This is a genomic window from Sediminicoccus rosea (assembly GCF_033547095.1).
GTDB lineage: Bacteria > Pseudomonadota > Alphaproteobacteria > Acetobacterales > Acetobacteraceae > Roseococcus > Roseococcus rosea.
The window spans coordinates 3,522,236-3,740,000 of the sequence record NZ_CP137852.1; the positions used below are offsets into that span (position 1 = coordinate 3,522,236).

166 protein-coding genes, 1 tRNA gene, 2 rRNA genes and 5 pseudogenes (2 of these 174 cut by a window edge) are annotated in these 217,765 nt (G+C 69.5%); 98 read left to right on the forward strand and 76 right to left on the reverse strand.

Annotation, left to right across the window (positions count from 1 at the left end):
* A protein-coding gene (locus tag R9Z33_RS17020) for a methyl-accepting chemotaxis protein (protein WP_318647761.1) crosses the window boundary here: on the reverse strand, window positions 1-1,789 show its 5' portion. Its footprint begins 167 nt before the window's first position; only the first 1,789 of its 1,956 coding nucleotides appear in the window; its start codon is at window positions 1,787-1,789; its stop codon lies off the left edge, out of view.
* Between the two features lie 170 nt (window positions 1,790-1,959).
* On the opposite strand from R9Z33_RS17020, the gene R9Z33_RS17025 reads away from it, so the two are divergent.
* The 3 genes from R9Z33_RS17025 (at window position 1,960) to R9Z33_RS17035 (ending at window position 4,873) form a co-directional block, all read left to right on the forward strand.
* The gene (locus tag R9Z33_RS17025; protein WP_318647762.1) at window positions 1,960-2,358 is read left to right on the forward strand and encodes a hypothetical protein; all 399 of its coding nucleotides are present in this window, start codon (window positions 1,960-1,962) and stop codon (window positions 2,356-2,358) included.
* A gap of 91 nt (window positions 2,359-2,449) precedes the next feature.
* On the forward strand, window positions 2,450-4,162 hold the full coding sequence (locus R9Z33_RS17030) for a thiamine pyrophosphate-binding protein (RefSeq protein ID WP_318647763.1): 1,713 nt from the start codon (window positions 2,450-2,452) through the stop codon (window positions 4,160-4,162).
* Between the two features lie 24 nt (window positions 4,163-4,186).
* Window positions 4,187-4,873 carry a GntR family transcriptional regulator gene (locus R9Z33_RS17035; RefSeq protein ID WP_318647764.1) on the forward strand — a complete coding sequence of 229 codons (687 nt, stop codon included), beginning with the start codon at window positions 4,187-4,189 and terminating at the stop codon, window positions 4,871-4,873.
* A 12-nt stretch (window positions 4,874-4,885) separates the two neighbouring features.
* Here the strand turns inward: R9Z33_RS17035 and R9Z33_RS17040 are convergent, their stop codons facing one another.
* The 7 genes from R9Z33_RS17040 to R9Z33_RS17070 are packed head-to-tail and all read right to left on the reverse strand — an operon-like array spanning window position 4,886 to window position 12,327.
* Window positions 4,886-6,385 (reverse strand): tripartite tricarboxylate transporter permease, encoded by a 1,500-nt coding sequence (locus R9Z33_RS17040; RefSeq protein ID WP_318647765.1) that lies wholly within the window; start codon window positions 6,383-6,385, stop codon window positions 4,886-4,888.
* Between the two features lie 16 nt (window positions 6,386-6,401).
* The gene (locus R9Z33_RS17045; RefSeq protein WP_318647766.1) at window positions 6,402-6,884 is read right to left on the reverse strand and encodes a tripartite tricarboxylate transporter TctB family protein; all 483 of its coding nucleotides are present in this window, start codon (window positions 6,882-6,884) and stop codon (window positions 6,402-6,404) included.
* The gene (locus R9Z33_RS17050; RefSeq protein ID WP_318647767.1) at window positions 6,884-7,831 is read right to left on the reverse strand and encodes a Bug family tripartite tricarboxylate transporter substrate binding protein; all 948 of its coding nucleotides are present in this window, start codon (window positions 7,829-7,831) and stop codon (window positions 6,884-6,886) included. Before R9Z33_RS17050 ends, R9Z33_RS17045 begins: the two co-directional genes overlap by 1 nt.
* A gap of 11 nt (window positions 7,832-7,842) precedes the next feature.
* Window positions 7,843-8,787: a Bug family tripartite tricarboxylate transporter substrate binding protein gene (locus tag R9Z33_RS17055; protein WP_318647768.1), complete on the reverse strand. Its 945-nt coding sequence runs from the start codon at window positions 8,785-8,787 to the stop codon at window positions 7,843-7,845.
* 20 nt (window positions 8,788-8,807) lie between these two features.
* Complete coding sequence (locus R9Z33_RS17060) at window positions 8,808-9,566, reverse strand: SDR family oxidoreductase (RefSeq protein ID WP_318647769.1); 759 nt, start codon at window positions 9,564-9,566, stop codon at window positions 8,808-8,810.
* Entirely contained in the window at window positions 9,563-10,594 is a 1,032-nt protein-coding gene (locus R9Z33_RS17065) for a zinc-dependent alcohol dehydrogenase (protein ID WP_318647770.1), read from the reverse strand. Before R9Z33_RS17065 ends, R9Z33_RS17060 begins: the two co-directional genes overlap by 4 nt.
* A complete protein-coding gene (locus tag R9Z33_RS17070) occupies window positions 10,594-12,327 on the reverse strand; it encodes an acetolactate synthase catalytic subunit (RefSeq protein ID WP_318647771.1) in 1,734 nt (577 codons plus the stop codon). Before R9Z33_RS17070 ends, R9Z33_RS17065 begins: the two co-directional genes overlap by 1 nt.
* 157 nt (window positions 12,328-12,484) lie before the next feature.
* On the opposite strand from R9Z33_RS17070, the gene R9Z33_RS17075 reads away from it, so the two are divergent.
* On the forward strand, window positions 12,485-13,246 hold the full coding sequence (locus R9Z33_RS17075; protein WP_318647772.1) for a tellurite resistance TerB family protein: 762 nt from the start codon (window positions 12,485-12,487) through the stop codon (window positions 13,244-13,246).
* A 73-nt stretch (window positions 13,247-13,319) separates the two neighbouring features.
* Window positions 13,320-14,300, forward strand: a complete 981-nt coding sequence (locus R9Z33_RS17080) for a Bug family tripartite tricarboxylate transporter substrate binding protein (protein WP_318647773.1) — start codon at window positions 13,320-13,322, stop codon at window positions 14,298-14,300.
* A gap of 486 nt (window positions 14,301-14,786) precedes the next feature.
* On the opposite strand, the gene R9Z33_RS17085 is transcribed toward R9Z33_RS17080, so the two are convergent.
* A complete protein-coding gene (locus R9Z33_RS17085; RefSeq protein ID WP_318647774.1) occupies window positions 14,787-15,704 on the reverse strand; it encodes a LysR family transcriptional regulator in 918 nt (305 codons plus the stop codon).
* A 105-nt stretch (window positions 15,705-15,809) separates the two neighbouring features.
* Here R9Z33_RS17085 and R9Z33_RS17090 point away from each other — a divergent pair, with 105 nt between their 5' ends.
* From R9Z33_RS17090 to R9Z33_RS17140, 12 genes are all read left to right on the forward strand, one after another.
* Complete coding sequence (locus R9Z33_RS17090; RefSeq protein WP_318647775.1) at window positions 15,810-16,751, forward strand: tripartite tricarboxylate transporter substrate binding protein; 942 nt, start codon at window positions 15,810-15,812, stop codon at window positions 16,749-16,751.
* 26 nt (window positions 16,752-16,777) lie between these two features.
* Window positions 16,778-17,506 (forward strand): DUF1028 domain-containing protein, encoded by a 729-nt coding sequence (locus R9Z33_RS17095; protein ID WP_318647776.1) that lies wholly within the window; start codon window positions 16,778-16,780, stop codon window positions 17,504-17,506.
* Between the two features lie 10 nt (window positions 17,507-17,516).
* A complete protein-coding gene (locus R9Z33_RS17100; protein ID WP_318647777.1) occupies window positions 17,517-17,891 on the forward strand; it encodes a nuclear transport factor 2 family protein in 375 nt (124 codons plus the stop codon).
* A gap of 373 nt (window positions 17,892-18,264) precedes the next feature.
* Complete coding sequence (locus R9Z33_RS17105) at window positions 18,265-19,092, forward strand: polysaccharide deacetylase family protein (RefSeq protein ID WP_318647778.1); 828 nt, start codon at window positions 18,265-18,267, stop codon at window positions 19,090-19,092.
* Window positions 19,089-20,288, forward strand: a complete 1,200-nt coding sequence (locus R9Z33_RS17110) for a GNAT family N-acetyltransferase (RefSeq protein ID WP_318647779.1) — start codon at window positions 19,089-19,091, stop codon at window positions 20,286-20,288. Before R9Z33_RS17105 ends, R9Z33_RS17110 begins: the two co-directional genes overlap by 4 nt.
* A gap of 268 nt (window positions 20,289-20,556) precedes the next feature.
* Window positions 20,557-20,646 carry a K(+)-transporting ATPase subunit F gene (gene kdpF, locus R9Z33_RS24780; protein WP_404830604.1) on the forward strand — a complete coding sequence of 30 codons (90 nt, stop codon included), beginning with the start codon at window positions 20,557-20,559 and terminating at the stop codon, window positions 20,644-20,646.
* 1 nt (window position 20,647) lies between these two features.
* Window positions 20,648-22,345 (forward strand): potassium-transporting ATPase subunit KdpA, encoded by a 1,698-nt coding sequence (kdpA, locus tag R9Z33_RS17115; RefSeq protein ID WP_318647780.1) that lies wholly within the window; start codon window positions 20,648-20,650, stop codon window positions 22,343-22,345.
* Between the two features lie 11 nt (window positions 22,346-22,356).
* Window positions 22,357-24,381, forward strand: coding sequence for a potassium-transporting ATPase subunit KdpB (gene kdpB / locus R9Z33_RS17120; RefSeq protein WP_318647781.1), 2,025 nt, complete (start codon window positions 22,357-22,359; stop codon window positions 24,379-24,381).
* Between the two features lie 3 nt (window positions 24,382-24,384).
* Complete coding sequence (gene kdpC, locus R9Z33_RS17125) at window positions 24,385-24,924, forward strand: potassium-transporting ATPase subunit KdpC (protein WP_318647782.1); 540 nt, start codon at window positions 24,385-24,387, stop codon at window positions 24,922-24,924.
* A 105-nt stretch (window positions 24,925-25,029) separates the two neighbouring features.
* Window positions 25,030-25,260, forward strand: a complete 231-nt coding sequence (locus R9Z33_RS17130) for a hypothetical protein (RefSeq protein WP_318647783.1) — start codon at window positions 25,030-25,032, stop codon at window positions 25,258-25,260.
* Window positions 25,261-25,316: 56 nt separating this feature from the next.
* Complete coding sequence (locus tag R9Z33_RS17135) at window positions 25,317-28,007, forward strand: sensor histidine kinase KdpD (RefSeq protein ID WP_318647784.1); 2,691 nt, start codon at window positions 25,317-25,319, stop codon at window positions 28,005-28,007.
* The gene (locus R9Z33_RS17140) at window positions 28,004-28,693 is read left to right on the forward strand and encodes a response regulator (RefSeq protein WP_318647785.1); all 690 of its coding nucleotides are present in this window, start codon (window positions 28,004-28,006) and stop codon (window positions 28,691-28,693) included. The genes R9Z33_RS17135 and R9Z33_RS17140 overlap by 4 nt, the downstream gene beginning before the upstream one ends.
* 115 nt (window positions 28,694-28,808) lie before the next feature.
* Here R9Z33_RS17140 and R9Z33_RS17145 read toward each other — a convergent pair whose 3' ends face one another.
* Window positions 28,809-30,074, reverse strand: coding sequence for a hybrid sensor histidine kinase/response regulator (locus R9Z33_RS17145; protein ID WP_318647786.1), 1,266 nt, complete (start codon window positions 30,072-30,074; stop codon window positions 28,809-28,811).
* Window positions 30,075-30,126: 52 nt separating this feature from the next.
* Window positions 30,127-30,849, reverse strand: coding sequence for a response regulator transcription factor (locus tag R9Z33_RS17150; protein ID WP_318647787.1), 723 nt, complete (start codon window positions 30,847-30,849; stop codon window positions 30,127-30,129).
* A gap of 791 nt (window positions 30,850-31,640) precedes the next feature.
* On the opposite strand from R9Z33_RS17150, the gene R9Z33_RS17155 reads away from it, so the two are divergent.
* From R9Z33_RS17155 to R9Z33_RS17170, 4 genes are all read left to right on the forward strand, one after another.
* Window positions 31,641-35,669, forward strand: a complete 4,029-nt coding sequence (locus tag R9Z33_RS17155; protein WP_318647788.1) for a PAS domain S-box protein — start codon at window positions 31,641-31,643, stop codon at window positions 35,667-35,669.
* Window positions 35,670-36,098: 429 nt separating this feature from the next.
* Complete coding sequence (locus R9Z33_RS17160) at window positions 36,099-37,142, forward strand: sensor histidine kinase (RefSeq protein WP_318647789.1); 1,044 nt, start codon at window positions 36,099-36,101, stop codon at window positions 37,140-37,142.
* Complete coding sequence (locus R9Z33_RS17165) at window positions 37,139-38,239, forward strand: response regulator (RefSeq protein ID WP_318647790.1); 1,101 nt, start codon at window positions 37,139-37,141, stop codon at window positions 38,237-38,239. The genes R9Z33_RS17160 and R9Z33_RS17165 overlap by 4 nt, the downstream gene beginning before the upstream one ends.
* Before the next feature lie 105 nt (window positions 38,240-38,344).
* Window positions 38,345-40,504, forward strand: coding sequence for a response regulator (locus R9Z33_RS17170; protein WP_318647791.1), 2,160 nt, complete (start codon window positions 38,345-38,347; stop codon window positions 40,502-40,504).
* A gap of 232 nt (window positions 40,505-40,736) precedes the next feature.
* On the opposite strand, the gene R9Z33_RS17175 is transcribed toward R9Z33_RS17170, so the two are convergent.
* Genes R9Z33_RS17175 through R9Z33_RS17215 form a run of 9 tightly spaced genes read right to left on the reverse strand, consistent with a single transcriptional unit; the run spans window position 40,737 to window position 48,998 of the window.
* The gene (locus R9Z33_RS17175) at window positions 40,737-41,933 is read right to left on the reverse strand and encodes an amidohydrolase family protein (RefSeq protein WP_318647792.1); all 1,197 of its coding nucleotides are present in this window, start codon (window positions 41,931-41,933) and stop codon (window positions 40,737-40,739) included.
* The gene (locus R9Z33_RS17180) at window positions 41,933-42,535 is read right to left on the reverse strand and encodes an amino acid synthesis family protein (RefSeq protein ID WP_318647793.1); all 603 of its coding nucleotides are present in this window, start codon (window positions 42,533-42,535) and stop codon (window positions 41,933-41,935) included. The genes R9Z33_RS17175 and R9Z33_RS17180 overlap by 1 nt, the downstream gene beginning before the upstream one ends.
* Window positions 42,528-43,715, reverse strand: a complete 1,188-nt coding sequence (locus R9Z33_RS17185) for an ABC transporter substrate-binding protein (RefSeq protein WP_318647794.1) — start codon at window positions 43,713-43,715, stop codon at window positions 42,528-42,530. Before R9Z33_RS17185 ends, R9Z33_RS17180 begins: the two co-directional genes overlap by 8 nt.
* The gene (locus R9Z33_RS17190) at window positions 43,712-44,464 is read right to left on the reverse strand and encodes an ABC transporter ATP-binding protein (protein ID WP_318647795.1); all 753 of its coding nucleotides are present in this window, start codon (window positions 44,462-44,464) and stop codon (window positions 43,712-43,714) included. Before R9Z33_RS17190 ends, R9Z33_RS17185 begins: the two co-directional genes overlap by 4 nt.
* Complete coding sequence (locus R9Z33_RS17195; RefSeq protein ID WP_318647796.1) at window positions 44,457-45,233, reverse strand: ABC transporter ATP-binding protein; 777 nt, start codon at window positions 45,231-45,233, stop codon at window positions 44,457-44,459. Before R9Z33_RS17195 ends, R9Z33_RS17190 begins: the two co-directional genes overlap by 8 nt.
* Window positions 45,230-46,066: a branched-chain amino acid ABC transporter permease gene (locus tag R9Z33_RS17200; protein ID WP_318647797.1), complete on the reverse strand. Its 837-nt coding sequence runs from the start codon at window positions 46,064-46,066 to the stop codon at window positions 45,230-45,232. The genes R9Z33_RS17195 and R9Z33_RS17200 overlap by 4 nt, the downstream gene beginning before the upstream one ends.
* Complete coding sequence (locus tag R9Z33_RS17205) at window positions 46,063-46,938, reverse strand: branched-chain amino acid ABC transporter permease (protein ID WP_318647798.1); 876 nt, start codon at window positions 46,936-46,938, stop codon at window positions 46,063-46,065. The genes R9Z33_RS17200 and R9Z33_RS17205 overlap by 4 nt, the downstream gene beginning before the upstream one ends.
* The gene (locus R9Z33_RS17210) at window positions 46,935-48,416 is read right to left on the reverse strand and encodes a 4-hydroxyphenylacetate 3-hydroxylase family protein (RefSeq protein WP_318647799.1); all 1,482 of its coding nucleotides are present in this window, start codon (window positions 48,414-48,416) and stop codon (window positions 46,935-46,937) included. Before R9Z33_RS17210 ends, R9Z33_RS17205 begins: the two co-directional genes overlap by 4 nt.
* 21 nt (window positions 48,417-48,437) lie before the next feature.
* A complete protein-coding gene (locus R9Z33_RS17215; RefSeq protein ID WP_318647800.1) occupies window positions 48,438-48,998 on the reverse strand; it encodes a MarR family winged helix-turn-helix transcriptional regulator in 561 nt (186 codons plus the stop codon).
* A 124-nt stretch (window positions 48,999-49,122) separates the two neighbouring features.
* On the opposite strand from R9Z33_RS17215, the gene R9Z33_RS17220 reads away from it, so the two are divergent.
* Window positions 49,123-49,503, forward strand: coding sequence for a hypothetical protein (locus tag R9Z33_RS17220; RefSeq protein WP_318647801.1), 381 nt, complete (start codon window positions 49,123-49,125; stop codon window positions 49,501-49,503).
* A gap of 361 nt (window positions 49,504-49,864) precedes the next feature.
* Window positions 49,865-51,577: an autotransporter outer membrane beta-barrel domain-containing protein gene (locus tag R9Z33_RS17225; RefSeq protein ID WP_318647802.1), complete on the forward strand. Its 1,713-nt coding sequence runs from the start codon at window positions 49,865-49,867 to the stop codon at window positions 51,575-51,577.
* A 135-nt stretch (window positions 51,578-51,712) separates the two neighbouring features.
* Here R9Z33_RS17225 and R9Z33_RS17230 read toward each other — a convergent pair whose 3' ends face one another.
* The 6 genes from R9Z33_RS17230 to R9Z33_RS17255 all read right to left on the reverse strand — a co-directional run bounded on the left by R9Z33_RS17230 (window position 51,713) and on the right by R9Z33_RS17255 (window position 58,674).
* Window positions 51,713-53,827 (reverse strand): acetate--CoA ligase family protein, encoded by a 2,115-nt coding sequence (locus R9Z33_RS17230; protein ID WP_318647803.1) that lies wholly within the window; start codon window positions 53,825-53,827, stop codon window positions 51,713-51,715.
* Window positions 53,817-54,890, reverse strand: a complete 1,074-nt coding sequence (locus tag R9Z33_RS17235) for an acyl-CoA dehydrogenase (RefSeq protein WP_318647804.1) — start codon at window positions 54,888-54,890, stop codon at window positions 53,817-53,819. Before R9Z33_RS17235 ends, R9Z33_RS17230 begins: the two co-directional genes overlap by 11 nt.
* A gap of 5 nt (window positions 54,891-54,895) precedes the next feature.
* Window positions 54,896-56,077, reverse strand: a complete 1,182-nt coding sequence (locus R9Z33_RS17240; RefSeq protein WP_318647805.1) for an acyl-CoA dehydrogenase family protein — start codon at window positions 56,075-56,077, stop codon at window positions 54,896-54,898.
* Window positions 56,078-56,080: 3 nt separating this feature from the next.
* Complete coding sequence (locus R9Z33_RS17245) at window positions 56,081-56,851, reverse strand: enoyl-CoA hydratase/isomerase family protein (RefSeq protein WP_318647806.1); 771 nt, start codon at window positions 56,849-56,851, stop codon at window positions 56,081-56,083.
* 129 nt (window positions 56,852-56,980) lie between these two features.
* Complete coding sequence (locus tag R9Z33_RS17250; RefSeq protein WP_318647807.1) at window positions 56,981-57,631, reverse strand: TetR/AcrR family transcriptional regulator; 651 nt, start codon at window positions 57,629-57,631, stop codon at window positions 56,981-56,983.
* 44 nt (window positions 57,632-57,675) lie between these two features.
* On the reverse strand, window positions 57,676-58,674 hold the full coding sequence (locus R9Z33_RS17255) for a Bug family tripartite tricarboxylate transporter substrate binding protein (RefSeq protein ID WP_318647808.1): 999 nt from the start codon (window positions 58,672-58,674) through the stop codon (window positions 57,676-57,678).
* Between the two features lie 196 nt (window positions 58,675-58,870).
* Here R9Z33_RS17255 and R9Z33_RS17260 point away from each other — a divergent pair, with 196 nt between their 5' ends.
* The gene (locus tag R9Z33_RS17260) at window positions 58,871-60,448 is read left to right on the forward strand and encodes an ABC transporter substrate-binding protein (protein ID WP_318647809.1); all 1,578 of its coding nucleotides are present in this window, start codon (window positions 58,871-58,873) and stop codon (window positions 60,446-60,448) included.
* 12 nt (window positions 60,449-60,460) lie between these two features.
* On the opposite strand, the gene R9Z33_RS17265 is transcribed toward R9Z33_RS17260, so the two are convergent.
* Window positions 60,461-61,435 carry a Bug family tripartite tricarboxylate transporter substrate binding protein gene (locus R9Z33_RS17265; RefSeq protein ID WP_318647810.1) on the reverse strand — a complete coding sequence of 325 codons (975 nt, stop codon included), beginning with the start codon at window positions 61,433-61,435 and terminating at the stop codon, window positions 60,461-60,463.
* Window positions 61,436-61,745: 310 nt separating this feature from the next.
* Here R9Z33_RS17265 and R9Z33_RS17270 point away from each other — a divergent pair, with 310 nt between their 5' ends.
* Window positions 61,746-63,017, forward strand: a complete 1,272-nt coding sequence (locus R9Z33_RS17270) for an MFS transporter (RefSeq protein ID WP_318647811.1) — start codon at window positions 61,746-61,748, stop codon at window positions 63,015-63,017.
* Between the two features lie 284 nt (window positions 63,018-63,301).
* On the opposite strand, the gene R9Z33_RS17275 is transcribed toward R9Z33_RS17270, so the two are convergent.
* Window positions 63,302-64,276 carry a Bug family tripartite tricarboxylate transporter substrate binding protein gene (locus tag R9Z33_RS17275; protein WP_318647812.1) on the reverse strand — a complete coding sequence of 325 codons (975 nt, stop codon included), beginning with the start codon at window positions 64,274-64,276 and terminating at the stop codon, window positions 63,302-63,304.
* Between the two features lie 164 nt (window positions 64,277-64,440).
* On the opposite strand from R9Z33_RS17275, the gene R9Z33_RS17280 reads away from it, so the two are divergent.
* Window positions 64,441-65,349: an aldo/keto reductase gene (locus R9Z33_RS17280; RefSeq protein ID WP_318647813.1), complete on the forward strand. Its 909-nt coding sequence runs from the start codon at window positions 64,441-64,443 to the stop codon at window positions 65,347-65,349.
* A gap of 38 nt (window positions 65,350-65,387) precedes the next feature.
* Here R9Z33_RS17280 and R9Z33_RS17285 read toward each other — a convergent pair whose 3' ends face one another.
* The 4 genes from R9Z33_RS17285 to R9Z33_RS17300 all read right to left on the reverse strand — a co-directional run bounded on the left by R9Z33_RS17285 (window position 65,388) and on the right by R9Z33_RS17300 (window position 68,059).
* Window positions 65,388-65,864, reverse strand: coding sequence for a hypothetical protein (locus R9Z33_RS17285; protein ID WP_318647814.1), 477 nt, complete (start codon window positions 65,862-65,864; stop codon window positions 65,388-65,390).
* Window positions 65,857-66,606 carry a hypothetical protein gene (locus tag R9Z33_RS17290; protein ID WP_318647815.1) on the reverse strand — a complete coding sequence of 250 codons (750 nt, stop codon included), beginning with the start codon at window positions 66,604-66,606 and terminating at the stop codon, window positions 65,857-65,859. Before R9Z33_RS17290 ends, R9Z33_RS17285 begins: the two co-directional genes overlap by 8 nt.
* A 71-nt stretch (window positions 66,607-66,677) precedes the next feature.
* The gene (locus tag R9Z33_RS17295) at window positions 66,678-67,454 is read right to left on the reverse strand and encodes an Npun_F0296 family exosortase-dependent surface protein (protein ID WP_318647816.1); all 777 of its coding nucleotides are present in this window, start codon (window positions 67,452-67,454) and stop codon (window positions 66,678-66,680) included.
* Window positions 67,455-67,543: 89 nt separating this feature from the next.
* The gene (locus tag R9Z33_RS17300) at window positions 67,544-68,059 is read right to left on the reverse strand and encodes a hypothetical protein (RefSeq protein ID WP_318647817.1); all 516 of its coding nucleotides are present in this window, start codon (window positions 68,057-68,059) and stop codon (window positions 67,544-67,546) included.
* 320 nt (window positions 68,060-68,379) lie between these two features.
* Between R9Z33_RS17300 and R9Z33_RS17305 the strand changes: the two genes are divergently transcribed.
* Genes R9Z33_RS17305 through R9Z33_RS17315 form a run of 3 tightly spaced genes read left to right on the forward strand, consistent with a single transcriptional unit; the run spans window position 68,380 to window position 70,583 of the window.
* Window positions 68,380-68,511 carry a hypothetical protein gene (locus R9Z33_RS17305; RefSeq protein WP_318647818.1) on the forward strand — a complete coding sequence of 44 codons (132 nt, stop codon included), beginning with the start codon at window positions 68,380-68,382 and terminating at the stop codon, window positions 68,509-68,511.
* Window positions 68,512-68,540: 29 nt separating this feature from the next.
* Window positions 68,541-69,572, forward strand: a complete 1,032-nt coding sequence (locus R9Z33_RS17310; RefSeq protein ID WP_318647819.1) for an LLM class flavin-dependent oxidoreductase — start codon at window positions 68,541-68,543, stop codon at window positions 69,570-69,572.
* A gap of 39 nt (window positions 69,573-69,611) precedes the next feature.
* On the forward strand, window positions 69,612-70,583 hold the full coding sequence (locus R9Z33_RS17315; RefSeq protein WP_318647820.1) for a Bug family tripartite tricarboxylate transporter substrate binding protein: 972 nt from the start codon (window positions 69,612-69,614) through the stop codon (window positions 70,581-70,583).
* 12 nt (window positions 70,584-70,595) lie between these two features.
* Here the strand turns inward: R9Z33_RS17315 and R9Z33_RS17320 are convergent, their stop codons facing one another.
* Entirely contained in the window at window positions 70,596-72,101 is a 1,506-nt protein-coding gene (locus tag R9Z33_RS17320) for a DHA2 family efflux MFS transporter permease subunit (RefSeq protein ID WP_318647821.1), read from the reverse strand.
* Window positions 72,102-72,182: 81 nt separating this feature from the next.
* Between R9Z33_RS17320 and R9Z33_RS17325 the strand changes: the two genes are divergently transcribed.
* The 4 genes from R9Z33_RS17325 to R9Z33_RS17340 all read left to right on the forward strand — a co-directional run bounded on the left by R9Z33_RS17325 (window position 72,183) and on the right by R9Z33_RS17340 (window position 78,069).
* A complete protein-coding gene (locus R9Z33_RS17325) occupies window positions 72,183-72,662 on the forward strand; it encodes a MarR family winged helix-turn-helix transcriptional regulator (RefSeq protein ID WP_318647822.1) in 480 nt (159 codons plus the stop codon).
* Window positions 72,659-73,741: an HlyD family secretion protein gene (locus tag R9Z33_RS17330; protein WP_318647823.1), complete on the forward strand. Its 1,083-nt coding sequence runs from the start codon at window positions 72,659-72,661 to the stop codon at window positions 73,739-73,741. Before R9Z33_RS17325 ends, R9Z33_RS17330 begins: the two co-directional genes overlap by 4 nt.
* Before the next feature lie 371 nt (window positions 73,742-74,112).
* Entirely contained in the window at window positions 74,113-77,193 is a 3,081-nt protein-coding gene (locus R9Z33_RS17335; protein ID WP_318647824.1) for a tetratricopeptide repeat protein, read from the forward strand.
* A 162-nt stretch (window positions 77,194-77,355) separates the two neighbouring features.
* Window positions 77,356-78,069, forward strand: coding sequence for a response regulator transcription factor (locus R9Z33_RS17340; RefSeq protein ID WP_318647825.1), 714 nt, complete (start codon window positions 77,356-77,358; stop codon window positions 78,067-78,069).
* Window positions 78,070-78,076: 7 nt separating this feature from the next.
* Here the strand turns inward: R9Z33_RS17340 and R9Z33_RS17345 are convergent, their stop codons facing one another.
* Window positions 78,077-79,261 carry a glycosyl hydrolase family 8 gene (locus R9Z33_RS17345; RefSeq protein ID WP_318647826.1) on the reverse strand — a complete coding sequence of 395 codons (1,185 nt, stop codon included), beginning with the start codon at window positions 79,259-79,261 and terminating at the stop codon, window positions 78,077-78,079.
* A gap of 295 nt (window positions 79,262-79,556) precedes the next feature.
* Between R9Z33_RS17345 and R9Z33_RS17350 the strand changes: the two genes are divergently transcribed.
* The 6 genes from R9Z33_RS17350 to R9Z33_RS17375 all read left to right on the forward strand — a co-directional run bounded on the left by R9Z33_RS17350 (window position 79,557) and on the right by R9Z33_RS17375 (window position 87,171).
* Entirely contained in the window at window positions 79,557-82,079 is a 2,523-nt protein-coding gene (locus tag R9Z33_RS17350) for a PAS domain-containing sensor histidine kinase (protein ID WP_318647827.1), read from the forward strand.
* Between the two features lie 187 nt (window positions 82,080-82,266).
* Entirely contained in the window at window positions 82,267-83,376 is a 1,110-nt protein-coding gene (locus tag R9Z33_RS17355; RefSeq protein ID WP_318647828.1) for an ABC transporter ATP-binding protein, read from the forward strand.
* Window positions 83,369-84,256, forward strand: coding sequence for a carbohydrate ABC transporter permease (locus tag R9Z33_RS17360; protein ID WP_318647829.1), 888 nt, complete (start codon window positions 83,369-83,371; stop codon window positions 84,254-84,256). Before R9Z33_RS17355 ends, R9Z33_RS17360 begins: the two co-directional genes overlap by 8 nt.
* On the forward strand, window positions 84,249-85,064 hold the full coding sequence (locus tag R9Z33_RS17365; protein ID WP_318647830.1) for a carbohydrate ABC transporter permease: 816 nt from the start codon (window positions 84,249-84,251) through the stop codon (window positions 85,062-85,064). The genes R9Z33_RS17360 and R9Z33_RS17365 overlap by 8 nt, the downstream gene beginning before the upstream one ends.
* Before the next feature lie 4 nt (window positions 85,065-85,068).
* Window positions 85,069-86,340 carry an ABC transporter substrate-binding protein gene (locus R9Z33_RS17370; protein WP_318647831.1) on the forward strand — a complete coding sequence of 424 codons (1,272 nt, stop codon included), beginning with the start codon at window positions 85,069-85,071 and terminating at the stop codon, window positions 86,338-86,340.
* A gap of 3 nt (window positions 86,341-86,343) precedes the next feature.
* A complete protein-coding gene (locus R9Z33_RS17375) occupies window positions 86,344-87,171 on the forward strand; it encodes a metallophosphoesterase family protein (protein WP_318647832.1) in 828 nt (275 codons plus the stop codon).
* A gap of 93 nt (window positions 87,172-87,264) precedes the next feature.
* On the opposite strand, the gene R9Z33_RS17380 is transcribed toward R9Z33_RS17375, so the two are convergent.
* The 9 genes from R9Z33_RS17380 to R9Z33_RS17420 form a co-directional block, all read right to left on the reverse strand.
* A complete protein-coding gene (locus R9Z33_RS17380) occupies window positions 87,265-88,368 on the reverse strand; it encodes an ArsO family NAD(P)H-dependent flavin-containing monooxygenase (protein ID WP_318647833.1) in 1,104 nt (367 codons plus the stop codon).
* A 174-nt stretch (window positions 88,369-88,542) separates the two neighbouring features.
* Window positions 88,543-89,874 carry an NAD(P)-binding domain-containing protein gene (locus tag R9Z33_RS17385; protein WP_318647834.1) on the reverse strand — a complete coding sequence of 444 codons (1,332 nt, stop codon included), beginning with the start codon at window positions 89,872-89,874 and terminating at the stop codon, window positions 88,543-88,545.
* Between the two features lie 61 nt (window positions 89,875-89,935).
* Complete coding sequence (locus tag R9Z33_RS17390) at window positions 89,936-90,367, reverse strand: PadR family transcriptional regulator (RefSeq protein ID WP_318647835.1); 432 nt, start codon at window positions 90,365-90,367, stop codon at window positions 89,936-89,938.
* Between the two features lie 103 nt (window positions 90,368-90,470).
* Window positions 90,471-92,303: a hypothetical protein gene (locus R9Z33_RS17395; protein ID WP_318647836.1), complete on the reverse strand. Its 1,833-nt coding sequence runs from the start codon at window positions 92,301-92,303 to the stop codon at window positions 90,471-90,473.
* Complete coding sequence (locus R9Z33_RS17400) at window positions 92,300-97,732, reverse strand: hypothetical protein (protein WP_318647837.1); 5,433 nt, start codon at window positions 97,730-97,732, stop codon at window positions 92,300-92,302. The genes R9Z33_RS17395 and R9Z33_RS17400 overlap by 4 nt, the downstream gene beginning before the upstream one ends.
* Window positions 97,733-97,743: 11 nt before the next feature.
* The gene (locus R9Z33_RS17405; RefSeq protein WP_318647838.1) at window positions 97,744-100,944 is read right to left on the reverse strand and encodes a hypothetical protein; all 3,201 of its coding nucleotides are present in this window, start codon (window positions 100,942-100,944) and stop codon (window positions 97,744-97,746) included.
* Window positions 100,941-104,393 (reverse strand): DUF6603 domain-containing protein, encoded by a 3,453-nt coding sequence (locus R9Z33_RS17410; RefSeq protein ID WP_318647839.1) that lies wholly within the window; start codon window positions 104,391-104,393, stop codon window positions 100,941-100,943. Before R9Z33_RS17410 ends, R9Z33_RS17405 begins: the two co-directional genes overlap by 4 nt.
* A complete protein-coding gene (locus tag R9Z33_RS17415; RefSeq protein ID WP_318647840.1) occupies window positions 104,390-106,138 on the reverse strand; it encodes a hypothetical protein in 1,749 nt (582 codons plus the stop codon). The genes R9Z33_RS17410 and R9Z33_RS17415 overlap by 4 nt, the downstream gene beginning before the upstream one ends.
* Before the next feature lie 4 nt (window positions 106,139-106,142).
* Window positions 106,143-107,120 carry a M64 family metallopeptidase gene (locus R9Z33_RS17420; protein ID WP_318647841.1) on the reverse strand — a complete coding sequence of 326 codons (978 nt, stop codon included), beginning with the start codon at window positions 107,118-107,120 and terminating at the stop codon, window positions 106,143-106,145.
* 951 nt (window positions 107,121-108,071) lie between these two features.
* Between R9Z33_RS17420 and cysD the strand changes: the two genes are divergently transcribed.
* Both cysD and cysN read left to right on the forward strand, forming a co-directional pair.
* Entirely contained in the window at window positions 108,072-108,980 is a 909-nt protein-coding gene (gene cysD / locus R9Z33_RS17425) for a sulfate adenylyltransferase subunit CysD (protein ID WP_318647842.1), read from the forward strand.
* Between the two features lies 1 nt (window position 108,981).
* Window positions 108,982-110,838, forward strand: a complete 1,857-nt coding sequence (cysN, locus tag R9Z33_RS17430; protein ID WP_318647843.1) for a sulfate adenylyltransferase subunit CysN — start codon at window positions 108,982-108,984, stop codon at window positions 110,836-110,838.
* 54 nt (window positions 110,839-110,892) lie between these two features.
* Here the strand turns inward: cysN and R9Z33_RS17435 are convergent, their stop codons facing one another.
* Window positions 110,893-111,312, reverse strand: coding sequence for a DUF4915 domain-containing protein (locus R9Z33_RS17435; RefSeq protein WP_318647844.1), 420 nt, complete (start codon window positions 111,310-111,312; stop codon window positions 110,893-110,895).
* Window positions 111,313-111,364: 52 nt separating this feature from the next.
* On the opposite strand from R9Z33_RS17435, the gene R9Z33_RS17440 reads away from it, so the two are divergent.
* Window positions 111,365-111,673 carry a type I secretion C-terminal target domain-containing protein gene (locus tag R9Z33_RS17440; protein ID WP_404830606.1) on the forward strand — a complete coding sequence of 103 codons (309 nt, stop codon included), beginning with the start codon at window positions 111,365-111,367 and terminating at the stop codon, window positions 111,671-111,673.
* Window positions 111,674-112,368: 695 nt separating this feature from the next.
* On the opposite strand, the gene R9Z33_RS17445 is transcribed toward R9Z33_RS17440, so the two are convergent.
* The 8 genes from R9Z33_RS17445 to R9Z33_RS17480 all read right to left on the reverse strand — a co-directional run bounded on the left by R9Z33_RS17445 (window position 112,369) and on the right by R9Z33_RS17480 (window position 120,154).
* Entirely contained in the window at window positions 112,369-113,325 is a 957-nt protein-coding gene (locus tag R9Z33_RS17445; protein WP_318647845.1) for a Bug family tripartite tricarboxylate transporter substrate binding protein, read from the reverse strand.
* 60 nt (window positions 113,326-113,385) lie between these two features.
* The gene (locus R9Z33_RS17450) at window positions 113,386-114,369 is read right to left on the reverse strand and encodes an amidohydrolase family protein (protein WP_318647846.1); all 984 of its coding nucleotides are present in this window, start codon (window positions 114,367-114,369) and stop codon (window positions 113,386-113,388) included.
* Window positions 114,370-114,809: 440 nt separating this feature from the next.
* Window positions 114,810-116,117 (reverse strand): LLM class flavin-dependent oxidoreductase, encoded by a 1,308-nt coding sequence (locus R9Z33_RS17455; RefSeq protein WP_318647847.1) that lies wholly within the window; start codon window positions 116,115-116,117, stop codon window positions 114,810-114,812.
* An 8-nt stretch (window positions 116,118-116,125) separates the two neighbouring features.
* Window positions 116,126-116,866 (reverse strand): ABC transporter permease, encoded by a 741-nt coding sequence (locus R9Z33_RS17460; protein WP_318647848.1) that lies wholly within the window; start codon window positions 116,864-116,866, stop codon window positions 116,126-116,128.
* Complete coding sequence (locus R9Z33_RS17465) at window positions 116,863-117,603, reverse strand: ABC transporter permease (RefSeq protein WP_318647849.1); 741 nt, start codon at window positions 117,601-117,603, stop codon at window positions 116,863-116,865. The genes R9Z33_RS17460 and R9Z33_RS17465 overlap by 4 nt, the downstream gene beginning before the upstream one ends.
* A gap of 11 nt (window positions 117,604-117,614) precedes the next feature.
* Window positions 117,615-118,613, reverse strand: a complete 999-nt coding sequence (locus R9Z33_RS17470; protein WP_318647850.1) for an ABC transporter substrate-binding protein — start codon at window positions 118,611-118,613, stop codon at window positions 117,615-117,617.
* 21 nt (window positions 118,614-118,634) lie between these two features.
* A complete protein-coding gene (locus tag R9Z33_RS17475; RefSeq protein ID WP_318647851.1) occupies window positions 118,635-119,372 on the reverse strand; it encodes a class II aldolase/adducin family protein in 738 nt (245 codons plus the stop codon).
* Window positions 119,369-120,154 carry an ABC transporter ATP-binding protein gene (locus tag R9Z33_RS17480; protein ID WP_318647852.1) on the reverse strand — a complete coding sequence of 262 codons (786 nt, stop codon included), beginning with the start codon at window positions 120,152-120,154 and terminating at the stop codon, window positions 119,369-119,371. Before R9Z33_RS17480 ends, R9Z33_RS17475 begins: the two co-directional genes overlap by 4 nt.
* 199 nt (window positions 120,155-120,353) lie before the next feature.
* Here R9Z33_RS17480 and R9Z33_RS17485 point away from each other — a divergent pair, with 199 nt between their 5' ends.
* The 11 genes from R9Z33_RS17485 (at window position 120,354) to R9Z33_RS17535 (ending at window position 132,693) form a co-directional block, all read left to right on the forward strand.
* Entirely contained in the window at window positions 120,354-121,001 is a 648-nt protein-coding gene (locus R9Z33_RS17485) for a GntR family transcriptional regulator (protein WP_318647853.1), read from the forward strand.
* A gap of 66 nt (window positions 121,002-121,067) precedes the next feature.
* Window positions 121,068-121,847, forward strand: coding sequence for an SDR family oxidoreductase (locus R9Z33_RS17490; protein WP_318647854.1), 780 nt, complete (start codon window positions 121,068-121,070; stop codon window positions 121,845-121,847).
* Window positions 121,847-122,980, forward strand: coding sequence for a pyridoxal phosphate-dependent aminotransferase (locus R9Z33_RS17495; protein ID WP_318647855.1), 1,134 nt, complete (start codon window positions 121,847-121,849; stop codon window positions 122,978-122,980). Before R9Z33_RS17490 ends, R9Z33_RS17495 begins: the two co-directional genes overlap by 1 nt.
* Window positions 122,981-122,991: 11 nt before the next feature.
* Window positions 122,992-123,873: an alpha/beta fold hydrolase gene (locus R9Z33_RS17500; protein ID WP_318647856.1), complete on the forward strand. Its 882-nt coding sequence runs from the start codon at window positions 122,992-122,994 to the stop codon at window positions 123,871-123,873.
* 3 nt (window positions 123,874-123,876) lie between these two features.
* Window positions 123,877-125,079 carry a hydantoinase/carbamoylase family amidase gene (locus tag R9Z33_RS17505; protein WP_318647857.1) on the forward strand — a complete coding sequence of 401 codons (1,203 nt, stop codon included), beginning with the start codon at window positions 123,877-123,879 and terminating at the stop codon, window positions 125,077-125,079.
* Window positions 125,076-125,978, forward strand: coding sequence for a cupin domain-containing protein (locus R9Z33_RS17510; RefSeq protein WP_318647858.1), 903 nt, complete (start codon window positions 125,076-125,078; stop codon window positions 125,976-125,978). Before R9Z33_RS17505 ends, R9Z33_RS17510 begins: the two co-directional genes overlap by 4 nt.
* Before the next feature lie 106 nt (window positions 125,979-126,084).
* Window positions 126,085-127,659 (forward strand): ABC transporter substrate-binding protein, encoded by a 1,575-nt coding sequence (locus R9Z33_RS17515; RefSeq protein WP_318647859.1) that lies wholly within the window; start codon window positions 126,085-126,087, stop codon window positions 127,657-127,659.
* Between the two features lie 8 nt (window positions 127,660-127,667).
* Window positions 127,668-128,654, forward strand: coding sequence for an ABC transporter permease (locus R9Z33_RS17520; protein ID WP_318647860.1), 987 nt, complete (start codon window positions 127,668-127,670; stop codon window positions 128,652-128,654).
* 3 nt (window positions 128,655-128,657) lie between these two features.
* Window positions 128,658-129,503, forward strand: a complete 846-nt coding sequence (locus R9Z33_RS17525) for an ABC transporter permease (protein ID WP_318647861.1) — start codon at window positions 128,658-128,660, stop codon at window positions 129,501-129,503.
* Window positions 129,500-131,101 carry an ABC transporter ATP-binding protein gene (locus R9Z33_RS17530; protein ID WP_318647862.1) on the forward strand — a complete coding sequence of 534 codons (1,602 nt, stop codon included), beginning with the start codon at window positions 129,500-129,502 and terminating at the stop codon, window positions 131,099-131,101. Before R9Z33_RS17525 ends, R9Z33_RS17530 begins: the two co-directional genes overlap by 4 nt.
* Entirely contained in the window at window positions 131,098-132,693 is a 1,596-nt protein-coding gene (locus tag R9Z33_RS17535) for a GMC family oxidoreductase (protein WP_318647863.1), read from the forward strand. Before R9Z33_RS17530 ends, R9Z33_RS17535 begins: the two co-directional genes overlap by 4 nt.
* A 633-nt stretch (window positions 132,694-133,326) precedes the next feature.
* On the opposite strand, the gene R9Z33_RS17540 is transcribed toward R9Z33_RS17535, so the two are convergent.
* The gene (locus tag R9Z33_RS17540) at window positions 133,327-138,696 is read right to left on the reverse strand and encodes an ELWxxDGT repeat protein (protein WP_318647864.1); all 5,370 of its coding nucleotides are present in this window, start codon (window positions 138,694-138,696) and stop codon (window positions 133,327-133,329) included.
* 56 nt (window positions 138,697-138,752) lie between these two features.
* On the opposite strand from R9Z33_RS17540, the gene R9Z33_RS17545 reads away from it, so the two are divergent.
* A complete protein-coding gene (locus R9Z33_RS17545) occupies window positions 138,753-139,847 on the forward strand; it encodes a TIGR03032 family protein (RefSeq protein WP_318647865.1) in 1,095 nt (364 codons plus the stop codon).
* 479 nt (window positions 139,848-140,326) lie between these two features.
* A complete protein-coding gene (locus R9Z33_RS17550) occupies window positions 140,327-140,554 on the forward strand; it encodes a hypothetical protein (RefSeq protein WP_318647866.1) in 228 nt (75 codons plus the stop codon).
* Window positions 140,555-140,579: 25 nt separating this feature from the next.
* Here the strand turns inward: R9Z33_RS17550 and R9Z33_RS17555 are convergent, their stop codons facing one another.
* From R9Z33_RS17555 to R9Z33_RS17610, 12 genes are all read right to left on the reverse strand, one after another.
* Window positions 140,580-141,326: a tetratricopeptide repeat protein gene (locus R9Z33_RS17555; protein ID WP_318647867.1), complete on the reverse strand. Its 747-nt coding sequence runs from the start codon at window positions 141,324-141,326 to the stop codon at window positions 140,580-140,582.
* Window positions 141,326-142,285, reverse strand: a complete 960-nt coding sequence (locus tag R9Z33_RS17560; protein ID WP_318647868.1) for a type II secretion system F family protein — start codon at window positions 142,283-142,285, stop codon at window positions 141,326-141,328. The genes R9Z33_RS17555 and R9Z33_RS17560 overlap by 1 nt, the downstream gene beginning before the upstream one ends.
* On the reverse strand, window positions 142,285-143,247 hold the full coding sequence (locus tag R9Z33_RS17565) for a type II secretion system F family protein (RefSeq protein ID WP_318647869.1): 963 nt from the start codon (window positions 143,245-143,247) through the stop codon (window positions 142,285-142,287). The genes R9Z33_RS17560 and R9Z33_RS17565 overlap by 1 nt, the downstream gene beginning before the upstream one ends.
* Window positions 143,244-144,623 carry a CpaF family protein gene (locus R9Z33_RS17570; protein ID WP_318647870.1) on the reverse strand — a complete coding sequence of 460 codons (1,380 nt, stop codon included), beginning with the start codon at window positions 144,621-144,623 and terminating at the stop codon, window positions 143,244-143,246. Before R9Z33_RS17570 ends, R9Z33_RS17565 begins: the two co-directional genes overlap by 4 nt.
* Window positions 144,620-145,876, reverse strand: a complete 1,257-nt coding sequence (locus tag R9Z33_RS17575) for an AAA family ATPase (RefSeq protein ID WP_318647871.1) — start codon at window positions 145,874-145,876, stop codon at window positions 144,620-144,622. The genes R9Z33_RS17570 and R9Z33_RS17575 overlap by 4 nt, the downstream gene beginning before the upstream one ends.
* A complete protein-coding gene (locus tag R9Z33_RS17580; RefSeq protein ID WP_318647872.1) occupies window positions 145,866-146,174 on the reverse strand; it encodes a hypothetical protein in 309 nt (102 codons plus the stop codon). The genes R9Z33_RS17575 and R9Z33_RS17580 overlap by 11 nt, the downstream gene beginning before the upstream one ends.
* A gap of 5 nt (window positions 146,175-146,179) precedes the next feature.
* Window positions 146,180-147,739 (reverse strand): type II and III secretion system protein family protein, encoded by a 1,560-nt coding sequence (locus R9Z33_RS17585; protein WP_318647873.1) that lies wholly within the window; start codon window positions 147,737-147,739, stop codon window positions 146,180-146,182.
* A complete protein-coding gene (cpaB, locus tag R9Z33_RS17590; protein WP_318647874.1) occupies window positions 147,736-148,590 on the reverse strand; it encodes a Flp pilus assembly protein CpaB in 855 nt (284 codons plus the stop codon). Before cpaB ends, R9Z33_RS17585 begins: the two co-directional genes overlap by 4 nt.
* A 3-nt stretch (window positions 148,591-148,593) precedes the next feature.
* Window positions 148,594-149,070 (reverse strand): A24 family peptidase, encoded by a 477-nt coding sequence (locus tag R9Z33_RS17595; RefSeq protein WP_318647875.1) that lies wholly within the window; start codon window positions 149,068-149,070, stop codon window positions 148,594-148,596.
* Window positions 149,071-149,190: 120 nt separating this feature from the next.
* Complete coding sequence (locus R9Z33_RS17600; protein ID WP_318647876.1) at window positions 149,191-149,358, reverse strand: hypothetical protein; 168 nt, start codon at window positions 149,356-149,358, stop codon at window positions 149,191-149,193.
* Between the two features lie 724 nt (window positions 149,359-150,082).
* The gene (locus tag R9Z33_RS17605; RefSeq protein WP_318647877.1) at window positions 150,083-150,250 is read right to left on the reverse strand and encodes a hypothetical protein; all 168 of its coding nucleotides are present in this window, start codon (window positions 150,248-150,250) and stop codon (window positions 150,083-150,085) included.
* Window positions 150,251-150,291: 41 nt separating this feature from the next.
* A complete protein-coding gene (locus R9Z33_RS17610; protein ID WP_318647878.1) occupies window positions 150,292-150,459 on the reverse strand; it encodes a hypothetical protein in 168 nt (55 codons plus the stop codon).
* 396 nt (window positions 150,460-150,855) lie between these two features.
* On the opposite strand from R9Z33_RS17610, the gene R9Z33_RS17615 reads away from it, so the two are divergent.
* The 6 genes and pseudogenes from R9Z33_RS17615 to R9Z33_RS17640 all read left to right on the forward strand — a co-directional run bounded on the left by R9Z33_RS17615 (window position 150,856) and on the right by R9Z33_RS17640 (window position 160,265).
* On the forward strand, window positions 150,856-152,082 hold the full coding sequence (locus R9Z33_RS17615) for a pilus assembly protein TadG-related protein (protein WP_318647879.1): 1,227 nt from the start codon (window positions 150,856-150,858) through the stop codon (window positions 152,080-152,082).
* Between the two features lie 5 nt (window positions 152,083-152,087).
* On the forward strand, window positions 152,088-152,498 hold the full coding sequence (locus R9Z33_RS17620; RefSeq protein ID WP_318647880.1) for a TadE/TadG family type IV pilus assembly protein: 411 nt from the start codon (window positions 152,088-152,090) through the stop codon (window positions 152,496-152,498).
* Complete coding sequence (locus R9Z33_RS17625; protein WP_318647881.1) at window positions 152,476-152,907, forward strand: TadE family protein; 432 nt, start codon at window positions 152,476-152,478, stop codon at window positions 152,905-152,907. The genes R9Z33_RS17620 and R9Z33_RS17625 overlap by 23 nt, the downstream gene beginning before the upstream one ends.
* Window positions 152,908-152,909: 2 nt before the next feature.
* Window positions 152,910-154,466, forward strand: coding sequence for a hypothetical protein (locus tag R9Z33_RS17630; RefSeq protein ID WP_318647882.1), 1,557 nt, complete (start codon window positions 152,910-152,912; stop codon window positions 154,464-154,466).
* A 535-nt stretch (window positions 154,467-155,001) separates the two neighbouring features.
* A pseudogene (locus R9Z33_RS17635) lies at window positions 155,002-155,598 on the forward strand (tripartite tricarboxylate transporter substrate-binding protein); the annotation flags it as partial.
* A gap of 41 nt (window positions 155,599-155,639) precedes the next feature.
* Complete coding sequence (locus R9Z33_RS17640) at window positions 155,640-160,265, forward strand: FG-GAP-like repeat-containing protein (protein WP_318647883.1); 4,626 nt, start codon at window positions 155,640-155,642, stop codon at window positions 160,263-160,265.
* A 184-nt stretch (window positions 160,266-160,449) separates the two neighbouring features.
* Here R9Z33_RS17640 and R9Z33_RS17645 read toward each other — a convergent pair.
* Window positions 160,450-161,032, reverse strand: a pseudogene (locus R9Z33_RS17645) (IS5 family transposase).
* 273 nt (window positions 161,033-161,305) lie between these two features.
* Here R9Z33_RS17645 and R9Z33_RS17650 point away from each other — a divergent pair.
* Window positions 161,306-165,358: an autotransporter domain-containing protein gene (locus R9Z33_RS17650; RefSeq protein ID WP_318647884.1), complete on the forward strand. Its 4,053-nt coding sequence runs from the start codon at window positions 161,306-161,308 to the stop codon at window positions 165,356-165,358.
* A 135-nt stretch (window positions 165,359-165,493) separates the two neighbouring features.
* Here the strand turns inward: R9Z33_RS17650 and R9Z33_RS17655 are convergent.
* Window positions 165,494-166,278, reverse strand: a pseudogene (locus tag R9Z33_RS17655) (transposase); the annotation flags it as partial.
* 826 nt (window positions 166,279-167,104) lie between these two features.
* Complete coding sequence (locus tag R9Z33_RS17660; protein ID WP_318647885.1) at window positions 167,105-167,965, reverse strand: LysR family transcriptional regulator; 861 nt, start codon at window positions 167,963-167,965, stop codon at window positions 167,105-167,107.
* A 126-nt stretch (window positions 167,966-168,091) separates the two neighbouring features.
* Here R9Z33_RS17660 and R9Z33_RS17665 point away from each other — a divergent pair, with 126 nt between their 5' ends.
* From R9Z33_RS17665 to R9Z33_RS17740, 16 genes are all read left to right on the forward strand, one after another.
* Window positions 168,092-169,252, forward strand: a complete 1,161-nt coding sequence (locus R9Z33_RS17665) for a thiolase C-terminal domain-containing protein (protein ID WP_318647886.1) — start codon at window positions 168,092-168,094, stop codon at window positions 169,250-169,252.
* A complete protein-coding gene (locus tag R9Z33_RS17670; RefSeq protein WP_318647887.1) occupies window positions 169,249-169,659 on the forward strand; it encodes a Zn-ribbon domain-containing OB-fold protein in 411 nt (136 codons plus the stop codon). Before R9Z33_RS17665 ends, R9Z33_RS17670 begins: the two co-directional genes overlap by 4 nt.
* A 2-nt stretch (window positions 169,660-169,661) precedes the next feature.
* Complete coding sequence (locus R9Z33_RS17675; RefSeq protein WP_318647888.1) at window positions 169,662-170,441, forward strand: enoyl-CoA hydratase/isomerase family protein; 780 nt, start codon at window positions 169,662-169,664, stop codon at window positions 170,439-170,441.
* A gap of 25 nt (window positions 170,442-170,466) precedes the next feature.
* Window positions 170,467-171,417, forward strand: a complete 951-nt coding sequence (locus tag R9Z33_RS17680; RefSeq protein ID WP_318647889.1) for a Bug family tripartite tricarboxylate transporter substrate binding protein — start codon at window positions 170,467-170,469, stop codon at window positions 171,415-171,417.
* Window positions 171,414-173,492, forward strand: a complete 2,079-nt coding sequence (locus R9Z33_RS17685; protein WP_318647890.1) for a CaiB/BaiF CoA-transferase family protein — start codon at window positions 171,414-171,416, stop codon at window positions 173,490-173,492. Before R9Z33_RS17680 ends, R9Z33_RS17685 begins: the two co-directional genes overlap by 4 nt.
* Before the next feature lie 47 nt (window positions 173,493-173,539).
* Window positions 173,540-174,526, forward strand: coding sequence for a Bug family tripartite tricarboxylate transporter substrate binding protein (locus tag R9Z33_RS17690; protein ID WP_318647891.1), 987 nt, complete (start codon window positions 173,540-173,542; stop codon window positions 174,524-174,526).
* Between the two features lie 13 nt (window positions 174,527-174,539).
* Window positions 174,540-175,667 (forward strand): iron-containing alcohol dehydrogenase, encoded by a 1,128-nt coding sequence (locus tag R9Z33_RS17695; protein WP_318651666.1) that lies wholly within the window; start codon window positions 174,540-174,542, stop codon window positions 175,665-175,667.
* Window positions 175,668-175,699: 32 nt separating this feature from the next.
* Window positions 175,700-177,091 (forward strand): 3-isopropylmalate dehydratase large subunit, encoded by a 1,392-nt coding sequence (leuC, locus tag R9Z33_RS17700; protein ID WP_318647892.1) that lies wholly within the window; start codon window positions 175,700-175,702, stop codon window positions 177,089-177,091.
* Window positions 177,063-177,695 carry a 3-isopropylmalate dehydratase small subunit gene (leuD, locus tag R9Z33_RS17705; RefSeq protein WP_318647893.1) on the forward strand — a complete coding sequence of 211 codons (633 nt, stop codon included), beginning with the start codon at window positions 177,063-177,065 and terminating at the stop codon, window positions 177,693-177,695. Before leuC ends, leuD begins: the two co-directional genes overlap by 29 nt.
* A gap of 12 nt (window positions 177,696-177,707) precedes the next feature.
* Window positions 177,708-178,784, forward strand: a complete 1,077-nt coding sequence (leuB, locus tag R9Z33_RS17710) for a 3-isopropylmalate dehydrogenase (RefSeq protein ID WP_318647894.1) — start codon at window positions 177,708-177,710, stop codon at window positions 178,782-178,784.
* Window positions 178,785-178,853: 69 nt separating this feature from the next.
* Window positions 178,854-179,783 carry a Bug family tripartite tricarboxylate transporter substrate binding protein gene (locus tag R9Z33_RS17715; RefSeq protein ID WP_318647895.1) on the forward strand — a complete coding sequence of 310 codons (930 nt, stop codon included), beginning with the start codon at window positions 178,854-178,856 and terminating at the stop codon, window positions 179,781-179,783.
* Between the two features lie 436 nt (window positions 179,784-180,219).
* A complete protein-coding gene (hisD, locus tag R9Z33_RS17720; protein ID WP_318647896.1) occupies window positions 180,220-181,503 on the forward strand; it encodes a histidinol dehydrogenase in 1,284 nt (427 codons plus the stop codon).
* Window positions 181,504-181,605: 102 nt separating this feature from the next.
* Entirely contained in the window at window positions 181,606-182,961 is a 1,356-nt protein-coding gene (locus R9Z33_RS17725; RefSeq protein ID WP_318647897.1) for an ABC transporter substrate-binding protein, read from the forward strand.
* A gap of 78 nt (window positions 182,962-183,039) precedes the next feature.
* The gene (locus R9Z33_RS17730) at window positions 183,040-183,891 is read left to right on the forward strand and encodes a carbohydrate ABC transporter permease (protein ID WP_318647898.1); all 852 of its coding nucleotides are present in this window, start codon (window positions 183,040-183,042) and stop codon (window positions 183,889-183,891) included.
* Window positions 183,888-184,775 (forward strand): carbohydrate ABC transporter permease, encoded by an 888-nt coding sequence (locus R9Z33_RS17735; protein WP_318647899.1) that lies wholly within the window; start codon window positions 183,888-183,890, stop codon window positions 184,773-184,775. The genes R9Z33_RS17730 and R9Z33_RS17735 overlap by 4 nt, the downstream gene beginning before the upstream one ends.
* A 5-nt stretch (window positions 184,776-184,780) precedes the next feature.
* Window positions 184,781-185,866 carry an ABC transporter ATP-binding protein gene (locus R9Z33_RS17740; RefSeq protein ID WP_318647900.1) on the forward strand — a complete coding sequence of 362 codons (1,086 nt, stop codon included), beginning with the start codon at window positions 184,781-184,783 and terminating at the stop codon, window positions 185,864-185,866.
* Window positions 185,867-185,909: 43 nt separating this feature from the next.
* On the opposite strand, the pseudogene R9Z33_RS17745 reads toward R9Z33_RS17740, so the two are convergent.
* Window positions 185,910-186,238, reverse strand: a pseudogene (locus R9Z33_RS17745) (IS481 family transposase); the annotation flags it as partial.
* Window positions 186,239-186,387: 149 nt separating this feature from the next.
* Here R9Z33_RS17745 and R9Z33_RS17750 point away from each other — a divergent pair.
* Window positions 186,388-186,624, forward strand: a pseudogene (locus tag R9Z33_RS17750) (recombinase family protein); the annotation flags it as partial.
* Between the two features lie 66 nt (window positions 186,625-186,690).
* Here R9Z33_RS17750 and R9Z33_RS17755 read toward each other — a convergent pair.
* The 3 genes from R9Z33_RS17755 to R9Z33_RS17765 are packed head-to-tail and all read right to left on the reverse strand — an operon-like array spanning window position 186,691 to window position 192,498.
* Window positions 186,691-188,694 carry a vWA domain-containing protein gene (locus tag R9Z33_RS17755; RefSeq protein ID WP_318647901.1) on the reverse strand — a complete coding sequence of 668 codons (2,004 nt, stop codon included), beginning with the start codon at window positions 188,692-188,694 and terminating at the stop codon, window positions 186,691-186,693.
* Window positions 188,694-189,863, reverse strand: coding sequence for a hypothetical protein (locus R9Z33_RS17760; RefSeq protein WP_318647902.1), 1,170 nt, complete (start codon window positions 189,861-189,863; stop codon window positions 188,694-188,696). The genes R9Z33_RS17755 and R9Z33_RS17760 overlap by 1 nt, the downstream gene beginning before the upstream one ends.
* Window positions 189,864-189,888: 25 nt before the next feature.
* Window positions 189,889-192,498, reverse strand: coding sequence for a hypothetical protein (locus tag R9Z33_RS17765; protein ID WP_318647903.1), 2,610 nt, complete (start codon window positions 192,496-192,498; stop codon window positions 189,889-189,891).
* A gap of 558 nt (window positions 192,499-193,056) precedes the next feature.
* Here R9Z33_RS17765 and R9Z33_RS17770 point away from each other — a divergent pair.
* From R9Z33_RS17770 to cueR, 11 genes are all read left to right on the forward strand, one after another.
* Window positions 193,057-194,724: an efflux RND transporter periplasmic adaptor subunit gene (locus R9Z33_RS17770; protein WP_318647904.1), complete on the forward strand. Its 1,668-nt coding sequence runs from the start codon at window positions 193,057-193,059 to the stop codon at window positions 194,722-194,724.
* Window positions 194,725-194,727: 3 nt separating this feature from the next.
* Window positions 194,728-197,871 (forward strand): efflux RND transporter permease subunit, encoded by a 3,144-nt coding sequence (locus R9Z33_RS17775; RefSeq protein ID WP_318647905.1) that lies wholly within the window; start codon window positions 194,728-194,730, stop codon window positions 197,869-197,871.
* Window positions 197,872-197,889: 18 nt separating this feature from the next.
* Window positions 197,890-198,291, forward strand: a complete 402-nt coding sequence (locus tag R9Z33_RS17780; protein ID WP_318647906.1) for a hypothetical protein — start codon at window positions 197,890-197,892, stop codon at window positions 198,289-198,291.
* Entirely contained in the window at window positions 198,288-199,040 is a 753-nt protein-coding gene (locus tag R9Z33_RS17785) for a response regulator transcription factor (RefSeq protein WP_318647907.1), read from the forward strand. Before R9Z33_RS17780 ends, R9Z33_RS17785 begins: the two co-directional genes overlap by 4 nt.
* Window positions 199,037-200,338 carry an ATP-binding protein gene (locus R9Z33_RS17790; protein WP_318647908.1) on the forward strand — a complete coding sequence of 434 codons (1,302 nt, stop codon included), beginning with the start codon at window positions 199,037-199,039 and terminating at the stop codon, window positions 200,336-200,338. Before R9Z33_RS17785 ends, R9Z33_RS17790 begins: the two co-directional genes overlap by 4 nt.
* A 74-nt stretch (window positions 200,339-200,412) precedes the next feature.
* Entirely contained in the window at window positions 200,413-200,610 is a 198-nt protein-coding gene (locus tag R9Z33_RS17795) for a heavy-metal-associated domain-containing protein (protein ID WP_213611777.1), read from the forward strand.
* 83 nt (window positions 200,611-200,693) lie between these two features.
* Entirely contained in the window at window positions 200,694-201,194 is a 501-nt protein-coding gene (locus R9Z33_RS17800) for a DUF411 domain-containing protein (protein ID WP_318647909.1), read from the forward strand.
* A 40-nt stretch (window positions 201,195-201,234) separates the two neighbouring features.
* Window positions 201,235-201,822, forward strand: coding sequence for a Spy/CpxP family protein refolding chaperone (locus R9Z33_RS17805; protein WP_318647910.1), 588 nt, complete (start codon window positions 201,235-201,237; stop codon window positions 201,820-201,822).
* A gap of 269 nt (window positions 201,823-202,091) precedes the next feature.
* The gene (locus R9Z33_RS17810) at window positions 202,092-202,292 is read left to right on the forward strand and encodes a heavy-metal-associated domain-containing protein (RefSeq protein WP_318647911.1); all 201 of its coding nucleotides are present in this window, start codon (window positions 202,092-202,094) and stop codon (window positions 202,290-202,292) included.
* Between the two features lie 16 nt (window positions 202,293-202,308).
* On the forward strand, window positions 202,309-204,843 hold the full coding sequence (locus R9Z33_RS17815) for a heavy metal translocating P-type ATPase (protein ID WP_450104015.1): 2,535 nt from the start codon (window positions 202,309-202,311) through the stop codon (window positions 204,841-204,843).
* Window positions 204,843-205,322, forward strand: a complete 480-nt coding sequence (cueR, locus tag R9Z33_RS17820) for a Cu(I)-responsive transcriptional regulator (RefSeq protein WP_318651668.1) — start codon at window positions 204,843-204,845, stop codon at window positions 205,320-205,322. The genes R9Z33_RS17815 and cueR overlap by 1 nt, the downstream gene beginning before the upstream one ends.
* 196 nt (window positions 205,323-205,518) lie before the next feature.
* Here the strand turns inward: cueR and R9Z33_RS17825 are convergent.
* A protein-coding gene (locus R9Z33_RS17825) for an IS3 family transposase (RefSeq protein WP_404830607.1) occupies window positions 205,519-206,669 on the reverse strand; the annotation gives its coding sequence in 2 pieces (ribosomal slippage) (window positions 205,519-206,417 and window positions 206,417-206,669; 1,152 coding nt in all).
* Between the two features lie 36 nt (window positions 206,670-206,705).
* Between R9Z33_RS17825 and R9Z33_RS24785 the strand changes: the two genes are divergently transcribed.
* From R9Z33_RS24785 to R9Z33_RS24795, 8 genes are all read left to right on the forward strand, one after another.
* Window positions 206,706-207,053 (forward strand): HNH endonuclease family protein, encoded by a 348-nt coding sequence (locus R9Z33_RS24785; protein WP_404830608.1) that lies wholly within the window; start codon window positions 206,706-206,708, stop codon window positions 207,051-207,053.
* A 364-nt stretch (window positions 207,054-207,417) separates the two neighbouring features.
* Entirely contained in the window at window positions 207,418-207,696 is a 279-nt protein-coding gene (locus R9Z33_RS24790; RefSeq protein ID WP_404830609.1) for a ribbon-helix-helix domain-containing protein, read from the forward strand.
* 236 nt (window positions 207,697-207,932) lie between these two features.
* Window positions 207,933-209,000 (forward strand): bifunctional DNA primase/polymerase, encoded by a 1,068-nt coding sequence (locus R9Z33_RS17830; RefSeq protein WP_318647913.1) that lies wholly within the window; start codon window positions 207,933-207,935, stop codon window positions 208,998-209,000.
* 141 nt (window positions 209,001-209,141) lie between these two features.
* On the forward strand, window positions 209,142-209,993 hold the full coding sequence (locus tag R9Z33_RS17835; protein WP_318647914.1) for a hypothetical protein: 852 nt from the start codon (window positions 209,142-209,144) through the stop codon (window positions 209,991-209,993).
* 292 nt (window positions 209,994-210,285) lie between these two features.
* The gene (locus R9Z33_RS17840) at window positions 210,286-210,492 is read left to right on the forward strand and encodes a MerR family transcriptional regulator (RefSeq protein WP_318647915.1); all 207 of its coding nucleotides are present in this window, start codon (window positions 210,286-210,288) and stop codon (window positions 210,490-210,492) included.
* Window positions 210,493-210,575: 83 nt separating this feature from the next.
* Window positions 210,576-212,369 carry a hypothetical protein gene (locus R9Z33_RS17845; RefSeq protein ID WP_318647916.1) on the forward strand — a complete coding sequence of 598 codons (1,794 nt, stop codon included), beginning with the start codon at window positions 210,576-210,578 and terminating at the stop codon, window positions 212,367-212,369.
* Window positions 212,366-213,529, forward strand: a complete 1,164-nt coding sequence (locus R9Z33_RS17850) for a hypothetical protein (RefSeq protein ID WP_318647917.1) — start codon at window positions 212,366-212,368, stop codon at window positions 213,527-213,529. The genes R9Z33_RS17845 and R9Z33_RS17850 overlap by 4 nt, the downstream gene beginning before the upstream one ends.
* 35 nt (window positions 213,530-213,564) lie before the next feature.
* Window positions 213,565-215,292: a recombinase family protein gene (locus R9Z33_RS24795; RefSeq protein ID WP_404830688.1), complete on the forward strand. Its 1,728-nt coding sequence runs from the start codon at window positions 213,565-213,567 to the stop codon at window positions 215,290-215,292.
* Here R9Z33_RS24795 and R9Z33_RS17860 read toward each other — a convergent pair.
* From R9Z33_RS17860 to R9Z33_RS17870, 3 genes are all read right to left on the reverse strand, one after another.
* Window positions 215,249-215,325, reverse strand: a tRNA-Met gene (locus R9Z33_RS17860). The genes R9Z33_RS24795 and R9Z33_RS17860 overlap by 44 nt on opposite strands.
* A gap of 28 nt (window positions 215,326-215,353) precedes the next feature.
* Window positions 215,354-215,468: ribosomal RNA gene (gene rrf / locus R9Z33_RS17865) — 5S ribosomal RNA — on the reverse strand.
* A 121-nt stretch (window positions 215,469-215,589) separates the two neighbouring features.
* Window positions 215,590-217,765 (reverse strand): 23S ribosomal RNA (locus tag R9Z33_RS17870) (it continues 561 nt past the right edge of the window).

Consider the following 217,765-nt stretch of genomic DNA (forward strand, 5'->3'; position numbering starts at 1 on the left):
TGGCCTCCTCGATGTTGGAGAGGATTTCGCTAGCGCCAGCCGCGATGGTCCGGTTGCCATCCAGAACGATACCCATGTCCCCCGCCACGGCGGCCAGATTTTCGGTGATGGCGCGATTCTTCTCCACCTCCGCCTTGGCGAGCGACGCCGTATCCTCGAGATCGCGGCGAACCGACACGATCTGATCCTGGACCGACTTCACCAGATCCTTGATGCGCTCGGCATTCTCGGCGCTATCGCGGGCCAGGTTGCGAATATCGGTCGAGACGACCATGAAACCCTTGCCGAACTCGCCGGCCCGGGCCGCCTCGATCGAACCGTTCACAGCGAGCATGCTCGTCTGGATCGAGACAGTGGTGATCGCGTCCACGATCTTATCGATGCGGCGGCTGACCTGCTCAAGCGCGTTGATCTGCTCACGCGACGCATCGTTGTCGCGCACAGATTGCTCGACGCCCGCCACCATCTGCTCCACGGCGGCCGCGTTCTGCGACAAGCGCGTGGTCATCTCCTCCCCCTTCTCCAGGGCCTGGGCGGCCCGCTGATTCGAGAGATTGGCCCCACGCTCGATCTGGGCGAGCGCCGCCGAGGATTGCTGCGTGGCTGCAGATTGCTGCTGCGCACCCCGGCTGATCTGCTCGATCGCCGTCATGATCTCACTGGCGGCCCGGTTGATCTCCTCCACAGCTGCGGAGAGTTCCTCCGCCGCGGACGCGACCTCTTCGGCGCTCTTTCCAATGTCGGTGCTGTTTTTGAGGTCGTCGGCGAGTTCAGAGAGTTCGCCCGCGGCGCCCTCGCTCTGGCTCAGCGCCGTGGTTTGCTGCTCGACGGTTTTCACCGCCTCCTCGCAGGCGGCCGACTGTTCCTGCGCGGCGGCGGAGATGGCCTCCGCGCCCTTCTGGGCTTCGCCGGCAGCGCCCTCGGCCTCCGCGGCAGACGTGCGGATCTCCAGTGCGCCGGCGACGATGATGCCCATATCGCTACGAATGCGCTCCAGCTGCTCTGCGACGGCGCTGCCGTTATTGGCCTCCTGCTGTGCCATGGAAGCGGAGGCATTGATGCCCTGAGCGATAAGCTTCACATCGGATTGAATCTGCCCGACCAACTCCTGGATGTCGCGGGCGCTTTTCTCTGAGGTTTCGGCCAGGGTGCGCACTTCGTCCGCGACCACGGCGAAGCCCTTGCCGTGCTGCCCGGCCCGGGCGGCCTCGATGGCAGCATTCAGCGCCAAAAGGTTCGTCTGATCCGCGATATGGGCGACCGCCTTGACGATCTCGCCGATATTGGCGGCCTGGCGGTCCAGCTCCTCGACCATACCGACGGAGGCGGTCTGGCGCTCAGCAGCGCGACCCACGGAGGCGACCGAAGCTGTGATCTGCCCATTCACCGCGCCGAGCAGGTCTCGCAGCGCCTCCGTCTTGTCGAAAGAAAGCCCGGCAGCTGTCGCGGATTGGCGGATGGCAGCTGAGATCTGCGTGACAGCGCGCTGCGACTGTTCGGCGGCGGAGGCTGCCTCTGCCGCACCCGAAGCGATCTCCGTCATTGCCTTCCGCAGTTGTTCCGAGGCGGAGGCTGCTTCGGCGATACCGGACGAGACCTGAGTGGTGGCGGACGCAACGCGCTCAGCCGCCTTCTGCTGGCGAGCGAAGGTCCGCTGACGACGCTTCGGCTCCTCCCTCGGGACACCGGGTGGCGCGGTCGGTCGCTTGGGCGCCCACTGCGCCGCCTTGCCGTTCATGTGGCCATTGGTTTTGGAGGGTGCGTGGCCGCTGGCGGCGATGAAGGGCATGGCGATTCCTCGTTGCAGAGGAAGCCGGTCGTAACGAGAGAGGATTAAGTTTTCGTTTCAGCCTGCCCCGATCCCTTGGCGGGATGGCCAGGGCGGCAGGCACGAGTCTTCCAGCGCTTGCCGCTGGCGGGCATCATTCTGCAGAGGCTTGGAGGTCCAGGATGCGGTGGATGTTCGCTTTCGTGACTGCAGCCCTCGCGTTCGCAACGGCCGTGCACGCCCGATCGACTTTTATTTCCTGCACTATCGTGGCCACGGAAGGCAATCTGAGCCTCACCCCGAGCGACAGCCTGGAGGTGGAAATCCTTGATGGGTCGGTGCGCCGCATCCTGGCAACGACGCCGGGGCGGGCCAGCAGCATCACCGATTTCGTCCCAGTGCACCGAGGAGCCTCGGTACGCAACGTCGCTGCACCGGACATCGAACGGCCGGGATCGGTTCGGAGCATCCTCAACCTTGCCCTGCTGCAAGATGGCGGGACTGTGCTTCTCTTCACCTCCATCGTGAGCTCCGCAGCACCTCATGACGCGCCCCAGACACGCATGACCACCTTGCGCTGCCCTGGTTGAAGATGTGGTTGCGTCCCTGCGCCCCCGGCGCGGACTGGACCGTGCTGATACGTGATATATCTTATGCGCCTCATCGGCTGAGGAGCCCCGCATGCCCGTCAAAGCCCTGCTCGCGGAACCTACGGCTGTACCAGATGCGATCGCCCTCGTGCTGGAGGAGGCAGGGATTGATCTCGTCTTCGGCATCTCCGGCGGCCATACCGGCACGGTCTTCAGCGCGCTCTCGCGTCGGCAGAATGCCATCCGCACCGTGCTGGTGCGCGAGGAATCACTCGCCGGCGTGATGGCAGAGGTCTATGGGCGCCTCACCCGCAAGCCCGGCGTCATCCTCGGCCAGGGCCCCTGGGTTCTCGGCAATGGACTGATCGGCACGATAGAGGCGCTGCTCTCCTCCTCCCCCATGCTGCTGCTGACCGATTTCAGCGACACGCCCGCATTCTCCCTGCACGGTCCTTACCAGTCCGGCACGGGCGACTATGGCTCCTGGGATGCACGCCAGAGCTTCGGCGGCGTGACCAAGCAGGTGTTCTCGGCACTTGATCCAGGCCAGGCCGTGCAGGCGACGCAGCTTGCCATCAAGCATGCCATGGCCGGCCAGCCCGGCCCCGTCGCGGTGCTGCTTTCCCTCGCGGCATTGATGGGGCAGGTCGGCCCCGAGACCCGGCCGCGCCTCTACCCGACCGCGCACTACCTCCCGCCCCGCCCGATGGGGGCAGATCCGACCGCCATCGAGCGCGCGGCTGCGCTGCTGTCGCGCGCGGAGAAGCCCATCATCGTGGCGGGAAATGGCGTGCGCATCGCCCAGGGCTATGCGGAGCTCGTGGCGCTGGCCGAGCGGCTTGGCGCGCCCGTCGTCACCACGCCCTCCGGCAAGGGCGTTCTGGCCGAGACGCATCCACTGGCCCTCGGCGTCTTCGGCACCTATGGGCTGCCGGCCGCCAATGCCGCCGTCTCCGACGCGGACACCGTGCTGGTCATCGGCTCAAAGCTCACCGCCTCGGACACCGCGCGCGAAAATCCGGCCCTGCTCGATCCCACACGGCAAGTTTTTGTGCAGGTCGATGTCGAGCCGCGCAATGCCGCATGGACCTTCCCGGCCGAGCACCAGCTCATCGGCGACGCCGCCGCCATCATGCGCCAACTGGCGGAGGCCCTGCCCACACGGGCGGCGCGAGCGGGCGAGGCGCGGGTGACAGCCCATCGCGACGCCCATGGCTGGTTCGATGAACCCGCCTATAGCGCCACTGACGCCCCGCTCATGCCGCAGCGGATCATCGCCGGCCTGCATGCGACGCTGCCCGAGGATGCCATGGTGACCTGTGATGCGGGCGAGAACCGCATCTTCATGATGCGTTTCCTACAAGCGCGCCGCGCTGGCCACTTCCTCCAGGCGGCAGGAGCCGGGCCGATGGGCTTCGCCATTCCCGCCGCGCTCGCGGCCAAGCTGATCCATCCCGAGCGGCAGGTGGTGGCGGTGTGCGGCGATGGCGGCTTCGCCATGACGATGAACGGGCTGATGACCGCGCTCGAGCATGATCTGCCCATCGTCGTCGTGGTCTTCAACAACAGTGCGCTCGGCTGGTCACTGCATTCGCGCGGCCCCTTCGCCGCCGAGTTCAGGGATTTCGACCACGCCGCCATCGCGGAGGCGATGGGCTGCCGCGGTTTCCGGGTGGAGAAGCCGGTTGAGCTGGAGCCCGCGCTGCGTGCGGCGCTAACCGCGGGCGTGCCAGCCGTAGTGGATGTGCGCACTTCGCTCGCCACGTCCTACCTCGATGTGACATCACCCCTTGCAAAGAGCTGAGGAACAATGCCAATCCCGGCCGCCATGACGAAGGCGAAGGACAAGGCGCGGTCGCCCGCGTTGGAACAGGTGGTGCGCGCAAACTTAGGCGCTCAGGCGCATGGCAAGCTGCGCAAGGCGCTCTCCACCGGGGAGTTGCGCCCAGGCGAGCGCCTGAACGGCCGAGCGCTCGCCGCGCGGCTCGGCACCAGCTTAACGCCGGTGCGCGAGGCGTTGCTGCAACTGGTGGCCGAGGGCGCGCTGGAAATGCAAGCCGGGAAGGCCTTCACCGTGCCGGTGCCCACCCGCGCCGCCTATCTAGAATTGCGCGACCTGCGCCTCGTGCTGGAGGGCATGGCGGCGGAACGCGCAGCGGTGGCCATCAGCCCCCTGGCCCTCACGCGCCTCGCTACCGCGCACCGCAAGCTCTGCGCCGCGAAGGAGAGGGGCGATTTCGCCGGCGCGCTGCGCTGGAACGAGGAGTTCCATCTGGGCCTCGCCGCCGCCGCTGGCATGCCGCGCCTGCTGCGCCTGGTCGAGGGGCTGTGGATCCAAAGCGGCCCCTTCCTGAATGATTTGCGCGCCGACTGGCCGCACACGGTGGCCGAGCCGCACCCGCATCTGCTGGTCTTGCAGGCGCTGGACGCGCGCAACGGGCAGGCCGCCGCCGCCGCCATCCGGCGCGATATCCTGGAGGGCGGCGAAGGGCCGTTACGTCGGCTGGAGGGCTGATCTCCCCCCCCCTCAGCTCCCGCTATCCTGCACCACTGCCGGCCGCCGACGGAACACCAGTCCACTCAGGAGCACAAGCAGCGCCACGACTAGGAACCCAAGCGCGATAGGGTGGTTCACGATCTCCGTGAGGTCGCCGTCGGCGATCAGCAACGCCTGGCGCAGCGAGCGTTCCAGGGTCGGGCCCAGCACATAGGCCAGCACCAGCGGCCCGAGGTCGAAGCCCCCGCGGCGTAACACAAAGCCGAGGATGCCGAAGATCACCGCCAGCAGCACGTCGAAGCCATTGAGTCCGGTGCTCCAGGTGCCAATGACGCAAACCAGCAGAATTGCCGTCGCCATGAAGCGACGCGGCACTTCCAGCGCGCGGACGAAAAGCCCCACGAAGGGCAGGTTCAGGATCAGCAGGACCACATTGCCCATGTACATGGAGGCGATGACACCCCAGTAGAGCTCCGGCTGGCGTTCCATGATCATCGGCCCGGGCTGCACCCCATGTACCAGCAGCGCGCCCAGCAGCAGCGCGGTGACGGCATTGGCCGGGATGCCGAGTGTCAGCAGTGGAATGAAGGCGCCGGCCGTGCCGCTGTTGTTCGCACTCTCCGGCCCCGCAACACCCTCGATGGCGCCCTTGCCGAACTGCTCCGGATTCTTCGAAAGGCGCTTTTCGATGCCGTAGGAGAGGAAGGAGGCGAGCACGGCGCCGCCGCCCGGCAGCAGGCCGATCAGGAAGCCCAGCACCGAGCCGCGCGCGATGGGCATGGCGCTGCGCCGCCATTCCTCGCGATTGGGCATGAAGCCGAGCAGGGTGGAAGGCGGGCGCAGGATCTCGGCGCGCTTCTCTTTGCCGAGCGCCAGGAAGAGCAACTCCGAAAGGCCGAACAGGCCAAGCGCCAGCGGTGCGATGTTGATGCCGTCCACCAGGGCGGGCACACCGAAGGTGAACCGCGGCGCGCCGTTGATGGGATCAAGGCCGACGAGACCGAGGAACAGCCCGAACAGCGCCATGAGCGCCGCCTTGGCAACGCCCGAGGCGGCAAAGAAGGCAATGAGCGAGAGGCCCGCCAGCATCAGCGCGGCGTATTCCCAGGGGCCGAAGGCGATCACCAACTCGGCCAGCGGCGGCGACAGCAGCATCACGCCCAGGATGCCGAAAGTGCCCGCGATGAAGCTGCCGATGGCGGCGATGCCGAGCGCCGCGCCGGCCCGGCCATTGCGCGCCATGGCATGCCCATCGAGGCAGGTAACGACCGAAGACGCCTCGCCCGGAATTCGCATCAGCACCGAGGTGATGGTCCCGCCATAGGCGACGCCATAGTAGATACCTGCCAGTAGGATGATGGCACCCGTTGGATCGAGCTTCAGGCTGATCGGCAGCAGCAGTGCAATGGTGGTCGCGGGGCCGAGGCCCGGCAGCACGCCCACCAGCGTGCCTAGCACGGCCCCCAGCACGCAGAGCCCCATATTCTGCGCGGTGAGCAGCACGCCGAAGCCCTGAATCAGCCCGTCCATCATCGCGCGCGTGCCCTCAGCCCAGTCGAAGCACGCCGAGCGGGGCGAGCATCCGCTCCGCCGGCCCGGGAGGGAACGGCACGCCGAGTGCGGTGCCGAAGAGCAGTGTAACGGCACCCACCAAAATGACCGCCCAGAACATGGCGGCGGGCCAGGCCACACCCTCCGCCACACGCATCACGAGGAGCGTCGCGAGGCCGCCCGAGACGATAAAGCCCAGATGCGGAAGCGCCAGCGCCACGCCCAGCATGGCTCCGCCATAGCCGAGGAAGCCACGAGACCGCAGCGGGGATTCCGCCCCGCCCTCGGGCTCGCCATGCCCGGGTGCCACGAGCACGCCGAGTGCTGCCACTGCGATTAGCACCACGAGGATCTGCGGCACCAGCCCCGGCCCAGGCCCGTCAAAGGCGGACCAGGCTGGCAAGCGCGCGGCCTCCCATCCCGCCAGGCCGCAGAAGACCAGTGCCGCGATGGCAACGGCGCGCGCGGTCCAGTTCATCAGCGGCGGGCCAGGCCGGCCTCCCGCAATTGCTCGCCGAAGCGCGTGAAGCCGGCGCGGATTGCCTGTTCGAAGGCGGATGCCTCAAGCACTTCAGGCACCATACCGAAGCGTGTGAGCGTCGCTTCCACGGCGGGAGCGCGGGCGGCGCGTAGGAAGGCGTCCGAGAGGGTGGCGATCCGATCGGGCGGCGTCGCGCGCGGGGCGACAAACCCCAGCAGGCTCTCGATCGTCACGTCGAAGCCCGACTCGCGCAGCGTCTGCACCTGCGGGAATTCCTTCCAGCGACCGGGCGAGGAGGAGGCCAGCAGCCGCATCCGGCCGGACTGGATGGCGGGCAGCATCTCGGGCGGGGTTTGCGAGGTGCATTCCACATGCCCGCCCAGCACCGCGGTTACCGCCTCGGCCCCCGACTGGAAGGGGATGAACTGGAAGCGCGTGCCATAGCGGCGGTTCAGGTCGAACATGCCGAGGTTGTTGGGGGGGCCGGTCGCGCTGAAGGTCATGCGCCGCGCCTTGGCGGCGTTGATCAGATCCTGAATCGTGCCATATGGGCTCTCGGCCCGCACACCGATCCCATAGAGGAAGCGGGCTGCGCCCGGCAGATAGGCGAAGCTGTCCAGCGTATAGCTGACCTCCATGGTGTGCGGCGCGATGGCGAGGCCGGACATGGCACCGCTGCCGAGCGTATGCCCATCCGGCCGCGCCTGGGCGACCGCGGTGAGCGAGGCGGTGCCCTGCCCACCTACCCGATTCACGATCTGGATCGGCACGCCCAGATGCTTCTCCGCCTCGCCCGCCACGGCGCGCACCGAGACATCGGTGGAACCGCCCGCGCCAAAGGGAACAAGGATCGTCACCTCGCGGTCCGGCCAGCGCGGCTGGGCGCGCAGCGCGGGGGCGGGCAGCAGGGTGGCGCCGCCCAGCAGGATCAGGCGTCTTTGCATGTCGTTCCTCCTCATCGGCGGGCCAGGCCGGCTTCGCGTAGATGCGGGCCGAATTCGGCAAGGGCGCGGCGCTGCATCGCCTCGAAATCCGCGGCCGGCACAGGAGCCGGAATCATGCCGAAGCGGCTGAGCGTCTCGGCCACGGCGGGGTTGCGGGCCGCCTGGAGGAAGGCGCGCGAGAGGATCTCAGCGCGGTCCGCCGGCACGCCACGCGGCATGACGAGGCCGAGCACGCTGTCCACCGCGAGCTCCACGCCCTGCTCGCGCAGCGTGGGCACATTCGGCAATTCCTTCCACCGCGCATCGCTGGCCGAGGCGATGAGGCGCAGCCGGCCCGACTGCAGCGCAGGCAGCATCTCCGGTGGGTTCTGGATCACGAAATCCACATGCTTGCCGATCGCGGCCGTCACCGCCTCGGCGCCGCCCGGGAAGGGGATGAAGGCAAAGCGCGTGCGCAGCCGCGCATTCAGCTCGAACATGCCGACATTCTGCGGCGCGCCCGCCGCCGCGAAGGTCACGCGGCGCTGGCGCCCCGCCGCGATCAATTCCTGCGCCGTGGTGATCGGGCTGTCGGCCGGCACGGCGATGCCATAGAGATAGCGGGCATAGCCTGGCAAGAAGCCGAAGCTGTCGAGCGTATAGGGCAGGTCCAACACATGCGGCAGGATGGCGAGAGCGGCCATGCCGGCGGTCGCCATCACGTGACCGTCCGGCCGCATCGTCGCGACCTGCGCGGGCGCGCTGGTCCCCTGCCCGCCCGTGCGGTTCACGATCTGAATGGGCACGCCTAGCAGCTTCTCGGCCTCCGCCGCCATGGCACGCGTGGAGACATCGGTGGAGCCGCCCGCGCCATAGGCGACGAGGATAGTGATCTCACGGTCCGGCCAGGCGGCGCGGGCGATGCCGGGTGCGAGAAGCACCGAGCCTGAGGCGATGAGGGCCTGCCTGCGTTTCATGTCGTCTCCCCTTGTGCCGGTCAGGGCATGAAGCTGCCGCCGCCGACGTCGATCGTTGTGCCGTTCAGATAGCCCGCCGAATCCGAGGCGAGGAATGCCGCCACCTCCGCCACATCTTCGGGCGTGCCGAGGCGGCCGGCCGGGATATTGGCGAGGAAGCTGTCGTTGGCGCCCGCCGCCGCACCCGCGGCCATGGGCGTGGCGATGCGGCCGGGCGCGATGCTGTTGACCGTGATGCCATGCGGGCCAAGCTCGCCAGCGAGGCTGCGGGCGAAGCCCATCAGCCCGGTCTTGGAGGCGGCGTAATGCGCGCCCGCGATCCGGCTCATCGTGCGCGAGGCCTGGCTCGTGATCATGATGACGCGGCCCCAGCCGCGCGCGCGCAGCGGCGGGATGCAGGCCTGGCTCATCAGGAAGGCGCCGGTCAGGTTCACCTCCAGCACGCGCCGCCATTCGGCGGGCGGCATCTCCGCGATGGGACGGCGGCGCCCCTCATGCTTGGGCGAGATGCCGGCATTGTTCACGAGGATGCCAAGCCGCGCCCAATCCGCGCCCAGCACCTCGGGCAGTGCCGCCACCGCCGCATCATCGGAGACATCGAGGCGGATGGCCCGCGCGCTATGGCCCTCGGCGCGGAGCGCGGCGGCGGTCGCCTCCACCTCCTCCAGCACGTCCGAGAGCACGACGGGGTGCCCCCCCTCCGCAAGGCGGCGCGCGATGGAAGCGCCGATGCCACGCGCGGCGCCGGTGACGAGGGCAAGCCGGTCCGAGGCGCTCATGGCTGAAGCATCACCTTGCTGGCGGCGCGCTGCCGCGCCAGTTCGAAGCCCTCGATGCCCCGCGCGAGCGGCAGGCGATGCGTGATCATCGGGCGGAAGCCCTCCGGATCGCGCGCGAGCAGCGCAAGGACACGGTCCCAGGTGCCGCGCGCCGCCCCATGCGAGGCGAGCAGGCGGTGGCGCATGCGCACGAAATCGGTGAGCGCCAGGGTGAGCGGCGCGGCATGGATGCCGACGGCGACGAGACGCCCATCCTTGCGCAGCACGCCGAGCCCCTCCTGGATGGTGGCGGGAATGCCCGTGGCCTCCAGCACCGCATCCACCGGCGCGCCGCCGGTGAGCGCCAGGACCTGTTCGCGGAGCGGCGCCTCCGCCACATCCAGGATCTCCTCGAAGCCCAGCGCACGCAGCACGTCGAAGCGCGGCCCATCGGCGCGGCCGGAGATGATGACGCGCGCCCCCGCCGCCCGCGCCATGATCGCAAGTGCCTGGCCGATGGTGCCCGGCCCCATGACGAGCACCGTCTCGCCCAGGCCGATGCCGGCGGTCAGCACCCCCTCGCAGCCCACGGCCAGCGGCTCGGCCAGGGCGCCGAGTTCCGTGTCCACCCCTTCGGGCAAGGGCAGGCAATTGGCGGCGGGCGCGCGGACATGGCGGGCGAAGCCGCCATCAACCGTGAGGCCGATGGTGGCCCGGCGCGTGCAGCCGCGCGGCTCGCCCCGCAGGCAGGCGGCGCATTGGCCGCAGGGGATGCCGGGCATCACCGCGACACGCTGGCCGAGCGCGAGCGTGCTGACACCAGGGCCGATGGCGGCGACGATGCCCGCGAATTCATGTCCCATCACGACAGGCAGATGCGGGGCCATGAAGCCGTAGCCCTCGCTCCATTCATAGGCGTGCACGTCGCTGCCGCAGATGCCGACATTCTCGACGCGCACCAGCACCGCACCCGGGCCTGGCGCCTCGGGCTCCGGCGCCTCGCCGAGGTCGAGGCCGAAGGCCGCCACGGTCTTGCGCAGCGTAAGCATCAATAGGGCTCGTCGAAATGGCCGGCGTAGTAGTTGATCGGCGGCCGCGCGTCGGGGTCGGAATGGACATCAATCAGCATCGGGCGGCGGGCGGCGAAGGCCTCGTCCAGCGCGGGGCCGATGCCGGAAGCCTCGGTCACCTTGAGGCTGGCCACGCCGCAGGCCTGGGCGATCAGCGTGTGGTCCACATCGGTGAAATCCACCGCATCCGTGTGGTCGCCGAACTTCACCAGCTCGGCGTGCTTCTGGTAGCCGAGGATGCCGTTGTTCAGCACGATCAGCGTCACCGGCAGGTCGAGCCGGCGCATCATCTCCAGCTCCGACCAGGAATGGCCGAAGCCGCCATCGCCGGCGAGGCAGACCACGCGCCGGTCCGGGGCGGCCACCTGCGCGCCGATGGCAAGCGGCACACCCCAGCCCAGCCCCGCAATGCCGCGCGGCGTCAGGAAGCGCTGCCCGGCGCGACGCGCGGTCAGGAACTGGCCGATCCACATGGAGGAATAGCTGGCATCGGCCACCACAATGGCCGAAGGGTCGAGCCGGCGGTCCAGCTCGGCCATGATGCGCTCGGGCCGCACCAGCCGACCCTCGCGCGTCATCACCTCGGCGATGCGGCGCTGCCAATCGGCGACGGCACCGGCGATCTCGGCCTCGATGCCGGGGCGTGCGGCGGCACGGGCGGAGAGATCCTGGCGCGTGAGGGCGGCGGCGAGCGCTTCCAGCGTGAGGCGCGCATCGCCCACCAGGCGAAGCGCCTCGTAGTTGCGGCCGATCTCCATCGGGTCGGGGTCAATGTGGATGAAGCGCGTGCCGGGCGGGAACATCGTCCAATTGTCGGTCGCATTCGCATTGGTGCGCGTACCGACGAGCAGCACCACATCCGCGCGCTCCACCATGCCGCGCAGGCGATGCGTCCGCGCGCCGGGAGACATGACATAGCCGATGACGCCGAGGGTCAGCGGATGCGTCTCATCCGCCGCCCCCTTGCCCATCACGGTGGTACCGATGGGCAGATGCGCGCCCTGCTGCAGCGCGGCGAGGGCGGCGGAGGCATCGGAGGAATGGATGCCGCCGCCGGCCAGGATCAGCGGCGCCTTGGCACCTGCGAGCAGCGCGGCCGCCTCCTCGATGCGGGCCGGGTCGGGCAGGCTGCGGTCGAGCGGATAGATGCCGAGGCACGCGCGGCGCGGGCTGGGCGGCGCCGCATTCTCGGAGAGCAGGTCGGCCGGCACCAGCAGCACGGCCGGGCCCGGTCGGCCCGAGCAGGCGGCGGTGAAGGCCATGTCCACGTAGTCTTCCAGGCGATCCGCACGATCAATGCGGCGCACCCATTTCGAGACCGGGTCGAACATCCGGATGTGATCGAGTTCCTGGAAGGCGTTCTTGTCCGCCTGGTTGCGGTTCACCTCCTGCACCAGGGCCACGATGGGGATGGAGGCCTTCAGCGCCTCGGCCAGCGGGGGCACCAGCAGCGTGGCGGCGGGACCGTTCTGCGCGGTGACGACGCCGACGCGGCCGCTGATCCGCGCATAGCCATCGGCCATGATGCCGCCCATGTTCTCCTGCCGGTACATCATCTGCCTGATGCCGGCGGCGGGGGCGGCGAGGTGGAAGGCCGAGGGCAGGCTCTGCCCGAAGGCGGTGGTCACGCCATGCCGGGCGAACGCTTCGGCCAGGCGCATCGCGACCGTGGCATTGTGGATGGCGCCCGGCGGCGTGGCGGCGTCCGGCATGCTTCTGCTTCCTTCCCTGGGCACGCTGGCCCGTTATTCGATATATCAGAGTGATGGGCGCAGGGGGTGTCAATAGGCTCAGGGCTCCCGCAGCCGCACTGCAATATGGACGAGCGTCCATCTTGCAGTGGCAGCCGTCGGCTACAACCTGAGGAGGATGATGAATGCGCAGAGCCTCCTCGAACGATTTCTCGGCAACAACGCGGCCGCCCCCGCGCCCCAGCCGCCTGCCTCGCCCTGGGTGAACCCCGCCGCGCGAGGCGCCTCCGACATTGCGGGCGCCGCGCGTCAGGCGTTGGACGCGGCAGGCGGGCTCGGAGGGCTAGCGGCCTCGGGCGCCGCCGGAGGTCTCCTTGGCCTTCTCGTCGGCGGCAAGAAAAAGAAGAAAGGCGGCGGCCTGGGCGGCGTGCTGAGTCATGGCGGTGCCGCCATGCTGGGTGCGCTGGCGAGCCAAGCTTATCAAAGCTGGCAAAAGGGCCAGTCCCCAGCGCAGACCCCGGTGGCCTCACCGCAACAGATCACCACCGTCGCGCCGCAATTCCTGCCGGCGGCTGCCCCAGCGACCGATGGGGCGCCCTTCGAGTTGGCGCTAATCCGCGCAATGATTGCCGCTGCGAAGGCGGATGGGCATGTGGATTCCGAGGAGCAGCGGCGGATCTTCGAGAAGGTGGGCGCCTTCGGCCTGGATGCCGAGAGCAAGGCCTTCGTCTTCGACGCGCTGGCGGCGCCGCTTGGCGTGTCGGACATCGCAGCCCTTGCCTGCACGCCCGAGCAGGCAGCGGAGCTCTACCTCGCCTCGCGCTTGGCGATGGAGCCGGACGGACCGGCCGAGCTCGCCTATCTGGACGCGCTGGCCCATCGCCTGAAACTACCGGCCGAGCTCGTCTCCCACCTGAATCATCAGGCTGACGCGGCCTGAGGGGGGGGCGGCTGGCGGCGCAGGGCCCATCTCTGCTTGGATAGGGGCAAGCAAGAACACAAGGATTGACGCCATGACCCCCATCCATCGCCGCACCGCGCTGGCGCTCGCCAGCGCCACCGCAGGCCTGTCCTCCGCCCGGGCGCAGACCGGCGATTTCCCGAACAAACCACTGCGCATCATCGTGCCCTACACGCCGGGCGGGACGACCGACATCGCGACCCGCCTGGTCGCCGAGCCACTGGCACGCGCGCTGGGCCAGCCGGTGGTGATCGAGAACCGCCCGGGGGCGAACAGCATTCTCGGCGTGGGGGTCGCCGCCACCAGTCCGCCTGATGGCCACACCATGGTGATGGTGCTTCCAGCGCACGCGGCCAACGCGACGCTCCAGGCCGGGCGCTTGCCCTTCGACCCGCTGGCCTTCGCGCCCGTCTCGCTCGTGGTGCAAGCGCCGCTGGTGCTGGCAGGTAGCCGGCATGTGCCAGCGCAGAATCTGCGCGAATATCTCGACTATGCCCGCGCCCGCCCCGGGCAAGTGAACTATGGGTCCAGCGGAATCGGCGCAACCGCCCATCTCGCCATGGAGGATCTGCAGCTGCGGACCGGGCTGCGAATGGTCCATGTGCCCTACCGCGGCACACAACCGGCGCTAGCCGATCTCATGGCCGGGCATATCGGCATGATGTTCGACACCTATTCCACGCTGAAGCCGCAATTCGAAGCGGGCAACATCCGGCCGCTCGGCATCGCCACCGCCACGCGGCCGAGCTTCGCAGCCGAGTTGCCGACCATCATCGAGGGCGGCCTGCCGGATTTCGTGGTGAGCTCCTGGTGCATGCTGCTGGCGCCGCCCCGCACGCCGCAGGCCATCGTGGACCGGCTGTCCGCCGAAGTGGGGCGCATCGTGCGCCAACCCGCCATGGCACAGCGCCTGCAGGAGATCGGCTTCGTGGTCGAGGGCCGACCTTCGGCCGACACTGGGACCTTTCTGCGGGCGGAAGTCACGCGCTGGGCCGGTGTCATTCGTTCGGCCGATGTGAAGGTGGACGGCTGACGCACCGCCCTGTCCGCCTCATGAGCCTGAACGGGGCCGTACTCGCATACGTCTCCGGTTGTCGGGCCGCGCGGCGCTCGCTGGCGACGAGCTCCTGTCACCAAGCGTCATGGAGACGCCAGCGAGGAGCAGGCCCGCCCCGAAAGCCGAGAAAGCTGAGCATGACCGGCCTCATTCTCCCGGAACCGCAGAAAGGGCCACGGCGGAACCGCGCTCCCTTCCAACGAAGACCAGGCGCGCGCGGGTGCGACTGACTTGGATCGGCGTCGCGAGGCCTGACATGCGGCGGACACAGTTCGACCGCGAGGCCGAGCAAGTCCAATGGCCGGGCATGCTGCCCCTGTCGCCTGGGTGGCCGGCCCGGAGACCTTGAACGAGCTGCAACCATGGGCCGCGTCCAGCCCGCCGATCATCCCGGCCCTGCCGCGCGCTGCCTCGGGCCTCCTCGTCATCCGGCAAATGCCAACGCAGCCGGCGCGCCAGGCCTCACCCGGGTCCGAAGTCCCCGCCCCCGCTCCACCCGACAGCTTCCTCCCGCACCGCGTCGGCCATGCGCGCGGCGGCCAGACTGCGCGCCCCTGCCCGAGGCTCCGCCAGATAGAGCGTGCGGATGATCGGTTCATCGGCCAGCCGTGTCTCGCACAGCAGGCCGGCCTCGACCTCGGCGCTGACCGCCATGGACGACGCCAGCATCTGCGCCACGCCGCCCACCACCAGCGCCTTTTGCGGAGCCAGCGTTTCCACCTCGAAGCGAACATCAAGCGTGACGCCATGGCGAAGCGCCAACTCTTCCAGCCGCTGGCGAAAGGGGTTGCGCGGACCGGGCAGCACCAGCGGCACCTCCCCCAGGCGGCGAAAGAGCTGTGGCGCCTCGGCCCGGTAGCCAGCAGCGGCATGAGCCACGAGGCGCATTTCCTCCCGCAGCAGCGGCGTCAGGCGGATCGCGCGCGCGGGGGGCGGATCGAAGATCAGGGCGAGATCAGCGGCACCCGAGAGCATGGCGTCCTGCAGGTGATCGGCGAAGCCGCCGATGAAGCGGATGCTGACAGCGGGATGGGCGGGAATGAAGCGCCGTGCGAGGCCGGCGCTTAGCCGCTCCAGAAAGAGCCAGGGCAGGCCGATGCTCACGGCGCCCGAAACCTCGCCCTGGCGACCGCGCATCCCTTCACGCAGCGCGTCGAGTTGCTGCAGCAGCGGCGCTGCGCGCTCCCGCAGCGCATGCCCCGCCTCGGTCAGGGCAAGGCCGCGGCCATGCCGGCGAAAGAGGGGCTGGCCCAGATCGGCCTCGAGCAGCCGCATCTGACGGCTCAGTGCCGTCTCGGCGATGCGCAGGCGAAGCGCCGCCTGGCGCAGGCTGCCGAGTTCGGCCACGGCCAGGAAGGTTCTCAGCTGGCGTAGGTCCATGAAGCCTCTCGATCGCGAATTTCTCGCTGTCTGATTGATCCCGTTTATCAGAGATTGCTGATCTGCGTCGCCTTAGCCTCCCCGCCGAACAGCCGGAGGCCCGCCATGCTTCGCCTTGCCCTCGCCCTCCTCGCCGGCCTCCTGCCCGGTGCTTCCGCCCTGGCACAGGCCGAACTGCCGGCGCGCGGCATCACCATCATCGTTCCCTATGCGGCCGGCGGCGTCACCGACACGCTGGCACGGCTGATGGCCGAGCGCCTCACGCCACGCCTCGGCGTGAACGTCCTTGCGGAAAACCGCAGCGGCGCGGGCGGGCTGATCGCAGCCCAGGCGGTGGCCCGCGCCCGACCGGACGGCGCAACGCTGTTGATGCACAGCAGCGCCATCCTGGTCGTCGCCGCGAACACGCCCGACCTGCGCTTCGATCCCATCACCGAGCTAGCGCCGGTGGGCTTCGTCGCGGGGCTTCCTGCCGTGCTGGTGGTGAACCCCGCCGTGCCGGCGCGCAGCATGCCCGAATTGCTCGGCTGGCTGCGGGCCAATCCTGGCCGGGTGAATTGCGGCATCCTGGGCGAGGGCAGCACCGACCATCAGGCCTGCAAAGCTATCGAGCGCACCGCCGGCACCACAATGGAGTTCCCGGTCTATCGCGGCCTGCCGCCGCTCAACATCGACCTCCTGGCCGGGCTGATCCAGATGAATTTCGGGTCGGCCTCCATCCAGATGCCGCTGGTGCGCGAGGGCCGGCTGCGCGCACTCGCCGTGGGGACGGCGCAGCGACTGGCCGAATTACCGGAACTGCCGACGCTGCTGGAATCGGGCGTGCCCTATGACGGGCTGGCAGTGAATGCGCTCTTCGCGCCGGCCGGCACGCCCGCCCCGCTGCTGGCCCGGCTGAACGCCGAAGTCGCGGGGATCATGGCCGAGCCCGCGATGCGCGAGAGGATCGCGGGCATGGGTGCCCTGCCCGGCCCACCCGATGCCGCCTCCCTCGCCGCCACCTTCCGGCGCGACTGGGATCGCGCCCGCGCCGCCGCCCAACGCTGACCGCATCACCCAGGGAAGACACGTCCATGACCTATTCCATCGTCGCCCGCTGCCCGAAGAGCGGCCAATACGGCATCGGTGTCGCCACCTATTCGCCCGTCGTCGGCAGCAATGTGCCGCTTGTGGTGCCGGGGCGCGGGGCCGTCGCGCATCAATGCGTTGCCTCACCGGCGTTCCGCGCCATGGCGGGGCGGCTGCTGGGTGAAGGCGCTTCGGCGGAGGGCGTGCTCGGCACGCTGGCTGCCTGCGATCCGTTCTGGCAGAGTCGGCAGGTGATCCTGGTTGATGCCTATGGCGGCGTCGCCGGCTTCACGGGCGAGCGTGCGCCGCCGCACGCCGGCCACCGCCTGGGCCAAGGCTTCGCTGTCGCCGGCAATGTGCTGACCGAGACCTGCCTCGCCGACACCTGGGAGGGCTATGTGGCCACCGAGGCCACCGATCTGCCGCTGGCCGAGCGGCTGGTGCGCGCATTGGAGGCCGGCGCACGCTCCGGTGGGCAGGCCGAGGGGCTGACTTCTGCCGCGCTGCTGGTGGCAGGCCATGACAGCTTCCCATTGGTGGATCTGCGTGTGGACGTGCACGACACGCCGGTGAAGGCGCTGCGGCATGCCTGGGATTTCATGCGGCCGCTCGGCGACTATTACGTTCAGCGCAAGACCAACCCCATCGGGCTGCCGCGTTGGTGGCAGAAGCGGATGGAAGAGGTGCCGGGCTGGAAGCCCAACCATCTCGTCCAGGTGATCCCGCAGCAATAGGAGGCAAGCCGTGCCGCATGACACCAAAACCCTTCTGCGTGACTTCGCCGCTGCCTGGAACCGCCATGACATCGAGGGGCTTCTCGCCCTCGTCACCGAGGATTGCGTCTTCGAGACGGCGGCCGGCCCCACCGCGCAGGGCTCGATCTTCGCGGGAAAGGCAGCCTTGCGCGCAGCCTTTCCCGCCGCCTGGCAGACCTGGCCCGATGCGCGCTGGGAGGATGCGGTGCATGTGGTCGCAGGCAGCCGCGCCTTCAGTGAGTGGACCTTCCGCGGCACGGATCGGGCAGGGTCGGGTGTCGAGGTGCGCGGTGTCGATCTGTTCGAGATTCGTGACGGACTGATCGCCCGCAAGGACACCTATCGCAAGGTCAGGACAGGCTGAGGAACCGAGGCGGCGCCGGCATGCGCTGCCGTGGGGCTGACCGGGAGGTTGCCCTACAGTCATCCATCAGACGCGACGGGCGCAAATTCACCGACGCAGCGCCGCGCGGTGGGCCAATCCGCCATGGCCTTGCCGGGCCCACTCGCATCGCTCAAGCCGCATGGAGCGACCGGCACCCGAAAATCTTGCGCTGACAACGGCCAAGCCGGACTCCGTCCCGGCGACGAGTGCCACCCTGCGAAGCGCTTCCGCGCTCGCCTTCGGCCCCCGCCCCGCGAAGATGGCGGCCGGATCCGGCGGCAGGCCGGGGTGGACGAAAAATTTACGCACGTCCATCTATACCTGTCCTGTATTTTTGGATACGTTTCACAGAATGAGCATCCGCGATCGCTGGAATGGCCTCAGGCGGCGCAGCCTGGATCGCCTGGCGCGCCGCTTCTGCGCGGCGCGGGCGGAGAACCACGCGGGGCGCCCGCTGGTCAGCGTGGTCTTCGACGACATTCCCCAAAGCGCCGCGCTGGAGGGTGGGCGCGCCCTGCTCGCCCGTGGCATGCGCGGCACCTATTTCGTGGCCGGCGGCCTCGAAGGCGGCGTCGCGGCGGATGGTGAGCCCTTCTTCACCCGCGACGACCTGCTTCGCCTCGCCGGCGATGGTCATGAGATTGGCTGCCACACCTTCAGCCATCGTTCGATGCCCCGGCTGAGTTCGACCGAGGTGATGGACGATCTCGCCCGCAACCGGGACTACCTGGCCTCCCGACTGGGCGAAATGCCGGTGCACAGCTTCGCCTACCCCTATGGGGACACCTGCCCGCGCACCAAGCGCATCGTGCGCCGCCATTTCCCGGTCGCGCGCGGGGTCTATCACGGTATCAATGAGGGCGCCCTCGACATCGCCCAGCTTCGGACGCTCGCCATCGAGACATGCGCCATGCACTGGGACATGTTTACGGCGGCCCTCGACCGCGCCGCCGCGACAAATGCTTGGGTGGTGCTGGTGACGCACGACGTGCGCTCTCGCCCAGGTCCCTGGGGCACGACGCCCACCGATATCGCCCGCGTCCTGGACGAGGTGCAGCGCCGGGGGATCGAGGTGCAGACCATGGCCAAAGCGCACGCGGCCGTTCGGGGCGGCGCGACGGCCCCGCCGGGGCTCATCTCCGCCGCTGCCCTGCCGGTCGATCGGCAGAGCATCGCGTGACCGCGGACCACCCCGCCCCGCCCGCATCGCTGGAGGGTGTGTCCCGCGGCGCCGGGCCCGGGTCGGCGAGCATCCGCATCTTCACGAGCATGGACGAGGCCGAGGCCATGTGGCGTGCGGCGGAGCGAAGCCTGATCCACACCGCCTTCCAGACCTACGAGTGGCTCGCCACCTGGGTGGAGACACTCGGGACGGAGGTCGCGATCACCCCGCTGATCGTGCTGGTCGAGGAAGGGGAACGGCCGGTGATGCTGATCCCGCTCGGCCGTGCCAAGCGGCGGGGCATTGCGACCATCACCTTCCTGGGCGGCGAGGTCACCGATTACCACGCGCCGCTTGTGGCGGCAGACTGGCAGGATCGGCTGGCGCCGGCGGGCTTCGCGCCGCTCTGGACGCGCATCCTGGCCGCGCTGCCACGCGCGGATCTGCTGCGGCTCGGGCAGATGCCGGAGGACATCCTCGGCGTGCCGAACCCCTTCGCGAGCCTGCCCGGCGCGCGGCCTTCCGATGTCGCCCTGAGCTTGCGCCTGCCGGCCAATGTGGAGGACTTCCGGCGCGGATTGCGGTCCAATCTGGCCTCCGACACCCGGCGCAAGCGCCGGCGCCTCGCCGAGATCGGCGCGGTCGAGCACGCGGTTGCACGCACGCCGGAGGAGATGTCGGCCGCGGTCGCCGCCATGGCCGACCGCAAGTCGCGCCGCTTCCTGGAAACGACGGGTAAGGACCCTTTCGCCCGCCCCGCCTTCCGGGCCTTCTACGACCGCATGTCCCAGCGCGTTCCGGGTGACGGCGCTGTGCAGGCAAGCGTGCTGCGGGTGGGCGGCGAGGTGGTGGCTGCCCATTGGGGTGTCGTCCATCGTGGCCGCTTCTACTACCTGATGATCGGTTGGTCGGCGGGCGAGTGGTTTCGCTACTCCGTCGGTCGAATCCTGATCGACGCGCTCATCGCCGCGGCGATCGAGGACAGGCTCGAGGTCTTCGACCTCACCATCGGCGACGAGGCCTACAAATCCGATTGGGCGAATGAGCGCCTGACGCTGTTGGCGCTCAACCTTGCGCTGAGCCCGGCAGGGCGTGTCGTGCTGGCTGCCGAGGCGGCGCGTCACGCGCTGCGCGAGAGAGCGAAGCGGGTGCAGTGGCTGCGCGCCCTGGTCCGGCGCCTGGCCGGACGCAAGCCGTTGACCGACGGGGGCTGAACCACCGATCCGCGCGGCGTCAGCGCCGCCGCTCGGCTCCGGTGGATAGCCCGCTCGAAGGCACGGCGACGCGCATCTAAGCCCCCAGCCTTTACGGCATCCTTACACGTCCGCTTCAGCTTCCGCATCGCGCCATCACGCGCCTTTGCGGCAGGGTTCCTTTGTTCCGCAAAGGGCTTCCCATGCTCGACATCCTCCTTCTCGCCGCCGGCCTCGCCGGCTTTGCCTTGCTTGCCCTCTACATCCGCGCGATCGGGCGGGTGTGACGATGGGCTACGACCTCTGGCTCGGCGGCGCTGTCGCCTTGTGCCTCCTCGGCTACCTCCTTTGGGCCCTGCTGCGGCCTGAAAGCCTCTGACATGACGATCATCGGATGGGCGCAGATTGCGCTCGTGCTGGGCTGTGCGCTGCTGCTGTCGGTGCCGGCCGGGGCTTGGCTTGCGGCCATCGCCGAGGGGCGGCTCGGGCCGCTCACTCGGCTGGATATGGCGCTGCTCCGGGGGGCCGGCGTAGATCCGGCGCGCGGCCAATCCTGGCAGGGCTATCTGGCGGCGATGCTGGCCTTCAATGCGGCCGGGTTCGCTCTGCTCTACGCGATGCTGCGCCTGCAGGGGGTGCTGCCGCTGAACCCGCAGCACTTCGATGGCATCCCGCCCTTCCTCGCCTTCAACACCGCGATCTCTTTCGTCACCAACACCAACTGGCAGGCCTATGCGGGCGAGACGGCGATGTCGCATCTCAGCCAGATGACGGGCCTCGCCGTGCAGAACTTCCTTTCGGCCGCAACGGGCATCGCGCTCGCCTTCGCCGTGATCCGCGCCTTCGCCGCCGGCGGCTTGACGCAACTCGGCAATTTCTGGGCCGACCTGACGCGCGTGACGCTCTGGCTGCTGCTGCCGGGCGCGGTCCTGGCGGCCGTCGTCTTCATCGCTATGGGCGTGCCGCAGACGCTGGAGGCCGGCGTGACCGCCACGACGCTGGTCGGCGGCGAGCAGAGTATCCCACTCGGCCCCGTCGGCTTCCAGCTCGCCATCAAGCATCTCGGCACCAATGGCGGTGGCTTTTTCGGGGTGAACTCACTGCATCCCTTCGAGGGGCCGAGCGCGCTCGCCACCAGCCTGCAGATCATCCTGCAGGTGGTGATCCCCTTTGGCCTCTGCCTCGCCTTCGGCCGCATGATCGGCGATGCGCGGCAGGGGCGCGCGCTGCTGGCCGTGATGGTCGGCTTCCTGCTGGCCGCGACGCTTGCCATCTACGCCGCCGAGGCCGCGGGCAACCCGCTGCATATCGCGGCCGGGGTCTCCCCCGCGCAAGGCAACATGGAGGGCAAGGATCTCCGCTTCGGCCTGGCGCTCGCCGCCCTCTTCACCGCCACCACCACGGGCGCGAGCTGCGGCGCGGTGAATGCGATGCTGGACAGCTTCACGCCGCTGGGTGGCCTCGTGCCGCTCTTCCTCATCCAGCTTGGCGAGGTGCTGCCGGGCGGCGTGGGCTCCGGCCTCTACGGCATGCTGGTCTTCGCGCTGCTCGCCGTCTTCATCGCCGGGCTGATGGTGGGGCGCACGCCGGAATATCTCGGCAAGAAGGTGCAGGCGCGCGAGGTGAAGCTCGCCATGCTTGCCGTGCTGGTGCTGCCGGCGGCGATCCTGGGCCTCGCCGGCCTTTCGCTGGTGCTGGAAGTGGGCACCGCCTCGCTTCAGGATGCCGGGCCGCATGGCCTGACCGAGATGCTCTACGCCTATACCTCGGCGGCAGGGAACAATGGCTCGGCATTTGGCGGGCTGGCGGCGGATACGCCCTGGCTCAACACCACGCTGGGCTTCGCCATGCTGGCCGGGCGCTTCGGCTTCGCCATCCCCGTGCTCGCCATCGCCGGCAGCCTGGCCGCCAAGCCGCGCGCGACCGAAGGCCCCGGCACATTGCCGACCCATGGCCCGCTCTTCGCGGGACTGCTGGCCGGCGTCATCCTCATCCTGGGCGGGTTGCAATACCTGCCCGCCCTCGCCCTCGGCCCGATCGCGGAGCATGTCGCGATGCTCGCCGGGCAGAGCTTCTGAAGGCCCCCTCCATGCAAACCCAGATCGCGCTGTTCGACGGCGCCATCCTCCGCCGCGCGGCGCTGGACGCCGTGCTGAAGCTCTACCCGCGGCACCTCGTACGCAACCCGGTCATCTTCGTGACGGAGGTGGTCTCCATCCTCGTCACGCTGCTGGCAATACGCGATGTGGTGCTTGGCAACCCCTACGCCTTCCAGGCGAGCGTGGCTGCCTGGCTCTGGCTCACCGTGCTGTTTGCCACCTTCGCCGAAGCCGTGGCGGAAGGCCGCGGCAAAGCGCGCGCCGCCTCATTGCGCGCCGCCCGCGGCGAGACCATGGCCCGCTACGTCCCGCTGCCCGAGGACCCCACCCTTACCCTCCCTCGCCCAGCGGCCGAGCTGAAACGCGGCGACCATGTGCTGGTCGAGGCGGGTGAAATCATCCCCTCGGATGGCGAGATCGTGCAGGGAATCGCCAGCGTGAACGAGAGCGCCGTGACGGGCGAAAGTGCGCCCGTGATCCGCGAGGCCGGTGGTGATCGCAGCGCTGTCACCGGCGGCACGCTGGTGGTGAGTGACCGTATCCTGGTCCGCATCACCGCTGAGGCGGGCGGCACCTTCCTGGACCGCATGATTGCAATGGTGGAAGGCGCCTCGCGCCAGAAGACCCCGAACGAGATCGCGCTCGATATCCTGCTGGCGGGGATGACGCTCATCTTCCTCATCGCCGTCGTCACGCTGGTGGGTTTCGCGAGCTACAGCGGCACCGCACCCTCGGTGGTGGTGCTGGCGGCACTTCTGGTCACGCTGATCCCGACCACCATCGGCGGTCTGCTCTCGGCCATCGGCATCGCGGGCATGGACCGCCTGGTGCGCTTCAACGTGCTGGCCACCTCGGGCCGCGCGGTGGAGGCGGCGGGGGATGTGGATGTGCTGCTGCTGGACAAGACCGGCACCATCACTTTCGGCAACCGTCAGGCCGCCGCCTTCCTGCCCGCGCCAGGCGTGACCGACGCCGAACTGGCCCAGGCCGCCGTGCTGGCGAGCCTGGCCGATGAGACGCCTGAGGGCCGCAGCATCCTCGCCTTCGCGAAGGAACGCTTCGGCATCGCGGTAACGACGCCCGAGGGCGCGCGCGCCGTGCCCTTCACCGCGCAGACGCGCGTCTCGGGGATGGATCTGCCGGATGGCGCCTATCGCAAAGGGGCAGTGGACAGCCTCGCCACCACGCTGGGCATCGCCATCCCGCCCGAGTTGGCGGCCGGCATGGACCGCATCGCGCGCACCGGCGCCACACCGCTGGCCGTGGCGAAGGATGGCCGCATCCTCGGCGCCATCGAGCTCAAGGACATCGTGAAGCCCGGCATGCGCGAACGCTTCGCGGAACTCCGTCGCATGGGCATCCGCACCGTGATGGTGACGGGCGACAACCGCCTCACCGCCGCTGCCATCGCGGTGGAGGCCGGGGTGGACGACTTCCTGGCCGAGGCGAAGCCGCAGCAGAAGCTCGACTACATCCGTGCGCAGCAGGCCGAGGGGCGGCTCGTCGCTATGGCGGGCGACGGCACGAATGACGCGCCCGCGCTAGCCCAGGCGGATGTGGGGCTGGCCATGCAGACCGGTACCCAGGCGGCGCGCGAGGCTGGCAACATGGTGGATCTGGACAGCGACCCGACGAAGCTGATCGAGGTGGTAAAGATCGGCAAGCAGCTGCTCATCACGCGGGGCGCGTTGACCACCTTCTCGATCGCCAACGACGTGGCGAAGTACTTCGCGATCCTGCCTGCGATCTTCGTGGCGCAGTATCCGGGCCTCGCGGCGCTCAATGTGATGAGCCTCACGAGTCCGCAAAGCGCCATCCTCTCCGCGGTGATCTTCAATGCGCTGATCATCGTGGCGCTTGTGCCCCTGGCCCTGCGCGGCGTGGACTATGCGGCCATCGGCGCGGCCTCGCTGCTGCGGCGCAACCTGCTGGTCTATGGGCTCGGCGGCCTCGTCGCACCCTTCATCGGCATCAAGATCATCGACCTCCTGCTCACCTTCATCGGAGTGGCCTGAACCATGCTGCGCCCGCTTCTCTCCCTCCTGCTCGGCGCCACGCTGCTGCTGGGCGTCGTCGTCCCACTCGGCGTCACCGCGCTGGCCGGGTTGGTGCTGCCCGAGCAGGCTGGCGGGAGCCTGATCCGGCGCGAGGGCCAGGTGATCGGCTCCACGCTGATCGGGCAGAATTTCGACGGGGATCGCTGGTTCCACGGCCGCCCCTCTGCCACCGCGGCCGCGCCTTATGACGCGAGTTCCTCCGCCGCCTCGCAACTCGGTCCGACCAGTGCCGCGCTGCTGGAGACCATCACCTCCCGCCTGGCTGGCGCGCGGGATATGCCGGCCGATGCGGTGACCGCCAGCGGCTCGGGCCTGGATCCCCACATCAGCCTGAAGAATGCACGCGCCCAGGTGCCGCGCGTGGCCGCCGCACGCAACCTGCCCGAGGCGCGGGTTGCCGCGCTGGTCGCCGCCCAGACCGAAGGCCGGGATTTCGGCCTGCTGGGCGAGCCGCGCGTGAACGTGCTGCGGCTGAACCTGGTGCTCGAGGCGCTGCGTTGATGCAGCACTTACACCCAAGCGGGCACTCGCGCATGGCACGCTTGCGCGGCGACGGCGCATCTTCCGCCCCACTCCCACTTGCAGGCACAAGACCTGCCAGGACCCATGGACGATTCCTTTCGGTTTCACGATCTGCTTTTGGCCCTCTCGCCCGTGCTGGCGCTGCTCTGGCTCTGGGGCCTTGCCCGCGTGCTGCGCGACCTGCGGCGGCGCGATGTGCCGGGGCCCGACCTCTCGCGCTGCGGGCTTCCGCGGCGGTCACCCTCCGCCGTCCCGTCATTATGGTGGCTGGCTCGGCGGCGGAGCCATCCGCAGCGTGGCCTCGTCCTGCGTTGACGCTGGCGCGACCGGACCATCGCTGACGTGCGGCGCCGCCTGGCCTATCTTGCCGCATGATGAATTCCGCCGAGCCCGCGCGCCCCGATCCAGACGCCCTGGCCGAGCTGGCGGCCCGGGACGGGCGCGGCCACCTCAAGGTCTTTCTCGGCGCCGCCCCCGGCGTTGGCAAGACGGTGGAGATGCTGGTCGAGGGCCGCCGCCTGCACCAGGCCGGGCGGGACGTGCTGATCGGCCTCGTTGAAACCCATGGCCGCGCCGAAACCGAGGCCGCCATCGGCACGCTGCCCCGCTTGCCGCTCAGCGCCATCGCCTATCGCGGGCAAGTGCTGCACGAGTTCGACCTCGACGCCGCGCTCGCCCGCCGCCCCGCCATACTGCTGCTGGATGAGCTGGCCCACAGCAACGCGCCGGGCAGCCGCCACGCCAAGCGCTGGCAGGATGTGGAGGAACTGCGCGACGCCGGCATCGAGGTCTGGACGACCATGAATATCCAGCATCTGGAGAGCAGCGCCGAGGCCGTAGCGCGCGTGACCGGCGTGCGCGTGGCCGAGACGGTGCCCGATGCTGTGCTGAAGGGGGCCGATGCGGTGGAGCTGGTGGACATCCCGCCGGCCGAGCTGCTGGAGCGCATGCGCGCCGGAAAGATCTATCGCTCCGAGCAGGCCGAGCGTGCGCTGCGTGGCTTCTTCAGGGAGGGCACGCTGGCTGCGTTGCGCGAATTGGCGCTGCGCCGCACGGCCGACCGCGTGGATGCCGACGTCACTTCCTGGATGCGGCGCAACGCGGTCGCCGGCCCCTGGCCGGTGGGCGATCGCGTGCTGGTCCTCATCCCCGGCGGCGCCGCGGCCGAACCCGTGCTCCAGCAGGCCCGCCGTTTGGCCGATGCGCTGCACGCGCCACTCCTGGCCCTGCATGTCGAGCAGCCGGGCCAGACGGAGGATCCGGGGCTCGGGATAGCACTCGCCCAGCAGCTCGGAGCCGAGACCGAGGTCACCGCCGCGACGGACCTGCCCGCCGCCATCCTCGCGCATGCCCGCGCGCGGCGTGTTACACACATCATCCTGGGCCGGGGCGCATCGCACTCGTGGCGAAGGGCGCTGGGACATCGCCTGATCAGCGCCCTTGCACGCGCGGCACCGGAATTCACCCTGCATGTGGTGCCGAGCCCGGTTGCGGCGCGGAGCCCGGCGCCGGTGCGGCAGTGGCCCGGCTGGGTTTCCTGGGTCGTGGTCCCGCTGCTGGTCGGCAGCGCCACGCTGGTCTGCGCGGCGCTCGATGGCCGGGTTCCGGATGCCGCCTTTGGCATGGTCTACTTGGCGGCCACCGTGGCCATCGCCGTCCTGGCCGGCCCGGCCCATGCGGGGGCCGGCGCGGTCCTGTCCTTCCTGCTCTGGAACTTCCTCTTCCTCCCGCCCCGCTATACCTTGGCCATAGCCTCGGCGCAGGATGTGCTGGGCGCCGTGGTGTTCGGCGCGGTGGCGGCACTGCTTGCCGGAACGACGGGCCGACTTGGGCGGAATGTGCGCACCGCCGCATCTCGGCTCGCCGCACTTCGGCGCCTCGCCGCCTTGTCGCGCCGGCTCAACGCCCAGGCCTCGATGGCGGAACTGCAGATGGCGGTGGTGGAAGAGGCGGCACGGATCGCGGGCGGCCCGTCCTGCCTGCTGCTGCCACTGGACGAAGCGCTGGCATCAAGCCTGCCCGGCCAGTTCACACGCACGGCTGAGGCGCCGGCCGAGCCGGTGCTGCGTGCGGCCCATCCGCCAGATGCGGCGCCCGATGACGGCGCCTTGGCGGCCGCGCGCTGGGCCCTCGCGAATGGACGCCCTGCGGGCCGGGGCACGGCAACGCTGCCGGCCAGCGCCTGGCGCTTCCTCCCGCTCGTGGCGCAGCGGGAGGGCGATGCGATCACCCTGGGCCTGCTCGGCCTGCGCCCCGAGGCCAACGCCTCAGACCCCGAGGCGGATCGCGCGATCGCCGCGCTCCTCGACCAGGCGGCGGTCGCACTGGAGCGCGCGCGCCTCGCCGATATCGCCGCGAGTGCCCGCGCACGCGGACAGGCCGAGGCGCTGCGTACCGCCCTGCTCACCAGCCTCGGTCATGATCTGCGCACCCCGCTCACCGCCATCCGCGGCGCGGCCGAGACGCTGCGCAGCGCCGGCCCCGCGCTCTCCGAGGATACCCGCAGCGACCTGCTGTCCAGCATCGAGGAGGAGGCGACACGCCTCGCCCGATGGATGTCCGCCATCCTGGATATCGTCCGGCTGGAGACAGGCCAGGTAAAGCCACGGCGCGAGCTTGTGGACCTCGCGGTGGCGCTGGAGGAAGCGGCCAGCCACGCGGAGCAGACCCATGCCGACCGCGTGGTCCGGCGCGATCTGCTCGCGGGCTTGCCGCAGCCGCGTCTCGATCCAGCGCTGCTCGACCGCATCCTCGAGAATCTGCTCGACAACGCGCTGAAGTATTCGGCACCCGATGGCCTGGTGCGCCTGGCCGCGCGGTTGGACGGGAGGGAGATCGTGTTGATCGTCGAGGATGACGGGCCAGGCATCGCGCCCGAGGCGCTGCCCCACGTCTTTGATGCGTTTTTCCGCGCCGCGCGCAGCGACAGCATCGCGGCCGGCTCCGGCCTCGGTCTCTCCATCTGCCATGGACTGGTCGGCGCGATGGGAGGCCGCATCCAGGCCGAGAGCCCGATCCATACCGGCCGCGGCACGCGGATCACGCTGCGCTTCCCGACATGACGGCAGCACCACTCCAGGTCCTCGTGGTGGATGACGAGCCGCAGATCCATCGCTTCCTCGCGCCCGCGCTCGAAGCCGCCGGCTATGCCGCGCTGCGGGCGGAGACTGCCCGCGAGGGGCTGCGCCTTGCCGCATCACGCGGCCCTGCCTGTGTGCTGCTTGACCTTGGCCTGCCGGACCTGGACGGCAAGGAGGCACTCGCGCGGCTGCGCAGCTTCAGCACAGTGCCGGTCATCGTGATCAGCGCACGCGACCGAGAGGCGGAGAAAGTCGCGGCACTGGACGCCGGTGCCGACGACTATGTCGAGAAGCCCTTCGGCCTGGCCGAGCTGCTGGCCCGGCTGCGGGCGGCAACGCGGCGGGCATTGCTGGTGGAGGCCCCTGCGCCGGTGATCACCACGGGCGCGCTGCAGGTGGACCTGGAACGCCGCCTGGCGCGCCTTTCCGGGTCCGAACTCGCGCTCACGCCGCGGGAGTGGGACCTGCTGGCAGCGCTGGCGCGCAACCTCGGCCGTGTGGTGACGCAGCGGCGGCTGCTGGGAGAGGTATGGGGCCCGGCACATGTCGAGGACAGCCAATACCTGCGGGTCTATGTGGGCCAGCTTCGCGCCAAGCTAGGCCCGGCAGCGAGCCTGCTGCGGACGGAGCCAGGGGTCGGATACCGACTGCTGGAGAGCGAGCCGTAGCGCCACGCGCAGAGTCGCCCGGGATTGATGTGCGATGCAGACGGCTTGGCGGCGGCGATGCCGCACGCTTCCCGGGCGCGCAAATGCCGCCACTCGTCCTGCCGCGCATCACGGCTCACCAACACGGCTTGGGCTGCGAAGCAACGGGCTCATGGTGCGGCAGGACCAGGATCGCCTCGCTGCCGCCGCCCGGCCGCGCGCCCAGCCGGAAGGTGCCGCCATGCGCCGAGGCGACGCGCTGCACCAGGGCCAGGCCCAGTCCCGCGCCAGGCCAGGCTCGGTCATTCGCGGTATCGGCCTTGAGGAAGACGCTGCCGACCGCGGAGCGGATGGCCTCGGGCACGCCCGGTCCTCGATCCAGCACCTCGATCCGCGTATGCGCGGGCGCCTCGCAACTCCAGCGCAAGTTGACCACGCCGCCGCGCGGCGATGCCTTGATCGCGTTGTCAGCCAACTGGAAAAAGGCGCGGTCGATCCGGTCGATATCGCCATAGACGGCGACATCCGCGTCACCCTCGGGCATGAGGGTGACCCCACGCTCGCGCGCCGCGTCGCCCAAAGCCTGAAGGACCCGCGCGACAAGGCTTGTCACCCAGGCCCCGCCGCGTGGCCCCAGCCCGCCGCCATCCTGGAGCGCCACCACGTCGAGCGCGATCTCGATCAGCTTCAGCATCTCGCCACCGGCACGGTGGATCTGCCAAGCATATTCGCGCACATCCTCGGCCGGCAGGTCGGGCGAGGTGGCGATGAACTCGGAGAAGCCCATCACCGGGATGAGCGGTGTGCGGAGTTCGTGGGACACGACGGAAAGGATGCCCGCCCGGGTCCGCTCGCTATTCTCGAGCGCGCTGCGCGTATTCCTCAGGCCCGATTGCGTCTCCTGCAGTTCGCTCGCCAGCCGGCGCCTTTCGTCATCGGCCGCGCGCATTCGCTGCCAGATCTCCGCTTCGCGCGCGGCGCGCGCGCGGCGGGTCAGGCTGGATTCGACGGCGCGGGAGACGACGGTCATCATCTCGCCGAGGCGCAGCGGCTTGCGGATCAGATCGAAGGCCCGCGCGCGCATGGCGCTGATGGCGGCCTCCGTCGTCGCGTAGCCGGTCATGATGATGATCTCGATCGCCTCGGCATCCGGCCGCCCCGCCATCAATCCCTCGGCCAGCAGGAGCCCGTTCTTCCCGGGCATGGCGATGTCCGAAATCACGACGCAGATGCCGGGGTCGGTCGCCACCAGGCGCTCGGCCTCGCCGGCATCCCGCGCCTGCACCACGTCCGCACCAGCCTGCTGGAGGTAGCGCGTCAACAGGTCAACGATCGCGTCCTCGTCATCAACGACGAGAATGCGGGCGCCGGCGACGGTGGGGGAATTCGATGTCGGCATCATCACGTCCGATCGGTCCCGAAGACGGGAGGGCGCTTCCACGACCAGGCCTCGCCTAAAGGATCAGCCGGTAGCCCTTGCCACGCGCGGCGACGATGCGGATCGCGTTGCCGGAAACGCGCTCGATCTTCTGCCGCAGGCTCGAGGCCAACTGGTCCACACCGCGCTGCTGAGGCTGCAGGCGATGTCCCAACACCTTCTCGGCCACGCTCTCGCGCGAGAGCGGCTCGTCGCCTGCCTCGATGAGCTGGGCGAGCAACTCGGCCTCGCCGCTCGTGAGGTTGATGCTGGTGCCATCGGCGCCGACCACACGCAGGCGGGCCGGATCGAGGGTGGTGCCCTGGACGGTCAGCGGCTTGCGCGGCGCACGGAGCGTGGGGCCAGGCCCGGCGCCGGGCGGTCTGTCCCGCCCCATTCGGCGCTGCAGTGCGCGGACGCGTGCATTCATCTCGCGCGCCGAGAAGGGCTTGGCGATGTAGTCATCGGCGCCGACTTCGAGACCGACCACGCGGTCCACCTCATCGGACCGGCCGCTGACGACGATGACGCCGGTCAAGGCGCGGGCCGCGGCTTCGCGCACGATGGTCATGCCGCTGCCATCGGGCAGGCCCAGATCCACGATGACGATGGCGGGATCGAACTCCTGAAGGCGGGCCAGCCCCTGGTCGAGGGAGTCGGCATGGATGGTGGTCCAGCCATCCCGCTCGAGCATGGTCAGGATCGTCGCGGCCACGTCCGGCTCATCCTCGACGACGAGGATCGGCCGGTCACCGGGCATGCCCAAATTCATGTAACGATTCACCCTGAGTGCAATCGATACGAGCATTAGTGAAATCCTCCACCACCTGCAACGATATGCGCGGAGCGGCTGCGCCGGCACGGCACTCTTGTTTTGCGCGACATGGCTTTCTTTTTGGCCATGAAGGAGTGGCCGCGCGGATCGAGTGCGCGAGCGAGATACTCCCCGCCGCAGCCTGCGGCCCATGACGCAACCCCTGCGCGCCTGGCAAAGCGTGGACGGAAGACCGCCGTCGAGTTTCCGCAGGGCCCTCCCACATGCCTTAATGGGACGCTGCGCGCCGCGTCGCCTCAAAGCAGCAATTTTCACGTCGCGCACTCCATTCCGGGGAAGCATCACGCGACGGACAATAATTTCCACACACAAAAATGCATGCTGCGAGTGGTCGGATACTGTCAGGAAGCCCGCAGAAGTGTAGGCGAACGTGCGCTGGTCCACCCGCATGGGTGGCCGCGCATGCCGCGCCCTGCGGCTACAAAATCCTACATTGCGCCATCAAAGGCCGCGTCTTCGCACGCTTGTTCCACCGCAGGACGTTTCACGACCTATCCCGAGGTAAGTGGCGTTTTTTTATTGATCCGACAGCGTTATCACGACGCTCGGACATGCCACCGCTCGCGGCGGCATGCAGCGTCAGGGGGGTGACGGCAGATTGCGTGCGTCTCAAGGCAAACAGGCCCGCACGCCAATCGACCAGGGGCCAGGATCGTCTCCGGGCGGCGGATGCCCGGCCGGCCGGAGGCACCGAAGCAGGAAGAGCACATCTTGCCATGCCAGATGAGATCGCCCGGAAGGATAGGGAGGAGGCGCGCCTCGCGGCCCTTCGCCGTTATGGCATTCTCGACACCGCCACCGAACCTGCCTTCGACCGGATCGTCCGGCTCGCCGCGCATGCGTTGGATGCGCCCGTCGCCCTCATCTCGCTGGTGGACGAGGAGCGCGTCTGGTTCAAGGCGGCCAGCGGCTTCACCGAGAGCGAGATGCCGCGTGCCGGAAGCCTCAGCACGTTGGCCCTTGCTCAACGCGACATTACGATCATCCCGGATACCCTGCTGGACCCACGCTGCAGCGCGAACCCGCTGGTGCTGGGCCCGCCGCATATCCGCTTCTATGCCGGCGCGCCACTGATCACGGCCGACGGCCATGCGATCGGCGTTCTCTGCGTCATCGACACGGCGCCACGCGCCGGTCTCTCCCCGTCCGAAGTCCTCGCGATGCGCGACCTGGGCGCAATGGTGATGGACCTGCTGGAACTGCGCCACGAGACCGCGCAGCGCGAGCATCTGATCTGCCGCGCCCGACTGCGCGAGCAGCTGCTCGCCAGCAATGCCGAGGCACCCACATCCCAGGACGCGATCAACGCCGCCATGGAGGTGGTGCGCGAGGCGACCGGCAGCATGATCTGCCTGATGTTCCGGACCGCTCCGGATGGACGGCAGCTGCAGATCCTCGGGGGCCGGACCGATCGGCCTGGCGGCGACGACGCGTATATCGCGACGCTGCGCGCCATGGACTTCAACCTGGACAACACCCTCTCGGGCATGGTGATCCGCGGCGAGGTTCAGGGCTTTTTCCACCGTTTCACGCCGGACCTCCTCGCGCGCTATCCTGGATTAAGACTTTCCGCCAGTCGCGGCGCACACGCGCAGCTGATCACGCCCGTCAGCCTGGATGACGACCGCTATTCCATGGTGCTCGGCTTCCGCGATGAGCCCGCGGACGTCGAACATGTGCAGGAGCTGATGCGGGAAGTCGGCAGCACGCTGCGCCCCCTGCTGCGCCGGCTGCGGGAGGCAGAGGCGGCGCAGCTCTTCCACCGCGCCGTGCATGCCTGCGGCGATGCCGTGATCATCTGCGACACCACGCGGTCCAGTGGTGAAGGTCCCCGTATCCGCTACGTGAACCCTGCCTTCACCCGGCAGACCGGCTTCAGCGCCGAGGAGGTGATCGGCCAACCGCCGCGCTTCCTGGAGGGGCCCGGCCCTTCCGACGCGGCACGGGAGGAGGTCCGCGCGGCCCTCAAGCTGCGCCAGCCCATCCGGCAGCAGATCCAGAGCCATCGCCGCGACGAAAGCATGTTCTGGGCCGACCTGCAGATCGCCCCCGTGACGGATGCGACGGGCTGGTTCACCCATTGGGTCGCTATCCAGCGCGACGTGACGACGGAGACCATGGAAGCCCTGGCCCTGGCGGAGCGCGAGGCCTTCTTCCGCTACTTCTTCGAGCAGCACCCGGCGCCGATGTGGGTCTATGACCGCGAGACGCTGCATTTCCTCGAGGTGAACGAGGCGGCGATCCGCACCTATGGCATGTCGCGGGAGGAATTCCGACGAAAGACCATCCTGGACATCCGCCCCCCGGAGGACCGCGCAGCGGCGCTCGCAATGGTGGAGAAGCTGAACCCGGAATACATGGATTCCGGCCCTTGGCGCCACATCACCGGAACGGGTGCGCTGCGCCTGGTTCAGACCCGCGGCCAGGCGATCCGGTTGCATGGCCGCGTTGCGCATCTCGTCGTGATCTGGGACGTGACCGAGCAGATCGAGGCGGAACGCGCCGCTCAGGAACTCGCCAATGAGCTCAATGCCACGCTGGAGAGCATCAGCGACGGCTTCTTCACGCTCGATGCGGAATGGCGCTTCCGCTACGTCAATTCGCGCGCCGAGGAAATGCTGGGCTGCACCGCGCCAGAACTGGTCGGCACCGAGATCGGCAGCGGGCCGATGGAGGGCAAGCATGCGATCCTGGGCGAGCGCCTGCGCGGCCTCCGCGCACAGGGTGTGAGCGAGCGCTTCCTGCACCACGACCGGCAGGGCCAGCGCTGGCTGGACATCACCGGCTATCCCACACCGGCGGGCGGGCTGACCGTCTACCTGCGCGACGTCACTGCCCAGCGCAGCAGCGAGGACCGCCTGCGCCTGCTGGAGACCGTGGTGGACAAGCTGAACGACGTGATCCTCATCACCGAGGCCGAGCCGATTGACCAGCCGGGCCCGCGCATCGTCTATGCCAATGCGGCCTTCGAACGGCTCACCGGATATGCGCCGGGCGAGGTGCTGGGCAAGACACCGCGCATCCTGCAGGCACCAGGAACCAGCCGGGCGGAGCTGGACCGCATCCGAACCGCCCTGGCGAGCTGGAGCCCGGTGCGCGCCGAACTGCTCAATCGCACCAAGACAGGACGCGAGTTCTGGGTTGAGCTAGACATCGTGCCCGTCGCTGACGAGACGGGCTGGTACACCCATTGGGTCTCCGTGGAGCGTGACGTAACGGAGCGGAAGCTCGCGCAGATCAAGCTGGAGGAGCAGGCGGCGCTGCTCGACCAGTCGCGCGACGCGATCATGGTGCACGGCATGGACGGCCGGATCACCTACTGGAACCGCAGCGCAGAGCGCCTCTATGGCTGGACCGCGCCCGAGGCGCTGGGCCGCCCGGTGGTCGAGCTTCTCTATGCCGATCCTGCCACCTTCCCCGAGGCGAAGCAGGCCCTGCAACGCGACGGGCAATGGACCGGCACGCTGCGCCAACGCCGAAAGAATGCCACGGTGATGATCGTCGAGGCGCACAAGACGCTGCTGCGCGATCCTGATGGAACCCCTCGCGCGATCCTTGCCGTACATTCCGACGTGACCGAGCGCATCAAGCTCGAGGAGCAGCTCCGCCAGGCCCAGCGCATGGAGGCGGTGGGGCAGCTCACCGGCGGCATCGCGCATGACTTCAACAATCTCCTCACCGTGGTCCTGGGCAATGCGGAGATCCTGCACGAACGGCTGGAGGATGATGCGGAGCTGCGCACCATCGCGGCCGTAACCCTGGCAGCGGCCGAGCGCGGGGCGGACCTGACCAGCCGCCTGCTGGCCTTCTCGCGCCAGCAGATGCTCAACCCCCACGTCACCGATGTGGACGGGCTGCTGCTTGCCCTGAAGGAGCTGGTCCGTCGCGCGATCGATGAGCGCGTCGAGATCGTCGTCACCCGGACGCCGGGGCTCTGGCCCGCGCTCGTGGACGCACCGCAGCTGGAGACAGCGATCCTCAACCTTTGCCTCAATGCCCGCGACGCCATGCCGCTCGGCGGCCGGATGAACATCACAACCTCCAACTTCACAGCGGCGGGCGCGCAGCCCGAAGCCACGGCCGAGCTGGCGGCCGGGGATTACGTGCTCATCGAGGTCTCAGACACGGGGACCGGCATGCAGCCTGATGTCGCCGCCCGCGCCTTCGAACCCTTCTTCACGACGAAGGATGTCGGCAAGGGCAGCGGCCTCGGCCTCAGCATGGTCTATGGCTTCGCCAAGCAGTCCGGCGGGCATGCGAGCATCGCCTCCACGCCGGGCCGGGGCACCACCGTACGGATCTACATTCCCCGCGCGCGGGCGGCAGCCGCCGCGCCCACGGGCCGGCCCGGACATGCGGGCTTCCGCGGCGGGACGGAGCGCGTGCTGCTGGTGGAGGACGACCCGCTGGTGCGCGAGCATTCCGCCCGCCAGTTGCGCGGCCTCGGCTATGATGTCGCGGTGGCGCAGAACGGCGCCGAAGGGCTTCGCATCATCGCGGGCCCCACCCCGCTCGATCTTCTCTTCACCGATATCGTGATGCCAGGCGAGATGACCGGCGACGAATTGGCGACGGAGGCGCTGCGCTTGCGCCCTGGCCTGCGCGTGCTGTTCAGCTCCGGCTATACCGAACAGAGTGGCGCGCATGAGGGATGGCTGAAGCCCGGTACGCTGCTGCTGCCCAAGCCCTATCGCCTGCGTGACCTCGCGGACAAGGTTCGGCAGGCGCTGGAGGGCACCGAATGACGCGCATCGGGCAGCTCAGGCCCGAGGGTGCGGGACCGGCCGCTCCACTTCGGCATGCCGCGGAAGCAGCCGGGGCGCCGCCGGATGGCCGGCACGCGGCGCGATCGGCGGCAATCGGGGCACCAGGCCCCGACCAGCACCATGCCACCAACCCGCGGGCTTGGGCCGATGCGCCGCCCCGCCGCACCAGGAGACGGGGCGAGCGTGACCTGCTGCCAGGGCGCGCATCGAGGGCGGAATGGCCCGGATTTCCTGCCCTTGCTGCGTGCTGCGCGGAGCTTCCGCGGGTTCGCCGCACGCGCCGCCGGGGGCTGGCCGCACGCCTACATTGGCCTACAAATCATCGCGGTTCGCGACACCGTTTTGGCCACAAGACGATCCAGAGTAGGACCGTGAACACCCCTCCGACCGCGTCCCGCTGAAGGCATGATGAGCAACCGCCCCGCCGATCGCGCGCCACCCGACGGAGTTGAGCGGCACAGCATCCGGCTGCCTTGGCCGCGCCGCCCCGTCGCCGATGATGGCGGCGCCGCGCAGGCCGCCGGCGAGATTCTCGGGGTGATCGCCGCCGACTTGGGCAGCGAGGCCGCTCCTTCCTGTGCCGCATGGGTCAGCGAGCTGCTGAGGAACGGCGGCACGGCCTGGCACAGCATCACGACGCCCGCAGAGCCCGTCACGCTGACTCTCACGCTGCTGGAGGATGGCGAGCGGGAGTGCCATGCGCTGCTCTCGGTGGCGCGCGGCAGTGGCGAGGCGAACTGGGCCGACCGCATGGCCGCGGCGCGACTGGATGCGATGATCACTACGGCCGGTGCGCTATGCCACGCGGTCAACAACACGCTGACCGCCCTGCTGGGCAATGCGGAGATGCTGCTGGAGACGGCCGGCCTGCCGGAGGATGCGACGCTCTCCGCCCAGTTGATCCTGCGCGCGGGGGAGCGGCTGGACGGCCTCACCCGACAGACGCTTCAGCTCGGCCGGGCGCGCCATCCAGGGCCTGGCCGCTGCGACCCCGCGGCCCAGCTGAACCGCCTCGCCGAGAGCCTTGCGAAGGCCGAGGCACGGGGCTCGCGGCTGGAGGTTTCCGTCGCGTCGGATCTCGGCAGCCTGCTGGTGGAGCCGGCGGCGCTAGACGCCGCGGCCTCGCACCTCCTTCGCAATGCCCTGGCCGCCGGCGGGCGCGTCGCGCTCCGGGCAGAGCGGGAGGCCGTACCGGCCTGGCCCGGCTTCGCCTGGCTGCGGCTGACGGTGGAGGATGACGGGCCGGGCCTGCCGCCCGCGGAGCTGGCCTTCCCCGGCGGGGGCTTCCTCACCTCCGGCCGATCGGGTGGGCGGCATCCGCTCGGCCTCGCCAGCGTCCGCGCCTTCGCTACGGCGCTGGGCGGCAGCCTGCAGGGCGGGCGCGGCGCCCTTGGCGGCGCCAGCCTCATGCTGCGCCTGCCCGTGCTGGACGCGGGGGGAAGCCTGCCGTGACCGCGCCGCAGCCCGCCGTCTCCATCCCCTTCGACCAGGCCTTCGCCATCGCGCATGCGATGAACAACCTGCTCGCCATCATCGCGGGCCGGCTCGACGACATTCACGAAGCCTCCCCCGACACCGGCGATGCCCGGGAGGCCGCGGCCCTCGGCCTGCTCGCGACGGAGCGCGCCGCGCGCCTCATGCGCGGCATGATGGCCAGCCTGAGCGGCGAGATCTTCCGGGCCGGCCGCTGCGACAGCGGCCAGGTGCTGCGCGGCGTGCAGGCGATGCGCCGGGCCCCGGGGCTGACGCCGATTGCGATTGACGACGCGGCGGAGAACCTGGCGCTGCTCTGCGACCCGGTCGCCCTGTCGGATCTCATCGGCAACGCGCTGGACGCGCTCACGGCGGCCGGGGATGTCCCCATCCAGCTGCGCTGCGCGATGATCGAGGCGCCATGCGCGGGCCTTCCCAGCGGCAGCTTCACCGAAATCCGGATCACAGGGGGCATGCCCTGTGCCGAGCCGGACTGGCGGGAGCGCGCGCTGGGCGAGAGCTGGCGCAGCGCACTGCAACGCTTCTGCCGCGCCGCCGGCGGGGATGCCCTGGTGGAAGGCGGCACGCCGGGCCAGCCGATGGTGATCCGCCTCTGCCTGCCGGGGCACCCCGCCCCGGCCCAATCGCCGGCGCCCGGCTCCGCGCCGGCGCCGGTCCGCGTGCTCATGGTCGAGGATGACGAGCCGGTGCGCCAGCACGCAGAACGCGTGATCACAAGCCTCGGCTATGGCATCATCTCGGTCCCCACGGCCGAAGCGGCCTTGGGTGTCGTGGGCGATGATGCGCAGGTGGACATCCTGTTCACGGATGTGATCCTGCCGGGTGGCATGAGCGGAGGCGAATTGGCAGAGCATGTGCAGCGCATCAGGCCGGATCTCCCCATCGTCTTCACCAGCGGTCACAACGCGGATCATTGCGTGAGCCGCCTCCTGCTCAGCCGGGGTGCGACCCTCCTGCCCAAGCCCTATCGACGCACCAGCCTGGCGGCGGCCCTGGAAGCCGCGGCCATGGCGGCACGGGGCCGCGGGAGCGACCAGAGGGCCCGCGGTGACTAGACCGACGCCATCGCGCCGTCGCTCTTCCACCAGCACAGACACTTCACCCGACCACGCCCGCCAGAAACCTTCCCCCCACCCTAAGGTAGGGCTGCCGCGCGCGGGATGCCCCAGGTCGCCCCGCGCATGACGGCACGCGCCTATCTCCGCCTTCTCTTTGCCCTGTCGGTCATCCTGCCGGCCACCGTGTTCATCGCCACCAGCGTCGAGAGCTACCGGCGCATCTGGCAGGATGCCGAACGTCACGTGGATGGCACCATCGCGGTCATGCACGAACATGCACAGAAGGTCTTCGAGACGCAGGAATTGGTGCTGGACCTCGTGAGCGACATGATCGGCGAGATGCCGCCCAGCGAGGTCGCGAGCCAGTCCACCAATCTCAGCCTGCGAAACCTCGCCGCCCGGCTGGCGCAGACCGTGTCCATCTGGATCTCGGATGCCGCTGGCTCCGTCGTCGCGGGCAGCATCGACTGGCCAGCCGGCCTGAACATCACGGGCTTCGACTATTTCGAGGCGCATCGCGAGCCGGGGCAGCCCCGCTTCGTGAGCGGACGCTACATCGGCCGGTCCACCGGGCAGCCCTCCTTCGCCCTCAGCCGCCGCAGGCCCTCCGCCGACGGGTCCTTCAACGGCATCATCCACGTCGCCATCAGCCCCGTCTATTTCGAGCAGTATTTCGCGCTGGTGGACCGGGAGAGGGTGGGCGCGGCCTCCATCTTCCGGGGTGACGGCGTGATGCTCGCCCGCTTCCCCAGGGCCCCCCTGCCCGATCGCCTTTCGCCCGCCAGCCCGACCCTGCAGGCCATCGCCGAACAGCCTGTCTCCGGCCGATTCCAGGGAGTCTCCTCGCTCGACGGCATCCGGCGGGTCTATGCCTACCGGCGCATCGGCGAATTCGATGTCTATGTGGGCTATGGCGCGAACATGCCCATGCACCTCGCCGCGTGGCGTATCCGCGTCTTGCAGCACGGGCTGGGAGCGCTGATCGTGATCCTGCTGCTGGTGGGAATCACATGGCTGATCTCGCGCAGCCTGGCCGACCGGCAGGCCGCCTTGGTGCGCCTCAAGGCGGAAAGCGAACTGCGTGAGGCGATGCAGCAGAAGCTGCAGGAGGCGCGGTCCCTGGAAGCCCTTGGCCGCATGGCGCGCGGCGTGGCGCACGACTTCAACAACCTGCTCACCGTCGTGATCGGCAATCTCGAGGCGCTCGGCCGGGAGGTGCACGATGGCACCAGCATCCGCGCGCTGGAGGCGGCACGCAAGGCAACGGAAGCGGGGGCGCATCTCGCCGCGAGCCTGCTCGCCTATGCGCGCACGCAGGTTCTGAAGATCGAGACGATCGGGATCGCGCCCTTCCTGACCAACCTCTCCGGCCTGCTGCGGGGCATCGCGACACCCTCGCGGCGCATCGTGCTCGACATCGCGCCTGGCCTGCCCGATTGCGAGGCGGATGTAGCGCAGCTGACGGCCTGCATCAGCAACCTTGTTGCCAATGCGCGCGACGCCACGCAGCCGGGCGCGACCCTGGTCCTGGCGGCGAAGCTCACCACGCTCGGCCCGGATGACCTGTCCGAGAATCCCGCGGCCCAGCCCGGCCCCTTCGTCGCCATCGCGCTGAGCGACAATGGAACGGGCATGACCTCCGAGACGGCGGCGCGCGCCTTCGAGCCCTTCTTCACGACAAAGGCGGAGGGCGAGGGTTCGGGCCTCGGGCTCTCGCAGGTCTTCGGCCTGATGCGGCAGTTGCGCGGCCATGTGACGATCCGCTCCGCGCTGGGCGCCGGCACCACCGTTACCCTCTTCCTGCCGGCGGTCATGGCGGGTGCCGCACCGGCCGCCGCACCCCCTCACCCGCCGGCCGAACCGACCCCGCCTGATCCAGCTCCCCCCACCGGCCGTTCGGCGCGTGTCCTCGTGGTGGACGATCAAGCCGAGATCCGCAGCCTGGTGGAGCACATCCTGACGCGGGCCGGCTTTTCCGTGGTCCTGGCCGATGGCGGGGATGAGGCCATGCGGATTTTCCGCGAAGACCGCGGCTTCGACCTCGTGCTGTCCGACGTGATGATGCCGGATGACGTGGATGGCGTGAGCCTGGCCCGGCGGCTACGGGCACTCGATCCCTCGGTCCGGCTGCTGCTGATGTCCGGCTACGCACCAGGTCTCGAACAGATAGACGGGCTGAGGATCAGCGTCGTCGCCAAGCCGTTCACGCGCAGGAAACTGCTGGATGCCGTTGACGCCGTCCTCGGCTATAGCCGCGCGTGAGGCTCTTCCATCGGGACGGGCGTCCCAGCTGGTGGCCGCCTTGGTCCCCCACCGCCGGGAACCCCCTGCGGTTCAACTCTTGCGTGAAGGTCGGCGCATCATCGCGATGCGGATGGTGCGGCGTGGCTCGAGCGTGACGACCGGCTCCCACGGGGCTCCCCAGGCCACGCGTTGCGACCGACTAACCACCACGGCCCTGCCCGGCGTCGGTGTTCCGTCGCGGCAGGGCGCCTCAATGCGCAGCCCCGGAAAAATCCATCGGCAAGCGGCAGGCCACGACGCGCACGTTGCGCATGGTGGCGGGCGTGTTGCGGCTGCGCCCGACGAAGCGGGGCACACCCGCGGAGAACACCGCTCCCACGGCGGGAATGTCACCGTTGCGCAGTGCCGCGAGCGGCGTCTCGCAAGCCCCACCCGCGCAGGCATCCAGCAGGATGACATCCGCATCGCGGCCCTCCGCCAGGACACCGGAGTTGAGACGGTAGACCCGCGCATTGTTGCCCGTGGCGGCGGCAATCGCGATCTCCGGGGCCATGCCGCCCAGGCTCGCGAGATGGCTGATGGTGTAAAGCATGCCAAGCGGCATGATGCCGCTGCCGGTCGGCGTGTCGGTGGCGATGAGCAGGCGCGCGAGCTGCCCGGCCTCGGCCAGGAGCCGCGCGGTCAGCAGGGCCGTGCGCAGATTGCCCGCGGTGCATATCTGCAGGGCGATGTCGCTCCCGGCCACCAGCCGCGCGAAGCCGGGCTCCGGCATGGCGACGGGGCCGCCATTCACATGGAAGCTGACATGCGGGCGGCTCGCCAGCACATGCTCCGCCCAGATCCCGGAGGAGCCAGGGATCGAGGAGCCACCCGTATGCATGGTCGTGATCATGCCCGCCTCACGCGCCGCCAGCATGAGTGGGGCGTAGTCGAAAGGCGTCGGAAAGGCGCCGAAGCCCGCCTTGGCGAGCCAGATTCCGGCGGCCGCCAGCTCCTGCAGATCGGCCGGCGTCAGGCCCGGCTCCAGGATCACCGAGCCGGCATGCACCCGCATGCCGCCAGGCCGGTAGTCGCGGAAGCAGGCAGCGGCCGCGAGCGCGAGCGCCTTCACGCCTGCCGGATCCTTGGGCCGGCCAGGCACATGCACCTCGGAAGCGGTGATGGCTGTGGTGACGCCACCATGCAGGTAGCTCTCAAGGAAGCCGACCGTACGCTGGCGCGGCGTATAATCGCCGAAAGTGATGTGGACATGGCTGTCGATCAGCCCCGGCGCCGCCAGCGTTCCGCCCGCATCCACCACCACGTCGCAGGATTCCAGCGTGGCCGCATCGAGCGGGCCGATGCGGCTGATCCGGCCCGCCTCCATCAGGATCGCCTCGGCCTCGCGCAGCGGGCCGGCGAGATCGCCCGTGGCGAGGCCCCCGAGGTTGGTGATGGCGCAGCGCATCAGCGCAGCCCGTCGCGCCGGCTGATATCCTTCGCCGCCAGGCCGCCGACCCGTGCGTCAATACGCCCGCGATTGGCGATGACGATGATGAGCGCCACCTCATCGGCCTGCGGGGCATCGGGCAGCATCAGCGTCATGCCGTCATAGTGCGAGCGGACATAGAGTGCATCCTTGTGCGCCAGCGGCACGTCGATCATCGTGCCCGGCGCACCGCGCTTGGTGAAGGAGGGCAGCCAGGCTAGCCCGCCGCCAACCGCCGCGCGCAAGGGCTCGGCGAAGATGGTGGTCAGCATGGCGTTGGCGTGCTCCTGCTCGCCCGCCAAACCCACCACCGCGCCCTTGCCATAGCTCTCGACCGCATGCGGCCCCATCGCAGCGACCGCCATGGCCGAGAGTTCGCGCCCCACCGCCTCGCTGGCGGAGATGCTGGCCGAAAGGTCCGCTACGAAGCCCTGCCCGGCATAGGGGTTCACCACCACGCCTGTCACAGCCACGCGGCGCAGCGGCGGGCCGGGATCCGGGCTGCCCGCTGGCACCTCCATCTGGTCCACCATCACGAAGGACCGACGCAATTCGAGGCGCATGCCCGCTGCCTCAGGCATTACCCGGCGGCGGGCGGCTGCCGACGAGCACGAAATTGCCATCGCGCACCTCCAGCACATAGGTGGTCTTCAGCGCGTCGCCCTGCTCGGTGAAGCGCGCCAGCGTGCCCTCGATCGTCTCCACGTTGCGCATGGCCCGCAGTGCGTCGCGGATCGCGGCGCGCTCAGCGGCGAGGCGAGCACGCTCGCCGGTGACGCGCACCTGGCGCATCGCGGCCGCGTAGAAATGCACGATGCTGTGCGCGGCCGCGTCATACATGCCGGGCCTGAGGTCGCCGGTCTCACCGGCCGCCTGGGCGCGGCGGACGAATTCGTCGCGGAAAGCGATCGCGCGCGGGCTGTCGAAATTGTAGAAATGCGTGGAGGAGACGAGCGTGCCGTTGCCATCGGCACCCATACGCGCGGGCAGGTTCACATCCACGATGGTAGTGCCTCCCACGATGCGGCCGCGCATGCCCTGGCGCCGCATTTCGCGCACCAGGACGATGGCGGGCTCCGGCGGGCCGCCCATGCAGACCAGGTCCGGCGCTGCCCCACGCATCTGCGCGACCTGCGCCGACATGTCGAAGGCGGCAACGGGAAAGGAGACGGTGCCTGTGACCGGGATGCCCGCCGCCTGCAACAGGTTCGGAAAGACCGAGGTGCCCATCGAGCGGCCGATCACCTCATCCGTCGTGTAGGCGATGGCGGCGTTGCGCGTCTCGATGCCCTTCTCGCGCACCACGGAGAGCAGGCGCTCGAAGAGATAGGCCTCATCGGACGTGTTACGAAAGGCGAAGCGGAAGGGCGCGGCCAGGCCCGGCGCGCTGCTGGCGATGGCCATCTGCGCGATACCCAGGCGGTCGCCTACCGGGAAGGCCACGCGGCATTCGCTGCTGCTGAAGGGGCCGATCACCGCCAGCGCGCCGTCATCCTCGGCGAACTGGCGCGTCGCGATGGCCGCCTGCTCGGGGCGCGAGGCGGTGTCGAAGGTGCGGATGGCGATAGGCCGCCCATGAATGCCGCCCGACGCGTTCACCTCCTCGACCGCGAGGTTCACCGCGATCTCATTGCGGCGGGTGAGCGAGACCCAATTGCCCGATTTCGCCGTTGTGAAGCCCAGCGGCAGCGGGCCCGCTTGCGCGGTGGCAATGGCCGGCACGGCAAGCCCGGCCAGCATCAGGGGGCGACGGCGGATCATGGGGAAACTCCTTCCGGTGGGGTGTGGTGGGGCGCATCCTCGGGCGCGCTGCCGCCGAGATAGGCGCGACGCACGCGGTCATCCCGCAGCAGGGCGGGCGAAGGGCCGTCGAAGGCGGTGCGGCCCAATTCGAGCACCAGGGCGTGCCGGCTCGCTTCCAGTGCCAGCATGGCATTCTGCTCGACCAGCAGGATGGCGATGCCCTCGGCGTTGAGGCTGGCGATCAGCGCGAAGACCTCGGCCGTCAGCCGGGGGGAGAGGCCGAGCGAGGGCTCGTCCAACATCATGAGCTTGGGGCGCGCCATCATCGCGCGGCCGATGGCGAGCATTTGCTGCTCCCCGCCCGAGAGAACCGCCGCCTTCATGTGCCGCCGCTGCGCCAGATTGGAGAAGCGGCCATAGATGGCGTCGAGTTCGGCCACACTGGGCGTATCGCGGCGCGGATAGGCGCCCATGAGGAGGTTTTCCTCCACCGTCAGGCTGGTCAGCACGCGGCGCCCCTCGGGCACCATCACCAACCCGCGTCGGACCCGCTCGGCGGGCTTGAGGCGGGTGATGTCCTCACCCAGGAAGCGGATGTGGCCCGCCTGTGCGGGCAGCAGGCCGAGCAGCGTGCGCAGCAGCGTCGTCTTGCCCGCGCCATTGGCACCGAGCACGGCCATGACGTCGCCCTCATCCACACGCAGCGACACTTCGGCGAGAGCCTTGACCGGCCCATAGGCGGCGGAAAGGCCATTCGCCTCAAGCATGGGCGTAGCGCTCCGGCGCATGACCGAGATAGGCCTCGATCACGGCAGGCTCGCGGGCGATCTCGGCGGGCGTGCCCTCCGCGATCTTCTCGCCGAAATTCAGCACCGCGGCGCGCTGGCAGAGGCCGCCCACGAAATGCATGTCATGCTCCACCACGAGCAAAGTGACGCCGCCCTCGGCCACGCGATGCAACTCTGCCAGAAGCGCGCTGCGCTCCTGCGTGTTCAGCCCGGCGCAGGGTTCGTCCAGCAGCAGGAGGCGCGGCCGCGCCATCAGGGCGCGCACCACCTCGACGCGCTTGCGCAAACCGTAGGCGAGGCCGGCGGCGAGGCTGCCGGCATGATTGGAAAGCCCCGCCTCCGCCAGCCGCGCGCGCGCCTCCTCACGCAGGGCGCGACCACGGCCGAGGGCCATCGGCAGCAACATGGCGAGCGGCCCGCCCGCATGGACATGCGCGCCCAGCAGCACATTCTCCAGCACAGTCAGATGGCCGATCAGACGGATGTTCTGGAAAGAGCGCGCGAGCCCGTGGCGGATGCGCCGACGCGGTGCGATGGGCACGAGGTCCAGGCCCGCAAGCCGAATCTCCCCCGTATCCGGCGCGTAGTAGCCATTGATCAGGTTGAAGACGGTGGTCTTGCCGGCGCCATTGGGGCCGATGAGCGCGACCCGCTCACCCGCCCCCACCTGCAGATCGAGGCCCCGCACGACATCCAGCCCACCAAAGCTCTTTCGCAGGCCGCGGATGTCGAGCAGCGGCGCGCTCATGCCGGTCGTACCGCCCGGCGCAGCCGCATGAGGTCAGCGCGCGTGACCAGCCCTTGTGGGCGGACCGCCATGACCAGGATGACGGCCGCGGCGAAAAGCACGTACCGCCAGGCGGCCGCACCCCGGAAGATCTCCGGCAGAAGGGTGAAGAAGGCGGCGCCGATGGCCGGCCCCCAGACCGTCTGCGTGCCGCCCAACACTACGGAAAGCACGATGGTGACCGAGAGCAGCACGTTGAAGTGCTGCCCCTCGATGAAGGAGAAGTGATGCCCGTAGAGCCCGCCCGCGAGCCCGGCCATCGCGCCACCAATGGTGAAGGCGGCGAGCTGCGTGAAGGGCACGTGCACGCCGAAGAGCGCCGTCACCGTCTCATCCTGCTCGATGGCGTGCAGGTTCATCCCCAGGCGGCTCGCCCCGAGCCAGAGCGCCAGCAGGAAGACGCCCGCCGCGCAGGCGGCGATGGGTGCGAGGCCGATATGGCCGATCACCGGATAGCCGGCGGCGCCGCCCACCACGTCAAGGTTGATCAGGATGCCGCGCACCACTTCGTTGAAGGCAAGCGTCGCCAGGGCCAGGTAGAGTCCGCGCGTGCGCAGCACCGGCCCGCCAATGGCCATGGCGAGCCCGCCCGCGCAGACCGCCCCCGCCGCGATCGCCATGGGCAGCGACCATTCGAACTCGTTGCTCAGTATGGCTGAGGAATAGGCGCCGATCGCCATGAAGCCGGCCGTGCCGAGATTCACCTGCCCCGCCGCCAGCGGCAGCCATGCTGCATAGGCGGCGATGATGTTGATCGCGAGCAGCGTCAGGATGGCGGCAGTGTAGCCGCTCACAGTTTCTGCTGGCCCAGCGCGGGGTCCCCGAAGAGCCCCGTGGGTTTGACGATCAGGCTCAGCAGCAGGATGCCGAAGACGACCACATTCACGTGATCAGCCGAGAGCGCGCCAACGGCGAAGATCTCGACCAGGCCGATGATGAGCCCGCCGATCACCGCGCCCCAGATATTGCCCATGCCACCCAGCACCATCGCCGAAAGCCCCTTGAGCGCCACCTGGTCACCCATGTAGGGCGAGACCAGCTGGTAGGAGAGCGAGAAGAGCACACCCGCCAGCGCGCAGAACAGCCCGGCGAGCAGGAAAAGGCGCGGCGCCACCCGATCCACCTCCACGCCAAGCATCGTCGCCGTCTCGGCATTCTCGGCGAGGCTGCGGATGCCGCGGCCGAGCTTGCTGCGCTTGAGCAGCGCCTGGAGGCCAAAGACAAGGCTGATGGAAAGGATCAGGCCAAAGAGTTGCGGCAGGCCGATCACGACCTCGCCGATGCGCCAATTGGCATCGCCGAAGGGCGAGGGGATCGCTCGCGCGTCCGACCCCCAGCGCACCAGCACGAGATTCTCGAAGAGAATGAGGAAGCCGAGCGAGGAGACGAGAGGGATCAGAGGCGGCCCGCCGCGCTGCAATCGCCAGGTCAACCGCTCGACCAACAGAGAGGCCAGGGCGGCCACCGCCAGCGCCAACACCACCGCGAGCGGCCAGGAAAGCCCGGCCGCGACGCCCGCCCAGGTCAGAAAGCCGCCCAGCATGAAGAGCGCGGGGACGGAGAAGTTGAGGAAGTTCAGGCAGCCGAAGAAAAGCGTGAAGGACACGGCGACCAGAACGTAAATGCCGCCCAGCATCAGCCCGTTGACGAGCTGCTGTGCGATCATGCCGCGCGACCGGCGGTCGCGTTCTCCGGCATGGTGTAGCTGTCCAGCAGCCCATCCACCATGCCCAGAGCGCGGTCCCAGTCATAGGTGCGCCAGGAATGCCCGCGCGTCACGAATTGCGCGCCGGCGTAGAACATCTCGTATTGGAGGTGGCGGCTGGCGAACTCGCTGCCCACCGCATCCCAGGCGAGCTTCATGAACTTCACCCGCTCATCCGGCGTGGCGACCGGCGATTGCTGGGTCGTGCGGATGATCCGCGCCAGCTCCGGATTGCCGTAATCCGCCGCCGAGGAGGGCAGCATGATCATGCCGCCGCCCGCGAGGTCACGGATGGTGGAGACGATTTGCGGATAGAGCTCCTGCGTCAGCACCTGGGCCGCGTACATCATGTGCTTATTGGGCACGAACCACTCGCCCTGCTGCGTGCCCGAGGCCTCCATGCCATGCAGGATGGCCTCGACACCCGCAGCCTGGGCGGCGAGCTTGCCCAGCGCGTCGCGCACCGGCGGCATGTTCACCGTGCCGATGGTCTCGGCCACGCGGCGGGCAATGCCGGTTAGGAAGCGCAGCTTCTCGGTCAGGCGGATCTGCGCCTGATAGTTCTGCATCGTATGGCCCCAGGTGTCATGGAACTGGGCACGGCACATGTCGGTGTCGCGGTGCACGAAGACACGCTCCCATGGCACCTTCACATCCTGGAACCAGACGACGGCGTCATTCTCGTCGTAGCGCGAGGAGAGCGGATTGTCCCACTCGCTCACCGCATGCGCCTCGTAGGATTTGCGCGAGAGGACTTTCAGCCCCTTCGTGTTCATCGGCAGGGCGCAGGAGAAGGCGAGATTCTCCTCGCCCGGCTTCAGCGGCTGCAAATTCGCGACCAGCACCTCATTGGCCATGATGGAGGAGGTGCCGAGCATCTTGCCGCCGCGGATGGTGATGCCGCCTGCATCCTCATCCACGATGCGGGCCGAGAGATCGGCTTCTGCCTGCTCGCCCCAGGCCTTGGAGCGGTCGGCCTGTGGGTTGATGATGACATAGGTCAGAAACCAGTCCTGCCGCGTGGCTTCCGCCACATAGTCACGCAGCGCCTTGGCGCGCGCGGGGCCGTGCTTTTCGAAGACCTCGATGCCCATGACCTGGCCGATCAGCGCCGAGGCGACATGGTCCGGGCTGCGCCCGATGAAGCCGCAGGATTGCGCCGACCACGAGGAGAGCGCCTGCCGCCGCGCCACCAGTTCCTCGCGCGAGCGCGGCATCTGCCAGGCGCGGCTGACGCGCCGGCCACCGCCGCAATCGAAGGTCATGCGCTCGATATGCTCGGGGCGCGCCTGGTAATCATAGAGCATGCCGGCCGATTGCACCGCGCCCCGGAAGGCTGGATGCGTCGTCACGTCCGCGACGAGCGCGCCGTCCAGATAGACGCTGCGGCCATCGCGCAGGCTCGCAATGTGCTGGCCACCGGTCTTCACGTCAGCCATGGATCGGCCCTCCCTTCGGGTTCATGCGGCGCCGCGCTGATCTTCGGCAGCCAACGCCTGCTGCAGTTCGAGCGCGCGGTCGGCGGCGCCGGTCAGACTTTCGACGAGGCGCAGCAGCGTGCGGAATTCTGCGCGGCTGAGCGGGCCGAACTCGATGTCGTTGACCAGCCGCTGCGTCGGCGCCAGGGCGGCGAGGCGGGCGCTGCCGGCCGCGGTGACGGCAAGCTGCACGCGACGGCCATCGGCCGGGTCTCGGCGCTTCTCAAGCAATCCCGCGCCTTCGAGCTTGTTCGTCTCGGCGGTGATGAAGGCGGCGCTCACCTTCATGTGGCTCGCGACATCGCTGACCGAGACCGCGCCCTGGGTGCCCAGATGCAGCACGGAGATCAGGATGGAATAGGCCGGGCCGGCAAGACCGATGCGCGCGGCATGCCCATCACGCAGCGCCTGGTGCCGCTGGGAAAGCGCGAGAAGCCCATTCACCAGCCGGCGAAACGCGGCGTCCGTGCCATCCTCGAGCAGCGCCGCCCGTGAGGTGGTCAGCGGCGCAGAGCTCGGCGTGGCGGCACGGCGTTTCGTCATGAGCAAAAGCGTAGGTTAAGTAGATTAACCATTGCAACGCTTTTCTCCCCTGCCCTTCCGCCGATCTTACTGGACAGCAGAGCTGAGTTTCTTCAGCATTTTGCGCAGACAGGGGGAGGCAGTCATGCCCATCAACAAGGCCCATCTCGAATTCCACACGCTGGATCTCACGGCCGGCTGGGAGACGCCGCCCGGCTATCCGCCCGGCATCCAGCAAAAGATCCTGGCCGGCGCGCTGGATGAGGTGGGCAAGCGCGGCTGCCGCACCCGCCTGCTGCGCTTCGCGCCCGGCGCCTTCACCACCGCACCCTTCGTCCATGACTATTGGGAGGAGGTCTTTCTGGTCAGCGGCGATCTCTTCGTCGGCAATGACGCGGAGGGCAAGGGCGGCGAGAAGTTCCTGCCCATGACCTATGCTTCGCGCCCGCCAGGCGCCTGGCATGGCCCCTTCCGCAGCGAGGGTGGCTGCATCCTCTATGAGAGCCACAGCTACGATCCGGTCTGAGCGGCCGCGCGACGGCCGGCTAGCCCGTGAGATCGCGCGGCCAGGCCAATCGCCCTGGGCCGGTCAGGACGGTCTTCAGCGCCACCAGGGCACGAACCGGATGGCTAGGGCGCCGCAGGCGGGACCAACCCGGACGACGACGGCGCTCAAGCTGCCCGGTCGTGGCAGCGCGCGGCCAAGGCCCCGTCGGTAGCATCGGTCACTTCGCGCGAGCCAGGGAACGCCTGGCCCGCGAGCCGACCTCCGAACGCGCCGCTGCGGGAAAGCTTGACCGGAAACGGCTCAGACCGTCACGCTGCGCGCAGGAAGGTTCAACGAGTTGAACATGCTCATGGCCCCACGGCGGAAGGCAGTCCCAGCCTTGGCCCTCGCGCTCTGCCTCGGGGCCAGCACGGCATGGGCGCAGTTCAGCCAAGCCACCTTCCCGACGCCGCCGGGCCAGGTCGTCACCGGGCCGGTCTTCCGCAGCAACGGCACCTTCGTGCCGCAGGTCGCCACGGGCGCCGACGCCAACGCCTACATCAACAGCACGCCGCCCACCGCGGCCTTCCTGGCCGGGGCACCCGCCAATGTCGTGCTTACTGCGGCGCCCACGCAATACGTCCGGGTCTTCACCGAGGGCATCACCGCGCCGAACCGCGCCTTCATCGCCGGGTCCAGCACTATCCGCGGCCTGACGCCCACGCAGATCAAGGACGTGCTGGCGCTGCCCTACCTGCCGACCTCGGTGACCATCGTCCAGATCCCGGCCGGCACCTGCATCCTGACCGGCACCGGCGCGCCGGTGAACAGCAACTTCGCAGCCCAACCACCCTCCATCCCGGTCGGCGGGCCCTGGGGCAATGGCGGGACCTACCAGTCCTACATCGTCGGCGCCTCGCGCTCGCCCAACTGCGCGGATCCGCAATTCCTGCCCGCCGCCGCCTATACCAACCAGCAAGGGCTCGGCGCCCTGGCCCTCGCCTATGCGCCGGCGGCCGGTGTCGGCAACACCGGCGCCCTCGCCCGTGCGCTGGACCGCGCCGTACCGCCGCAAATGTTCAGCAGCGGCGACCGGCTGCTCAATGTGCTGGACAGCCTGAATTTCGGCACCTCACCGGCACTGCAGCAGGCGCTGGCGCAACTGACGGGCGAGGTCTATGCCGACACCCAGACCGCAGTGTTCAACTCCGGGCGGCTCTTCCTCGACGCCCTTCGCGAGCGGCAGCAAAGCGCGCCCCCGGCAGAGGCCGCAGGGCCCCTGCGCCCCTGGATCACGGCCGTGGGCGCAGCCGGATCACTCGGCGGCGGGAATGGTGCCAGCAGCGTGGGATTTGGCGCCGGCGGCGCGGCCTTCGGGCTCGACGGCTGGGTCGCGCCATCGCTCCTGGTCGGCGTGGCACTGGGCTATACGCGGGGCAGTTACGGCACGAAGGGCCTATCGGGCAGCGGTGGCTTGGACAGCTACTCGATCGCTCCCTATCTCCGCTACGCGTCCGGCGCTTGGTATCTCGACGCCTCCGCCGGCTACGCCTTCAACGAGGCGAGGGTGAGCCGCTCCATCGGCTTCAGCAGCGGATATGACAGCATCTCCGGCACCACCAGCGGCCTGCAGCGAGGGAGCGGCTTCGTCTCCCGCATCGAGACCGGCTATCGCCTGCAGGAATGGGGAGGGCTGGCGCTGACGCCATTCCTGGCGCTGAACAGCTTAGTCTTCACCCAGCGCGGCTTCACGGAGCAGGGTCTGGCGCCGGCCAATCTGAATGTGTCCGGCCAGACCACGGCTTCGCTCCAGGGTGTGCTCGGGCTCGAGGCAGGTTACCGCGTCGCCGGCTCCGGGCTCGGCGTCACCGGCCGCCTCGGCTGGGGCCACGAGTTCCAGGAGACGACGCGCAGCATGAAAGCGTCCCTCGCCGCGGTGCCGGGTGCCGGCTTCACGGTCACCGGCGCGCGAGTGCCGCGCGATGTGGCACTGCTCGGCCTGGGGCTCAGCCTGCCGCTGGGCGGTGGCCAGGCCTTCCTGCGCTATACGGCGGAGTTGGGCGGCAGCCTGACCCTGCAGGGCGGCATGCTCGGCGGCCGCTGGACCTTCTGAGCTACTTCGCCGGGCTGGCGGCCGCAGTCCTTGAACCTGACCCCCGGTGCCGATCGATGCGCCGCTGGCCGAAGCGCGATCCGGGCGCGCGGATCACACTTCCTTCGCACCCGCACGCCAGGGCGGCACCTGCGCTCAATGCCGTGCCGCGTCATCCTCGAGGGCGATCAGCGCATCCAGGGCCTGGCCGCCCTTCACCTGAACCAGGAAGGGATTCACCTCGACGCCGGTAACCTCGTCGCGATGCGCGACCGCGAAGCAGCTGACGGCGCAGAGCGCCGCCACCAGCGCGGCGCGGTCCAGCGGTGCAGCCCCGCGCCAGCCTTCCAGCAGGCGCGCGCCCCGAACGCTGGCGACCAGGGCCTCGGCCCGCTCCGGCGTGAGCGGCGCCGTGGCAAAGGCCACGTCGTTGAACAGCTCCACCGAGGTGCCGCCCAGGCCGAACATCACCATCGGCCCGAACACAGGATCGCGCTGCACGCCGATGATGGTCTCCACCCCGCCGGACACCATGGGCGTGAGCAGCACACCCTCCAGCCGCGCTTCCGGCTTGTGAAGCCGCGCACGCCGCATCAGTTCGGCGAAACCCTCCGCGACCGCCTCCGCCGTCGTGAGGTTCAGCAGCACCCCGCCCACCTCCGTCTTGTGGGGAATGTCCGGCGAGAGGATCTTCATGACCAGCGGATAGCCCAGCCGGCCCGCCGCCCGGACCGCATCCTCCGCCGTCGCGCAGACCTGCTCGGGCAGCACCGGAACGCCAGCCTCTGCCAGCAGGGCCTTCGCCGCGGCCTCATGCACAGGCCCGGTCAGGCGCCGTGCGGCGCGCGGCACTTCGGGCGCGGCAAGGGCGGCGGCCTGCAGGCGCCGCAGATGCGCGGCCCCCGCCACGGCGCGCACGGCGCGCGTCGGGTCTTCGAAGACCGGAATGCCGACGGCCTCCAGCTTCAGCCGGATTTCATCCACATGCGTCATCACTGCGACGACGAGGCGATCGGGGAAGCCCTGGCGGAGCGCCGTCAGCGCCTGCTCCAGCGGCGGGAAGCGCGGCACGTTCCGGCCGAGATGCGCAAGGTAGAACATCACCGAACCCAGTTCGGCGCCCTGCATCATCGCCTGGCTGATGCTCTCAAAGATGTGCATGCGGCCATTGAGCTGGGCCGTGGTGTCGATCGGGTTGCGCCCGCCCGCGACGGGCTGGATTTCCAGGATGCGCGCCATCACCTCGGGCGCCATGGGCGGCACCTTCAACCCTGCATGGATCGCCGCATCGGCCATCAGCACGCCAAGCCCGCCCGAGACGCTCAGGATGCCCACGCCATCGCAGGGCGGCAGTGGCGCGATCGAGCAGATATAGGCGATGTCCAGCATCTCCTCGATGGAGGAGGCGCGCCAGGCGCCGCATTCGCGGAACACGGCATCGATGATGCGGTCCTCGCCAGCGAGCGATCCGGTATGGGTGGCCGCAGCCGCGGCGCCTTCCTCGGTGCTGCCGACCTTCATGATGATGACGGGCTTGCGCCTCGCCGCGGCCTTGAGCAGGGCGTGCCGCAACCCAGCCCCATCCTTGCACCCCTCCAGCGAGGCGCAGATGACGCGCGTGCCCGGATCATCGGCCAGGTAGTCGATGCAGGCGGCCACATCCAGATCGGCTTCATTGCCCGTCGCGATGGCGCGGCTGATCCCGATGCCGCGAAATCCCGCGACCGCGTAGATGTGCGAGCCGTAGGCGCCGCTCTGTGTGGCGACGCCGACATGACCCGGCCCCGGGCGCGCGGTGGCGAGCAGGCTGGAGAAGGTGCCGAAAAACCCGTCCGGTGGGCTGATGCTGCCGAGCGCATTGGGACCGGTGATGCGCATGCCGCTCCCGCGCACGATCTCCATGAGGCGCGCCTGCATGGCGACCCCCTCGCCCCCCTCCTCGGCGAAGCCGGAGGACAGAACCTGCACATGCAGGATGCCCTTGGCGGCGCACTCCCTGAGTGCCTTCTCCACCAGTGGCGCCGGCAGCACGACCAGCGCGCTATCGGGCACCTCCGGCAGGTCGAGCACGCTGGGCCAGGCGGGCAGCCCCTGCACTTCGCGCGCCGTCACGTTGATCGGGTAGATGCGGCCCTGGAAGCCCAGTTCCTTGATGTGCCAGAGCGTACGACCGCCCAGCTTCTCGGCATCGGCCGAAGCCCCGATCACCGCGATCGAGGCAGGGCGGAACATCTTCTCCAGCGGGTGCATCACGCTCTCCTCAGGCCGCATGGGCCAGCAGACGCGCCGCCTGGAAGACGCGGTTGCCATACTCGAAATCCGCCATCATCAGCCGCTTGCAGAGGCGAATGGCCGGAAGCTCCTCCGTCATGCCCATGCCGCCATGCGCCTGGATGGCGGATTCCGCCACGGCGCGTCCCGCCTCTCCGAGACGCAGCTTGGCGAAGGCAATGGCCTGCCAGGGCTCGCCCTCACCCTGGGTGGCCGCGCGCAGCGCCCGTGCGGTGATGCCACGCAGGCTCTCATACTCGACATACATGTCCGCCACGCGGTGTCGCAGCGCCTGATAGCTGGCCAGCGGCGCGCCGAACTGCACGCGGTTCAGCAGGTACTGGATGGTCTGCTCCAGCAGCGCGCCCATCGCGGCCACGCACTCGATGCAGGTGAGCAGCGCGCCGAGGTCCCGCGCCGCGGCGGCGCGCTCGAGCACCTGTGGACCGCGCGCGAGGACCCAGCCAGGGCTGATCGGCACGGCGGCGAACCGGAAATCGGAGGCGATGCGGCCATCAATCCGCAGATAGCTGGCGCTCTCGATGCCCTGTGTCGCCGCAGGCAGCAGCAGCAGCAGCGGTTCCGGCTCCTCCAGCACGATCAGCAGATGCGTCGGCGCGGGCGGCGTCTCGACCCCGACGACAGCGCCCTCCAGGCGGGCGCCACCCCGCGGCGCATCGGCCGGATCATCCTGGGCGGCGCCGGGCAGGATCACCGCGACCCGCATGGCCCCGCCCGCCACATCGGCCAGGGCCGGATGGCCCGCCAGCAGCGCGGGCACGACACCGCAGGCCGAGGCGATGGGCAGGGCGAGCCCCGCCCGCCCCGCACCACCGGCCAGGGCCGCGAGTTCCGCGAGGTCACCGCCTGCGCCACCAGCCTCCTCGGCGATTGCGGTCACGGTCCAGCCCAGCGCCGTCAGTTGCACCCAGCGCCTCTCCAGGATCGCGGCCTGCGCCGCGGGATCGGCGACGCCCGCCAGTTCCTGCTCCGCTTCGCGGGCGAAGCGATGCGCCATCTCATAGGTCTCGCCGGAGACAATCGGCGTGGTCTGGAAGGTCATGGCCGTCACATCCCGAAAAGCTGCTTGGCGATGACGTTCTTCTGCACTTCACTGCTGCCGCCGTAGATCGTGCGGACGCGCGCATACATATAGTTCTGCACCCATTCGATGCCGGGTGCCTCGGCATTCGGGCCCTCGCCCTCGATGCGCCGGAAGCGGGGCGCGAGGCGCTCGCCCACCGCGTCCAGCGCCACTTGGCTGATGGTCTGCATGGTGACGCTGGTGCTGAGCTTGATGACCGCCGGCAGCATGCCGAGCGAACGCCCCTCGATCACCGCCTCCACGGACTCCCGCCCAAGTTCCGAGGCGCCGAGCAGTTCCGCCTCGGCCCGCAGAAGGCGGTGCTGCAGCAATTCGCGCTCGGCTCGGCGCCCCTCGCCCTTCAGCTCCTGCGCCACCAGGGCCCGCACGCGTTCGAGCGCCTTGTGGTGCGGCGCGATGTTGGCGCCGCCCAACCGCTCCCGCTCCAGCAGGAACTTTCCGTAAGTCCAGCCCTGCCCTTCCGCGCCGATGCGGTTTACGACCGGCACGCGCACCTGATCGAGGAACACCTCATTCACATGGTGCCAGCCATCGATGGTGCGGATCGGCCGGATGGTGATGCCGGCCGAGTTGAGGGGGATCAGCAGAAGGCTGATGCCCTGCTGCTTCTTCGCCTCCTTGGAGGTGCGCACCAGCGTGTACATCCAGTCAGCCTCATGCGCGTGGGAGGTCCAGGTCTTCTGGCCTTCCACCACATACTCATCGCCCTCCAGCCGCGCCGTGGTGCGCAGGGAAGCGAGGTCGGAGCCGGCGCCAGGCTCGGAGTAGCCCTGGCACCACCAATCCTCGCCATTGAGGATGCCGGGCAGGAAGCGGGCCTGCTGCTCGGGAGTGCCGAACTCGATGATGACGGGGCCCAGATGCCGCAGCCCGTGATGGTATTGCGGCGGACAATCGCACTCGGCCATGACCTCGTCGAAGATGACGCGCTGGCGCTGATCCCAGCCTGTACCGCCGAATTCCCGCGGCCAGGAGGGCGCGCCCCAGCCATGCTCGAAGAGGATGCGCTGCCAGGGATACCAGATCTTGCGCGAGAGCTTCCGATAGGTCGCCACCACGGCACGGATCTCGGCCGGGCAGCGCGTCAGCGCGAATTCCCGAACCTCCTCGCGGAAGGCGTCGTAGTCGATCGTGGCGGCGTCCATTGGTCAGCGCCCCTTGAAGTTGGGCTTCCGCTTCTCGAGCTGGGCGAGGCGCGCCTCCTGGGCATCCTCCGTCTTGGACAGCTCATAGGTGAAGTTCTGCTCGAAGCGATAGGCGTCCTTTGGCGACATGAGCTCGACGAAATTGCAGCTGTTCTTCGCGTATTTGATCCCGAGCGGACTCTTGGACGCGATGCGCTCGGCCATCTTCATCGCCGCCGGCAGAAGCTCCGCCTCGGGCCAGACGGAGTCGATGACGCCCAGGCGATAAAGCTCCGCAGCCGGGATGCGGTCCCCCGTGAACATCAGCCGCCGCGTCCAGGACTTGCCGAACAATTCACGGATCATCGCCGCGCCGCCGGCGAGGCCCACGTCGATCTCGGGCATCCCGAAGACCGCGTTCTCAGACGCCATCATGATGTCGGAGGAGGCCATGAGGCCGAAGCCCGCACCCAATGCCGCGCCGTTCACCGCGCAGATGATGGGCTTGGTGCACTCCTTCATCGCATTGCCCGTCTCGCGGGTGATGCGGTTGTGGTGCCAGTACTGGCCGGGAACCCTGGGGTCCGGCCGCTGCTTGAGATCGGCGCCGGCGCAGAAGATGCGGCCCTGAGCCGTCAGGACGACGACCCGGATGTCATCCCGGTCGGTCGCGGCGTCGAAGATCTCGATCAGCCGGTCCCGCATCTCGGCATTGACGGCGTTCACCGGCGGCCGGTTGAGCGTGGCGACGGCGATGTAATTCGACACTTCGAGTGTCACGACATCGGATGACATGGGCTTCGCTTCCTCTTGCCATTGGCTGGCTTCGTGGCGGCCGGGCGAGGTTGCAGGAGACCCGACCGACCGATCGGTTGGGAGCTTAGGCGGCACGAGAGGGGGCGACAAGGCACCCCCGCCACACCTTCAGCGGCGCCTGGGCGGGGTGCTGGCGGGAGGCTCGGCGCGGATGCCCTCGATGATCATGTCGCAGAAGCGATCCGCGATGCCGGCGGCGGAGAGCGCTCCCTCCGGCCTGTACCATCGTGGCATCCAGTTGATGGAGCCCAGCACGAAATGACCGGCGAGCTTGACGTCCATGGGTCGCAACTCTCCGGCATCCATGCCGGCCTGCAGGATGTCGCGCAGCAGCTGCTCATAGCGGTCCCGCCACTCGATGCGCTCTTTGCGGGCGCGCGTCTTGGGGTCGCTCCAAAAGACGGTGGAGGCGGCGATCCAGGCCCAGCGAAACTTCTCGAAGAAATTGGCGGTCTCGGTCAGGAAGCTGCGAAGGCGCTCCAGCGGCGGCGCATCGGGCCGGTCATGCCGGCTTACGTGCAGGCAGAGCGACTTGGTGGTGCCGATCGCGAGTGGACGAAGGATCGAGTCCTTGTCCGGGAAGTAATGGTAGAGCGTGGCCTTGGAGATCCCGCACTCCAGCGCGATGTCCCGCATCGAGACGCCATCGAAGCCGCGCTGTGCGAAGAGGCGGCACGCCACCTGAAAGATCTGCACGATGCGCCCGCTCAGCGGCTCGCCCGCGGCATCAAGTTCCAGCAGGTCGGAAATGTCGTCCATGGCGCGCAGTCGCATGCCGTCCGGTGGATCGCAAGTCGCCAGGGCTATCCCGGCTGGATATTGGCGCGGCGAATCACCGCCCCCCATTTGGCCGATTCCGCGCGCAGGATGTCGCCCAGCTCTTCCGGCGTGCTGGACAAGGGCGGGCTGCTGCCTGCCTCGCGCATGCGGGCGGCCAGCACGGGCGAGCCCAGTACCTTCACGAAGGCCTCGTTCAGCCGGCGGATGATGGGAATCGGCGTGCCGGAACGGACGCAGACGTAGTTGACCACGCCGACCTCGAAGCCCGGGATCGTCTCCGCGATGGTCGGGACATCGGGAAGCTCCGGGAAGCGCTGCAGGCTGGTGACGGCGATGGGCCGCAGATTGCCGGCCTGGATCATCGGGATCATCACGCCATAGGTGTCGATGGAGATGCTGACCCGCCCCGCCGCCACATCCGCCACCGCCTGGGCTGTGCCGCGATAGGGCACATGCGTCATGCGGATGCCGGTCTCCATGGAAAGCAATTCGCCGGAGAGATGGCTGCCCGCGCCGATGCCGGCACTCGCATAGGTCAATTCGCCCGGCCGGGCACGGGCCAGCGCGAGAAGGTCGGACATGGTCCGCACCGGCACGTCCTTGTGTACGGCAAGCAGATACGCCCCGCGCGTCAACAGACTGACCGGCGCGAAATCGCGCTGCGCGTCATAGGGCATGTTCGCCATGAGGAAGGGGTTGGTGATCAGCGGCCCGGGCGTGCCGTAGAGCAGCGTGTAGCCATCCGCCGGGGCCTGCGCGACGGCCGCCGCGCCGATGGTGCCGCCCGCACCGCCACGATTCTCGATCACCACGCTCTGGCCGAGCTCGACCCCCAGCGGCTCAGCCACGAAGCGCGCGGTCGTATCCGCGCCACCCCCGGGCACGAAGGGCACGATCATGCGCAAGGAGCGCGTGGGGAAGGCCTGCGCGGCGGCTTCGCCGCCCAGCAGCGCGGGCGCAGCGAGGCCCGCCAGCAAGGTCATGCGGCGGGTGGGCGCATGGCGGTCACGGAATGCCTTCATGGCCTTGTCCTCCCCTGGGTTTCCCTGGGGCCGATGCTAGTCGTGCCGCGCAGCGCCTGTCCAGACCGACCGATCGGTCGGGCGCTTGCCGCGGCTCTTCCGGCGACCTAGGCTCGCGCAACCGACCGAACGGTTGGTCGGCGCACGCAGATTGCGGACGGGGTCGGCACAGGCACCGCCGCCGAGGAACATGTCCATGGCCCCTCCCCGCCTGTTTCCGCTCGCCCTCGCCCTGGCCGCCCTTGGCGGCGCCTCGGTCATGGCGCAGAGCCTGACCATGGGCGTCGGCTCGCCCGTGTCTTCGCTCGATCCGCATTACCACCAGCTGCGCTCCAACAGCGAAGTCTCCCAGGCCATCTTCGACACGCTGGTGATGACCGATGCGCAGGCGCGCATCCGCCCCGGGCTTGCGGAGAGCTGGCGTGCGATGGGCACGGAGGGCTGGGAGTTCACGCTGCGTGAGGGCATCACCTTCCATGACGGCCGTCCCTTCACCGCCGACGACGTGGCCTTCACGCTCGCGCGCATCCCGGGCGTGACCGGTCCCGGCGCCTCCTATACCGGCCTGATCCGCCCGATCAGCCGGGTGGAGGTGGTCAGCCCGCGCGTCATCCGCTTCTACACCAGCAACCCATCGCCCCTGCTGCCGACCTATATGAGCCAGGTGCCGATGCTCGGCCGTGCCCTGCATCAAGGTGCCTCGACGGGTGACTTCAACAGCGGTCGGGCGGCCATCGGCACCGGCCCCTTCCGGCTGGTCAGCTATGCGAGTGGGGACCGCATCGTCTTCGCCCGCAACGAGGCCTATTGGGGCGAGAAGGCCCCCTGGGCGGACGTCACCTACCGTATCATCACCAATGATACGGCCCGCGCCGCCGCGCTGCTCGCCGGTGACGTCGACATCATCGACCAGGTGCCGACCAGCGACCTCGCGCGGCTGCGCCAGGATGCGCGCTTCCGCATCGCCGAGACGACGAGCCTGCGCAGCATGTACCTCACGCTCGATGCGACACGCGCGCCCCCGGTGCCGCTCCTGGCCAGCAGCACGGGTGCGCCGCTCGATCGCAATCCGCTGGCCGATCCGCGAGTGCGCCAGGCGCTCTCCCTCGCGATTGACCGGCGGATGCTGGTGGACCGGGTGATGGAGGGCTCCGCCTTGGCGTCGGGGCAGTTCATGCCGCCGGGAAGCTTCAGCGCGATCCCCGCCTTTCCCGTCCCCGCGGCGGACGCCGCCACGGCCCGCCGCCTACTGGCCGAGGCCGGCTATCCGCAGGGCTTCCAGATCACCCTCGCCGCCTCGAACGACCGCTACATGAATGATGCGCGCATCGTGCAGGCCGTCGGGCAGATGTGGAGCCGCATCGGCGTGCGCACGACGGTTGAGGCGCAGCCCTATGCCGTCTTCATCGGGCGCGCTTCCCGGCGGGAGGCGCCCGCCAACCTGCTGAGCTGGGGCAATTCCACGGGCGAGGTCTCGGTCCTGCTGAACTCCGTGCTGCGCACGGTGGACCGGGCGCGCGGCCATGGCTCGTCCAATCGCATCCAGTACTCGAACGCGGAGATGGACCGCCTTCTGGCCGCCGCCGAGACCGAACTGGACAATGCCCGCAGGGAGGCGCTGCTGCGCGAAGCGACGCAGGTCGTCCTCGATGATCGCGCCATCCTGCCTCTCTACCTGCAGAATGCCATCTGGGCGATGCGGGCGGGCCTCACCTTCGAAGCCCGCTCGGATGAGCGGAACGATCCGGCCATGGTCCGCGCCGTGGCACGCTGACCGCGCAAGCGGTCAGTCGAGCACGATATTGGCGCCACGGATGACGGCGCCCAGCGTCTCGATCTCGCGGCGTGCGAGGGCGTCGAGTTCAGGAATGGTCATCGCCGCCGTCGCAGCGCCGCCCTCTTCGGCACGGCGGCGGATGTTCGGGTCCACGGCGAGGCGCCGGAACTCGGTGTTCAGCCGCTCCAGGATCGGGGCCGGCACGCCAGCGGGCGCGAAGAAGGCGAACCAGGCATCCATGGTGAAGCCCGGCAGACCGGCCTCGGCCGTCGTCGGAACGTCCGGCAGGCCCGCACTGCGGGTGGCGCTGGCCATGGCAAGCGCCTTGACCCGCCCCGCCTGCACGAGCGCGATCGCCGAGGAGGGCGTGGTGATGAAGATCTCGACCCTCCCACCTGCGACATCCTGCAAGGCGGGTGCGGCGCCGCGATAGGGCACATGCACCATGGGGGCGCCGATCGCCCGCGAAAGCACCTCCCCCGCGATATGCTGGATGGAGCCATTGCCGGAGGAGGCGTAGTTCACCCGCCCCGGATTGGCGCGTGCATAGGCGATGAACTCGGCCAGCGTATTGGCCGGCAGGTTGGGCGCCGCCAGGATGACGTGCGGCGCCATGGTCGCCATCGCCACCGGCGCCAGGTCACGCACGGGATCCCAGGTGATGCTGCGCATCATCGCGGGATTGCCGGCGTGATAGCCGGAGTATTGCAGCAGCAGCGTGTGGCCGTCGGGCGCGGCGCGCACCGCGGCCTGGATGCCGATATTGCCATTGGCCCCCGGGCGGTTGTCGATCACCACGGGAACGCCAAGCGCCTGCGACAGGCCCTCGACGAAAAGGCGCGCGGCGAAATCGGAACCGCCGCCGGGCGGATTCGGCACGATGATGGTGATGGTGCGGCTGGGCCAGGCCTGGGCCAGGCCAGCGCGCGGCAACAGGGCCATGGCCGGCGCGGCCAGCACGGCACGGCGAGCGACGTGGGTCATTTGGGTTTCCTCGATTTCTTGGGGCGGAGTGTTGCGGCAGTGGCGCGCGGGGGCAAGCCGGGACATGGCGCGTCCCGCCGAAGCGCGGAGGCTGGATCCGGGTTGCCCGATACATGCCCTGCGGCGGGCGAGGTCATCCCCTCACCAAGATCAGGCCAAAAAACCGGCGTCCGGGCGGTCCGAACCAATCCCGCCTCCATGGCGAAGCACCCGGGGCTGCCGCATAGTGGAGCCAAGGCGCCGCGCCGGGAGAGACCCCGGGCCAGCCGGCGCCACGGAGGAAACCGATGCCGCATTGCCGCGTGCGCCCATGAACGCGCCTGCGCCCGAACCTGACTCCGCGGCCCTGCGGCCTTCCGATGCCAGAACCTCGCCCTTCAGCCAGCGCAGTTTCCGCTTCCAATGGCCGTCGGACCTCACCGTCTCCTGGGCCTTCGAGATGGAGACTCTGCTGCTCGCGTGGTTCGTGCTGGTCGAGACAGGCTCGGTCATCTGGCTCACCGCGTTTGGCGCGCTGCAATTCGTCGGAACGCTGATTTCGCCACTCTACGGCGTGGCGGGGGACAGGCTCGGACAGCGGCGCGTGCTGTCGGCCATGCGGGCGGCTTATGTCGTACAGGCGTGCTGTATCGCTGCCCTGGCGCTCAGCGGCCAGTTGAGCGTGGTGGCGGTGTTCACCATCGCGTTCTTCATGGGGCTGGTGCGGCCCTCCGACATCGGTGTGCGCAACGCACTGATTGCCGCGACCATGCCCGCGCCCCTGCTGGCCAAGGCGATCGGGATCGAGCGCGTCAGCATGGATGCCGCGCGCGTCGTCGGCGCGCTGACCGGCGCGGGCATCGTGGCCGTTCTGGGGATGGGCCAGGCCTATGTGGTGGTGGCGCTGCTCTATCTCGTCAGCTTCGCGCTCACCTTCGGAATCCGTGAGCCGCCCAGGGATGCTGGCGCGCGCACACCGGCCTCGATCATTTCCATCCGCCAGGAGCTGGGCGCGGGCATCGCCTATGCGCGCAGGACGCCCGCGCTGATGGCGGCATTGTTCCTCGCCTGCCTTGCCAACTTCGCCGCCTACCCGCTGACGGGCGGCCTGCTGCCGCATGTCGCGCGCGAGGTGTACCAGATCGACCAGACCGGCCTGGGCACGCTCTTCGCGTGCTTTTCAGGAGGTGCCGTCCTGGGCTCGCTGCTCGTCAGCCTGCGCGGCGTCGGGCCGCAACCAGCCAGGGTGATGATCGTATCGGCTGCACTCTGGTTCGCCTTGCTGATCGTGTTCGCGCAGGTGGAAAGCGTCTGGATCGGCATGGCGTTGCTGATGATCACCGGCTTCCTGCAAAGCCTGTGCATGGTTCCGATGTCGGTGCTGATCCTTCGCATCACCGCCGCGGCGTTTCGTGGACGGGTCATGGGCCTGCGCATGCTCGCCATCTACGGGCTGCCGGTGGGGCTCCTGCTGACCGGGCTTGGCATCGCCAACATCGGCTTCACCGCGACCGCGACATTCTTCGCGGGCTTCGGGCTCCTGGCGACGCTGGCCATCGCCTGGCATTGGCGTGCGGCACTCTGGCGCATGCCGGCGGGCTGACGGATGCCAGGAGCTTCGGGTGGGCGTCGTGCCGCAGCTCGCTCTGGTTCACGGAATCGCGTGCTGTGGCTCCAATTTCCGCGAGGCGACGATCCGGCGCGTTTGTCAGCTTCGCCCGCGTAGAGGGGAATGGCTTCGGCCAGCAACTTCCCTCGCCGCGCGCTGGTCGAGAGCTCCTGGCGCGCCTCTCGGCGCCGCCACCGGTTGATCGAAGCCGGAGAGCAGGCCGCCCCCCGGCAGCAATCGCCGGATGCGCTGAGGCCGCCTTCCCCTGGCTCAGCGCCTTACGCGGGGCGCAGGCCCGCCAGTTCGGCCGCCCGCCGCGCCTTGGTCAGTTCCTGCCGCAGGAAGGCGGCGAAGCCGTCGGGCGAACGTTGGCTTTCGCTCGACGGAATGGCCCCCACCTCGGCGATGCGGGAGAGCACCGCGGCCTCACCCAGCGTCGCGGCCAGCGCCGCATGCAGGCGCGCCACCACCTCGGGCGAGGCCCCGCTCGGCGCCAGCAATCCGCCGTAGCTGCCGGCGGTGAAGCCGGGCAGTCCGGCCTCGATGAAGGTGCCCACACTCGGCAGCAGCGGCGAGCGCTGCTCCGTCGCGATCGCGATGATCGGCGCCTGGTTGTCCCGGTGCAGCGGATAGGCGGAGGGCAGTTCCACCAGCGCCGCCTCCACCGCCCCGTTGATCAGGTCCGGGATCATGGCGCTGCCACCGCGATAGGGCACATGCGAGGCGCGAACGCCCGCATTCGCCATGAGCAGTTCCAGCGCCAGATGGGCGGCGCTGCCATTGCCCGGCGTCGCCACCGTCACCTGACCCGGCCGCGCGCGCATCAGGGCGAGCAGCTCTGGAAGGCTCCGCGCGGCCAGGCGCGGCGTCACCTGGCACACCATCGGGAGGATGCCGACCAGGCCGATCGGCCGGAAATCGCGCTCCACGTCATAGGGCAGCCGGGCCTGCAGCACCGGGTTCGCCGTCAGCGGGCCGCCCGCGCCGAACAGCAGCGTGTGTCCATCCGGCGTGGCGCGCGCGACAAGCTCGGCGCCCACGCTGCCGCCCGCGCCGGCACGGTTCTCGATCACCATGGTCACGCCGAGCCGCTCGGCCATGCGTGCGGTCAGGATGCGCGCGAGGATGTCCGTGTTGCCGCCGGCCGCGAAGGGCACGATCACGCGGATCGGACGGTCCGGGTAGGCGGCGCGGGCCACGCGCGGGGCGGCGAGGCTGGGCGCTGCGATGAGCAGCAGGCGGCGTGACCACATGGGCAGGGCATCCTCCAACCCGGCATCTGCGGCCGGTTTGGATCGGAGCATGACGCAGCGCCCGCGCTTGCCGCAAGCACGGAGGTGGCCCAGCATCGCCGCAAACAGGCGGGGGATGCGCGGTGGAACAGCGGCGATTGGGGCGGACGGGGCTGTCTGTCTCGGTGCTCGGCTACGGGTGCGGGGCGATCGGCGGCCTGATGGTCAAGGGCACGGCGGCCGAGCAGGACCGCGCCATCGGCCGCGCGCTGGACCACGGCATCACCTATTTCGACACCGCCGCCGTCTATGGCGACGGCGCCTCCGAACGCAATCTCGGCCGCGCGCTGCGCGGGCTTTCGGCCCGGCCCGTCATCGGCACGAAGGTCCGCGTCTTCACCGCACAGCGGGGCGACATCGCGGGCCGCATCACCGCCTCGCTGGAGGAGAGCCTTGCCCGGCTGGGCACGGACAGCGTGGATATCTTCCAGCTGCACAACCCGATCACGCTGGCCGGGCAGGAGCCTGCCCTCACGCCGGAGCAGATCCTGAACGAGGCGGTGCCGGCCCTGGAGCGCGCCCGTGCGGCGGGGAAGTTCCGCTTCTTCGGGATCACGGGCCTCGGGGATGCCGCAGCGCTGCGGCATGTCCTCGATGTGGGCGGCTTTGCCACCGCGCAGATCCCCTACAACCTGCTGAACCCGAGCGGCATCGCCCCCGCGCGCCCCGATGCGCCGGATCTCGGCGGCATCATCCGCCACGCGGCGGCGCGGGATGTCGGCGTCATGGCCATCCGCATCCTGGCCGGCGGCGCGCTGAGCGGGACGGCGGCGCGCAGCCCGCTGGGCGTGGCCAAAGTGGAGCCGATCGCCTCCGGCGCGAGCTACGCCGCGGATGTGGCGGCGGCGCAGCGATTCCGACCGCTGATCGCGGCGGGCCACGCGGCGGACCTGGTGGAGCTGGCGCTGCGCTTCGTGATCGGCGCGCCGGAGATCGCGACCAACATCATCGGCACCTCCAGCCTGGAAGAGCTGGACCATGCCGTGGCAGCGGTGGCGAAGGGCGCGCTGCCGGCAGCGCTGTTCCAGGGCTGACTGCACCAGCACGGGCTGGACGGCGCCGCAGCCGACGCTCAGCTGACGAGCCGCTCCAGCTCCTGCCAGAGCTGCGGCGGACACGCCCCCGCGCTCGCCCCTGCCAAGCCGAACAGGGGCGGGGGCGCGCCGAGGCCCAGGGCGTGGCGCAGGTGGCGGCCGAGCCGGCGCCAGCGCCCCTCCCCGCTCGGCAGGGTGCCGAACGCGGTTGCATTCAGGAAGCGCGCACGCTCGCCCCAGGCCTCGCGCAGCACGTCGAGGTAGTGCGGCCCTGGCGGCAAAAGGGCCAGCTGGAGGTGGCAGGCGCCGCGCCGGAAGCCCTGCGCGGTGAAGGAGCCATCGGCCAGCAAAGCCGCCTCACCCAGGGGCTGCCAGCCCGCCAGGGACAGATTGCGGGCCAGGCTGCCCGCGGCCGCGGCCTGCGGGCCCAGCGCCTGGGTCAGCGCACGGTCGAGCTTCAGGGCGAGGCCCAGCGCCAGCACGGCCGCCATGAGCCAGGGGAACGACCTAGGCATCGGCGCAGGCTTGCAGGACGGCCACGCAGAGCAGGCCGAACAGATTGGTGCCGAGTACGCCATGCCCCCAGCCATAGGCGGAGGGCGACCAGGCCAGCAGCATCAGCCGCAGCAGGTTGAGCGCGAGCAGGGCGAGGCCCAGCACCAGGATAGCCCGAGTGAGCGGCAGGCCCGGACTCGCCGAGCGGCGCATCACAACCAGCGCGAGCAAGGCCGGCGGTAGGACATGCGCGATGGAACAGCCCGCGAGCACGGCGATGCCGTGGCCATCAGGCATCCGCAGCACCGGCCCCGCCAGGGTCAGCCCTGGCTCGACCAGGGAGAGCAGGGCATGGGCGGCCAAGGCCTCCAGATGGGTCAGCGCGGCCAGCGCCTCCTCGCCAAGCACGCGGCCCAGCTGGATGGTGCCCAGCCCGGCCATGCCGAACGCCCCCCATCGCGCCGCACCCGCGCTGCGCCAAGCGGCCACGAGGCCCGCAAACATCAGCGCCACGGCGGCAGCCAGCGTGGAGGGCAGAAGCAGCAGGCCGGCGGACAGCGTCGCGGCCCAGGCGGGCAGGCGCAGCGCCCCTGCCCGTGCGCCGCGCCAAAGCGCCTCCAGCGACACCCAGAGGGCGAGGAGATCCAGCGGGCCGAGACCATTGAGGGCAAGCCATGCGGCCGGCCCGGCCTCGCGCAGGGCCAGGACCATGGGACCGAGCTGCAGGCTCAGCCAGGCCACCAGCAGCAGCGTGAAGGTCATGCCGGCCTCTCGCCCGAGGCCGGGCCGGGCGTTTCGCAACCAGCGAGGCAATGAGCGAGAGGTGGCCAACATCAGCCGGCGGCCTTGCGGCGCCGGCGGCGCAAGAGGCCGAGCAGGCCGAGCAGCAGCGGGGAGCCTGCCACCGGCGCGGCATTCACCGGAACGGTGACGGTCTGCGGCCCGGGCTGTGGGCCGAGCTTCGCCAAATCCGTCGGCGTGATGGCCTGGGTGCGCGTCGAGAAGGCGATCATGTTGAATTCGAAGGCGGGCGAGCTGCTGGCGAAGACCACGCGGTTGAACCCCGTGTCACCATTGAAGTTGAAGTTGGCGAAATAGGTGCCCTTCGCCGCCTGGCTGCCATTCGGGTTGCTGGTCACGTCCCGTCCGGTGACCTGCTCGACGAGACGGTCATTGTTGTAGAAGGACAGCGTGTTGTAGCTGTCCACCGAGCCCCACATGATGCCGAAATACTGCTGGTTCTGGCCGTAGCTGATGGTGATGTCGCCCCGGGGCTGCGTGGAGAAGTAGTTGCGGGTCTCGAGCCCGGTGGGGGTCCAGGGCGCCGCGGTGGTGCCCGCCACATTGCCCATGTAGATGCCCGAGGTGCCGGAATAGGTGATGACGCCGGCGCTGGCGTCGCTGCCGAAGCGCACCGTCTCCTGGCTCACCAGCCCGGGCCGCTCGCCGGCGCCGAGGTCGAGCAGGTTCACCGTCGCCGACTGCGCGACACTGGTGAGGCTCGTGGACATGATGACATCGTCATTGGCCACCGCCTGCTGGGTCAGGCCCCATTGCCAGGCCAGGGCGCAGGGCGCGAGCGCGATCCCCCAGCGGTATTTGCGTTGCATCCGACAGGCCTTTCGCCAAGCAAGGCCCCCTTCATCGAGGGCTCAGGCCCCGGGCAGCGCAAGGCGCGTGCCATCGCAGGCTGCGAATCTCAGCGCAGGCTCCGCAGGCTCCGCTCAGCCTGGCGGCGCAGGGCGACGAGGATGGGCTGCACCACCGCCCCCTGAGTGAAGGCGCTGCCCCATTCGCTGCCGTCCACGCCGAGGACGAGGAGGTTCGGCCGCAACTGCGCGAGGCAGGCCGGGGGCTGGGAGACGGGACCGCCCGCGGCCGCCGGCTGGCAGGCCGGCAGGCCCTGTAGCAATTGCCAGGCTTGGTCGGTCGCCACGATGGCGCGGTTCAACTCGTCCAGCTCGTAGCCGGCGGTCGGCGCGCCGAGCCGCATGACGCGGATCTGCGCGCCGATCTCGATGCGCAGGCTGCGCAGATCGGGCCGCGTCAGGCCCGCGTCCAGCGTCTCGATCAGGCGGGCGACCCACAGGCGCAGCTCCGCCGGGCTGGCTTCGGCGCTGGCAAAGGGCAGACCCGCCGGAAGCGCGAAGCCAAGGCACAACACAAAGGCGCGGATGGTCCTGGCGATCATCGGCAGCTCCGACATCTGGCGCATTCAGCCGGAGGCATGACGCAGGCCACGGGCATGCCGGCCCCGATGCTTTCCGAGACGTTGAGGGCAACGCTCCGAAGAGGATGCGGCGGCCGGTGTTTCCAGGCAAGGGAAGGCCGCGGGCGGGACAGCCGGGGGTCGCGAGCTGGCCGCCAGGCAGATGCAATGCCCCCCGGCCATGGCCACCGGTTCGGGTTGCGGCGCGCACGCATCACGCCACTCATCCGCAAGCCGCATTGACAGGCCGAGCATGCACGCTTCACGCTGCCCGCAACAACAAGGCTTCAGCCGATCGCGTTGAACGGCCGAGGGAGGAGAAATCCATGGCGCGTTCCATCCGCATGGCGGGCCGCAGCGCCGCCATCCGGCGCGTAGCAACATGCCGTTGCGCAGGCGATGGCGGCATCGCCACGCGCCTGGCCATCACGGTGCGGACGGATGGGCTGGCACCATGACAGCCGCATCGCGACAATGGAACAGGCCCATGCAGTTCGGCATCTTCGACCAGAATGACCGCGGCCGCCTGCCGCTGGCAGACCAGTACGAGCATCGCCTCCGCCTGGCCGCGTTGTATGACGAGCTGGGCTTCGACCGCTACCACATGAGTGAACACCACGCGACGCCGCTCAGCACCGCGCCCTCGCCCAGTGTGTTCATCGCAGCACTGACCCAGCGCACGCGGAGACTGCGCCTCTGCCCACTCGTCTATCTGCTGCCGACCTACCATCCGCTTCGCCTGGCGGAGGAGATGTGCATGCTCGACCATCTCAGCCGCGGCCGCTTCGAATTCGGTATTGGCCGCGGCGCCTCGCCGCATGAGCTGGCCGCGCTCGGAGTGGATGTGGCGGATGCCCGGGAGATGTACACCGAGGCGCTGGCGGTGATCCGCGGCTTCTTCGCCGCTGGGGATTCCTTCACGCACATGGGCCGATTCTGGCAGATCCATGACGTACCCAAGGAGATCGCGCCGCTGCAGCAGCCGCATCCGGCGATCTGGTACGCGCTGGCTTCCCCGGACTCCACCGTATGGCCCGCGCAGAACGGCGTGAACGTGCTCTGCGGCGGCCCGGTGGCGCGGGTGCGCGCGGTGACCGACCGCTACCGTGCCGAATGGCGCATCGCCCACCCGCAGGGCGGGACAGAGCCATTGATCGGCGTGAACCGCTACATCCTTGTAGCCGATACGGATGCCGAGGCGCTGGAGCTGGGCCGCGCCGCTTGGCCCACCTTCTACCGCCACTTCATGAAGCTCTGGCACAAGCACGGCACACAGCCGGTGAACGCCAAGCTCCCGCCGGATTTCGACACGCTGGTCGAGGCCGGCCAGGCCGTCGCCGGCTCGCCCTCCACGGTGCGCGAGGCGCTGCTGGGCCAGGTGCGGGCCGGCGGGCTCAACTACCTGATCGGCAACTTCACCTTTGGCGGCCTGGCGCCCGCGAATGTCGAGGCCTCGGTGCGGCTCTACGCGGCCGAGGTGATGCCGGCGCTGCGCGAGATCAGCGCCGTTCCGGCCTGACGCAACAGCCCGGCGCAAGATCCGGGCGGGGAGGACATGATGAAGGCACGATCCTGGCTGGGGCTCCTGACGTTCCTGCTCGTGGCGACGCCGGCCCTGGCACAGCAGGCGTTGCAGCCCGGCGGCGGGACGGTGCGCCTCGTGCTGGCCGGCGCGCCCGGCAGCGCCGCCGATGCGGTGGCCCGCGTGCTGGCGGAACCGCTCGCGGAGATCCTGGGCCAGCCGGTCGTCGTCGAAAATGTCCCGGGCGGCGGCGGCGTCCTGGGCGCCACGCGCGTCATGCAGTCGCGCCGCGACGGGATGACCATACTCTCCGCAGTCTCGGGTTCGCTGATCGGGCCGATGCTCGACAGCAACCTGCCCTATGTCATCGGGCGGGACCTGCTGCCGGTGTCGCAGATAACGGCGGCGATGGCGGTCTTCGTCGTGCGCGCGGGCCTGCCCGTCAACACGCTGCAGGAGTTCGTCACTCGCGCGAAGAGCACGCGCGAGCCGCTGGCCTTCGGCAATTACGGCTACGGTTCCGCGAGCCATCTGCAGGGGATGCTGCTGGCCCGGCAGCTGGGGCTGGATGCGGAACCCGTCCCTTTCAGCGGCACCGCGCAATTCATCTCCGAATTGATCGCGGGGCGGCTGTGCTGCGGCTTCATTGATGCGGGGTCAGCGCGCGACTTCATCCGCAACGGGCAGCTCCGCCCGCTCGGCGTCACCGGGCCACGCCGTATCCGGGACCTGCCCGATGTGCCCACGCTCACGGAACTCGGCCTGACAAGCTTCGACCCGCAGATCTGGCAGGGCGTGTTTCTCCCGGCCGGCACGCCACCCGCCATCGTGGCCGCCATCGGCCGCGCGATGGGCGAGGCGGTCCGCCGCCCGGGTCCCACGAACCTCATCCGCGGCGTGGGCTATGAGCCGGTCGGCAGCAGCCCCGAGGAATTCGCGGCGATGATCGCACATGATGCGCCCATCTGGCGCCGCATCATCGAGGATACGGGCGTGCGCATCCGCTGAGCGGCGCACACCTCAGCGCCGCCGTCCGCGCACCAGCAGGACGAAGAGGATGGCGAGGCCGGAGACCGCCATGTACATCCCGAAGGCGTTGAGGTGGCCAATCATCGCCGCCTGACGGTCCACCTCGCGCGAGAGGCGGGCGAGGCCTTGCGCCGTCTCCGTCTCCCAGCCGCCCATCGTGCCGGGCCAGAGCAGCGCGCGGTTGTAGGGCGAGAGCATCTCCATCATGCGGCTGTAGTTCATCGTGCTGGAGCGCACGATCTCCGTCACGCTGAGCGAGATGAAAAGGCTTGAGCCGATGTTGCGCAGCAAATGGAAGACCGACATGCCCTCCGGCGTGTCACGGCTGTCGAGGTCGCCGAAGGTGAGGACCGTCAGCGGCACCCAGATGATGCCGACCGCGATGCCCTGCAGCACGGAATTGGCCAGCAGCAGGTTCACCCCGGCATTGAGGTCCAGGCTCATCAGCCACAGCCCCGAGACAACGAGCAGCCCGAAGCCGATACTCATGCCAATGCGCGGATCCCAGCGGCCGATCAGCAGCGTGAGGCCGAAGCCGATGACACCGCCCAGGCCGCGATAGCCGACGATCATCCCGATGATGCTGTCCGGGTAGCCCGCATGCTGCTGCAGGAGCGTGGGCAGCAGCACGATCGGCGTGAAGTTCACCATCCCGTAGATGAAGACGAGGATGAGCCCGAGCGCGTAATTGCGGTGCCGCAGCAGCCGCAGGTTCAGGAAGGGCCGCTCCGTCGTCAGGCAATGCACGACGAAGGCATAGAAAGCGAGGACCGCGATGCAGGCCTCCAGGATGATTTCGGTGGACTCGAACCAGTCGAGCCGCTGCCCGCGCGAGAGCACGAGCTGCACGCAGGCGATGGCGGTCGCCAGCAGCAGGAAGCCCAGCCAGTCCATGGGCTGGCGCGGCTCGGCCCGGTCCGGCGGCAGGGCGAAATGCAGCGCCACGGCGGCCAGCGCGCCGGCGGGGACGATCATGTAGAAGGCCCAGCGCCAATTATAGGTCTCGGCCAGCACGCCGCCGAGGACGGGGCCGATGACCGGGCCCAGCACCACCGTCATGCCGTAGATGGAGCTCACCAGCCCCGCCTGGTGGCGGGGGAAGCTGTCCAGCACGATGGCGTTGGAGAGCGGCACGACAGGCGCGCCGATGCCGCCCTGCACGATGCGCCAGAGAATGATGGCCTCCAGCGATTCGGCCTGGCCGCAGAGCCAGGTGGCAATGGTGAATCCGGTGACGCAGACGATCATCACGCGCCTGCGGCCAAATCGCGCAACCAGGAAGCCCGTGGTCGGCGTCACGATGGCCGTGGCCAGGATGTTGAAGGTGGTCGTCCAGGCGATCTCGTCCGGTGTCGCGGCGAAGCTGCCCTGCATCTGCGGCAGGAGGGACGAGGCGACCAGCAGCGTCGTCGCGTAGAGCGTCGAGCCCAGCACCACCGCCGCCAGGATCGCGATCCGGCGCGGGACGGAGAGGTCCTCGCTGCTCACACCGGACACGCCGCCCCTTCCCTTTAAAGAACTTGACGATGGTTGTCCGGACGATAATAACCACAACAACAATCCAAGGCGAGGCTGTTGATGCCGCCCGACCAGGTCGCCCGGCAGGATGACCGCCGCCACATCGGCTACCTCATCACCGATGTGGCGCGCATGATGCGTGCCGCCTTCGACCGCCGCGCCCGGCAGATCGGCCTGACGCGCCCGCAATGGCAGGTCCTGAGCCGGCTGCACCGCTATCCCGGCATCACCCAGACCGAATTGGCCGAGATGCTGGAGATGGAGCGCGCGACCGCCGGACGCATGCTGGACCGGCTGGAGCGGCGCGGTTGGCTGGTCCGCAGCGCCGACCCGGCCGACCGCCGGGTGAACCGCCTGCACCTGACCGCCGAGGCCGATGGCATCCAGGCCGAGATGGGCCGCATCGCCACCGAATTCCTGGACGAGGCAATGAGCGGCCTGGCCGAGGAGGAGCGCACCATCCTCACCGCCATGATGGAGCGCGTGAAGCTGCAGCTCCAGACGATGGGCCCGCGCGGGGCGCGGGAGGATGCCGCATGAGCGCACCGGGACGATCCCGCCTCAGGACGCTCCTGCTGCTGGTGGTGCCCGCGTTGGCGGTGCTGGGCGGGCTGTTCATCTGGCAGCAGGGCGGCCGCTACATCACCAGCGAGAACGCCTATGTCCGCGCCGACATCGTTCAGATCGCCCCCGAGGTGACGGGCCGCGTTGTCGAGGTGCTGGTGCGCGACCATGCCCGGGTGGACGCCGGCGCGGTGCTGCTGCGGATTGATCCCGAGCCCTTCCGCCTCGCCGTCGCCCGGGCCGAGGCCGAGCTGGACGCAGCACGCACGCTGGTCGAAGTGGCGCGCGCCACCTATCGCGAGACGCAGAGCGAGCTTGGCGAATTGCAGGCCCGCGCCGACCACCTGCTGCGCCAGGCGCGGCGCCAGCAGGAATTGGCGGCGCGCGGCGTCTCGCCCGCAACGCGGCTGGAGGAGACGCAGAACGAGGCGGATGTGGCGCGCGAGCGGATCAACGTCGTGCGCCAGCGCCTGGTGCGGCTGCTGACCACGCTGAAGGGCGATCCCGAGCTGCCGGTGGATGACCATCCCAATGTGCGGGAACGGCTGGTGGAACGCGACCGCGCGGCGCTCGACCTGGCACGGACGCAGATCAAGGCGCCGGTCTCCGGCACGGTGGTGAACATGCGGGTGCAGCGGGGCGAACAACTGCGCGCCGCAGTGCCTCTCTTCGCCCTGGTATCCGACCGAAGACCCTGGGTGGATGCGAATCTGAAGGAGACCACCCTGGCGCATGTCAGCATCGGCCAGCGGGTGGAGGTGGTGCTGGACCTCTATCCAGGCCTGGTCTGGCAGGGCGAGGTGGAGAGCATCAGCCCGGCGACCGGCGCGGAATTCGCCATCCTGCCGCCGCAAAATGCCTCGGGGAACTGGGTGAAGGTGGTGCAGCGCCTGCCGGTCCGCATCCGCCTGCTGCCGCGGCCGGATGAGCCGCCGCTACGCGCGGGAATCACCGCGACGGTCTCCATCGATACCGGGCGGCAGCGCGAGCTGGCCGACCTCACGGGTTATCTGCGCGGCCTGATTCCGGGCAGCGCGGCGCAGGGCATGCGATAGCCGAAGGGCAGCCACGGCCGCTCCGTGGATGCCCGAGGGCGGAACGGCGAGGGCCAGGATCCGCCGAGTGACGCGATCCAGGGCGGGGTTGCCTGGCAGCTCAGGCAAACTTTACAAAACATCCGATAGGCAGCCATGGCATCCGCTCCCGATCGGTCGGCTTCACAACATGGCGTCAGAGGAACAGGTCATGGCAGGCGCTGATTTCGGCGCGATCCCGTCCGTCAGCCGCAGGACCGCCACCCGCAGGGCCAAGGCGCGTGGCAGGACGCGAACCGGCAGCGCGCCCCAAGGGGCGGTGATCGAGACCGAGCACGACGCGCTGATGCGGCGACTGCATGCAGCCTGACGGTCAAGCCCGGGATGAAGCCGTGACCCGTCCCTCGAAGGATGCGAAGGCCATCGCGTCCTGGCGGAGCGGCGTGGTGGCGCGTGCCAGCGGGCTTTGGAAATCGCGACGGCAGGATGCGGCACTGGCTGAACTCGCGGCGGCGCTGTCCCTGTCGCCCGGGGACGTCATGCTGACGCTGAAGCAGGCCAGCTTCCTGCGCCTGCTGGGCCGCGCGCCAGAGGCGGTCGTCATCCTGGCCGCGCTGCGCGAAGCGCATCCGGGTGACCTCGCGGTCGCGCTGGAACTCGCGCGGGCGCATCGCGACGCCCAGAATCCCGCCGCCAGCCTCGCCATGCTGGACGCGATCCTCAAGGCCGATCCCGCCCACCGCGCGGCGCTGACCGCCAAGATTGATCTTCTCTGGGCGACGCAGCGCCGCGCAGAGGCGCTGGCGGCGACCGAAGCCGCACTCGCCCTGCTGCCCAGCGACCTCGCGCTGACGCAGAAGCAGGGCGGCTTCCTGCGGCTGCTGGGCCGCGCGCCGGAGGCGGTCGGGGTCCTGGCCGCGGTGCGCGAGGCCCATCCGGATGATCTCGCACTGGCGCTCGAACTCGCACGGGCGCACCGCGACGCTGGCGACCCCGCCGCCAGCCTTGCCGTCCTGGATGCGATCCTGGCGGCCGATCCCAGGCATCGTGCGGCGCTGAATGCCAAGATCGATCTTCTCTGGGCCAGCCAGCGCCGCACGGAAGCGCTGGCGGTGACCGAGGCCGCACTCGCCCTGATGCCAGGCGACCCCACGCTGACGCAGAAGCAAGGCGGCTTCCTGCGGCTGCTGCGCCGCGCGCCGGAGGCTGTCACGGTCCTGGCTGCGCTGCGCGAGGCTCAGCCGGCTGACCTCGCGGTGGCACTGGAACTCGCACGGGCGCTTCGCGACGCCGAGAATCCCGCCGCCAGTCTCGCGATGCTGGACAGCATCCTCGCGACCGATCCCAGGCATCGCGGGGCGCTGACCACCAAGATCGATCTTCTCTGGGCCAGCGAGCGCCGCGCGGAAGCGCTGGCGGTGACCGAAGCCGCGCTCACCCTGCTGCCAGGCGACCTCACATTGACCCACAAGCAGGGCGGCTTCCTGCGCCTGCTGGGCCGCGCGCAGGAGGCGGTCGGGGTCCTGGCCGCGCTGCGCCAGGCCCATCCGGCCGACCTCGCGGTGGCGCTGGAACTTGCGCGGGCCCATCGAGACGCTGGTGACCATGCGGCGCATCTCGCCATGCTGGAGGCGATCCTCGCGGCCGATCCCACCCACCGCGCGGCGCTGAACGCCAGGGCCGACATGGCGATCGACCGGGAAGACATCCCCGCGCTGATCCGCCTGTGCCGGCAGGCTTTCGCCCTGGCCAGCCAACCCGACGGTGCCGCAGGTGCCGAGCCATTGGCGCGCATGCTCCCTCACCTCGACCTCTCGTCCTGGAATGACGAGATGTGGAGCTGGATCGACGCCGTCTCCCGCAACGCGGCGGGCGTGGGCGCGGACGCGCTCTGGAAGCTCTACGGCGTGGCCGATCTGCAGGGGCTCGAGTTGCACTGCCGTCGCCTGCTCGCGGCGATCCTGGACAAGCCGGTGCTGCCCGAGGGCCTTGCCCTCCAGTTCATCCATCGCGCCTATCATGCGGGCGACCATCGCTGGCCAGCCTTGGCGTCGCTGCTCCGCGCCCGCGTGCCGGGGCCCGCCGTGCCGAGGTTCGACCTGGAGCTCGACGCGATGCAGCACGGGGCGGCGGGTGCGCTGCGCCAGCGCCGGCGCGTGGCGAACCGCCAGCCGCCGGAGATTCTGCTGATCTTCCAGCTGCTGCAGGAAGCCGGGCGCCGGGAGGCGGCACTGCGCTATCTTGCGCTCGCGCGCCGGTTCCACCCGGATCACGCCCAGCTTCGGCGGCGCCACCTGCTCGGCCTCGTCCAGAGCGGCGAGGCCGAGCGCGTGCGCGCGGAGATCGCGCAGATCCTGCAAGGGCCGCAACCGCCCTCGCAACCGGACCGCCAGGCCGCCATCGCCGCGCTGGAGGAACTCGGCGAGGCGCAGGAAGCGCTGCGGCTGATTGACGCGACGGAGGATCCAAAGGCACGCAAGCAGCTGGGCTCGATGCGGTTCCGGCTGCTGCTGCGCTTCGGCCGCCTCGACGAGGCACAGGCCATGCTGGTGGAGCGTGCCAGCCTGGGCACGGCCAAGCGCGACATGCATTTTGGCCCGACGCTGGACGGATTGTGGATGACCGAGCTGGGCCTCAGCAGCACTGCCGAGGCCGCCTCCGATGATGCGGGAAGGCTGCTGCGGAACGGGCAGTTCATCGGGCCAAGCCTCAAGGCGCTCGATGCCCATCTTGCCCGCCTGCCGCCGCGCGGCCAGGACAGTGCCGCAGGGCCAAGCCACATCCCGCGCAGCGTCGTCCAGTACTGGAACATCGGCAAGCCGCCAGAAGCCCTGGAGGCCATCATGCGAAGCTGGCAGGCGGCGGAAGGCTTTGCCTACCAGCTCTTCGATCGGCGCGCCGCGACGCGATTCCTGGCCGATGAGCTCGGGCCGGACTGGGCCGCTGCGTTCCGCATGGCGCGCCATCCCGCGGAGGAGAGCGATTTCTTCCGGCTCAGCTTCCTGGCCGTCAGGGGTGGGATCTATGCCGACTGCGATGACCTGCTGGTCGGCTCGCTCGACAGGCTCACGGCGGGAGCCTCGGGGCTTGTCGTCTTTCGCGAGCCCATGGGGGCGATCGCCAACAACCTCATCCTGGCCGAGCCACGGCATCACGTCCTGGCCTATGCCGCCGTCGCGGCGAAGCAGGCCCTGCAACGGCGGGACAATGACAGCATCTGGGCCAAGACCGGGCCTGGACTGCTGACGCGCGCCATCGCCCAGGCCTGCGAAGAGGCCGCGCGGCGCGGCGCCGATCCCGGCGTGACCATCCTGCCGCGGCACCATGCCGCGCGGCATGTGCAGTTCCACATCCCGCTGCCCTACAAGAAGACACGCGCCTACTGGAACGCGACGAATGTCGGCGGGCTGATGGCAGGCCTGGGCGGTCTCGTCGGGGTGGAGGCGGCAGCGGCCGGCAATGCCGCCGCGTAAGGTCCGCGGCGCGCCCTGTTTTGCATTTTTGCATGTGGCGGCGCGCGGAGCTTGAGCGCCCCGGAAGACCTTTCAACCAGCGGATTGGTGCAACCCTGCATCGATGGTAAGGGAAGAAGAACGCGTTCATCCCTTCGCCCTCCGGATCCTGGCTGCCGGCCCATGCAGACTGCGCCCACGACCCCGCTCGACCCGAACCAGGCGCAGATCCTGCTCATCGAGGATGATGCGATCCTCAGTGGCGAGCTGGTGGACATCTTCGAGGATCACGGCATCCACGCGCGCGCGATCGGCGACTGGCCGGCGGCGCTCAAGCTGCTCGAGGTGCACCAGCCCGACCTGATCCTGCTCGACCAGCGGCTGGGCGCGGTGGACACGCTCATGATGCTGCCGGCCCTCCGGAACCTGACGGCCGCGCCCATTCTCTTCCTGACCGGCAACCGCAACGAGGCCGACCGGGTGATCGGCCTGGAGCTCGGCGCCGACGACTTTCTGCTGAAGCCCATCGCGGGACGCGAGCTCGTCGCGCGCGTCAGGGCGCATCTGCGGCGCGCCATGCGCCGGCCGGCCCATGTCACCGGCGAATGGCGCATGCTGGAGACGGAGCGCCGCCTGCTGCGGCCGGATGGTACGCCGGTACCGCTGACGGCGGCGGAATTCACCCTGCTGGCGATCATGGCGGCCCAGCCCGGCGTGCCGATCGATCGCGACACGCTCACCCAGCAGGTGCTCCGCCGCCCCTTCCGGGCGGAGGACCGCGCGCTGGACAACCTCGTGCACCAGATCCGGCGCAAGCTTGGCCGCCGCGGCGCCGGCGAAGTGATTTCGGCCGTCCGCAACCAGGGCTACGCCTTCAGCGGCTTTCCCGAGGCCTGATCCCCCCTCACAGCGACGCCATCCGGCGCTGCGCCGAAGCGGCGGCCACCGGCCCTTCCTGGCGGGCGATGCGCGCCAGCATGACCAGAGCCGCGCCGTAATAGTCGGTGGCGCGGCTGACGGTGGGGATGGCGACGCGCTGGTTGAAGCCGGTCCGCGCCTCGTAGCTGACCATGGCGACGGCCGAGACGCCGGCATGCCCGGCATAGGGGGCCAGCGCGCCCGTGCGCAGATCGGTCCAGGCGGGCAGGCGGCCGGGCGTCGCATGGGTCCAGAAGTTCAGGGCGGCGCCCAGCGCCGGGGCCTCGCCCTCACCGGCCCAGGCCTGGAAGAGCGGCACGCGGATCGCGTCCCAGGAGAAGCGCGGCGCCCATTCGGCGGCCGGGGTCACGGTGCCGCTGCGGCGGTTCAGCTCCACCCAGTCGGCCGGCAATTCCCAGCGGCCGAAGCGGGCCACCGTCATCAGCCATTGGCCGTCCGCCTCCAGCTTCGCCCAGGCCGGGCTCGGCACCAGGCGCGCCAGAGCCCGCAGGCCGGGCGTGTTGTAGTAGGATGGGTTGAGGACGACGTGCTCAAGCTTCTCGAAGCCATAGGGGCCGGGCAGCAGCACCGTGCGGCCGGCGACCTCGCGCACGGTGAGGCGCAGGATGTCACGCGCGATGGCCTCCGCCTGGCTGCGCCAGGCGGGAACCGACCAGCGCTCGGCAGCGCGCTGCAGGGCCCAGCCGATCACGATGTCGCCATCCGTCGCGCTGTTGCTGTCACGCGGCAGCAGCGGGCTCGGCGACCAGCGCCAGGCGAAGAGGGCATCGCGCGGGCGGGAGAGATGGCCGCGGGTCCAGGCCAGCAGGCGCTCGAAGGTGGCACGGTCATTGGCCCATTCGGCCATGAGCATGGCGTAGCCCTGGCCCTCGGAATGCGAGATGTCGTTGTTGGCGGTGTCCACCACCCGGCCCTCGGCGGTGATGAAGCGGGTGCGGAAGGCGTGCCACTCGGCCAGGTCGGCCTCGGTCGCGCTGCTCTGCGGCGGGGCGGGGAGCATCGGGCCCAGCACATGGCTGCTGGCCGGCGCCAGCGCCAGGCCCGGCATCGCGGCGGCGGCGGCCATGCCCAGCATGCCGCGCAGGAAGGTGAGACGGCGAAGCGGTGCCGAAGCCTGGCTGGTGGTCTCAACTTCACTGTTCCGGGACATCGTGACGCTCCTGCTACCGGCGTGGAGCGCGTTGGTTCCGATGCGCTCCGGGCATCCCGGAAACTGAAGCAGGGCTGGGCGAAATACCCGTCTGGATGGTTCGGCTTTGGTTGGCAACAGATCCGGGATTTCGGCGAATTTCGCGGTTTGTCCGGCGAAAGTCGGAACTTGTCGGGCAACGTGACCTGGGGCTTCCCAAACGCGCATATAGGCCGAATGTTGGAGGGATGACGCGGTGCCCCCTCAACGCCGATCGCCCCCCCCACGGGGCCGCCCCGGGCGGTCTCGTCCCGCGATGACCCGCCTGGCCGCCGCCCCCTCGGTGCCGCTGGCACGGGCACGGCCCTGGAACAGCAGGCGCGAATGGATCTGGCTCAGCCTGTTCGCCCTGCTTCTGCTGGTCATCGGCTTCAGCGCGGCCGTCCTGATCCACACGCGCATCAGCGTGATCGACGCGGGCTTCAGCGCGATGGCGGCCGACCACCTGTTGGGCAACGCGCTGTACGCCGCGGTCCAGCTGCACACGCTGGCGGTCCAGCTGGATGATCCGGCGGCGCAGGCCGCCATGGACCAGGCCCTGGCCGCCCTGTCAGCGCTGTCCGACCCGGAGCGCCCCGCGGCGCTGCCGGACTATCCGCCGGGCGGGCCGGAGGTGGAGGCCCTGCGCGCGCTGATCCCGCAGGTGCTGGAGGATGTCCGGCAGCTGCGCGCCGCCCCCGGGGCGGCCACCCTCCTGCCGCAGCGCATCGGCAGGCTGGAGGGCGACATCCTGGTGCTGGTCGCGCGCAGTTCGGAGGCGGTTGCGCGCTACGGCACGCGGCTGGCCGAGACCGCCTTCATCCCCTACCTGATCCGCGCCCTGCTGGGCACGACCCTCGTCCTGCTGATGACCTACGTCGCGCTGGTCCTGATCAGCCGGACAAGGCTGCGCAAGGCCAACCAGGCGCTGGCCGGCTGGGCGGAGGACACGGCGGGCGTGCTGGCCGCGATGCCGGGCGTCCTCATCCGTTCCCGCCGCGGGCAGGACGGCATCTGGCGGCGGAGCTTCGTCGGTGCCGCCGTGACGGAGGTGACCGGCCACTCGGTCGAGGAGGCGCTGCGGGACGACTGGTGGTCCGCCAATGTGGACCCTGCCGTGGCGCAGCGCGATTGGGCCGTCGGCACAACGCCGCAGATGGAGCCTACCACGGAGCGGGAATTCGCCTTCCGCCACAAGCGCGGCCACTGGATCTGGATCCGCCATCGCTCCCGCACCTATGCGAGCGCGGATGGCCAGCTGGAGATGATCAGCGTCTGGAACGACGTGACCGAGCGGCGGGACCTGCGCTTGCAGCGCGAGACCCTGACGGCGGATCTGCAGCGCGTCATCGCCACCATGCCCGGCGTGCTGGTCCGCCTGCGCCGGGGCGAGGATGGCCGCTGGGCCCCGCACTTCATCTCGCCCAGCATCGAGGCGCTGACGGGTGACACGGTGGAGGAGGCGAAGCGACACGGCTGGTGGCAGGAGCGGGCGGACCCCGAGGACCGTGAGCGCCTGCGGAACATGCTGTGCCAAAGCGACCCGACCCTGCCGACCTCCACGGATTTCCGCTTCCGCCACAGCCAGGGCCACATGATCTGGGTGCATTGCTCCACCCGCGGCTACGTCGATGCGAGCGGCCAGGCCGAGCTGATCTGCGTCTGGAGCGACATCACGGCGGAGAAGCGCCTGCTGCTCGATCGCGAGGAGCTGGCGAACGATCTGCAGGCCGTGATCCAGGCCATCCCGGGCGTGCTGATGCGCATCCGCGAGGCCGAGGGGGGTTCCTGGCAGCGCGTCTATGTGGCGCCCGGGATCGAGGCCCTCACCGGCCACAGCGTAGCCGAGGCGCTGCGCCCCGAATGGCTGCACGAGAACCTGGACCCGGCGGAACCCGGCCTCATCGACGCGCAGATGGGCGGCCCCTTCCCCGACCTCCAGCACTCGGTCGAGTTCCGCTTCCGCCACAAGCAGGGCCACTGGATCTGGATCCGCCGCTTCACGCGCGGGAACCGCGGGCCAGATGGCCGGCGCGAGATCATCGCCATCTGGAACGACGTGACGCATGAGAAGCGGTTGACCGAGCAGCTCACGCAATCGGCCAAGCTCGCGCAGTTGGGCGAGGTGGCGACCGGCATGGCCCATGAGCTGAACCAGCCCCTCGCGGGCATCAGCCTCGCCGCCGAGAACGCGTTGTTCAGCCTGGACCGCCTGCCCGACCCACCGGAGCGCGCGCAGCAGAAGCTCGGCCTGATCGTGGACCTGACGAAACGCGCCTCCGACATCATCGACCACATGCGCATCTTCGGCCGGAACGATTCCGCCGCCCGCGCCGCGGTGCCCCTGCCCGAGGTCTTCGCCGGGGCCGGGAAGCTCATGGCCAGCCGGCTGCGCGCGGCCGAGGTGCGGCTCGACGTGACCCTGCCCGCGGAGCTGCCGCCGGTGCTCGGCAAGTCCGTCCCGCTCGAACAGGTCATCATGAACCTGATCGGCAATGCCTGTGACGCCTATGCCGGCCTGGCCGAGCCGGTGCCGCTCGCGCAGCGCGCCATCCGCATCACCGCCCATGCCGAGGCGGATTGGGTGATCATCGAGGTGCAGGACGCGGCCGGCGGTATCCCGGAGGACATCCTGCCGCGCATCTTCGAGCCCTTCTTCACCACCAAGCCGGTCGGCCAGGGCACCGGCCTGGGGCTTTCGATCAGCTATGGGATCATCAGCGACATGGGCGGGACGATCACCGCCAACAACCGGGATGGCGGATGCCTCACGCGCATCCTCCTGCCCGTGGCGCGCTGAGCGGCGTCAGCCGCCGACATCCTGCGCACGGCGGCAGCGAAGACCTGCCCGAGACGAGAGGGGCTTGCACGGCAAGCCGAAAGCGCCCGTGCGGAGCGCGCCGCTGACGTCGTCTTCAGAACGTCATCCCCGCGTCATCCGTCCGGCATGAAAGCCCGCTACGCCCCGCTGCCGAAAGGTAGGGACTGTGACGGGACTGGAACTGCGCGGAATCGGCAAGGCCTTCGGCCAGACAACCGTCCTGCACAAGGTGGACCTCGCGGTCCGGCCGGGTGAATTCCTGGCGTTGCTGGGCCCTTCGGGCTGCGGCAAATCCACGCTCATGCGCATCGTCGCGGGCATCGAGGCGCCTGATCACGGCCAGGTCCTGATTGGCGGCTCCGAACTGACGCAAGCCCATCCGGCCGCGCGCAACGTCGCCATGGTCTTCCAGAACTATGCGCTCTACCCGCATCTCACGGCAGCGCAGAACATCGCCGTGCCACTCGCCATGCGCCGGCTCTCCGCCTGGCAGCGCATGCCGCTCCTGGGCGGCCTGCTGCCGGGGGCGCGGGCGATCCGCCGCGCCATCGCGCAGGATGTGGCGCGCGTGGCGGAGCCGCTTGGCCTCGCGCATCTGCTCGCCCGCAAGCCCGCGCAGCTCTCCGGCGGGCAGCGGCAGCGCGTCGCACTCGCGCGGGCCGTGGTGCGCGATCCGAGCGTCTTCCTCCTGGACGAGCCTCTCTCCAATCTCGACGCCGCGCTGCGCAGCTCCACCCGGCGCGAGATCGTCGAGATTCATCGGCGCACCGGCGCGGCCACGCTCTACGTCACGCATGACCAGGCCGAGGCGCTGACCATGGCGGACCGCGTCGCGGTCATGCTGGCCGGGCGCATCCTGCAATGCGGCACCCCGCGCGAGGTCTACGAGCAGCCGGCCGATATCCGCGTGGCCCGCTTCCTGGGCGACCCCGCCATCAACCTGCTGCAGGCCGAGGCGGGCGAGGATGGCATGGTGCGCCTGGAAGGGCGCACCACCGGGCTGCGAACCCGCCAGCGCGGGCCGCTGACGCTCGGCCTCCGGCCCGAGGCGCTGCAGGTGGCGGCGCAGGGCTGGCCCGCCCGCGTGGAAGCGCGCGAATACCTGGGCGAGGCCCAGCTGCTGCACACCCGCATCGGCCCGCAGCCCATCATCCTGCGCGTGCCGCCAGGCCTCGCCGAGGCACCGCTCCTGCATCTGTGCTTCGACCCGCGCGAGGCGCTGCTCTTCGGCGCCGATGGCGCGCGCGTGCCGGCGCTGGAGGTCCAGCATGCGTGAGCCAGGCCGCCGCGGCGAGGCGCTGGCCGGATGGCTGCTGACCACGCCCGCCGCCCTCGCCTTCCTGCTGCTGGTGCTGGCGCCGACCCTCGCCGCCGTGGCCCTCGCTTTCTCCGATTATGAGCTGGGCCAATGGCCGCCCGCCTGGATCGGCCTCGAGAATTTCCGCGAGCTCTGGACCGATCGCGGCTTCCGCACCTCCTTCGTGAACACGCTGGTCTATGTCGGCCTGGTGGCACCCCTTTCGGTGCTGGGCGGCCTCGGCCTCGCGCTGCTGATCGAGGGGGCCGCGCGCGGCCGCACCCTCTTCCGCGCGGTGTTCTTCCTGCCGGTGGTGAGCCTGACGGTCGCCATGGCCGCCGCCTGGCAATACCTGTTGCACCCCACCATCGGCCCGGTGAACGCCGCGCTGCGCATGATCGGCGTCACGGGCCCTGCCTGGCTTTCCTCCTCCGACACGGTGCTGCTCTCGCTCGCCGCCATCGGCATCTGGGAGGGGGTGGGCTTCAATATGGTGCTGTTCATGGCCGGCCTCACCGCCATCCCGCGCGAGCTGCGCGAGGCGGCGTTGGTCGATGGCGCGCGCGGCGGCTGGGACCGTTTCCGCCTTGTCACCTGGCCGCTGCTGGGGCCGACCACGCTCTTCGTCGTCACCATCAGCCTGATCCGTGCCGTGCGCGTCTTCGACACGGTGGCGGTGCTGACGCGCGGCGGGCCGAACAAGGCCTCCGAGGTGCTGCTCTACACCATGTACACCGAGGGCTTCACCTTCCTCCGCCTCGGCTACTCCGCCGCGATCACGCTCGTTTTCCTGGCGATCGTCCTGGTGCTGATGCTGCTGCAGACGCGCGTGCTCGACCGGCGGGTGCATTATGGCTAGCGGTCTCAGGATCATGGCGCTGGCGGCGCTGGGGCTGCTCTTCATGGCGCCCTATGTCTGGATGCTCGCGGCCAGCCTGAAGGCGACGGATGAGCTGTTCCGCGCGCCCATGGCGCTCCTGCCGGAGAGCTGGGCGGCCATCACCAATTACGGACGCGTGCTGCGCGAGGTGCCGGTCGGCCTCTACCTCTGGAACGGCCTCGTGATGTGCGGCGGCATCCTGGTCTTCCAGCTCCTCTTCGCCATCCCGGCGGGCTATGCGCTGGCGAAACTTCGCTTCGCCGGGCGGGACTGGCTCTTCGGCGCCGTCATGTTTGGCCTTCTGGTGCCGGCCCATGTGCCGGCGCTGCCGCTCTACATGGCACTCTCGGCCGGCGGCTGGCTCAACACCTATGCCGCGCTGATCGTGCCCTCCACCATCAGCGTCTTCGCGATCTTCCTGTTCCGGCAGTTCTTCCGATCGCTGCCGCAGGACCTGATCAACGCCGCCCGCCTGGACGGCATGGGCGAGGCCGCGATCGTCTGGCGCGTGGCGCTTCCCAATGCCTGGCCGGCGGCCACCGCCTTCGCGATCTTCTCCGTCGTCGCGCATTGGAATGACCTGTTCTGGCCGCTGATCGTGACCACGGGGCATGAGCGGGCGACGCCGGCGCTCGGCGTCCTCTACTTCCGCACGGAGGAGGCCGGCGACGACTTCGGCGCCCTCATGGCCGCCTGCACGATCATGACCGCCCCCCTCGTTCTCGCCTTCCTCCTGGCGCAGCGGCGCTTCGTCGAGGGCATCTCCACCACCGGCCTCAAAGGATAGGACCATGCTGATCAAACGCCGTGCCCTCGCCGCCTCGGCGGCGCTCTTCGCGCCGCAACTGGCGCGCGCGCAGCAAAATGTGGAAATCACCGTGCACTACGCCCAGCCGGTGATCTTCAAGGAGAGCTATGACGCCATCGCCGGCGCCTTCGCCCGGCGCGAGCCCAACATCCGCATCAACTGGGTCACCACGCCCAATTACGAGGAGGGCATGCAGCTCATCCTCCGGCAGGCGGCGACCAACCTCACCGTGGATCTCAGCTACCAGGGCTTCAACCGGCTGCGCCTCTTCGCCGAACGCGGCATCGCGCAGGACCTGATGCCGCTGCTCCGGGCCGAGGGCGACCCGGCCGCCATGGGCTATTCGCCCAACATCCTCTCGCTCGCGCATTTCGGCGGCTTCCAGTCGGGCCTCGCCTATGCGGCCTCCAACCCCATCATGTATTTCAACGCCGATCTCGTGCGCCGCGCCGGCGGCAACCCGGATGCGATGCCGACCGACTGGCCCGGCATCTTCCAGCTCAGCCAGCGCATCCGCGCCCTGGGAGGCGGCACGGAGGGCATGTGGTACGCTTGGCCGGGCGATGACTGGATGTTCTCGGCCCTGCTCTTCGGCCATGGCGGGCGCATGCTCTCCGAGGATGAGCGCGACATCGCCTTCGCCGGCCCCGAGGGTCTGGGCGCGCTGCGCCTGCTGGACCGCATGGTGAAGGAGGGCGGCATGCCCAACCTCGCGCGCGATGCGGCGCAGCAGGCCTTCGCCGCCGGCCGCCTCGGCATGTTCTTCTGGACCACCGCCGCGCTGCGCGGAACCATGCAGCAGGTCGGCCGCAACTTCGAGCTGCGCACGACCGTGATGCCGGTGATCAATGCCGAGCGCGGCCGCCTGCCGACCGGCGGCGCCGCCGGCATGCTGATCGCGCGCGATGCGGCGAAGCGCGAGGCCGCCTGGAAGTTCCTGCGCTTCTCCACCAGCGCCGAGGGCACCACGCTGATGGTGCAGAACACCGGCTATGTGCCCACCAACCAGCTCGCCATTGACGAGCCGCGCTGGCTCGCGGAGTTCTACCGCCAGAACCCGCTCTTTCAGGCGGCGACGCGGCAGGCCAACATCATGATCCCGTGGTACGCCTTCCCAGGTGCGAATTCGGTGCGCGTGACGCAGACCATGGTGGACCAGCAGGCCCGCATCGTGGAGCAGCGCGCCACACCGGAGCAGGTGCTGGCCGAGATGGCGAGCGAGGTGCGCCGCCTGCTGCCGCGCCCGCGGGGCTGAGGCATGACGGTCCGCATCGCCCAGATCAGCGACGCCCATCTCGGCGCGTCGCGCGATCCCTTCGGGCCGAATTTCGACCTGGCCGCGCAGCACATCCGTGACGCGCGGCCGGACCTGCTGCTGGCCACCGGTGACCTCTCGCTCGATGGCGCCGACAGCGACGCCGACCTCGCCGCCGCCTGGGCGCGCCATGCCGCGATCGGCGTCGAATGGCGCGCGGTGCCCGGCAACCATGATGTCGGCGACGAGGCGGCGCTGGGCGGGCGGCAGCCCTGGAACGGCGCGCGGGCAGCGCGGTGGGCGACGGTGGCCGGGCCACGCTGCTGGCTGCATGACCTGCCGGGCTGGCGGTTGATCGGCCTCGACACCCAATCCCTCATCAGCGACGCGGGCCAGTGGGACTTCCTGGCCGGGGCGCTTGCGGATGCGGGAGGGCGCGCCATCGCGCTGGTCCAGCACAAGCCCCTCACGGAGCAGGGCCTCTCGGACGACGCAGTGAACTACTGGCCGGTGCTGCCCGCGCCGCGCGGGCGGCTGCTCGCGCTGCTCGGCGGGATGCGCCCTGCCCTCGTGCTCTCGGGCCATCTGCACATGTGGCGTGATCGCGTGGGCGACGGAATCCGACAGGTCTGGGCGCCCTCGACCGGCTTCGTCGTGGGTGATCGCTGGCAGGAGGCGCTCGGCGAGAAGCGGATCGGCTGGGTGGAGCACCATTTCCATGCCGATGGCACGCATGACTGCGTGCTGCGCGACATCCCGCTAGCGCGACCGCACGACCTGGGCGACATGCCCGAGGTCTATGGGCCGCTGGAGCCCGTCACGCAGGCTTGAAGGGCGCCCGGCCCGTTGGCCGGGTGGCACGACAACCGGACGCGCCGCGCTCCCTGCGCGAAGCCCCGCTGACGACACCGGCGCCCATGCAGCCTAAGGCGGCCCCGCGGCAGCTCCGGGCGGCTCGGCGTCGCGCGCCAGCGCCTCCGAGAGCGCCGCCACGGCACCCCGCGCGGCCCGGGTGATGCCGGCCAGCGTCGCGGAGGCGCTCCCCGTCCAGTCCCCGTAGCCAAGTAACCAGAGCCGCGGCTCGGCGGTCGCGCGCCCCTCGGGCCCGACCTGGGCGCGACCATCCGCCCCGGGAAGCCCGAGCGGCGCGAGATGGCCGAGCGCTGGGCGGAAGCCCGTGCACCAGATGATCGCCCCGGCTGCGACGCGACTGCCATCGGCCCAGACCGCGCCATCGGCCTCGAGGCTCGCGAAGGGCCGCAGGCTGTGGGACAGGACGCCGCGCGCGCGCGCCTCCCGCACCGGAGGCACCATGACGATGTCGCCCAGACCGCCGCGTGGCTCAGCTGGCGCGCGGCCCTCGCGTTCCGCCTGCCAACGCTCCGTCGCACGCTCGAACAACACCCGGCCGTCCACGTCGTCCGGCAGGAAGACCGGCTCGCGCTCCGTCACCCAGGTGGTGGGCGCGACCTTCGAGACCTCGGCGAGGATCTGCGCGCCCGAGTTGCCGCCGCCCACCACCAGCACCGCCTGGCCGGTGAAGTCCTCGGGCCGCCGGTAATGCGCGGAATGGACCTGCCGCCCCCGGTAGACCGCGCGCCCGGGCATGTCGGGGATCCAGGGACTGCCCCAGTTGCCTGTCGCGCTGAGCACGGCGCGGGAACGCCAGGACCGGCCATCCGCGCCCTCGACCAGAAGGTGACCCGCGCCGCGCCGCACCGCCCCCACGCGCACGGGGCGGAGCAGCGGCAGCGCGTAGCGCGCCTCATAGGCGGCGAGGTAGCGGACCACCGCGTCGCGCGGCGGGTAGCCTCCACCCTGTGGCACTGGCATCGGCCAACCCGGGAGCGAGCTCCATTCCGCCGGCGAGAACAGGGTGAGCGAATCCCAGGCGTGACGCCACGCGCCCCCCGGCGCCTCGCCATCATCGAGGATGAGGAAGGAGAGCGGCGTGCGGCGCAGGAAATAGCCCGCCGCGAGCCCCGCCTGCCCGCCGCCGATCACCACGACATCCAGCACGCCGCTCATGCCCGGGCCATCCGTGGAAGCCGGTGCCACGCGAGACGGAGCGCGATGCCCACAAGCCGGATCGGCACCGCCACCCCGGCGCGCGGCCCGAAGCCGGCCGCGCGGGCCAAGGGCGGGGCGAGGCCGAGTGCGGCGAAGGGCCCTATGCGCGGCGCGGTGCTCACCTGCACGGCCTCAGCCGCAGCAGCCGGTGCCCTGCGGCGCCGGCGCCTTTGCCGGGGCGCAGCATGCCGCCGCGGCATCGTCGGGCGCGCGGTCGGTCGCGCAGACGCCTGTCTCCGGCAGCGCCAGCTCGACCCGGCGCGCTGCCTCGACGTCGCCGGCCAGGAAGGCAGCGATCGAGCGCACCTGCTCATAGCCGGTCGCCAGCAGGAAGGTCGGCGCGCGGCCATAACTCTTCATACCGGCGATGTAGAAGCCCGCCTCCGGATGGCGCAGCTCCGCCTCTCCATGCGGGCGCACCGTGCCGCAGGAGTGCAGGTTGGGGTCGATCAGCGGCGCGAGCGCCGGGGGCGCCTCCACCGCGGGATCCAGGCCGAGCCGCACCTCGCGCAGGAAGGACAGGTCAGGTCGGAAGCCGGTGGCGACCACCATCCGGTCGGCCTGGACGGTCGTCATGCGGCCCTCCTGCCGTCCGGTGATCGCGAGGGCGCCCTCAGCCTCGGCCACGCGCTCGATCAGGAAGGGCGCGAGGGCGGTGACGGCACCAGCCTCGACCAGCGCCTGCGCGCGCGCGCCGAGCGCACCACGCTGGGCAAGGCCGTCCCTCGCGCCGCCGCCGAAATTCACCGCGCCAAGCGGCCGGCGGAAGGCCCACAGAATCCGCGTGCCCGGCGCCTCCCTCGCAAGCTTGGCCAGGTCGAGCACGGCGTTCATTGCCGAGTGGCCGGCGCCGACAACGAGCGTGATCCGGCCCGCATAGGTCTCACGTTCGGCGCCCAGCACGTCGGGGATGCCATGGGCGATGCGGGCCGCGTGCCGCAGCTCACCGGGCGCGGGCATACCATGGCTGCCCGCGGGGTTCGGGACATGCCAGGTGCCCGAGCAGTCGATCACCGCGCGCGCCTCGACCGCGCGCAGGCCGCAGCAGGTCTCGACATGCAGAACGAACGGCGCCGCCTCACGGCCGGGCCCGTCATACAGCCGCCCGAAGTCGCGGCGCGCGACGCCCACGACCTTCGAGCCGGTACGGATGCGGCCGCTGAGCGCCTGGGTCGCGGCCAGCGGCGCCAGGTAGTCCGCGACCAGCTCGGCGCCGGTCGGGTAATGCGCGGCGTCCGGCGCCGACCAGCCCTCGGCCTCGAGCAGCGCGCGCGCCGCGGCGTCGGTGTTGAAGGCCCAGGGCGAGAACATGCGCACATGACCCCAGGCGCGGACCGCCTCGCCGATATCGGACCCGGCCTCCAGCACCAGAGGTTCGAGGCCACGGGCGAGGAGCTGCGCGGCGGCGGCAAGACCGACGGGGCCGGCGCCGATCACGATGATGGGCAGGCTGGATGCGCTCATGTGGATGCTCCTTGATGCATCGAGGGGTGAGGTATCAGGATCTGAAAAGACACGGTCCGGGTCACGGGCAGCAGGCCCCGCCGGCGCGCTGCTCCGCCCGCACGCGGTCGGCGGCGGCGAAGGCGCGGCCGGTGTCCTGCAGGGCGGCCGTCGCTTCCATCCAGGCCTCCAGCGCCACACGGAAGGCAGCGCGGCCGGCATCGGTCAGCGCATAAACCCGGCGCTGGCGGCCGCCCACGACCTCTTCCGTCGCGGTGACGAAGCCGCCGGCCTCGAACTCGCGCAGCACGGGGTAGATGGTGCCCTCGGTGGGGGAACAACAGCCATTGGTGGTGCGCTCGACCAGGCGGGCGATGTCGTAGCCGTGCAGCGGCCCGTCATGCAGGACACGCAGGATGAAGAACTTGCTGAGGCCCATCTTGATCGTACCCGCCCAGTAGTCGCGGGAGGCGTAGTTGACGCGGGGCGGGGCGGTTCGGCGGGTGAGGTCCATACGCGAAGACTATACCTTGTACCTCGATGCATCAAGCCCAAAGGTCAAGGCGCCTGCCAAGCGCTGCCCATGGCTGATCGAAGGCCCGCGCGTGATGCGCGGATCAGTCGTCCTGCGGCACGAGCCGGTCGAAGGTCAGCCCGCTCTGCCCCTCGCCGCGGCCGGTGCACTTCCGCATCGCCAGCCAGACATAGGTCCGCCCGGAGCGCCCGCGCGTGCGGCGAAATGCGCGAGTGACCTGCACGCCGGCGCGCGGCACCTCCTCTTCCGCCAGGAAGTAGGCGGCGGGTTTCGCCTGGTCGAGCCCCTCGCGCAGCGTTGCGGTGCGCGGGACGATGCGCCGGGGCCGTCCGGCCTCGCCTTCGATGAAGCGCAGCATGGATCCGCGCTGCAACAGCGTCTGGCGCGTCGAACCCGGCTCCCGCGCGGCGAGGAAGGGAATCCAATGCTCCGCCACCGGCGACATCGCGTCGTAGCGCAGCGGCGCGGTGGGCGCGGTGGGCGCGGGCGGTGGCACAACCGGCGGGCGCACCTGCTGCTCGAAATGGCGGCGCAACTCGCGCGCGGCCTCGGCGCCGGGGCGGGTGCGGCCGTCCGGCATCGGCACGGTGCGCTCGATGCCCCAGACGAGGTTCGCCATCTCGTCGCGCATCAGCAGCACCTCGTCGAGCGGCCGGCCCTGCTGGATCTTCGGCGTCACCGGCGCGACGAAGAGGCCGGTATCCGCCGTCTGCCGCCCGCGGCCGCGGATGCTGTTGGTGAACATGGTCCAGCGGTTCCGGTCGTCATCCTGCCCCGCCCCTGCCGGGCGGACCCAGAAGCGCTCTCCGAAGACATTGGTCACGGCGATGCCGGAAAGCTCCGCCAGTTCCCCCCGCGGCAGCGAGAGCGGCATGAGGTACCAGTCATTCGCGTAGAGCAGTGCGAATTCGAGAAAGGCCATCCGGCCGAGATCGGTGGTCGAGACCTCGATGCCGCCGAGATTCGTGCGGCCATCCTCGAAGGCCCACCAGCGCGTGTCGGGCATGCCGGGAAAGGTGAGCGGCACGGGCAGCAGCGCGGTTGCCGTCTCGCGCAGCGCGGCGGGCGCGCCAAGCGGCGCCGCCTTGGGGTCAAGGTCGTAGCCGTGCCAGTCAAGCTCACCGCCGTGATGCTCAGCGGCGACCAGAACCTTCTCGCCGGCGCGTGAATCGCTGGCCAGCGCGAAGCGGTATTCCAGCCGCTCGGGGTGCCAGGCATCCTCCTCCGGCGCGGGCGGGGCGACGTATTGCCGCGCGAACCAGGCGCGGAAGGGCTTGGCCAGGTCATCCAGCGCCGGCGCCGCCGCGCCGGCATTCATCCCGTCGGAGGCGGCGCCGCCCTCCTCCAGGTGGCGCAGCAGCTTCCAGCCATCCATCGCCCGCCCTGCCGCCGCGGCGAAGCTCTGCACGACATCGGGATGCGCTGCCGCCGGCGCATGGCGCGGATCGGCGCGATCGGGCAACTCGACCCGATACAGCTCCGTGTAGCGCAAGGCGAAGTCGCCGACACCGCGCGCGAGCTTCAGCCAGTAGCGGCCCATCTGCAGCCGGATGTCGAGCGAGATGGGCTGGCCCGCGCGCAGGAAGGGGATGGGCCGTGCCTCCACCCGGGCCTCGAGCGGCATGGCGGGATCGAGGTCGAGCGCGGGGGCGGTACCGCAGCGAAAGCGCGAGACCGGGGCGCTGGCATGGACCGGCGAGGCGGAGATCGGCGAACCCGCGTCGTCACCTTTGTACTCGCCCATCTGCCATTGCCGCGTGAGCATGAAGAGCGCGTCGTGCACCTCGGCGCGCAGCGCGCCCTTGATGTCATCGGTGCGCGGCCGCCCCTCCAGCCGGTTCCATCCGACCAGGGTCGGCAGCTTGCGGTTGGTCAGAAGCTCCGCGAGGCGCGGTGTGACGAAGCGGTCGCTCATGGCGGCACCTTCATGAATCGCGCGACGCCGACATTCGCGGCCAGCACGGCGGAGATGGTGACGTCCCGCGGCGCGGCCGCCATGTAGGTCGCGGGCAGCATCTGGCCGAGCACCGGGTCATCCAGATGTTCGGGCTCAACCGCGCGGATGCGCATCAGCTCCCAGCTGGAATCCAGCGCGCCGACGATATCCTCCCAGTGCCAGGTGCCATCTGCGGTGGCGGGCGTGACGAGCAGGAAGGATTGCGGCGCCTCCGCATTCGGCCGGTCGAAGTGGAAGGCGACGCCGGAGGCTTGCTTGTGCAGGTCCTCCACCTTCGTGTCGGGCGCGCGGCGGGCGCCGGGCAGCACCTCGGTCCATTCATCGAGCACGAGGCCCTTGAAGCGCCCGCTGCCATCGGGCGGCGCGGCGAGATGCACGGTATGGAGCAGCCGCGTGCCGTCCAGGTCGTAATCCTCCGGGAATTCGAGGCCGAGCCAGCTATCCTTGGCGCGATAGGGCAATTGCACCGGCGCCAGCGCGATCTCCGCCACGCCCAGCGCCTCGCCGTAGAGCATGGCGGCTTCGAGCTCCTGCGCGGCGGGGCGCACCCGCGCAACACCGTGCAGCCACTCCTCGACCGGCAGCGGGATGCCGGCCGTCATGGTCAGGTGCTCCAGGGTCTCGCCCGATTGCGCGGTGGCCAGGGCCCTTTCGAAGCTGGCCAGCGGCGGGCCGGCCAGTGCGAAGCGCGGCAGGTGCAGGAAGCCCTCCCCGAACAGCGCCTCCGCGGCCGCGGCCGTCAGTTCCGCGCGGCGCGCCGCATCGGGCGCGGTCGCGGCCTCGGCCAGCCTCTCCGCCGCGGCCCGCGCGCGGCGGCCGGCCACATCGGCCAGCGTCCGCGCCAGGGCTTGAACCTCCGTGACACCGGCCGCCGCCTCCGCGCGCAGCTTCTCCGTCGTGACATCGCCGGTCGGGAAGCGGGTGTCGTCAAGGATGGCGTCGAGCGCGGTCGCCGCCACGCCGATCGCACCCGCGCGGGCCGTCGTGACGGCGCGCAAGCGATCGGTCAGGGCGGCGAAGGCCAGACGGCGCGCGCGCACCTCTGCCTCCAGCGCGGCCGTGTCGGCGCCGGCCGCGGGCAGCTTCGCCGGCAGTTCCAGGTCGGCCTCGCGCAGGATAGCATCCGCGGCCCCTGCTGGCGCCGCGGCAAGCCGTGCCAGCGCGGCGTCGCAGCGGACAAGGCGCGCCGTCCAGCCCTCCAGCAGGCTCCGCGCCTGGGTCATCACCATGTCGAGCAGGCGCCGCTGCATGTCGCGGACGCGATCCGGGCTGCTCTGCGCGATGCCGAAGCGCCCGGCCTCGATCAGATGCCCGGCTGCGGTCCCGATCAGCGCGTCGATCCCCATCAGGGCGCCGCCCAGCCGCGGCGCGGGATCTTCAAGCGCGGCGGCGCAGTCGGTGGCGAGCAGCCTCGCCGCATCGCCCAGCGCGACAAGGCGGGCGAGCGGCGCGGCGAGCGACGCGCCCTCCTCCGTCACCGCCTGCGCATCCGCGAGCGTCGTCGCATTCTCCGGGATCAGGTCGGTCGGGCGCAGCGGGCGCGCGGATTTCAGCAGTGCCGCGACAGGTCGCAGAAGGGCTCCCGCTTCGAGCAGGCTGATACCGCCGGCCGGCCCCTCGGCGAAAGCGATGGCAAGCTTCGCATCGGGCCGGAAGCGCGCGGGCTCAGTCGTGAGAACATGCTCGGCGACCAGGGTGGACAGCGCCGCAAAGGCGCCCTCCAGCTCTTCCGAGCGCCAGAGATGCACGAGGTCGAGCGGTGCGAGGCCGAGTTCGGCCAGCGTGACCCAAGCATCCTTCGCCGAGCCGTCCACCGGATCCAGCCAGCGCACCCGACAGCCGATCTGGCCGAGTGGCGGCAGCACGCGGCAGAGCCACTCATCCAGCTCCGGCTCCGCCAGCGCGCGCGGCGTGGCGCCAGCAGCGGGAGCGACCTCCTCCTTCAGATGCACGGCGAGGCGCAGGGTCAGCGCGATGCCGCTCGCGGGCGTGCGCACCACCTCGGGCTCCGGCGCGGGCTCGCCCTTGGCGAAGGCGTCGAGCGCCGCGGCGGCGCGGTCGAAATTGCCCTGCACGGACTGGTGCACCGACTCCGCCAACGCGAGGTCGCCCAGCGCGTCGTGCAGCTCCTCGAGCCTCTGCGCCTCCTCGCTGATCACGCGCGCCTCCTCAGCCGTGGCCACCGGCAGCGTGGCGCCGAGCCCGAATGGATAGTCGCGCTGGCCGCTGGCGCGCATCTGCGCCAGCAGCTTCAGCCCGTCCACCACATTGCGCGCGGCCTCCTTGCCCTGGTCCGCCACGGGTGCCGCGGTTTCGGGAAGGCCGCCGGCGACCAGCGGAAAGGCGCGGCGCAGCTCCAGCAGGAAGTCGTCCGTCTCGGCCTCCGCCCAGCGGTCATGCAGGGCGCGCTCGAAGCGGTAACCGAGCAGCGCCGCGAGGCTCTGCCCTGTCCGCATCCCGTCCATCAGCGCGAGCCCGGCACGAACCCGTTCGGAGGAGAGGTTCACGCCGACCGCCGCACGCTCGGCATCGCTCTCCGCACTCATATAGGCGCTGCGCAGGATGGCAGCGGTGACCGCGTGATCCAGCGAGGGCGCATGGACAAGGCCGCCATTCGCCGTGTCGGCCAGCAGCTCCGGTAAGGTGCCCTGCGGGTCGAGCAGCTTCGCCTCGGCGTCGCTCAGTTCGGCCGGCGAGAGGCGACGCGCGCGCGGCCGCACATCCTGCAGCCAGCCATAGGCGCCGAGATGGATGCCCCGGCGCTTCATCCGCGCGAGTTGCGCGTTCGGGATCCCGAGCAGCCAGGCATCCAGCCGGTGCGAGCAGCTGTCGAGGTGATGGCGCAGCGCGCGATCCGCCTGCCCTTGGCTCGCGCCCGACATGAGGCGCAGCGCCGCGATCTGTTCGGCGAGGTCCTGCGTCTCCTTGCTGCGGCCAAGCTCCTTGGCAAGGAACTCGGCCATTGGCTGCAGCGGCTCCCCGGTCACGTCAGGTGCGGGTTCGAACAGGCTCTCCCAGCGGCTCTCGACCGGAAAGGCGCGCTTGGCGGTGATGTGGGGCAGCGCCTCCTCACGAAGGGCGGCGCGCGCGGCATCCTCAGTGAAGTCGCGCGAGCGGAGCCGCATCGCCACCGCCGCATCGCTGTAGCCGAGCAGCAGCGCATGGCGCAGCAGGATGTAGAGCAGCGCATGTGGCACGCGCCCATCAGGAAGGGTGGTCTGGTCGCGCACCATCTCGACCGATCGTTCCGCTGCCTCGGCGAGCCAGGCGATGTAGCGCTGGTGCTCCGTCTCGAAGCCCGGCTGCAAGGGCTCCGAGGCGACGGTGCCGCCATCCAGGACGCCCTGCGGGCCCTGCAGCATCAGCCGCGCGATCTGCGGCACCTCCGCTGGCGCGGCGCCGAGGGCCGCGAGGAAATCCACCACCGCCCGCTTCAGCTCCTCCGGCTCCGGCAGGTCGGTCCAGGCGATGGAGACGAGGCGGAACAGGTTCGCCAACTGCCGGTCAGCCTGGGCGTAGCGGAAGTGGAACTCCGCCGAGGCGGGATGCAGGCCGAGCACGTCGAGCAGCGCCTGCCCGGCATCACCGGGTGCGCCCACCTGCGCGACCCCGTCGGCATAGGCGCGCCACCGGAGGCGCATCTCGTCCAGCAGCGGATGCATGCGGGCGAGGATATCCTCCCGGCCACGGCGGCCGTCCCGCTTCAGCCAGGCGATGCGGTCGAAGGCGGTCACCGGCAGTACGCCATAGGGTTGGCGCCCGATCCGGATGGCGGGCAGCCGCCCGCCGCCCGCCACATGCGCGATGAAATGGCGCCGCACCTCGCCGATCGTCGCGCGGCCGACCACGGGGCTCAGCAGCGTGCCCAGGAAATAGCCGATCGTCCCCGGCCAGAGCGCGGCCCGCATCGCGCGCGCCACCGCCTGGTCCTGCCCATCGGCGTTCAGCAGGCGCGCGGCCAGGGCCGGGTCCAGGCCCAGCGCCTCCGCCAGCACCTGCCCATCGCGCTTCTGCGACGCATCCGCAGTGGGCGCGAAGAGGCCCTCGCCCATCACGGCGTCGAAGACGCGGTCCGGATCAGCGCGGCGGGCAAAGCCAGAATCACCCTCCTCGGTGTTGTTGGTGGGCGTGCCGTGCGGCACCAGCGCGAAATCCGCATTGGAGTGCAGGCGGTGCGTGACGAAGCGCGCGAGGCGCGCGGCGCCCTCGGCCGGGTCGGGCGTGGCACAGACGCCGATGACATAGAGCCGGTCGAAACCCTCGCGCGCCTCCTCGGCGGAGAGATCCACGCGGAAGCCCATGCCCAGCTTCACCGCCGTATCGAAATCGGCGAGCCAAGCGGTCTCCTCCGGGAAGTTCAGCGCCGCGCCATCCGCCACCGGCGTCCCGCCGAGCAGCCCGCCAGCATCGAAGCCGACATGCAACGGATGCGCCACCGGCTCTCCCAGTACCTCGCGCCGCGTGCCGGCGCGGGAGAGCACCAGCACGAAGCGCTCCGGCAGCGGGTCAGCGACGGCGGCCGCGTTCCAGGAGGCCGGCGCGGCCGGCGGATCCTCCGGCCATTGCAGGAACACGACGCCGGCCCAGCGGCGCGCACCGCCCTCGGGTCCGAAATCGGCAAAGCGGTGGGGCACATGGGTCTGCACCACCTCCGCCGCCACCGCTTCGCCGAGACGCGCGGCGAGCGCGTCGAAGGCGGCCTGCTGCTGGGCGGCGTCACTCCCCGCATGCCACATCGCCTTCCAGAAGCCGCTGATCTCCTGCGCCTCGGCCGGCATGGCCTGCACGGGAATGACCAGGACCACTTCGACCTCGGCGGCCTTCGGCTCGTCCGCCGGGTTCAGCGGCGCGTAGCTGGCGACGATGTGGCGCGCACGGCCGGCACCATGGCTTGCGACCAGAGCGCGCCAGGCAGCACGATGCCGCGCCTCCGATCCGGCGGCGCACCAGCGCTCCGTCCAATAGGTCTTGGCGCCGGCGAGCTCTGTGGCGCTGAGGCCCGGCTGGAAGGCATCCACCAGGCAGGAGTCGGGATAGACGCGGACCCAGAGCTGCGGATCGCCCCGCGGGCCACTGCCGAAGCGCGTTTCAAGCCGCAGCGGCAGCAGCAGCAGCGGGTCGCTGTCCGGCATGGCGCCGACCGCCTTGCGAGGATCGGAGAAGGCGGCGAAGGCAGCCTCCGCCGTGCGCAATTCCTCCCTCGCCTTTTCCATCCGGCCCAGAGATGCCTTGTCGGCGCGGCGCAGGCTCCGGGGCACCTCGCCATCGCCCGCCCCGCGCTCCGCCATGCGCAGCCGTGCGCGCGCATCGCGCGCGGCTGCCTCCGCTTCGGCGAGGGCCTGGCGGGCCTTGGCCAGGGTGGCGGCGCTATTCTCGAAGCCCGGCATGGCGAGTTCCCTCAGCTCCGCTTCAACATCTCGGCGGCGTGGATCGCGACCATCACGGGTGCCTGGTAGAGCAGATAGGCCCAGCGCGCCGCGGAGATGCCGGCCGCGAGAACCTTCCCATCGTCCTCGCGCTGGCGTGCCTTCTCCATGTCAGCGGCGCCGAGCGGCGCCAGCGCGGGGATCGTGACGGCCGGGTCGATGAACTGCCGCGTCGAGCCGGACGGGATCAGGTCCGTCCAGACGATGTCGTTCACCGTCTGCAACGCGCCGGTGCGCTGCGGATCGAAGCCGAAGCGCGGCTCACCGGGACGCTCCTTCAGCACAAAGAACCAGCCGGCATTGTCCGTGGTGGCCGGCCCGGCGACACGTCCCTTGGCCTCCTCCTCGTCAAGGTCGAAGCCGAAGAAGGTGATGTCCGGCTCCACCTGCGCCTCGAAGAGCGGAAAGCGCATCGCATCGCGCGGCGGATCGGCCAGCGCGCTCTCGGGCACGTCCAGCAGGCGGCGCTCGCGCGTCGGGTCGGGGCGGCCCGACGCGTCCACGTCCCACACGGCGCGATGCGCGTAGATCACGGCGTTGGGATATTTCTTCAGCAGTTCGCCGCGGATCAGGAGCACGAGGTTCTCCCCCTGGCGCGCCGGATTTTCGCGGTTGTCATGCGTACCGAGGCGCGAGCGCCGGGGCCAGGTGTGGATCTTCGGGATGTCGCGCAGGCTTTCGCGGAAGGCCTCCGTATCGGTGCCGGGCGGCGCCACCTGGCCGCGTACGTCCCAGAACTGCCGGAAGACGGAGCCGCGCTGGTCCGTCGGATATTCACGCCACAGCAGCTCGCGCGCGAATTCGTGGTTGAGTCCGACCATATAGGCCTCGATGAAGGCCTGGTTTGTGACGACCGCGGTGATGCTGTTCTGCTTCACCAGCGAGAGGCCAGGCATCAGGAATTCCTTCGAGACCTTCTCCAGCGGCTTGTACATCGGCGTGTCGATGACCGGATGGTGCATGATCTCATCGAATTCCTCCGGCAGTGCGGCGAGGATGCGCGGCGGGATCGAGAGGCCGTGCAGGGCGCGCGCGCGCAAGGTCACGCGCGGCTGAAGCGCGGAAGTGATGTCGCCCACCAGCCCACCGAGATCGAGTGCTGCGCGCGGCTCGCGCTTCGCCGCGGCATGGCTGGCGGCCACCAGGTCGAACCAGGCGGCGGCGGCCTCGACCAGGCGCTGCGTCTCCTCGCGCGCGCCGCGCTTCCCGTCGCGGGGCTCCGCACCCGGCTCGCCGATCGCGATGGTGGCGAGCTTCGGGATGGCCGCGAAGCGCTCCGCCGATGCCTCTGCATCCGCCAGCAGCTTCGCCAGGGCCAGGCCGCCACGGTTGCGCTGCCGCTGGAAGCGCAACCGCGCCAGGAGACCTGGCACCGACTTCTCCGCCAGGATGTCGAGCGTCGGCAGGCCGCGCGGCGGGGCCTTGGGCGGCACGATGTGCAGGGCGCCATCGTTCAGCCGCGCGAGCATCTCGCCCGCATCGAGGCGCTTCTCCCGCGAGGCCAGACGGAACAGCCGCCCGCCTGGCCGCAATGCGCGGGAGGCGGCGGCCGAGAGCAGGCCGGCGCCGAGCCGGCTCGCATCCACCGCTGCGCGCGCCGTGCGCCCACCGCTACGCAGGCGGCGCTGGGCCGGGCGCGTCAGCCGCAGGAAGCGGTCGGGCTTCGCCGCGGCCGCCACGAAGCGACGAAGGAACCACGCCTCCGAGACCTCGATCGCATAGCGGGTGTTGCGCAGCTTTCGGTTGGCCTTCACGACGTCGCCCACCTGCTCCCAGGCGGCGTCCATATACTCCTCCTGGCCCTGCTGGATCACCGTGGTGCCCGCGGCGGCCGCGACGCGATGCCGTGGGTCGAGGTTCAGCCCATGCACCCAGTTGTCGGTGTGCGGCAGCGGCGCACCGGTGGCGGTGGCCAGCAACCGGTCCACCGCTGCGTGCCAGCGCCCATAGAGCGGCGGCACCACCACCGGGTCGGGCGAGACATCCTCATCCGTCCCGTCCTCCGCCACCGCGCCGAGATCGAGGCCCGCCGCGTTCGCCGTGTCGTCATGCGCGTCGGGCGCGGCCTTGCGCAGATAGTCGTCAGCGAGATTGATCAATCCCGCGAGTGCCGTCTGGAAGGGCTGCGGCGCTGGCGCGTCCCAGGCCTCGAAGGTCCGGCGGCGCGCGAGCGAGGGCGCATCCAGCACGGAATCGGGCGCCCGCAGCGCGCCGCCCAGCTTCAGCACGCCGCCAAGCTGCAGGCGGTTGATCGCCGGCAGGTTGAGGCCCGGGCGAAGCACGTCCATGTCGCGGTAGCCGACCCGCGGATCGATGTTTGCCGCCTTCAGCTTGCGCACCAGCGTCTCGAAATCGCCGGTCTCCGCGGTGCGGAAGAACCAGCGGTGGTAGAAGGGCATCAGCAGCGGCTCGGGCCGGCCGGCATAGGCCTCCCACGCGCTCGTGGTGCCGGAGGGAACGGCGCCCGTCGCACCGAGCCCGGCCAGCCTTCCCGTCTCGTAGGCGGGCATCAGGAAGGCGTGGTAGGCGGTGTTGGGCTGCAGGCGACGCGGGCAGACCAGGCGCGACATCGCGACGTCCGGATCAGCGGCGAGCAGCGCCGCAAGGCGGGGCAGCACGGCCGCCATCTCCGGCGAGACGAACTCCGCCTCACTCCCGGCGAGCGAGGCGTTGACCTGCACATGCGCCCAGGCCCAGAGCTCGCGCGCGGGCGGGAAGGGATCGAAGCTCGCCGCGTGCACATAGGCCAGCGGCCGGCCGGCGAGGTCACTGCCCTCCTCGAACTCGGTCTCCGCCAGCACCACCAGTGCGATCCAGGGCGCGAGCCGCAGGCCGCCATGCGTCGGGCCCTCAGGCGAATAGCGCCAGGGCAGATCCTCGTCATAGAATTCGACCTGCGCGAGGTAGTTGGGCTCGGCATTCGTCACCCAATGGTTGGGGTCGCGGCGGATGATCGCACGCGGCTCGATGCCGACCACGTCGCCGGGTCCATAGAGCGTCACGCCCTTCGTCACCGTGCTGGTCAGCGGCGCGCCGCCCGCCACCGGCTCGGCGCTCACCTGGAGGCCGACCTGAACGCTGGGCCGCAGCGCGCCGGCGGGCAGCGGCCCGCCGATCAGCCCGCCAAGGCCGCGCCGGTACCAGGGCAGGAAGCTGTAGACAGCGTTCGTCATGCGGCCACCTCGAAGCCCGGGAGCACCTGCACGCGGCCCGCAAGCGAGGGGTCGGCGCGCAGCATCCCGGCCATATGGGCGCGCGCCTCCGCCTCGCTGCCGAAGGCGCCACCCGGCATGGCCGCATTGTCCAGGGCGGAGGCGACGACGAAGCGTTCACCCACCGCCTCGACCTTGTCGGCGAAGGGGACCTTCGCACGCTGCGCCTGTGCCGAGAGGCCCGAGCGGGAAACCGCCGCACCGGCCAGGAAGCGGCGCGAGAAGACGGCCTCGAGGCCGCGCAGGCGGCGCGCGGCGGGCGCGCCCTGCGTGTCGATCGTCGCAAGCTCGTAGCGGTTCGCGCGCTTGATGGCGGCAGCGGAGAAGGCGGTATGCCCGGCCGGCGTCAGCTCCACACCGCCGGTCATCGGCTCGAAGCCGGGGGCGGCCAGCCGATCCGCGTCGGACAGATCGTTGAACTGCGCCGCCGCGAAGCTCTCTTTCACATCGGCCGACTTCGCGAGACCACCGGGCAGGGCCGAGATCGAGAAGCGGCGCCCGTCGCGGGCCTTGCGGTTGCCGAGCTTCGCAACCGGCACGTCCAGCGGCACGAGCTTCTGCACGATGCGCAACGTGCCCGCGGGGTGCAGCACGAGCGCCGCCTCCTCCGGCGGCAGGCTGCGCATGGTGACAAGCCCGGTGCGGCCGGTGGGATTGAAGGCGCGCCAGTTCTCCTGCTTGTCGAGCTCGGCGGCCAGGAGCGGCAGGACCGCCACATCAGGCAGCGGCGCGCCACGCGGCTCGCCCCAGGTGACGTCGATGGAGACGCCGATGTCGAAGAAAAGCAGCGAGATCGAGGCCTCGCCGCGCGCACGCCAGGGCGTCGGCCCTTCCAGCCGGAGCCGGATCGAGAGGCCCCAGACGCCCAGGCCGAAGACCTTCACCGAGAAATGCGACTGGATCTCGACGTCGAACGACAGCGGGGAGAATTGCAGCAGGGCGTCGAAGCTCGTCACGCTCTCGACGCTCAGCACCTCGAAGCCGAGGAAGATCTCGGCGCGCGCGCCGAACTGCGCGGTGTTGGAGGTGACGGCGAAATAGCCCTCCGCGCGGATCCGCGCCCAGCTCTCGTTCAGGATGGTGACCGAGATGCGCGTCGGCACTGGGAAGGGCAGCGGCGGCGGGGTGAAGCGCGGGTGGAAGCCGCCGATCGAGAGGACGAAGTTCGCGTCATCCCCGAAGGCCGCCAGCAGCCCCATATCGCCATCGAGGGTGATGAAGAGGATGCGTGAATCAAACAGGCTGGCGAAGAACCAGAGGCGCTGGCGGTCGAACTCGATGGCGCCGACGAAGCTGACCTGCAGGACCACGACCGGCGCGACCTCCGCCGGGAGCGCCACGCGCAGCACGCCGAGGATGGCGATGTTGCCCGGGATCTCGATGATGACGCCGAGCGAGATCGAGACCAGCGTCGGCGTGCCCCAGCCCAACTTGGCCATGGGCCCGATCAGGAAGGTGCCTTCCTCCGGCGGGAAGATCGCGCGCAGGTCCGAAATGATGCGCGGCGCATTGGCGACGATGTCGCGCGGGAACATGATGTTGTTCACCGCGCCGTTGCGCACGCCGGCCACTAGCGCATCGAGGCGCATCGTGCGGTTCAGCCCCACAAGCCCGCCGACGCCGAGCAGCGTGAAGCCGTAGCCGAGCTGCAACCCCGTCGAGCCGAATTCCGCCGTGATGATGACCAGCAGCGAGAAACCGTCGGAGCCATCCGGCATGCGCGTCGTCAAGATGCCGATGGCCTTGAGGCTCAGGAACTCGGCGAAGGTCAGCTCCAGCGCGCCGGCATATTCCCCTCGCTCCGCATCGATGAAGAGATAGCCGCCGCCGCGCACCACCCCTGCGTCGATGGACAGGCCGATGCCGTTCGGCGGCTTGAAGCCCACGGCGAGGTCGAGCGGGCCGAAGGCGCCGCGTCCATCGGCTGCGGGCACCAGAGAGAGGGTGATGCCGATATTCTCGACGCTCGCGCGCAGCGGGCCGAGATTGAGCGAGAAGCCGGCGCCGAGCGACAGCCGCGCGCCATCCGTCCCACCGCGCGCACTGACGTAGATCGTCTCGAGCTCGAAGATAGTGAGGTCGAGGTTGATGGGGATCTGGAACTCGATGCCGCCACTGCCCGCGATAGCGAGGCCGCTGCGCGAGGACCATAGCATGTCCACGCCGAAATCAGCGTCGAAGCCCTCGCCCAGCACCTGCCGGATGAAGCCGTCCGCCTCATCGAAGGCGACATGCAGCTTGAGCTTGCCGCCGCCAGCGCCGGTGTTTGCGCGGAAGAAGGCCTCCGGATTGGCGATGTTGCCGGCGAAGCCGCCTTCCACGGTGAACCCGTCGAGCTCGAGCCGGGTCTTTTCCCGCGCGCCGAACAGGAGATAGGGCTCGGATGGCGCGCCGATCAGGCTGATCTTGGCGGCGAGCTCCACGCCGGGGCCGGCGCTGGCCGTCACGCCATCCGGCAGGATCCGCAGCTTTACCGCATCGGTGGCGCCGAAGGCCCCAGCGATGCGCAACGTCACCGCCTCACCGAGCGGAATGTCCACGGCCGCGCCGCCCGCCAGGATCGGCGCGACCACCACCCCGGCAGGCGCGCCAGCGGCGGGGCTGCGGGGCACGGGCAGCAGCGAGAGCCCGGCGCGCCAGCGCGCACGCTCGGCCAGGTGCTCGCCATCCACCATCGTCCAGTCGAGTTGCCGGACGCCCTGCGCCGCGGCGTGGGCAAGATCGATCTGACCATCGGCGAGGCCGAGGCGCGGCGGCCCCGTCTCGGCCTGGTGTCCGAGCACGAGCGCGATGCGCTCGAAGGTCGTGATCAGCCGGCGATGGTCGAAGCCTGGCGTCCCCCAGCCGAAGTTCTCCCGCAGCACGCCGCCCGGATCCCCCAGCGCACGGCCGAGGCGCGCGAAATCGAGCACGGTGCGGGTCCAAGGCATGCGATGCGCGCCGGCCGGCGCCGCGCGCTCGAAGCGGATCACACCCAGCGCGTGGGTCGCTGCGAAGAGCAGCGGCTGGTGGCGCTCGAGGTAGAGGACCAGCAGGTCGGTGATCATCGCGCCCGCCAGCTCGTCCCAGAAGCCGCGTTGGTCGAAGGGCGCGCCCGAGACCGTGGCGCCCTGCAGCGAGGAGAAGCGCGCCGCCGTGTCCTTCACCGATTGCAGTACGTCCACCAGCGCGCGCAGGCGCTGCTGGTCGGTTCCGCTGACCAGCTGGTCGGTCCGCGCGGCGAGCTGCGCGATCAGCGGCTCCAGCGCGAAGGCGGCCCCGAGGGGCGTGAGCTGCCCGCCCGCGACCTCGATGTCCCAGCCGTAGCGGGCCAGCAGCGCCTCCATCTCGGCCGGGCTCGCGACGGCGGTGCGGAAGGGCGCGATGACGGCCAGGAACTCGCGCAGGACGGCTTCGAGGAGGGTGTTCATAGATCCTCCGCGCGGATCGGCAGGTCCCGGACGGTGGAGCCCCAGACGTGGGTGACGCTGTAGTCCCCGTTCGGCACTTGGTTGATGCGCCCCCCCCCCAGTTCGACGTAGCGAAAGCCGGGATAGACGTGCTGCTCGAAGAAGTCCGACATTTCGGCCTGGGTCGAGGGCGCGGATGCGAAGACGGGCAGGAAGGCCCGGCGGCTTGCCAGTCCATCCACGGCATCGGATTCGTTCTGCATCGCGTAGCGATAGGCCCAGCCGAGCCCGTGCTCGCAGATCACCTGCTTGCGGCCAGCGGCGGGGCCCAGGATGTCGGTGCTGTACCAGATCATCTTGTTCCGCGCTGGCAGCACGGCGGGGGCGGCGGGGTTGATGATGTGGTCGGCGCTGTGGCGGGCGGCGCGTGGCGCGCAGATGGCGACCTTGACGCGCTGGTTCGGCGGAACCAGCGGCGCATTTGGCGTGGAATGCGCGGTAGAGGCGCCACCCGTCAGGGGCGACCACCCATTGTAGTACCAGCCGCGCTCGCCTGCCCCGCGTCCGGCGATGCCGGACCACCGCCAGTGCATGTGCACGCAGCTGTGACCACAGAAGGGCGCATGGATCTGCGTGTTGCCGTAGCGGTCCGGCCGGCCCATATCGGCATGCAGGTGGATGTTATCGTACTGGCCCTGGCGGTCGGCTTTGATGACCACGTAGGCATTGGTGTAGGCGATGGCGCCCGCGACCGGCCAGATGTAGTTGGCGCGGCGCCGCAGCGTCGCCCTGTAGAAGTTGCCATCGGCCGGCCCATAGACGCCGACGATCTCCTTCTCCTGGGTGAAATTGGCGTGGATGTAGTCGAACACCATGCCCCAGGAGGCCGGCAGCCCTATGATCCGCGCGCCGATCACGCTCAAGCCGTAGAGAGACTGGCGCCCGTTCGTGACGAGCCCACCGAGCGTGACGTTGTTCGGGTCCCCAAGATACATGAAGGAGGTGTTGCTGTCGGTGTAGAAGCCCGGGATGTTCGCCGCCGGCGGATGCGCGCCGCCGTGTCCAGCGTGGTTGTGCGCCATGACGTTGTCGGCGGTGATCCGCACGCTGCCGCGGAATTTCTGCACGCGCTTGGTCGCGCCTTCCGCCGACCAGGTCCAGGCGAGCTGCGGGTAGCAGCCCATCGCGACCGGCACCCCGCCCGGGTCGAAGTCGTTGATCGCGCCGCGCAGCACCACCACGAATTCCAGCGTCACGTTGCAGGTGCCCGTGCCGGACAGGACATTGTCGGTCAGGCGCAGCCGCAACCCGTATTGCATGAGCGGATCGGCCGGATCGACCGTGAAGCGGCGGCCATTGCGGCGCAGCGCAAAGCTCGCGCCCGCGCCGCCCAGGGCGCGGGCCACGTCGAAGGTCGCGCTCGATCCGTCGTCGAAGGTGATCATGAGGTCGGTGAAGTCGATGCGCTGGAACACGCGCTCCGCGCTGAGCGTGCCGCCGCTGCTCGGCTGGGTGCCGCGCGCGACGGCGTTGGTGATCACGAGCCCCTGCGCCGAATCCACGCGCCAAGTGAACTCCCAGTAGGGGGTGCGCCCCTCACGCGCTTCCTCGGAGGTGGCGGGCATGCCGAGCCGGAGGCCAGGCGGCGGTCCGGTGACAGCGGTGTCACGGTCGCGCAGCAGCAGATCGCCGGGGGCGTCCTCCCACCGGATCTCGTCGAACATCGTCGTCTGGGTGTCGAGCGTCTTGCCACCGATGTAGCGCATGGCGTCACCCGATCGCCGAGCGCAAGTGCGAGACGCAGACGGGACAGAAGCCGATCGCGCCCACACGCGCCGGAAGGTAGCCGAGGCCCGGCGCGCGGCGCATCAGGCAATCTTCCGCCGGGCGGTAGGCCTTGCGACGGTAGCCGGCGCCGCCTTCCCAGAAGGCGACGCGCCCTGCCGCGTAGGGCGCGGCCGGCAGCGCTGTGTTGGGCAGGTCATGCGCGGGGCGTGGTTGAACCACGGCCGGCGCCAGCGCCTCCACCGGCGACATGACATGCCGCCAGGCAATGAAATCAGCATTCATGACGGGCGGCGCGTCGCTGAAGACGACGTTGGGCGCGTTCGCGAGCTCGGGCGAGGTCTCGGTCGCGGCGGCGAAGGCGGCCCCCTCGCGCTCATATTCGTCGGCAAGGCCGAGCGCGGTGCCGATGCCGCGCAGCACCACCTGGTGCCACAGCCCGTTCGCCGTGGTCGCCACCAGATGGTACTCGCCGGCCGCGGGCCGCACGTGATCATCGGCGCCAGCCGGATCGGCCATGGCGGGCGCGATCACGGCGACGAGCCCGCCCGTCACACCATAGGTGATGCCGCCCGCGCCGTAGAGCGCCGCGAGCGGCACTTCACCCACCGCGGTCGTCACGCTTTGTGTTGCCAGCACCGCGCCGAGCAGCCCGTGATCCACCGCCAGACGGTTCGTCGCACCATCCACGAAGGATGAGAGGAGGGTGGAATGGCCCGGCGCCCCGGCGATGCGCGGGCCCGAACTCGTGCTCGGCATGAAGACCTTGATCACGGTCAGCCACTCCGGGCGAACGCGTGTCCGGTTGAAGGGCGTGGTGGCGAGGATGGCCTCGATCAGATCGTGGCAGAGCGCGGAGAAGGCTCCGCGTTGCGCCGCGGTGAAACCCTCGGCGACCAGGATCAGCTTGAATGAAGCGTCGAGCGCATTGCCGACGCCGAAGGGATGGATCTTGCTCGCCACGAGGCCCCTCCCCCCGCCTTGGTGTCCGGGTGGAGGGAGCCTAACTCGGCCGCGTGCAGGGTGCGAGCATTTTTCTTGCAAAAGTTGCTAGAAAGTTTCTTATACACGTATAAGTTGTTGATCTCTATATTTATTCCAGTACCTTGGATGCTCAAGGGTGGTCTGCCCCCCGGGGCTGCCCCTCATGGGGTCGGATCGGCGAGGCGCGGGTCGCGGGTCATCCGCTCCCGGATTTCAACGCGGCCAAGCGTCCTGGCGTGACCTTGTCGCTTCGTGCCATCGCAAGGCCGACCGCCCGGCGGCGCCAGATCAGGCGTCCCCCGAAGAGGCCACGCTGGCCGGCTCGGCCAATCAGATCGTTGCGTTGATCGCTGTCCCCTGGAAAAAACGGAACGCCCTGAACAGGGCAGGCCGGCCCCTCACATCTGCCGGCGCCGCGATTTGCACTGTCAATTATGCAGCGTTATACTTGGCCCAGAAATATTCCTGAAGAATCACGAGGATCAATCCGATTTCTTGGCCTGACGTCATTCGCGAGATGCGGACGCGCCGCAGCAAGGTCAATCAAGGCGCATCCTCCGACTTGTTCAGGCTCCGCCTCATGACCAGACGGTCGGCCGCAGACCATGCCTTCCTGGAAATCTACAACACATCCAATCACCTGATCATCGCTGCCGCGGGTCGAGACCTCGCCAACAATCCCGGCTTCGATGTCGCCGAGGACGCCGCGACCTGGCCGACCCTCCCGATGGCGCAGCAGCAGCCCTGGACGCGGGTGCAAGGCAGAGCGCCGAGGCTCCAGGCCACGCAGGCTGCCGCATCCTACCCTTGCTGTCGCACCGCCGTGCTGCGGGTTGAACCAAGGGAAACCCAACCGCCACGCAGACCCCATGGCTTGCCGGCATACGGCGCCCCGGGTTCAGGGCGCTGCGGAGGCGGCGCTGTACGGCCATGAAAACTGCGCTGACGCCGCATCTGGCCCGGCTTGAGGCGGAAGCCATCATGATCATCCGGGAGGTGGCCGCCTCCTTCCGCAAGCCGGTGATGCTGTACAGCATCGGCAAGGATTCCAGCGTAATGCTGCACCTGGCCCTCAAGGCCTTCTATCCCAGCAAGCCTCCCTTCCCGCTGCTGCACGTGGATACGACGTACAAGTTCCGTGAGATGATCGCGTTTCGCGACAAGACGGCAGAGCGACTTGGACTTGAGTTGCTCGTCCACACCAATGCGGACGGCTTGGCGCGCGGCATCAATCCCTTCTCCAGTGGCGCTGGGCTGCACACGCAGGTGATGAAGACCGAGGCCCTGAAGCAAGCGCTCGACCAGCACGGCTTTGACGCTGCCTTCGGCGGAGCGCGGCGGGATGAGGAGAAGTCGCGCGCCAAGGAGCGCATATTTTCCGTTCGCGGGCCAGGGCATTCCTGGGACCCGCGTGCACAGCGGCCAGAGTTGTGGAACCTGTTCAATACGCGCATCCGCGAGGGCGAAAGCGTCCGCGTCTTTCCTCTCTCGAACTGGACTGAGTTGGACGTGTGGGACTACGTGCTTGCCGAGGACATTCCCGTCGTACCGCTCTATTTCGCACAGCCGCGGCCCGTCGTGCGGCGTTCTGGCACCTGGATCATGGTGGATGACGAGCGCTTGCCGCTCGAACCGGGAGAGACGCCGGAGCTGCGCATGGTCCGCTTCCGGACCCTGGGCTGCTACCCGCTCACGGGTGCCATCGAGAGCGACGCCGCGACACTGCCCGGGATCATCGCGGAGATGCGCGGCGCCAGGACCAGTGAACGCCAGGGACGGTTGATCGACGCCGACGAGGAAGCGTCGATGGAGCGGAAAAAGCGCGAGGGCTATTTCTGACATGGCCGCCGAGGTCCGACTGGAGACGCTGCGCTTCCTGACCTGCGGTTCGGTGGATGATGGCAAGTCCACCCTGATCGGCCGACTGCTCCACGACAGCCAGCAGATCTTCGAGGATACGCTCGCCTCCCTCGCCCGGGACAGCCGCAAATACGGCACGACCGGTGATGACACCGACCTCGCACTGTTGGTGGATGGCCTGGAAGCGGAGCGCCAGCAGGGCATCACCATCGACGTCGCCTACCGCTTCTTCGCGACGCCACGACGATCCTTCATCGCGCTGGATACGCCAGGGCATGAGCAATACACACGCAACATGGCGACGGGAGCGTCCGGCGCCTCCCTCGCCATCATTCTGATAGACGCCCGCAAGGGCGTCCTGACGCAAACGCGCCGCCATTCCTACATCTGCTCGCTACTTGGCATCCGTGACGTCGTGGTGGCGGTGAACAAGATGGACCTGGTGCATTTTAGCGAGGATATCTTTCAGAGCATCGTCGGCGAGTATTCTGCCTTCGCCTCGGCGCTCGGCTTCCGCTCCATCATGCCGCTCCCGATCAGCGCGCGCTTCGGGGACAATGTGACGCAGCGCTCGGACCGCACACCGTGGCATCGCGCCGCGTCCCTCCTCGAATATCTGGAAGGCATCGATACCGCGAAGGATTTCGCCTCGAAGCCCTTCCGCTTCCCGGTGCAGTGGGTCAACCGCCCGGATCAGGGCTTCCGTGGCTTCGCCGGGACGGTTGCCTCTGGCCGGATCGCGCCCGGCGACGAGGTGTTGGTCACGGCCTCGGGAAAGGCGACGCGGGTCACGCGCATTGTGACCGCCGATGGTGACCTGCCCGCGGCGGAGGCCGGACAAGCCGTGACGCTCACGCTGGAGGATGAGGTGGATGTTGCGCGCGGCGACCTCCTCGTGCATCCGACGGAGCGCCCGGAGGTGGCTGACCAGTTTGCTGGCCACCTGCTCTGGATGGATGAGGACGCGATGCTGCCCGGACGCAGCTACCTCATGCGCCTCGGCCATACCTGGACGCCCTGTTCCGTAACCTCGATCCGGCACAGGGTGGATGTGAACACCATGACGAAGCACGCGGCGCGCCGACTGGCGCTGAACGAGATCGGCTTCTGCAACTTTTCCGCGGCGCAGCCGGTACCGCTCGACCCCTACCAGGACAACAGCGCCACCGGGGGCTTCATCCTGGTGGACCGCTTCACCAACCGCACGGCCGGCGCGGGTATGGTGGCTTTCCCGCTGCGTCGCGCCAACAACATCCATCGGGAGCACTTCACCGTCGACAAGGCGGCACGTGCAGCGCTGGCGGGTCAGAAACCGATGGTGCTCTGGTTCACCGGCCTCTCGGGCTCGGGCAAATCTACCATCGCCAACATCGTCGAACAGGCGCTGCACCGCGCCGGCCGCCAAACCTACACGCTCGACGGCGACAACATCCGCAGCGGGCTCTGCCGCGACCTTGGATTCACGGCGGAGGACCGGGTGGAGAACATCCGCCGCGTCGGCGAGGTGGCAAAGCTCATGGTCGATGCGGGGCTGATCGTCCTCTGCGCCTTCATCTCGCCGTTCCGCGCGGAGCGGCGGATGGTGCGCGACCTCCTGGGTCAGGGTGAATTTCTGGAAATCTTCGTGGACACGCCGCTCGAGACCTGCATCCAGCGCGACCAGAAGGGCCTGTATGCCAAGGCGAAGGCCGGGAAGATCAAGAATTTCACGGGCATCGACAGCCCCTACGAGCCGCCGGAAGCCCCGGATATCCACATTTCGACATCGGGCGAGACGGCGGAACTCTCCGCGCGCCAGGTTCTGGAGCGCTTGCTCAAGAGCGACGCGCAGCCCTGACGGAGAAGAGCTCACGCGCCATCAGAGCTGCCCTTCCCCCCCGTTTGTGCCGCCTCAGCCCGGCTCGATCGACAACACACGGCCGATGTCCGTGCCCTTGATCCCGATGGCGGAAGGGTTGCGGACCCCCGGCAGGGCCGCCACGTCGAACAACTCGTCGATCACGCCCTCGATCCGCACCCAGTCCGTGATCTGGCCGCTGGCGAGATCAATCACCAGAAGGCCCGTACGCGCATCTGCGTCATGCGCCTTCAGCGCCCCCTCCAGCGGCAGGCCGCCGAAGGTGCGGTTCTCCCGCGCGCGCGACAGGCCCACCACCGCCGATTGGCCGATGAAGCTCAAGCCCCGCGCATAGCCCGGGCAGAAGGCGACCGGCGTGAAGCGCCCATCGGCCGGATCAATCCAGCCAAACTCGCCCGTGCCGGAATTGAGCAGCCACAGCCGCCCCTGATGCATCCGCCGCAAATGCGGCATCGTCGGTGGCCAGGGCCAGGACCTGCTCGATGGCGGGACGGGCGCCGACACGATGGAGGGCGGGCTTGGCGCCGATGTCTTCCTGTTCGGCAGCGCGGCCGAGGCCGATGGTGATGTCATCGCGGACTTCAATGTGGCGGCGGGCGACAGGATCGACCTGCGCCGGATCGACCCGGATTCCAGCCTGCTGGGCAACCAGAGCTTCACCTGGATTGGCGGTGCCGATTTTGGCGAGGTGGTGGGCGAGTTGCGCTTTGCCACAGGGGTGCTCGAGGGTGACCTGGATGGCGACGGCGGGGCCGACTTCCAGGTCACGCTCACCGGGATCGCCACGCTGACGGCAGCCAATATCTGGCTCTAGGACAAGGCTGGACAGAAGTGCGCCTCTCCGAAGGTCCGGGAGGCGCTGCATGAGTGGGTGTCACGTCCTCTCGCTCCCGCAGCGCTTGCCGGCTGTGGTCCGCTTTCGGGGGCAGAAAGCACGAAGCCCGCCAACCTTGTGGGGTGACGGGCTTTTGGGATGCGAGGACAGGGTTCGGCTCACGAAGAACAAGATTCAGCTGACTCAATCATGCCAAGGTCGAGGGCGAGGGCTTGGACTTCTTCGCCCGCAGCGGTGTGAACCGGGGCGCGAGATCCTCTTGGCCCGCGTCACAGCCACTCCGCTGCGATCCCGCGCTCGCGGACCAGGCGCGCCCGTTTCACAGGATCCCCCTCCAGGAACACCTCGAAGGAATCTGCCCTACCGCGGAGCGAAGCCGCGCCCTGGTCGCGCAGCCGCTCCGTCACGCTGGGCATTCGCAGCCGGGTTGAGAAGGGCCGTACGCCAGGGTGGAGCAGCGAGGGAGCGTTACTTGCGCGGTCGCTGCGGTACAGGAGTATGGGTGCGCGCCACGCATGCAGCGCCACAGGAAGCCGGCCACCTCCAGAGAACCTGCGGTCACCGCCCCTTGAGGTCGGCAAAGATCGCATATCAGGAGGACGCGCGGGTGGACACGACCCACGGCCAGGCCGGGCCGCCGGCCTTGGTGCGGGCGCGCATCTGCGCACGCCTGATCACTCCAGCGAGATGCGCGCCTCCCGCACCACCGGCCCCCAGACGCGCGCGAAATCGGCGTGTACTTGCTGGTATTCGGCCGAAGAGACAGGGCGACCCAGCGGGTACAGCCCGGCAGCCACCAGACGCCGCTCCGTGTCGGGGTCAGCGAGCACGCGCTGCATGGCGCCGTGCATCTCAGCCACCATAGCGGGCGGCATGCCGCGTGGCCCGGAAATCCCGGTCCAGGAGGAGACGGTGAGGGCGGGCAGGCCCAGCGCCTCATAGGTCGGCACGCCGGGCAGCGCGGCGAATGGCTGCGGCGTCGAGACGGCGATGGCGCGCACCTGGCCGGCCTCGATCGCGCCAGTGGTGCCGGCCATCGGTGTCAGGAAGCAGTCCACCTCGCCGGCGATCGTCGCCTGCAGCCCGGGGCCGGTCCCGCGATAAGGCACATGCACCCAGCGCCCGCCCACCAGTTTCGCCATCATCTCCCCCTGGAGATGCTGCATGCCGCCCACGCCCGACGAGCCATAGGTGAGTCCCTGCGGCCGCGCGGCCGCCGCGGCGCGCAGTTCCTCGAAGCGGCGAAAGCCACTGTTCCCCGGCAGCAGCATCACGGTCGGCGTATCGGCCACCATGGCGATGTGCGTGAAGTCGCGATCCCCATCATAGGGCGGCGGCTGCATGGCCAGCGGCACGATGCCATGCGGTGAGGTGTTGGAAATGCCGATGACGGAACCATCCGGCGGCGCCTGCACCACCATCCGCGTGCCGATGGAGCCCGAGGCCCCGGCACGGTTCTCGATGACGATGGTGCGCCCCAGCGCAGCCGCCAGCCCAGGCTGGATGATGCGCGCCGTGGTGTCCGAGGCGCCACCCGGCGCGAAGGGCACGATCAGGCGGAGCGTCGTTGCCTGCGCGCGCGCCAGATGCGGCGTGGCGAGGGGGAGGGCGAAGAGGTGGCGGCGGCGCATGAGCTTCTCCGGAGGGTGTGCTGAGCACATGGCGAAGCAAGTGGCGGGCCAGGACGTGCGTCAGATCCCAAAGAAGCGCCGCGCGGTCCCACTTTCGATGGCGCTCACTTCCTCAGCGGGCAGGCCCGCCGTAGCCAAGGTCGCCCGGGGGTCGTCCTCGCCCATGTCGAAGGGGTAGTCGCTGCCGAGCATGATGCGGCCGGGCCCTACCAGCTCGAACAGCATGCGCAGCAATCGCGGATCGAACACCACCGTGTCGTACCAGAGGCGCGAGAGATAGGCCGAGGGCGGCTCCGAGGTCAGGCGGCGCAGCTCTGGCCGGCGCCTCCAGGCATGGTCCAGCCGTCCGGCCAGGAAGGGGTAGAAGCCGCCGCCATGCACGATCTTCACCCGCAGCTCCGGGTGGCGGTCCAGCACGCCGCCCAGGGTGAGGTGATTGGCCGCGATCACCTCCTCCAGCGGATTCCCCACGGTGTTGACCATGAAAAACCGCCCGAGCCGTGCGCCATCCGAGAAGCCGAGCGGGTGCAGCACCAGCGCCGCACCGAGCCGTGCCAGCCGCGCCCAGAGCGGATCGAGCGCGGGATCGGACAGCTCCATGGCGCCGGCACGCGTATCGATCTGAAAGCCCTTGAGGCCGAGTTCCTCGACGGCACGCGCTGCCTCATCGGGTGCGCGTTCGGGCGCCGTCATCGGCAAGGTGCCGATCCCTGTGAAGGCGCCGGCGCCGGCCGCGACCAGCCCCGCCACATGTTCGTTCTGCGCGCGCGAGAGGGCGACCAGCAGATCCGGCTCGGCCCAGTAATGCTGCTGGCCGGGTGCTGGCATCACCACCTGGTGGTCCACGCCCATCCGCGCCATGTCCTCGCGCCGCGTGGCGATGTCGAGGAAGCGGCGCGACAGTTCGGGGAACTGCGCCTGATCCACCGCGGCGCTCTCCGGCTCCATGTCGCGATTATAGGGGATGGAGCGGAGCTCAGGCCGCCCGGCCACCATCGGGTTCACGCCAGGGCAGAGCGTGTGGGTGTGCGCGTCGATGATCATGGCCGGACCGCCGCGTCGAGGATGTCGAGCTTCATGTGGCCCGCCTGGGAAAAGAGTTCACTCGCACAGGCTGCGATCGCCGGCGGGGTGCGTCAACGCGCGCAGCGCCACCGTCGCGGAGCGACCCCGCCGCCCCTGCCCTGTCCGGCATCAGCACCTGCCTATTCGCAAGGCAAGCGCTCCACTGAATGCCTCCACTCAGACGGAGATTCCTCTGCGTGGATGTCTGGCGGTTGATCGGACGGCAATGGAGCTGGAGGCATGCCCCCAACCCCATTGGCCAGCGATCGCGGCGGGCACGCCGAACGCCAGCGTTGCCGTACTGATCCAGGCATGGCTCGGCACGCGGAAGGCAGAGATCGAGGGCCACGGCACAGGAAGCAGGGAAGAGTCGCCACGAGCCCATGACTGCATGAGCCTCCGCGCCCGTAGAGCCGCGCTCAGGCCGGCTTCCTGCCGCCCAGGCGCTCTGGCCGGTCCAGGCCCAGCAGGTCGCGCAGTGTGCGCCCCTCATAGTGCGTGCGGAACAGGCCGCGCTCTTGGAGGATGGGCACCACCAGATTGACGAAATCGTCCATGCCGCCAGGGAAATGGGAGGGCATGACGTTGAAGCCATCGGCCGCGCCGCCCTCGAACCATTGCTGCAACGTGTCGGCCACCTTCTCCGCAGCGCCGCAGAGGACCCAATGGCCGCGCGCCGCCCCCAGCAGGTTGTAGACGTCCCGCAAGGTGAGGTTGTCGCGCCGCGCCTTGTTCAGCAGTGTGCGCGCGAAGCCATGCCCGCCATCATGCAGCGGCAGGTCGCCCAGCGGCGCGTCCATGTCCTGCCCGGAGAGATCGATCCCCAGCCGGTCCTGAAGCAATTGCAGCGCATTGCCCGGGCTGATGAAGCCTTGCAGCTGGGCGAGCTTGTCCAGCGCCTCGCGCTCGGTGCGGCCCACGATGGGCATGACGCCGGGCAGCACGGCCACATCCGCCGGCCGGCGGCCATAGGCAGGCAGACGGGATTTCAGCGCCCGGTATTGCCCGCGCGCCTCCTCGAAATCCTGTACCACGGCGAAGACCACATCCGCCGTGCGCGCGGCCAGGTCGAGCCCAGCCTCGGAGCCGCCGGCCTGCAGGATGACGGGCCTGCCCTGCGGCGCGCGGCCGATGTTGAGCGGCCCCTTCACCGAGAAATGCACACCCTCATGGTTCAGCGGATGCAACTTGGCGGGGTCGAGATAGAGGCCGCTCGCGCGGTCCGCCACCAGCGCGTCATCCTCCCAGCCGTCCCAGAGGCCGCGCACCACATCCACGAACTCGGCGGCGATGGCGTAGCGCTCGGCATGGTTGGGATGGGTGCGGCCGAAATTCGGCGCGGCCTGCGCGCTGGATCCCGTCACGGCATTCCACGCCGCCCGCCCGCCGCTGATGTGATCGAGCGAGGCGAAGGCGCGGGCCACGCTCCAGGGGTCGCTATAGGTGGTGGCGACGGTCGCCCCCAGGCCGATATGCTTGGTCGTCATCGCGAGCGCCGCCAGCATGGTCAGCGGCTCCAGGCGCAGCGTGTAGGAAGGGTGTGCGCCGGGGTCGGCGTAGAGATTGTCACCCATGAAGATGAGGTCGAAGCAGCCGCGCTCGGCCGTCGCCGCCATCTGCTGGATGGCATGGAAGTCCTGGAAGCTCGTCACCGCGCCCGGCATGCGCCAGCCCGCCACATGGCTGCCGGTGCCGAGCAGGAACAGGCCCAGATGCATCTGACGCATGGCGTCGCTCACCGCCAGAAGATCAGCCGCCGCTCCAGCGCGCCGACCAGGCCGAAAAAGGCCAGGGAAAGCGCGGAGGCGACGAGGATGGCGGCCCAGACCTGCACGAAATCAATCAGCGTGACGGATTGGTAGATGATCCAGCCGAGCCCCCCATAGGCGCCCAGCATTTCCGTGACGATCGCCACGATCAGGCTGCGCACGGTGGCGACGCGCAGCCCCGCCGCAATCAGCGGCAGCGCGGCCGGCAGGCGCAGCCGCCAGAAGATGCCGAAGCGCCCGGCACCGAAGCTGCGCATCAGATCTACGCTGCGCCGGTCCACCCGATCAAACCCTGCAAGCGCGCTGAGGAAGACGGTGAAGCCCACCGCCAGCGCCACCATGACGATCTTGGACGCGACGCCCATCCCGAACCACAGCAGCACGAGCGGCGACCATGCGACCACCGGCACCGAGTTGATGGCGAGCAGCAAGGGCAGCGCGCCCGCGCGCAAGGGCCGCGCGAGGATCAGCAGCGTGGCCATGCCGATGCCGGCCAGCGCGCCGATGACGTAGCCGGTCAACGCTTCGAAGCCCGTGACCAGCGCCGCCGCCTGCAGCACCTTGCGGTGCTCAGCCACGGCGGCGAGGATCTGGCTTACCGCCGGAAGCGTATAGGCGGGTAGCGAGAGGCCGCGCGCCAGCGTCTCCCAGATCGCCAGGATCAGCAACGCGCCCACGGCGCCGCGTACGGCGGAGGTGGCATTCACTGCTCCGCCCCCCAGAAGACGATGTGCCGCTCGGCCCAGGCCACCAGCGCGTAGAAGCCGGTGCCCAGCAGCGCGGCGCAAAGGATGGCGGCCCAGAGCGCCACCACGCTCTCATTGTACATGGCTTGCAGCAGCAGGACGCCAATGCCGGTGTTGTCGCCGAACCACTCGCCCACGATGGCCCCGACCAGGCTGAGCGAGGCACCAAGCCGCAGCGCCACGAAGATCTGCGGCAGCGCCATGGGCAATTGCAGGCGGAACAGGATCTGCCGGGGACTGGCGCCAAAGCTGCGCAGCAGGGCCACCTGGCGCGGGTCCACGCTGTTCAGGCCGAGCAGCGTGTTCACTGTCACGGGGAAGAAAGTGAGGTAGAAGGCGATGACGGCCTTCGCGAAGAGCGTGTTGCCGAACCACATCACCACCAGCGCGCCGAACGCGATGACCGGGATCGTCTGCGACACGATGAAGACCGGCAGCAGCATGTCCCGCAGCAAGGGCGCACGGAAGAAGACCAGCCCGTTCATGATGCCCACCGCCGTGCCGGCGGCGAAGCCGATCAGCGTCTCGGCGGCGGTGCGTTGCAGCCCGGCCCAATAAGCACCCGGGGTGAAGGCGATGGCCGCGAGAATCTCCGACAGGCGCGGCAGGAGATGCGGGCGGATACCGAAGCCCACCACCGCCCCTTCCCAGACCAGCCCCACCAGGATCACCCCACCCAGCAGGCGGAGGGCGGCCATCGCCGTGGCATTCATGCCATGCGGTCCGCCGCCGGCAAGGCCTCCAGGAAGCTGGAATTGAAGGCGGCCGAGAGGTCAAGCGGCGTCTTGATCACCTCGTTGCGCAGGAAGAAGTCATGCGCGGCCTGGATCACCGGGCGGTCGATCCAGAACAACCCGTTGCGCGCGGCGCCGCCCGCCACCATCAGCTTGCCGGCCTCCACCAGCATGAATTCCTGGTGCGGACGGTTCAGCGTGGGGGCCACGGACATCACGGAATCCACGCCGGCCTTGTTGTCCGCGAGCGCATCGCGCCACCCGCGGATGGTGGCGCGCAGGAAGCCCTGGACCAGTTGCGGCCGGTCGCGCGCCGTCTGCTCGCTGACGATGACGGTGTCGCGCGGGAAGGTGATGCCGTGCTCATCGGGCACGAAGCTGCGCAAATTCTCCCGGCCGACGCGGCTCATCAGCGTGAAGAACTCGTTGTAGCGGGTGGCGGTGACCACATCCACCTGGCGGTCCACGAAGGGCTGCACGCTCACCTGCTGCGGCTGCATGGTGAAGTCGCCGCGGTTCAGCCCGGCCTGGGCCAGCATGCCGAGCAGCACGAAGTTCGCGCCGGTGAACCAGGTGGTGATGGTCTTGCCGCGGAAATCCGCGAGCGTGCGGATGGGGCCATCCGCACGCGCCACGAAGACGAAGGGGGTCTGCTGGTGCATCACGCCGGCGCAGACGATGGGAAGGCTGCGCTCACGCGCCGCGAAGACGCTGTCGGTGCCACCCGAGAGTCCGAAGGTATCGGCACCCGAGGCGACGAGGTTTTCCGTCAGCAGGTTCGGCCCGCCTGGATTGATGGTGAGGTCGATGCCGGCCTCGCGGTAGTAGCCCTTCTGCAGAGCCATGTAGAACCCTGCGAATTGCGCCTGCGTCAGCCACTTCAGGCGGAGCGAGGCGCGCACCAGCGTCTGCGCGCCAGCGGGACGGATAAAGGGGGTTGCGAGGCTCACGGCCAGAAGGTGGCGCCTGTTCATGCTCGGATCTCCTGCGGGGTATCAGTCACGATAGGAAGGCTCCTCGCGGTCCAGCTGCCGCAGGAAGGCGGGCCATTCGCGCTCGCCAGGGCCCAGGATGTCACCCTGCTGCTGCCAGAACTGGTTGGCGGCGCGGGCGCAGACCTCGGGCGCGGGTTCGATGATGGGCTGGTTGGAGGCCTGCATCATGAGCTGGATGCGCGCCGCGCGCTCGAAGTAATAGAGCAGCATGAAGGCGGCGCCGGGCGTGCGGCCGACGGTGAGAGTGCCATGGTTGCGCATGAGCATGATGGGGTGCGAGCCGAAATCCCGCACCAGGCGCCGCTGCTCATCCAGGTCGATCGCCACGCCCTCATAATCATGGAAGGCCTGGCGCTCGTAGAACCACATGGCGAATTGGCTGAGCGGCCGCAGCCCGCCCTTCTGGGCCGAGACGGCCACTGCCGCATCCGAATGCGCGTGCAGCACACAGGCCGCGTCATGCCGCGCCTTGTGGATGGCGGCATGGATCACGAAGGCCGCGACATTGGCCTCATGCGGGCTCGGCGCCAGCTTGCGGCCCTCGGTGTCGATCTTCACCAGCGAGGAGGCGGTGATCTCGTTGAACAGGAAGCCGTAGGGGTTGAGCAGGAAGGCATCCTCCTCCCCAGGCACGCGCAGCGAGATGTGGTTGTAGATCACGTCATCGAGCCCGAGCCGCGCCACCATGCGATAGCAGGCGGCGAGCGAGATGCGCGCCTCGCGCTCGGCGTCCGTCATGGCGCGGCCGCCGTGCTGGAGATGAAGGATTTCATCGCTTCCTCCTCGATCGCGTCCAGCACCTCGCGCTTGATGGCGGTGAATTCGGGCGAGGTCAGCAATTCCGCAGCGCGCGGACGGGGCAGGTTCACCTCGCGCATCAGCTTCACGGCCCCCGGGCGCGCGGTCATCACCACCACGCGGTCACCCAGGAAGATCGCCTCATCCACGTCATGCGTGATGAAGAGGATGGTGCGGCGGTGGCGCTGCCACACATCCAGGAGCCAGCGCTGCATCATGCTGCGGGTCAGCGCGTCCAGCGCGCCGAAGGGCTCGTCCAGCAGCATCAATTCGCGCTCGAACAGGAAGGTCCGCATCAGCGCCACCCGCTGGCGCATGCCGCCCGAGAGCTGGTGTGGATACTGCTTCTCGAAGCCCGCCAGGCCGAATTCCGGCAGCATGGAGAGCGCCTTGGCCCGCGCCTCGCGCCGGTTGGCGCCCTCGATCTCGTTGGCCAGGATCGCGTTGTCCACCACGTTGCGCCAGGGCAGCAGCAGGTCGCGCTGCGGCATGAAGGAGACCTGGCCCAGCAATTCCTTCGCATGGCAGCCGCGGCCCTTGAAGCGCAGGATGCCGCCATCATCCGGCTCATCCAGCCCGGCCACGATGTTGAAAAGGGTGCTCTTGCCGCAGCCCGAGGGTCCGACGACAGTGACGAACTCGCCCGGCTGCACATCCAGCCCGAACCCGTCCAGCGCCTGGACGGCGCCAAAGCGCTTCGAAAGGCCACGCAATTCGAGCAAGGGGGAAGGCGAGTTGGGCAAGGGCGTTCCACTTCGGTGCCAGGGGCCGCGCCCCACAACATCTTCGCGACAAGGGCGCGGCTTTGAAATACAAAGCCCGGGTCTTTGCACACATTGAAGGGGCTTCTGCACACATATGCGCGCAAAACAGGCATCCAATGAGGCAGATTGGCCAGCTTCCGGGCGCATCGCCCGCGCCGTGCCGGGAGCAGGCACCCTGGCCAATGCCCTGCATCGCCGCCTGCGCGACGAAATCGCGAGCGGCCGGCTGGAGCCCGGTGCACGGCTGGATGAGCAGGACATCGCCGACAGCAACGGCTGCTCCCGCACCCCGGTGCGCGAGGCCTTCCGCCTGCTGGCCGCCGAGCGCCTGGTCGAACTGCGCGGCCGGCAGGGCGCTGTGGTGCGCAGCATCTCCGCCCAGACGCTGATCGAGATGTTCCAGGTGATGGGCGAGCTCGAGGGCCTCTGTGCGCGCCTTGCAGCCCGCCGCAGCACGCCGGCCCAGAACGCGGCCCTGCAGGCCATCCACACCCGCCTCGTGGAGGCCGCGCCCGCCCCCGCCGATGTCTTCTACGACATCAACGAGGAGTTCCACGAAGCCATCTACGAGGCCGCGCACAACGCCTTCCTGGCCGAGGAAACCCGCCGCCTGCGCAACCGCGTGGCGGCCTATCGCCGCCGCGTTACCCATATGCCGACCCGCGTGGAGGACACGCTGCGCGAACATGCCGAGATCATGGCAGCCATCCTGGCCCGTGATCCGGAGGCAGCGCATCGCAGCATGCGCGCCCATCTCACCCTGCTCGGCGAGAACCTGCTGGACCTGATCGCGGGTCTCGACTGAGGGAGGTCGCCATGTTGGTATGCAGATTGCTGGTCCTTGCATACAACATTACCAACGGAGCGCCCCTTGCAGCTTGATCTCGCGGGAAAGACCGCCCTCATCACCGGGGCTTCCAAGGGCATCGGCCTCGCCTGTGCCGAGGTCCTGGCCGAGGAGGGCTGCCACCTCCACCTCGCCGCCCGCAACGGAGCGGCGCTCACCGAGGCGGCCGAACGCCTGCGCGCCCAGCACCAGATCCGCGTCACCACCCATGCGTTGGACCTCTCCACCACAGCCGCCATGGAACAGCTGGCCGACGCCGCGCAGGACGCCACCATCCTGATCAACAATGCGGGCGACATCCCCGCCGGGCCGCTGGACCAGGTGACCGACGCCGCGCTGCGGAACGGCTTCGACCTGAAGGTCTTCGGCTACATCACCCTCACCCGGCTCTTCTATCCACGGATGAAGGGGCGCGAGGGTGTCATCATCAACGTCATCGGCAATTCCGGCGAAAACTGGGATGCCAGCTATTTCGCGGGTTCCACCGGCAATGCGGCGCTGATGTCCTTCAGCAAGGCAATCGGTGGCCGCAGCCTGGATGACGGCATTCGCGTGGTCGGCATCAATCCCGGCCCGGTCGCGACCGACCGCATGATCAAGATCATGAAGATGAAGGCGCGCGACATGCTGGGCGATGAAACCCGCTGGGAGGAGCTCTTCGCCAAATACCCCGGCAAGCGCCCCGCCACGGCGCGCGAGACGGCCGATCTCTGCGCCTTCATGGCCTCACCCCGCGCGGGCTACATCACCGGCACGGTTGTCACCATTGATGGCGGCATCTCGGCCCGCGGCTCGGTCATCTGATGGCCGGCGCGCTTCTCCGAAACCGCTATTTCGACGAACTCAGCGCCACGCCGGGCCTCGCCTGGATGGGGCAGAACACCAACCACATCCCGGCCCATCCGGCCGTGCTCGCGGCGATGCATGCGGCCGTGGATGGGCTGGAGTTCAACGCCTATGCGCCGCCGCTCGGCTTCGAGGCGCTGCGCGCGGCCATCATCGCCGATCTCGGGTTGCCGGGGGCCGAGGCGCTGGTGACCGAGGGCGGGGTGAATGCCCTGGCGCTGGTCTGCCGCGCGCGGTGCAGGTCCGGCACCACCTTCGTCACCACCGACCCCACCTGGAAATGGCCCTGCCTCTTCGCCCGCCAGGCCGGCGCGGAGGTGATCGAAATCCCGATCTACGACCCCGCCTGCGCCTATCGGTTGACACCCGAGGCGCTGCGCGCCGCCGTGGATGCACGCACGGCGATCATCTACATCGTGGACCCGAACAACCCGCTCGGCATCTGTTACACGCGGGAGGAGATCGCGGCCTTCGCTGCTATCGCGGGCGAGGTCGGTGCCCTCCTGGTACATGACTGCACCTATCGCGACTTCGCCGATGGGCACCATCCCGCGCTGCTCGAAGCGCCGGAGCATGCGGTGGTTTCGCTCTCCTTCTCCAAATGGTTGGGCTTGGCAGGCTTGCGCATCGGCGCGCTGGTGGCGCCCGCTGCCCTGCTGGAGGAATTCGCGGACCAGGCAACGGGCGTGCTGGGGGCGAGCGTGATCGCGCAGCGCGCGGCACTCGCCGGCCTCGCCGTGAAGCCCGAATGGATGGAAGGCGTGCGCGCCACGACGCGCGCCAACAACGCCATGATCCACACGGCCGCCTGCGCCATTCCGGGCTTTTCCGTCCCCGTCTGGCCGAGCCACGGCAATTTCCTGGTGGTGGAGACCGAAGCGGCGCAGATCCGCCCCGAGGCGCTGGTGGAAGCCGCCCGGCGCGAGGGCATCATGATCCGTCAGGGCAGCTATCACACGGCGCGCTTCGGGCATCGCTTCGTGAAGATCAGCACCTCCGTGCCCGGCGAATGGGTCGAGAAACTGGCCGATCGCCTGCCCGCCTTGGTCGAGACGGCGCGCAGCCTGAACGACATCACGCCGCAATTCTGAAAGGAGGCCCCATGCCCCGCATCACCACGCCGGACGGCATCTCGCTGCATTATGAGGAAGCGGGCCAAGGCACGCCCATCCTCTTCATCCATGAATTCGGTGGCAACCATGAGAGCTGGGAGCCGCAGATGCGATACTTCGCCCGGCGCCACCGCTGCATCACCTATGCCGCGCGTGGCTATCCGCCCTCCGACGTGCCGACTGATGTGGGGCGCTACTCCCAGGCTATCGCGGTGGCGGATGCGGTGGCGGTGCTGGACGGCCTCGACATTGCCAAGGCGCATATTGTCGGCCTCTCGATGGGCGGCTTCGCGACCGTGCATTTCGGCCTGCGCGCTCCCGGGCGCGCGCTCTCGCTCACGGTCGCGGGCGCCGGCTATGGCTGCGAGAAGGAGCATGAAGAGTATTTCCGCAACGTCTCGCTCGAAGTCGCACGGCGCTTCGAGACGGATGGCGCGCGCGCCTTCGCGCCCACCTATGGCGCGGGCGCGAGCCGCGTGCAGTTCCAGAACAAGGACCCGCGCGGCTGGCAGGAATTCGCCGAACGCCTCGCCACTCATTCCGATATGGGCGCGGCTCTCACCATGCGCGGCGTGCAGGCCCGCCGCCCCTCCTTCTGGGACCTCGAGGCCGAGCTGAAGGCGATGACGCTGCCCACCCTCGTCATCGTCGGCGATGAGGATGACCATTGCCTGCAACCCGGCATCTTCCTGAAGAAGACCATCCCGGCCTGCGGCCTCTGCGTCTTCCCCAAGACCGGCCACACGCTGAACCTGGAGGAGCCGGACTGGTTCAACATGCACCTGGCCGAGTTCATCGCGCAGGTGGAAGCCGGACGCTGGGAGGTGCGCGACCCGCGGGCCCTGCCCGGCCAGATCATGCGGACCGACTGAGCGGTGAGCCGCCTTTGGGAACGGCTGATGCGCCTCGCCGAAATCGGCGCGCGGCCGGATGGAGGAGTGGACCGCCAGGCACTGACCGCCGGTGAGATCGAAGCCTGGCGCCTGATGCTCGGCTGGGCGGCCGAGGCGGGACTGGAGGCGGCGACGGATGATGCCGGTAACCTCTTCCTCACCCTCCCCGGGCGCGACCGCTCCCTGCCGCCCGGCTTGATCGGCAGCCATCTCGACACCCAGCCCAATGGCGGGAAATTCGACGGTGCCTTCGGCGTGCTGGCCGCGTTGGAGGTCGTCAGCCATCTCGGCTTCACGCCGGCGCGCGACATCAGCGTCGTCGCCTGGTGCAATGAGGAAGGCTGCCGCTTCGCGCCCGGCATGACGGGCTCCGAGACCTTTGTGGGCCTGCGCGACCTCAGCACCATCCGCGCGCTGCGCGATGGCGATGGCGTGGTCCTGGGCGATGCGCTCGATGCGCTGCACGCCGCCTTTCCCACCCTGCCCCGCCTGCCGTTGAGCCGCGAATTCGCGTTCTGCATCGAGCCGCATATCGAGCAAGCGACGCTGCTGGAGGAGGCCCAGCTGCCCATCGGCGTCGTCACCGGCATCCAGGGCAAGATCACGTATGAGGTGGTGCTTGAGGGCGAGGAAGGCCATGCCGGGACGCGCGACATGGCCCTGCGGCGCGATGCCGTGATGGCCTTCGCCCGCATCGCCGCACGCATGCAGCGCGAGGTAGGCGAGGCCGACCCGGTGGTGAAATTCACCATCGGCATGGTGCGGGTTGAGCCCAACGCGCCTTCGGTCATCGCGGGCCGGCTGGTGTTCCGCATTGACCTGCGGCACCCGGACAACGCCGCCCTGCTGGCGCATGGCGCGCGGCTCGAGGCCATCGCCGCCGCCGAGGCCGCCCCCTGTGGCGTGAGGATGACGCGGCTGGTGCATGCTCCCTCCAACAGCTTCGACGAAGGGCTGCGCGCGCGCATCGCGGCCTCCGCCACGCGGCTTGGCATCGGCCACATGGATCTGCTCTCCGCCGCCGGGCATGACGCGCGCCATATGGCTTCGCGTTGCCCAACGGCGATGATCTTCATTCCCTGCCGCGGCGGCGTCAGCCACTCGCCGCTGGAATGGGCCGAGCCAGCGCATGTCGCAGCAGGCGCCGCCGTGCTGGCCGAGACCGTAAAGGAGCTTTGCGCATGACGGACATGGCCAGCCTGCCCGTGCAGCTTTCCGAAGCGCCAGCCACACCGGCTGCCGCGCGGGCACGCTTCTTCAATTCGGGCAATGCCTTCAACGTGAAGCTGCCGCCTGTGCCGGCGGCGGAGTTCAGCGCCGTCGCTGCCGCCGCGCTGGCGCCGGAGGCCATGACCGGCGTCCACCTCTGTAACCAGTCCGCAGCCATCGGCTGCGCCTTCCCCGCCACAACGCCCCTCATTCTCGCGCGCTATGCCGTGATCCGCGCGGGCGATGTGCTCAACCTCGACACGCAATCCACCGGTCTGATCGGCTATGTCTTGCGCGGCGCGGGTGAGGCGCCGGGCTTTGGCTGGGGCGCGGGCGATGTGCTGCTGCTGCCCGGCGGCGCCGTGACGCTGCGCGCGCATGAGAACGCCGTGCTCTGGCTGGTCGGGAATGAGCCCCTGCTTGCCTTCGAGGGTCTGCGCCCCGGTGCCACCGCGATGGCACCCGTCCATTTCCCCGCGGACGAGATCGAGCGGCAATTGGCGCTCATCGGCGCCTGCACCAGCAATGACAGCACGGCGGGCCTCGCGCTGATCTTCTCGTCCGATGGGCTGGAGGCCTGGCGCAATCTGACCGCCAGCATGACGCTCTCACTCAACACGCTGCCGCCGCGCGAGAACCAGCGTGCGCACCGCCACAATGCCGCCGCCATCACCTTGGTGTTGCAGGGCGAGAATTGCCATTCGCGCATCGCGGGAGAGACGCGGCCCTGGAGCTTGTACAACACCCTCGTCACCCCACCCGGCGAGCCGCACTCACACCATAATGGCGGCGATGTGCAGGCGCGCTTCCTGATCGTCCAGGATGGCGGGCTGCACTATCACGCGCGGACGATGGGGTTCGCCTTTCTCGAATGAAGCGCTGCCGCCGCGCCTTTTGCGTCTTGCGGCTGCGGCTGTGGCGCTGTTAGCGTCTGCACAATGACAGGTTGAGGCAAGACAAATGGTCGATCGCGCACCTTCAATGACGCGTCGTGGCGTGCTGGCCGCCGGGCCCGCCCTCATGACCCTGGCAGAGGCTCGAGCGCAAGGTGTCGCGCCACGGCGTGGCGGCACGCTGCAGACCATCCTCTCGCCGGAACCGCCCGTGCTGCAGATCGGCGTGAACAACCAGGGGCCGACCCTGGTGGCGGCGCCCAAGATGTTCCAGGGGCTGCTCACCTTCTCACCGACGCTGGAGCCCATCCCCGTCCTGGCGAAATCCTGGACCATCAGCCCGGATGGCCGCGAGTACATCTTCCAGCTCCAGGAGAACGTGAAGTTCCACGATGGCCGCCCGATGACGGCCGAGGATGTGGTCTTCTCGATCATGCGCTTCCACATGGAGCTGGCGCCCCGCGCCCGCGCCATCTTCTCGCTCATCGAGACCTGCGAGGCGACGTCGCCACACACGGTGCGCATCGTGCTCAAGCAGCCTTTCCAGCCCTTCCTGCTGATGTTCGACGTCTCGGCCTGCGCCATCGTCGCCAAGCACCTCTTCGACGGTCAGGAATTCCGCAATGCCCCCGCGGTGCAGCGGCCTGTCGGGACCGGGCCCTTCCGCTTCACCGAATGGCAGCGCGGCAACTTCATCCGGCTCGATCGCTTCGAGGATTACTGGAAGCCAGGCCAGCCCTACCTGGACAGCGTCATCTACCGCATCGTCCCCGACAGCCAGAGCCGGCGCCTCGCGCTGGAGACGGGTCAGGTCCAGCTCACCCAGGCCTCGGACATCGAACCCTTCGACATCCCCAATCTCCGCCAGCGGCCCAATCTCGAGGTGCAGACGGCAGGCTGGGAGTATTTTTCGCCGCTCTCCTGGGTCGAGCTGAACCATCGCGTGGCGCCGCTCAACGACCCGCGCGTGCGGCGTGCCATGTCCATGGCGATCGACCGCAACTTCATCGTCAACCGCCTCTGGTTCGGCGTGGGCAAGCCGGCCACCAACCCCATCGCCTCCACCACGCGATTTCATGATCCCGCAGCACGGATCCCGGCCTTCAACGTGCGGGAAGCGAATGCGCTGCTGGACGCTGCCGGCCTCAGACCCAATGCGCAGGGCGTGCGCGCCACGATCAAGCACATCGTCCTGCCCTATGGCGAGATCTGGACGCGCCTGTCGGAATATCTGCGCCAGGCCATGCGGCAGATCGGCATCGTGCTGGAGCTGGAAAGCACCGATGCCGGCTCCTGGGCGCGGCGTGTCGGCAACTGGGAATACGAGTCGACGATCAACTTCGTCTATCAGTTCGGCGACCCGACGCTGGGCGTGGAGCGCACCTACGTCTCCACCAACATCCAGCGCGTGACCTTCACCAACACCGGCGGCTATGCCAACCCGCAGGTGGACGCCCTCTTCCAGCAGGCGCGCAATTCCGCCGCGCCGGCCGATCGCCAGCGGGCCTTCAGCGAGGTGCAGCGCATCCTCTGCGACGAGATCCCGCAGATCTGGCTCATGGAGCTCGCCTTTCCCACCATCCATGACCGGCGGCTGCGCAACGTCATCACCACGGGGCTCGGCGTGCATACCTCCTTCGACGACGTCTTCTTCGCGAGCTGACAGGGGGCATGGATGCCGCCCGGCTACCGGCCTTCCTGTTGCGACGGGGCGTCAAGGCGGCGCTCGTCGTGCTCGCGGTCGTCATCTGCAACTTCTTCCTGATCCATGCCGCGCCGGGCGATCCGGCCAGCGTGATCGCCGGCCAGTCCGGCGCCGCCGATGAGCGCTTCCTCCAGCAGCTGCGCGAGCAGTTCGGGCTCGACCGGCCGCTTCATGTCCAGCTCTGGCTCTATCTGAAGGGCGTGCTGACGCTCGATCTCGGCTTCTCGCATCGCCAGCAGCTTCCGGTCTGGACCCTGATCCGCGAGCGCCTGCCCGCGACGCTGCTGCTGACCGGCACAGCCTTCGTCTTCGCCGTCTCGGCCGGCATTCTTCTCGGCGTCATGGCGGCACGCCGCGTGGGACGCTGGGCCGACAGCGTGATCACCGTGCTCGCGCTGACCTTCTACGCCACGCCGCTCTTCTGGGTCGGCCTGATGCTGGTGCTGTTCTTCTCCGTCTGGCTCGAATGGCTGCCAAGTTTCGGGATGATGACCGTCGGCGTCGAAATCACCGGCCTTGCACGGGTGATGGATGTGGGGCGCCACCTGATACTGCCCTCCCTCACGCTCGGCCTCTTCTACCTCGCCGTCTATGCGCGCCTGACGCGGGCCACGATGCTCGAGGTGGCCGACCAGGATTTCGTGAAGACGGCGCGCGCCAAGGGCGTTCCCGAAGGACAGGTCGTGCGCCGCCATGTGCTGCGCAACGCCTTGTTGCCGGTCATCACCTTCGCGGGCATCCAGGCGGGCCAGCTCATTGGCGGCGCCATCCTGGTGGAAACCGTCTTCGCCTGGCCCGGCATCGGGCGGCTCGCCTTCGATGCGCTTCTGGCGCGCGACTATGCCGTGCTGCTGGGCGTGTTCTTCTGCACCTCGGTGATGGTCGTGCTGCTCAACCTGCTGACGGACCTCCTCTACGCCGTCGTGGACCCGCGGATGGAGGTGGAGGGATGAGCCGTGCGTGATTTCTGGAGACGCTACAGCCGCAACCGGGGGGCCGTGGTCGGCCTCGTCATCCTGAGCCTGGTGCTGTTGCTGGCACTCCTCGCACCCGTCCTGTTCCCCGGCAGCCCCTGGGACATGGCGACCGCCCCCTTCGCCCCGCCCGGCGAGGACGGGATGCTTCTCGGCTCGGACAGCCTGGGACGGGACGTCGCCTCGGGCATCGCCCATGGCGCGCGCATCTCGCTCATGGTGGGCGCCGTCTCGACGGCCGCGGCGCTGTGCATCGGCGTCACGCTGGGGGCGCTCGCTGGCTATGCGGGTGGGCTGGTGGATGACGCGGTGATGCGCTTCACCGAATTTTTCCAGACCATCCCGTCCTTCGTCTTCGCCATCCTGCTGGTCGCGATCTTCACGCCCACCATCGGCTCCGTCGTCTTCGCGATCGCGGTCGTGTCCTGGCCGCCGGTGGCCCGGGTGGTCCGGGCGGAATTCCTCTCGCTGCGCTCACGTGAATTCGTGCAGGCCGCCGAGGTGCTCGGCAAATCGCCCATCGCGATCGCGCTGACGGACATCCTGCCCAACGCCCTCTCGCCCATCGTCGTGCTCTCCTCGCTGATGGTGGCCTCGGCCATCCTGCTGGAGAGCGCGCTTTCGTTCCTCGGGCTCGGCGATCCGAACCTCATGACCTGGGGCTTCCTGATCGGCTCGGGGCGCAGCGTCATCCGCATCGCCTGGTGGATGAGCGTCTTCCCCGGCATTGCCATCTTCCTGACCGTGCTGTCGCTGAACCTCGTGGGCGAAGGGCTGTCGGACGCGCTCAACCCGCGCCTCGCGCGCAGCCGGAGGGGCACGGCGTGAGCCTGTTGCGGGTCGAGGGCCTGACGGTCGCGCTGCCGCCCGGGGCCGACCGGCCCCATGCGGTGGAGGACATCACCCTCGCCGTCGAGCCAGGCGAGATCCTCTGCGTGGTGGGCGAAAGCGGCTCGGGGAAGTCCATCACCGCCAATGCCGTGATGGGCCTGCTGCCGCATGGACTGCCGGTGCGCCAGGGCCGCATCCTCCTGGACGGTGAGGATCTTCTGTCGCTCCCGCCCGAGGGCATGCGGCGGCTGCGCGGCCGCCGCCTGGCCATGATCTTCCAGGAGCCGATGACGGCGCTGAACCCCCTGATGCGCGTGGGCGAGCAGATCGCGGAGGCGATGCGCGTGCATGGCGCAGGGCGTGAGGCCGCGCGCCGGGTGCCGGAGCTGCTGGCCGCCGTGAACCTGCCCGACCCGGAGGCCACCGCGCGCGCCTATCCCTTCCGCCTCTCGGGTGGGCAGCGCCAGCGCGTGATGATCGCCATGGCGCTCGCCCTGGAGCCGCGCCTGCTGATCGCGGATGAGCCCACCACCGCCCTCGACGTGACCACGCAGATGCAGATCCTCCGCCTGATCCGTGAGATCCAGTCGCGGCGCGGCACGGGCGTGATGTTCATCACCCATGATTTCGGCGTGGTGGCGGAGATCGCCGATCGCGTCGCGGTGATGCAGCATGGCCGCATCGTCGAGCAGGGTCCGGTGGACGAGGTGCTGAACCGGCCCCGCCACGCCTATACCCAGGCGCTGATCGCGGCCGTCCCACATGGCGCGCCGCCGTCCCGCCCGGTGCGGGAGGCGGCGCCGGTCGCGCTGACGGCGCGCGGCGTCGAGAAGACCTACCGCCGCGCGGGCGGATGGTTCGGGCGGGGGCCGGCGGTGCGCGCCGTGCATGAGGCCGACTTCGAGCTGCGCCGGGGCGAGACGCTCGGCCTGGTCGGCGAAAGCGGGTCCGGCAAGTCCACCCTGGCCCGCTGCCTCGTGCGGCTGGTGCAGCCGGAGCGCGGCGAAATCAACTTCGAGGGGCAGGATCTCCGCGGCCTGTCGCGCTCGGCCTGGAAGCCGTATCGCAAGCGGATCCAGATGGTCTTCCAGGACCCCTTCGCCTCGCTCAATCCGCGCCGGCGCGTGGGCGACATCATCGCGGAAGGCCCCGTCACGCATGGGCTCGCACGACCCGCGGCCCTGGCGCGCGCGCGGGAGCTGCTGCGCCTGGTTCAACTCGATCCCTCCGCGATGGACCGGTATCCGCACGAATTCTCCGGCGGCCAGCGCCAGCGGATCGGCATCGCCCGCGCGCTGGCGATGGAGCCCGAGTTGCTGATCGCGGACGAGCCCGTCTCCGCCCTCGACGTCAGCGTGCAGGCGCAGGTGCTGGCCCTGCTGGCCGATCTCCGTGCCCGGCTCGGCCTCACCATGCTGTTCATCACGCATGACCTGCGCGTGGCGGCCCAGGTCTGCGACCGCATCGCGGTGATGCAGCGCGGCGCCATCGTCGAGCAGGGCGCGACGGCGGAGGTCTTCGGCCAGCCCCGCCATCCCTATACGCGCCAGCTGCTCGACAGCATCCCGGGGCGCGGCTGGACCCCGCCCGCATGATGGTGGACCACATCGTGCTGGGCGCCGGCAGCGCGGGCTGCGTTCTGGCCAACCGCCTCTCCGCCGGCGGCGCCAGCGTCGCGGTCATCGAGGCAGGCGGGCCGGACCGCCACCCCTATATCCACATCCCCGCCGGCTATGCGCGGTTGTTGGACCACAAGCGCCTGACCTGGGGCTATCGCACCGCGCCGGACGCCGCGACCGGCGGCCGCGCGCTCGACTATCCGCGTGGGCGGGTCTGGGGCGGCTCCTCCTCCATCAACGGCCTCGGCCATGTGCGGGGCGACCCGTCCGACTATGACCTCTGGGCGCAGAAGGGCTGCACGGGATGGAGCTGGGCGGATCTGCTGCCCTATTTCCAGCGCCATGAGAGCTTCGCCGAGGGTGGCGAGGGCCGTGGCACGGCGGGGCCGCAGCCCGTCTCGCATCTCGCGGAGCGGCCCGCCCTGCTTGACGGCTTCGCGGCCGCCGCCGAGGCGATCGGCCTGCCAGTGAACGCCGACATGAACGGCCCGCGCCGCGAAGGCTTCGCGACCTTCCAGCAGACGCGACGGGGGGCGCGCCGCGTCTCGGCGGCGCGCGCCTATCTCGTCCCGGCGCTGCGCCGCCCCCAGGTTACCCTGCTGGACCACGCGCTGGCGCTGCGCCTCGTGATCGAGCAGGGGCGCTGCACCGGCGTGCTAATCAGGCGCGGTGGCGAGGAGCGCCTGATTCGCGCGCGGGCCGGGGTGGTGCTCTCAGCGGGCGCGATCGGCTCGCCACAGCTTCTCCTGCTCTCGGGCATCGGGCCGGCGGAGGAGCTTGCGGCACTCGGCATCGCCCCGGTGCTCGATGCGCCGGGCATCGGCCGCAACCTGCAGGATCACTACATCACGCGCCTCACCTACCGGCTGGCCTCGCACCGCTACAGCGCCAACCGCCGCATCACCTGGCCACGGCTTGGCTGGGAGGTGCTGCGCTGGGCCACGCGCGGCACGGGCGTGCTGACCTGGTCACCGGGGATGATGAGCCTTTTCGCGCGCACCGAGGCTGGGTTGGAAGCGCCTGACATCCAGGTGAATGGTGGCCCGATCTCCTGGGCCGAGGGCCGCATCGGCGAGCCGGAGCAGGAGCCGGGCTGCACGCTGGGCGTCTGGCAATGCCGCCCGCAGAGCCGCGGCAGCGTGACACTGGCAAGCGCAAGGCCAGAGGATTCGCCCATCATCGCGCCGCGCTTCCTGACCGCCCCGGCAGATGCGGCGGCCGTGCTGCGGGGCATTGCGCTGGTCCGGCGATGGATGGCCGCACCGCCCCTTGCAGGGATCGTCGCGGGCGAGGTGCGGCCAGGGCCTGCCATCCAGGATGAGGCGGAGTTGCTCGACTTCGCCCGGCGCACGGGCGGCACGGTGTATCACCCCTGCGGCACGGTGCGGATGGGAAGCGATCCGGAAGCACCACTCGACGCGCGGCTTCGCCTCCGCGGGATCGAGGGCCTTCGCGTGGTGGACGCCTCGGTGTTCCCTGACATCCCCATCTGCAACATCAACGCCACCGTGCTGTCGGTGGCAGAGAAGGCCGCCGACATGATCCTGGAGGACCAGCGGGCGGCCTGAGGCGCGCCAGGCCGGAGGTGCCCGGACCGATCATGGGCGTGACAATGGTGTCTGGCCATCGCGTGACTGAGCTGGCGCGTGACGTGCTCGCTGGCGGCAGGACCGGCCTGGTGGGTTCGGCTTATGATGAAAGCGACGGGCGTGCGGAGGGACGAACCTTCCTGCTCGCATGTCAGCTGCATGCCCCAGACCATCCCAGGCACCGCGCGCGCTCTCCGGTTCGACCCTTGCCAGCCGAAACAGCGTCTCGCCGCGCGTCAGCCCTGGCTGGATCGTCGCGGCGAAGGCGGCTTCACCCCCGCCGCGCCGAGCCTAAGGCGCACAGCCAGACCGGCCATCACCCCGGGCACGCCGCCCCCAGGCGCTGGAGCGCGGCATCCGACAAGCCGCGCGGGCCCCAGAGACCCCACCGTGATTGCGCATCCACGCTCGGAAAGCCCGTCTCGGCCGTGCGCGGGATATCGGGTGCGGCCGCGTCGCCCACACCGTGCCGATCACGGCGCCGATGTGCCGGGCCAGCAGATCCGCCAGCACCGGGGTCATCCCACAGGGCCGGCGTGATGTCAGCGCCGATCAGGCGCAGGCGAGAGCCGGGCCGGTATCCGGCCCTAGCGGATGGGGCGCCGAGGCGGGTTACAGCCAGATGTTGGCGCCAGCCAGAGCGAGCACGCCTGCGACCTCGATCTGGAAATCCGCCTCGCCCTCACCAGTCACGTCGCCCTGCAGGAAGCCGCCAAAAAATCTCAGTTGCCCTGCGACTGCGCCAAACACCGATGAGCCGATAAAGGTAAAAGCCTGATCTCCATCGAGGCCCGTGTTGGCATCCACAGATCGCAGATCAATGCGGTCGGCCTCGAGCGCGCTGAAGTCAAGGATCACATCCCCGTCGGCCTCCGAAGCGCTCCGGAAGATGAAGCGATCGCCGCCCAATCCGCCCGTCAGTTCATCGGCACCTGCGCCGCCGTCCAGGCTATCGGCCCCCTCGCCACCCAGCAGGGAGTCGGTGCCGCCAAGACCGAACAAGGCGTCGCGATTTCCCAGCCCGTCGAGCCGATTTGCCCCGGCATTCCCGTCAAGCCGATTTGACCCGCCATTGCCCGTGCCATCGAGATCAGCCATGCCGTCCAGGCTGAGGCGCTCGACCTGGGCTTCGAGCACCCAGTCGAGCGTGGCAACGACGCGATCGTAACCCCCGCCCGACTGCTCGACCACTTCGTCACCGGCGTCGTCGACGCGATAGATGTCGTCGCCGGCGCCGCCCTCGAGCAGATCTGCCCCGGTGCCGCCGTCAAGCCCATCGGCGCCCGAGCCGCCGCTCAGGCTATCGTCGCCGGCGCCGCCCCAGAGAATATCCGCTCCATCGCCGCCATCGATCAGGTTCGCCCCGGCGTTCCCGGTGATACGGTTGGCGAGCGTGTTGCCCGTGCCGTTCACATCGTTGCTGCCGACAAGGCTGAGCCACTCGACATGATCGCCCAGAACCCAGCTGACCGAGGCGATCACCCGGTCGGACCCGCCCGCCGCCAGTTCCAGGACGGTGTCCGCCGCGTCATCGACCTCATAGATGTCGTTGTCGGCACCGCCGACCATATGGTCGGCTCCCAGCCCGCCCGATAGGCTGTCAGCGCCGCCGCCCCCGATCAGCGTGTCGGCCCCCGCCAGCCCGTAGAGGCGATCGGCGCCAGCCCCGCCATCCAGGACATTCGCATTTGCATTGCCATCGAGGCGATTGCTCAGCGCATTGCCGGTCCCGTTCACCGCCGAACCGGCAGCCAGGCTCAGCCGCTCGATATTCTCACCCAGGACCCAGTCGAGCGACGCGATGATCCGGTCATAGCCACCGCCAGCGGCCTCAACCGTCACATCCGACAACTGATCCACGTTGAAGCGATCATCGCCCAGGCCGCCCTCGAGATGATCGGCTCCCAGGCCACCCCTGAGGACGTCATTGCCCGCCCCTCCGACCAGGCTGTCATTCCCGGCGGAAGCGGTCACGCTGAGGCCGACCCCCGCGCCCAAGGCAGAGCCATCCAGGCTCAACGCGGTCGCCGCCGAGGCGACCACCTCGAGAAGCGGGCCGAAGGCGAGCGACGCCTGCGCCCCGAGGACAAGGCTATGGCTTCCGGCCGTGCCCAGGGTGATCCTCTCGAGGTTGTGCAGGTCGCTGAAGGACGCGTCGTCCAGGTTCACCGCGAAGTTCAGGGCCAGGGTGTCACGCTCGCCCAGGCCGTCGATCCAGCGCACGGGGTCCGTGAAATCCGCGGCGCTGGTGAAGGTGAAGACATCGCGCGCCGCGGTGCCCGTCCGCAGCCGCAGGTCGATGGTCAAGTCGAAGGTGGCCGCAGCCGAGGTGAGGCCGCCACTCGCCTGCGTCACGTCCAGCGCATAAGCGCCGGCCCCGAGAACGGGCAGCACGAAGCTCCAGTCTCCCGCCCCATCGGCGTTGGTGGTGCCCAGAACCATGCCGCCGTCGCGCACCGTGATCACGGCCCCGGCTTCCGCCGTGCCAACGAGTTCAGGCGCGGTGATGCCGGTCACGCCGTCATTCGTGTCGGGGCCGTTGTCGGAGCCCAGGCCGAGTTGGACCGTGGGCGGCGGCAGAACGGTGCTGACGGTGTAGATCACCGCCCCGCTGCTGCCGACATTGCCGGCCAGGTCGGTGCTGACGGCGACCAAGCTGTGCTCGCCCTCGTCACCCAGGTCCACGCTGACCGACCACAGACCGCCCACGCCGATCGCGACCGTGGCGATGGGCGTGCCGCCGCCATTGTCGAACAGCTGCACCTGCGTGCCCGGATTGGCATCCGCCACCGTGCCGCTGATGGTCTGCGTCGCCACGCCCACGATGCCGCCGCCGGAGGTGATCGCCACCACGGGGTCGGCGCTGTCCACCTTCACGGTCAGCGTCGCGGAAGAAGGGGAGGTGTTGAGCGACGCATTCAGCGCCGTCGCCGTGAAGTGATGCGTGCCATCGGCGAGCGCCGCCGGCGTGATGCTCCAGGCGCCGGTCACGGCATCGGAGCGCGCCTGACCGACGACGGTGGCGCCATCCCGCAGCGTCACCAGCACATCCGCGGCGGCGAGGCCCGTGATGGTGAGGGCCGCGGTGCTGGTGATGTTGTCGGTGTCGGAGGGCCCGGTGTCGAGGATCGCCGCGATATCGAGGCCGGTCGGCGCATCGGAGGCGATGTTCTCCGGCAGCAGGAAGAGCGATTGCGCTTCGGCACTGCCCGTGGCGGTGGCGAGGATGTCCTTCAGCAGCACGGTCCCCGCCTCGGTGCCGTCGCTGATCCAGAGCTCGGGGCCGGTGCTGCCGTCATTCGCCGAAAAGACGACCCGGCCATCGCCGAGGGAGGTCAAGTCGAACAAGCTGACGATGCTGCCGGTCGCGCCCAGCCAGATGTCCTTGACGAGCGTGGTGCCGCCGGCGGTCCCATCCGTGCGCCACAACTCATAGCCGTGCACGCCGTCATCGGCGATGAACAGCGCCGTGCCATCGCCCAGCGCGATAGGCCCGTAGGGCCGGCTTCCATCGGCACCGACGCGGATGTCCTTCAGCAGGCTGGTCCCGACCTCGGTGCCGTCGGTCACCCAGAGTTCGATGCCGCTCGTACCATCATCGGCGGCGAAGACAGCGAGGCCGTTGCCCAGCGCGGTGATGGCACCGCTGTTGCCGAGGCCGTGGCCGCCGCCGGCCTGGATGTCCTTGACCAGTGTGGTGCCGGCCTCGGTGCCGTCGGTCGTCCAGAGTTCGAAGCCGTTCACGCCGTCATCGGCCTTGAACAGCGTCTGGCCATTGCCGAGGGCCTCGAAGGCCTGAGGCGTGGCGCTCGCCGCGCCGGGGCTGATGTCCTTCACCTTGACCGTGCCGACGGCGGTGCCGTCCGTCACCCAGAGTTCGGAGCCATCGCCGTCGGTCGCGTTGAACAGCGCCCGGTTCCCGGAGATCACCTTGAACAGGAAGGGATTGCCGGCGGCCGCGCCGGCGTTGATGTCCTTCAGCAGGACCGTCCCATCCGCCGTGCCGTCGGTGACCCACAGCTCGGCGTTGTCGGTCTCGCCGGCGGCGGCGAAGACGATGAGCCCATTGCCGAGCGCGGTCAGCGCGTAGGCGTAGCTGCTGCCGCTGCCGGGGTTGATGTCCTTGAGGAGGGTGGTTCCGTCCGTCGTGCCGTCGGTGATCCAGAGTTCGAAGCCGTTCGCGCCGTCATCCGCCGAGAACAGGGCGGTCCCGTCGCCAAGGCCCAGGAAGCCCCCGGGATAGGAGGGAGCCGTGCCCAGGTTGATGTCCTTGAGCAGGCTGGTGCCGGCGGCGGTGCCGTCGGTGACCCATAACTCGTGGCCCGACGCCCCGGTGCTGGCGGCGAACAGCATCACCCCGGCGTTGAGCTGGAAGGCGGCGGTGTCATAGCCACCATCCACGCCATCGAGCAGGCGCCGCGTGCCGCCCGTCGTGCCATCGGTGATCCAGGCGCCGATGCCGTCGCCGTCCACGGCGAGGAACACCGCCTCTCCTGTCCCCGTGGCCCTGAAGAAGGCAGGGGCGCCACCGATGTAAGGGTTGGCCTGGGCATTCACGTCCACGACGAGATGCGTGCCGCCGACGGTGCCATCCGTCACCCAGACCTCGGCGCCCACAACCGGATCGTCCACGACGAAGAAGGCCGTGCCGTCCCCATTGGCCACGAAGTCGCCTGGGGAGCCGCTCAGGCCGCCGGGCATGAAGTCCCGCAGCAGGCTGGTGCCGCCGGTGGTGCCGTCGGTCACCCATAATTCGAGGCCGTTGACCCCGTCATCGCCCGCGAAGACGGCCGTGCCATTGCCGAGCGAGACGATCTCCCGCACGGAGGGTTGGTAGGCGGTCTGGTCACCCGGCTGCAGATCGAACACCAGGGCCGTGCCGGCTTCCGTCCCGTCGGTGACCCAGAGCTCCGGCCCATGGACGCCGTCATTGGCCTGGAACAGGGCGCGACCATCACCCAGCGGCGTGATGAGGTCGATGCTGGAGGCCGACGCGCCGGGGGTAATGTCCCGCACCAGGACCGTGCCCGCGGTGGTGCCGTCGGTGATCCACAGCTCTCTCCCGATTGTCCCGTCATTGGCGCCGAAGAGTGCCCGGCCATCACCCAGGTCCGTGATATCCGAAATGAAGGCCGAATTGCTTCCGGGCCGGATCTCCCGGAGGAGGGTGGTGCCCTCGGCCGTGCCGTCGCTGATCCAAAGTTCCTGGCCCTGCGCCGCGCTGCCACTGGCCCGGAAGAGGATGAGGCCGTCGCCCAGCGCGGTGAAGCTGTTCGGCGAACTGCCCACCCCCCCGGTCCTGATGTCCGTCAGCAAGCTGGTGCCGGCCAGGGTCCCATCGGTCACCCAAAGCTCGGTGCCATTGGTGTCGTCCGTCCCGGCGAACAGCACGCGTCCGTCACCGAGCACTTCGAAGGTCGTGCTGAGGCCGTTGCCCGCACCGGTCACCATGTCCGCCAGCTGGATGGTGCCGGCCTCGGTGCCATCCGTCACCCAGAGCTCCCGGCCCGTCGTTCCGTCATTGGCCTGGAACACTGCCAGGCCATTGCCCAGCGCGGTGATGTTGGTGATGGCGGATGGCTCGGCGCCCGGCCGGATATCCTTGACCAGGAAGGTCCCGGCCGGGCCGCCGTCGGTGATCCAGAGCTCCGCGCCGGCCGTTCCGTCATCGGCGCTGAACAGCGCACGGCCGCCGCCGAGAATCGTGAGATTGCCGATCTCGGGCGAGTCGGTCCCGGGACCGATGTCGGCCACGAGGCTGGTGCCCGGCACGGTGCCGTCGGAGATCCAGAGCGCATCACCATCAATGCCGTCATCGGCGCTGAACAGGATCCGGTTGGCCATGGAAGCCCTCAACCTTGCATGCCGAATAACCTGCGTTGTTCGACAAATTCGTTTCGAAAAAGAAGTTAAACATTCAAAACTTAGGTTGAAAACCCGCCCCTTTCGCATTTTTCGAGATTGCCGGCGGTTGCCCGGCACGGACTGGCGGGTGATCGTTGCGCTGCCATGCCTGGCTAAGGAGCGCGCTGCATCCCATGTCGTCCGGAGCCGTCAACATCCAGTCCCATGGGGACAGTGCGCCGCCCTATCGCGTGGACGCGTCTCCTGGCATGGCCACGTGGCTGCGACAGCATGACGTCGCTCTCGCCCTCACCACCTATCAGATCGGGAAGCTCTTCCTCGTCGGCGCCCCGGACGAGACACGTCTCAACGTGACGGAGCGCACCTTCGAGCGCTGCCTCGGTGTGGCCGTGAAGGGAGACAGCCTCTACCTTGCCGGGCTGAACGCGATCTATCGCTTTGCCAATGTCGTTCCCAAGGGGCAGGAACTCGAAGGGCATGACGCCGTCTATGTCCCGCAGGTGGCCTGGTATACGGGCGACGTCTTCGCCCATGACGTGGGCGTACGGCCGGATGGGCGGCCGCTTTTCGTCAACACGCTGTTCGGCTGCCTGGCCACGGTGGACGAGGCGACGAGCTTCCGCCCGGTCTGGACTCCTCCCTTCATCAGCCAGTTGGCGCCACAGGACCGCTGCCACCTGAACGGGCTGGCGATGGACGAAGCAACGGGGCGCCCGGCCTATATGACTGCAGTGGCGGAAACCGACACGCCGCGCGGCTGGGCCGACAAGCGGGATGGCCATGGCGTCGTGCTCGACCTCGCCAGCAACGCCGTGATCTGCCGGGGGTTGAGCATGCCGCACTCGCCGCGACTCCATGGCGGGACGCTCCATGTGCTGAATGCGGGGACCGGCGAGCTCGGCATCGTGGATCGTGGGGCGGAGCGCTTCGAGCCGATCGCCTTTGTGCCGGGTTTCGCGCGTGGGCTCGCCCTTGTTGGCGGCTACGCACTGGTCGGGACGTCGCTGCCGCGGGCGAATCAGGTGTTCACCGGCCTGCCGCTCGAGGATCGGCTCAAGGCTGCGGGGCGGGAGCCGGAATGCGCCATGCTGGTGGTGGAGTTGGCGACGGGCGCGGTCGTCCACTGGCTGCGCCTCGGCGGGGTGGTGCGGGAGCTTTATGACATCGCGCTGCTGCCCGGCCACAAGAGCCCGATGCTGGTGGGCTTTGCCCAGGGCCAGATCAACCGGCTCATCAGCAGGGGCAAGCCAATGCCGATCGAGGCGTGAATTCGACCCGGGCTGGGAATGACGGTCTGAGTTGCAGTGCGACCGGAGCTCATGCCGTTTTGCTTCCACCGCGCCTGCTGAATGTGGTTCGCTTTCGGGGCCTAAACGCACGAAGACCGCCAACCGTGCGAGGTGACGGGCTTTTGGGATGCGAGGACCGCGTTCGGGTTACGCAGAACCAGCCTGAGATTTGCCTTGGCCAAGATTCCAGAGCGATCAGGTTCCAAGCACGCCGCGAGGCGGTTGAAAGCGATCTGCGCGGAGGGACGCCGCGGACGTAAGTCCGACCATCGGTATCCTCGCAGCAGCGTGTGCCTGCCTGCTCGGGCATCACGGCTTTCGGCTGACCGAGCACGCTCGGTCACGGCGATGCGTGCCGAGCCGGTGGCGACCTTCGTGAGGGAGTTGACAGGGGAGTGGCATCGGCTCTCGGGTGACCGCTCAACCGAGCGGGCCAATCTCAGCGTAAGCTGGGTAAAGTGGAGCGTAAGCTCTCCGATCTCATCGGCGTGATCGCCGATCAACTGCATGCGCCGGCTCTCCAGAAGCGGCTTCATGGGCTGACGAACCGCAGCGCGGAGCTTGAGCACCGGCTGGCTGGCGCCGACACCACGGTCTTCACCACTCGCCTGGAGCGTGATCCGCTGGGGTGGGATCACCGAAGCGGTGGATCAGCCTCCCGGAATAGCTGGATCGTGATCCCGTGAGGGCGGATGACACCCTCGCCGGCCCCTAACTGCGCAATGCCGGTTGGCGCAGCGCCGCGAGCAGCCGGTCAAGCTGCTCCGCGCCGCCATTCTCGGCCAGCAGGCGCCGCGCCGGCCCCTGGTCGCCCATCATCGCCTCGGCGATCGCGAGATTGACGCCGACCCGCGCCGGCGCGTCCTGCCAGCGCGAGAGCGTGCGCAGGATGGCCGCCGCCTCCGCCGCGCGGCCGGTCAGCAGCAGGGAGATCGCCAGGTTGTTGCCCGCCGGCACGCTGCCGGGATTGACCAGCAGCGCCTGCCGGTAGCTGCGCTGCGCCTCCTCATGCCGGCCAAGCAGGTCGAGCGCCACGCCGCGCCCGGTCAGCGCGCCGACATCGCGCGAGGATCCGGCGAGGATCTGGTCGAACAGCGGCAGTGCCTGCTCCACTTGGCCGGCGGCCAGGCGGATCCGCCCGAGCTGCACGAGCAGCGTGGCATCCGAGGGGCGGCGCTCCAGCGCCTGCCGCAGCACCGCCTCGGCCTGGGGGGTGCCGCCCTGGCGCTGCAGCGCGGCGGCGAAGCGGGCCTGGACCGTGGCGTTGCCAGGGTCCGCCGCCGCGGCCGCCCCCAGCATGGAGAGCGCGATGTCGCTGTGTCCGGACGCGTCCGCCGCCGCCGCGACCCGCAGGCGGGAGGCATTGTCGGCATGGCGCGTGGGACCGTCGGAGGAGCCGCCGCAAGCAGTGAGCGGGAGGCTGGCGAGAAGGGCAAGCAGCGGGCGGGGAAGACGCATCAGGGGCCTCCGAAGGTGCGGCCCATCTCCAGGACGGAGGGGCCGATCAGGGCGATGAACAGGGCGGGCAGGATGAACAGGATCAGCGGCCCGATCAGCAGCGCCGGCAGGCGGATGGCTTTCTCCTCCAGGCGGAGCTGGCGGTCGGCACGCATCTCGGCCGCCAGCACCCGCAGCGCCTGGGTCAGCGGCGTGCCGTAGCGCAAGGTCTGGGACAACGTGCCGGCCAGCTGCTTGAAGCCATCCACGCCGGTGCGGTCGGCCATCCGTTGCAGCGCGAGCCGGCGGTCGGGCAGCATGCGCATTTCCTGCACCAGCACATTCAGCTCGACCGCGATGGCACGGTTGGACCGCTCCATCTCCCGCGCCACGCGCTCCAGCGCGCTTTCCAGGCCGAGCCCGGCCTCGGCCGCCACCACCATGAGGTCGATGGCGTCGGGCAAGCCGCGACGGAGCTGCTTCTGGAAGGGGCGCTGCAGGCGGGTGACGATCCAGTTCGGCCCCGTCACCGAGAGCACCAGCGCCCCCGCCAGCAGCAGCCCCGCCTGTGGAAGATCGTAATCATGCATCCAGGCCAGCGTGATCGCGAGCAGCGGCAGCAACACCACCAGCGCCGCCTTGGCACCCAGCAGCACCGGCACGGCCTGGCGCGGGTTCAACCCCGCCGCCGCGACCGCCATCTGGAACTCCGCGAGATCCTTGGCCGAGGTGAAGGCGCTGTCGCGCAGCAATTCGCCCAGGCGCAGGATCGGCCGCAGCACGGCCAGGCCGATGCTGGCGCGCGCCTCGTCCCCGGCGGCGCGGTCCACCGGCCGCGCCAGGCCCTTCAGGCGCCCGCCCAGGTCGCGCTCCTCCGCGCTGCGGGCAAGCAACGCCGCGGCGAGGACCGCCAAGCCGATGGCGCCGGCCGAGGCGGCCGTCGCCAGCAGCAGCACGCCGAAATCGGACGGCACCGCCATCAGTCCTCCCCCGCCTTGCGGATCAGCCAGCGGATCGTCACGACACCGAGCGCCATCAGGCCGAGGCCCGCCATCAGCAGCTTCTGGCCGGTCGGGTTCTCGGTGAAGGCGCTGACGTAGAAGGGCTGGCTGAAGGACATGGCGAGGGCGGCGATGAACGGCAGGACGATCAGCAGCCCCGCCTGCACCTTCGCCTCGCCCGCCAAGGCCTGGGCCCGCTTGGCGAGGCTGACCCGCTTGCGCACCGTGTCGGCCAGGTTGTCGAGCGTCTCGGCCAGGCTGCCGCCGGTCTGCGACTGAAGGCCGAGCGTGACCGCGAGGAAGGCGAACTCGGTCAGGCCCGTGCGCTCGTAGACGCGCATCAGGGCCACGTCCACGCTGCGGCCGATGGTCATGTCGCCCAGCACGCGCGTGAACTCATCGCGGGTGGGCGAGGCGAGCTCGCGCGTGACGCTGCGCAGCGCCTCGGCCAGCGGCAGGCCAGCGCGGATGGCGCGCACCATGAGGCCCAGCGCCTCCGGAATCTGCTGGAACACCGCATCGCAGTAGCGCCGGTGCTGCCAGCCGAACATCGCGCGCGCGACCAGCAGGCCAGCCAGCAGCGCAACCGGCACCGCAAGAAGGCCGCCCATGAGATCGGCCGCGCGGAAGCCGGCGAAGGCCGCCACCACGAGGCTGGCCAACAGCACCACCACCCAGGGGATCACATGCTCCTGCGGGATGTCGGGGTGGTAGCGCAGCACCCGGAAGATGCGGCCGACGAGCGGGCTGGTCTCCCGCCGGCCGACGCGGATGCTGGGCAGGTCGGCGATCGCGGCCAGGCTCGCGCCGCGCGTCGTCTGGGCCGAGATCCGCTCCCGCAGGCGCTGGTTGCGTCGGCTGCCGACCAGGATCGCCGCACCCGCGCTCATCGCCGCGAGCAGCAGCGGCGCCAGGATGAGGAAGATGCCGGTCCGCGTCACGCCGTGTCGCCCTGCAAGGCGCGCATCCAGGCCTCGCCGAGGCCGAAATACTCCAGCCGCTCGTAGAAGCCGGGGCGGATCGCCGGGCTGTTCCAGCGCCCGCGGATGCGCCCGGTGGAATCCTCTCCCTGGTACTCGAAGGCGAAGATGTCGTTCATCGTGATCACCTCCCCCTCCAGCCCGCGCACCTCCGACACCTGGGAGACGCGGCGCCCACCGTCGCGCATGCGCTCGACCTGGATGATGATGTCCACCGCGCTCGCGATCTGCGTCCGGATGGCCCGCGCGGGCAGCGCGGCCTGCCCCATCAGCACCATGTTCTCGATGCGGGTCACGGCATCGCGGGCGGTGTTGGCGTGCACCGTGCAGTAGGAGCCGTCATGGCCGGTGTTCATCGCCTGGAGCATGTCGAAGGCCTCGGCGCCCCGCACCTCGCCCACGATGATGCGATCGGGCCGCATGCGCAGCGCGTTGCGCATCAGGTCGCGCTGGGTGATCTCGCCCCGGCCTTCGAGGTTGGGCGGGCGCGTCTCCAGGCGGACGACATGGGGCTGCTGCAGTTGCAGCTCGGCCGCGTCCTCGATGGTGACGATCCGCTCGCGGCCGTCGATCAGCCGGCTCATCGCGTTCATCATCGTCGTCTTGCCCGAGCCCGTGCCGCCCGAGATGACGACGTTGAGGCGGCAGCGCGCGGCGATCTCCAGGATGCGGGCGACCGGCGCGGACATTGAGCCGCCCTCGACCATGCCCTGGAAGTCCACCTTGCGCTTGGCGAACTTGCGGATGGAGATGCAGGCGCCGTCGATAGCCAGCGGCGGGAAGATGACGTTGACGCGACTGCCATCGGCCAGCCGGCAATCCACCAGCGGGCTCGATTCATCCACCCGGCGGCCGACGGTCGATGCCATCTTCTGCGCGATGGCCGCGACCTGCGCGCCATCGCGGAAGCGCACCGGCGATTTCCGCAGCTGGCCCCGCACCTCGATGAAAACGTTGTAGGGCCCGTTGATCATGATGTCGGAGATGCTGTCATCGGCCAGCAGCGGCTCCAGCGGGCCGTAGCCCACCATGTCATGGGCGAGTTCCTCGGCGATCTGCGCCTGTTCGCGTCCCGAGATCTCGATGCGGTCCTGGTTGGCCACCTCGTTCACCAGCGCTTCGAGCTGCTGGCGCAGCGCCGGCTGCGGCAGGTCCGAGGCGATGACAGGATCCACTCGGTCCAGCACCTTGAGGCGCAGCCGCTCCACCGCCGCCTCATGGCCCGGCGAGAACGGGCGCACCGCCTGGACGCGCGGGGAGGCCACGTCCTCGGCCGGCGTGAGCGGCTCGGTGGGGGCCTCCTCGATGACGAGCGGGCGCCGGCCGAAGGTCTTCATGCGGCCCTCCAGCGCGCAAACTGGCGCGCCAGCCAGGAGCCCGCCCCCTCGGCGGGGGCGCGCACGGCCGTGATCTCGCGCGTCAGCGGCGCCAGCGCGCGCCGCAGCTGAACGCTCTGGCGCAGCGCCGGCTGGCCCAGATTGGCGGCGCGGGGCAGCAGCTGCGGCAGGTCGGGGATGACGAGGTCGGGCGCCGCGCCGAGCCCCTGCTCCACCAGCTTCAGCGTCAGCCCTCCGGGCAGCCCGGCGCGGTTGAGCACCGTCATCGCGCGCAGGGCGCCCTCGGCCGGGAGCAGCTTGCGCGCCGCGATCGCATCTCGGATGCCCGCGACATCGGGGCTCATCACCAGCACCACGTGGCGCGCCATGTCGAGCGCCGCGCGTTCCGCCTTGCCGGGCGGCATCGGCATGTCGATCACCACCTGGTTGAAGCGCTGCTGCAGCATCTCGACCAGCCGGCGCACGCCCTCCTCGGTCGGCGCGGGGGCGGATTCCAGGGGCTCGTCCGCCGCGATGAGGCGCAGCCGCTCTTCGATCGGGATCACGACGCGGTCCAGGAACAGCGAGTCGACCCGCTCCGGATCCTCCAGCGCCACGCGCAGCCCGGTGCTGGCCTGCACGCCCAGCATCAGCCCGGCCGTTCCGCCGCGCAGATGCAGGTCCAGCAGGGCGACGTGGCCGCGCGCCACATCGGCCATCTGCAGGGCGAGGTTCACCGCAACGGTGGTGGCGCCGGACCCGCCCCGCACACCGCACACCGCCACCACCTGCCCGCTGCGGCGGGCCGCCGCCACTTGGCCCGCATCGCGCAGCAGATGCGGCGCGACCAGCCGCGCCGCCAGGTCCCGCGTGATCGGCTTGGCCAGGTATTCGGCGATCATCAGGTCGCGCGTCAGCTGGCGATAGAAGCCGATATCCGTCCGCTCGCCGATGACGATCACGCCGACATCGGGCGTGCAGACATGCGCCAGCGCCTCCAGCGCACCCAGCGGGTCGGCCAGCCCGCTGATGTCCACCAGCAGCGTCTCGGGCGCTGGCTCGCGTTCGAGCATGGCCGCCGCGACCAATGCATGGCCACGGCGAAGCTGCAGCTGGCCGGACGGCAGGTTGAGGCCTCCACGCAGCGCCGCCTCGCTCTCCTCATCCGTGACGAAGGCCAGCAGCTGCGCGCGGCGGCCGGCGCCGCGCCCCTCGGCAGCGCCGCCGCGGGCGATATCGGGGGCTTCGTGGACCGGGCGCTGCTCAGTTCGCATCCATTCCTCCCGCGGGCGGCGCCGCGACGGGCGCGCTGCCCGCCGCCCCCACCTGCGCGGCGCGGCTGTCGGGCAGCGGCCGCCGGCGGTCCTCGTTCAACCGCTGGATGGCATCGACCCCGGGCCGGGCCCGGTCGGTCGCGGCGGCCACGCCGCTCACCGCATGGCGCGGATCGGCCAGCATGGCGCGCAGGTTCACGTCGTTAACCCCGGTGGCGTGCCAGGTGTAGGGCCGGTCGAAATCGGTCGGCGCGCAGGCCGGCAGCGCCAGGCAGAGAAGGGCGGCAAGGGCGCGCATGGTGTTCACTCCAGGATGAAGCCGGCGTCGAGCCGGCTCTGGAATTGCGGCAGCGGGCTGCCGCGATCGAGCTGCCTTCGCAGCAGGATGCGGTCGAGGTCGGTCGCGGGCCGCATGCTGTCATTGGGCGTGCCAAGCGCGCGCGGGTCGGAGACGGGGCGCACCAGATACGGCGTGATGATGATCACCAGCTCCGTCTCGTTGCGGCGGTATCGGTCGGAGCGGAACAGCGCGCCGAGCACCGGGATGTCGCCGAGGCCGGCGAGGCCCTGGTTGCTGGTCGTCGTGCTGCGCTGCAGGAGCCCCGCGATCGCGAAGCTCTGCCCGCTGCCGAGCTCGATGGTGGTCTCGGCGCGGCGGACGGTGAGCGCCGGCACGCGCACGACGCCACCGGCCACCGGCAGGTTGATGGCGCCATTGTCCGACAGCTCGCTCACCTCCGGCCTGACCCGCAGGTTGAGGCGCTCAGGCCCCAGCACGGTCGGCACGAAGGCGAGGCTGACACCGAACTGCTTGAACTCGATGGTGATGTTGTTGGTCAGCGAACTGGCGGCGACGGGCACCGGGAATTCGCCGCCGGCGAGGAAGCTCGCCACCTCGCCCGACTGCGCGGTCAGGTTGGGCTCGGCCAGGATGGTGATCAGCTGGTCCGCCGCCAGCGCGTCGATGACACCATTGATGTCGAAGCGCGAGGAGCTGTAGCGCACCCCGTAGCGCGCGACCTGGCCGTTGGTCGCCGCGCTGCTGATGGCACCCGCGATGGCGCCCGCAATGCCGCCGGCCGTGCCCGTGCGCAGCCCGATCGCCCAGTTCGCGCCGTCATGCGCCAGGGCCTGCCAGTTGAAGCCCAGCTCACGCGTCACCTGGCGGGAGATCTCCGCCACGCGGACACGAAGATTCACCTGGATCGAGGAGAGCAGGTTCAGGTTGTTCGTCACCTCGCGCCCCTCCCCGCCATAGGCGCGGGCGATCGCCTCTGCGCGGGTGGCGGCCTCGGCCGTGGGCAGCGTGCCGGACAGCGCGAGCCCGCCCGAGCCCAACGGCGTCACCGTCAGCCCCTCCGCGCCCGGGACCAACCGGCGGATCATGTTCTGCACCGCGGGCGCGCCCGGGCCACCGCCGCCGCCGCCACCACCACCGCCGCCGAAGCGCTGCGCCTGCCGCTGCACCGTCTCCAGCGCGGCTCGGCCCGGCTGCACCACCACGTCATACTCGGCCACCGGCACGCCACCCTCGCCGGTTGCGATCACCGTGGTGCGGCCTGGCCCCACGGCCATGAGGAAGATGCTGTCGGGCGAGGCCGGCTGCACCCGCGCGATCCGCGGATCGGCCGCCAGCACAGCGACGGCCGGGGCCGGCAGGCGCAGCAGGCGGCCCGCGCCGGCCTCGAGAACGAGCGGCACCGCAGCGGCGGGGGCCGCGGCCGGCGCCGGCCGGGCGGGGGCGCCGGGCGGCGTGAGCGGCGTCTGCCGCGCGGCCGCAGGTGCGCGGGGCAGCTGCGGGATGTTGGTCTGGGCCTGGGCCACACCGCACAGCAGGACGGCCAGGAGGGGCAGATGCTTCAACGGAAGGTGACCTCGACCCGCTCATCCCCCTGGATGACCTGCATGCGGGCGCCCTGCGTGTGGGAGGACGCCGAGAGCGCCTGGGAGACATCGGCGCCGAAGATGGATCGCGCGGGGCTGGCGGCCTCGGCCTCGGGCGTTTCGCTCGACCGCACAGTGAGGGCGATGCGGCCCAGGCGGCTCGCCACCGCGACGCGCTCAGCCTGCTCGGCGCGGACTTCCAGGGTGATCGTCCGCGCCACGCGCGAGGGTGCGCCCTCCGCCCCGGCGCCCTGGGTCAGCTGCTGATCCACCGCGACGACGCGCGCATCCGCGAGCACCGTCTCGCCGATGACGCGCCGGCCGAGCGGCGCATCGCCCGGCTGAAGCTCCTGCGTCAGGATCAGGTCCACATGGTCGCCCGGCCAGATGAGCCCCGCCGTGCCCGTCACCAGATCGACGCCGACCGAGATGGCCCGCATGCCGGGCCGCAGCACCGAGGCCAGGAATCCGCGATCCCGCGCGCGAAGCACGTCATCGCGCTCCAGCACCGCGCCGGAGTCGAGGTAGCGCCGCAGCAGGGCGCCGCGAACGTCATTCCGGCTTTCGGCCGTGGCCGGCACGGGTGCGAGGGATGCGGCCTCGGGCGGCAATTCGCGTGCGACGAAATCCTCGTCCCTCAACAGGCTGCCGGCAGCCAGCGCGCGCGCGGCGACCAGGACGCGCGCGCGGGGCGCGAGGGCCGGAACCTCCGCCGTGCTCGCCACGGGCACGGGGCGCGGCTCGGCGGGCACGAGGAGAAACCAGGTGAGCGAGCCGAAGGCCACCGCCAGCAGCACCATGGAGAGGATCACGAGGCTGCGCAGGTACATGGCCTAGGCCACCCGGTCCCGCAGCAGCACCAGGATCGCGCCGGCGACGATGGCCACCGCATAGGGCACAGGCCCCCCACGGCGGAGCCGCCAAGCCTCGATCGCGAGCACACGGCCTGGCAGGACGAGGCGCGGCCGCGCCATGTAGCCGAGGCCGAGCAGGCCGCCGACCACGGTCGTGGCGAAGATGAAGTCCCAGGTTGCGGCAGGGGGCAAGCCGCAGGCGACCGCCGCGGCGAGCTTCACGTCGCCGCCACCGAGAAAGCCGCGCATCGCCAGGACCAGCAGCACGACAAACACCAGGACCGCGACCAGCACCGAAGCCAGCACCGCGCTCCAGCCCTCCGGCAGGCGCAGCATCAGGCCAAGGATGACCAGGCCCACGGGAATACCATCCGGGATCATGCGGGTCGCGAGGTCACGCCAGGCCGCAAGCAGCAGCAGGGCGGCGATACCCAGGACGGGCAGCAGGTTCAGCAAGACCTTCCATCTTCCGTGATTGGGGTAACCCGAAGACATGCCCGAAATCAGCGACAGCCGGCGCCGCAAGGACACCGGCCAACGCTGTTGGCGCTGCGTGACAGTCTTGACCAACGGAAATCAGGGCAGCAGGCCCGTGAAGGCGGCCAGCAGCTTCGGCGCGAAGGCGGCGACGGCAGCGCCCACCGCCGCGACGAGGGCGACGGCCATGACGGCGTATTCAGCGGCGGTCACGCCCCGGCGGTCGGCGACGGCGCGGGACACGGATTGGATCACGAAAGAAGCCATGATGATTCTCCTGGACGTTCAGGAAATTGGACCAGCCGCGAAAGCCCAATGCTACGGGTCTGGCTGCCGCTGACGCTCTGCTTGTCGCCCTGGGTAGCCCGGACGGGGAGGCGGAGATCGGCGGAGGACAAAGGCTAACTCCTGGTTTTCTGAAGCGCTCTGAACGACCCCTAAACTGCAGCAGATACAGTCGGAATACCTGTCCGGATAAGTTTGCCTTTATTCACGACACTTGCCGAATTCTGGCGACCTTCATCGACATTCGGCGAATGTCAGGATTTGTCGGAGAGAGGGCTTCGTGGGTCTCTGTGCAGTTGATTGAGTGACGGGCCTGGCAGTTCACGGATCGGCCGGCGCGGTATCGCCACAGCAGAACGCGCGCTGGTCACGCCGGTCCTGATGACCCTGATGCTTCGCGTGCATGACCTTGCAGACGGCTAACAGGCTTCCATTCGCCTGGAGCGCGCGGGCGTCCAGATGGCCATGAGCGGCACGGCCGACCTCGCCGCAATGCAGGGCGCCGTCATCAGCGCGCGGCCGGCCTTGAGCACGAGCGACTTGCCGCTCACGGCGCTGCGCTGCGAATGCAGCACCAGCGCAGCGAGTTGCCCATGTCGTCGCCCGCCTCAACCAGGCGCCCTGGCCGCCGCGGTAGGACCAGCTTCGAATTCGCGCTGGCCGGGGCCGTCGGTGACCACCGCTTGACTGCCTTGACCAACGGAGATCAGGGCAGCAGGCCCGTGAAGGCGGCCAGCAGCTTCGGCGCGAAGGCGGCGACGGCAGCGCCCACCGCCGCGACGAGAGCAACGGCCATGACGGCGTATTCAGCGGCGGTCACACCCCGGCGGTCGGCGATGGCGCGGGACACGGACTGGATCAAGCTAGAAGCCATGATGATTCTCCTGGACGTTCGAGAAATTTGACCAACGGAAATCAGGGCAGCAGGCCCGTGAAGGCGGCCAGCAGCTTCGGCGCGAAGGCGGCGACGGCAGCGCCCACCGCCGCGACAAGGGCGACGGCCATGACGGCGTATTCAGCGGCGGTCACGCCCCGACGGTCGGTAACGGCGCTGGAAACCGACTGGATCAAGACAGAAAGCATGATGATTCTCCTAAACGCTCAAGGATTGTGAAAAAAAATACTTTGCACCACCGAAGGTAGCGCATTGCCCTCTAGCGACTTAAGTAAAAACTCAGGTCACCCGAAGGATAAAAATCCGATACGGTCTTTTTTTCAACACGACAAACGAAAACGTTCCGTGTTTTCGTCGATTTTTGTCGTTCTGTAGAATTTTGTGTAGTTTTCTATTGAGCGCGATCGGGATATTGCGAAGCCACTGCGCAAAATGTGATGCATTCAAGCCGCGGGCGAGCCCGGCGAGAAAACCCCGCTTCCTGGCTGGCGCTTCATCGCCCCCGATCGGAGCGAATCTTGATGCACCACCCCCGGCTATCCCTCTGGCAAAGAATAGCGCGCGCTGGCCGCGACCGGCGTGGCGTGACCACCGTCGTGATCGCCACCAGCGGCAGCATCATCATCGGCATGGCCGCACTCGCGACGGAGGGCGCCTCCTGGTATCTCGCCGCGCGCAACGCCTCCACCGCGGCCGACCTCGCCGCCCTCGCCGGGGCGGGCGCCCTGACGCGTGGCGCCCAGCCCTCTCCTGTGGCGCTTGATACCGCCAGCCGCAACGGCTTCAGCGCCGCCAGCCCCGTTCAGGTGTACAGCCCTCCCGTCACCGGCGCTTATGCTGGCAATGCGGCCGCGGTCGAGGTGAGCATCGCGCAGACGCCGCGCCTCGGCCTGGCCGGGATGTTCCTGGCCTCCGCCCCGGTGGTGCGGGCGCGCGCCGTGGCCTTGGCCAATGCCGATGAGGAGGTCTGCATCCTCGCGCTCAACCAGCTCGACCTCGGCGGCAACAGCACCACCCAGGCAACGCGCTGCGCGCTCGCCGCCGGCGCGGGCGGCATCAATGTGCTCAGCAACGCAACGGTGCGCGCGGCGACGCTGGTGACGACCGGGGCGTGCCAAAACTGCACGACCGGCAATGTCTGGGCCGACAACAGCCGGTCGGCGCGCCCGGTCATCATCACCAACCGCGCGACGCCGGTCACCGATCCCTTCGAAAGCCTGGCCAGCTGGACGCCGACCCCGACCACCTGCCGGACCGTGCCGATCGGCAAGGGCAACGTCTCGATCACGCCGGCCCAGGGCGCGATCTGCACCGACCTGTCGGTCGGCGTGAACGACACGCTGACCATGGCGCCCGGGCTCTACTACTTCAGGAATGCCAACTTCACGCTGCAGGGCCGCATCAACGCGCCGGGCGTCACCATGGTCTTCACCGGCGATCCGGACCGCGTCGGCACGCTGCGCATCAGCGACAAGACCGGCGGCACCCTGACCGGGCCGACCTCCTCGCTGATCCCGGGCCATAGCGCGGCCCAGGGCGTCGTGGTCTACCGCGACGCGCGTTCGACCGCGAACGGCTCGACCCGTGAGCTGCAGCTCAATGGCGGCTCGACCATGACGCTGCGCGGCGCCGTCTATGCGCCCACTTCCGACGTCATCGTGAATGGCAACACCAGCCTGACGACGAACTGCCTCTCGCTCGTCGCGTGGAACATGTCGTTCTCGGGCCAGGAAAGCACCACGGTCGATGTCGCGGGTTGTGCCGGCTACACGAATTACGGCCTGCTGCGCACCGTAAGGCTGGTGGAGTAGCGAGCATGGCAGTTCCCCGCCTCGGCCGGCGCGCCATCGCCGCCACGGAACTCGCGCTGGTTGCGCCGGTCCTCATCACGCTGATGCTCTGCGTGCATGACCTGGCGGACGGCTTCCAGGTCTCGATCCGCCTGGAGCGGGCGGCGCGCGCCGGCGCGCAGGTGGCCATGAGCGGCACGACCGACCTCACCGCCGTGCAGAGCGCCGTCATCAGCGCCTGGCCCGCCCTGAGCGCGAGCGACGTGCCGCTGCCGGTGCTGAGCTGCGAATGCGGCACGACGAGCGTGAGCTGCACCGCCACCTGCGCCTCCGGCCTGATCCGTACGGTGACGGTGCGCGCGACACGGCAGCTCTCGCCGCTGCTGCTCCGCAGCTATGCCCAGGGGGTTGGCCATGCCGTCGCCCGGCTCAACTAGGCGGCTCGGCCGACGCGGCGCGACCAGCCTCGAATTCGCGCTGACGGGGGCGATCCTCATGGCGTTCCTGGTCGGTGCGGCGGATTTCTGCCGCTACATGGTCACCCTCAGTTCCGTCCGCGTGGCGAGCGCGGAGGCGGCGCGGATGGTGACGCTGGCTGGCGGCGCCAACCTCAATGCCGGGCGTCCGGCGTGCCAGGGCCTGACCGGCACGCTGGCCTTCCCGGCGACGCGGGTGCGGTTCCTCAGCGCGGCTCTGGTCCGGATCAGCATGAGCGGCTGCCAGACCAACCTGCTGGGCGTCACCTCCGTGACGGTCACGCTGACCTATCCGTTCAGCTTCCTCCTGAACGTCTTCGGTGCGCAGCAGCGCGACATCACGGAAGTCTCCACGGCGGTCTTCAACTGAACATGCCCTTCCCCCTCCCCGATCCGCATTCGCGCAGGCCCGTCGCAGCGGCGCTCTGCCTGGCACTCAGCCTGCTGCGGCCCGAGGGCGCGGCGGCGCAGTCTCCCCCCGCCGCCTCGCCCGCCATGTTGCAGATCCCGCTCAGCCAGAGCCCGACCGCGGCACTGGCCGAACCTGGCGGGCGCGAGATCGTGCTGATCTTTCCCGGGGCGGTCCCCCGCGCCGATGCGGCGGCCCTGGAGCGCGCCGCCGCCTCCGGGCTGATCGAGGGACTGAACATCGCGCGCGGCGCGGCGCGACTGCGCCTGGCGCGCCCGGCCCAGCCGCGCCTTGTGCCGCAAGGCGAAGGCAGCCTTCTGGTGCTGCAATCGGTCGGCCGCAGCATGGTCAGCCCGCAGGATCCGCCCGTGCCGGTGGCCGCGCCCGAACCAGCCCCCCCCGAGCCGGCTACCCCCGAGCCGGCCCCGCCCGCGATGGATCTGCCCGTGTTGCGGGAATCCCCGCGTGAGGCGCCACCCATCACGCGCTTCGCCGCCGCGGAAGCCCCTTCGCCAGGTGCCCGGGCCGAGGCCGAGGTCTATCAAAGGGCGCTTGCGATCGAGCCTGGTGCCTCGCCACTTGTTGCGGCGCGCGGCTTCCTGACCGGCGGCGCGGCCGACACGCTCCGCAGCGATGGCTTCTGGGCCGCAGGGCCCGGCGGCGAGCGCATCGTCTCGCTGCAATTCGCTGGCTCGGCCAGGCTTGCGGAGGGTTGGGTCGCGGATTTTCGCCTGGAGGGTCGCAAGGGGGAGTCGCGCAGCCTGCGCCAGACCGGCCAGGATGTGGCGGCGCCTTGGTCGGGCGAGGCCATGCGCGGCGAATTCGGCATCGAGCGCCAGTGGGACGGCATGGGGCGCACGCGGCTGGCCGTGCTGGGCAGCCCGCGCGCGGTGGGCGTCTCCGCCCGGCACAGCCAGCGGCTGGGCGAGGCGGACATCGCCGCCTCGGGCGCCTGGAACCAGCCCTATTGGGAAACAATGATGGCCTTCGCGGGCTACGCGGTCCGTGACCATGCGGTGCTCGATCTCGGGACGGTCACCGGCCAGGGCATCGGCCTGCGCGTCGGCGGCGGCTTCGTGCGCTACGGCCTGCCCACGCGAGCCGATGTGGCGCAGGGCGGCACGGTGAACGCCACGCTCAACTGGACCGCGCCGGAGGCGTGGATGCCGGTGGAGCAATGGCGCGCGCGCCTCGGCTATCACCTCTTCGCCGAGTATCTCTCGGGCGTCGCGCAGGCCCCGACCGCGCAGGGGCCCTCCATGCCGCTGCTCGATGTCCGCACGCGTGAGGTGCATCGGCTGGAGGGCGCGCTCTCGGGTCCGGCTGGGCCCGCCCAGGTCACGCTGCTCGGCGGCTATGCCTGGGATCGCTATGGCGGCTCCGGCCCGGTCGCGTTGCTGCGCGCCACCAACCGGGATGAGGCCCGGCTCTCCTTCGGCATCGAGGCCGGCGTCGGCCCCTCGCTCGCCGAGAATGCGCGCGCGGTGTGGCGCGCGGGCGGCTTCCTGGTCTGGCGCTGACCCTGCCTCGCCAGGGGCTGCATCCCTGGCATGAGGAAAGCCGCTGCGCCGCTGCCGGCGATGCGGGGATGCGCCCCTCCCCGCAGGCCAAGGGCCGACCGGAACGGGGGATGGAGCGGTTCGTGGCGGCCCGGCTCAGGACTTGGTCCTTGGGCTGGTTGCGGTGATCCGCCTGGTTCCTGGGGCGAAGATCTTCAGATTGAAGTCCGTGGTGCCTTGGGCGCGATCATCGCGTTGGCGGCGGGTGCTCGTTCTGTGTCGGGGCCCTTAAGCGCAAAACGTCTCAGCTGTGTGGCTGAGGCGTTGTGTGTGTCGATCAAGATGGATGCGGCGACGCGCAAGCGACGATCCCAACCCACCATCGTCTGCATCTGAACGGGGCACAGACTAACGGGGCAACCGCGATAGCGGCGCGTGCCGCCTCAGCCCGGCTCGATCGACAGCACGCGGCGGATTTCCGCGCCCCAGATCCCGATGGCGGAAGGGTTGCGCCCCCCCGGCAGGGCCGCCACGTCGAACAGCTCGTCGATACTTCCCCGCCCGGAACCTCGCCGAGTTCATTGCGGTGGCGAAGGCGCGGCCGAACACGATCAGTGTCGGGACGCCGCCAGCGGCCGGCATGGCGCATCTGGCGCTCGCCGCCTTCGAGCAGAAGGCCGGCATCCGCCTCGTGCATGCGCCTTACCGCGGAGGCGCGGATGCGGCGCGCGACATCATGGCCGGCAGCATCGAGGCGGCGCTGATCACCACCTCCTCCATCCGGCCACCCGTGCAGGCCGGGCGCGCGCGAATCCTGGCGGTAACGAGCCTGGAGCGCATCGCCTCCCTGCCCGATGTGCCAACCATCGCGGAATCGGGGTTCCCTGGCTTCGAGATGAACGACTGGAACGGCCTCTTCACCGCGACCGGCACGCCTGCAGCGGGCATCACGCGGTGGGCGGCGGTGGCCGCGGTCTCGGCCCGCGCCCCTGCCGTCCGCGCACGCATGGACCCAGCCGGGGCGATCATGGCTGGACATCGTCACCCCACGGGGGTGCCAGAACATGATTGCCGCAGCGGGGTCTGCTCCGAACCGAGGGTTCAGGTTCCAGGCATGGGAATGGACAGCCCAGGGACCGCAGCTATAATTTGAATATTATCATTTTCCGTTAACCCCGACGCAGGGCGAAAGCCATGGCTGGTTCGCAACTTACCGGCCTGACCGGGGCCATCAACTTCCGCGAGAGCGACACCAACGCCGCCCCGCGGCTGCTGGATTCGGACGTCACGTTCACGCTGGGCGCTTCCCTGGCTGGCGGACGGCTGGTGGTCTCTGGCCTGCTCGCGGAGGATCGCATCTCGATCCTCGAAGAGGGCGGCGGCGGGCAGATCAGCCTGTTCGGTCAGGACGTGCTCCATGACGGTCTCACCATCGGTCGCCTCGCCGGCGGCGTCGGCGCCGATTTCACCGTCACCTTCAACGCCGACGCGACCGAATTGGCAGTGGATGCGATCATCCAACGCCTCGCCTATGCCAATGTCAGCGACACGCCGACCGCCACGCGCACCCTTACCGTGAACCTGTTCGATGCCGCGGGCCGGGGCCTGAACGCGATCGGCCCCCTGACATCACTGACGGGCGGTGATAATCCGCTTGCCGGCCGAGGTGGCGGGGATGCGAGCCGGCCGGCCTTCGTGGACCTCGACGGTGACGGCGATGCCGACCTCGTCTCGGGCAACGCTACCGGCGAGTTCCTCGCCTGGCGCAACACCGGCAGCGCCACCGCGCCCGAGTTCACCCCTCTCACCGGCAGCGACAATCCCTTCAACGGCCTGGATGCGGGTCAACGCAGTGCGCCTAGCTTCGTCGACTTCGACGGCGATGGCGATCTCGACCTCGTCTCGGGCAATGCCGCCGGCGCGTTCCTCGCCTGGCGCAACACCGGCAGCGCCACCGCGCCCGTCTTCACTCCCCTCACCGACAGCGACAACCCCTTCGCCCGTCTCCAGATGGTGATCGGATACACCGCACCGGAGTTCGTGGACCTCGATGCCGATGGCGACCTCGACCTCGTCTCGGGCAGCCTGTTCGGGGACCTGGGCCTCTGGCGCAACACCGGCAGCCATGCGGCGCCGGTCTTCACCCCGCTGGTCGGCAGCGCAAATCCCCTCTCCGGCCTGTCCGCCGGCATCTTCGCCGGGCCTCGCTTCCTGGACCTCGACGGCGATCTCGACCTCGACCTCGTCTCGGGCGACTACTTCGCAGGCATCCGGGCCTGGCAAAACATCGGCGACAGCGCGACACCCGTCTTCATCGAGCTTACCGGCAGCGACAATCCCTTCAACGGATTCACCACCGGGGAATTCAGCGCGGCAACCTTCGCCGACCTCGACGGCGATGACGACCTCGACCTCGTCGCAGCCATGTTCGACGGGACCCTCCTCACATGGCGCAACGGTGCAACGCCGGTCCCCCGCATCACCGTCACCGTCACCGCGGAGAATGATGGGCCCATCATCACCTCTGCCACGACGGCCAGCTGGGCCGAGAACGCCACCGGCCCCGTCTATCAGGCGGCCGCCACGGACGCCGACGGGGGCGGCAGCTTCACCTGGTCGCTCGGTGGCCCGGATGCACTTCTGTTCGCCATCAGCGCCACCGGTGAGGTGACCTTCCGCGCAGCGCCGGATTTCGAGGCGCCAGGCGATGCGGATGGCGACAACGTCTACGAGATCACCATCACCGCCCGTGACGGCACGACCGACGGACTGCCGCAGGCCGTGGCGATCACAGTGACGAATGTGATCGAACGCTCCGCGCTGACGGGCCTCGGCCCCGCCGCGGCCTTTGCCGAGAACACGGTGAACGGTGCGCCGCAACTGCTGGACGCGGACGTCATCACCACGCTCGACCTCCCGCTGGCTGGCGGACGGCTGGTGGTCTCAGGTCTGCTCGCGGAAGATCGCATCTCGATCCTGGAAGAGAGCGGTGGCGGGCAGATCAGCCTGCGCGGCCAGGATGTGCTCCATGGCGGCCTCACCATCGGTCGCTTCGCCGGCGGGGTCGGCGCCGATTTCACCGTCACCTTCAACACCGATGCGACCGGGGCGGCGGTGGATGCGCTGATCCAGCGCCTCGCCTATGCCAATGTCAGCGACACGCCGACCACCACACGCGACCTGACGATCAACGTCGTGGACGGCGCCGGGCGAGAGCTGGGCCGAGGCATCGGCGTCCTGACGTCGCTCACGGGCGGTGACAATCCGCTTGTCGGCCTGGATGGCGGCGGTGCGAGCCGGCCGGTCTTCGCGGACCTGGACGGCGACGGCGATCTCGACCTGGTCGCTGGCCATGCGAGCGGCGAGTTCCGCGCCTGGCGCAACACGGGCAGCGCCAGCGCGCCCGAGTTCACCCCTCTCACCGGCAGCGACAATCCCTTCAACGGCCTGGATGCGGGTCAATTCAGCGCGCCAAGCTTCGTCGACCTCGACGGCGATGGCGATCTCGACCTCGTCTCGGGCAATGCCGCCGGCGAGTTCCTCGCCTGGCGCAACACGGGCAGCACCACCGCGCCCGTCTTCAACCCCCTCACCGACAGCGACAACCCCTTCGCCCGTCTCCAGATGGTGATCGGATACACCGCACCGGAGTTCGTGGACCTCGATGCCGATGGCGACCTCGACCTCGCCTCGGGCAGCCTGTTCGGGGAGCTGGGCTTCTGGCGCAACACCGGCAGCCATGCGGCGCCGGTCTTCACCCCGCTGGCCGGCAGCGCGAATCCCCTCGCCGGCCTGTCCGGCGGCATCTTCGCCGGGCCCCGCTTCCTGGACCTCGACGGCGATCTCGACCTCGACCTCGTCTCGGGCAACTACTTCGAAGGGATCCGGGCCTGGCAAAACACCGGCGACAGCGAGGCACCTGTCTTCATCGAACTCACCGGCAGCGACAATCCCTTCAACGGACTCACCAGCGGGGAGTTCAGCGCGGCAACCTTCGCCGACCTCGACGGCGATGACGACCTCGACCTCGTCTCGGGCATGTTCGATGGAACCTTCCTCACATGGCGGAACACGTCGCAACTGCCGAGGATCACGGTCACCGTCACCGCGGAGAATGATGCGCCCACCATCACCTCCGCCGCCCGCGTCAGCGTCCGCGAGGATGCAGGGGGCGTCATTCATCAGGCCTCCGCCCACGATCGCGACGGCACCACGGAGTTCACCTGGTCCCTCTCCGGCGCCGACGCGGCAAGGTTCAGGATCAACCCGACCAACGGGGCGATCAGCTTCGCCACTCCTCCCGATTTCGAAGCGCCCGGCGATGCCGATCGCGACAACGACTATGACGTCACGCTCATCGCCAACGACGGGACGGTGGGAACCACGCAGGCGTTGACCATCACCGTCACGGATGTTCCCGACGGTGTGATCCGCCTGGGTGGCCCCGGCAAAGACAGGCTGGTCGGAACGAACGCGAATGACACCCTGTTCGGCGGCGGGGGCGATGACTTGCTCAATGGCGTGCTGGGTGCCGACAGCATGGAAGGCGGTACAGGGAACGACACCTATGTCGTGGACCATTTGGCCGACGCCACGGTCGAGCTGACCGCCGGCGGCTTTGACCGCGTCGTGAGTTCACTCGGCTGGACGCTGGCGGCCGAGGTGGAGCGGCTGAGCCTGACGGGCACGGGCGACATCAACGGCACTGGGAATGCCCTGGCCAATCGGCTGGAAGGCAATGGCGGCGCCAATATCCTCGATGGCAGAGAGGACAACGACTCGCTGTATGGCGGCGCCGGCAATGACACGCTGCTCGGCGGCAACGGCGCCGACCGGCTGGACGGGGGCCTGGGCGCCGACCGGATGGCAGGTGGCGCCAATGATGACACCTACATCGTGGACGACCCGGGCGATCAGACGGTCGAGGCGGCGGGTGAAGGCCGTGACCGCGTCGTGAGTTCGCTCAGTTGGACACTTGCCGCCGAAGTGGAGCGGCTGAGTCTGAAGGGCACGGGCGACATCAACGGTACCGGCAACGCGCGGGCCAATCGCTTGGACGGCAATGCAGGCGCCAACATGCTCGATGGCAGAGAGGGCAACGACTCGCTCTATGGCGGCGCAGGGACCGACTCCCTGTTGGGCGGCGAAGGCCATGACCTGATGGATGGCGGGCTGGGCGCCGACCGGATGCTAGGTGGCGCCAATGATGACACTTACATCGTGGACGACCCGGGCGATCAGACGGTCGAGGCTGCGGGTGGGGGCCTTGACCGCGTCATGAGTTCGCTCAGCTGGACGTTGGCCGCCGAAATGGAGCGGCTAAGTCTGACGGGCACGGGCGACACGAACGGCACCGCCAACGCACTGGCCAATCGCTTGGACGGCAATGCAGGCGGCAACATCCTCGATGGCAGAGAAGGCAACGACTCGCTTTATGGTGGCGCCGGCAGCGACACGCTGCTCGGCGGCGAAGGAGCAGACCGGCTGGATGGCGGCCTGGGATGGGATCGCTTGACGGGTGGCACTGGCGCTGACGTCTTCGTCTTCCGCAGCATAGCCGAAGCAGACGGAGACGTGGTGACCGACTTTGGCCGGGCGGACGGCGATCGGTATGATCTTCGCGCCATTGACGCGGACACGCTTCTGGCCGGGAACCAAGCTTTCGCCTGGATTGGCGGCGCGCGGTTCGGCGGTGTCGCGGGACAGCTACGCTTCGCCGATGGTGCCCTTCAGGGTGACGTGAATGGCGATGGCGTGGCCGATTTCGGCATCATGCTTCTGGGCGTCGCCACGCTGACCACGAGTAGCATCTGGCTGTAGGCCCGGGCGAGCTTCGGATTGAGGTGCGCGGTGCCTTGGGAGCGATCCTCGCCTTGGCGGAGGGCGCTCCTTCTGTTTCGGGTGCTGGAAATGCAAAGCGCTTCAGCTGTTTGGCTGAGGCGTTGTGTGTGCAGATCAAGATGGATGCGGAGACACGCAGACGGCTTGATTTGCGGCTGGCCGCTTAGGTCGTGGACTCGTCGGCCCGCACCCAGAGGCGAGCGGCGGCGAGGTCGTTGCGGGCGAGCTTGTCGAAGCGGATAGCGATACGTCGGAAGTGCTTCCGCTTGTTGAAGAAGCGCTCGACGAGGTCGGACACGGTAGCCTTGTCGGAGGGCTGGCCCGGGGCGATGGAGAGCGCGATGGGTAGCCCAGACCCGTCGACCACGGCGTTGGTCTTCGTGCTCAGTCCCCCACGGGAGCGACCAATGGCGTGATCCGCCCCCCTTTTTTCCGCCTGCCGCACGCTGGTGGGCGCGTACAATCGAGCTGTCGATCAGATGTAGGGACTGCGGCGAACGAGCCGCAAGCGCCTCGAAGATGCGAAGCCGCACGCCCGCCTTGGCCCAGCGGTTGTCGCGGTTTTGGGCCGTCGTGTAGGGGCCGTAGCGCTCCGGCCGGTCCCGCCTGGGCGAGCCGGTACGCGGCACGTAGAAGATCGCGTTCAGCACGCGCCGGTCGTCCACTCGCACGACGCCGCGTGGTTTGTTCGGCCGCAGGGGCGAGATGATCGCCCATTCCCCATCTGTCAGGTCGAACCGCGCCATCCCAGGGCTCCCAACATTCAGAAGCGTTGAATCAATCCGGCACGCGCGACACAAGGTTTGAGAGTGCGGAACCTAGCCGTCCCTCGGAGCGGAAATCCCCTCATCGTGTTGGCTGAACGGCTCGGGCGGATGATGCCCCGCGCGTGTCGATCACCTTTCATGAAACCGGTGCGGCCGGTCATCCGGTGTTTACAGGTCTGAGCGTACCCGAAGGTGCGAACTGGTTGAGGCCCGAGTCTCGGGCCATCGCCAGCGCATGTTTCGGAGAATCCGATGAAGCGCCTGCCTGCCGCTCTGCTCGCCACCACCGCGCTGGTGGCCGTGATGTCCCTGGCACAACCGGCATGGAGCACCGGCGGCGCGGGCGGCAATGGCGGCGCCGGCGGGACGAACAGCGCCACGGCAACCGGGGGCGCCGGCGGCAACCGGACTGGAACCGCTGGTGGTGGTGGCGGCGGGGCCGGCGCCACGGGCGGCGCCGGTGGCTCGGCAGGCGCGGGCGCGGGCGGGGCTGGCGGCGCCACCGCCGGTGCAGCCGGCGCGGCCGGCCAGGATGGGGCCGGCGTTGGCGCTTCGGGCGGCGGCGGCGGCGCCCATGGCGCCGTGGGCATGCTCCTGCCCAGCGCGCCGACCACGGGTGGTCAGGGCGGTCAGGGCGGCCAAGGCAGCGCGGGTGGCAGCGGCGGCGGCGGCGGCGCGGGCGGCTGGGGGGCCGCCGTGACATCCAATCCCGGCACCGCAACCCTGAACGCGACCCTCACCGGCGGCGATGGCGGCAATGGTGGCAGCGGCGGCGGGGGCGGGCTGAATGGCGGTGGCGGCGCGGGCGGCACCGGCCTCCATCTCGGATCCGCCGTGACAAGGGTGACGATCAATGCCGCGGTCACCGGCGGCAATGGCGGCAATGCCACCTCGCCGGCCGCGGCCGGCGCCGGCGGCGCGGGCATCGCCATCGGCACCATCTTCACGACGAACCTGGTCATCGGCGCGGCCGTCTCGGGCGGATTGGCGGGCAATGGCGGAGCGCAGGGCTTCGCGCTCAGCACCGGCACCACCGGCGCGCATCGCCTGACCATCGCGCCGGGCGGCTCCCTGAACGGCGGCATCAGCATCGGCACCGGCTCCAGCCTCACCCTCGCCCAGGCCACGGATGTGACGATCTCCAACGTCATTTCCGGTGGGGGCAGCTTGGAAATCGATGGCACGGGCATGGTGACGCTGAGCGGGGCGAACACCTATTCGGGCGGCACGATCCTCCTCTCGGGCGCCGTCTCGGTGGCAGCGGATGCGGCGCTCGGCCAGGTCAATAGCGGGGTGGGGCTGCGGGTGACGGGCAACAGCCGGTTGATCACCACGGCGAGCTTCTCCAGCAGCCGCGTCATCACCCTCAGCGCCCTCAACGGCGGCGTCTTCGCCCCCGCGCTCGGCACGGTGCTGACCCTGACCGGGAGCATCACCCAGAGTGGCACCCCGATCGCCGGCTTCACGGTGGCGGGCCAGGGCACGCTGATCTACACGGGCACCGGCGCGCCCCGCATGACGGCCATCAACACGGGCGCCACGCTGCAGATCGGCGCCGGCGGCACGACGGGCAGCCTGGGCACCGGCCCGATCACCAATGATGGCACGCTCATCCTCAACCGCTCCAACACGCTCACGATGAACAATGCGATCTCGGGCACGGGCGGCCTCATCCACAACGGCACCGGCACCACCACGCTGGGCGGCACGCTCAGCTACACCGGCCCGACCCGGGTGCAGGCGGGGACGCTGGTGCTCACCACCGCCGGGCTGTTCTCGGGCGGCACCGCGCGCTTCGAGGTGGCCAGCGGCGCGACACTGAACCTCACCGGGCTGAGCGGCGTGCTGGCGGCCGCCACGCTCGATGGCGGCGGCGCGGTCCAGTTGCCGGGCAGTGGGCGGTTGAGCCTGAACGGCGACAGCAGCTTCTCGGGCGTGATCTCGGGCGGCGCCGCGCTGCGGCTCGCGGGTGGCGCCACCATCCTCTCAGGCAGCAATACCTTCAGCGGCGGCACCACGATCGAGGCCGGCGCCACACTGCAACTGGGCCAGGGCGGCACCACGGGCTCCGTGCCCGGCGCCGTCGAGAACAATGGCACGCTGGCCTTCCACCGCAGTGACGCCGTCAGCATGGCGGAGGCGATCAGCGGCACGGGCAGCCTCGTCCAGATGGGACCGGGCACGCTGACCCTGACCGGCGCCAACACTTATGCGGGCACCACGACCATCGCGGGCGGCACATTGCGGGTCGGCGATGGCGCGGCCAGCGGGACGCTCGGCGCCGGCGCGATCGTGAACAACGGCACGCTGGGCTTCGCCCGGCCCGATGCGATCAGCCTTCCGAACAACATGACCGGCACCGGCGCGCTCAGCCTGGCCTCGGGCACGGTGACCGCGACAGGCAGCCTCGGCCATGGCGGCGGCACCACGATCGGCAGCGGGGCACGGCTGAACATCGGCAATGGCGGCACAACCGGCAGCCTCGCGGGGAATGTCGTGAACAACGGCACGCTGAGCTTCGCCCGCAGTGACAACGTGACCTTCGCCGGCGCGATCTCCGGCCCTGGCGGCTTGCAGCAGAACGGCACCGGCAACCTGATCCTGACCGGGGCGAACACCTATACCGGCCCGACCGTGGTGAATTCCGGCACGCTCTCGGTGAACGGCTCCATCTCCAGCGCCTCGGTCATCACCGTGGCTGCCGGCGCCACGCTTGGGGGCTCGGGCCAGATGGGCGCGGTCACCGTACCGGCAGGCGGGACCATGGCGCCGGGGAATTCCATCGGCACGATCAACCTGGCCGGGCTTACCCTGGACAGCGGCTCCACCACCGCCATCGAGATCGAGGGCAGCGCGATCGACCGGATCAACGTGACGGGCAACGCGTCCCTCGGCGGCACGCTGCGCTTGCTGCCGCTCGGCGGGAGCTACAGGTTCGATACCACCTACGTCATCATCCAGGCCGGCAGCATCACCGGGAGCTTCGCGACGGTCACGACGGCCGGCAGTTTCGGCGCAGGTGTCACGCCGACGGTGAGCGTCACCGCGACCCAGGTCCAGCTGGCCCTGACGCCAGCAATCCTGCTGGCCACGCCAGAGCTCACCCCTGGGCCCACAGCCACAGACCCGGCTGCGCCCACCGTCGCGCGGGCGCCCGGCATCCCCGGCTTCCTGACCCATAATCTGCGCGCCACGGCAGCCGCGCTGGATGCCGCCAACCGCGCCGGCGGCAACCTCAATCCGCTCTTCCCCGTCTACAGCCAGCCGGCCGCCACCATCGGCTTCGCGGTGAACCAACTCTCGGGCGAGGTCGCGACCAGCATCGGCGCCATGGGCTTCGCCGCGGGTGAGCAGTTCCTCGCCGCGCTGCTGGACCCGCTTGGCCATGGGCGTGCGAGCCAGCTTGGCGGAAGGCTGAGTGCCGGCAGCGATGGGTCCGATGCCCTCCCTTCAGACGGCAAGCGATACGCCGTCTGGGGCAGCGCGATGGGCGCCTACAACCGCACGACGGGCGACGCGCAGGATGGCTCGGCCAGCCGCACCACGCGGATGACAGGCTTCGTGCTCGGCATGGACCATCTGATCGGCGCGCAGGGCATGCTGGGTCTGGCCATCGCGGTGGGTGAGAGCAGCGCCGCGCTGGCGAGCGGCCAGGGTAGCGCCTCGGCCAATCTGGGCCAGATCGGCGCCTATGGCAGCACGCGCCTTGGCAGCTTCACGCTGGCCGGCGCGGGCGCCGTCACGCTCATGGATGTTGACAGCAGCCGCACGCAATATGCCCTTGGCAGCGATCAGCAGCGGGCGGGGTTCAGCGCGCGCGTCACCTCGTTGCGGGCCGAGGCGCGGCAGGATGGCTTGGTGGCGGGCGGCTTCCGGCTCCAGCCGCTGGTGGCGATCCAGTGGCAGCAGGTCAACAACCAGGGCTACACCGAAAGCGGCCTCGTGGCCGGCACCGCGACGGGCCTCACGGTGGCCGGGCAAAGCCAGACCTCGCTGCGGACGGAGCTGGGTGGGCAGTTGCGGGGCTCGGTGCAGCTCGGCACGCTGCCGGTGCAGAGTTTCCTGCGGGCGGCCTGGGCCAGCTACCTGGTGCGCGATGCGGCGATGACGGTGACCTTCGCGAGCCTGCCGGATGCAGGCTTCGTGGTGCGGGGCGCCCGGGCGGATGCCAATGCGGCGCTCGTCTCGGCAGGGGTGGAGATGCCCCTCACGCGAGGCTGGACGCTGGGGGCGCGGGTGGATGGCGAATTCTCCGGCAATGTCACCCAGCTCGCCGGGACGGCCAGGCTCCGATACACCTTCTGAGCCTCGTCTTCCTCAAGGGCGGGCTGCTTGCTTGCGTCGCGGTGGTGAGCCTCTTGCCCAACGGAAGCAAGCCGATCCGCTTCCTCCTCGGGAGAGAGGGCATGCTGCGACAGTCTTTGTCTTGGCGTCCGATCGATCGGTCCCTCGATCCGGAGGTGGAGCGTCACGCAACGCCACGATCCGGTTGAGTTCTCGTGCGGCCCGCGGTCCCGACAGCGACGTGTCGGCCACAAGCGCCAGGCGCTCCCGCGTGAAGTCGTCCACCACGCCCAGGATCCGGAACCGGTGCCTGCAACCCGGCGCGTCGGAGACGAAGTCCGGAGACCAGCGCTGATGCGTCCCCTGCGGCAAGGCCATTGGCACGCGCTTGCCCAGGGCGCGCTTTCGGCATCCTCGCTTGCGCACGCCGAGCCGCTCCGACCAACATAGCCGGAACAGCTTTTTCTGGTTCACACTGGCCCTCTCGAGCGAGCAAATGTGAGGGCGGCGATAGCCGAACCGTCGCCGCTCTCCTGCCAGAGCTCGCAGCCGGGGACCGCCGCGACGCATAGCGGTAGATCCGTTGCGCTATGCCCACCGAGCTGCAGGCGCGACGCTGCGCATCGTTTTTTTCCCGGATCGTCCAGGTTACGGCTGCACGCCGCGAGCGGGGCGTCAGAAGCTTCTGCCAACATCACCCGCAGCGTCGACACGTCGAGGATGGACTGAGCCAGCAGCTTCTTCAGCAGGGCGTTCTCTTCCTCCAACCCCTTCGGCTTGCGGGCGTCCGACACTGCCATGCCGCCGCAGTTCGGACGCCACATGTAGAACGTCGCATCGCTGACGCCGTGCTTGCGGCACAAATCCACTACTGTGGTGCCAGCCTGATGCTCCTTGAACAACCCGATGATCTGTTCCTGCGTGAGCCTTGACCGCTTCATCGTCCGTCTCCTGTCGACGAACTGTATTTCCGACCGGGAACATCAGGGGGCAGGGTCACCCTGTCCGCCATCGAGGGTGTGGAGACGCAGGCGGCCTGACCGAGCTGCTCGGCGGCCATCCGCACCAGACGTGCATATAGGCGCGCAGGGCGAGACCCTGCCCGGGCAGTCGGGATACCAAGCGTTGATTTGGTAGCACGAAACTCGACAATCTTTTGATTTGACGGATTTGTTGGGATGCGGGGACAGGGTTCGGCTTATGGAGAAGGCGGTTCCGCCCCGTGTCGTGTCGGTTCAGCTTCTCTTCTCATCCACCACCAGCGCGGGATTTCTGTGGTCTGCATGAGCCCTCGCCGGATCGCGGACGGTCAGGAGAGCGCCCAGCCCGGCTGTCCGGCCCGGCCATCAGCGATCCGCGGATGCGTCCTCCTCAAGGAACACACCCCTAAGGCGGCAGACGCCATGCGCGGGTCTCCCGAGCCCTCGATCGAGGAGGTCGATACACGTCCGAGGTGCCGCAACACCGAGGGCTCCAGGCGCTTGATGTCGCCACAGACAGCCGCATCCGCCGCGCCATCCCTGGACAGAGCAACCCCGCGTTGATTGATCGCTTACAGCAGCTTCGCGGGAAGGCGCGGCGCAGAACCCGTGATCCGCTCGCACCTTCCCGGCGCCCGGCCATCCCGTCCTGGAGCGCGACAACGTCGAGGCCAACCCCGACGAGCTTCAGCGTGTCCGATCGGGCGCGATGCCCGGCACGGAGCCGCGGCGACCCGAAGCGCGCCCTGCCGTTGGCGCGCGGGACCCCCAGCCGCTGACGCGGCGCTCACCCCGTCACGCCCATCTCGCGCAGCAGCCAGTCGCGAAACAGCAGTGTATCGGCCCGCTGCGCTCCGGTCGGCAGCAGCAGCCAGTAGTGGTCCCCTGTCTGGACGGCGCGCGGCGTGATGGCCATGAGGCGACGGCGGCGCACATCCTCGGCCACCAAGTCGGGCGAGGCGATGACCGCGCCCAGCCCCTCGAGTGCGGCCTGGATCGCGAGCGAGGTGCTGGCGAAGAGCAGTGGCGTGGCCGAGAGCGGCGTGCCGGTCGCATCCGCCCAGACGCGCCAATCCTCAGGGCGCACCACGCTGCCGAAGAGCGAAAGCCCGCCGAGGCCCTGGCGCTTCGCCTGGCGCGCCAGGGCCGGCACGGCGAAGGGTGCCACGCTGAGGGATTGCAGCAGGATCGCGCCGGGCGGCCGGTGCTCCGCGGTGCGGATCGCGGCATCCACCGCATCCCGCGCGAAATCCACCGGCGCGGTCGAGGCGCTGACCTCGATCTGCAGTCCCGGATGCAGCGCCCGCAGCCTGGGCAGGCGGGGGATCAGCCAGCGCATAGCCCAGGTGGTATAGGCCCGCACGCGCAAGGGCGCCCCGCCCGCGGTCAGTTCCGCCGTCGCCGCCTGCATCGCCGCGAAGGCGCTGCGCAGCGCCTCGGCATAGCGCGCACCCTCCTCGGTCAGCGTCGCGCTGTTGGCGCCGCGATGCAGCAGCGTCTGGCCCAGCAGCGCCTCCAGCACGCGGATGCGCTTGCTGATGGCCGGCTGCGTCACATTGAGCCGCAGCGCCGCGGCCGAGAGGCTGCCCGTCTCGCCGATCAGCGCGAGGGCATGGAGCGCGTTCAGCGGCGGGAGCGGGACGGCCATTTGCACAGCCATACCTGAGGTTTGGGTAGGGTGCCAATCCCGCGCTTGGGTTCCTGGCCGAAGGCGTCCAGGCTCCGTGCCAAGCGGGACGGACACAGCCCGCCACGATGAGGAACATCCAGGAACATGACCGGCCGAGACACCCTCGCCGCGCCCGCGCTCAGCGATGCATGGCCCATGCGGGACAAGATCGCCTTTGCGGGCATCGGCACCACGCGCTACGGCAACTTCCCCGACACCGACAGCTACGGCCTGGGCTGCGAGGCGCTGAACGCGGCACTCGACGACGCCGGCCTCACGCCGGGCGACATTGATGGCCTGATCGTCAGCCGCATCCCCTCCTACGAGCGCTTCGCGGAGATGATGGGCATCAACCCGCAATATTGCCTTCTGACCGAGACTCCCGGGCGCTTCTCCGGCGTCTCGCTGGCCCTCGCGGCGCAGGCCATCGCGACGGGGGCGGCCAAGACCGTGGCACTGGTCTACGGCAACAATGGCCGCAGCGTGCGCATGAACTATGGCGGCGGCGACAGCCTCTGGAGCCCCTGGGGCATGACCAGCCCGGGCGCCATCCACAGCATGATGTGGCGCCGGCACATGCATGATTTCGGCACGACGCATGCCGATCTCGGCCATGTCTCGCTGGCCTTCCGCAACCACGCCTGCCTGAACCCCGACGCGGTGATGCATGGCAAGCCGATCACGCTCGAGGAACACGCCACCGCGCGGCCGATCTGCGAACCGCTGAAGCTGCTCGACTACTGCCTGATCAATGATGGCGGCGTCGCCTGGATCATGACGAGCGCAGAGCGTGCGCGCGACATGAAGCGCCCGCCCGTCCTACTTTCGGGCTATGCCCGGCAGGACCGCTTCTCCTATGGCGGCGCGCCGGCCGACGACTACTGGTACCCCACCCTCTCCGCCTGCCGCAGCGTCTATGACCGCGCGGGCTTCGGCCGCGAGGATGTGCAGGGCCTCGGCATCTACGACAATTTCACGCCCACCGTGATGTTCAGCCTGGAGGGCCTGGGCTTCTGCGGCCAGGGCGAGAGCGGGGATTTCGTGAAGGACGGCACGCTGCAGCTCGGCACCGGGCGCTGGCCGACCAACACCTCGGGCGGGCATCTCTCCGACAGCTACATGCAGGGCTGGGGCGTCATCGCCGAATGCATCCGCCAGCTGCGCGGCGATTGCGGCGCGCGGCAGATCCCGGACGCCAAGGCGATGCAATACATCTGCGCCACCCACATCGCGCAAAGCATCCTCTTCCGGAGGGACGACGCATGAGCCTGCAGACGCGCCCCAAGCCGCTGGTGGACAACTGGAACCGCCCCTTCTGGGAGGCCTGCAAGGAGGGTCGCCTGATCCTGCAGCGCTGCACCAGCACCGGCCAGTGCTTCTTCCCGCCCGGCCCCGTCTCGCCCTTCACCGGGCGGCCGGAATGGGAATGGATCATCGCCTCCGGCCGCGGCGAGCTCTGGTCCTTCGTCGTCTTCCACCAGAACTACTTCCCCGGGATGCGCGACGAGCTGCCCTATCCCGTCGCCATGGTGAAGCTGGACGAGGGCCCCTTCCTGCTCACGAATCTCGACGGCATGAGCGCCGCCGACGCGAAGATCGGCCAGCGCCTTTCCGTGCGCTTTCCCGGCGGGCCGGAGGGCTTCGTCCTGCCGCAATTCGGGCCAGAGGCATGAGCATGACCGACGAGCTCATCATCACCCGCGGCGAAGGCTGGGCGCAGATCCAGGTGAACCGTGAGCGCCAGCGCAACGCCATGAACCGCGCCACGCGCCAGGGCCTGCTCCGCGCCTTCGAGGAGCTGCGCGGCGCGGCCAAGGCCATCATCCTGACGGGCACGGGCGTGGCCTTCTGCGCGGGCATGGACCTGAAGGAGCGCGAGGCCGACCGTGCCCAGGGCATCGAGGGCGCGGGCGAGGAGTGGATCGCCGTGAACATGGCGATCAAGGCACATCCCGCCATCTTCATCGCCGCCGTGAACGGCCTGGCGCTGGGCGGCGGCGCCACGATGATCAATTGCTGCGACCTTGCCATCGCCAGCACGGAGGCCAGCATCGGCTGCCCGGAGATGGGCTTCTCCACCTATCCCGGCATGGCCGGCCCCGCCATTCAGCTCTCCGGCGTGACGCGCAAGCAGGCGGCCTGGCTGGTGCTGACCACCAACCGCATTGATGGTGCGACGGCCGAGCGCTGGGGCATGGTGAACCAATGCGTGGAACCCGCAGCACTGCTGCCCACGGCGCAGGCCCTGGCGCAGAAGATCGCGCAGTTCGACGCGGTCGCGCTCAGCGAGAGCAAGAAGGCGCTGGAGCGCATCCCCGCCTTCATCACCGATTGGCAGGAGGCGATGGATCATGGGCAGATGGTGAACCTCACCATCCGCTCGAAGACCACCGCCCAGGCCGAGGGCAATGCGCGCTTCGCCGCCGGGGTGAAGAACCCCGGCCAGGGCGTCTGAGCTGAACCGGCCGGGGAAAGGCGCGATGGCCCGATCCATCTCCCGCCGCGTGATCCCCCTGGTGGGCTTCGCCGGCGCCGCCGCCGCACAGGGCTTCCCGGACCGCTCGATGCGCATGGTGGTGGGCTATGCGCCCGGCGGCACGACGGATCTGGTGGCGCGCCTCGCGGCCGAATTCATGGGCCAGGATCTTGGCCAGCAGATCGTGGTGGAGAATCGCGGCGGCGCGGGCGGCGTCCCAGGCGCCTTGGCCGTGCTCCAGGCGCCGGCCGATGGCCATGTGCTGATGCTGCAATCGGGCGGCCTGAACCAGGCCGAGGCGCTGGGCACGCCGCTGCCCTTCGACGCGGTGGCCGCCTGGGCGCCGGTCGGCCTCATCGGCACCAGCGCCATCGCGCTCGTCGTGCATCCCGGCGTACCGGCCCGCAACCTGCGCGAATTGCAGGCTTACGTCCGCGCCTCGGGCCAGCCACTGCGGTTGGGCTCGCCCGGCACCAACCTCTCCGGCGCGCTCTACGCGCAGGAGATGGGCATCGAGATCGAGGAGATCCGCTATCGCGGCACCGGCCTCGTCGTGAATGACCTGCTGGCGGGGCGCGTGCAGTCCTACGCCATCGCCCTGCCCGGCATCCTCGGGCATGTCCGCTCGGGTGGGATCCGGGCGCTCGCCATCGCCTCCACCACCCGCAGCCCGGTGATGCCCGAATTGCCGACGACGGTGGAGCAGGGCTTCCCCGGCATCATCACCGCCAGCTGGTTCGGCGTGGTCGCGCGCGCCGGCACGCCGCCCGAGCGCCTGGCGCGGCTCAGCCAGTCGGTGGCGCGCATGGTGGCCGACCCCGTGATGCGCTCGCGGCTCAGCGAGGCGGGGGTGGATGTCACGCCCGATCCCGGCCCCGCCTATTTCGACACGCTGATCCGCGAGGATCGCGCGCGATGCGAGCTCGTCGTGCGGCGCGGGAATCTGCGCCAGTGACGCAAGCCACTCCCAGCCCGCATCCCCTCGCCGGCCGCCGCATCCTGGACCTGGGCGCCTTCTGCGCGCATCGCCCGCATGCGCTGGCCGCCTCCATGGCGGCGCGGCTTTGCGCGGCCTATGGGGCCGAGGTGATCCGCCCCCTGCCACCCGGCGGCGAACCCTTCGCGCAGGACGCGCCGCTGCTGCCCGATGGCCGTTCCGCGCTCGATCGCTTCCTCTCCGCCGGCAAGTCGTGCGGTGCGGCCACGGGCACCTTCGATGCGGCGATCGGCGACCGCCACGCGCTCGTCGCGCACGCGCATGGCGTGCCGGTGCAGGCGCGCATCTCGCTGCATGGCCCGGAGCAGGAGGACCCGCCCGTCACCGAGCTCGGCATCGCCGCCCTGGCCGGTCTGCTCGGCATTGTGGGCGAGGCGATGCCCGCGCCACCCTCGCGCCTCGCCGGGCATCAGGTGGCCTATGCGGCCGGCCTCGCCGCCTGCACCGCCCTGCTCGCCGCCCTGCATGGCGGTGGCGAGGAGGTGGCGGATGTCTCCCTGCTCGACGTCGCAGCCTGGCTGAACTGGAAGGTCGCCGCCGGAGTGATGGTGATGGGGCGCGCACCCACCCGCAGCGCCGCGCGCGTCACCTGGTTCACCCTGCCCTGCCGCGACGGCCACATGGCCCTGGTCTATCAGGAGAAGGACTGGCCGCCGCTGCGCGACCTGATCGGCGATGCGCGCCTGAAGGATGACGCGCTGTTCGGCGACAATGCGCGGCGCGGCGCGAACCGTGCCGCCATGCTGGAGGTGCTCGGCCCCTGGTTCGCCGCGCGCACGCGGCGCGAGATCACCCAGGCCGTGCAGGCGCACCGCATCCCGACCGGCCCCGTCCTCTGGCCCATCGAGCTGCTGGAGGATGCGCAGTTCCGCGCGCGCGATTTCCTGGGCGCCGACGGGATGCCGGCGCTGCCTCTTGCGTGGGACGGCCAGCGCCTCGCTCCCGCGCCGGGCAGGGCCACCGCCGCGCCGCCCGGGCGCCGCGTGGCCGGACGCCCGCTCAGCGGGTTGCGCGTGGTGGATCTGGGCTGGATCACCGCCGGGGCCGCCACCTCCACCCTGCTGCTCGACCTCGGCGCCGATGTCGTGAAGGTCGAGGGCCCCGGCGCGCCCGACCCTTTCCGCAACTGGGAGGGCGCCAAGCCCGGCACGGATTGGTGGAACCACTGCCCCTTCTTCAACTTCACCAATCGCGGCAAGCGCTCGCTCTGCCTCGACCTGAAGGATGAGCGCGGCCGCGCGGTGCTGCTGCGCCTGCTGGAAGATGCCGATGTGCTGGTGGAGAATTTCCGACGCGGCGTCATGGCCGCGCTCGGGCTCGACGTCGCGATGCTGCGGCAGCGCTTCCCGCGCCTCGTCATCGCCAGCATCTCGAGCCAAGGCGAGACCGGGCCGGACCGCGCCATGGTCTCCTACGGCTCCACGCTGGAAGCGAGCTCCGGCCTCGCCGCCCTCACCGGCGCCGGGGAGGCGCCCATGATCACCGGGCGCGACGTGAACTACCCCGATCAGGTGGTCTGCCTCTTCGCCGCGGGCGCCGTCATCGCGGCGCTGGAGGAACGCCGGCGCAGCGGCCAGGGCGCGCATCTGGATCTCTCGCAGCGCGAGCTCACCGCCTTCCTGCTGGGCGAGGAGTTGCTCGCCGCCGCCGCCGGCGCCCCCTCACCCCGGCGCGGCAACACGGACCCGGCGGAGCCCGGCGAACGCCTCGAGAACGACGGTATGGGCGGCTGGGAGGTGCTGCACGGCCATGGTGGCCCGGCCAGCCGCCTGCGTGTGCGCGACGGCGCGGACCTCGCCGCCGCCGCGGATTTCGCGCGCGGTACCGCCGTGCTGCGCTGCCCCGATGGCAGCCCGGCCAAGGGCATTCCCTTCCGCTTCGCGCAGCAGCGCCTGGCAGTCGAGGATGGCTGCCATCCGCTCGGCGCCGACAACCGCGCCGTGCTGCGGGAGATCGGCCTGACGGAAGACGAGGTGACCGCGCTGGAGCAGGACGGCGTGCTGGCCACGCGGCCGCGCCGCGCGGCGGAATGACTGAAAAAGGGGGGCGCCAATGCCCCCCGGCGAAGGGAGGACGCAGGATGGATGCGACAAGATGGCGGCTTCCGGTCTCGCGCCGGGCAGGCCTCGTGCTCGGAGCGGTGCTGGCCGCACCCCGGCTCGCGCGTGCGCAGGCCTTTCCGTCGCGCCCCATTCGCATGGTCGTGCCCTATCCGCCCGGCGGCGGCACCGACAATCTCGGGCGCCTCGTCGCGCGCGCGCTCTCCGACCGGCTCGGCCAGCCCGTGGTGGTGGAGAATCGCGGCGGCGCGGGCGGCAACATCGGCGCGGCGCTGGTCGCAACCTCGCCGCCGGATGGCTACACGCTGCTCTTCACGGGCAACGGCATCGCGATCAGCGACATCCTCTTCCGCAATCCCGGCTTCGACTGGAAGCGGGATTTCGTGCACATCACGCGCATCGCCTCCACGCCGATGCTGCTGGTGGTGCAGCCATCGCTGCCTGTGCGGAACCTCACGGAGTTCGTGGCCTATGCGCGGGCGCATCCGGGCCAGTTGAACCACGGCACGCCCGGCGCGGGCACCTCGCAGCACCTGGCCGCCGCGCTGTTCGACGACATGGCGGGAACCCGCATCGTGCATGTGCCGTATCGCGGCACCGGCCCCTCCGTTGCCGGCCTGCTCTCGGGCGAGGTGCAGGTCATGTATGCCTCCGTCAGCGCCGTCGAGTCGCTGATCCGCGATGGCCGCATCCGCGCGCTGGCCACCACCTCCGGACGCCGCGCCCGCGCCTGGCCGGAGCTGCCCGCCATCGCCGAGGTGCTGCCCGGCTACGCGGCCGAGCTCTGGTACACGCTGGCCGCGCCCGCCCGCACGCCGGAAGCCGCCATCACCGCCATCGAGACCGCCGCGCGCGAGATCATGGCGGACCAGACCTTCCTCTCGCTGATCATGGAGCGCGGCTTCGATCCGGAATTCCTCGACCGCGCGCAGCTCGGCCCGGCGCTGGATGCGGATGCCCAGCGCTGGGGCCCGGCGCTGCGGCGCGCCGGCATCACGGCGGAGTGACGCCTTGGCCCTGATGGTCCTGCTGAACCGCATCCAGTTCGCGTCCGGCGCGATCGTGGAGACGGCCGGAGAACTGGCGCTGGCCGGGATCACGCGCCCGCTCATCGTCACCGATGCGGGCGTGATCGCGGCGGGCCTTTGGGACCAGCTGCGCGCGGCGTTACCCGCCGGAATGCCGCTCACGGTCTTCTCCGCGGTGCCGCCCAATCCGACCGAAGCCGCGGTGCGCGAAGCGGTCGCCGCCTATCATGCGCATGGCGCCGATGGCGTTCTGGCGCTGGGCGGTGGTTCGCCCATGGATCTCGCCAAGGCGGTCGCGCTGCTGGCGACGCATGATGACGCGAGCCTCGCGCCATATGCCGTGGTCGAGGGTGGACTCGCGCGCATCACCGCCCGCGCGGCGCCCATCGTCGCGGTGCCCACCACCGCCGGCACGGGCAGCGAGGTCTCGCGCGGCGCGCTCATCGTGATGCGGGATGGCCGGAAGCTCTCCATCGGCAGTCCGTACCTCATCCCACGCGCCGCCATCTGCGACCCGGACCTCACCCTCGGCCTGCCGGCCGGCCTGACGGCGGGCACCGGCATGGATGCGCTGACCCATGGCGTGGAGACGCTCTGCTCGCCGCGCGAAAACCCGATCGCCGACGCCATCGCGCGTGACGGGCTGCGGCGCGCCTGGGCGAACCTGCCGCGCGCGGTGGCCGATGGCGCGGATCGCGCGGCGCGGCAGCAGATGATGCTGGCCTCGGTCGAGGTGGCACTCGCCTTCCAGAAGGGGCTGGGCGCGGTGCATGCCCTCTCGCATCCGCTGGGCGGTCTCGCCGTCTCGCCGCATCACGGCACGCTGAACGGCCTGCTGCTGCCCCATGTGCTGCGCTTCAACGCACCCAGCCTCACAGCGGTGCTGCCGCTGCTGGGCGATGCGATGGGGCTCGACGACCACCGCGCGGAAGCGATCGCCGATGCGATCGCCGCACTCCATGAACAGATCGGCCTGCACCGGCGCCTCGCCGCGCTGGGTGTCACGGCTGACGATCTTCCCGCCCTTGCCGCCGCGGCGACGCGGGATCACCATCATCTGACAAATCCGCGCCGCGCCAGCGAGGCCGAGTATCTCGCCCTGCTGCAAGCGGCGTTCTGACCGGGGGAAACATGGCCAGCGATCCGCGAACGATGTTCGAGAAGATCTGGGCGCGGCACCGCGTGCTGGAGCGCGAGGACGGGCAGACCCTGCTCTATGTGGACCGCCACCTGGTGCATGACGGCTCGGCCCCCGCTTTCGAGATGCTGCGCAAGCGCGGCATCGCGCCCCGCGCGCCGGACCGCATCTTCGCCACCCCGGACCACTACGTGCCGACCGACACGCGCGATGTGGACGCGATCGCCAACACCGAGCACCGCGGCATGGTGGAGGCGCTGGAGCGCAACGCGGCGGAAAGCGGCTTCCGCCTCTTTGGGCTGAAGGATGGCGGCCAGGGCATCGTGCATGTCGTCGGCCCCGAGACGGGGCTCAGCCAGCCCGGCATGCTGATCGTCTGCGGCGACAGCCATACCTCAACCCATGGCGCGCTGGGCGCGCTCGCCTTCGGCATCGGCTCGACCGAGGTGGCGCATGTGCTGGGCACGCAGACGCTGTGGCAGCGCAAGCCGCGCACCATGCGGATCACGGTGAACGGCACGCTCGGCTTCGGCGTCACGGCGAAGGATGTGATCCTCGCCATCATCGCCGAGATCGGCGCGGCGGGCGCGACCGGCCATGTCATCGAATATGCCGGTAGCGCCATCACGGGCCTCTCCATGGAAGGCCGGCTGACCTTGTGCAACATGTCCATCGAGGCCGGCGGCCGCGCGGGCATGGTGGCGCCGGACGAGACGACCTTCGCCTACCTGAAAGGCCGCGAATACGCCCCCGCCGACTGGGACCTGGCCGTGGCCCGCTGGCGCGAATTGCCGAGCGATCCGGGCGCCGTCTTCGACCGCGAGGTGGTGCTGGATGGCAACGCCATCGCGCCCATGGTGACCTGGGGCAACAGCCCTGAGGATGCGCTGCCCATCACCGCCAGCCTGCCCGATCCGGAGCGCGAGGCGGATGCCGAGCGCGCCGCCACGATCCGCGCCAACTTCGCCTATATGGGCCTCGCCCCCGGCATGCCGCTCACCGACATCAAGGTGGATCGCGTCTTCATCGGCTCCTGCACGAATGGCCGCATCGAGGATCTGCGCGCGGCGGCGGAGGTCGCGCGCGGCCGCCGCGTGGCGCCGGGCGTCACCGCCTGGGTGGTGCCGGGCTCCGCGCCCGTGAAGCGCCAGGCGGAGGCGGAGGGCCTGGACCGCGTCTTCACCGAGGCGGGCTTTGCCTGGCGCGAGGCTGGCTGTTCCATGTGCCTCGGGACCAATGGCGAGATCGCAGCCCCGGGCGAGCGCGTCGCCTCCACCTCCAACCGCAATTTCCGCGGGCGGCAGGGGCCGGGCGCCCGGACGCATCTGCTGGGGCCCGCCATGGCAGCGGCCGCGGCCGTGACCGGGCATCTCGCCGATGTCCGCCAGATCATGGCGGGGGGCTGAGGCGATGGAGCCTTTCCGCACCCTGCGTTCCGCCGCCGTGCCCTTTGCGCGCTCCAACATCGACACGGACCAGATCCTCCCCGCGCGCTTCCTCTCCCGCCCGCGGGACGACAATCACGGCGCCTATCTCTTCCGCGACCTGCGCCTCGATCCCGACGGCAATGAGATCGCGGATTTCCCGCTCAACCAGCCACATTGGCGCGAGGCGCGCATCGCCCTCGGCGGCCGCAACTTCGCCTGCGGCTCCTCGCGCGAGAATGCCGTCTGGGCGCTCTACGACCACGGCGTGCGGGCGGTGATCGCGCCTTCCTTTGGCGACATCTTCGCCAATAATTCCGTGAAGAACGGCATGCTGGCCGTGACGCTGCCGGAGGAGGTGGTGGCCTCTCTCATCGCGCAGAGCATCGCCGATCCGGCGGCCGAGATCGCGATTGACCTGCCAGCGCAGACCGTCACGGGCCCGGATGGCGCGGTCCACCATTTCGAGATCGACCCCTTCGCCAAGAAGAGCCTGCTCGAGGGCCTCGACGAACTGGGCTTCACCCTGACCCATGCCGAGGAGATCGCCGCCTTCGAGCGGCGCCTCGGCCGTGACAATTTCTGATCGGAGAACCTCATGCACATCGCGGTACTGGGTGGGGACGGCATCGGCCCGGAGGTCACGGCGCAGGCGGTGAAGGCCCTGCGCGCCGTGGCCGCCAATGGCCCGCAATTCGAGATGACCGAGGCGAAGATCGGCGATGCCGCCTTCGACGCGGAGGGCGACCCGCTGCCGGAGCGGACGGCGCAGCTGGCCGAACGCGCGGACGCCATCCTCTTCGGCGCGGCCGGCACCTTCGACAGCGACCTGCGCCCGCCCGAGCAGCGCGGCGGCCATGCGCTGCTGCGGCTGCGCAAGCGCATGGACCTCTTCGCCAATTTCCGCCCCGTCTTCGCCATCCCCGAATTGGCCGGCGCCTCCACGCTGCGCCGCGACGTGCTGAAGAACGTGGACCTCGTCGTGCTGCGGGAGCTGACGGGCGACATCTATTTCGGCCAGCCGCGCGGGATCCATGTCGAGGGTGGCGAGCGTGTTGGCATCAACACCATGCGCTACACGGAGAGCGAGATCCGCCGTGTGGCGCATGCGGGCTTCCAGGCGGCACGCGCGCGCAAGAAGAAGCTCTGCTCCGTGGACAAGGCCAATGTGCTGGAGACGATGGTGCTCTGGCGCGAGGTCGTCACCGAAGTCGGCCGTGAGTATCCGGATGTGGAGCTGTCGCATCTCTACGTGGATGCGGCGGCGATGCTGCTGATCCGCAAGCCGGCCGATTTCGACGTGATCGTCACCGGCAATATCTTCGGCGACATCCTGTCTGACGCCGCAGCCATGCTGACCGGCTCGCTCGGCATGCTGCCTTCCGCCTCCATCAACGCCGAGGGCAAAGGCCTCTACGAGCCGGTGCATGGCTCAGCGCCTGACATCGCGGGCCGGGACATCGCCAATCCGCTGGCCTCCATCCTGTCGGCCGCCATGATGCTGCGCCAGTCGCTGGGCCAGCCCGAGGGTGCGGCACGCATCGAGCGCGCGGTGCGCCGCGTGCTGGCGGAAGGCTATCGCACCGCCGACATCATGGAGGATGGCGCCCATCTGCTCGGCACCGAGGCGATGGGCGATGCCGTCGCCAAGGAGATACTGCGCCTCGCCGACTGACGGCGAACCAACACGGGAGGAACGAAGATGCACCAGAGGATTTCGCGTCGCGCCCTGTTCGCGGCCACCTTGGCCACGCCTTCCCTGGCGCTGGCCCAGTCGGAATGGCCCAACCGGCCCATCCGGTTCATCGTCGCCTTCGCGGCCGGCGGCGCAGCTGACACGGCGGCGCGCGCCATGGCCGCGGACATGCAGGAGGCGCTGGGCCAGAGCATCGTGATCGAGAACCGCACCGGCGGAAACGCCGTGATCGCCGCCAGCGCCACGCTGCAGGCGCCGCGGGACGGCTACACCTTCCTGGTGGATGCGGCGAACCAGCTCACCAACCCGATCCTGATGCGCGACCTGCCCTTCGACTACGCGCAATCCTTCGTGCCGGTGACGCAGATCTCCTCCTTCCCGCAGGTGATCGCGGTGCGACATGACTTCCCAGCGCGGAACCTGGCCGAGTTCATCGCCGTGGCGAAGGCGCGGCCGAACACGATCAGTGTCGGCACGCCGCCGGCGGCCGGCATGGCGCATCTGGCGCTCGCTGCCTTCGAGCAGAAGGCCGGCATCCGCCTCGTGCATGCGCCTTACCGCGGAGGCGCGGATGCGGCGCGCGACATCATGGCCGGCAGCATCGAGGCGGCGCTGATCACCACCTCCTCCATCCGCCCGCCCGTGCAGGCCGGGCGGGCGCGAGTCCTGGCGGTGACGAGCCTGGAGCGCATCGCCTCGCTGCCCGATGTGCCGACCATCGCGGAATCGGGATTCCCCGGCTTCGACATGAACGACTGGAACGGCCTCTTCGCCGCGACCGGCACGCCTGCGGCGGCCATCACGCGGTTGGCGGCGGTGGCAGCGGTCTCGGCCCGCGCCCCTGCCGTCCGCGCGCGCATGGACCCAGCCGGGGCGATCATGGTCGGCAATACGCCGGAGGCCTTCGCAAACTGGCTCACCATCCAGCGCCGGACAGCGGCGGAGGTGATCCGTGCCTCCGGGATCACCCTGGGTTAGAGGCGAGGCGCGCGGGTCGCTGCCCTGGACGCAGGCCGCTGGCGGCTGGGGTGGCGGGCCTGCCGAGACCGTCACGGATCACCAAGGGCAGGCTGCGGCGGGGCTCCGCACGGTCACCGCGGTTGGAACATGGGGAGTGCGCCCAGCCCGACGAAAGACTGCCAAGCCCAAGGGCCAGGCATGTCGGCACGAACGCGCGGAATGGGAATGGCACGCGTTTCGTCCTCCATGGCGCAAAGGCAAGTGCGGTGTGGACATTGCTCTGCCATGCCAACGACGAAACCGGCCGCGCGTTGCGTGCCGAGGCTCCGGCTGGAGGCCCATGTATGGGAACGGCAGGCCATCCGGACTCTGCGGCCACGCTGATTGACACGCCGGCTGACCGACACCTAGGCTTCCGCGCCAACGTCATTAAAACAAAAGCAGGAACGCCGACTTGGCCAGATACCACCTGAAGCAGGCAAAGCCCGTCCTTCCCGCCGACCGCCGCGCGCTGGAAGATCGCGTGCGCGCGATCCTGGATGACATCGCCACAGGCGGCGACGACGCGGTGCGCCGCTACGCCCGCGAGTTCGACCGCTGGACCGCGCCCGATTTCCGCGTGACGCCCGATCAGATCCGCCGCGTGGAGCGCGCCCTGCCGGAAACCTTCAAGGAGGATTTCGCCTGGTGCCACGCCCGCGTGACCGACTTCGCCAAGGCGCAGCGCGATTCCATCGGCGAATTCGAGACGGAGGTGGAGCCCGGCATCGTGCTGGGCCAGAAGCTCATCCCCGTGGCGCGGGCCGGCTGCTACATCCCCGGCGGCAAGTATCCGCTCATCTCGGCCGCCATCATGTCGGTGGCGACCGCCAAGGTGGCGGGCGTGGGCCATGTGATCGGCGCGGCACCGCCGCGCGATGCCGATGGAATCTATCCGCAGACGCTCTACGCGCTGCATGCCTCGGGCGCGGATGAGATCTACTGCATCGGCGGTGTGCAGGCGCTGGCCTCCATGGCCTATGGCCGCGTGGGCATGACGCCGCGCGACATCATCACCGGCCCCGGCAACGCCTTCGTCGCCGAGGCCAAGCGGCAATTGTTCGGCACCGTCGGCATCGACCTGCTGGCCGGCCCGACCGAGATCATGGTCATCGCGGATGAAACCGCCGACCCCGCGCTGGTGGCGACCGACCTGCTGGGCCAGGCCGAGCATGGGCCGGACAGCCCGGCCTGGCTCGTCACCACCTCGCGCGACTTCGGCGAGAAGGTGCTGGCCGAGATCGCGCTGCAGCTCGAGACGCTGCCCACGGCCGCCGTCGCCGGCAAGGCGTGGGAGGTGTTCGGCGAGGTCATCGTCGTGGACAGCGACGAGGAAGCGGCGGCCGTCAGCGACGAATACGCGCCCGAGCACCTGGAGGTGCAGACCGCGCGCGACGACTGGTACCTCCAGCGCCTCACCAACTACGGCAGCCTCTTCCTGGGTGAGCAATCCACCGTCGCCTATGGCGACAAGGGCGTGGGCACCAACCACACACTGCCGACGGGCAGGGCTGGTCGCTACACGGGCGGGCTCTGGGTCGGCAAGTTCATCAAGACCGTCACCTGGCAGCGCCTGACAGACGAAGCCTCGCGCCGGATCGCGCCCATCATGGGCCGCATCTGCCACGAGGAGGGGATGCTGGCCCATGAAAAGACGGCCGATGTCCGCTTCGCGCGCTACGCGCCCAAGAACGTGTAGCGACACGGGTCTTCCGCTGGCCCGGCGGCTTCCGGCGGAAACTGGTTCCGACAACGACGCAGCTAGCCCGACAGAGGCTCGCGCAAAGGGAGAGACGGTCCAATGAGCACTTCCCGCAGACATCTCATGCAGGGCGTGGGCGGCATCGCCCTGACCAGTGGCCTTGCAGCGCCCGCCCTGGCGCAGGGCGGCGTGCGCGTCGCACGCGTCTGGGGCGAACCCGGCCCCTATGGCGGCGTCTTCGTCCAGGGCATGAACGAATGGGCGCAGCGCAACAACGCCAATATCCGCTTCGAGGTGGAGCAGATCCCCTGGGACGGCGTCACGGTGAAGCTGACCACAGACCTCGCCGCCCGCCGCCCGCCCGCGCTGATCAGCGTGGAAAGCCCCATCGCCTACCAGCTTGCCGCCGAGGAGCTGCTGGAGCCGGTGGAGGATGTGAACCGCGCGATCCGCGCACAGGAACGCCTGGTGGATGGCTTCACACTGGAGCAGTTCGGCGCCTGGAAGGGCGTGCAATATGCCGTGCCCGTGCATCACCAACCCTGCCTCCTGGTCGTGCAGAAGGATGTGATCGACGAGCTGGGCCTGGGTGACCCCGCCACCTGGAACTGGGACCAGTTCGCCAATGCCGCGCGCACCATCGCCGAGCGCAAGCCCGGCATGTCCGGCTACACCATGGCACTGGGACGCAACCTCTGCGCCGATTATCACATCACGCAGTTTATCTGGCAGGCCGGCGGCCTGACCTGGGACGCGCGGGACAATTTCCGGACGGTGTTCGACAGCGCCGGCACGCTCGAGGCCTTCGAGATGATCCGGCGCCTGCAGCCCGCCATGCCGCGCTCGGCGGTCGAGTTCAGCTTCCTGCAGGTGGTGGACCAGCACGTCGCCGGCCGCACCGCCATGTCGGCCTATTGGGGCCGCACCATGGGCCGCGCGGCGGAGGAGACGCCCGCGCTGTTCAACAACATGGAATACTACCTCAACCCGGCGCACCCGCGCACCGGCGGGCGCTGGTCCTGGACGGACATCAATGGCTGGATCATTCCCCGCCGCGACAACCCCTTCATCCGCGAGACGAAGGAGGCGGTGGCCTACGTCTCCAACAGCGTGGACTGGATGGTGCGCTACAGTCAGAGCCTGATGCCCAATGTGGGCCCGGTCTTCAAGGATGTGGCGAGCGCGCCGGCGATGCTGGCGCACCCCTTCTACCAGTCGAAGCGGCGCTCGCTGGATGTCATCTTCAAGGACAGCGTGCCGCATGCCTGCAACACGGGCCTCGAACAGAAGCGCGGCGTGAACCCGCTGGCGGGTGTCGCGCATGGCCGGAGCGTCTGGGCGCAGGCGGTGCAGCGCATGCTGCTGAACAACGAGGCGCCCAAGACCGCGATCGAGTGGGGCCAGCGCCAGTTCGAGGGCATCCGCCGCGACAACGCCCGCATGCTCGCGCGCTGACGCATGGCAGGAACCCGGCCCGCGGCGCCCGAAAGGCGCCGCTTCACTCTCTCCGACCGCCAGGTCGGGATCCTGTTCATGCTGCCCTTCATCGTCACGGCCGCGCTCTTCATGGTGTGGCCGGTGGTCGAAGCGGTGCGGATGGCGTTCTACGCCTATAACCCGCTCCGCCCCGACGACATCTACTGGGTGGGCCTGGAGAACTTCGAGCGCATCTTCGACGACCCGCTGTTCTGGGACAGCTTCCGCCAGGCTCTGATCTGGACCGGATGGTCCATCCTGTTCCAGACCGTGCTGGGCGTAGCCCTCGCGCTGCTGCTGAACCTGACGCTGCCCGGCATGGCCATCTATCGCGGCCTGCTGCTGTTTCCCTACATCGTACCCACGGTGGTCATTGCGCTCAACTGGCGCTGGATCTTCAATTCCGAGATCGGCATCGTGAACCACGCCCTGCTGAGCATGGGCCTCATCTCGGAGAACATCGCCTGGCTCTCCACGCCGGACATGGCAATGCTCTCGGCCATCCTGCTGAACGTCTGGAAGTACACGCCCTTCGTCGTCATCTGCGTGCTGGCGCGGCTGCAGACCATCCCGACCGAGCTCTATGACGCGGCCAAGGTGGATGGCGCGGGCGCCTGGCGCCGCTTCATGGACATCACGCTGCCCATGCTGAAGGAGGTGCTGGTGGTGGTGATCGTCTTCCGCACCATCTGGACCTTCAACAAGTTTGAGGAAATCTACCTGCTGACGCGTGGCGGGCCCGGCACCTCCACCTTCAACCTCGCCGTCTACGCCTTCGAGGAAGGCATGGCGAACCTGCGCCTGGGCGTCGCCGCGGCCACGGGGGTGGTCATGATCGGCCTGCTGTTGGTGGGCACCATCATCTATGTGCGCGTCTCGGGCTTCGGGCGCGAGGAGAAGACCGCATGACCCCGCGCGACGTGACGCTGCGCCTCTTCCTCTACGCGGCGCTGACGGCGGTGACCTTCCTGGTCTGCTTCCCGCTGATCTGGGCCTTCTTCACCAGCATGAAGCCCAAGGAGGAGATCTTCCTCTGGCCGCCCACCCTTTGGCCCAGCACCTGGACGCTGGAAAACTACCGCGCCCTGCTGGTCGGCCGCGACGCCTATTTCCAGGCCGGCGGCAGCAGCGGCGCCACGCCGCCACCCTCGGCCTTCTTCCTCGACTGGTTCTGGAACAGCGTGATCGTCACACTCTGTACCACGCTGATCACCACCATCGTCTCCACCCTCGCCGCCTATTCGCTGACACGCTTCACCTTCCCGGGCCAGCGCTCCGTGCCCTACCTCGCGCTGGTGGGCTACATGGTGCCCTCCATCATCTTCGTCTTCCCGATGTTCCTCGTGATGGTGGACCTGCGCCTGACCGATACGCTGTTCTCCCTGATCCTGGGTTATGTCTGCATCACCCTGCCCTTCTCCATGTGGCTGATGTGGGCCTTCTTCCGCGGTGTCCCGGTCGAGATCGAGGAAGCGGCCCTGGTGGATGGCGCCTCACGCCTGCGCGTCTTCTGGGAGATCGTGCTGCCCACGGCCTGGCCCGGCATCGTGGCGGCCGCTATCTTCACACTCATCGTGTCCTGGAACGACTACCTGTTCGGCCGCGTCTTCATGAACAGCATGGAGAAGCTGCCGCTCACGGTCGGCGTCATGCATTTCTTCGACGGCACGCATGTGGACTGGGGGCTGATGATGGCCTCCTCCGTCCTCATGACGGTGCCGATGGCGATCCTGTTCATGGCGTTCCAGCGGCACCTCGTCGCCGGCTTCGGCGCCGGCGCGGTGAAGGGCTGAGATCCATGGATGTCCGCATCGAACGACTCTCCAAGTCCTTCGGCACGAACCAGGTGCTGAAGTCGCTCGACATGACCTTCCCCGAGCGGCAGTTCGTCACCCTGCTGGGGCCCTCGGGCTGCGGCAAGACCACGTTGCTGCGGATGATCGCGGGGCTGGAGCGCGCGACGGAGGGGCAGATCTACTTCGGCGGGCGACGCGTGGACCACCTCTCGCCGGCCGACCGCAACATCGCCATGGTGTTCCAGTCCTACGCGCTCTACCCGACCATGGATGTGGCGGCGAATATCGGCTACGGCCTGAAGGTGCGGGGTACGCCGAAGGCCGAACGCGCCGAGAAGGTGGGCGTCGTCGCCCGCGTGCTGGAGATCGCGCAACTGCTCACGCGCAAGCCGCGGGCGCTTTCGGGTGGGCAACGGCAGCGCGTGGCACTGGGCCGCGCGATGGTGCGCCGGCCAGACATTTTCCTGATGGACGAGCCGCTCTCCAACCTGGATGCCAAGCTGCGCGCCACCATGCGTGGCGAGCTGAAGCGGTTCCACCTCGACCTCGAGACCACCTCGATCTACGTCACGCATGACCAGCTGGAAGCGATGACCATGTCGGACCTCGTCGCCGTCATGAACCAGGGGGTGGTGCAGCAATTCGGCACGCCTGAGGAGGTCTATGACCGCCCGGCCAATCTCTTCGTCGCCGGCTTCATCGGCAGCCCGCCGATGAACTTCGCCGAAGTGGAGTTGGACGGGCTGGATGGCGCGCCCGTGCTCCGCCTGGCGGGCCGCGCCCTGCCGGCGCCGCTGCAATTCGACCTCAGCCGCGCGCCGCGCAGCCTCGTGCTGGGTGTCAGGCCCCAGGATGTGACGATGGCCGCGCTGGACGACCCACATGCCGTGCCGGGAAAGGTCTGGATCACCGAGCTGATCGGCTCCGAGCGCCTGATCGAGGTTGAGATCGCGCCCCGGCTGCGGATCACCGCGGAGGTCCGCAGCGACATCCGCGCGGCGCTCAACGCCCCCGCCGCCCTCGCCTTCGATCCGGCAAGGCTGCACCTCTTCGATCCCGCCACCGGCCTGGCCTTGCCGCGCCTGTAGACTCCCCCCCATCAATTCGCACTTCGACGCGGCGGTGTGTGATCCGCCGCAGGCAGCGATGCAGCGAAGAGCGGGTAAGGTCCGGGATGGTGGCCTGCAGAGCGAAGAGGCAATCGTCGAGCGGTAGCAAGGTGTGACGGCGGAAGGTGACGACCACTGCCTCCTCCTTCATGGTCAGCATCGTCGATGCTGGGCTCCTGGGCCCGTTGGCAAGTCCCTGGCCGAGGCTCGTGCCCGCCACTTGGCGACAATCCTCGGGTTGATCCCGTGGCGCCGCGCCAGAACCCTCATGCTTTCATGACTAAGCTGTATCGCTGGAAGGCCCGCCTCTGTCGCTGCGCTCCGGTAGGGGCGGAAATGCAAAAAGCCCACCGACGATTGCCGGTGGGCTTGATGTGTTCTCGCGTTCTGTATCAGTGGATGCGGGGACACGCAACCGACGGCGCCATTACATCGCCCTCGCAATCTAAGGCTGAGCTCAGACGAATTTCGGTGAAGCCTAGGCCTCTCCCCCGGAGAACATGCAGCAGAACCGGCATGCTCTCGACGCCGGGGCGCAAAGTGGCCTCAGCCTAGTAAGGTCTAACCTGGCTCGGCCAGCGCCAAACAAGGGGTCACGCGAGGGCTGGGAGGTGGGCGAGGTCTACGCCGACTATGCCATCAGCGGGGCGACTGCCGCGCGGCCGCGCTTCCAGCAGTTGGTCACGGACGCGCGGTTGGGGCGATTCGGATTGGTGCTGGCCGAGGCCTTGGACCGGATCAGCCGGGACCGGGAGGGGCATGACGCGCCTGCACCCGCCGCCCTCAATCTCCGTCAGCTGGGCCTATCGCACCACGATGGGACGGCGCGCGATCACCGCCTTCTCCGGTTCGGCCGAGGCCATTACATATCGCAGCTGGTAGATTCCGGCAGTGGCCGGCATCGGCAATTCCCCTTCCGACGCCTCGGCGGAGACGCTGAAATAATCGAGATACTGGTCGCCCGGCGCATCCGGGCTAACGATGGCGACATAGTCGCCAATGCCACGCGGCCCGCTGAAGCGCACCGTCACGCGGGCGCCGGCCGCCACGGCGCCGGGCGCGTCGAGTGTGGCCATGGGCGGCGTGGCGGTGATCGGCCGACGGGCGACGACCTCGGCATCGCCGGGCGCGACAAGAACGTAGCGTAACTCATACGTGCCCGCCGCCGGCGGCAGTTGGATCGTCACCTCCCCGCCATCGGCATAGGCCCAGGAGCCCTGGACATAGGCCGAGGCCTCGGCATCGGGGGCGGTGATCGCGATGAAGCTGCCCTGGGGCGCCCGGTCCGGCGTGAAGCGGATGGCGACGGGGCTGCCCGCCATACCCCCATCCGGCCCGACGAGGGTCGCGGCGGCCGCCGTCACCGCGATCGGCCGCGCGGCGAGCGGCGTGCCGTCCACCCCCTCGACGAAGCGGATCTCATAGGCGCCAGGCGCGGCTGGCGCGGTCAGCGGCAGCGGGTTCGCGGCATCCTCCACATAGACGAAGCCACCGCTGACATAGGCGCCGGGTGCCGCACCGGCCGGCACGATGCCAACCCAAGACCCCGGGGCGCGCGGCCCGGTCCAGCGCACCAAGACCTCGCTGCCCGCCGGCGCGTCCGCGGCCGCCTCCAGCGTGGCCGTGACCGGCGTGACGGTCAGCGGCGCCCGTCCGATGGGCCGCGCCGCCCGCGCCAGGATGTAGCGGACCTCATAGGCACCTGCCGCGGCCGGCAGGCGCAGCGTCGCGGGGCTGCCGACGCGCGTCCAGGCATAGTGGCGTGTCTCCGGCTCCTCCTGCCCCTGGCCCGTCGGCACGATCACCAGGTAGTCGCCCGGCTCGTTCGGACCGGTCCAGGCCACGCCGACGGTGCCGGTCGCGGCGGCGCTGGGCTGCGCGGGCGTGACCGTCGCGCGCGGCAGCGCATCGGCGAGCGGGACGACAATCTCGTCGGGCGGCGTGGCGGTGATCTGGGCCGTGACGCTGCCGATGCGCTCCGCGGTGGAGGCGGTCACGACATAGCGACCGGGCGGCAGCGGCAGGCGCAGCGCGCCGCCTTCATGCAGCGGCGTCTCTTCGCCTTCGCGCAGGACGGTGAAGGTCGCATCGCCGAGCGTGGGCCCGCCCGGGCCCTGCGTCGCGCGCAGGCCGATGCCGCGTGGTGGCGCCGCGGCGGGTGGAGGCGCGGGGCGCGCCTCGGTGGCGCGGGTCAGGGCGTCGGCCAGTTCCTCGGGATTGGCGGCGGGCACGAACAGGCCCCCCGTCCGCTCGGCGATGCAGGCGACGCGCGCGCGCTCGGAGGGCGTGCGCAGGTCGAAGCCGATGACATGGGCGGTGAAGCCGGCATTGGCGGCCTCGAGCTCCGCGGCCAGAGCGCAGGGATCGCCGCCGCAGGTCTCGATGCCGTCGGTGACGAGGATGATGGTGCCGCCCCGCTCCGCGACGCGCAGCGCGGCCGCCGCCTGGCGGACGGAGTCGGTCAGCGGGGTACGGCCGCGCGCGGTCAGCCGGTCGAGCGCGGCGCCCGCCGCGGCGACATCCACCGGGCCGGGCAGGAACAGCATCTGGATGTCGCTGCACTGCCCCGCCCGGCGATGGCCATAGGCCATCAGCCCGACGCGACTGCCGGCCGGGAAACGGGCGAACATGCCCCGCACCGCCTCCCGCGCGATCTCGAGCTTCGGCTGGTCGCCGATGCGGCCCCACATGGAGGCGGACATGTCGAGGATGACGATGGTCTCGCCCTGGGGCGGCGCGGGCTGGGCGCGGGCGGGCGGCGCCACCAGCCCGGCCAGGGCGACGGCAAGGCTCAGGAGGAGGCGCATCAGAAGACCGTCCCATTCGCGATGGATTGGCTGAGATTGTCGCGCAGCGCGGGCTGGCACATCTGGACCCGGATGAGGGTCAGCGCCTGGGGATCGGCGCCAAAGGCCTGCGTCATCTCGGCCGCCGCGGCGGCGGCCTGGTCGTAGGCGCGCGCGGCGTCCTGGGGCGTGAAGCCCAGCCGTTCATGCGTCTGCAAGCCGAAGGCGGCCTTGAACCCGGCTTCCTGCTCGGCCCAGCCGCAGAGACGCAGCATCATGACCATCTGCCCGATCTGCGCGCTGATCGCCTCGCCCGCCTCGGCGGCGGTGACGTTGGGGGGCAGGCTGCCGCGGCTGCGGGCGGGGCGCGGGTAGCGGGCGAAATCCGCGGGATTTGAGGCGGCACGGGCCACGGAGGCGGCCGGCGGAGCGGCCGGCGGGGCGGCGGGGGCCGGGCTGGCCATGCCGGGGATGGACATGCCGGGTGGCATGCCCGGGATCGTCATGCCGGATGGCATGCCCGGGATCGTCATGCCAGGTGGCATGCCCGGGATCGTCATGCCGGGTGGCATGCCGGGCATCGCGGCACCGGCCGGCGCGGCGGGCATGGCCGGGCCTTGCGGCAGCGAGGCCATGTCGAACAGCGCCGGCGCCTGCGGGCGCCGCATGACGCGCACCGCCTCGAACATCGTCTCCATCGGGCGCGGCCCGGGTGGGCGGCGATCGAAGTGCTGCGCATCGCCCCCCATGCCCGGCGTGGCGGGCTGCTGGTAGCGCAGCGGCACGCCATCCGCCGTCAGGCACAGCACGCCGGGTGAGGTCTCCTCCACGCGCCAGAGGGTGCAGCTCTCGCCGGCGATCCGCGCCTCGCCCTCGCGGCGGGCGCGCAGGCCCGCCCAAGGCAACATGGCCTCGGCGCTCGGCAGGGCCATGCGCTGGCCGCCCTCCTCGAGGACGCCGCGTACTTCGCCGCTGGCGAGGTTCTGCAGCAGCAGCATGCGACCGCCATCAGCGGCCCCTTCGAAGCGCAGCACGCCGCCGCGGTGGCGGAGAGTGACCGCGCCGTCCATCTCCGGCACGCGGGCCTCCAGCTCGAACTCGACGCGCGGCAACGGGAGCGCCTGCTGGGCGAGGGCCGGCAGCGCCGTGCCAAGGGTCAGCAGCAGGGCCAGGTGATGGCAACGTGTCATGCGCGCATCCGCTTCGATCAGGGGTTCAAGGGGTGCCGCAGCCAGCCCAGGCCGCGCGGCATTCGGGCAGGCAGGCGAGGCGGCGGATCGCTGGCGTGGTGGCACGTGCGCCGCAGCTACAATCGCAGCCCGGGCCAAGCGGCAGGGCTGCGCCCCCGCCCGTGCTGGCCGGTGCCGGGGCCGATGCCGGGGGCGGGCCGCCACCGGCCGACTGGCCCCAGCCCGCCGCGGCCGCCATCGGGCGCATGTGACGCGGCATCGTCTCCCACCAGCGCGGCCAGGCGCGGAAGAAATGCTCGTCCGGATCGGTCTTGTCGGTCTCGTCGCGCACGGTCGCGGGGATGGCGCCGAAGCGGCCGGCGATGCGCGCCACCTCGGTCAAGGGTGGCATCGCGGCGGCGGCGCCGGCCGACCCTTCTGGATTGCGGTCCTCGAACAGCGGGGCCTCGAACCGCCCAGCGAGGCCCGCTTCGGGAGAATTCGCCGTGATCTCCAGCCGGCCGCGCGGCGGATAGAGGCCAAGCGCCAGCACCCCAAGCGGACCGCGGCTTTCCAGCACGCCCTCGCGCGTGCCGTCGCTCCATTCCAGCGCGACCACCACCGGCTCGACCACGCCGGTGAAGCCCGGCGGCAGGCGCGGCATTTCAATATTGATCGCGATGCTCTCCGGCGCGGCACCCCCCGGCTGACGCAGCATGGCGGCTTGTGCCGCCGCGCTGAACGCCTGCATCGCCGCCCGCTGGGCGGCCAGGCGGGGGCCATCCATCGGGTCGGGTGTGAGCCCGTCCAGCTGCAGGGTGCCGAGATCACCCACCGTCGAAGCCAATGCCCCGCCGAGGGAGGACGCCCCGGCGGCGGCCAGCAGCTCCCCGAGCCGGCCGCCGACAAGGCGGATGCGCGTGAGCGGCCCGCAGGCGATCGCGGCCCGGCGGGGGGCGTCGCAGGCGCCGGCCTCGGCAGGATCCTCATGCGTGACCGGGGTTGGCTGCGGGATCGGCGGGGCTTCGCGCGGGCGGCCGGGCGGCAGGCGGCGCGGCGCGGGCCGGGAAGCCTCCTCCGGCCGCTGGCCCGGCGTCGCCGTGCCGCTGGCCGAGATGCTGGAGAATTGCAGGGAGAAGAAGAGCTCCACCTCCACCGGGCCGGTCTCGGCGGGGTTGCGGGGGTCCACATTGCTCAGCAGCACGGTCTGCCAGCCGCCTGTCGCCTGGCCGCCGCCCGGAAGGGTCAGGGGCGCATACATCACGTTCCAGCGGCGATCGCAGACTCGGCCGGCCTCGGGCCCGCTGCCGGGGGTTGGCCGCGGGAAGGAGAGCAGATGCGTGCCCCGCGAGCCCAGGCCAAGCTGCGCGGCGGCATCGCAGCGATCGCGCTCGCCGTTGATGACGCGCGCGGTGATGCCCACCAGGGGCGGTGGCGGCGGCAGGGACTGCGCGGCCAGGACATCCGGCGCGGCGACCGTCTGCGGCAGCAGCACACTGTTGCGGCCGGCGATATCGGGCGCGGTGGGGCCGAAACCCTCGACCTTCACATGGATGCAGCGCGCGGCGATGGGATCCACGCGCAGGCGGTGCGTCGCCGTGCTTTCCCCGTATTCGGCGCGCAAGAGAACCCTGGTGCAGCCCTCCTGCCAGAGCAATGCTTCCCAGAGTGGGAAGGCGAGGTGGCCGGACCGCGAATGGACGTAGCGTTCCGGCAGGTCCGCCATTTCGGCGATGAAATGGCCATAGGCCTCGGCCACGCCGCCGGGCCAGCCGCCGCTGGCGCGCAGCCCGCGGTCGAGCCAGGTGACCCAGTCGGCCTCCGTGGTGCCGGCGGGCGGGGTGGTCATGACGCTGTTCATGACCGTGTTGCCACCGCGCTGCCGCACCAGCCAATGCCAGAAGGACTGGGTGAGATAGCCGCTGCGCCAGGCCATGCCGCGTTGGAACACCGGACGGTCCGGCACGGCGCCGCCGTGGGGGGCGAGCCAATAGGCCGGAACCCAGATCGGCAGCCTGACGGAGGGATAGGCGAAGTCGGTCAGCTCGTTGGGGTAGCGCGCCGGATCCATGTCAATCGCCAGCGTGCGGTCGTAGCGCCGGGCGCCGGCGAAGCGGACGAAGCTGTTGAGTTCGCCCGGTTGCCGCGCCAGTCGCCGCAGCCGCGCGGGATGGTTGATCAGCCCCGCGCGCTCCATGGCGCGAATCGCCATGGCGTCCGCCTGGCCCTCGAGCATCCAGTGCGGCAGATAGGTGGCGGGGAACATCGCGCCCTGCACGGCATGCCAGGCCTCATGCACGACGGTGTGCTGCACCTGTTCATCAATCGTGGGGAAGGCCGCCGCGTTCAGGGCGATCGCGCCAAAGCCGGGACGCATGAAGCCCAGTGCGAAATAGCCGCGGCCGCCGCGATCGTCATTGCCGAAGTCGAACCAGAACATCGCCGGCGCGCCGCCCGGCCCCGCCGTGTTCCGATCGATACGCAGGGCGAGTTCGCAGACATAGGCGCGCTCCGCGGCGGTGGCCGCATCGAGCAGGGTCTGCCGATCCCGTGCGGTGAGCGGGCGCCCCGGGCGGCCTCGACCACCGGAATAGGTGTCCATGTCGCCGAGCCCGCTGATTCCGCCGGCCAGATGCAGCACGCGTTCCTCGATCACCCAGGGGGCGGGGGTGCAGGCCGCAGCGACGCGCGGCGCAAACGGCGCGTACGCCAACGCGGCGGCGAGGAGCCAGAAGCAGAATGGCCGCGTGCTCCGGAACAAGGACTCTTCCAACGATTTCTTCCCTGCCGCCATAGGGCTGCGACGTCCATGCTGTCGGCGTGGGCGGACGTGTCAATCACGTTCTTCTGAAAATCCGTCGGCGACGGGGAGCTGCGGGACAATGTTCGGACCTGTCTTGCCCTGGTGGATGAGTTGGCGGCCTTCCTCCAGGTTGGGGGAGCGGCTGGTTCCTCGGCTGTTCTCGTGGCTCACAACGGCGAAACGTCCGTCATCTGTTTGGCTTGCGGGCGTTTTGGTCGTGTATCGGAATTGTTGTATGCCGGGACCCGCAACCGACGACGCCATTACATCAACGTCTCCCTTTGACGCGTCCAGCTACGATCTCTCCCCGAAGGTCAGGAGCGGACCTCGCGATCCGACATACTTTGTCACGTACCGGAGGAGCCCTGTCGCAGACCCACAGCTAGACGAGGGACTCTCCGGAGTTCCCTGATGCGTCTTCTCCTGTTGCTCTCCCTCTCCCTTGGCCTCGCCGCGCCTCTCCAGGCCCATCCGGGCCATGATGAGGAAACACCGCCTGTTGCCGCCGCCCTACCCCGCACCGAGGCGCACAGCGAGGCCTTCGAAATCGTTGCCGTCCTTGGGCCAGGCGGCGTGCTGACCCTCTGGCTCGATCGCTGGGCGGACAATGCGCCGGTGGATGGCGCTGTGACCCTCACGATCGAGGGGCAGGAGGTCGCCGCCCAGCGACAGGGCATCGGGCTCTTCGTCGCCCGGCATCCGGCGCTGGCCCAGGCCGGGCGACGGGACATCGTCTTTACCGTGACAGCGGGCGAGGAGATGGACCTGCTGACCGCGACGCTCGATGTCCCCACGCACCCTGCCGTTCAAGGAGGCGGCGCCACCCTGCCCGGCTGGCTTTTGGGCGCCCCCCTGCAGGTCGGCGGGGGGATCGCGCTGCTGCTTCTGGGCGTGCTGCTCGGCCGGGGTTCCGTCCGGCGCCCGCTCCCGCCGCTGGTCGAGGAACCCGCCTCCATCCAGCCTGCTCCGTCACCGCAGCCAGCCCTCCCGCGGCGCGCCGCTGCCCTCGCCCTGAGCGTCACCCTCGCCGGCGTGGGCGCGCCCGCCCGGGCGGAGACCGCTAGGCCCGCATCGGCTCCGGCCGAGGCGCCCCGCCGCCTAGAGGACGGAGCGATCTTCCTGCCCAAGGCCTCCCAGCGCCTGCTGGCCATCCGCACCCAGGTGACGGAGGCGAGCGAGGCTTCGGCCGCCCTGCGCATGGTGGGAACCCTGGTGCCCGACCCCAACGCCTCGGGCCGCGTGCAGCCCAGCCAGACCGGTCGCCTGGAACCCGGCGACCAGGGCTTTCCGACGCTCGGCCAGCGCGTCGAGCGCGGCCAGGTCCTCGCCTACGTCACGCCCACCTATACGGCGGCCGAGCGCGGCGGGCTGATCCAGAACGCGGCCGAGCTGGACGCGCAGATCACCATCCTCGATGCGCGGGTGCGGCGGCTCAACTCGCTGCGCGGCACCGTCGCCGAGCGCGAGATCCAGGACGCACAGGCGGAGCTCGCCGGCGCCCGGCAGCGCCGCACGGCGATCCAGCCAGCCCTCTCAGGCCGTGAGCCGCTGGTGGCCCCCGTCGCCGGCATCGTCTCCACCGTGCGCGGCGCGGTCGGCCAGCTGGTGGACAGCGCCGTCACCGTCTTCGACATCGTGGACCCCTCGCGCCTCTGGGTGGAGGCGCTGGCTTTTGACCGCGCGGCGGTGGAGCGCGTGACAGGGGCCACCGCGACCCTCGCCGATGGCCGGGTGCTGGAACTCGGCTTCGTGGGCCGCGGGCTCACCGTGCGGCAGCAGGCGATCCCGATGAATTTCCGCGTCGAGGCGCCGCCGGCCGACGCGCCCATCGGCGCGTCCGTCCTCGTCACGCTGCGCACGGCGCGCGCTGTGCAGGGGCTGGTGCTGCCGGCCGACGCCGTGGTGCGCTCGGCCGAAGGGCCTCCCGTCGTCTTCGAGCATGCCACCGCGGAACGCTTCCTCCCGCGCCAGGTGCGCGTGCAGCCGCTGGATGGCAGCCGCGTGGTGGTGACGGCTGGGCTAGAGCCGGGGCGGCGCGTTGTGATCCAGGGTGCCGCGCTGATCGCGCAGGTGCGCTGAACCATGCTCTTCAACGCCATCATCGGCTTCTCGCTGCGCAACCGGATCTTCGTGCTGGTCGCGGCGCTGCTGGTCACGGGTTACGGGCTCTTCACCGCGGCCCGCATGCCGGTGGACGTCTTCCCCGATCTCAACAAGCCCACCGTGACCCTGATGACCGAGGCGGAAGGCTACGCCCCGGAGGAGGTGGAGCAGCTCGTCTCCTTCCCGATCGAGACGACGGTGAACGGCCTGCCAGGGGTGACGCGCGTGCGTTCCGTCTCTTCCGTCGGCCTCTCCATCGTCTATGTCGAGTTCGACTGGGGCGTGGACATCTGGCGCGCGCGGCAGCAGGTCAGCGAAAGGCTGAACCAGATCCAGTCCCAGCTGCCGCCGCGCGTCCTGCCCGCCATGGCGCCCGTCTCCTCCATCATGGGCGAGATCATGCTGGTGGCCGTCACGGCGCCCACCGATGGCAGCGTGAACCCGATGCAGCTGCGCGAGCTGGCGGATTGGGTGATGCGCCCGCGCCTGCTCACCATCCCCGGCATCAGCCAGGTCATCCCGATGGGGGGCGAGGTGCGGCAGTTCCGAGTCATGCCTGACCTCGACCGCGTGCAGGCGCTGGCGCTCACGCATGTCGAGCTCCTGGCCGCGCTGCGGCAATTCGGCGTGAATGCGGGTGGCGGCTATGTGGACCAGGCGGGGCGGGAGTTCCTGATCCGCAATATCGGCCGCACCACCGCGCTCGAGGATCTGCGCAACGCCACCGTCGCCTTCCGCGAGGGTCAGCCCATCGCGCTGCGCCAGGTGGCGAATGTGGACTACGCCCCCCGCGCCAAGCGCGGCGAGGCGGGGGTGGATGGCGTGCCGGCGGTGATCCTCGCCATCTCGAAGCAGCCCGGCGCGGACACCATCCGCCTCACGCGCGCGGTGGAGGCGGCGCTGCGCGAATTGCAGGCCGGCATGCCGCGCGGCGTGACCGCCGACCGCGTCAAGTTCCGTCAAGCCGACTTCATCGAGCAATCCATCGCCAACCTCCAGCAGGTGCTGAAGGAGGCCTTCCTGGTGGTGGCACTCGTCCTCTTCGCCTTCCTGCTGAATGTGAGGACCACCTTCATCTCGCTGATCGCGATCCCGCTTTCGATCCTGCTGACGGCGATCGTCTTCGCGGCCTTCGGGCTTTCCATCAACACGATGACGCTGGGCGGCATCGCCATCGCGGTGGGTGAGCTGGTGGATGACGCCGTGGTGGATGTCGAGAACATCTTTCGCCGCCTGCGCGAGAACGCGGCGGCCCCCGCCCCGCGCCCGGCCATCGAGGTGGTGGCGACGGCCTCGGCCGAGGTGCGCTCGGGCATCGTCTACGCGACCTTCATCATCGTCCTGGTCTTCCTGCCGCTCTTCGCGCTTTCGGGCATCGAGGGGCGGCTCTTCGCGCCGCTCGGCATCGCCTACATCGTCTCCATCCTCGCCTCGCTGCTGGTGGCGGTGACGGTGACACCCGTCCTCTCCTACTGGCTCCTGCCGCGTATGCGCGGGGCGGCGGGGCATGCGAGCTGGCTCGTACGGGCACTGAAGCGCGGCAATGACGCCGCGCTGCGCTGGGCCTTCGGCCATCGCGGGCTGGTGCTGGGCCTGGCCAGCGGCGGCGTGGCGCTGGCCGCCGCCAGCGCGCCTTTCCTGCCCCGCACCTTCCTGCCCCCCTTCAACGAGGGCTCGGTGGTGGTCAGCCTGACCTACCAGCCCGGCATTTCGCTCGCGCAGAGCGATGCGCTGGGCCGCGTGGCCGAGCACCTGCTGCTCGCCATCCCGGAGGTGAAGGGCGTGGGCCGCCGCACCGGCCGCGCCGAACTCGACGAGCATGCCGAGGGCGTCCATTCCTCCGAGCTGGACCTCGACCTGCGCGAAGGCGGGCGGCCGCGCGGGGAAGTCCTGGCCGAGATCCGCACGCGCCTCTCCGCGCTGCCCGCCGCTGTCAATCTCGGCCAGCCCATCAGTCACCGGCTGGACCACATGCTCTCCGGCGTGCGGGCGCAGATCGCGCTCAAGGTCTTCGGCGACGACCTCGACACGCTGCGCACCCTGTCGGAGACGCTGCGCGCGCGCCTCGCCGCCAATGTGCCGGGCCTGGCCGACCTACAGCTCGAACGCCAGGTACGCGTGCCGCAGCTGCGCATCGCGGTGGATCATGAGCGGGCCGCGCTCTACGGCGTCTCGGCCGCGACGCTGATGGAGGTGCTGCAATCCCTCACCGGCGGCACCATCGTCAGCCAGATCACCGACGGCGTGCGCCGCTTCGACGTGGTGCTGCGCCTGGCTGATGAGGACCGCACCACCGCCCGCCTCGCCGAGGCGCTGGTCGAGACGCCGGGCGGGCGCGTGCCGCTGCGCATGCTGGCGCGCGTCGAGGAATCGGACGGCCCCAACCAGATCCTGCGCGAGGGCGCGCGCCGGCGCATGGTGGTGCTGGCCAACACCGCGCCGGGCGCCGACATGGCCGCCGTCATCGCCGGTATCCGCGCGGAACTCGCCCGCATCCCGCTTCCGTCGGGCTACGCCACCAGCCTGGAGGGCACCTTCCAGGCGCAGGAGGAGGCGATGCGGACCATCGCGGTGCTGGCCGCCATCTCGCTCTCGCTCATCTTCGTGGTGCTCTATTCACGCTACCGCTCGGCGGTGCTGGCGGCGATCATCATGGGCAATGTGCCGCTCGCCCTGATCGGCGCCGTGGCCGCCCTCTGGATCGCGGGGCAGCCGCTCTCGGTCGCGACGCTTGTGGGCTTTGTGACGCTGACCGGCATCACCACGCGCAACGGCATCCTGAAGGTCAGCCACTACCTCAACCTCGCTCTGCATGAAGGCGAGCGCTGGGGCCTCGCGCTGATCCTGCGCGGCAGCGCTGAGCGGCTGACGCCGGTGCTGATGACGGCGCTATCGGCGGGGCTCGCCCTGATCCCGCTCGCCATCGGCGCCGATGCGCCGGGCAAGGAGATCCTGCACCCGGTCGCCATCACCATCCTGGGCGGGCTGGTAAGCGCCACGCTGCTCGACACCTTCGTCACGCCCTTGCTGTTCCACCGCTTCGGCCGGCCCGCGCTGGAGCGCCTGCGCCTGGAAGCCGCCGCACCTGGGCCGAGCGGCCGGGTGGCGGCCGAAACCTTCTGATAGGATAGGATGAACACCATGTTCCGTCGTCGCAGTCTCCCGCTTCTCGCCGCTCTCCTCGCCCCGCTGCCGGCGCTGGCGCATCTGCCCGCCGGCAGCCGCGGACCCAATGGGGGGCAGGTGCAGGATATCGGGCCCTATCACGGGGAGATGGTGGCCAAGGATGGCGAGCTCACGCTCTTCCTCTTCGACCACAATGACCGGCCCGTGGCGGCGGCCGGCGCCTCGGGCAGCGCGGTCCTGCTCGCGGAGGGGCGGCAGCAGACGCTGCCCTTCACCCCCCGCGCCGATGGCGCGGCGCTGGTGGCGACCGGCGAGTTCCGCGCGGCGCCGGGTCTGCGCGTGGTGGTGCAGCTGGTGCCTGGCCCCGGCCTGACCCGCGCCCAGGCCCGCTTCACCCCGGCCGACCCACCGCGATGAACGAGGCGGCGGAACGGCGCCTGCTCGACCCCGAGGCGCATCTTCTCGTCGTCGAGGATGATGGCGAGATGCGGAACCTCGTGGCGCGCCTGCTGCGCGAGGCGGGCTTTCGCGTGTCCACCGCCCGCGATGGTCGCGCGATGTGGGAGGTGCTGGAGAGTCCGGCCGGCCAACCGGACCTGATCCTGCTCGACGTGATGCTGCCGGGCCCCTCGGGGCTCGATCTTCTTCGCCGCCTGCGCGAGCGGCACCGCACGCCCATCCTGATGCTGACCGCGCGCGGCGAGGAGATGGACCGCGTCCTCGGACTCGAACTCGGCGCTGATGACTACGTCGCCAAGCCCTTCGCGCCGCGTGAGCTGGTGGCGCGCGTGCGCGCCCTGCTGCGTCGCGCCGCCCCCGCCGATGCGATGCCGGCCGAGCGCAGCCGCAGGCTCGCCTTCGCGGGCTGGACGCTGGACACCGCGCGGCGCGAGCTGACCGCGCCGGACGGCGCCTCGGTGGATCTCTCCGGCGCGGAATATGACCTGCTGCTGGCCTTCCTGGAGCATCCCGGCCGCGTGCTCTCGCGCGAGCAACTGCTGGAGGTCGCGCGGCGCCGGGTCAGCGTGGATCCTTTCGACCGCACGGTGGATGTGCAGGTCAGCCGCCTGCGCCGCAAGATCGAGCCGGAGGAGGGAAGCCCCGCCCTGATCAAGACCATCCGCGGTGCGGGCTATGTCTTCGTGGCCGAGGTGACGCGCGCATGAGGCGCCTGCGGCTCTGGCCCCGCACGCTCGCGGGGCGGATCACGCTGCTGCTGATCGGCGGGCTGACGCTGCTGCATATCGGCAGCATGGTCGTGCATGAACGCGCCCTGCATGGCGCAGAGGCAGGCGCACGGGTGGAACGCCTGGCCGAGCGGCTTTCGGCCGCAGCCGCGGCCATCGCCCCGCTGCCCGAGGCTGCGCGGGACGCCGCCGCGCACGCGCTCTCGCTTCCGGGCGTCGAACTGCATTGGGACCGCATGGCGCCGCTGCCGGACACGCCCCCGCCCGAGGCGTTGGCCGCCACCGCCAGCCGGATCGGTCCTGGCACGCGCATCGCATGGGACCCGAAGGCGGAGGCGGGCCACCGCGCGGTCGGCGCCGTCCCGCTGGGCGGCGAGGGCTGGCTCAGCTTCTCCGCCTCCTGGATTGGGCCGGCCAGCCATGGGGCGGAGGCCGGCAATGCGCTCGCTTCCATGCTGGCCATGGCGCTCGGCATCGCCCTTGCCTCGGTGCTCGTCGTGCGCTGGATCACGCGGCCGCTGCGCCGACTGGCGGATGCGGCGGATGCCATCGGCCGTGACCTGCGCGCGCATCCGCTGCCGGAGGACGGCCCGCAGGAGGTGCGCCACGCGGCCCTGGCGTTCAATGCGATGCAGGGCCGCATCCGCCGCCTCGTCGAGGACCGGACCGAGGCGTTGGCCGCGATGAGCCACGACCTCCGCACGCCACTGGCCCGGCTGCGGCTGCGCGCCGGCTTCCTGCCCGACAGCGAGGATCGCGCCCGGATGGAGGCCGACATCGCCGAGATGGAGGCGATGGTCGAACGCACGCTCGATTATATCCGCGAAGGGCGCGACGCCGAGCCGACACGGCCGGCGGATCTCTCGGCCATTCTGCACACCCTCGCCGCCGATGCGGCAGATCTCGGGCATGAGGTGATCTGCGAGGCGCCGGCGCGCGTCGTCCTGCCGCTACGGCGGCTCGCGGCGAAGCGGGCGCTCTCCAACCTGCTGGACAATGCGCTGATCCATGGCGCGCCGCCCGTACGCCTGGCGCTACGCGATGCGGGCGTGGAGGTGGTGGTGGAGATTTCCGATGCGGGGCCGGGCATCGCCGAGGCAGATCGCGCGCGGGCGCTCGCCCCCTTCAGCCAGTTGGATGCGGCGCGCGGCAAGGGTGGATCGGGCCTGGGTCTCGCCATCGCGGCGCGCTTCGCCGAGGCGAGCGGCGGCCGGCTGGAGTTGGACCGGGCGCCCAGCGGCGGTCTGCTCGCGCGGCTGGTGCTGCCGCGCGGATAACGCACCGGGACCCCCTTGAACCTCCCACAAGGGGAAGCCCCAGCTTCCGGGAGACGGCGAAGGAGGCCGCACCCATGGTGACCATCTCGATCCCCAACATGACCTGCGGCGGCTGCGCGAAGGGCGTGCGGGCCACACTCCGGCAGGCTGCGCCGGATCTCGAGCTCGCGATTGATCTCGACCGCCGCGAGATCACCCTTGCCAGCGATGAGCCTGCGGCCCTGGTCGCGGCGCTGCGGGCCGATGGCTGGCAGGCGGAGGCGCGCGGCTGAGGCCCCGGCTGCAACACTATGTCATGCGCCTGCGCGGCAATGACGCACGCAAGGCGGCATCTTCGGCGATGGAAGGAACGCTCATGACCCATCACCCCACGGCGCCAGGCCTCGGCATGCTGGCGATTGGCCGGCGCTCCCTGGCTGGCGCGTTCGGCCTTTTGCTCGCGGGCGGGGCCACGGCGCAGAGCTTGCGCGTCGAAGTCTGGCGCGATCCGCATTGCGGCTGCTGCGGGGCCTGGGTCAAGCATCTGCGCGACGAGGGCTTCGCGGTGGATGACCGCATCGTCCCCTCGGTCGCGCCCATCCGCCGCATGCTCGGCACGCCAGGCGACCTGCTCTCCTGCCACGCCGCGCGCATCGCCGGCTTCGCGCTGGAGGGGCATGTGCCCGCCCTGGCGGTGCGCCGCCTTCTGGCGACGCGGCCCGAGGGCATTGTCGGCCTCGCCGTCCCGGCCATGCCCATCGGCTCACCCGGGATGGAGGTGCCGGGCCAGCCGCCCGAGACCTATGACGTCATCGGCTGGCGGGCCGATGGCTCGCATGCCCCCTTCATGCGCTTCACCGGCGCGCGCCCGGCCTGAGACCGCGCGCCATCACCAACAACCCCGCTGGAGACCCAACATGGCACGCATGATCCGCCTCACCGCCGCCGCCCTCCTGGCCATGGGCCTCACGGGCGGCGCCATCGCGCAAACCACGTCCGCGACCGGCACGGATCATGGGGCGCACCATCCCCCCGCACCGGCACAAGCAGCGCCCGCCCCTGCGCCTGGAGGGATGATGGGACAACGCGGCATGATGGGCGCCCATGCCGGGATGATGGGCCAGGCCGGCATGACGCATCATCACCACATGGGCGGGGCCGGCATGCAGCCCTTCCGCCGCATCGAGGGACAGCTCGCCTTCTTCCGCACTGAGCTGCGCATCACCGAGGCCCAGGCGCCGCAATGGAACATCTTCGCGGATGCCGTGCGCGCCCAGGCCGAGCGCCTGCGCGGTGCGATGGAGGCGGCGATGCCCAGCACGCCCGCCCCGCTCTCCGCCCCGCAGCAGATGGAGCGCCGCATCGCGCTCGCCACGGCGCATCTGGAAGCAATGCGCGCCGTCAGCGCCGCCGCCGGCCCGCTCTACGCGGCGCTCACCGAGGAGCAGCGGCGCACGGCCGATGAGCTGATGGTCGAGCATATGCGGCCCATGCGGATGCGCTGAGGCCAGCGCCATTCGGCCGTGGCGGGAGCATCACGCGACCGCCCCGGCTGCCTGAAAGCCTGCCCCGGCGAAACGATCCCCCCAGATGGCGAAGTCGCGCATCAACCGCGTGATGCGCCGCCATGCGCCTGGCCCGCGAGACGCCACGCCTACGCGACGCAACCCTACAGGAACATGACAAAACATCTCAGCGGCATTCTGCCGTTGACCCTCCCAACGTCAGACTCAACACAAGCCTGTCTCCCGCCACGATGCGACAGGAGACAGAGATGCATCGCTTCCACATCCCGAACATGAGCTGCGGCCATTGCGTGACGAAGATCACGCAGGCCGTCCACTCGGCCGATCCCGGGGCCCGGCTCCAGGACGACCTCGACGCGCGGAGCGTCACGATCACCAGTAGCGCCAGCGCTGCCGTGCTTGCGGCCGCCATCGCCGCCGCCGGCTATGCCAACACCCTCCAGGCCTGAAGCAGGAGCAACCGCCATGGCCCCCGATACCCACATGCCCCGGTGGAACCCCGAGACGCCGGGCATTCCCCTTCCCACCGCGGCGCTCTCCCTCCCCATCGAGGGCATGACCTGCGCCTCCTGCGTCCGCCGCGTGGAGCAGGCCATCGCCGCCGTGCCGGGCGTGGCCGCCGTCAGCGTGAACCTCGCCACCGAACGGGCCGATCTGCGCTTCAACGGCACGCCGGACCTGGCCGCGGTGCTGGGCGCCGTCCGCCAGGCCGGCTACGGCGTCGGCACGGAGACGACCGACCTCGCCATCCAGGGCATGACCTGCGCCTCCTGCGTCGGGCGCGTCGAGCGCGCGCTGCGGGAGGTTCCGGGCGTCACGGATGCGGCGGTGAACCTCGCGACCCAGCGCGCCCGCGTCTCGCACCTGCCCCACGTCGCCGCCACGGCGCTGATCGAGGCGGTGCGCGGCGCCGGCTATGAGGCCGAAGCGCTCGATGCCGGGCCTGCGGCGGATCGTGGCGACCGCGAGCGTGCCGCCCGCGCGGCCGAGATGGACAGCCTGGCGCGCAGCCTCGGCCTCGCCGCCGTGCTCACGCTGCCGCTGATGGCGCTGGAGATGGGCGCCCATCTCTCCATGACGCTGCACCACGCCATCCGCGACAGCATCGGCTTCGCGCTGAGCTGGCGGATCCAGTTCGTGCTCGCCGCCCTGGTGATGTTCATCCCCGGCCTGCGCTTCCAGACCAAGGGCTGGCGCGCGCTGCTGCGCGGCGCGCCGGACATGAACTCGCTCGTCGCGATCGGCACCGGCGCCGCCTTCGCCTATTCCACCGTCGCCACCTTCGCGCCCGGCCTGCTGCCGCAGGGCGCACGGCACGTCTTTTTCGAGGCGGCCGCCGTGATCGTCACCCTCATCCTGCTCGGCCGTTGGCTGGAGGCGCGGAGCAAGGGGCGCACCTCCGAGGCGATCCGGCGGCTGATGGGCCTGCAGCCCCCCATCGCGCGGGTGCTGCGCGACGGCCAGGAGCAGGAGATCCCCGTGGCGCAGCTGCTGGCCGGCGACATCGTGCTGGTGCGGCCGGGCGAGCGCATCCCGGCCGATGGCGAGGTGACCGAGGGCGCCTCCTTCGTGGACGAGGCGATGATCACGGGCGAGCCCGTGCCCGTCGCGAAGGGCCCGGGTGCCAGCGTCACCGGCGGCACGGTGAACGGGAACGGCGCCTTCCGCTTCCGCGCCACCGCGGTGGGCGGGGAGACCCTGCTCGCGCAGATCGTGCGCATGGTGGAGCAGGCGCAGGGGTCGAAGCTGCCCATCCAGGCGCTGGTGGACCGCGTGACCATGTGGTTCGTGCCGGCGGTGCTGGGGCTCGCGGCACTCACCCTCGGCGTGTGGCTGGCCTTCGGCCCGGAGCCGGCGCTCGCCTTCGCGCTGGTGAACGCGGTCGCGGTGCTCATCATCGCTTGCCCCTGCGCCATGGGCCTGGCCACGCCAACCTCGATCATGGTCGGCACGGGCCGGGCGGCGGAGCTCGGCGTGCTGTTCCGCAAGGGCGAGGCGCTGCAGGGCCTGCGGGATGTCGAGGTCGTCGCGCTGGACAAGACCGGCACGCTCACGGAAGGCCGGCCGAGCCTGACCGACCTCATGGTCCGGCCGGGTGAGGATGAGGCGGCGATCCTGGCGCTGGTCGCGGCGGTCGAGGCGCGGTCGGAGCATCCGGTCGCGCAGGCCATCCTCGCCGCGGCGCGGTCACGGGGGCTCACGCTGGCCGAGGCGACGGATTTCGAGGCGGTGCCCGGCTTCGGCGCCACGGCGCTGGTGCAGGGCCGGCGCGTCGCGGTGGGGGCCGATCGCCACATGGCGCGGCTGGGCCTCGACGTGGCGCCCTTCGCGGCCACGGCGGCGATGCTGGCCGACCAGGGCCGCACGCCGCTCTACGCGGCTGTGGATGGGCGCCTCGTGGCGGCACTCGCGGTCGCTGATCCGGTGAAGCGGGGCACGCCCGCCGCACTCGCCGCGCTCAGGGCGCAGGGCCTGCGCATCGCCATGGTGACCGGCGACAACCGGCGCACGGCGGAGGTCATCGCGCGGCAGCTCGGGATCGAGGAAGTGGTGGCCGAGGTGCTGCCGGACGGCAAGGTCGCCGCCGTCGAGGGTCTGCGCGAAGGTGGGCGGAAGGTCGCCTTCGTCGGCGATGGCATCAACGACGCGCCGGCGCTCGCCGCCGCCGATGTCGGCCTGGCGGTCGGCACCGGCACGGACATCGCGATCGAGAGCGCCGATGTGGTGCTGATGTCCGGCGACCTGGGCGCCGTGGCGACGGCCTTCGGGATCAGCCGGGCGACGATGGCCAATATCCGGCAGAATCTCTTCTGGGCCTTCGGCTATAATGTCGCGCTGATCCCGGTCGCCGCGGGGGTGCTCTGGCCCTTCGGCGGCACGCTGCTCTCGCCCATGCTGGCGGCGGCGGCGATGGGTCTCAGCAGCGTCTTCGTGCTGGCGAACGCACTTCGGCTGCGGCGGTTCCAACCCGCCGCGGCCACCACGCGGGAGGAAGGGTGATGAACATCGGCGAAGCGGCGCGGCTCTCGGGCGTCTCGGTGAAGATGATCCGCCATTACGAGTCCGTCGGCCTTCTGCCGGCGGTGATCCGGACCGAGAGCGGCTACCGTGTCTATCGGCCCGAAGACGTGCATGCGCTGCGCTTCATCCGCAACGCCCGCGACCTGGGCTTCCCGTTGGCCGAGATCCAGGACCTGCTCGGCCTGTGGCGAGACCGCGCCCGCAGCAGCGCCGAGGTGAAGCGCCTCGCCCAGGCGCATGTCAGCGCGATCGATGCGAAGGTGAGAGCGCTGCAGGCGATGGGTGACACGCTTCGGCACCTGGCAGCGGCGTGCCATGGGGACCACAGGCCCGATTGCCCGATCTTGGATGGCATTTTGGGGGCCGGCGAGGATGATGGCCAGGATCGCGTCAGGAATGGTCATGCGGAGACGCTCTTGCATCTCGGCGTCAGCGCGGTGGGTGACCCGAAGCGATGATGACTCCTGGACGAGGCGGTAGGCGGCGGGGTGGATGGGGTCCTCAAGGGCGTGCGGTGGGCAGCCGGTTGGATCTGCGAAGACGACTTCGTAGATCGTGAAACACGCATAAGCCCGCTGCTTCTGCGGCCCTGAAAAGAGAAGTGCCGCCGATCCATTGGATTGACAGGTGACGTGCCCCCCTTGATGTATCCACTCAGACGGAGAGTCCTCTGCGTTGATGTCTGATGGTTGATGGGATGGCAACGGGGTTGGGGGCATGCCCCCAACCCGGTTGGCCGGCGATCTCGGCGGGGGGCCGCCCGCCCAGCTTCGAGTGCGGCCGGATGGTGTTGTAGTCCTGCCGCCAGGTGGCCAGTACCGCCCGGGCCTGCGGCATCGACGTGAACAACGTCTCGTTGAGGCACTCATCCCGCAGGCGGCCGTTGAAGCTCTCGACGAACGCGTTCTGGGTGGGCTTCCCGGGGGCGATGTAGTGCCACTCCACCTGCCGCTCCTGCGACCAGCGCAGGATCGACGTCGACGTCAGTTCCGTGCCGTTGTCACTGACCACCGCCAAAGGCTTCCCGCGGAGCGCCACAATCGCATCGAGTTCACGGGCCACCCTCGCACCCGACAGCGAGGTGTCGGCCACCAGTGCCAGGCATTCGCGTGTGAAGTCGTCCACCACGCACAGGATGCGGAACCGCCGACCACAGCCCAGCGCGTCGGACACGAAGTCCAGCGACCAGCGCTGGTTCGGCCCCTGCGGCAGCACCATCGGCGCCCTGGTGCCCAGCGCCCGCTTACGGCCCCCGCGGCGGCGCACCTTGAGCCCCTCCTCGCGGTAGAGCCGCAGCAGCTTCTTGTGGTTCGGCGCGAGGCCCTCGCGGGCCAGCAAATAGCCCAGACGCCGATACCCGAACCGGCGACGCTCGGCCGCCAGCTCCCGCAGCCGCTGCCGCAGGCCAGCGTCATCCGCCCGGCTCGGCTGATACCGCGCCACCCGCCGGGCGATGCCGATCAGATCACACGCCCGACGCTCGCTCAGCCCGTGACACTCCCGGGCATGGGCGACCGCGTTCCGCTTCGCGCCGGGCGTCACCATTTTTTTGTCGAGATGTCCTTCAGCACCGCGATGTCCAGCATCGCTTCCGCCAGCAGCTTCTTGAGCTTGGCGTTCTCCTCTTCCAACGTCCGCAGCCGCTTGGCCTCAGTCACCTCAAGGCCGCCAAACTTCGCCTTCCACTTGTAGAAGGTCGCGCCGCTGATGCCGTGCCGCCGGCACACATCCGCCGTAGCCGCACCGGCCTCCTGCTCTTTCAAAATCCCGATGATCTGCTCATCGCTAAACCTGCTGCGCTTCATTCGTCCGTCCTTCGCTGGATCGGACTCTACCGAAAAATGGCACCACTTCAGGGGAGCACGTCAGCCGGTAAGGCAGAGTGTGAGGCTACGCTTCCCTCATCGACCAAGCCAGGCCCCGCAAGTTCGCGAGAAGAGCTGATCGCGTACAGACGCCATGCGGTTCACACCATCGGCAACCTGACGCTCCATACGCGGGCGCTCGGCACGTCCCTCGGAAATGGCTCCTACGACACGAAGAGGGCCGAGTTCACGAAGCACATCCAGCTTCAGATCACCAAGCCAATGACCGAACCAGGAAAGGATGGCTGGGATGAAGGGGCCATCAGAAAGCGGAGCGCTTGGTTGTTCGAACAGGCCAAAAAGGCATGGCCGGCGCCCGGATAGGCCTACACCGTTCCCGCGTATCGGCGGCTCAGAGAAGCGTGTGCGCTTGGCCTTCGCGATTGTAGCGCCTTCGGCAACCTGTCGTTGCGTCGTGGAAGCGCAGCGGGTCGATGGCACAACACTCATTGGCGCACTCAGACGGCCAGCGCCTGAACACCAAGAAAATCACTTAATTCATTGATTAATAATAATTTTATTGGTATACATGGTGGTGAGCGCGGCGTACGCGCTCACCCTCCCCACAACCAGGATCAATAATGACCCCAGCACCACGGGGCGCCGGCTACATGCCGTGCGCTCTGGGGCGCGCGGCCGCATGCCGGCTGCACGTCCCCCACCTCAACACCAAGGCTGGAGGCCAGCCATGAGCAACCCTCCGAAATCGGTACCACCAGCGGACCCGCCCCAACCGGCTCTGGATCTCCCGGACCCTCCGCCTCCCGGCCCTGCACGCCGCCGAGGTGCGAGGATCCTGCGCGGGACCACAGCCGATGGGCGGATCGGCCAGACCCTGCGCCTCGATCCAGGCGCATGGGAGCAACTGAAGGTTCTCGCGGCCAAGGAGCGCAAGAACGCTCACGACCTTTTGGTCGAGGCGGTCAACATGCTCTTCACGCACCGAGGCTTTCCTCCCATCGCCTGACACAACCGACCAGGCACCCCAACGAAACGGCCCCGACGAAAGTCGGGGCCGTTTCTGCGTTTCGGGGGGGGGGCGCGATGACGCGGTTGGGAGAAATCGACACCAGGTGAAACCTCCACGCGCCGGGGCGGCGGCAGCGATCGGGCATGACGCACAAGCCCCCTCCCCGCTCCCGCAGCCGAAAGGCGAGTCCGCAACCGGGAGTTCCTATTCTCGCGCCGTTCCGAGCGACGGCGATGAGCGTCTTCGAGGCAGGGCTGATCCCGGTCCCCTGCGGTGGGGAAACCGGCAAGCATCCGCTCATTCGCTACCGTGGCCTCGCGAACAGAATGGACCGCCAGTACCTGGAGAGGCTGCTGTCAGCGCCGCTCACTGAGACCGCCGGGATCGGCATCCTGACCGGCGTCGGCCGGACGCCGATTACCGTCGTGGACGTCGACGACCCGGCCCTCATCCACATGATCGAGACGCGGTTCGGGCCGACCTGTATCGAGGTGCGAACGCCTTCGGGCGGACGCCACTTTTGGTACCGCTTCGCGGGCGAGCGGTCGACGAACCTTCGACGTGCAGGCCTCGCCGTCGACATCAAGGCCGAACGCGGGTTCGTGGTGGCTCCGCCGACGCAAAGGGCGGGCGGCAGCGCAGGCAACTATCAGTTCCTGCGGGGTGGGTTGGAGCAGCTGGCAGAGCTTCCGGCGATCGCGGCGGAGGGCGCGGCCCTTCTCGCGGCGCAGGCGCCGGACGCTTCGATGAGCATCGGGGAAGTTCGTGATCCCGCGGCCTTCGCCCGAGCCTCGGTGGTTCCTCACGGGGAGCGCAACGTCACCTGCCACGGGTGGGCCCTGCGCTTGGCCAAGCACGCGGTCGATCTTCAGGACCTGGTTGCCAGCCTAATGGATGTGAACCGGAACATGTGTGATCCACCGCTGACCATCGAGGAGATCCGGCGCATCGCCGCGAGCGCCTGGCGCTACGAGCAGCTGGGACAGAACTGGGTCAGCAGCGCAGGGGTGACGCGTATCACGACGGAGGAGGGGCAGCGCCTTCGGACGGTGGCGGCGGTGGCGCTCCTCGTATGCCTGCGGAGGAACCACGGCAGCAGAGCGGGAGATTTCGCGATCTCACCGCGTGCCATGGCCACGGACGGCATCGTCTGGGATCTCGGTGAGCGGGCGATCCGCCAAGCGCGGGACGAGTTGATCGAGGCGGGGCTGCTGGAGCTGACGCATCGGGGTGGGAAGGGTCCGGGCGATCCGAGCCGGTACAGGCTGGTCGAGGCATTGTCGCTGGTCCGGAAAGTGTGACGCCTCGGACCACAATACAAAGACACTTCCTTCTTTCCCCAACCGCCCGGCCCGCGCCGCACGAACTTCCGAGCGAGGCATTTTCCTGCCTTCCGGGGACACGACCGGCTCCGTAGATTCGATGTCAGGAGAATCGCCGCCGTGCCCCCTGACGCCGCCCCCCAGCCGACCGCGACAGTCGACGTGGTCATCCACAAGGATATGCCGTGGGAGGCCTTCCCAATCATGCTTCTTGGAACTCTGGCAACGCCACCAACGTCGCCGGAGGACCCCCGATGGTGCGAGGCGTTGGAACTCATGCGACTAAGGGTTGCCACAGAGCGGGCTCAGTGTAACGGAGAGGAGGGCAGTCTCGAGACCGTCCTCAACGTCTCTGCGGCCGTTGCGCACCGCAAGGAGAAGGCGGCTTGGGTGCGCATCAACCGTGCCATGGTTGCTGCTCATGCGGTGATGCCCTTCGTCATCGGGGAGCATGCCAAGGTCTTGGGCGACTCCCTGGCAACTGCCGCCGCCGCATACAGGAAGCCTAAAAATCTCCAATGGCAGATCCACCGAGTGATGTCGCAGGAGTCAGCCCTCGCACGGCACGCTGCTCGCCGCGGCACACGCCCGCCACCAAAGCGAATGCCTGAGATGTCCGATTCCGAGGCTGGGACCAAGAACTTCATCACGCGTGTGCTCAGGCCCGCACGGCCGATCCTTCACATCGCGATATCGCTGGCACAGGCGATGGACACGGCTGAACTGCAGGCGCTCAAGACGTATCGGACGCCTCGTCTTTGGGAACGGGAGGGCTACGGAACGGGGCCGGCGGATGATAGCGAGGATGGAGTCGCGGTTCGCCCTCGCGTCACTGAGACGATGTTGCTGCTTCGCCCGGAGTTCTCGCGACAGGTGATCGGCGCGAGCGAGGCATTTCTCCCAGCGGTCCAGGCCTACTTGGCAAGTGGCCGAGCGAAGCCCGTTCCGATGGTTCGTCTTCTGTTGGAATGATGCGGTCGCTCCCGGAAATCGTGACCAAGTGAAACCTCGGCGCTCGGGGGCCGTGACACCGATGGGGCATGACAAACGCTCCTGTCCCCGAACGGTTCCCCGCGCTGCTGGCTCCGCAAGAGCCCGGCGCCCCTCCACGCCTCATCAATGGTCAGAGACTGACCCATCGGTCGCTGATCGCGCTGGTGCGGCGCCTCGCCTACATCGCCGCGTCCGAGAGCTTCCTCGCGAGCGTCGATCGGATCGACCCCCGCGTCACGACTAAACGCCCCGCTGAGGGGGAGCGCGAGCCATGACGGAGCTCGAACCGCTTCTGTCGGCGCGCCAGGTGGCTGACCTCTTCGGACTGACGCTGAGGACACTGAGCAACTGGGAGCGGGCCGGAACCCTGGTCCCTCTCCGCCGGCGCAGCCGCCGCTACTACCGGCGCTCGGACGTGGAGGTACTGTTGGGTATCGATAAGCCCCAGCAATTGCCTCTTTTTCCTGAGTTCGAATGATACTGGCAGCTACGACAAGAAGGGATTTTCATAGTTGCCAGAATCATTTTTTTCCGCCTCTTTCCGACTCACAGGAGATCGACATGAGCAGTCCCGATATCCCCACCGCCGCCCAGGCCCTGGCGATGATCCAGACCTGGGATGACAAGCCTTCCGACCAGCGCCGTAACCTCAGGACGGCGGTGAAAACCTATTGCCGCCTCGGTGGCAGCAAGCGCCCGCCTGAGATCGTTCGCCTGGACCCGGCCCGCTGCCTGCCTGAGGTCGACGCGGCGCGCGCCTCGGCACTCGGCATTTCCGACAAGAGCCTCCGCAATGTCCGAAGTGGCCTCCGCTATGTCCTGCGCCGCTGCGGCCTCCTGGCCCCCGTTCGTGAGCGCAATCCGGTGGACGATCCACGCTGGGCGGAACTGATCGGGCAGTTGCCCGCGCGCTTTCATCCTCATCGCCTCCGCGCCTTCTTGGAGTTCTGCGCGGCCCGGGACATCGTTCCCGAGGCCGTGACCAACGACACGCTCGTCGCTTACCTGGATCGACGCCAGGCCGAGCGAGGTGGCGACAACAACCGCGCCGATGTGCGCGAGGCGGCCCGCCAATGGAACAAGATGGCCAAGGCCCTGCCCGGCTGGCCGCAGATCGAGTTGGCCCTGCCCCCCGATCCGGATCGCACACTTTCCCCGCCCCTCGCGACCTACCCCGTCAGCCTTCAGCGGGAGGTGACCGAGTTCGTCGACTGGTGCCGCGGCTCCGGCGAGGAGTTCTTCGGCGAGGAGGCGGATGTGCGGGAGCCGATGAGCGAGGCGTCGATTCAGACCCGCCTGACGGGCCTGCGTCTCTTCCTGTGGGGGGCAGTCGAGACAGGAACGCCCGCGGAGGAGATGGATGGCCTCGAATGGTTGATGCGGTCAGATGTGCGCAAGCGCAGCATGCGCTGGAACCGCGAGCGCCTCGGCGGCAAGGTGACCGCCGGCCTCGCGACCATCGCGGATACGCTTCCCACGGTTGCGGCCTTCCTGAACCGACCCGAGGCGGAGCGAGCGGTTCTTCGGCAAGCCCTTCGTGCCTACCGCCCCAAGCGTCAAAAGGAGATCACTGAGCGCAACGCCCGGTTGCTCGATCGCCTCACGGACCCGGTCGCGCGCGGGAAGTTGCTCAAGCTCCCCTTCAAGCTCATGGAACGCGCACGGGAGATTCGAGACGGCTGGGTTTCCCACGAGGGGATCGACCATGCGCCCAAGTCCATGGAGGCATGCTGGCTGGCGGCTGTCGCGGTCGCGGTAGAGATCGAGCTCAACCTGCCGCTGCGAGTGAGCGACCTGACCCAGCTGACGCTCGATGAGGAACTTCGAATCCAGCGTCAACGCCGGGGCAGCCCAACGGCATTTCTTCGGGTGACAGCCAACAAGAATGACCAGGTGGTGGAGACCATCCTCGACGAGGAGAGCGCCGAACTGCTCCAGGAGTATGTCGATGCGTTCCGCCCCCTTGGTCCGCATCCGGAGACGCGCTGGCTCTTCCCGAACCGGGACACAGCAGGCCATGCGCGCGCGCCCCAGGGGTTCAGCGCAGCCATCATGGAGGAGTTGGAGAAGGAGCTTGGCTTCCACATGACGGTGCAGAGCTTCCGCTGCTTCGCGGCGACGGTCATCATGGAGATGAACCCGCACGCGATCGAGGATGTCCGACTGATCCTGGGGCATGCGGGCTTCGCCATGGCCGAACGCCACTACCGCCGGGTGAACCGCCACGCCGCCGCCCGCCGCCTGTCGGCCGGGCTGCGCAGCCTGCGACGCGACACCCAGCTCCAAGCGGCAGCACCCAGCTTTCGCCCCCCGCGCAAGGATAGAGGCATGCCTCGCCTGGGAGGCCGGTCGTGAGCGAGCGCCTCTGCCTCAAGCTCGAGCAATGGCCCGCATTGGACCGCGCCGCTTGGGAGCTTGCTCTCGAGGGAGATGACGAGGATCTCGAGCTGCCAGGCGCACGCCACCGCATCTCGAGGGAAACGCTGCTGAGCTATGCGACCGGCTATGGTCACTACCTCGCTTTCCTGGCCCGGACCGGAGAGCTGGTCCAGGGCGAGATGCCGGTCGAGCGGGCCACCCCGGCGCGGCTCAACAAGTGGCTGCTGAGCCTTCGTGAGCGCAGTCTCGCGCCGACCGCGCTCCGCCAATACCTCGTGAACTGCCATGCCGCGCTGCGGTTGATGGCGCCCCATGCCGATCTCTTGTGGATGCGCCGTCCCGGTGGCCGTTCGCTCAAGCGGGCGATCCCTGGAAAACCCAAATCGACCGTGGCGCACGACGTCGCCGACGTCCTGCCTCATGTTCAACGGCTTCATGCGAGCGCGCTCGTGCAGGAGGACAGCCCAGATCGGCGACAGGCCCTGCGGGACGTGGCTCTCATCGGCATCCTCCTGATGCGGGCCCCGCGGGTCGGCAGCCTGGTCGAGATGCTCATGGACGAGCATATCTGGCAGACGAGTGACGAGCTTTGGAACGTGCGCTTCCCGAGCGAGGACACCAAGGCGGATACCCCCATCGACTACCCCCTCGACGAGGAATGCTCCGGCTGGCTCATCGACTACCTGCGCCTGGCGCGCGCGGGCTTCCCCTATGCCGGGCGGTCGGAGCATCTCTGGATGGGCATGAAGGGTCCGATGACCCGCGAGGGCATCCAGCGCATCTGCGAACGACGCACGCTGGAATGGCTCGGTAAGCCCTATGGCCCGCATGCCTTCCGCAAGTGGCACCGGAGTTCGGCCGCTCGCCGCTCCCCGGAATTGGCCTTCGATGCGTCGCAGGTACAGGGCAACTCGGTAGAGGTCTCGGCCGAGCATTACGCGGAGGCCAACAGCCTGCACGCAGCTCTCCGTCATGCCCGCAACCTCAAAGCGATGCGCCGGCAGTTGGGTATCAAGACAGCGGCGAGCGCGAGGCCGAGACGAGGGGCGGCTTCAAAATCCGGCTTGGCGGCCAAGATGGATGGGCCTCATCCTGCCGCTCCCTCTCCTCGTCAGCGCCGGAGTCCTCGCCCGTGACCCACCGGAACCCTGTTTCTTCTCGTGGCCTGCGCGTGGCGATCTATGCCCGCTATAGTTCAGACGCGCAGTCGGAGCACTCGATTGAGGACCAGGTTCGGGTCTGCCGTGCTCGGGCGGATCGCGAGGGTTGGGAGGTGGGCGAGGTCTACGCCGACTACGCCTTGAGCGGCGCGAGTGCCGCACGCCCGCGCTTTCAGCAGCTTGTGACCGACGCCCGGTCGGGGCGCTTCGGAATGGTGCTGGCGGAGGCCTTGGACCGGATCAGCCGGGACCAGGAGCACATCGCGGGCTTCTACAAGCAGATGCGCTTCGCGGATGTGGGCGTCGTGACGGTCGCCGAGGGAGAGATCAGCGAGCTGCACATCGGCCTCAAGGGCACGATGTCGGCGCTCTTCCTGAAGGATCTGGCGCAAAAGACGCATCGTGGCCTGGAGGGCCGCGTCCGGGAGGGGCGTTCTGGGGGTGGCCTGTGCTTCGGGTATCGGATCCGGCGCGGGCTCAAGGCCGATGGCACACCGATCACGGGTGAACTTGAGATCGCGGAGGAGGAGGCCGCCGTCGTGCGGCGGATTTTTCGCTCGTACGCCAATGGCCAGTCCCCTCGCTCGATCGCCAAGGCGCTGAACGCCGAGGGCGTACCGGGCTCTCGAGGCGGGAAATGGACCGCGTCGATGCTCCTGGGAGGTGCGGCGCGGGAGACGGGCCTGCTCCGCAACCGTCTGTATGTCGGCGAGCGGGTCTGGAACAGGCAGCACTTCGTCAAAGACCCTAACACGGGCCGGCGCCTGGCGCGGCTGAACCCGCCCGAGAGCTGGGTGGTGACGGCGGTGCCGGAGCTGCGGATCCTGGATCAGGAGGTCTGGGAGGAGGCGCAGGCGCGCCTGCGGGCGAGCAGCACCAAGGGCGCCACCGACGAGGCGACCTCAGTCGGCGCCAACATGGGCAGCCGTCTCGGGCAGCAGCGTCGCGCCCCTTGGCTGCTTTCGGGTTTGGTCCGGTGCGGGGTGTGCCAGGGCCCGATGACCGTGGTCGGTGCCGAGGGGCGCCTGGGCTGTGCCAATCATGTCGAGCGGGGGAACTGTTCCAACAAGCGGACCATCCGCCGGCAGGTTCTCACCGACCGGGTTCTGCAGGGCCTCAAGGAACGCCTGCTCGCGCCCGAGCTGGTGGAGGAGTTCGTGTCGGCCTTCGTGGCCGAGATCAACACGGCCAACCGGGAGCGTGGGGCGCGCACGGCCCGGCTGGCCCAGGAGCAGGCGCGCCTAGCTCGTCAGGTCCAGAATTTTCTCGACCTGATCAAGGAGGGTCATGGGAGCGGCGCCATGGTGGCGGAGCTTCGCAAGGTCGAGGCGCGGCAGGCGGAGCTGGCCGCCGAGATGGCCGCGGCCGAACGCCCCGAGCCAGTCCCAACGCCTCACCCCAACCTGCCGGCGCTTTACCGCCGGCGGGTCGAGGCGCTGGAGGAGGCGTTGGCTGACCCTGAGACGGCGATGGCGGCGACGGGGGCTCTTCGTGAGCTGATCGAGGCGATACAGGTCTTTCCGGGGGAGCGTCGTGGCGAGGTGTGCCTGACGCTGGTCGGCGACCTGGCGGCTTTCCTGCAGGCCAGCGAGGCGGCCGAGGCGGGCAGTTCCGCGGCTGTTCTCGTGGCCCAGAACGGCAAAACGCCCGCAATTCGTTGGAGTTACGGGCGTTTCGGGAGAGTACTGGGATCGTTGGATGCGGGGACAGGATTTGAACCTGTGACCTTCAGGTTATGAGCCTGACGAGCTACCGGGCTGCTCCACCCCGCGGTGGTGATTGTGAGTTTTCGGTTGGGTGGCCTGGCGCTGACCGACTCTCCCGCCGCTTGAGCGGCAGTACCATGGGCGCTGGAGTGTTTCACGGCCGAGTTCGGGATGGGATCGGGTGTTTCAACTCCGCGATAGGCACCAGGCCACCGAACCGAAAACTGTGGTTCAGGTGGTGTTGGATTGGTTGGTTTTGAGTGGGTGGGTGAAGTGGGGTTTGGTGCTGCGTGCGGTGTGTCGCTGTTGCCAGCGAACACTGCATTGGGGAGTAGTGAGCCTATCGGGCGATTAGGATCGCTTAGCTGCACGCATTGCTGCGCTTCCACAGGCGACCTATCAACGTGATGGTCTATCACGGCCCTCGGGGAGACCTGGTTTTGAGGTGGGTTTCCCGCTTAGATGCTTTCAGCGGTTATCCCGTCCACACTTAGCTACCCAGCTGTGCCACTGGCGTGACAACTGGTGCACCAGAGGTATGTCCATCCCGGTCCTCTCGTACTAGGGACAGATCCTCTCAAGTCTCCAACACCCACAGCAGATAGGGACCGAACTGTCTCACGACGTTCTAAACCCAGCTCACGTACCGCTTTAATCGGCGAACAGCCGAACCCTTGGGACCTGCTCCAGCCCCGGGATGCGATGAGCCGACATCGAGGTGCCAAACCTCCCCGTCGATGTGGACTCTTGGGGGAGATCAGCCTGTTATCCCTAGAGTACCTTTTATCCGTTGAGCGATGGCCCGTCCACGAGGGACCACCGGATCACTAAGGCCGACTTTCGTCTCTGTTCGCGCTGTCACGCTCACAGTCAGGCGGGCTTATGCCTTTGCACTCAACAGCCGATGTCCGACCGGCTTGAGCCCACCATCGCGCGCCTCCGTTACAATTTGGGAGGCGACCGCCCCAGTCAAACTGCCCACCACGCAGGGTCCCGGCCCGGGATAACCAGGCTCGGTTAGACGCCAAAAAGGCACAGGGTGGTATTTCAAGGTTGGCTCCACACAAGCTAGCGCCCATGCTTCAAAGCCTCCCACCTATCCTACACAGTCCCTTCCTGGCGCCACTGCGAAGTTGCAGTAAAGGTTCATAGGGTCTTTCCGTCTAACTGCGGGTACCCCGCATCTTCACGGGGAATTCAATTTCGCTGAGCCCATGCCGGAGACAGTGGGGAGGTCGTTACGCCATTCGTGCAGGTCGGAACTTACCCGACAAGGAATTTCGCTACCTTAGGACCGTTATAGTTACGGCCGCCGTTTACCGGGGCTTCAATTCGATGCTTGCACATCTCCTTTTAACCTTCCGGCACCGGGCAGGCGTCAGACCCTATACGTCATCTCTCGATTTCGCAGAGCCCTGTGTTTTTACTAAACAGTCGCCACCCCCTGCTTTGTGCCACCCACACCTGCTTGCGCAAGCATGGGTCTCGCTTATCCCGAAGTTACGCGAGCAATTTGCCTAGTTCCTTCGACATGGTTCTCTCAAGCGCCTTGGTATACTCTACCAGTCCACCTGTGTCGGTTTAGGGTACGGTTCAATGTCAGAGCTATTTCCCGGACCTATCCAACCACCACACCAATCCAATAAGGCATGATGGAACTTCAAGGCCGTCACTTCTGACGAGCTCAGGAATATTCACCTGATTCCCATCGGCTACGGCTGTCGCCCTCGCCTTAGGGGCCGGCTCACCCTGCGCGGATTAGCCTTGCGCAGGAACCCTTGGACTTACGGCGAGAGGGTTTCTCACCCTCTTTGTCGCTACTCATGTCCGCATTCGCACTTCCCATACCTCCAGCACACCTCACGATGCACCTTCACAGGCCTAGGGAACGCTCCGCTACCACGCACCTTACGGTGCATCCACAGCTTCGGCAGATGGCTTGAGCCCCGTTACATTTTCGCCGCAAGACAGCTATTAGACCAGTGAGCTATTACGCTTTCTTTAAAGGATGGCTGCTTCTAAGCCAACCTCCTGGTTGTTTTGGCCGTCTCACATGCTTTCCCACTTAGCCATCATTTGGGGGCCTTAGCTGGTGGTCTGGGCTGTTTCCCTCTCGACTATGGACCTTAGCACCCACAGTCTGTCTGCCAGGTAGCACTCACCGGCATTCGGAGTTCGGTAGGGTTTGGTAGGGCTTTGGGCCCCCCTAGCCCTTCCGGTGCTCTACCTCCGGTGGTGTTCGCCTGACGATCTACCTCAATAGATTTCGCGGAGAACCAGCTATTTCCGAGTTTGATTGGCCTTTCACCCCTAGCCACAGCTCATCCCCGACTTTTTCAACAGGCGTGGGTTCGGCCCTCCAGTGGGTGTTACCCCACCTTCAGCCTGGCCATGGCTAGATCACTCGGTTTCGGGTCTCATGCCGGCAACTAAACGCCCTATTCAGACTCGCTTTCGCTTCGCCTACACCTAACGGCTTAAGCTTGCTGCCAACACGAACTCGCGG

Excerpts from the sequence above, each read along its gene's own strand:
- R9Z33_RS17245 (WP_318647806.1), bottom strand. The coding sequence starts at position 56,851 with ATGTCATCCGATGTCGTGACACTCGAAGTGTCGAATTACATCGCCGTC.
- R9Z33_RS17665 (WP_318647886.1), top strand. The coding sequence starts at position 168,092 with ATGACCGGCCGAGACACCCTCGCCGCGCCCGCGCTCAGCGATGCATGG.
- R9Z33_RS17670 (WP_318647887.1), top strand. The coding sequence starts at position 169,249 with ATGAGCCTGCAGACGCGCCCCAAGCCGCTGGTGGACAACTGGAACCGC.
- R9Z33_RS17185 (WP_318647794.1), bottom strand. The coding sequence starts at position 43,715 with ATGATCCGCCGTCGCCCCCTGATGCTGGCCGGGCTTGCCGTGCCGGCC.
- kdpF (WP_404830604.1), top strand. The coding sequence starts at position 20,557 with ATGGGCTACGACCTCTGGCTCGGCGGCGCTGTCGCCTTGTGCCTCCTC.
- R9Z33_RS17050 (WP_318647767.1), bottom strand. The coding sequence starts at position 7,831 with ATGCAAAGACGCCTGATCCTGCTGGGCGGCGCCACCCTGCTGCCCGCC.
- R9Z33_RS17040 (WP_318647765.1), bottom strand. The coding sequence starts at position 6,385 with ATGGACGGGCTGATTCAGGGCTTCGGCGTGCTGCTCACCGCGCAGAAT.
- R9Z33_RS17800 (WP_318647909.1), top strand. The coding sequence starts at position 200,694 with ATGACCCATCACCCCACGGCGCCAGGCCTCGGCATGCTGGCGATTGGC.
- R9Z33_RS17070 (WP_318647771.1), bottom strand. The coding sequence starts at position 12,327 with ATGCCGGACGCCGCCACGCCGCCGGGCGCCATCCACAATGCCACGGTC.
- leuD (WP_318647893.1), top strand. The coding sequence starts at position 177,063 with ATGTCCGCCAGATCATGGCGGGGGGCTGAGGCGATGGAGCCTTTCCGC.
- R9Z33_RS17025 (WP_318647762.1), top strand. The coding sequence starts at position 1,960 with ATGTTCGCTTTCGTGACTGCAGCCCTCGCGTTCGCAACGGCCGTGCAC.
- R9Z33_RS17475 (WP_318647851.1), bottom strand. The coding sequence starts at position 119,372 with ATGACGGACGCCGAGCGCGAGGCGCGCATCTCGCTCGCCGCCTGCTAT.
- R9Z33_RS17380 (WP_318647833.1), bottom strand. The coding sequence starts at position 88,368 with ATGAGCGGCGTGCTGGATGTCGTGGTGATCGGCGGCGGGCAGGCGGGG.
- R9Z33_RS17205 (WP_318647798.1), bottom strand. The coding sequence starts at position 46,938 with ATGATCGCACAGCAGCTCGTCAACGGGCTGATGCTGGGCGGCATTTAC.
- R9Z33_RS17345 (WP_318647826.1), bottom strand. The coding sequence starts at position 79,261 with ATGTCCCGGAACAGTGAAGTTGAGACCACCAGCCAGGCTTCGGCACCG.
- R9Z33_RS17690 (WP_318647891.1), top strand. The coding sequence starts at position 173,540 with ATGGATGCGACAAGATGGCGGCTTCCGGTCTCGCGCCGGGCAGGCCTC.
- R9Z33_RS17060 (WP_318647769.1), bottom strand. The coding sequence starts at position 9,566 with ATGAGCGCCTCGGACCGGCTTGCCCTCGTCACCGGCGCCGCGCGTGGC.
- R9Z33_RS24790 (WP_404830609.1), top strand. The coding sequence starts at position 207,418 with ATGAGCAACCCTCCGAAATCGGTACCACCAGCGGACCCGCCCCAACCG.
- R9Z33_RS17135 (WP_318647784.1), top strand. The coding sequence starts at position 25,317 with ATGATGAATTCCGCCGAGCCCGCGCGCCCCGATCCAGACGCCCTGGCC.
- cysN (WP_318647843.1), top strand. The coding sequence starts at position 108,982 with ATGGCCGCCGAGGTCCGACTGGAGACGCTGCGCTTCCTGACCTGCGGT.
- R9Z33_RS17155 (WP_318647788.1), top strand. The coding sequence starts at position 31,641 with ATGCCAGATGAGATCGCCCGGAAGGATAGGGAGGAGGCGCGCCTCGCG.
- R9Z33_RS17495 (WP_318647855.1), top strand. The coding sequence starts at position 121,847 with ATGGCCGGCGCGCTTCTCCGAAACCGCTATTTCGACGAACTCAGCGCC.
- R9Z33_RS17650 (WP_318647884.1), top strand. The coding sequence starts at position 161,306 with ATGAAGCGCCTGCCTGCCGCTCTGCTCGCCACCACCGCGCTGGTGGCC.
- R9Z33_RS17215 (WP_318647800.1), bottom strand. The coding sequence starts at position 48,998 with ATGACGAAACGCCGTGCCGCCACGCCGAGCTCTGCGCCGCTGACCACC.
- R9Z33_RS17450 (WP_318647846.1), bottom strand. The coding sequence starts at position 114,369 with ATGATCATCGACGCGCACACCCACACGCTCTGCCCTGGCGTGAACCCG.
- kdpC (WP_318647782.1), top strand. The coding sequence starts at position 24,385 with ATGCTGCGCCCGCTTCTCTCCCTCCTGCTCGGCGCCACGCTGCTGCTG.
- R9Z33_RS17145 (WP_318647786.1), bottom strand. The coding sequence starts at position 30,074 with ATGATGCCGACATCGAATTCCCCCACCGTCGCCGGCGCCCGCATTCTC.
- R9Z33_RS17520 (WP_318647860.1), top strand. The coding sequence starts at position 127,668 with ATGGATGCCGCCCGGCTACCGGCCTTCCTGTTGCGACGGGGCGTCAAG.
- R9Z33_RS17555 (WP_318647867.1), bottom strand. The coding sequence starts at position 141,326 with ATGCGTCTTCCCCGCCCGCTGCTTGCCCTTCTCGCCAGCCTCCCGCTC.
- R9Z33_RS17370 (WP_318647831.1), top strand. The coding sequence starts at position 85,069 with ATGCTGATCAAACGCCGTGCCCTCGCCGCCTCGGCGGCGCTCTTCGCG.
- R9Z33_RS17330 (WP_318647823.1), top strand. The coding sequence starts at position 72,659 with ATGAGCGCACCGGGACGATCCCGCCTCAGGACGCTCCTGCTGCTGGTG.
- R9Z33_RS17790 (WP_318647908.1), top strand. The coding sequence starts at position 199,037 with ATGAGGCGCCTGCGGCTCTGGCCCCGCACGCTCGCGGGGCGGATCACG.
- R9Z33_RS17265 (WP_318647810.1), bottom strand. The coding sequence starts at position 61,435 with ATGACCCACGTCGCTCGCCGTGCCGTGCTGGCCGCGCCGGCCATGGCC.
- R9Z33_RS17740 (WP_318647900.1), top strand. The coding sequence starts at position 184,781 with ATGGATGTCCGCATCGAACGACTCTCCAAGTCCTTCGGCACGAACCAG.
- R9Z33_RS17035 (WP_318647764.1), top strand. The coding sequence starts at position 4,187 with ATGACGAAGGCGAAGGACAAGGCGCGGTCGCCCGCGTTGGAACAGGTG.
- R9Z33_RS17300 (WP_318647817.1), bottom strand. The coding sequence starts at position 68,059 with ATGCGCCAGATGTCGGAGCTGCCGATGATCGCCAGGACCATCCGCGCC.
- R9Z33_RS17030 (WP_318647763.1), top strand. The coding sequence starts at position 2,450 with ATGCCCGTCAAAGCCCTGCTCGCGGAACCTACGGCTGTACCAGATGCG.
- R9Z33_RS17305 (WP_318647818.1), top strand. The coding sequence starts at position 68,380 with ATGGCGCGTTCCATCCGCATGGCGGGCCGCAGCGCCGCCATCCGGCGC.
- R9Z33_RS17045 (WP_318647766.1), bottom strand. The coding sequence starts at position 6,884 with ATGAACTGGACCGCGCGCGCCGTTGCCATCGCGGCACTGGTCTTCTGC.
- R9Z33_RS17675 (WP_318647888.1), top strand. The coding sequence starts at position 169,662 with ATGACCGACGAGCTCATCATCACCCGCGGCGAAGGCTGGGCGCAGATC.
- leuC (WP_318647892.1), top strand. The coding sequence starts at position 175,700 with ATGTTCGAGAAGATCTGGGCGCGGCACCGCGTGCTGGAGCGCGAGGAC.
- R9Z33_RS17515 (WP_318647859.1), top strand. The coding sequence starts at position 126,085 with ATGACGCGTCGTGGCGTGCTGGCCGCCGGGCCCGCCCTCATGACCCTG.
- R9Z33_RS17465 (WP_318647849.1), bottom strand. The coding sequence starts at position 117,603 with ATGGCCGCCCTCCGCCTGCTGGGTGGGGTGATCCTGGTGGGGCTGGTC.
- R9Z33_RS17360 (WP_318647829.1), top strand. The coding sequence starts at position 83,369 with ATGCGTGAGCCAGGCCGCCGCGGCGAGGCGCTGGCCGGATGGCTGCTG.
- R9Z33_RS17405 (WP_318647838.1), bottom strand. The coding sequence starts at position 100,944 with ATGACGAACGCTGTCTACAGCTTCCTGCCCTGGTACCGGCGCGGCCTT.
- R9Z33_RS17840 (WP_318647915.1), top strand. The coding sequence starts at position 210,286 with ATGACGGAGCTCGAACCGCTTCTGTCGGCGCGCCAGGTGGCTGACCTC.
- cueR (WP_318651668.1), top strand. The coding sequence starts at position 204,843 with ATGAACATCGGCGAAGCGGCGCGGCTCTCGGGCGTCTCGGTGAAGATG.
- R9Z33_RS17240 (WP_318647805.1), bottom strand. The coding sequence starts at position 56,077 with ATGGACGCCGCCACGATCGACTACGACGCCTTCCGCGAGGAGGTTCGG.
- R9Z33_RS17830 (WP_318647913.1), top strand. The coding sequence starts at position 207,933 with ATGAGCGTCTTCGAGGCAGGGCTGATCCCGGTCCCCTGCGGTGGGGAA.
- R9Z33_RS17435 (WP_318647844.1), bottom strand. The coding sequence starts at position 111,312 with ATGCCGCATTTGCGGCGGATGCATCAGGGGCGGCTGTGGCTGCTCAAT.
- R9Z33_RS17415 (WP_318647840.1), bottom strand. The coding sequence starts at position 106,138 with ATGCGCTACATCGGTGGCAAGACGCTCGACACCCAGACGACGATGTTC.
- R9Z33_RS17210 (WP_318647799.1), bottom strand. The coding sequence starts at position 48,416 with ATGGCTGACGTGAAGACCGGTGGCCAGCACATTGCGAGCCTGCGCGAT.
- cpaB (WP_318647874.1), bottom strand. The coding sequence starts at position 148,590 with ATGTACCTGCGCAGCCTCGTGATCCTCTCCATGGTGCTGCTGGCGGTG.
- R9Z33_RS17375 (WP_318647832.1), top strand. The coding sequence starts at position 86,344 with ATGACGGTCCGCATCGCCCAGATCAGCGACGCCCATCTCGGCGCGTCG.
- R9Z33_RS17795 (WP_213611777.1), top strand. The coding sequence starts at position 200,413 with ATGGTGACCATCTCGATCCCCAACATGACCTGCGGCGGCTGCGCGAAG.
- R9Z33_RS17285 (WP_318647814.1), bottom strand. The coding sequence starts at position 65,864 with ATGCCTAGGTCGTTCCCCTGGCTCATGGCGGCCGTGCTGGCGCTGGGC.
- R9Z33_RS17095 (WP_318647776.1), top strand. The coding sequence starts at position 16,778 with ATGACCTATTCCATCGTCGCCCGCTGCCCGAAGAGCGGCCAATACGGC.
- R9Z33_RS17235 (WP_318647804.1), bottom strand. The coding sequence starts at position 54,890 with ATGACCTTCCAGACCACGCCGATTGTCTCCGGCGAGACCTATGAGATG.
- R9Z33_RS17580 (WP_318647872.1), bottom strand. The coding sequence starts at position 146,174 with ATGCGCGCCCTTGCCGCCCTTCTCTGCCTGGCGCTGCCGGCCTGCGCG.
- R9Z33_RS17600 (WP_318647876.1), bottom strand. The coding sequence starts at position 149,358 with ATGGCTTCTTTCGTGATCCAATCCGTGTCCCGCGCCGTCGCCGACCGC.
- R9Z33_RS17105 (WP_318647778.1), top strand. The coding sequence starts at position 18,265 with ATGAGCATCCGCGATCGCTGGAATGGCCTCAGGCGGCGCAGCCTGGAT.
- R9Z33_RS24785 (WP_404830608.1), top strand. The coding sequence starts at position 206,706 with ATGGCACCACTTCAGGGGAGCACGTCAGCCGGTAAGGCAGAGTGTGAG.
- R9Z33_RS17775 (WP_318647905.1), top strand. The coding sequence starts at position 194,728 with ATGCTCTTCAACGCCATCATCGGCTTCTCGCTGCGCAACCGGATCTTC.
- R9Z33_RS17630 (WP_318647882.1), top strand. The coding sequence starts at position 152,910 with ATGCCCTTCCCCCTCCCCGATCCGCATTCGCGCAGGCCCGTCGCAGCG.
- R9Z33_RS17455 (WP_318647847.1), bottom strand. The coding sequence starts at position 116,117 with ATGCGTCAGATGCATCTGGGCCTGTTCCTGCTCGGCACCGGCAGCCAT.
- R9Z33_RS17695 (WP_318651666.1), top strand. The coding sequence starts at position 174,540 with ATGGTCCTGCTGAACCGCATCCAGTTCGCGTCCGGCGCGATCGTGGAG.
- R9Z33_RS17725 (WP_318647897.1), top strand. The coding sequence starts at position 181,606 with ATGAGCACTTCCCGCAGACATCTCATGCAGGGCGTGGGCGGCATCGCC.
- R9Z33_RS17560 (WP_318647868.1), bottom strand. The coding sequence starts at position 142,285 with ATGGCGGTGCCGTCCGATTTCGGCGTGCTGCTGCTGGCGACGGCCGCC.
- R9Z33_RS17080 (WP_318647773.1), top strand. The coding sequence starts at position 13,320 with ATGACCCCCATCCATCGCCGCACCGCGCTGGCGCTCGCCAGCGCCACC.
- R9Z33_RS17365 (WP_318647830.1), top strand. The coding sequence starts at position 84,249 with ATGGCTAGCGGTCTCAGGATCATGGCGCTGGCGGCGCTGGGGCTGCTC.
- R9Z33_RS17175 (WP_318647792.1), bottom strand. The coding sequence starts at position 41,933 with ATGCGCTGCGCCATCACCAACCTCGGGGGCCTCGCCACGGGCGATCTC.
- R9Z33_RS17325 (WP_318647822.1), top strand. The coding sequence starts at position 72,183 with ATGCCGCCCGACCAGGTCGCCCGGCAGGATGACCGCCGCCACATCGGC.
- R9Z33_RS17610 (WP_318647878.1), bottom strand. The coding sequence starts at position 150,459 with ATGCTTTCTGTCTTGATCCAGTCGGTTTCCAGCGCCGTTACCGACCGT.
- R9Z33_RS17260 (WP_318647809.1), top strand. The coding sequence starts at position 58,871 with ATGGCCCCTCCCCGCCTGTTTCCGCTCGCCCTCGCCCTGGCCGCCCTT.
- R9Z33_RS17510 (WP_318647858.1), top strand. The coding sequence starts at position 125,076 with ATGACGGACATGGCCAGCCTGCCCGTGCAGCTTTCCGAAGCGCCAGCC.
- R9Z33_RS17445 (WP_318647845.1), bottom strand. The coding sequence starts at position 113,325 with ATGCGCCGCCGCCACCTCTTCGCCCTCCCCCTCGCCACGCCGCATCTG.
- R9Z33_RS17730 (WP_318647898.1), top strand. The coding sequence starts at position 183,040 with ATGCTGCCCTTCATCGTCACGGCCGCGCTCTTCATGGTGTGGCCGGTG.
- R9Z33_RS17770 (WP_318647904.1), top strand. The coding sequence starts at position 193,057 with ATGCGTCTTCTCCTGTTGCTCTCCCTCTCCCTTGGCCTCGCCGCGCCT.
- R9Z33_RS17140 (WP_318647785.1), top strand. The coding sequence starts at position 28,004 with ATGACGGCAGCACCACTCCAGGTCCTCGTGGTGGATGACGAGCCGCAG.
- R9Z33_RS17640 (WP_318647883.1), top strand. The coding sequence starts at position 155,640 with ATGGCTGGTTCGCAACTTACCGGCCTGACCGGGGCCATCAACTTCCGC.
- R9Z33_RS17190 (WP_318647795.1), bottom strand. The coding sequence starts at position 44,464 with ATGCTTGAGGCGAATGGCCTTTCCGCCGCCTATGGGCCGGTCAAGGCT.
- R9Z33_RS17815 (WP_450104015.1), top strand. The coding sequence starts at position 202,309 with ATGGCCCCCGATACCCACATGCCCCGGTGGAACCCCGAGACGCCGGGC.
- R9Z33_RS17755 (WP_318647901.1), bottom strand. The coding sequence starts at position 188,694 with ATGCGCCTCCTCCTGAGCCTTGCCGTCGCCCTGGCCGGGCTGGTGGCG.
- kdpA (WP_318647780.1), top strand. The coding sequence starts at position 20,648 with ATGACGATCATCGGATGGGCGCAGATTGCGCTCGTGCTGGGCTGTGCG.
- R9Z33_RS17250 (WP_318647807.1), bottom strand. The coding sequence starts at position 57,631 with ATGGACGACATTTCCGACCTGCTGGAACTTGATGCCGCGGGCGAGCCG.
- R9Z33_RS17395 (WP_318647836.1), bottom strand. The coding sequence starts at position 92,303 with ATGAGCGACCGCTTCGTCACACCGCGCCTCGCGGAGCTTCTGACCAAC.
- R9Z33_RS17410 (WP_318647839.1), bottom strand. The coding sequence starts at position 104,393 with ATGAACACCCTCCTCGAAGCCGTCCTGCGCGAGTTCCTGGCCGTCATC.
- R9Z33_RS17310 (WP_318647819.1), top strand. The coding sequence starts at position 68,541 with ATGCAGTTCGGCATCTTCGACCAGAATGACCGCGGCCGCCTGCCGCTG.
- R9Z33_RS17620 (WP_318647880.1), top strand. The coding sequence starts at position 152,088 with ATGGCAGTTCCCCGCCTCGGCCGGCGCGCCATCGCCGCCACGGAACTC.
- R9Z33_RS17390 (WP_318647835.1), bottom strand. The coding sequence starts at position 90,367 with ATGGACCTCACCCGCCGAACCGCCCCGCCCCGCGTCAACTACGCCTCC.
- R9Z33_RS17275 (WP_318647812.1), bottom strand. The coding sequence starts at position 64,276 with ATGTGGTCACGCCGCCTGCTGCTCATCGCAGCGCCCAGCCTCGCCGCC.
- R9Z33_RS17500 (WP_318647856.1), top strand. The coding sequence starts at position 122,992 with ATGCCCCGCATCACCACGCCGGACGGCATCTCGCTGCATTATGAGGAA.
- R9Z33_RS17220 (WP_318647801.1), top strand. The coding sequence starts at position 49,123 with ATGCCCATCAACAAGGCCCATCTCGAATTCCACACGCTGGATCTCACG.
- R9Z33_RS17545 (WP_318647865.1), top strand. The coding sequence starts at position 138,753 with ATGTCGTCCGGAGCCGTCAACATCCAGTCCCATGGGGACAGTGCGCCG.
- R9Z33_RS17805 (WP_318647910.1), top strand. The coding sequence starts at position 201,235 with ATGGCACGCATGATCCGCCTCACCGCCGCCGCCCTCCTGGCCATGGGC.
- R9Z33_RS17760 (WP_318647902.1), bottom strand. The coding sequence starts at position 189,863 with ATGACACGTTGCCATCACCTGGCCCTGCTGCTGACCCTTGGCACGGCG.
- R9Z33_RS17090 (WP_318647775.1), top strand. The coding sequence starts at position 15,810 with ATGCTTCGCCTTGCCCTCGCCCTCCTCGCCGGCCTCCTGCCCGGTGCT.
- R9Z33_RS17680 (WP_318647889.1), top strand. The coding sequence starts at position 170,467 with ATGGCCCGATCCATCTCCCGCCGCGTGATCCCCCTGGTGGGCTTCGCC.
- R9Z33_RS17055 (WP_318647768.1), bottom strand. The coding sequence starts at position 8,787 with ATGAAACGCAGGCAGGCCCTCATCGCCTCAGGCTCGGTGCTTCTCGCA.
- R9Z33_RS17350 (WP_318647827.1), top strand. The coding sequence starts at position 79,557 with ATGACCCGCCTGGCCGCCGCCCCCTCGGTGCCGCTGGCACGGGCACGG.
- leuB (WP_318647894.1), top strand. The coding sequence starts at position 177,708 with ATGCACATCGCGGTACTGGGTGGGGACGGCATCGGCCCGGAGGTCACG.
- R9Z33_RS17340 (WP_318647825.1), top strand. The coding sequence starts at position 77,356 with ATGCAGACTGCGCCCACGACCCCGCTCGACCCGAACCAGGCGCAGATC.
- R9Z33_RS17535 (WP_318647863.1), top strand. The coding sequence starts at position 131,098 with ATGATGGTGGACCACATCGTGCTGGGCGCCGGCAGCGCGGGCTGCGTT.
- R9Z33_RS17065 (WP_318647770.1), bottom strand. The coding sequence starts at position 10,594 with ATGCTTACGCTGCGCAAGACCGTGGCGGCCTTCGGCCTCGACCTCGGC.
- R9Z33_RS17605 (WP_318647877.1), bottom strand. The coding sequence starts at position 150,250 with ATGGCTTCTAGCTTGATCCAGTCCGTGTCCCGCGCCATCGCCGACCGC.
- R9Z33_RS17130 (WP_318647783.1), top strand. The coding sequence starts at position 25,030 with ATGGACGATTCCTTTCGGTTTCACGATCTGCTTTTGGCCCTCTCGCCC.
- R9Z33_RS17195 (WP_318647796.1), bottom strand. The coding sequence starts at position 45,233 with ATGAGCGCGCCGCTGCTCGACATCCGCGGCCTGCGAAAGAGCTTTGGT.
- R9Z33_RS17230 (WP_318647803.1), bottom strand. The coding sequence starts at position 53,827 with ATGCGGCCTGAGGAGAGCGTGATGCACCCGCTGGAGAAGATGTTCCGC.
- cysD (WP_318647842.1), top strand. The coding sequence starts at position 108,072 with ATGAAAACTGCGCTGACGCCGCATCTGGCCCGGCTTGAGGCGGAAGCC.
- R9Z33_RS17385 (WP_318647834.1), bottom strand. The coding sequence starts at position 89,874 with ATGAGCGCATCCAGCCTGCCCATCATCGTGATCGGCGCCGGCCCCGTC.
- R9Z33_RS17400 (WP_318647837.1), bottom strand. The coding sequence starts at position 97,732 with ATGCCGGGCTTCGAGAATAGCGCCGCCACCCTGGCCAAGGCCCGCCAG.
- R9Z33_RS17810 (WP_318647911.1), top strand. The coding sequence starts at position 202,092 with ATGCATCGCTTCCACATCCCGAACATGAGCTGCGGCCATTGCGTGACG.
- R9Z33_RS17160 (WP_318647789.1), top strand. The coding sequence starts at position 36,099 with ATGAGCAACCGCCCCGCCGATCGCGCGCCACCCGACGGAGTTGAGCGG.
- R9Z33_RS17295 (WP_318647816.1), bottom strand. The coding sequence starts at position 67,454 with ATGCAACGCAAATACCGCTGGGGGATCGCGCTCGCGCCCTGCGCCCTG.
- R9Z33_RS17735 (WP_318647899.1), top strand. The coding sequence starts at position 183,888 with ATGACCCCGCGCGACGTGACGCTGCGCCTCTTCCTCTACGCGGCGCTG.
- R9Z33_RS17625 (WP_318647881.1), top strand. The coding sequence starts at position 152,476 with ATGCCGTCGCCCGGCTCAACTAGGCGGCTCGGCCGACGCGGCGCGACC.
- R9Z33_RS17290 (WP_318647815.1), bottom strand. The coding sequence starts at position 66,606 with ATGACCTTCACGCTGCTGCTGGTGGCCTGGCTGAGCCTGCAGCTCGGT.
- R9Z33_RS17075 (WP_318647772.1), top strand. The coding sequence starts at position 12,485 with ATGATGAATGCGCAGAGCCTCCTCGAACGATTTCTCGGCAACAACGCG.
- R9Z33_RS17575 (WP_318647871.1), bottom strand. The coding sequence starts at position 145,876 with ATGCGAACTGAGCAGCGCCCGGTCCACGAAGCCCCCGATATCGCCCGC.
- R9Z33_RS17785 (WP_318647907.1), top strand. The coding sequence starts at position 198,288 with ATGAACGAGGCGGCGGAACGGCGCCTGCTCGACCCCGAGGCGCATCTT.
- R9Z33_RS17440 (WP_404830606.1), top strand. The coding sequence starts at position 111,365 with ATGGAGGGCGGGCTTGGCGCCGATGTCTTCCTGTTCGGCAGCGCGGCC.
- R9Z33_RS17845 (WP_318647916.1), top strand. The coding sequence starts at position 210,576 with ATGAGCAGTCCCGATATCCCCACCGCCGCCCAGGCCCTGGCGATGATC.
- kdpB (WP_318647781.1), top strand. The coding sequence starts at position 22,357 with ATGCAAACCCAGATCGCGCTGTTCGACGGCGCCATCCTCCGCCGCGCG.
- R9Z33_RS17180 (WP_318647793.1), bottom strand. The coding sequence starts at position 42,535 with ATGCCTGAGGCAGCGGGCATGCGCCTCGAATTGCGTCGGTCCTTCGTG.
- R9Z33_RS17780 (WP_318647906.1), top strand. The coding sequence starts at position 197,890 with ATGTTCCGTCGTCGCAGTCTCCCGCTTCTCGCCGCTCTCCTCGCCCCG.
- R9Z33_RS17660 (WP_318647885.1), bottom strand. The coding sequence starts at position 167,965 with ATGGCCGTCCCGCTCCCGCCGCTGAACGCGCTCCATGCCCTCGCGCTG.
- R9Z33_RS17150 (WP_318647787.1), bottom strand. The coding sequence starts at position 30,849 with ATGCCCGGTGACCGGCCGATCCTCGTCGTCGAGGATGAGCCGGACGTG.
- R9Z33_RS17470 (WP_318647850.1), bottom strand. The coding sequence starts at position 118,613 with ATGAACAGGCGCCACCTTCTGGCCGTGAGCCTCGCAACCCCCTTTATC.
- R9Z33_RS17570 (WP_318647870.1), bottom strand. The coding sequence starts at position 144,623 with ATGAAGACCTTCGGCCGGCGCCCGCTCGTCATCGAGGAGGCCCCCACC.
- R9Z33_RS17255 (WP_318647808.1), bottom strand. The coding sequence starts at position 58,674 with ATGAAGGCATTCCGTGACCGCCATGCGCCCACCCGCCGCATGACCTTG.
- R9Z33_RS17315 (WP_318647820.1), top strand. The coding sequence starts at position 69,612 with ATGAAGGCACGATCCTGGCTGGGGCTCCTGACGTTCCTGCTCGTGGCG.
- R9Z33_RS17170 (WP_318647791.1), top strand. The coding sequence starts at position 38,345 with ATGCCCCAGGTCGCCCCGCGCATGACGGCACGCGCCTATCTCCGCCTT.
- R9Z33_RS17270 (WP_318647811.1), top strand. The coding sequence starts at position 61,746 with ATGAACGCGCCTGCGCCCGAACCTGACTCCGCGGCCCTGCGGCCTTCC.
- R9Z33_RS17085 (WP_318647774.1), bottom strand. The coding sequence starts at position 15,704 with ATGGACCTACGCCAGCTGAGAACCTTCCTGGCCGTGGCCGAACTCGGC.